This is a genomic window from Sulfitobacter indolifex (genome assembly GCF_022788655.1).
In the GTDB taxonomy this organism is placed as follows: domain Bacteria; phylum Pseudomonadota; class Alphaproteobacteria; order Rhodobacterales; family Rhodobacteraceae; genus Sulfitobacter; species Sulfitobacter indolifex.
The window spans coordinates 843,847-1,068,854 of record NZ_CP084951.1 but is presented as its reverse complement, the minus strand read 5'-3'; the positions used below and the strand labels follow the sequence as shown (position 1 = coordinate 1,068,854).

Below are 225,008 nucleotides of genomic sequence, written 5' to 3'. Positions count from 1 at the left end.
TCGGCAGGTTGCTCCAGAATGAACTGGCAATGCGCCTCCGCCTCGTTGAACTGATCCAGCAGCACTTCGGTATTGGCGGTGTCAAAGTTCCAGCGCGCGAATTCTTCTTCGGTCTGTTTGAAGATATCGCCATAGGTCAGCGGGATCGGCGCGTCAGGGCTGTTGAAGGGCATGTCCATCACGTGATCGACGCCCAGCACATACATCGCCAAACGCTCCAACCCATAGGTCAGCTCGCCCGAGACAGGGTGACAGTCGTGACCGCCGACCTGTTGGAAATAGGTAAACTGGCTGACTTCCATACCGTCGCACCAGACCTCCCAACCCAGACCCCACGCGCCCAGCGTTGGGCTTTCCCAGTCATCTTCGACAAAGCGGATGTCATGCAGCGCCATGTCTATGCCAATGGCCTCAAGCGAGCCAAGGTACAACTCTTGCAGGTTGGGCGGGCTCGGTTTGATCAGCACTTGAAACTGATAGTAATGCTGCAGCCGGTTGGGGTTCTCACCATAGCGCCCATCTGTGGGGCGGCGCGAGGGCTGCACATAGGCCGCGGCCCAAGGTTGGCTGCCGAGGCTGCGCAGCGTGGTGGCCGGGTGAAAGGTGCCCGCGCCCACTTCCATGTCGTAGGGCTGCAAGATCGCACAGCCATGGCGCGCCCAGTAGCTTTGCAAGGCAAGGATGATCTCTTGAAAAGAGCGTGGTTTCTGCGCCGCGTCAGACATGGTGATTGCCCCTTAATGATGCGCGCCTTTCCTACGTCTGCAATCCATGGGGGTCAATCGCAGCTTTGTGAGAAATTCAGCCCCTTTCCCATGGCATTTAAGCTGCTTTCCAGCGTAATCTGGCTCGGATTTGGTTTTGCGAGAGTTGAGTGACGATGAAGCGATTTCTTTTTGCCCCCGTGGCGATGTTTTTGGCCCTGAGCCTGTCTTGGGCCGGGCTTGCACGGGCGCAATCGGCAGAGGATGTCGTTTGGGTACAGATCGAGGCGCAACCGTCTTTGGCAGAGGCCACAGATCGCGCGCGCGCCTATGAAACCCTTCTGGATGATGTGAACGGCTTTTCTTTGGGCGGCGGGTGGTACGGTATCGCCGTGGGGCCCTATAGCCGCGCGGATGCCGAACTGGTGCTGCGCAGCTATGTGCGTGATGGTCTGGTACCACGTGATAGCTTCATTCAGCAATCAAGCCGCTTTCGCCAGCAGTTCTGGCCGGTTGGTGCCAATGTACTCGAAACTGGCCAGACCGACGCGCCTGCAGGCGTGACCCCCGAAGGTGAAGCGGAAACCAGCACAGGGACCACCACACCTGAAGTCACGACAACCCCGCTTGATCCGACTGCCCCAGCTGACGCGCAGGCCGAAGGCGAAACGCCTGTCGCTGAGACCGAAACTGAGACTGAGGCCGAGATCGAAACCGTCGCCGCTCCTGAACCTCCAAAACCGGATGAGACCCCGGCAGAGGCGCGCCGCTCCGAGCAATCCCTCTCGAGTGAAGAGCGCAAAGACCTTCAGGTCGCTCTGCAATGGGCTGGCTTTTACGATGCGGCAATTGATGGTGCTTTTGGCCGGGGCACCCGCGCGTCTATGGGGGCGTGGCAGGCCGCGAATGGTTATGACCAAACCGGCGTGCTGACCACCCGACAGCGGGCAGCGCTGATCGCGCAGTATAATGCCGTACTGGACGGTTTGGGCCTGCAAATGGTGCGCGACGACAAAGCCGGGATCGAGATCATGATGCCCACAGCCGAGGTCGAATTCGCCCGCTATGAGCCGCCTTTTGCACATTATGACGCCAGCGGCAATGTTGGCGCGCGGGTGCTGTTAATCAGCCAACCCGGAAACCGGGATACGCTCTATGGTCTTTACGACATCATGCAAACGCTTGAGATCGTGCCGCTTGAGGGACCCCGCGAGCGCGCGCGCGACTCATTCGAGTTGATCGGCGAGAACGGCAGCATCATCAGCCAGACGCAGGTGTCGCTGGAAGACGGTCAGATCAAAGGCTTCACCCTGATTTGGCCCGCCGGGGACGAAGACCGCCGCCGCCGCGTTTTGGCTGAAATGTCCAAAAGCTTGACCCGCCTGCCCGGCGTGCTCGACGCCACCGCAGGCAACAACGACGCACAGGCGATTGATCTGGTTGCAGGGCTGCAAATCCGCCAGCCTAAAATCGCCCGCAGCGGCTTTTTCATCGACGACAACGGGTCGGTCGTGACGACGAGCGAAGTGGTGGCCTCCTGCTCTCGCGTGACGCTGGACGCCGATACCGATGCCACGGTCGTTGCCACGGACGACGCGCGCGGTCTTGCCCTGTTGAAACCCGCAAGCCGTCTGGCCCCACTGGCCGTGGCCGAGTTCAGCAACCGCGCGCCGCGCCTGCAATCAGAAGTTTCGGTCGCGGGGTATTCCTATGAGGGTGTGCTGAGTGCTGCGACACTGACCTTCGGCGCCCTTTCAGACCTGAAAGGGCTGAACGGTGATGAGAACCTTAAGCGGCTGGCGGTCAAAACACAGCCCGGCGATGCAGGTGGGCCTGTCTTTGACGAGAACGGCCATGTCGTTGGCATGTTGCTGCCCCGCGCGGAAGGGGACCGCAAACTGCCCGAAGACGTGAGCTTTGCTCTCGACGGAAGTGTCATCCTTAAGGCCGCGCAGGAGGCAGGGCTGGGCAGCAGTATGGCTCAGGGCACCACCGGCCCCATCGCACCCCGCGACCTGACGCTTCGGGCGCAGGGCATGACTGTATTGGTCAGCTGCTGGGAATAACGAAGCGCGGGGCGGTCTTTGTCCCGTTTGATCGATTACGCAAAGGGCGGTGCCAAAGGTGCCGCCCTTTCGCGTTTTAAGCGCGCCAGAATTTCGAGGTAAACATTACATAGACCGCCATCAGTTCCAGCCGCCCGATTAACATCGCGATGATCAGGATCCATTTCGCCGTGTCGTTCAGGCTGCCAAAGTTCCCCGCCGGTCCGATGATCGGCCCCAAACCCGGCCCGATATTGGCCAGTGCCGCCGCAGCACCCGAAATGGATGTGACGAAATCCAGCCCGGTGAGGCTAAGCGCGACAGAGATCAGCCCCAGTGACACCACGAAGAACATGAAGAACGACATCACCGAGCTCAGCACGTCGCCCCCCACCGGGCGGCCATCATAGCGCGGGGTAAAGATGCCATGCGGCGACCGGATCCGCCGCAGCTGTGCGCGGATGGAGGCAAAGAGCAATTGGTAGCGGAAGATCTTGATCGAACAGGTGGTCGAGCCCGCACAGCCGCCGATCAGCCCGATGAAGAAAAACAGTGCCACTGCGAAGGCACCCCATTGCATGTAGTCCGCCGAAGCATAGCCGGTGCCCGAAATGATTGAGGTGATGTTGAACAGTGCCTCGCGCAGCATCCGCTCGCTTTCATAGGTAAAACCGCTGCGCAGAACGAGGAAGACGACCCCCACCAGAAACGCCACGGTCAACAGAAAGCCCCGCACCTGCGGATCACGGTGCAGCGCTACCGGGTTTCCGTTGATCAACTGCACGTAGCGCACGAACGGCAGCGCCGCGAGGATCATGAAAACCACGGCAACATATTCGGCCGGGCCAGAGAAGGCGCTGAACGACGCATCGTAGTTCGAAAAGCCGCCTGTTGAGACGGTGGTCAGCGCATGAACCGTCGCGTCAAAGGTGGTCATGCCAAGGGCAAGATAGCTCAGCATACAGGCCAGCGTTAGCCATAGGTAGATCACTGAAATCTGGGTGGCGATCTGCCCCGCACGCGGCAGGATCTTTCCGAAGGTGTCAAAGGATTCGGATTTGAAAATCTGCATCCCGCCAACCCGCAATTCAGGCAGGAACACCATTGCGACAACGATGATACCGATGCCGCCCAACCACTGCAGGATCCCTCGCCAAATAAGCAAGCCCTTGGGCAGTTCCTCAAGGCCAGACAATACGGTGGAACCGGTGGTGGTCAGACCCGACATGGCTTCAAATACGGCGTCGGTGACGCTCGCCTCTGTCGCGCCCAGAATGAACGGCAACGCGCCAAACAGCGGCAGCATCAGCCAAACGCCGGTGGTGAGCATAAATGTCTGTTGGATGGTGAGCCCTTCGCGGACCCCATTGGCGCTGGCGAGGGCGATCATACCGCCACCCAACGTCGTGATCAGTGCGCTTTCGACGAAAACCCACCATTGGCCCCGGCCCTCGGCCAGATCGACCAAGATCGGGATGATCATGGCAAGGCCAAGCACGGCCACCAAAAGGCCCACGACATATCCGACAGGTCGTATATCCAACATGGGCGCAGCGTTGGCTTGGCCGCTCGTCGCTGTCAAGCCGAGACGGGACCGGGGCGCGATTTGGCCCCGATCCGTGTCGTCTTAGATGTAGTAAAGGTCTTTGAAAACGTGGTGAACGATGTCGTCACGCTTGATGCCGAGGGCGGCCAGGTCTTCGTCGCTTTTGGCTTGCAGGAATTGGACCTGTTCAAACCGGCGGTGGGCAGTGGAGCCCATCATGATGCCATGGCCGATCCCAGCGAAAAAGCGGCGCAGACCAGCGCCAGCGCGCCGTAGCCCTTCGAGGGGTGAGACGGAGTGGGCGGAATGAGCGGTGCTCTGGTAGGTCATCTGATTGCCTTTGCAATTTCCAATATTTCGATGACCATTAGATAGGCAATGCTGCGTTGCAGCAGAACCGACGTTTATGCATAGCGGCTGGGCGTTGCTTGCAGGGCTAAAATACGGGGAATTTACATTAAAGAAACTACGGCGGGCATTTCACAACGGATACGCATGTTGCTGCGGGTGCAAACAGCCGGCAGGTGAATGGACCGTAAGGCGAATTTCAACCGACGTGGAAGAGCGTATTAAAGAGCTTGGGATCAATGCTCTGCGCTGCAAAAGTACCGCCTTGGGTCAGCACACTGATCGCATCATGGCTGTGCAGGCTTTCTTGATGGCTGGCGACGATGCGAAAATCGCCCACCCGCCCGTCGGCCAAAAGCTGTTCACAAAACAGCCGCGCGGCATCTTCGACAAAGATCGGATTGGCAGCGTTAAGTTCGGCGAAGGCCTGTTCATCTTCGCGCTTGACCATCACCTGTGTCTCGGTCGGCACGGCGCGACGGCAAATTTCGATGAGGTCTTCGAACCACAGGCAATCGCCTTCGTCCTGCGTCTCAACCGAGATGCGCGCGACGGAACGTTGCGAATGCGGCGTAGCCAGCTGACCGCGTGTCTCGCGCGCATGTTCGCTCAGTTCCAGCGAACAGGGGCAGGTGCTGGAATAGACGTAATCGAGATGGACGATCTTTTTACGTTCGCCGTCCTGCTCGACCAGCTCCAGCGCGATGTCGTAATACTGATAGCCCGTCAGCCCGGAACGGAGGCTGGCGATCTTCATCGGAAAGGAGAACCGCATCTGGATCCGCGCATCAAGGCTTTCCAGATCGGTCTTATAGTCGTCCAGCGCCGCTTCGATCACCTCAAAGCTAAAGGTCGCCTCTGCATGGCGGTAAAAGCTGCGCATGATGCGGGACATGTTAATGCCCTTCTTCTCGGCATCGAGCGAGACTGATCCAGTGACCGAGGTCTCAAGCCGCAAATCCCCGCCCTCACGGCTGCGGTAGCGGATCGGCAGGCGGAAGTTCGAGATGCCAACATGCTGGATCAACTGCTGCGCGCCCCGGATCAGGCTTGATGGGCCGTTTTGCAAATCAGGCAGGCTGGCGCGGTAATTGTCGCCGGCGGTGAAATCTTCGGGGTAGGCCCGGCTGAGCGCCGGATACTCGGCAGAGGACAACATCTGCGACATCGCTGGATCGAGCGCAGCAATCTCTGCAGGGGTTGCCGTATCGGCCCAAGCGCGCAACGTGGCGAGCGCGGCCTCTGCCGCATCCCGATCCGGTGTTTCGGACATCTCAGTCACGATATTCATTGCGCGGCCCTCCGGTCTTTCGTCCCTAATGTATGGTGCGCGGGGCAAAAATGCCACCGCGCCTGCGACACATCAGGTTAGGCTTGCGTCGCCGCATCCAAGGCTTGCAACAGATCAGCCTTAAGATCGCCGGTATACTCCAGCCCCACGCTGACCCGAACGAGGCCCGGCGTAATGCCCAAAAGGTCTTTGGTTTCCTGCGGCAGGCGCTGGTGCGTCGTCGTCGCCGGGTGGGTCACGATTGTCTTCGCATCGCCAAGGTTGTTGGAAATCACCCCCACCTGCAGCGCATTCAGGAACGCGAAAGCAGCCGCCTTGCCGCCCTTTAGGTCGATCGACAGCACAGTGCCGCCTGCCCCCATCTGCCGCATCACCAGCGCGTTCTGCGGATGCGATGCAAGGCCTGGGTAAAGCACCCGTGCCAGCGCCGCATGCCCGTCGAGCGCCTCGGCCAACTCCTGTGCGCTGGCCGCCTGCGCCCGCACCCGCAGGTCGATGGTCTCAAGCCCCTTCAGCATGATCCACGCGGTAAAGGGGCTCATCGAGCCGCCGGTGTGCTTCATGTAGGGCTCAAGCGTGCCACGGATGAAATCGCGGCTGCCCAGCACCACACCGCCAAGCGCGCGGCCCTGCCCGTCGATATGTTTGGTGGCCGAATAGATCACCACATCCGCCCCCTGCGAGATCGCGCGCGAAAAGACCGGCGTGGCGAAGACGTTGTCGACCACCACCAGCGCGCCTTTGGCATGAGCCAGTTTGGCGACAGCTTCGATGTCGATCACTTCAAGCGTGGGGTTGGCGACGGATTCAAAGAACACGGCGCGGGTGTCCTCGCGGATCGCCGCCTCCCATGCGTCCAGATCGCTGCCGTCAACAAAGGTCACCTCAACCCCGTAGCGGCCAAGGATTTCTTCGAGCACATAGATACAGGAACCAAACAGCGCACGCGCGGATACCACATGATCGCCCGCCTTCAGCATCGAGATCAGCGCGCCCGACACTGCCGCCATGCCGCTGGCCGTGGCAAAGGCGTCTTCGGCCCCTTCCAACGTGGCGATGCGGTCTTCGAACATCGCGACCGTGGGGTTGCCGTAGCGGGCATAGATGAACTCATCCGGGCCGATCTCTTCGAACCGGGCCTCCGCCTGTTCGGCGCTGTCATAGACGAAACCTTGGGTCAGGTAGATCGCCTCGCTCACCTCGCCGTATTGGCTGCGGCGGGTGCCTGCGTGGATCGCTTGAGTGCGTGGGTGACGGTCGTTGCTCATGTATCTCATCCTTCCGACCCGACCTTGCGGGCATAAAAAAACCCCAGACGCGGCCAAGCGAAAGGGGGTCTTTCATCCTGACCTTTTAGCGGCATGTTTAACGTGGCCCACAATCCGGTAACAAATCGCCACGCGGCTCGAAGTACGCCGCGTGACGCTACAGGTCAATAACTTCGCGAAGGGGTGGGTTGAATTTGGCCGCTCAGCTATGGTCTTTCTTCTCACCATAGGCCTCGAACAACTTGCCCTGCGCCATGAAGAAAACGAAAATCGCGGCCGTTAAGCCGAAGGTTTTGAAGTAGACCCAAGTGTCGGTCGAGAAGAACCGCCAGATCAGCTCATTCGCCAGCGCCAGCCCGAAGAAGAAAAACATCAGCCGTTTGGTCAACAGCATCCAGCCCTCATCGCGCAGCGGCATCATCTCTTCCATGACGTATTTCAGGTAGGATTGCCCCCGCAGCAGGCCGATGGCCAGCAGACCGCCGAAAAGCACATAGATCAGCGTCGGCTTCATCTTGAAGAAGCGGTCGTCATTCAGCCAGACCGACAGCCCGCCGAAGATCACCACCAGCACCACGGTGGCGACCTGCATTCGGCTAAGCTTTCCCGTCAGCGCCCAAAGCGCCCCGGTCGACAGCACCAAAAGCGGCACGAACATCGCCGTAACGACGATGAAGCCGTCGTATTCGGTTCCGCCAAAGGTGTAGGTGTTATCCTTCAGCCACAGATAGGCGACGAGGAAGGCCAACACAGGCCCGTATTCCAGCGCCGCGCGCAGCATTGGGTTGATCTCTTTTGGTTCTGACATGCCTATTCCTTTAGCCGCCCATTTCAACAATCACCGCCCCGGCCGCGATCAGCGCCATCAGCGCAATGCGGCGCGGGCCGACGGTTTCTTTCAGCACCAGCACCCCGATCAGCGCAGCAAAGACGGTCGATGTCTCGCGCAGCACCGCCGCTTCGCCCACCTTATCGAGCCGCGTGGCCAGCATGACCGACCCAAAGCTCGCAAATGCGATGAACCCGCCAAAAACGCCGCGCAACATTAACGGGGCAACCTCGGGTGGGTTCTCCATTCTGTGCCAGCGTCGCCATGCGATCACCGGCATCACAAGCCCGTCGATCATGAAAAACCACGCGAGAAAGGTGAACGGATCAGCCGTGGCGCGAATGCCATATGCGTCATATGTGGTGTAAAGCGCCACGAACAAGCCCGTGAGCACCGCCAGCCCCAATGCCGCGTGCAGCGTATCGCGCGCTGCAACCAGATTGCGCAGATTATAAACCGCCAGCCCGAAGATACCGCTGAGCAGCACAGCCACGCCCAGCCACTGCACCGCGTTGAAGCGCTCGTCAAAGATCAAATAGGCCCCCACCACGGCAAACAGCGGCCCTGTCCCGCGTACAACAGGGTAGACCACCGTATAAGCGCCCTTGGTATAGGCCCAAGCCTGCAACAGCTTGTAGATCATATGGATGACAAAAGCGCCGAGAAAGATCAGCCACATATGCGGCTCGGGCCACGGCACGACGAAGAGCGCAAAGGGCGCGGCCATCACGCAGTAGGACACATCTATTGCCCCGCGTGTCAGCCACGGATCATGCCGCCCCTTTTGCAGCGCGCCAAAGACCGCATGGAGAAAGGCCGCCGACAGCGCCAGCCAGAGCGCCGCAGTATGGCCCGCGGGCGTGCCTTCGATCGACAAGAGCCATTCGGTCATTGCGGAACCACCGGCGCAGCGAGCAGTTTAGCCTTGAAAGCCCTCTCAACAATCGGAAATTCTATGTTCGAAAGCCTGATCGCCGACCTGACCAACAGCTTTTCCAAAGTGCCCGTCACCGTCGCTGCGGCGCGGTTGTTGATGGCGGCGTTTTTGGCGGGTGTCGTCGGGTATGAGCGCGAGCGGCGCGACAAGCCTGCGGGGCTGCGCACCCATATCTTGGTGGCCATCGCAGCCTGTCTGTTCATCATCATCGGGCAGGAACTGGGCAGTCTGGAATTCGGCAAAGGCGACCAGATGCGCTTTGACCCGCTGCGCTTGATCGAGGCGGTCACGGCCGGCGTGGCCTTCCTCGCGGCGGGGATCATCTTCACCTCGAACGGCGAAGTGCGCAACATCACCACCGGGGCGTCCATGTGGCTGGCCGGGGCCATTGGTCTTGCCTGCGGTGCGGGGCAGATTTTGCTCGCGTGCCTCACGGCGGGGATCGTGGTGCTCGTGCTCGTGGTCCTGCGCCAGATCGAGAAAATGCTCGGCACCCACGAGTAAGCAGGGCCAATCAGCACGACGGCCGAGGTATTGTCAGGCATCAATTCCGACCAGTGCAGCGGCAAATTCGTCCGGGTCGAAAGGCGACAGGTCGTCGATCTGCTCTCCCACGCCCACCGCATGGATCGGCAAGCCAAAACGGTCAGCCAGCGCCACCAAAACGCCGCCCTTGGCAGTCCCATCCAGCTTGGTCATAACCAAACCGCTGACATCCGAAATCTCTTGGAACACCTTCACCTGATTAAGCGCGTTCTGCCCGGTCGTCGCGTCCAGCACCAAAAGCGTGTTGTGCGGCGCGGTCTCGTCCTTCTTACGGATCACCCGGACGATTTTGGCTAGCTCTTCCATCAGGTCGCCCCGGTTTTGCAACCGGCCTGCGGTGTCGATCAGCAGCAAGTCGGCCCCTTCTTCCTGCGCACGGCCCATCGCATCAAACGCAAGGCTCGCCGGATCGCTGCCATGTGCTGCGGTCAGCACCGGCACGCCCGCCCGTTCACCCCAGACCTGCAATTGCTCAACAGCAGCGGCGCGGAATGTGTCCCCTGCGGCGATCACGACCTTCTTACCCGCTGCGCGGAATTGCGAGGCCAGCTTGCCGATGGTGGTGGTCTTGCCCGAGCCGTTCACACCGACCACCAGCACCACCTGCGGGGTCTTGGAATAGATCGGCAAAGGCCGCGCCACAGGCTCCATGATGCGGCTGACTTCTGTGGCGAGCAGCTGTTTAATCTCGCCCACCGACAGTTTCTTGCCAAAGCGCCCCTCGGCCATGTTCGCGGTGACGCGCAACGCGGTATCAACGCCCATATCAGCGCTGATCAACAACTCTTCGAGTTGCTCGAGCATGTCATCGTCCAGCGTGCGGCGCACCACTGGCTGCGCGGCGTTGCGGCCCATGAGGCGGCCCAGAAGGCCCGGCTTGGCGGGGGCCGCATCGGCAGGAGCTTCGTCCAGCGCAGGCGCTACCGGGGTCATGGCTTGACGCAGATCGATGGGGGGAACTTCGCTTGGCGCCGGAGTTGGCTCAGGGTCGACAGCGGGCGGCACCTGCTCGGGTTCGGGCGTGGGCTCCGGGTCCGACACGGGCTGCCGCTGAGGTTCCACGGGGGGCGCGGGCTGCGGTTCGGGGTCGGGGATGGTCACCGGGTCCGGCGTCGGCCCGGGCGTGGGGACTAGGTCAGGCTCCGGTGCGGGCTCAGGCTCTTCAGCGCCGTCCCGCTCGGCGGCCAGCATCGGGCCGCTGTCATCCTGCCCGTCGGGCATCACATCTGACGCCGCGCCGGGCTGGTCCATCACCGCGTCTACGGGGGCCGCCTCGGCCTCCGTGTCGCCGCCATCGCTGACAATCGCCTCCAGCCCCTCGTCGATCTTGGACGAGGATTTAAACAAGCGGTCCTTGAGCTTCGTGAAGAAGGCCATTGGCGTCTCCCATGCAGTTTTGTCATGATCTATAGGCTTGCCCGCGCAGATGGAAGGGCGCCCGGGTCAGATCACTGCAGCCAGCAGGGGTCGAGGTCAGATTTCGTCTGGGAAATGCTTCATCACCAACCGGATCGGGTTCGGCGCCGCCTGCCCCAGCCCGCAGATCGAGGCATCAACCATCGCGGTCGAAAGCTCTTCCAGCAGCCCTTGGTCCCAGCGATCTTCCTGCATCAGCTTGACCGCCTTTTCGCAGCCCACCCGGCAGGGCGTGCATTGCCCACAGCTTTCATCCTCGAAAAACCGCAACATGTTGAGGGCGGCCGCACGGGCGCTGTCGTGCTCCGAGAGCACCACCACCGCCGCCGAGCCGATGAACGAGCCATGCGGCTGCAGCGTGTCGAAATCAAGCGGCAGATCATTCATCGACGCTGGCAGCAGGCCAGAGGACGGCCCACCCGGTTGGTACGCCTTGAAAACATGCCCCTCGGCCATGCCCCCCGCCGCCGCGGTGATATCGGTGATGGTGGAGCCTGCGGGCAGCACATACATCCCCGGCTCCGCCACACGGCCTGAGACCGAGTAGCTGCGCAGCCCCTTGCGGCCATTCTTTTCGGTCGCGTTCAACACCTGCGGCCCTTCGCGGCAGATGCGGGCGATCCAGTGCAGGGTCTCTATGTTGTGCACCAATGTCGGACGGCCAAAGACCCCCACCTGCGCCACATAAGGCGGGCGGTGACGTGGCAGGCCGCGTTTGCCTTCGATGCTCTCAATCATGGCGCTTTCTTCGCCGCAGATATAAGCGCCCGCGCCGCGACGTAGATCGACATAACCGGGGGCGATTACGCCCGCATTCTCCAGCGCCGCAATCTCGCGCCGCAGAATTTCCAGCACCGCCGGGTATTCGTCACGCATGTAGAGGAAGACTTTTTCCGCTTCGACGGCCCATGCGGCGATCAACATACCTTCAAGGAAAAGATGTGGTGTGCGCTCAAGATACCAGCGGTCTTTAAAGGTGCCCGGCTCGCCCTCATCGCCATTCACGGCGAGGTATCGTGGCCCCGGATTGGCCCGCACGAAGCCCCATTTCTTGCCCGAAGGGAAACCCGCCCCGCCAAACCCGCGCAGTCCGGCCTCGAGCAGTTGTTCTTGCACAGCTCCCCAATCACCGCCGGCGCGCAGGCTCAACAGCGCCTCGTAACCACCTGTATTCATGTAGCTTTGATAAGGCTCATAGTCCGGCAGTTGGGCATGCGTGTCTTGTGCCACAATCGCCGCCTGAACCTTTTCGGGCGTCGCATGGTCGATATGGTTGTGCCCCAGTTCCAGAACCGGCGCGGTGTCGCAGCGCCCCATACAAGGCGCGCGCAGCACGCGGACCTGCGTAGGATCCAACCCCTCTTCCAGCGCCGATTTCAACGCCTGCGCCCCGGCCAATTCACAGGACAATGAATCGCAGACACGGATGGTCAGCGCGGGCGGCGGGGTCTCTCCCTCTTTCACGACGTCAAAATGGGCGTAGAAGCTGGCAACCTCATAGACCTCGGCCATCGACAGACGCATTTCTTCGGCCAAAGCGCGCAGATGCGCGGCTGAGAGATGGCCAAAGCGGTCTTGAATGAGATGCAGATATTCGATCAGCAGATCACGGCGCCGCGGGCGCTCGCCCAAAAGCGCGCGAACCTCTTCCCAGGCCGCGTCCTGCAACTGCCGCCCCTTAGGGTGATGCCGCCCCTTCCCCTTGCCGGATTTCCAGACACCTTTTTGCGGTTCCTGCCCCGCAGCCTTGTCGTGATCATCCAGCGCCATGTCGCTCCCCCACCTTGCTTTCCGCCTTGGTAACAAATCCATAGGCAGCCCGGCGATCAAAAAGCGACAATCCCGCAGGCGTTTGCGTTGTGCGCAGGCCGCGCGGCGGGCAGAATGGCGCGGATACGCCGCAAGGCGCACCACGATTAAGGGAACGCGCATGCTTTGGTATGTGATCGCGAGTTTGACACCGGCGATGCTGATCGCCGCTGCCGCCCTTTGGGGCGGGGTCTGGCCTGCGCTGGCGCTTTTGTCGATCACGGTGCATGTCGCGTTTATGGACCGTTTGGGCCGCGCGCTGGCCGTGTCCGATAGCTCTGGACGGACACTGACACTGATTTTGGCTGTCGCGCATTTCCTGCTCTTGCCGCTTGGGGTCTGGGCGATTGGGGGTGCGGCGCATCTTGACGTCTGGGACCGCGCGCTGATCTTTGCCGCCCTCGGCCTGTTTCTGGGTCAAATCAGCAACTCCAACGCACATGAACTGATCCACGCTCCGCGCCGATTGCCCCGACGGATTGGCACGGCGATCTATATCTCTTTGTTGCATGGGCATCATGTCTCGGCCCATCTACGGGTGCATCACCCAGCGGCGGCTACGCCCGCCGATCCAAATTCTGCCCCCAAGGGCATGGGGTTTTGGCACTTTCTACTCAGCGCAAGCTGGGGCGAGTTTCGCGCCGGGTGGCGGGCCGACAATGCGCAGCGAGCGCGCAAGGTCGGGGCACGCGGGCTGCATCCTTATGTGGTCTACTTCGGCGGTGCAGCGCTGGCTCTGCTCGCAGCGCTGCTTCTGGGCGGCGTCCCCGGGCTGCTCAGCTATCTGGGCCTTGCCGCTTATGCACAGATGCAGCTGATACTTTCAGATTATGTGCAGCACTACGGGCTGCGCCGACAGCAGCGCGCCGATGGCCGGTTTGAGCCGATTGGCCCGCAGCACAGCTGGAACGCGCCGAAATGGTATTCTGCGGCGATGATGCTGAACGCGCCGCGCCATTCGGACCACCACATGCGCCCCGCCCGCGCCTTTCCCGCGTTGGAAGTGACCCATGAGATGCCCAAACTGCCCTATTCCCTGCCCATCATGGCGGTGATCGCCCTTGTCCCACCGCTTTGGCGGCGGGTGATGGACGCCCGTGTCGCCCGTTGGCGCCACCGCTGATCTCACTGGCGCGACGCTCGGGCTTCTGGCAGGCTGGCATCATGAAACATGCCCTCGCCCTGATCTGCGCCCTTCTGCCCCTGTCCGCTCTGGCCGAGATGTCGGCGACAGAATTCAATACCTATACCAAGGGTAAAACACTTTATTACGGCAAATCCGGCGCGCCCTACGGGGCCGAGATCTATCACGAGAACCGGCGCGTGCAGTGGTCGTTTCTAGATGGGCGCTGCAAGGACGGGCACTGGTATGAGGCAGATGGGCTGATCTGTTTTGTGTACGAAGACGACCTCACCCCCCAATGCTGGAGCTTTAGCAAAGGCCCGCGCGGATTGGTGGCACGGTTCGAGAACGACCCCGCCCAGACCGAGCTTTATGAGGCAGAAGAGCAGGACGACCCATTGCTTTGCCTTGGGCCCGAAGTGGGGGTGTAGCGCGCCTTAGCTGGGGGCATCCTCTTTGTGCAGAACCTCTAGCCGATCATCCGCGAATTCGATCTCAAGACGCGTGGCGGATTTAGCGGCCTCGGCGCTGGTCACCACATTGCCATCGCCGCGTACCACAGCAAAGCCGCGCGCGAGGGTTTCGCGGTAGCCTAGCGTGCCCAAGGTCCGGCCAAGCGCGTCGATCTGCCGTCGGCGGCGGTCCTGCGCGGCCTGCCCCGCGCGCGCCAGCCGGGCCAACACTTCCGTCAACCGCTGATCCTGCCGGGCAAGATCACGCGACAACACCTCTGGTCGGAAATTCTGCGTACGATCAGCAAGCCGCTCTCGGCGGCGCAGGATTTGGCGCTGCAGCACTTCAGGGTGGAACCGATCAAGGCGGGTTTTTAGAAAGTCGTTTCGCCCTTTCAGATTGCGCTGCCATGCTGGATCGAGCCGCGCCGAAAGGTTTGCCAGTCGCTGCCGGTCGGCATCCAGATGGCGGCGCAGGGTGCCGGGGCGTAGTGCGCCGGACATATGGGCCAGTTTCACGCGGCGGCCTTGGACGCCGGCAATGAGGGCGGGGGCGAGTTTTTCCCCGCCCCGATCAAGCCGTTGGCGCGGCCCTTCCAACAAGGTATCGGCCCGCGGCAACGCACGCGCCACATCGCGCATCCGCTGGCCGCGCCGGGTGAGCCCTTGGCTCAACGCCTGTCGCATCCTTGCGCCCTGCCCCTCCAGCCACGCCGCCAGCTCATGTCGCACCGGCACGGCAAGCTCCGCCGCCGCCGTCGGGGTCGGCGCGCGTTTGTCAGAAACGAAGTCGATGAGCGTTGTATCGGTCTCATGCCCCACGGCAGAGATCAGCGGAATGTCCGAGGCAGCCGCCGCACGGACCACGCTTTCTTCGTTAAACCCCCAAAGGTCTTCGACCGACCCCCCGCCCCGCGCCACGATCAGCAGATCGGGCCGTGGCAATGCGCCACCGGGGGTCAGGCGGTTGAACCCTTCGATTGCGCGCACAACTTCGGGCGCGCATTTCGCCCCTTGCACGGCGACGGGCCAGATCAGCACCTTGCGCGGAAAACGGTCGCGCAGCCGGTGCAGGATGTCGCGGATCACGGCCCCTGAAGGCGAGGTCACCACGCCGATGATCTCAGGCAGATACGGCAGCGGGCGCTTGCGTTCGGGCGCGAACAGCCCCTCCGCCGCCAGTGCGGCTTTGCGTTTCTCCAACAGCGCCATCAGCGCGCCCATGCCCGCCGGTTTGATGTCTTCGATAACGATCTGATACTTCGACTGTCCGCCGAAGGTGGTGATGCGCCCGGTGGCGATCACTTCCATCCCCTCTTCGGGCTGGGTCTCAAGCCGCGCGGTGACGCCTTTCCAGATCACGCCGGAGATCACCGAGCGATCGTCCTTGAGGTCAAGATAGACATGCCCCGAACGCGGGCGGCTCACGCGGCCCACCTCACCGCGAATCCGGACATGGGCAAACTCACCCTCAATCACCCGTTTGATCGCGCCAGAAAGCTCGGTAACGGTAAATTCGGGGCTGTTTGCACCGGGGGCGGGGTCGTCGAACAGATCCATCTGGGCACCTTGTGTCTGTGGGCACCCCAGCTTAGAACGCGGGGCAAAGAAGTCCAAGGGAGTGCGCGGCATGAATATCCTGATCCTCGGCAGCGGTGGCCGCGAACATTCACTTGCCTGGGCGGTCATGCAGAACCCCAAATGCGACAAGCTGATCGTGGCACCGGGCAATGCGGGCATCGCGGCCATCGCGCAATGCGCCAAGCTGGATATCATGGATGGTGCTGCGGTGGTGGCCTTCTGCGAGGGCAACAACATCGACTTCGTCATCATCGGCCCCGAAGCGCCCTTGGCGGCGGGTGTGGGCGATGACCTGCGCGCGGCGGGCTTCGATGTGTTTGGCCCCTCCAAAGCGGCGGCTGCACTGGAAGCCTCCAAAGCCTTTACCAAGGAAATCTGCGACGCCTGCAATGCGCCCACGGCGGCTTACGGCCATTTCACCGATGCCGCCAGCGCCCGCGCCTATGTCGAAAAGCAAGGCGCGCCGATCGTCATCAAGGCCGACGGTCTGGCGGCGGGCAAAGGTGTTATCATCGCGCTGACCGACGCCGAGGCACTCGCTGCCGTGGATGAGATGTTTGACGGTGCCTTTGGCGACGCGGGCGCGGAAGTGGTGATCGAAGAGTTCATGGAAGGCGAAGAGGCGTCCTTCTTCGTGCTTTGTGACGGAGAGACAGTGCTGCCCATCGGCACGGCCCAAGACCACAAGCGCGTCGGCGACGGCGACACCGGCCCCAACACCGGCGGCATGGGCGCTTATTCCCCTGCCCCGGTGCTGAGCGACGAGATCGCCGAACGCGCGCTTGACGAGATCATCCGCCCCTGCATGGCCGAGATGGCCAAACGCGGGATGCCCTATCAGGGCGTGCTTTACGCCGGGTTGATGATCAAAGATGGCCAGCCGCGTCTGGTGGAATACAACGTGCGTTTCGGCGACCCGGAATGCCAAGTGCTAATGATGCGCCTCGGAGCGCAGGCCTTTGACCTGATGCAGGCCACTGCCAAGGGCACGCTGGCCGATATTCAGGTAAACTGGGCCGAAGACCACGCGCTGACCGTGGTGATGGCGGCAAATGGCTATCCCGGTGCCTATGAAAAGGGGAGCGAGATAAAAGGGTTGAAAAACCTGCCCGAAGACAGCGCCAATATGGTGTTCCACGCGGGCACCGTAGCGAAAGACGGGGCGATCTTGGCCAACGGCGGGCGCGTGCTGAACGTTACCGCGCGGGGGGCCACGCTGGCCGAGGCGCAAGAGCGGGCCTATGCGATGGTTGATGGTATCGATTGGCCCGAAGGTTTCTGCCGCCGCGACATCGGCTGGCGCGCGCTGAGCTGATAGGCGGCGGCTTTACGATACTCTAGAGCCGCACCCGCGCCTCATTCACAGGTAAGAGCCGCCGCAAAGCTCTCGGCCCCCGCGAAGGGGCCGATGTCGCGCTGTGCAAGCTGCCCGCCCTTCAGGGTAACGGCCACCACGCGCTGCCAATCGGCATCCGCCAGCACCACTTCGGGCACACCCCCACAATCACGGATACCGCCTGAGATATATTGCTCACCGATTCGATGATTGGTGAGCCCCTCCATCTGGGCGACTTCGCTGAGATTGCCATTGGCAAAACGCCAGACCCGCAGCACCCGCGCCAGATGGGGGCGGTCGACATAGGCGATCTCAATCGCACCGTCGTCATCCAGATCCGCCGCGCCAAGGGGGGCAAGCCAACGGTTGCTCTGGCCGATATGGGGTGTCTCGGTGATCTTACCCTCAGGGCCATAGATCGCTAGCGCCGCGCCGCGGTTCACATCGGTCTCGATAACCAACACTTCGGGCGCGCCATCGCCGGTCACATCGACAAGCCGGGGGGCGATATCTTCGAAAACATGGTTGCGGGGCAGATCGAAGCGCCGTGCGCTTCCGTCGGCCAAGGACAACTGCAACCCGCCCCATTCCAGCGCATCGCCGAGAATGCCATGGGCGTAGCGCCCGGTCGGAGAGATGTAGCGCGCGGCGGTAATTGTCTCCGCCGCGGCGCTGGTCGCAATCAGCGCAAACAGGGCTGCGCCGACCGCCCGCATCAGATTTGCTTTTCTGGCATCTGCACGCGCAGACCGTCCAGCGCATCGGTGACCTTGATCTGGCAGGTCAGGCGCGAGCGCGCTGGATCAGGCTCAAACGCGAAGTCGAGCATGTCTTCTTCCATGTCGTCCATCGCTGGCAGCTTTTCCGCCCAAGCCGGATCAATATAGACATGGCAGGTGGAGCAAGCGCAGGCGCCGCCACAATCGGCTTCGATACCGGGAATGTTATTGTCCCGCGCGCCTTCCATGACCGTGAGACCATTGGCCACCTCGACCACATGTTCAGTGCCGGAATGTTCGACATAGGTGATTTTGGCCATTGTGATGCCCTTTCGTCCAAGAAGTTCGGCCTTGTTTAGCGGGCTATGGCGGGCGGTTCTAGCCCCCTTTTCGTGAGGTCACGCGGCGCGCGACATTGCTGTGGGCAAGCCCTGCCCAAGCCGCTAATCTGCGGCTCAAACAACAGGCAAGCCCGAAAGAAACGGCATGAAACAGCCCAACCCATCCCGATCCGCCGCCCTGCGCGCGGCGCTGCTGCTGGCTATTGCCGGGATAGCGGGGTGTGACACCACTGCTTCTTCCGCGCAGCACCCCGAACCGGGCGTGCTGGAGGCCACGCGCAACGGCCCGACCGGCGCACCTGCGGGCAGTTGCTGGGGCCGCACGGTAAGCCCGGCGGTGATTGAGACGGTGACCGAACAGGTCGAAATCACCCCTGCCAAAATGAACGCCGATGGCAGCATCACCAAGCCGCCCGTCTACAAGACCGAAACACGGCAGGAAATCGTCCGCGCGCGGGTCGACAATTGGTTCGAGACCCCCTGCCCCGATGTGCTGACGGACGAGTTCAACAGCACGCTGCAAAGGGCGCTACAGGCGCGCGGCTACTACGCGGGGCCGATCACGGGCGCGATGGACACTGCCACTCGGCAGGCGGTGCGCCGCTATCAGGCGCGACAGGGACCGAACAGTGAAGTTCTTTCCCTCACCACCGCCCGCGCGCTTGGGCTTGTCGCGGTGCCCAGACAAGGCGGCTGACTGCAATACGAAAAAGGGCGCCCGAAGGCGCCCTTTCATACATATCCTCGGTGAGATCACTCAGCCAGCGACAGCGCCACAAAGCGCGGGTCACCGCCACGACGCACCAACAACAAGAGCGACTTGCGACCTGCATCCTTCGCCGCAGCGATCCGTGCTTCCAGATCAGAAATGCTGGCCACCTTCTCTTGACCCGCTTCGGTGATGATGTCGCCCATGCGCAGACCCTTTTCGTAAGCCTCCGAAGTCTGATCGACGTCTGCTACCGCGAGGCCGGTCGTGCCGTCGTCGGCCCCAAGTTCGGCACGCAGCGCATCGCTTAACGGTGTCAGCGTCAGACCCATCAACATTGTCGACTGCGGCTCGGCCTCAGTACCCTCATCAGCGTTTTCGTCCATTGCCGCAGGGACTGCACCATCGGCATCTTCGCGGCGACCCAGTACGACTTTGATGGTTTGTGTCTTACCGTCACGCAGGACGGTGACACGCACAGTCGCACCCACAGGGCTATTGCCCACCTGACGGACCAAGCCGCGGGTATCGGCCACTTCAACGCCGTCAAAGGATTTAATCACGTCACCGGTCTTGAGCCCCGCTTCACGCGCCGGGCCTTCTGGTACATCGGTGATCAACGCGCCCACGGCTTTCTTCAGACCCATGGCATCGGCCACGTCATCGGTCACATCTTGAATGCGAACGCCAAGCCAGCCGCGGCGGGTCTCGCCGAACTCTTTCAACTGGTCGATCACCCGTGTAACCACATTGGAGGCCATGGAAAAGCCGATCCCGATGGAGCCGCCATTGGGCGACAGGATCGCTGTGTTCACGCCGATCACTTCGCCATCCATGTTGAACAACGGCCCGCCTGAGTTGCCCCGGTTAATGGCCGCATCGGTCTGGATATAGTCGTCATAGGTGCCCGACAGCGCCCGGTTGCGCGCCGAGACGATGCCTGCAGAGACAGAGAAGCCCTGCCCCAGCGGGTTGCCCATCGCGATCACCCAATCGCCCACACGCGCGGCGTTGCTGTCGCCAAAGGAAACGAACGGCAGCGGTTGGCTGGCTTCGACTTTCAGCAGCGCAATGTCGGTTTTGGGGTCGGTGCCGATGACTTTGGCCACCAGCTCCTCGCCCGAGAAAAACTCAATCGTGATCTCATCAGCGCTTTCGATGACGTGGTTGTTCGTCACCACATAGCCATCTTCGGAAATTACAAAACCTGATCCAAGCGCCGAAGACCGACGCGGACGGTCACCCTCGTCGTTGTTGCGGTCCTGAAATTCGCGAAAGAAATCCTCAAAAGGAGAGCCTTCGGGAACGATGCCCTGCGGTCCGGTGCGGCCCTCAACCGTGGTCGACGTGGTGATATTCACCACCGACGGGCTGATCTTTTCCGCAAGCGGGGCAAGGCTTTCGGGTTTGGCCAGCGCCATGCTGGCTTGCAGGATCAAGAGGGTCAGCGCCATCACCCCCATTGCCATCGCTCGCATCCATTGGGTGTTTTGTGCTGTTTTGGACAGGGAAACCGCCTTGGCCTGCATTCATCGTCTCCTGATTATTCCTGTTGTTGCCAACGTGGGCAGAGTGCAGTCCGAAGGGACGCGCTGCAACAAGAAAGATGGGGTCGATCACGGGCTTTTCAACTGCCGAGGGCATGACGATTTCGTGGACCTGTCCATTGACACAGTCGCGATTTGACCGAAACGTGACCGCATGCGCGGCGCAGGTGAGCCGTATCTAAACGCCCAATTGGAACGCCAACCAGACCAGTATCAATCCTACCACCACCACCAGCGCGCCAAGTTGGCGCAGAGCGGCCTCGGGGATGCGGCGCAGCATCTCAAGCATCTGCTCCAAAAACGAAGGGGCCAGTGCGTACACCAGCCCCTCGAAAATCAGAACCGACCCTAAAGCCAGTAAAACAAGGCTCACTCGCGTTCGCCCTCGACAGAGCGGCTGCCCTGATCAGAACGCAGGTAGTTGAAGAACTCGCTATCTGGTGACATCACCATGGTCGAGTTATCGCCTTGCAATGCCTGCTCATAGGCTGTCAACGACCGGTAGAACTCAAAGAACTCCTGATCCTTGCCATAGGCCTGAGCGAAAATGTTGTTTCGCTGGGCGTCGGCTTCACCTTCGATGATCCGCGCATCACGGCGCGCCTCTGAGAGGATCTCTTCGTAGGTACGATCTGCAAGAGCGGTCACACGCTGCGCGGCTTCGCGGCCACGGGCGCGTTCATCGGTGGCTTCACGCTCACGCTCGGCGATCATCCGCTGCAGGGTCGCGTCAAAGTTCTGCTCTGGCAAGTTAGTCTGACGCAGACGCACATCGACGACCTTGAGGCCAAGCGCCTGTGCGCGGGCATCAGCACGCACACGGATTTGCTCCATCAGGTCAGACCGCTCGGGCGAGAGGATCGTGTTGGAGGTCACACCTTGCGAACCAAGCACGGCACGGATTTGGCTTTCCATGATGCCGCCCATTTCGCTCTCGGCCTGACGTTCACCGCCCGCACCCAAAGCTTGCCGGTACTGGACCATATCGTCGATCCGGTAGAGCACGAAGGCGTCGATTTCCAAACGGCGGTCATCGGCAGGGGTGACTTCGATCACCGGAGTTTCCAGCGACAGAATGCGGTCTTCGTAGCGCACGACCTCATCCAAGAAAGGCACTTTGAAACCGATGCCCGGCTCGTTGCGGACCTGTTTGATCTGACCAAATCGCAGAACCAGCGCTTTTTCACGCTCGTCTACGACGAATACAGCCGAGAGGATGCCAACAATGGCGATCACCACGATGGGAATAATAAGGCTAGTTTTCCGCATCAGTTCGACCCTCCGCTGCGTCGCAGCTCGTTCAGTGGCAGATAGGGGACAACGCCCTGACCATTTTGGCCACTGCCGTTTTCGAGGATGATTTTATCCACGTCGCCCAGCACCTTCTCCATCGTCTCAAGATACAGCCGCTTGCGCGTCACTTCGGGCGCGTTGCGGTATTCTTCCAGCACAGCTTCAAAGCGGCTGGCTTCACCCACCGCATCGTTCACCACGCGGGCGCGGTAGCCTTCGGAAGCTTCCAAAAGCTGCGCCGATTCACCACGAGCTTCGGCGGTACGGCGGTTTGCATAGGCATCCGCCTGACGCTCCACCCGGTCGCGCTCCTGCTCGGCGGCTTGCACGTCGCGGAAGGCATCAACAACCGACTGCGTGGTCGTATTGCCGTTGGCGTCGGTGACTTGAACGGTCTGGCTGGGTGGGTCGACTTTGTTCACGTTGACACGCAAAATGTTGATGCCGGTGTTGCGGTTATCGAGCGTGGTTTGGATCAACTCCTTCACCCGATCAGCCACGGCACCCCGGTCCCGGTTCAGGATCGGTGCAAGCTCGGACTGAGCGATGACTTCGCGCATGGCGGATTCGGAGATCGCACGCACAGACGCCTCAGGATCGCGCAGCGAGAATTTGAAGTCCCGTGCGTTCTTGATGTTCCAGACCACCTGAAAATCGATATCGACGATGTTTTCGTCAGTGGTCAGCATCAAACCTTCGTTGCCGCCTGTGCCACGCCGCACGCCGAGTTCCTCGGTGCGGTTGGTGGTGACGTCAAAAACCTCTGCGGTGACCAGCGGCCATGGGGCAAAGTTCAGACCCTCAGTGCCGATGCCGGAAAACTCGCCCAAGAACAGCTCAATCGACTGCTGTTCGGGACGCACGGTATAAAAGCTCGCGAACCCCCAAAGCGCCACACCGGCCAAGAGTGCGATGCCAACGGTCGAGCGGGTCACGCCCGGGCCACCGGGACCACGTCCGCCGCCGCCAGTGCCATTGCCGCGGTCGCCACCACGGCCGCCCATCAGGACGCGCAGCTGCTCTTGACCCTTGCGGACCAGATCGTCGATCTCAGGCATCTGCGGACGGTCGCCGCCCTGCCCGCGCGGGCCTTGCGGCCCGTCCTTGCGTCCTCCGTCGTTACGGTCTCCACCGGTGTCACGGTCTCCGCCGTTGCCCCGGTTGCCGCCTCCGCCGCCCCCCCAAGGGCCTTGCGAATTTCCTGCCATTGTTATGTTCCCCTCTTGGCCGCCCATGCGGCCTATCGTTCTAAAAATTGTACGCTATCGCGTGGAATTCAAGCAGTTCGCACCGGATTGCGCATGGTGACCAGCTCTTCGGACATGGTCGGGTGCACGGCGCAGGTGGCGTCAAACTGTTCTTTCGTAGCGCCCATCTTGACTGCGATGCCAACCATCTGGATCAATTCGCCCGCGTTGGGTGCGACGATATGACAGCCTAAAACAACGCGCGTATCGGCACAAACGATCAGTTTCATCAGCACCCGGTCGGCCTTGCCAGCGAATGCGCCCTGCATCGGTTTAAACGATGTCGCATAGACCTCGACAGGGCCTTTGTCGCGGGCGTCTTCCTCACTTAGACCCACTGTGCCCATCTCTGGCTGTGTGAAGATCGCTGAGGGCACAAGGTCATGGTCAACCGGGGTCGGCTTGCCGCCAAATACCGTTTCGACAAAGGCCATGCCTTCGCGGATCGCCACAGGCGTCAGGTTGAGACGATTGGTCACGTCCCCGATGGCATAGATCGACGGCACGGCCGTCTGGCTGTATTCATCAACCTCAATCTCGCCCCCGCGGCCCAACTTGATGCCTGCGTCTTCGAGGCCCATGTCATCGCTGTTGGGGCGACGGCCTGTGGCGAAAAGCACCTGATCAAACATCCGCTCGGTGCCGTTGGTGGGTTTGACCTTCATCGGGCCGCTGCCGTCTTCGTGGCTGGGTGTCATTTCCAGAATGTTGGTGCCGACATGCAGATCAATGCCCTTTTCCTGCATCATCTCGGCCACCATACCGCGGGCTTCGTCGTCAAAGCCGCGCAGGATCTGCGCACCGCGGTAGTATTGCGTGACTTCGACACCCAAGCCATTAAGGATACAGGCAAATTCGCAGGCGATATAACCACCGCCGATGATCAGGATCGACTTCGGCAGCTTCTCAAGATGGAACAGATCGTCCGACACCAGACCCAATTCCGCGTTCTCAAGGTCCGGGCGCACGGGGCGACCACCGCTGGCGATCAGAATGTGTTTCGCGGTCTTTTCGGTGCCATCGGAGAGCGCCACGGTATGCGCATCTTTGATACGCGCGCGCGCATCAAACGTCTCTACGCCCGAGTTCTTCAGCAGCTTGCGATAAACACCTTCAAGGCGGTCCAACTCTCCGTTCAAACGGGTGCTGAAAGCGTGCCAGTCAAAGGGCCCGGCCTTCAAATCCCAGCCGAAACACTGGGCCTCCTCCACCACATCGGCATAGCCCGAGGCAAAAACCATCAGCTTTTTCGGCACGCAGCCCCTGATCACGCAGGTCCCGCCATAGCGGTCTTCCTCGGCCAGACCCACTTTGGCGTCATGCTCGCCCGCCGCGACCCGCGCCGCGCGCACACCGCCCGAGCCGCCACCGATGACAAACAGGTCGTAGTCGAATTCATTCTTGGCCATTGGGGCGCCTCTCTTAGTCGTTTGTTGGTCTTGCGCGGGATCGCGCGTGTTCGCTTGGGGCGTCAGTCGCTCAGGTCGGAAAACAGGTTGTCAGTCTCGACAAATTCCAACCGATCGGTCGCCACAGTGCCTTCATTTATGTCTCGCACCTCGACCCTGCCATCCCCGTAGCCGATCACAACCGCGTCACAAATGTCGATGAACAGGCCGTTCTCCACCACACCAGGCATTTGGTTGAGCACCAGCGCCAGTTGCCGCGCGTTGCCGATACGGTTCAGCCGCAGATCAAGGATGTAGTTCCCCTCGTCGGTGATGAAGGGCACTTCGCCGTTCATCCGCAGGGTCGAGTTGCGGCCCAACACATCCATCGAGATCAGCGTTTCTTCGACCAGCGCCTGCGTGGTTTGCCAGCCAAAGGGAATCACTTCAATCGGCAAGGGAAAGGCACCAAGATGCTGCACCTCTTTGCCGATATCGGCGATCACCACCATCTGGTCGCTCGCGGTCGCAACGATCTTTTCTTGCAGCAACGCACCGCCGCCGCCTTTGATCAGGTTCAGATCGCCGTCAAATTCATCCGCGCCGTCAATCGTCAGGTCGAGCCATTTCGCCTCATCAAGCGAGATCACCTCAATCCCCACATCCCGCGCCAATTGCGCGGTCCGCGAAGACGTCGGCACGCCCTTGATCCGCAGCCCATCGTCGCGCACCATCTCGCCCAGACAGCGCACCAGCCACGCGGCGGTGGAGCCTGTTCCAAGCCCGACACGCATCCCGTCTTCCACAAAGTCACACGCCCGCTTCGCGGCCACGAATTTGGCCTTGTCGATGGGTGATAGTTCTCCGGACATGGGGCAGCTCCCTAGAGGCGTTTGCCGCGTTATAGGGCGAATTGGCATAGTGTGCGAGGGGCAAGTCACTGGTTTTTAGGGCTTGGCTGATCCTGATAGGCCGCACAGGCACATCAGGGGTCGCTTTTGACGCGGCGCGCGGTCGTCGATCGGTTATCACTGCGCCATGACCTATGTGCTGCACTACGCCCCTGACAATGCTTCGCTAATCGTCCGATTGGCGCTAGAGCACCGCGGACTGCCCTACCGCGCCGCACTTGTGGACCGCCGTGCCAAGGCGCAGGAAAGCGCGGATTTTCGGGCGTTGAACCCCAATGGGCTGATCCCGGTTCTAGAAACGCCAGAGGGGCCGCTTTTCGAGACCGGAGCGATCCTGCTTTATCTCGCGGATCGGCATGGCGGCCTTGGCCCCGGCCCGGATGATCCCGCGCGTGGGGATTTCCTTAAATGGCTGTTTTTCCTGTCTAATACGATCCACCCTGCCCTCAGGCGGCTGTTCTACTCAGAAAAATATATCGCGCCCGCCCATGTCGACGCACTGCGCGCGGGCACGCGAAACGACCTCGCACAGCACTATGCAACGCTAGAGATACAGGCGGTAGGTGGCTGGCTGCTGGGCGGTACGGCCCCAACGGTGCTGGATTTCTACACTGCCGCCCTGTTGCGCTGGCCGGTGCTCTATCCTGCCGACCAGCCGCGAGACTGGTTCACCCTTGCGGCCTCTCCGGCTCTCGCCCGACTTTCCGCCGCCGTTGAAGCCCTGCCCGCGACACACGCCTTGCAATGCGCCGAAGGTCTGGGCGATACCCCTTTCACCGCACCCCGATACCCCCAACCCCCAGAAGGGTCCGCCACCTGATGTTTCTATCCGTTTTCGACATGTTCAAAGTGGGCATCGGCCCGTCGTCATCGCATACCATGGGGCCGATGGTGGCCGCGGGCCGTTTCCTCGATCAGATGCGCGCTTCGCCGTTTAAATTCGCAGGGCTGCGCGCCTCGCTGCACGGCAGCCTCGCGTTTACAGGTGTGGGCCATGCCACCGACCGCGCGACAATCCTTGGTCTCGCGGGCTTCACGCCTCAGGACTATGACGCCGAGGCCGCCGAGAAGGTGTTAGAAGAGATCAAGCAAACCCACCGCATTAGCGTCGATGGTCTGCCCGAACTGCGCTTCGATCCCGTGCAGGACATGATTTTCGACTACGACACCAAGCTTTCAGGCCATGCTAATGGTATGATGCTGATGGCGACCGACGCCCAAGGCGACGTGACCCTGCGCGAGACCTATTACTCAATCGGTGGCGGCTTTGTCATGACCGAGAAGGAATTGGCCGCGGGCAAGGACACGGATGAGGGCGCGCCGGTGCCGTTTCCCTTTAAGTCCGCCGCAGAAATGCTTGAAATGGCGGCGAAATCCGGCAAGACTATCGCAGCCATGAAACGCGCCAACGAAGAGGCACGCGGCGGCGCTGACAACCTGCGCGAGGGCAGCAAACGGCTCTGGCAGGTGATGCGCGATTGTATCGACCGGGGGCTGACCACCGATGGTATCCTGCCCGGTGGCTTGCAGGTCAAACGCCGCGCCAAGGGCATCTATGACGCGCTGATGGCCGAGCGGGGGCAGAACCAATCTGCGCCGCATACGATCAACGATTGGATGAGCGTCTATGCGATGGCGGTGAACGAGGAAAACGCCGCTGGCGGTCAGGTTGTCACAGCGCCGACCAACGGCGCCGCAGGCGTGATGCCCGCGACCCTGCGCTATTACCTTGATCATGTGCCCGGCGCGTCCGAGGCGCATATCGAAGACTTTCTGCTCACCGCCGCCGCGATTGGCGGGCTGGTGAAATACAACGCTTCGATCTCGGGGGCCGAGGCCGGGTGTCAGGCCGAAGTCGGCAGCGCCGCCGCCATGTCAGCCGCCGGGCTCTGCGCCGTTTTGGGCGGCACGCCCGAGCAGATCGAAAACGCAGCCGAGATCGCACTGGAGCATCACCTCGGCATGACCTGCGACCCGGTGAAGGGACTGGTTCAGGTGCCCTGCATTGAGCGCAACGGGCTGGGCGCGATCAAGGCGGTTTCGGCGGCCTCATTGGCGCTGCGCGGAGACGGCACGCATCTGGTGCCGCTGGACGCCTGTATCGAGACCATGCGCCAGACCGGGGTGGATATGAGCGAGAAGTACAAGGAAACGTCGCTGGGCGGGTTGGCCGTGAACGTGCCGAACTGCTGAGGGCGCGCGATCTGGGACAGGCTGCGTGCGTTCTGCGCGCAAATGCACAGAAGACGTTCATTCGGGCCAATTGCTAGGCGCCCAGGCACAGCTTATTTCAGGGTCAAGCAACAAAGGAGATGACCATGTCGCTCAGACCCACATTGGAAACCCGCCGCGCCACGCCCACGATGGAGGGCGCAGGCGTCAAACTTCACCGCGCTTTCGGCTTTCAGGACCCGTCAGAGTTGGACCCGTTCCTGCTGTTTGACGATTTCCGCAACGACCGCCCCGAAGACTTTGAAAAAGGCTTCCCGTGGCACCCCCACCGCGGGATCGAAACGATCACCTATGTGCTCGAAGGCACCGTGGAACACGCAGATTCGCTGGGCAACACCGGCGATTTGAACGCGGGCGATGTGCAATGGATGACCGCAGGCTCAGGCATCCTGCACCAAGAAATGCCGCGCGGGAATGCCGCCGGGCAAATGCATGGTTTCCAGCTTTGGGGTAACTTGCCCTCGGCCCAAAAGATGACTGCGCCGCGCTATCAGGATATGAAATCCAGCGACATTCCTGTGGTGACCGATGACGATGGCACGCGGGTGAAGATCATTACGGGCGAGTTCTGGGGCAAACGTGGCCCCGTCGACGGCATCGCCGCTGATCCGCAGTATCTGGATGTTTTCGTGCCCGCAGGGGTCAAGAAGACTTTTCAGATAGACACCTACCGTCGGGCCTTTGCCTATGTCTTCCAAGGCGCGGGCGCTTTCGCCGATGCCTCTGCCCCTTCCGGCGTCTTGCTGGAGAAGGAGGTCGCCGGTGAGGAGGTCAACATCCGCGACATGTCGGGTGACCGGACGCTGATCCGCTTCGGCACCGGCGACGAAGTTACGGTTCAGGCGGGGACGGAGGGCGTGCGATTCCTGCTGATCTCAGGCGCGCCGATTGAGGAGCCGGTGGCGTGGCATGGGCCGATCGTGATGAACACCCGTGCTGAATTGCAGCAGGCGATGCGCGATCTGAACAACGGGACTTTCATCCGCCCTGCACATTGAACGAAGGGCCGTGGCCGCTCAGGCGGTCACGGCCTTGCGCACCATATCCCAATATTGCGCCACCACCTCATCCAGCGACAGCCGCCCGCCCGCGCGGTACCACGTGTTCACCCCGGTCAGCATTGCGATGATCGCCAGCGTGACGATTTTGGTATCGGCAACGGCGAAATCACCGCTGGCGACGCCGGTGCGGAGGATCGCTTCCAACCGGTCCTCATAGTCACGGCGCAATCGTTCGATTACGGCGAAATTCTCCTCAGTCAGATTGCGCAACTCCATATAGGCGATGAAAACTTCATCGGGCCGATCCGCATGGAAACGGATGTGGAAAGCCACGAAATCCTGCAACTGCTGCACGGCAGTCCGGTCTGCATTGCTGGGCGTTTCCGCTAGCAGGTCGGTCATATGCGCCTGCATCAGGTCGAACAGAAGGCTTTGTTTATCGGGCGTGTAGTTATAAAGTGCCCCGGCCTGCACGCCGACTTCGGCTGCGATGGCGCGCATGGATACGGCAGCATAGCCCCCCCGTGCAAAAAGCCGCAGTGCAGCCGCGCGCACGCGCGGGCCGGTGATATCTGAGTGTGAGCCTGTGGTTCTTGCCATGGCGACAATTTAATGAACAAGCGTTCAAAAGCAAACCCCGCTTGCGCGAAGATCGCCACTGGGGCAGAACGAGGCATGATCCACATGCCCGCGCCCCGCCCCCTTTCGATTGCCGCCCTACTTCTAGGCGTGACGCTTTTCGCGGGCTGTGCGCAATTCCCCGAACTTGATCGCACGATCACCCCCGAACTCGAAGCCGCGCCCTACCCCAACATTCTGCCGATCGACCCGCTTTTGGCCCAAGCCACGGCCGGGCGAATTGACCCAGTGCAGACCGAAGCAGAACTTAGCGGGCGGGCTGCGCAACTAGAGGCACGCGCCGGACGGGTATCCAGCAATCGCATTGATACCACCACCGCCGCACGGGTGGCACGGCTGCGCGCACGGGCCGAACGTTTGCGCCAACAGCGGCTTACGTCTGACGAACGGGAACGTCTGGCGCAGACACCTGCACTCTGAAGCGCGTTTGGCGCGTTGCACGCAGGCGCTGAACCCGCTACATCGCGGCAATGCTTGGCCAAGCCTGCCGGGCCTATCAGATCAGACCAAAAGGACCACCGCCATGTCTAAGCCGCTTCGCCTCGGGATTGCTGGATTGGGAACTGTGGGCGTGGGTGTGCTGCGCATTTTGCGCCAGCAAGCCGCCCTGTTGGAGGCTCGTACCGGTTGCGCGATGACGGTCTCTGCAGTCTCTGCCCGCACCCGGAACAAGGACCGCGGGCTGTCATTGGCATCTTTTGACTGGGAAGATGATCCCGTCAAACTGGCAACGCGCGATGATGTGGATGTCTTTGTCGAGCTGATGGGCGGCGCAGACGGCCCGGCGAAAGCCGCAACCGAAGCCGCATTGGCGGCGGGCAAACATGTGGTCACCGCAAACAAAGCCATGCTGGCCATGCACGGTCAGGCGCTGGCCGAACAGGCTGAAGCCGCGGGCGTGGCGCTGCGCTATGAAGCGGCCGTGGCGGGTGGCATCCCGGTCATTAAGACATTGATGGAAGGGCTGGCGGGCAACGGCATTACCCGGATCATGGGGGTGATGAACGGCTCGTGCAATTACATCCTCACCCGGATGGAAGACTCTGGCAAAACCTATCAAGAGATTTTCGCCGAGGCTGATGGGCTGGGCTATCTCGAAGCCGATCCACAGCTGGACGTAGGCGGCATCGACGCGGCCCATAAGCTGGCAATCCTGTCGTCGATCGCCTTTGGTACGAGAATCGACTTTGACGGCATCCAGCTTGAGGGGATCGAGCGGGTCGCCATCGAAGACATCCGGGCCGCCGCCGACATGGGTTATAAGATCAAACTGCTGGGCGTAACCCAAAAGACCGGGCGCGGGCTGGAGCAGCGGATGATGCCCTGCCTTGTGCCACAGACCTCACCTTTGGGTCAGCTTGATGGTGGCACCAATATGGTGGTGATCGAAGGTGACGCGGTGGGGCAGATCGTGCTGCGCGGCGCAGGTGCGGGCGAAGGTCCGACGGCCAGTGCCGTGATGGCCGATGTCTGCGACATCGCGCGCGGGCTCTGCGGGCCGGTCTTTGGACAACCCGCCGACACGCTTGAGCAAACCACCCCCTCCAGCAGCCAGACCCCTGCCCCTTATTATCTGCGCATGGCGCTGGTCGACAAACCGGGCGCGCTGGCAAAAATCGCGACTGTGCTGGGCGAAGCGGGCGTCAGCATTTACCGGATGCGGCAGTATGAACATGCTGACACCTCCGCCCCGGTGTTGATCGTCACCCACAAGACCAGCCGCAATGCGCTGGTTGAGGCGCTGGCGAATATGGACAAGACGGGTGTGTTGGCCGGCGAGCCGGTGGCGCTGCGGATCGAAGAGGTCTGAGGGCTATCGCCTGCCCGCGGGTCGGCGATCATACGATCATTCATGCCACTTTATGACTCAGGTTTGATGTGCGCTCTCTAAGCTGAGCCCAGCCGCACCAAATCGCCTACCCGAGGGGCGGACAGGCGATGGCCAGGTGCCTGCGGCTTGATTCCGGGCCGGTGCTTCATGCTCCCCCCAACCCAAAACTTGCCCCGACGCGCGCTGAGCGTTACAGGACAGAAAACCCATTGCACCCGAGGACACTCCATGACCGCTTCCGCCGAATTTCAAGACCGCATGCTCTCGCTCGGCCTCGCCCGCGTTTCCGAAGCCGCCGCGCTGGCCTCGGCCAAGCTGATCGGCAAGGGTGACGAGAAAGCCGCCGACCAAGCCGCCGTGAACGCGATGCGCGAACAGCTTAACATGCTCGACATCGCGGGCGTCGTGGTGATCGGCGAAGGCGAGCGTGACGAAGCCCCGATGCTCTACATTGGAGAAGAAGTCGGCACCGGCAATGGCCCCGGCGTGGACATCGCGCTGGACCCGCTCGAAGGCACCACGCTGACCGCCAAGGACATGCCCAATGCGCTGACCGTGATCGCCATGGGCCCGCGCGGCTCCATGCTGCACGCGCCCGACACCTATATGGACAAGCTGGCGATTGGCCCGGGCTATGACACCGATGTTGTCACGCTCGACATGACCCCCGGTGAGCGCGTCGAAGCGCTGGCCCGCGCCAAGGGCTGCGCGCCATCCGACATCACCGTCTGTATCCTTGAGCGTCCGCGCCACGCCGATATGATCGCCGAAGTCCGCGCCACCGGTGCTGCCATCCGCCTGATCACCGACGGCGACGTCGCAGGTGTAATGCACTGCGCAGACCCCGAAACCGGCATCGACATGTATATGGGCGCGGGTGGTGCCCCCGAAGGCGTACTGGCCGCCGCTGCGCTGAAATGCATGGGTGGGCAGATGTATGGCCGCCTCCTGTTCCGCAACGATGATGAAAAAGGCCGTGCCGCCAAAGCCGGGATCACCGACCTTGACCGCATCTACTCCCGCGACGAAATGGTCACACAAGACGTGATCTTTGCCGCGACTGGCGTCACCGGCGGCAACATCCTTCCGGGCGTGAAGCGCGAGCCGGGCTGGCTGACCACCGAGACGCTGATCATGCGTTCGCGTACTGGGTCGGTCCGCCGCATCAACTACCGCACCCCGGCAGAGTGAGGGCCAGATCGGCCCTTACCCCCCCCCTTCCATAATGGCCAAATGAGGTCCACATGAGCTTTCTCGGTGTCGAAACATCTTTGACCGGGCGGCGCTGGATCGGCCCTGACGTGGAACTGACCCGCGCGACCGAATTACTGGTGCAACGCGCGGGTCTGCCCGACCCGGTGTGCCAAGTGCTGGCCCGGCGCGGCGTGGTCGATACCGAGGCGGCGGGCTTTTTGGCCCCCGCCCTGCGCGATCTGTTGCCCGACCCGCGCTCCTTGCGCGATATGGAGGCCGCGGCGACGCGGTTTCTCGAAGCGCTTCATAAACGCGAGCGTATCGCGATTTTCGCTGACTATGACGTGGATGGCGGCTCATCCGCCGCGCTGCTACTGGTCTGGCTGCGCGACATGGGCCATCGTGCCACGCTCTATATCCCCGACCGTATCGACGAAGGCTATGGCCCCAATGACGAGGCTATGTCGGCGCTGGCGGCGGAGCATGACCTGATCGTTTGCGTTGACTGCGGCACGCTCTCGCACGGGCCGATTGCTGCCGCCAAGGGTGCCGATGTCATCGTGCTCGACCACCACTTGGGCGGCGAGACGCTCCCCGATGCGCTGGCCGTGGTGAACCCCAACAGACAGGACGAAGACGGCACGCTGGCGCATCTCTGCGCGGCTGCGGTGGTCTTTTTGATGCTCGTCGAAGCGGGGCGACAGCTGCGTGAAACTAGCCGCAAAGGGCCGGATTTGATGTCGATGCTCGACCTCGTGGGGCTGGCAACCGTGGCCGATGTGGCCCCGCTTATCGGCGTAAACCGCGCTTTCGTGCGACAGGGGCTGAAAGTGATGGCCCGCCGCGCGCGGCCTGGCCTCGCGGCGCTGGCCGATGTTGCACGGATGGACACGGCCCCTACGGCTTACCACCTCGGTTTCCTGCTCGGCCCCCGCATCAATGCAGGTGGGCGCATCGGACAAGCCGACCTCGGCGCGCGGCTTTTGGCCACCGCCGACCCAAACGAGGCCGCCGCTTTGGCCGAACGCCTTGATCAGCTCAACACCGACCGCCGCGAGGTCGAGGCCGCCGTGCGCGCCAGCGCCATGGCACAGGCTGAGGATCGCGGCTTTGACGGACCACTGGCATGGGCCGCTGGCCCCGGCTGGCACCCCGGCGTTGTGGGAATCGTCGCCTCGCGGCTCAAGGAAGCGTCCAACCGCCCCTCCATCGTCATTGGCGTCGAAGATGGCATCGGCAAAGGCTCCGGCCGCTCAATCAGCGGCATCGACCTTGGCGCGCCGATCCAACGCCTTGCAGCTGAAGGGCTGCTGATGAAAGGCGGCGGTCACAAGATGGCGGCGGGCCTCACGGTGGCGGAAGACAAAATCGAAGCGGCCATGAAACGCTTAGGCGAATTGCTCAGCAAGCAGGGCGCGCATCTGGCCGGGCCTGCCGACCTCAACCTCTGCGGTATGATGATGCCGGGTGCGGCCACGGTGGAACTGGCCGAGATGGTTGACCAAGCCGGTCCCTTCGGCGCCGGCGCCCCTGCCCCGCGCTATGCCTTCGCCGACATGCAAATCCGCTTTGCCAAACGCGTGGGCGAGAACCACCTCAAAGTCAGCTTTGGAGACGGTTTGGGCGCGAACCTGGAAGCGATTGCGTTCGGTGCCTACGACGGCCCCCTCGGCCCCGCGCTAGAGAACCACGGCGGCGCGCGTTTCCACCTCGCGGGGCGTCTCGACATCAACAATTTCCGCGGCCGGCGCAGCGTTCAACTGCGTTTGGAAGACGCCGCGCGGGCCTGAAAACTTTTTCTAGAAAAAGTTCATTTTTCTGCTTGCAGCCCTCCGCAGGATTACTTAAACGTCCGCTCACAGACAGAGCAGCAACACTTCAAACGCTGCACTGACCTGACAAAAGAGTGGCCCGTTCGTCTATCGGTTAGGACGCCAGGTTTTCAACCTGGAAAGAGGGGTTCGATTCCCCTACGGGCTGCCACTTTTCTTCCCCTGGATAAACGAAACAGACCCAACCAAACCCAAGAGAATCTCTCTGAGGCGAACTCGCCTTTTGTGCGGATTCAATCTCGCGCGGCCGAGTTTTGCGACCCGCTGCCGCCCATTTGTTGCCTTAACATTATTGTGAGAACGGCTTCAGCCGGTCCGGTGCACGCTACGGCTTGCCGCCTCCAATCATCCCCAACTGACCGACACACAAGCGTTGGATGATTGCCTACCCATGGCGCCTTTGGCAGCCCATTCCCCTCACACGAAATTTTATCTTTACGTTATTAATCAAACTCTTAGAAAACCCTCCGCCAGTCTATGCAAGGCCCTTCCGGGCCGCTGAACGCGTGTGCTCGCCCCGCCTACTGCCCCACGTGGATCCGCTCTAAACCCCCTAGGACATTGGTCAATTTCCGCCGGTCCGTTCCAAATCGAAACAGTCTGTTTCTTAAAAAATGGATCGAATAAGGCGAAAAGGTGGTAACAAATGATACATATCCTACCTGAACGTATAGGCCGGATACGCCTTCGAGACGAACCGGTGAGGGCAAGCCGAGAGCCGCTGTGGCCCGGATGAACGCGATAGAACCCTGGGGGGTTTGAATGAAGTACTTTAGTGCCGACAGACATGCTTATGGTCTGATGGAATTTTCCGCAGGGGTCCCAATGATGGGCCGCGCGCTGAACGCTGCGCAGCCTGCTGCTGCAGGCGCTGCTGTGTTGCAAGCGCCGCGCGGTCTGGCCTCCTTTTGCCTGCGCCCGACTGGTCTCTATGGCCGCTATGCTAAGCCGGTTCTCGACAGGCTCTTGATCCTTGCCACCCTGCCCGTTGTGCTGCCGATTATCGCGCTTTGTGCCTTAGTGCTGTGGATCGAAGGCGGCCAGCCCTTTTATACGCAGCAGCGGTTGGGCCGAGGCGGCAAACGCTTCTCTATTTTAAAGTTGCGTACCATGGTGCGCGACGCTGATGCGATACTGGAAAGCTACCTTGCGCAGAACCCCGCGATGCGCGCGGAATGGGATGAGATGCAAAAGCTGAAGAATGATCCGCGCATCACGCGGGTCGGTGCCTTTCTGCGCGCCACGTCTTTGGACGAACTGCCCCAGCTTTGGAACGTGTTAACTGGCGAGATGAGCCTGATTGGCCCGCGTCCGATGATGCCCGACCAACTGGAGATGTATGGCGATCCACAAGCCTACTTTGCCCTGCGTCCCGGTATCACTGGGCTGTGGCAGGTCTCTGCCCGCAACAACAGCCGCTTTACCTACCGCAATGAGGTAGACGGCGCCTATCGCCGCAACATCTCGCTGCCCATGGACCTGACCATTCTTTTCAAAACCGTCGGTGTTGTCTTGCGCCGAACCGGGTGCTGAGCGATGCTTGCCGCGTCTGTTAATAACCGGAAATTTTTCGCCTCATGTTTAGAAAATCGAAAGGGAGGGAGATGAAGGATCTTTACGCATCTGACGCCCTCGGGGCGGATAACAGCGATGTTCTGGCGGCTTTTGGCGCGCCCGGAATGCGGCACAGCATTCGCCCGCGCCGCACTGTGATGGACCAAGAGGACGAATTCGACGGCGATCTGTCGTTTGAAGAAACTATGCCTGTCACCACCCAGACGGTCGCACATTATGTCGGTGATGACCGCGTCCCGCGTTGGCAAGACTTGCCCATCGCGACGCCCGGCCCCAATGGGGACATGCCGCTGGTTGATGATCACCGCAACAGCGCCGCAGCGCGGGCTTTTGACTTGCTACGCACACGCTTGCGTCAGACGACGCTGGAGCATGGCTGGGTTAATATCGCAATCACCTCGCCTACATCAGGGTGCGGAAACAGTTTTTCGGCCACCAATCTCGCGCTGAGCCTGTCACGGGTTCCGGGTTCGCGGACCGTCTTGATGGATATGAATTTGCGCAACCCCGGTTTGGCCCGCGCATTTGACATGGAGGCCCCCGGCGCAATGAGCGACCTGCTTGGCGGGCGGAGCAGTTTGGGCCAACAGATGGTTCGGGTAAGCGATACTCTGGCGCTTGGCCTGAATAACCAAGTCGAAGTGAACGCTGCGGAAATTCTTCAAGACAGCACCACTGCGGAAACCCTGCTGCGCATGCGCGCAAGCTTGCAGCCTGAAATTGTCCTGTATGACATGCCGCCGATGTTGGAACATGATGATCTCTCTGCATTTTTACCGCAACTCGACGGGGTTCTGCTGATCTCTGACGGCAGCCAAACTATGGCGCGCCATCTGCGTGAGTGCGAACGTATGCTTGAGGGACAGGCTCCGCTTTTGGGTATCATTCTCAACCGGGCGCGGGCGTCGAGCCTGCCGAATTATGCCTGACGCCCCCTGTCTTTGCGCCCCTTAGCGCCCTATTGTCGCCCAAGTCTTCTGGTCTAGGCAGGGAAACCCCGCCGGGCAACGGTTGGGGGACTTTGGACAGGTTGGAAAGAGGCACATGGGACCGATCTATACATTCGATGACATCATCGACATGCTGCGCCGTCGCGCGGGCGTGATCATTTTGATTACACTCGTGGGCTGCATCGCTTCGGTATTTTGGGCGCTGTCGATCGCCCATGTTTACCAATCCTCCGAGGTTATACAGATCGAGCAGCCCAAGATTGCCAACGATCTTGCCCCGTCCACTGTCGAAGGGTCTTCGGCCCGGCGTCTGCAGTTGATTGAGCAGCAGTTGATGGCGCGGGGAACGCTCATCGATATCATTCAACGCTTTGATCTCTACGATAATATGACTGAACTGCGGACTTCTGAAAAAGTTGATCTGCTGCGCCGATCTGTCACCATCACCGGGGTCGCAGCTCCGCGTGAAGGCTATGCTGATGACGGCACCATCTCTGTCATGACCTTCACCGCCGAGATGGACAACCCAGCCGACGCGCAGGCCGTTGCGCGTGAGTTTGCCGACCGAACCCGCCAGATGTCCGCAGCGCAGCGCCAAAGCCAGACCCTTGAGACGTTGGAGTTTTTCCAGCGCCAGGAACAAAATCTAATCCGCGACATCTCAGCACTAGAGGCTGAATTGGCCGATTACCGCGCCGAGAATGACCTTTCCCTCGCCGGCAGTCTCGAATTTCGCCGCGGAGAGATCAGCAGTCTGAATGACGCCATCCTTGAACTTGACCGCGAAATCATTGCCACACGACTGGCCCGCGACCGGGTGAACCCCGATGCCCGCGCGGCCACCATCGCGCGCGAGCAAGAAGAGTTGAACGCGACACTCGAAAGCCTCTCGACACAGCGTGATCTGCTACAAGAACAACGCGAAATACTGACGACGAGCCTGCAAACCTCACCCGAGGTCGAGCAGGAGCTGGCCCGGTTTGAACGCCGCATGAGCCAGTTGCAGGACCAGCTTGAGGTGATCACCGCTCGGCGCAACGAGGCGGAGGTGGGGTTCTCACTTGAATCCGATCAACGCGGTGAGAAACTGATAACGCTTGAGCAGGCCGAACTGCCAGATTATCCGGTATCGCTCAGCCGGAAAAAGCGTGCAGCCGTTGGCGGCATGGGCAGTTTCATGCTGGCACTGATCGTCGCCTTTTTGCTGGAACTGCGCCGCCCGATCATTCGCTCTGCGCGGCAGATGACCCGCGAAACCGGGCTGGTGCCCGTTGTGTCGATCCCAGACCTTAGCCCGCAAGAAAAGCGCCGGACGCTCGGCAAGGTTTGGCAACAGCGTTTGAACGCTGGCAAACAGGGTCGCGCGGCACGTATGGCGCGCAAGCAAAGGGGCTGAGTGGCCTCTCAGAACGTGGCGCTTAGACCCAGCACCCGATCCCAGTGCAGCCAAAGCGCCAGCGCACCAAACGCCAGCGCCAGCACAGCGAGAGTCATATCATGGCGCGCGTCCCAAACCCCATGTGCCCGTGCCAGCCAGATCAGCGCCAGATGCGACAGCAGCATCCCTACCCCCATCCCGATCAGCGCCCCGGGCAGCCCTGCATAAATCACGCCACCCAACAGCATTCCGATCTGCAGACTGGCCCGTAATGCTGAAGAGATGAAGAAACGCCGCGAATCCCCTGCTGCCAATGCTGCCTGATCATAGGTCATCCCAATGACCTGCGGCATCAATGCCAGCGCCAGCATCACTAAAATCGCCCCGCTTTGCAGATAGCGTGAGTCGTAAAGCACCGATACCAGCCATGGTCCCGCCAGCGCCATCACCACCAACAGCGCCAGCAATCCACCACTCAGCCCATAGCGCATGCGCCGCAGTTTGGGGTAATCGCCACTGTTCGCTTCGCGGTAGATGGGGATCATCACCCGCCCGGTGACATTCTGCCCCAACAGCAGTGGAAAACTGGCGAGGAAATAGCCGATGTTGTAGATCCCCAATCCTTCGAGCGAGAGGAACTTGCCCAAGATGGCCCTGTCGCCTTGGCTGGCGAAGAACCAAAACATCGTCGACAAAAAGATCCATTTGCCAAAACTCACCAGCTCCTGCACTGCAGGTCGCTCCAACCGAAAACGGTTGCCCGGGCCTGGCAGGAACGCATGGGTCAGGGCCAGCTTTGCCAGCGCCCCCACCACAGCGCCGACCACCAGGGTCGCCACAGACTGGTAGAGCAATGCGCCGATAATCATCACCACAATGCCAATCACCTGCGATGTCAGGTCCAGCAGCGTCAGAGGCCCCATCTGCAAATGCCGATGCGCGGTTTCGATCCGGGTGGGGTTGAAGCCAGAGATCACAAGCGTCAGCGCCGCAATGGGCAGGTAGGTGAGCAGCAAAGGCTCGTTGTAAAACCCCGCTATCGGCCCTGCCAGCGCACAAGCTGCCAGCCACAAGCCGAGCCCCCGGATCGTTTGGATCGTCCATGCGGTATCTAGAAAGTCGCGGTCGTCGCCACGTTTGCTTTGGGCGATCGAGGGTGCGATCCCTACGTCAGAAAACAGCGTTAATCCGACAATCACCACCTGTATCAGCGCCATTAGGCCAAATGCCTCGGGAAACAGCAACCGCGTCAGGATCAAGTTCGAGGCCAGCCGGACGGCCTGAGCACCACCATAGCCCAGCACGATCCATGAGGTTGAGCGCAGCGCACGTGCCATCAGGCGGTTGTCCGTTACCGCTTGGGAAACCTTTGAAAACACTAGATACTGCGCCTCTGACTATTCCTCGCGAGAGACTAAAGCCTTGCCTGCTCTTGTGCCAGTGGCAAGCGGGCGGGTAACAAGGTTTATCGCCCCCAATCCAAGGCCTGCCCCCCGTGAAGATTGCCTATATTCTCAACACCTATCCGCAGCCTTCGCATTCTTTCATCCGGCGCGAAATCACGGCATTGGAGGCGGCGGGTCACGAGGTCTTTCGCTTTGCCATGCGCGCGCCAGACGTTGCGCTGGTCGATGCTCAGGACAAGGCCGAAGAGGCGCGGACCCACTATGTCTTGGCCGCCGGAGGGGGTGCACTCAGCGCTGCCATCCTGCGCGTTCTGCTGCGATCGCCTATGCGTTTCGGCAAAGCGCTTGGGCACGTCTGGAACGCCGCGCGCCGGGCGGAAACGGGCCTTTTCCGGCATCTGATTTATCTGGCCGAGGCTTGTTACCTGCGCGCGCAGTTAGATAACAGCGGCGTCCAACACCTGCATGCGCATTTTGGGACAAATGCCACCATGGTCGCCATGCTCTGCCATATTCTGGGCGGCCCGCGGTATAGTTTCACCACCCACGGGCCTGAGGAATTCGACAGTCCTCGCGCGCTCTCTCTCGATGCAAAAGTCCGTTATTCCGGTTTCGCCGTGGCAATCAGTCAATTCGGTCGCAGCCAGCTTTGCCGATGGGCCGATCCTGCGGATTGGAAGCGCATCAAGGTCGTCCATTGTGGTATTGAGCCCGCCAAATTCCCCGCCCCCACGCCCTTGCCCGATGGCCCACGGCGCTTGGTCTCTATCGGTCGTTTCGTAGAGCAGAAGGGTCAGCTCGCGGTGATTAACGCCATGGCGCTGTTGCGTGACAGCCACCCTGATCTACGACTTACGCTCATCGGTGACGGGGAACTGCGCGGCGAGATAGAGGCTGAGATTGCCCGGCACGGCCTTCAAGACCGTATCACCCTGACCGGTTGGCTTGACGAGGCCCAAGTCACCTCCGAACTCGCCGCCGCCCATGGGCTTGTGATGCCTAGTTTTGCCGAAGGCTTGCCCATGGTGGTGATGGAGGCCATGGCCGCCGCCCGCCCGGTGATCGCCACCTATATCGCTGGCACACCTGAGTTGGTGCAGCCCGGCCAAACCGGATGGCTGGTGCCAGCAGGCGATGTGTCAGCCTTGGCCGAAGCGATGGCCGCGTTGCATGATGCCCCCTTAGCAGCACTAGAAGAGATGGGGACGAAAGCCCGGACACGGGTATTCGCGCGCCATGATGTTAGCCTTGAGGCTGCAAAATTGGCTGAATTGATGGCAAATCCCGCCCGCTAACGCCCCCGCACCCAGCGGTTTGAACTGCGAAAGACCGGAGCGTGGATCGCCAAACGCACAGCAAGAAAGACCAGCGCGCCCAGTGGATCCGCCACTGCCCGCCGCCAGAAGGGGCGCATCTGATCGTGGCTATCGTCGTTTCGCATCAGATCGGGGAAAAGTTGCGTAACCTCGGCCACTCCAACGTCCTGCCGCCGGCGGACCCGCACCAGCGGGACATATCCTTCGATCATCGGCCAGTCGTAGGTGGCCGGCACGGCGATACGCTCATCCGGGGTAAAGTTTAACCGCGCGAAAGTGTCATCCGAGATGATATCCGGCCAATCGCCCCAACGCGCCCGTCCCGCACGGTTCATGGCAAAGATGCCGAACCCCGGCACACCGTGGGTCATAAACGCCGTGGTCTGCCAAAACCGCGTGTAATGGCGCGTCACCCAATTGCCTGATGTCGTCACCTTTGGCAGCCCGCTGGCATAGCGCGGCGCGTCCTTGCCCAATGCCTCGGCCAATTGGCGCAGCAAGGGTGGTGAGACCCGCACATCTGCATCGAGATAGACCAAGACTTCGCCCCCTGCCGCCCCCTCGCCCGCGTTCCACGCGCCAAGCTTGCTGCCTTGGGTCAATTCAATCACGTTCAACACCCAGCCCCGCGCTTCGAAATCGAGCGTCGATTTGGCTGCGATCTCGGCGGTATTGTCGGAACATCCATTGGCTATGACGATCACTTCAACCGGCCCCGCGACCGGCTCAGACGCGCAGAGCGCGCTCAGGCAAGCGGGCAGCCAATCGGCCTCGTTATGGGCAGGGATCAATACGCTAACCCCTTTGATGGCGCCCGAAGTTACTGCCATGCGGTCAAAGCTTCCCATCGCGGGTTGTCGTCCGCCAAATAGCGCAGGGCGCCCCACGAGCCCCACTTTGTCGGCGCATAGACATCCGAGTAATGTGTGAACAATTGACCGCCCACAGCCTCCCAGCCCGCCAACAGGTCATCGTAAAGTGCGCCCATCTCGGGTGAGTAATTGAAATGGTGAAAGAAGCCGGTGAGCGCCTCATCATTCACCTGTGCCCCAAGGCCGACCACATGGCTGCCCCCCTCATACATCACCAAATCAAGATCATGCGCGCGCGCCACCGCAGCGTGATAGGGCCAAGCACTGCCGATAAGATCGGCCAACGTGTCATTCTCAAGCCCACTGGCGCCGCCGTTGCGCAAGTCTTGCTCCGCGAGGGCCGAGGCCGCGTCGTAGCGGTGCGTCTGGATGTAGTCCTGCAGATCAGCGCCGGTTAAACCCTGCGCCTCTCCCTCCGCGCGGGCGGTGGCGAGACTGTCGGAAAGCCAGCCACTCACCATATCGGCATTATCTTCCAACCCAAGCACTCCTCCGAAATACCCGGTGATTGCATAGGCATCAAAAGCGGTGGCGGGCGCGCTGTTTCCGCCCTGTTCGGCGACATAAAGTGGTGCTTCTAAGGCTTCCCGCTCTAACCCCAGCCACCCGGTTTGGCTGGCGATCACGTTGCACAACCGGGTGGCTGCGTTACCACCGAATACACCGGTCCAGATGCGGGCGACCTCGGCCGCGCGCAGGCCGTAGAACTGCATGCCTTTGTCAGCCTCGCCCCAGCGGGCCTGCGCCATCTCGTCAGCCCAGCGGGTCTGTGCGAACTGCCAGTTCCAGACTTCATTGGAAAATTCCACATAAGCCTTACGCTCCGCATCCAGCGCCTCTTCAACATAAGTGGCAAAGTTGGTAACATAGGCATCTTCCGCCAGATGCGGCATGTTAAACCACGGGTCGATCTCTAGTTCATTGGCCAGCGCCACCATGACCTCTACCGGGACGCCGCGGAGGGCATAGGTCACATCTTCGACGCGCGGGCGGTCCTCCCAACTGGCAATAGGGCTGTCATTGGTGCCCATCCAATCCATGAAGCGCAGCACCGTCATCCCCGCCAGATGTTGCGCCCAATCTGGGTTGAACCGCGCGCCCGCATCAAAGTCGGCAGCCCGATCTTCGCGCACAACGGTGATAGCGTGGGGCGGGTCGCTGCGGTGCATCCGTTGGATGCGAATGTCGACACTGCCCGGCCCCGGTGCGTAATCAAACCGCACCTCATTCGTACCGTAGCGCACATTGGTGGCCCGGCCTGTAACCTCGATCACGCCCTGCCCTTGATAGCGCAGCAGATAGCGCCCTTTTAACGAGGTGGCCTGTTGCGGCATGTCGGTCAGGATCAGCGTGCCGATGCTTCCCAACGCGCGCGGCATTTTCACGGGCCAGCCTGCGGCATCAAGATAGCCGCCCTCGACCAGTTGCGCGTATTCCATACCGCCGAAACGTCCAGCGACATGGCCAATCCAAGGGCGCGACGTTTTCATCAGATCGAGGAATGGCGCCTGCGTGCTCCAATCGGAAATAGCGGCAAGGCCGATGCCCATATCGCGCGTGCCTTCGACCGCGCCCTCGGGCGCGAAGATTTCAAAGGGGGCAACCGAAACGGGTGTAATTGCCACCTGCGGCTCATTGCTCACCGCCGCGCGCTCAGCCGTGGCAGGCGGACCGGTGGAGGTGATCGGCGCGGTTTGGGCGTTATCTGCGGCAGCAGGGCGCGTCGCGGGAGGGACCGGCACCACGGCGCTGCCCTGATAGGCGCGCACCGCATCCCAAGCCACGCGCTGAAGCTCGCGCGCCAGATCAGGGGACGGCGTGTCAAAGGCGTTTCCCCAACGATCATTGAAATCGGTCGGCATTCCAACTGGGTCTTTGCCCGTCAGCGTGGCGTATTGCACCATGGCCACAAAGTAGTGGCCCAGATCGTTCAGGTGAATATCGTCAGCAAAAAGCGCGTTGATCTCTGTGAGTTCGGGCACGCGCTCTGCGGCGATCTCATCATAGAGCCGCCCCATCGCTTGCCCCGCGGGTATCACCTCAATCGTGGCACTGTCCGAGCTGCGTCCGTCGCTAACCGCCGCAGCGATCCCTTCCCATGCGGGCAGGTCGCTGTCCAACCGTTCACGCCAAGGGATATGGGCATTGTCATCATTGGCCACTGCTGCGCTGGTACCGCTTTTCAGCGAATGCCACGTCTCTTGCAGATAGACCTTCACCGTCGGATTGGCGGCGGCGGCGAGGCCAAAGAACGCCTGCGCATAGACTTCGGTATCTGACCATCGGGTGTGGTTGGCCAGCGGTATCGCCTCGGTCAGGATTAGATGGGTGGTTTTACCCTCGGGCAGCATATCGCGGGCGTCGACGCCCTCCGCACTGTCCGATTCCTGCCAATTGTAGCGCAGCGGTGCCCCGTTAATGATCTGCGCGCGCACCTCTCCTTGCCCCAGCCCGGCGCGCAGCGCCTCTTGCAACATGTCCGGCCCATCAGCGGCAAAAAGACTGTGACCCACCATCAGAACCGAAAACAGCCCGCCCAAACCGCTCATGCTGCGACCCCGCTTTCGGGGTGGGCGCGGACCACGTCCCAGACCACGCGCTGCATCAGTCGGGCAGCCTCTGCGCTTGGGGTCTCAGCCGGACTGCCGTCGGCGCGGTTCAATTGATGTGGCAGGCCCGCAGGATCGCGGTGATAAAGCGTCGCATAATGGGTCAGCGCCACGAGATAGGCCCCCTGATCGTTGAAGTGGATCGTATCGGGACGGCCAGTGTCATCGCGGGTGAACAGATCATGCAGACTGATGATGCCGCCCACTCCCCCAATCTCTTCGACTGCGCGGACAAAGGCCGCCATGGCCTGACCGGCGGGGATTAGATGTATCGGCGCCTCAGACTGCTGCAACGCGGGGTAAAGCACCTGCCGTCGCCAGTATTTATCGATGTCGCGGTCGATGCGGTTCAGCCAACCGTTGGCATCATCCGTGTGGTGCCATGTTTCATAGAGGTAGACACGGGTGTCGGGCCGTGTCTCTCGCGCCAGAGTGGCCCAGCGGGCAAGGTAGTCGGCGCTGTTGTGGTATCGAATGGCATCGGCAATTTCTACCATCTCGGTCAGCACCACGGCGTCATACGCGTCTGAGCTGATGGCCGGACGTGCCGGACGGTGCCGTGCGTGATCGTTAGCGCGTTCGAACCCATTCACCGGCACCTCCGGCTCCCAATGGTCGCGCAAGGAAGTGCCCCAGCCGGTCTGGCTGTGGTAAACGTGACCCGCCCCGACCATCTGCGCCAGCATTGCGGGCATATCATGCCCCACCAGCGAGTGCCCCAAGTGGTAGACCTGCATCGGCCCCGGCGGCGGGGTCAGCGGCGTGGCATAGAGTTCATCTGCGCGGTTTTGCAACTGCGCCCGGCGAAAGACCCAAGTCCCACCGCCGAGGCTGGCAAGGGCGGCTCCGCCTAGAAGGAGGCGGCGTGAGAGTGCGACCATGGGATCAAGCTCCTTTGCGATCAATCTGCCCAATCGCCACCGCGCTGACAAGGTGGCCCGCCACGGAAACGATCCGCCCCGGCAGCTTATCGCCGCGCCTAAAGCATTCGGTGTCTTGGGTAAATTGCGCGTCAAAGGCAGAGCTATCTGCGCGGAGCGTGACATCAAGCCGATCAAAACCGAACAGCGTTCGCGTGAGCGGGTATTGCGCCTTATAGGCGGCTTCCTTGGCACAAAAGATGCGCATGGCGGCGGAGAGGTGACCCGCTTTTTGCAGCCGGGCGATCTCACTCTGGCTACAGATTTCGTCTAGTAAATCGCCGGGCAGCGGCCTGTCTTCTTCTATATCAACCCCAAGGGAGCGCGCGTTACTGTCCCGCACGAGCACGGCAATACACCAGTCCGCGCAATGGCTGATAGAGCCGGTCAGACCCAGCGGCCAGATCGGCGCGCGGTCGGACGTGGCGAGCACCGGTTTGGGCGCATGGCCGAGTTGGCGCATCGCCTCGCGCGCAGCACTGCGCCCCGCGGTGAACTCAGCGATCCGTACGGGCCGCGCGCGAGCGATCAGGGCGGCCTCGTCGGCAAACAAAGGGGGATGGACCGCGTCAGGCCGGGTCACTGCGACGGCGACAGGCAGGTCGAACACCCCCCGTACCGCCGCCGCAATCTCGGCCCCTTGCGTCATTCTAGCTTTGCCCGCGTCCACGGCCCGCGCGCATCATCCGACGTTTCGACATGGTTTCAGACCGTGCAGGTGTATCGACGATCGGGGGGGCTACGACTGGCGCGGAGGTCTTGCCACCTGCCCCGTCGATATGCGCCGCCAATCCCGCAAGGGTCGGGAAACGGAAGATATCAGTGATCGCCAAAGTATTGAGGTTCAGCGCCTCTTTAATGTCGCGATGCGCCTGCACCGCCAGCAGCGAATGACCGCCCAGCGCAAAGAAGTTATCCGTCCCGCGAATGTCCCCGATGCCTAGAAGCGCGCCCCAAACCTGTGCAATCGCAGCTTGGCTGCCATCAGAAGGGGGAGCCTCCTGTGCATTTGCTGCACGTTCCGCGCGACGATTGGTAGGCGCAGGCAAGGCTTTTCGATCTATTTTCTTGTTGGGTGTCAACGGCATGGCGGGCAATGACACGATCACATGCGGCACCATGATATCGGGCAAATGTGCAGCCAGTTGCCGCCTTGCGCCGTCACTATCGACAGGGGTGTCTGCCACGACATAGCCAACCAAACGCGCCCCGCTGTGTCCAGCATCGTCGCGCAACACGGCCACGGCCTGTCGAACGCCCGGCAGGTCGCTTAACCGCGCCTCAACCTCACCCAACTCAATCCGGTGGCCTCTGATTTTGACCTGTGCATCGGCGCGGCCCTCAAAATGCAGCAGCCCGTCCGCGTCCATCTGCACCAGATCACCTGTGCCATAAAGGCGGCCCGTACCGATGAAAGGATCATCGATGAACCGCTCCGCCGTCAATTCCGCGCGCTTCCAATAGCCTCGGGTCACACCGTCCCCGCCGATCCAAAGCTCTCCCGCTGCGCCGATTGGCAATCGCTGGTGGGCAGCATCAAGGACATGGACCTGCGTATTGGCAATCGGCGTGCCAATGGGGGCGGTGGTGGCCTCTGCGTTTTGCAGCACATGGGTCGTCGACCAGATTGTCGTTTCGGTCGGGCCGTACATGTTTTGGATTTGCGCCTGCGTCGCCTCGCGCAGTTCGCGTGACAGGCGACCGGGCAGCGCTTCGCCCCCGATCATCAGTGATTTAACCCGCGCCAGCGCACCTCGGGCCTCGTCATTCGTCACCATCATCTGCGCCATCGATGGTGTGCATTGCAGATGGGTCACGCCATGGCGGATAATCTGCGCGGCGATGGAGTGGTCGTTCTCTGCCGGTGCCCCGCCCGCATTGGCGCGGCGCAGCACGTCGGCCAAAGGCTTTAACCCCGCCATCACCTTGTCGGTGGCAATGCCGTAGTCGATCAGGCAAGCGATCTCATCCACGCCGATCCGTTTGAGCTGCTCGGCCCGGACAAGGCCATCATCCACGGTGCCGAACATGCCGCTGTCGTTAAAATAGCGCTGGAAAGCGAACTCAAGGATCGCGTCCATTTCCTCAGCCGAGAGCCCCTCAAGGTCGATCTCAAATGGGTTGGTCGTGCCTGCCGGCTTCTTGAAGGCCGGAAAGGCCCAAGCGTATTGCTTGATCAGCCCCGCCGCCGAACGCAGGTAGTCTTTCATCGGTTCGCGGGCGACCTCTTCGGCCTCTGCACGGGTCGCGGCCAGATAGCTGTGCAGCATTACCGTGACCTTGTGATCCGCCGGATCATGGCCCGCACCTTGCAAGGCGTCGTGGTAGATTTTGATCTTGTCCGCGACCTCTTCAACCGATTGGCCCAGTAGGTGCGTCAGTACATTAGCCCCAATCTCCCCCGCTTCTTTCCACGTCTGCGGATTGCCGGCTGTGGTGACCCAAATGGGCAGGACCTTGGACACGGGGCGCGGCTGTGTGACCACCGCATGGGGCGTGCCATCGGCACGAGGGAACTCCACCGCCTCCCCGGCCCAGAGCTTGCGCAGCTGGTCGATCGCGTCATACATCGCGGGCTTGTTCTGCGGCGGCGTATTTTCGGGGCGCAGGACGAAATCATCAGGCTGCCAGCCGCTTGCGATGGCCAAGCCGATCCGCCCATTGGTCAGATTGTCGATCACCGCCCATTCTTCCGCGATCCGCGCGGGATGGTGCAGCGGGGCCACGCAAGACCCTGCCCGCACATCAAGGTTATGCGTCACCGCAGCCACAGCCGCACCGGTGACGGATGGGTTGGGATAGGGGCCGCCAAAGGCATGGAAGTGCCGCTCCGGCGTCCAAACGGCGTTGAACCCATTTGCATCGGCGAATTTCGCCCCTTCAAGCAGCAGTTCGTATTTCTTGGGGCCGACGCCATCGTCGTTACCCCAATAGAACAGGTTGAAGTCAATTTTGCGGTCGCTCGTCGCAATCGGCCCATTCGACATCAGCGCCCGGCTGTCATCGCCCGCGAGCACCAGTTTGAAACCACGCGAAAGGGTCCAAAAAAGCTCTAACACCGAAATGTCAAAGCTCAGGCTCGTCACGGCCAGCCAGACTGCACCGGCTTCATGGTCAATTCGGTCGTCCATTCCGGCAAAGAAGTTCGCCACATTGCCGTGGCTGACCATCACACCTTTGGGCGTCCCGGTAGAGCCGGAGGTGTAGATCAAATAAGCAAGATCGTCCGGCCCTACCACAGCGGTAGGGTTTGTGTCGGATGCACTGGCAAGGCGCGGGTCGCGGTCAATCTCGATCACCTGCGCGCTGTGCTGCGGAAGACCGGCCGCGAGGTCCGATTGCGTCACCACGACCGACGCGCCACTGTCCGAAAGATAATGCGCCAAACGATCCGCCGGATAGGCCGGGTCAAGCGGAACATAACCCGCACCGGCTTTCAAAATCCCAAGCGCGCCAACCAAAAGGTCCACCCCGCGCGCTGTGCAAAGCGCCACGGGCGTCCCCGGTCCGGCACCCATCTCACGTAGCACATGCGCCAATTGGTTCGCGCGTGCATTGAGTGTGGCATAGCTCAGCGTTTCACCTTCAAACACCAGCGCAGGCGCCTCCGGGGTCCGGCTTACCTGAGCCTCGAAAGCGGCGGGAATCGTAAGGGGATCATAGCTGCGCGCGGTTGCGTTCACGCGGTCCAGCAGGTCTGCTTCAACCTTTGGCAGCGCCCAAACGGTGGCACAATCAGAGGCATCTGCGACCTCGGCAAAGGCGGCCTCCAAACGCGCCGCCAGCAGATTGATCGCGTCATCGGTAAGCCGTGTCCTGTCAGCAAGCAGCGTGGCGCCCTCAGGGCTGAGGCACAGTGTAAGCGCCGCACCGGAAAGGGGCTCACCGTCAAAGGACAGGGCGAAATCAGGGGTGTTCAAGACGCCGATGGCCGGATCGCGCAACGGCAAGTCGACGGCAAATCCTGTGGCATTCCGCGCACGGGCAAGCTGAGGTTCCAACTGCGCGCATAGATCGGCAATCGAAGTGCCCGCCTCTGCCGCAATGCTCATGGGCAGCCAATCGGCCAGCAGTGCTGCGGTTTTTGTACCGTGACGCAGCGCAATGCCGCCTTCGCTCAGTCCAGCGCTGCGGAGAGCCACCAATGCCGCTGCGGCGGTTTGCAGCGGTAGGCCGAGGCCTTGTGACAGGGCGATCTCATGCCGGGCCAATGTGGCGACTGTTTCCGGTGCGGTGGCCAGCGGGACCGGCAGCGCTTGAAACCCCGTCAACGCGCGTTGCCAGTGCGGCTCTTCGCCCGGCGCGGGGGGCGTGTTTGCCGCATGGACCAAGCGATCACCTGGGGCAAAAATGTCGGAAAGATCAACATTTTGCCCCGCAAGATTGCGCACGCTGTGGAGGGCCAGATGCATGTCCCCCGTGGCCACGACCATGCGTGCGGAGCTGACCTCTGCCACTTCGCCGGGGGTGCCGCCTGTTGTCTCCAAGACCTCCGCACGGGAAACGACAAATAGCTGCCCCGCAGCGCTGATGATCTTCGCCGTGGTCAGCGGGTTCCAATACTCCCCAAAGTCCAGCCCGCGAACCAATGCGCTAATTTCCTCGGCGCGCTTGGTAAAGTCGATGACCCCACCATTCTCAGGCCGCTTGTCCTTTGCATAATAGCTACGCCTGCTCTGGTCTTGGATGCTGCTTTTCAAAGTGCCGCTTTCCAACTGGGCAAGCACCTCGCCAAAACTTTCCATCCCGGCGGCGTAGCATTTGGAGTTGAGACTAAATGCCGTCTCGTCCTTTGCAATATCAACCATGCGCTGCACCAGCAGGTTGCCTGTATCAACGCCCGTCTCAATCAGGTGCCAACTCACCCCGTGGCGCACTTCCTCATTGATAATCGCCCATGCAGGGGTATTCAGCCCCGCATAGCGCGGCAGCGGCCCGTCATGAAAGTTGATTGCGCCCTGTGATGGTAGCGCCAGAACCGCCTCCGGGATCAGCCGAAGGTTGGCGATGCTCAAAAACCAATCAGCAGCCACGCGCGTTTGCAATAAGTCTTCTGCATCACGAAACAGCACCAGCCCCAGCCTTTGGGCCCAGTCGCGCACCGTGTCGTCCCGGCTGATGACGGCGGCAATCTGATGCCCGCCCGCCAGCAGCATGTCACCGCAGGCGATGGTCAGGGATTCGTCGCCCATCAGCAGGGCTGAAAACGGATTGGCGCTGAAGCTGGCGGTCATGATCGGTCCTCCGCAACGGGGCGACTGTTGAGGTCTTTGGCTGTGAGAGCCGAACGTCTGGCAGTGAGCGCGTGCTCAGCAAGGTCACGGTAAAAGCGCCCCTCATCTTCGGGACTGCGCCCTGTCACCAGACATCGCAGATGGTGCAGCCCGCCCCCAGCGAGCCGCGCCAACAGGGCAAGCGTCGCATAGGTTTTGCCGTGGTTCTTGGTAAAATAGCGACGCCGGCTATCAAACCAATAGCGCGGTGTGCGCTGTGCTTCTTTCAGACCCGTTGAGACTGAGCCGATGTGAATGCAGCGCGCCTGGGGCACAAACCAACACTCCCAACCTGCCCGCACGGCGCGCAGGCAAAGGTCGGTTTCCTCATAGTATAGGAAATACTCTTCATCAAAGAGACCGATCTCTGCCAACATCTCCCAACGCATCATGACGCTGGCCCCAGCAACCCAGTCGACAGGCGCGGCCACTTTCGGCAACGGGGGGGCCACCACGGAGGATGACAGCAACCGCGTTATGGGGCCAAACCGAACGGCCCCCTCGAATTCTCCAGCAACAGAAGGAAAACGGAAAGCGGTGGAATGAGGCAGATCATCCTCACCGCGCACATGGCTTCCGGCCAATCCCGCGCGAGGATGTTTTTGCAGGTGATCCATCAAACCCGCGATACAGCCCGGATCAAGGAATGCGTCAGAGTTCACCACATGCACGAAATCAGGCGTTGACCCATCCGACATGCCAGCGCGCATGGCTATGTTGTTGCCCGCACCGAAACCGCCGTTACTTGGGGCCGAGATCAACCGCACCCGGTTGCCCGCATCCCATCCGCGCGCTGCAATCGCCTGCGCCAGCAGCGCATCCGAGCCGTCGCCGCTGGCATTGTCGACGATCACCAATTCGGCGTTTTCTTTCGGCATATCCGCCAAAGCAGTCTCGGCCGCGCGCAGGGTCATATCTGCGGTGCGGTAGTTGAGGATGACAACCAACAGTCGGGAAGGCTGCTGCATTATTCTGCCGCCGTTGCTTGGCGCTGATTGCTGTCGACTTCAGCGGGCAAGGCCGCCGCGATCACTTCGGACAGCTCCTGCGCTAATACCGTCACATTGGGCGTCAACACCATGCTGACATGGTCACCTGGCACTTCGATCACTTGCAGACGGGGGGCGTATTGACGCCATTGATTGTCTTCAAAAACATATTCCTTTTCGGCGCTTACGTGATTGCCGTTTGACACCGCCCAATGGTGGTCCAGCGGTGGGCGGAACAGCGTCAGCGGTCCATCCCAATTTGGCGTTTGATAGTGCCCTACGGCGCGCAGGAACGCCGCCTGAATGCGCAGGCTATTGAAGGAAGTACCCCCATCCCCACCCCCATCGACATCGGCACCCGCATCCGAGGCCGGGCGGCGGCGCTCGCGTTCCCACGCCCAGCGGTTGCGCGCCCATTCCAGCAGATATGCAGGCCCATTATCGCGAAGCTCTGCCAATTTGATATGCGCTTTGTCAATTTTCGTCAGCGCCGGGCGCACCGGCAACGGCGTGTCGATCAGTGCCAAAACGGCCACCTCCTGCCCTGCGGATTTCAACTGTTGGGCCATTTCATAGGCCGTGATGCCGCCCCCGGAATAGCCCGCTAACAGGTAGGGCCCTTCGGGCTGAAGAACACGAATTTCAGCGATGTAGTCCGCAGCAGCGGTTTGCACGTCCTCATGCGGAGGGTCCTCGCCGATCAATCCACGGGCCTGCACTCCAAAGACCGGGCGTTCGTTGCTGAAGGGTAAGGCAAGATGGCGCAGGTTCAACACGTTGCCGAACATGCCTGCAATGATAAACAGCGGCGTCGTCTCGGCGCGTGATTGGTTCAACGGCACAAGGTAGTTAAAGCGCTGTTGCGGGGCAGAGGGTGCGACGTCTTCAGCGTCCGTCTGTAAGAGATCGCCACGCTCTGCCGCGATGAGTGCTGCGCATTTTGCAATCGTGGGCGCCTCAAACAAAACAGAGATCGGGAACTCGACCTTGAATGCGCGTTTCACGGCGGCAAAGAGCCGCACAGCGATCAGCGAATGCCCCCCAAGGTCAAAGAAACTATCCTCCATCCCCACCGGGCTGATGCCCAAAAGGTTGGACCAGATGTCAGCCAACTTTTCTTCGATCATGTTACGGGGTGCCACGAATGTGCCATCAAGATCGGGCCGCTCAAAGCTCTGCCCCTGCGGGGCGGCCTCGGTCACTGGAGCGTCAGCTTGGGCGATTAATGTCTGCAACGGGAGCGAGGAAATCATCACCTGCGGCACGTCCAGCGCCAGCGCGCGGCGCAGGGCCTCCGGCCCTTCTTCTGCGCGGATACCTTGGCGTACTATACGGGCCAACCGTTCTTCCGCCGGGCTGAGCGACGGTGCGCTATCGCCCCCTTCAAAGATCACCTCACGCGCGTCAGGTGGAGGGACTTCGGCAAGGGCACCTTCGAGCCGTTTCATTGCGAAATCGCGCACGTCCACAAGGATCGCCCCCTGAGCGTCAGTGATCGTCACATGGAACCGGGCAAAGCCATCTGCCGCGGCCCCTTCGGCCAGCCGCACATGAGAGCGGATGTCGGCGGGCAGCGGTGCGTGGAGCGTGATGTCGCCGTAGGACAGGGGCACCCAAAGGTGGCGGGCGGTATAGCCGGGGATCAGCGCCATTGCCCAGCCAGTGGCAATGTCCATCAGGCCGGGATGCAGCAAATACCCGTCGGCCAGATCACTTAGCGCCGCATCGGGCAAATGCAGTTCGGCCAGCCCTTCGCCCTGCCCCAATGCGGTACGTTGCAACACATGCCAACGCGGACCGAAGTTCAGATGCGGCTCCTGAATAGCAGTCAGTCGGTCGCCGGGTTCTGCCCGTGCGACGGTGGGGCAGCGGGCCGCGATGGCATCTAAGTCAAGGGTTTCGGCCTCACGCTCAGTCGGGATTAAACGCACTTGGGCGTGCAATTGCCACGCGGGCTTTCCGTTCACCACGCAGGCGCTGCGCAACTCGGCGGCAAAGCCTGTACCCTCGGGGTTTAAGGTAATCTTGATCTTGCGCGTCGCATCGTCTGCCAGTGGCATCGGGCGCAGGAAATACAGGTCTTGCAGCGAAAATCCCTGCAACCCCTGTGCCTGCGCCGCTTCGGCGAAAAGTTCGATATAGCCTGTCCCCGGCATAACCGCGCGCCCATCATGGGTGCGGTGCTGGTCAAGCAGCCAATGTGATGCCGCGATTTCGGTTGTGAACTCTGGCTCGCCGCTGTCGCCTGACCCGGCGGTGTCCAGCAATGCGGAGTTGATCCGGCGCGCAGGCAGCGCGACCGCCGCTCCGCCGCCCACCGTTTCAGCGGCCATACCAACATCGGCCCAAACGCCCCAGTTGACCGCGACCACGCGGGTCTTCGCGCCCCGTCGGGATTGGGCAAAGGCATTCAGCCACGCGTTCGCCGCCACATAATCCAATTGCCCTGCCGCGCGGGTGGCTGTGGAGGTGGAAGAGAACAGCACCAACAGCTCGACCGCGCCGTCAGGCAGCAGCTGATCCAGAACGCGCAGGCCCTGCACCTTGGGCGCCAGCACCGCCTCGATCCCCGCATCGGATTTTGCCAGCAGCGGCGCGTCATCGAGCACCCCTGCGGCATGGATCACGCCGGTCACACCGCCTTGGCGGGTGGTTAGGTCATCAATCACCCGGCGCATCTGCGCGAGGTTTGCAACATCTGCGCGGGCGACCTCAACCGCGCCGCCAGACTGCGCGGCTTGCGCCTCAAGACGCATCACCGCACGCAGACGCCGGGCCGTGGCATCGGCGGGGCCGTGGCTGGCCAGATAGTCGTCCCATTCATGGCGCAGCGGCAGGGTGCTTCGGCTGAGCAGGAAGACACGGGTGCCTTTGGTTTGTAGAATATCCGCCGCGAGGGTCAAACCAATGCCGCCGAAACCGCCTGTGATGAGGTAGCTCCCCTGGGGCTTCCAGCCCGGCAAATCCTGCGGTGGCAAAGCGGCGGCGCGATAGCCCAGCTCATACCGGCGGCCGGTACGGTGGGCGACTTGCAGATTGGCCGGGCTCGCCAAAAGCTCTTCCAACAGGTCATCGGAATCCATCACCGGCGTCGGAGCCATAGGCTTTGTGAACCAGCCAGACGGGGGCGGATCCGCTGCAACAGCAAGATCAATCTGCGTTGCCGTCAGCCCCGGCAATTCCCGCGCCATGACGCCCACGGGACCTGAGATCAGTGCCTTTTCGGGGTAAACCAGCGCCTCTTCCGCAACCTGCATCGCGCCGGTGATAAAGACATTCAGGTGCAACGGCGCGTCGCGCTCAATTTCGGCCAAGGATTGCGCAAGCCAAGTGAGGCTCCAAAACCCTTGTTCGATATTGCGGTCAAACCTGCTGGATCCGGGGCGCGGCTGAGCAGTATCATCAGTGAGCCAGAAATGTGCGATCCTGTCGGGCATCTGTTCGTCCGCCTGCAGGGCCGCGAACAGTTGGTCGTAGCCCGGGCGTCCTTGCTCGGCAGCCAGCGTGAAATTATCAGCATCGATCCGTGTAAAGGCATCCCCTGCGGCGACGAGCACAACACGGTGCCCTTCTGCTCGAAGCTGCGCGACAGCCTCTGCCCCCAACCCTGCCGTATCCGCGAAGACGAGCCAGTTCAGCGGGCCGAAAAGGTCCATATCACGCTCAGCATAACGCGGCTGCCAATGCGGTACTGCGCCCCATTTGGCGATGTCGTCCTCGCGCTGGATATGGGGCGCGGGGGTCGTTTGGGCGGCTGTTCCCGGCTCTACAAAGTACCGCGCGCGTTGGAATTGATAGGTCGGCAGCACCACCCGGTTGCGCCGCGCCTCCCCCCAAATTTGCGGCCAATCTGCCTCGACCCCGCAGGCCCAAAGCCGTCCCACCACGCTCAAGAAATAGGCATCATCGGCGATGTCTTGTTCGGTGTGGCGCAGCGAGGACATCACCTGCCCCGGTCTCACGTCTGCGTTCATCTGCGCCAAAGCCGACAGAGCCTTGCCCGGCCCGACCTCAAGGAACACTTTCGGCGCGGCAGCCGCCAGATGTGTAATACAGTCAGCAAAATTAACCGTGTTGCGAAGCTGCTGGACCCAATAGTCCGGATCGGTCGCCATCTCAGCGGTGATCAACTCTCCCGTACGGTTCGACAGAAAAGGCATCTGGGGCGCACGCAAGTCGAGTTTGGTAAGGAAGGCGCGGTAGCGATCAAGGGTTGGGTCCAGCATCCGCGAGTGGGCAGCAATGTCGATGGCGATGCGCTGGTGTTCAAGGCCCGCAGTGTCGAGACGCGTTTGCAAAGCGGCAAGCGCGTCATCCGGGCCGGAAACCGCAATCAGTTTTGGGCCGTTGACGCTAGCAATATCAAGCGCATCGCCCAAAAGCGGCTCGATCTGCTCAAGCGATGCCGAGATGCTGATCATCCCGCCTGCTGGCACCTCATCAAACAACCGCCCGCGCAGCAGCACAAGGTCGATGCAGTCCTCGAAACGCATCACCCCGGCCAAAGTGGCGGCGACGTTCTCGCCCATGGAGTGGCCCACCAAGGCGGCAGGTTTTACGCCCCAAGACAGCCAAAGCTGCGCCAGCGCGTATTCGACAATCATGATCAGCGGCAATTGGACCGACGGCTTTTTCAGCGTGATCTCCGCTTGGGCACGGTCTTCGGGTGGCAGCCAAATTGCACGGATATCATAGTCAAGTTGGGGCTCTAAGTGCTTAAGGCCACGGTCCATCCACTCGGCGAATACCGGTTCGGTCTCATAAAGATCGCGCGCCATACCTGCGTATTGCGCCCCGCCGCCGGGGAACATGAAGACGACCTCAGGGTCGGGGCCAAGGTGGTCATGGGTAAAGACGCGGCGGCTGTCGCCACTTTCCAACAAGGCCGCAGCCTCTTCGTGGGTCTCGGCCACCAAAACACGGCGCTTGTCAAACGCGCGGCGGCCCTGTTTGAGGGTGAAGGACACATCAGCCAAGGGCTGCTCGGGATGGGCGCGCAGATGGGCGGCAAGGGCAGCGCTATTGGCCTCAAGCGCGGCTTTGGAGCGGCCCGAGAGGCAGATCACATGGAAGGGAAAATCGCTTTCCTCGGATGCTGCGCGCGCGGGTGCTTCTTCAAGGATCATATGCGCGTTGGTGCCGCCGACGCCAAGCGCGTTCACCGCCGCACGGCGTGGCGTGGCGCTGGCGGGCCAGTCAAAAAGCTGGTCATTCACGCGGAAGGGCGAGCCCTCAAATGGGATCGCCGGATTTGGTGCCTCATATCCCAGTGACGGCGGGATTTGGTGATGATGCAGCGACAGCGCGGCCTTGGCCAGCCCCGCCACCCCGGCGGCGGTATCAAGATGGCCGATGTTCGTCTTGACCGAGCCGATGCGGCAAAAGTCCTGCGCCTGCGTCTCTGCCCGATAGGCCTGCGTCAGTGCTGCAACTTCGATCGGGTCGCCCAGATAGGTGCCGGTGCCGTGGCATTCGACCATGCCAATGCTCTGCGCCGCCACGCCTGCGGCATCGAGCGCGCGCGCGATGGCGGCGGTCTGACCGTCAACCGAAGGGGCCAGATAGCCCGCCTTGGCCGCCCCATCGTTGTTGACCGCCGAGCCTTTAATCACCGCCCAGATGTGATCACCATCGGCGATGGCATCCTCCAACCGCCGAAGTGCCACAGCGCCCGCGCCAGAGCCAAAGACGGTGCCCTGCGCGCGGTGGTCGAAGGCGTGGCATTCGCCATCGGGCGAGAGGATTTCGTTTTCCTTGAACTCATACCCCCTGCCCTGCGGCAATTCGATCGTCACCCCGCCCGCCAGCGCCATATCAATCTCACCCGACCGTAGCGCCTGCGCGGCATAATGGATCGCCACCAGCGAGGTTGAACACGCAGTTTGCAAGTTGATCGACGGCCCCTTGAGGTCAAATACGTGGCTGACGCGGGTCGATAGAAAATCTTTGTCATTGCCCGTATGCCGCAGCAAAAACATGCCCACGTCATCGACCAGCTCAGGGTTCGAGCAAATGTTGAAATAGAAGTAGCTGCCCATACCACAGCCCGCATAGACGCCGACCGGGCCGGAGAGGCTTTCAGGCATGTGCCCTGCCTGCTCCATCGCCTCCCACGCAACCTCAAGAAACTTGCGGTGCTGTGGATCAAGGATCGCCGCGTCCTTAGGGGAGAAGCCGAAGAACTCCGCATCGAACATGTCATAGCCAGGCATTTCGGCGGTCACGGGCACATAGTTTGGCCGGGCCATCCGCTCAGCGCTCTCACCGGCGGCGCGCAACTGGGCCTCGTCCAACCGCTTGAGCGCGCTCACCCCGTCACGTAGGTTCGCCCAATAGGCATCAATACCTTCGGCCCCCGGCACATTCACAGACATGCCGACGATTGCGATGTCATCGCGCGAGAGAGAGTGGTCCGTGCTGTTCATTGCTACACTTGTCCCATCGCCCGCTTGATCACAGTGATGGGCCTTCTGAGGTTCAATTTAGGCTTCGGCTGCATCATACAACAGCCAAATTTGTCAAAAATGAGCCGAGACCGTGCCGTTGCGGAAGTTTCCGTAAAGTTCGCCCAACACCGCAGAGAATAACGCGCGGTCTAGAACACCGTCCGCTTAGCAGGGATCATAGGGTTTGTGCTTTCACGCGATGCGCTTTGGCCCGCTCGCGCGGCAAGAAGCGTCTCTGCATGGCCAAGGATCGCCCCCGCCGTGAGCCATGTTAGTGGTGTCAGGGTCGCGTTGAGCAACATGTCCATCATGGTAATGCCAAGAATTAAAAGCAGCGGCGCAATCCAAGGGGAAAGCTCCGCATCTCCATTCCGGTAGAGATGCAAACCCATCATGAAGATCGGCAAAGCCAACAGCCCCATTTCGCACAGGTAACCGACCCATCCAAAGGATCCAAATACGATGATCCAGCGGCCATCGGGGATGGAAAGTATGTCGCCGGTGGTCGGATCTACGAAGAGGTTCCGACCCCACTCACCCCACCCAAACCACGGCTTTTCGGCAGCCCGCGACAGCAACTGCTCTTCGTTCATGAAACGATAGCTAAGCGATTGCGCCCGGTCGGCGCTGATCGCCTCGGCTTGGGCCAAAATAGCGTCCAGCGGCACCAAACCCGCGTTGCGCAACATAGGATAGATCACCGCGACAGCCGCAAAGACAACGGCCAATCGAATTTGCCAACGTGCCGGGATCAGCAGCACCACCGGCACCAACAGCAACGCATAAGCCATAGAGGCAAGGCTTTTACACAGCAGCAGAACCACCGCCAGATAGGCCGCCAACAACAGCATCTTCCAGCGGTCAAGTACCGGGGCTTGCCGCGCCAGCGCGACCGCCGACAGCAACGCAATACACATGAACAACGCCAGCCACAGGGCGTGGGGCAAAAAGACGATGGGACGGAAACCACCATTGCGCATCATTTGCTCAAATGAGTGTTGGAAAAACCCATAAATCCACGTGTTCAATTGCGGTGAGAAACGGATTTCAAACAGGGACGGCACCGAATAGATGACCCCGCCAACCGCAAAGGCCAACAGCAGCTCACGCAGCCCCTGTTCATCTGCAAGAAGTTGACGCGCCAGCAAAAACGGCACCAACATCAGTATCTGCCCAATCAAGACCGAGCCGATGTCACGGATCGACAGGCCCGGCAGGGCGTTAACGGGGAAGGTCATCGGTTCAAGCCCGCGGATCGTCTGGAACAGGATCGGATCGCCATTCGTCAGCACCGTCGGCACGACCGAAAAGACAAGTCCGATCACCAACAGCCGCGCCACGAGGGAAGCTGGCCAGAGTTGCAGTTTCTCCTGCGTGCCCAACCAGATAATTACCAGTACGCTAAGGTTTGGGATCGACACTTTATCGAGCCCCGGCACCAGCGGTAGGTTGAACTCTGCCACCGGTGGCAGAAATAAATAGCCGCCAAGGATCGACCAGATAAGCGCCCGCTGCAGCGGCAGGTTGCGAAACAGACCCAGACAGACGAAGGGCCAGATCAGCAGCATCAGATAAGCGATGGGATTTGGCATGGTGTCCTTGCGTTGCGGGGCGAGACGTGCGGAATGAAATTTACGCCCAAGGGGCGCGCTAAAAATACCATCTGGTCTGCACCCTGTCATCCCGCTAGTTTTGCGGCGAATTCACTCAGACGCGGGCGTAATCGTGAGATGGCACATGATATCAATCACATAGACGGCACGCCTCATTCCGTTTACCCTGCCCGATATGGCCCGCATTTGAGACAAACCCCATGAAGTATGGCACAGGCGACGCTGCGGTGGTGGTTAATGTGGCGACACAGGCCGCATTGTTTCAAGCTCTGCGTGAGCGGTTTCTGAAACGCGAAGGGTTCGCACTTGCAACGCTTAACCTTGACCATTTGACCAAACTGCCGCGCGACCCGGACTTTGCCGCGGCCTACGGTGCGCAGGATTTGATCGTGGCCGATGGCCGTCCCGTCGTCTGGCTTTCTCATCTGGCGAAACGGCCGGTTGAGCTTATGCCCGGCTCCGATCTGATCTTACCTATTTGCGAATTAGCCGCGGAGCTATCGCTTCCCCTCGCCTTTTTCGGCAGCGATGAACCCTCTCTCAGGGGGGCGGCCCAAGCCCTTCAGACCCGCGTGCCGGGGCTGGAAATCTGTCATATTGCTGCCCCGCCGATGGGGTTTGACCCCCAAAGTGACGCCGCTGACGCCGCGCTGCGCGACATCGCGCAAAGCGGTGCGCGGCTGTGTTTTCTAGCCCTTGGCGCGCCTAAGCAAGAGATTCTTGCCGCACGCGGGCGCAGTATCGCGTCGGAGATAGGCTTTGCCTCAATTGGGGCGGGTTTGGACTTCCTGGCGGGGCGGCAGCGCCGCGCACCTAGATGGATGCGGGTGCTGGCCTTGGAATGGCTTTGGCGCGCGATGCAAAGCCCCGCGCGCATGGTGCCGCGCTATGCGCGATGCTTTGCAATCCTGCCGGGGCTTGCGCTTGAGGCCTGGCGCACACGCTAGAGATCAACGGTATTCGATGATCCGCCCGTCGCGCCGCATGTAGTATTTCAACACGCCCAACGCCTCGGGGAATTTGCCAAGTAGGGTGAAAAACCCCCAAAGCCCCCCGCCACGGCGCATCAACCGCAACAATTGCATCGGATAGAGCAGCGCCAGAACCAACGCGGCCCAAGGCATCAACAACGCCAGCAGCAAAATCATAGCAGGCAAGAGCGCCCCCCAAAGAAGCGCGCGGCGGGTCTCAGCCACCCAATGGCGGTCTGGGCCGCTGCCATGCAACGCGGCCCCTTCGGCAAAGGCATGGCCGGCGCGCAGGCTGCGTCGCCACCACTGACCAAAACGCGCCATCTGCGCATCATGCGATGTCATCTCGGCATCCAGACGCCATATCTGCCAGCCCGCGCGGCGCAGGCGTTGGCAAAGCTCCGGCTCTTCACCGGCGATCATATCGGCCCTGTAGCCGCCCACGGCGCGCAAGGCATCCAGCCGCATCAGAGCGTCACCGCCACAGGCACGGCTCTCGCCCACTGGGGTATCCCATTCGCGGTCGATCAGCGAGTTATAGATAGACGCTTGAGGGCGCTCTTCTCGCCGTCTGCCGCAGACCACTGCGACCTCTGGATGTTCGTTCAGATGCGCCTCTGCTACGGCCACCCAGCCGTCTTGCAGAATGCAATCGCCATCCAGAAATTGTACCAGCGCGATCCCCGGGTCCAGCGCCTCTACCCCCGCATTGCGCGCGCGTGCGGCGGTGAAGGGCTGCTGCATGTCCAACTCGACAACCCTAACCCCCAATCCCTGCGCCATAGCGACGGACCCGTCGGTTGAGCCGCTGTCGACATAGATCACCTGCGCCACCTGCCCTATCAAGGCCGGCAACGACCGCTCCAACCGCGTGCTTTCGTTTCGACCGATGACCACGGCGCCGATCTTCATGCGGCACTTTCATCGCGCCAATCGGCGACATGGGCGCTATAGGCATCGGAGGGGACCAGAAACCCAGCGCGGTACAAAAGTTCGACCCGGTTCCAGCGTCGCGCATCCAGCGAAAACAGAGAGATATCCGGGTTCTGCCCAATGACTGCCATACGCCGTGCGTCTCCTCCATGCGCGAGATTGCCTGCGCCCAGCGTCTCAGCGTCCCACGCGGCGGCATCATTGGCGAATTTATAGTGTTTGATCACGGCTGTCATGTCGGCCACGCGCACCCCAGTCGAAAGATGCGGATGCGGGGTCGGCGTGACCTCGGGCCCATTAAAAATCAGTGGGTGTTTCGTCAGACAGCAGTCTTCGCCAAAAAATTTACCACGCACGCCGCCGAAGGCCAATTTGACGCCTTCGTTAGACAGTTCGTTATCGGTCAGCAGGTCGGAAAAAGAGTTCTCCGCGCTGTGATAGTCAAGTTTTCGAATGGCGCTGATATCGTAGTAAAGAAAGGACTGTAGCGCCTGTTTATAAGGAAATCCCGCCGCCGCGGCGAGGCTTGTTTTCGGAAACATCTCAAGCATCTGAGCGGCCAAAGCGGTATAGCTATGCTGCTCAAGATAGGCGGTAAGCCCTCTGATACCGATCTGGGTGCGCCCCTCAAAATCAAAGATTTCGTCCACATCGACATAGAGACACCAGCGGTTTTTCCCGTAAGTCTGTGCGGGATGCTGACGGATTAGGTCTTCGTATTCCGCTAGCGGCAGGGTGCACCGGTCGATCACCGTGCCTTTTTGCGCTTTGATGCGGCTGATGGTGTCATCGCGTGAGCCATTGTCGATGAACACGAAATGCCGCACGCCCATTGCACGGTAATGTCGAAAGAAGGCATCAAGATAATAGCTGCTGTCGCGCACTAGGGCGATCAGCACCACGTCACCCGGCGCCACGTCAAGTTTGCTGGGCCCGTGGAGATGCTGCACAGATGCGGTAAAGCGCGCGCGCCGGCGGGCGTCGTGCAGACGTTGGCGCAGGCGGCGGAATATCTGCAGGGGCGATTTCATGCAGGGGTGATACGACAGGCAAACTGTGCGGTCTACTGCTCCGATGTCAAATCAACCCGGCGCGGTGCGCCCTCAGGCAATTAGCTGCCGCAGGCGCCCTGCTCTCCGGACGTTGGAGGATCGAGGTTCGCGGGCCGACGCAAGGCCGGGCTATAAAACGTATGCCGCGCGCGGCCTGCATGTTTCGACGCGTAAAGCGCAGCATCCGCATTTGCCAAAACCACCTCGCGTGATTGTCTATCGCCGCGCTGGATCCACACCGTGCCAATGCTGGCAGAGACCTTGCAGGCCTTTCCGTTAAATTGAATTGGCTCTTCCAATTGGTCAATGATGCGCTGCCCGATCCGCTTTAACATGCTCTCGTTGCGCACATCAGGCAGGACCACCGTGAACTCATCCCCTCCCAAGCGGACCACCATGTCAGAGCTTCGGGTTTCCTGCACCATAATGCGGGCGACCGTTTGCAACACATGATCGCCCGCCGCGTGGCCAAGGCTGTCATTCACCGCCTTGAAGTAATCAAGGTCGATGTGCATCACGGCAAAGCTCTCTCCGGCCGTGATTAATCTTTCCAATACTGCATTCAGCGCACGACGGTTTTTGAGACCGGTCAAGATGTCGGTAAAGGCCTGCTCCTCCGCCGCGATACGCGCTTCTTGCAGGCGCAGGTTCAAGCGGCGAGAGGCCTCCATAGCGGCTGATTTTGCCTCCATAAGATAAAGCATTTCAATCGCCATGTCGGTCGCGGCAAAATCGGCATTGGTCAGCGCATAGTCTTGTACCCCATCGAAAATAGAGATCCCGAAAGAAAGGTTTACGACCGTGCGGCCATCGCCCAGCGGCACCAGCAATCCCTTCAATTCTGTCCGGGGGGCATCGCGAAGGGCGAGATGCAATTTCACGCCCGTCGCACGCCTCAGGTCTTCCATTCCATGGATCCCGCGAGGTCGTTTGACGGCGACGGTATCGAAAAACCGCCGCCCAACAAGCGGGGACTGAGGCCGCAGTTTTTGGATTGTCGGCCCTGCGTGGCCAATGACCCCCGTGGCGGACAAGAGCAGATGCATGGGGCAGAGCTTGTCCAAAACTGCTGTATCTTGGATCACCTCACTCATGCCCGCGCCCCAAGCTCGAAACTGCGGCCTTCTGAGAAATCGACCTCAACCAGAATGATCTTTAGCGTTTCGACCCCGGCGGCCCGCCCACAGTGCTCTAACAAAACTAGCGCACCATAGTCGTCGGCCATGGCCCGCAAGACCCCCATCATGAGATATCCATAGCCAACAAGCGGTGCCGCGCAGATCAACGAATACTGACCGTCAGGATCTTCGCGCAGTTCAATCCATGGCAGTCTCAGCTCGGACAGGGCGAGGCGCGTCCGGTCTGGCAAATCGTCCAGCGACTGTAAAAAATCACCAAAACTTACCCCGCCAAATCGCAGCAAACGCCGCACCGCCCCATAGCCCGGCTGCGCCACGAGGAAAGTGCCGACATCTTCCATCACCTCCGCGCGTGACCGGTCAAGCACGGCGCAAACCGCATCCAGAACCGCCGGAGTGATATGGTCCGGATAGGTGAGCATCACCTCGAACTCTGTAAAATCCAACCCGGCGCGAGAGGCCACATCGGCCCAAAGCTCCCTACCATAGTTGGCGCAAAAGTAGTTTTGAATGCTGCGGTTTATAAGCCCGTGCATGACTGCCTCATTCCCATTTTTCCCGCTGCTAGAATGCACGAGTAGTGGTTAAGATTGGCCTGATGATTCCAGTTGTTCGGAAATTGACCTTGGTGGTCACATCCATTCACGCGGAACTGGCACCCCTAGCTGTGCGTTTGAGTGCAGAGGATGGCACGGTGCCTTTCCTCGACGCGTAGCTAGCGAGGAGTATTCCCATGAGCGATGATCCAAAACACCCTAAGGACAACAACAAGACCCCACCCAAAAAGCCCCAAGAGAACCTGCACCGCCCCGAAGCCACATTGGATGAGGCCCCCGCAGGGAGCCCCAATGCCGAGGAACGCTCGCGTCTTTCGGACTAATATCATCCGGTCTGGCCGCCCGTGTCAGGCCGCATACTTTAATTGGCGGCGAAGGTGGGTTTGACGAAATGAGTAATAAGGTCACAGTTCCCCGACAGCACAGCGCACCGGAATTCATGATTTGTTTGGGCTGGAGCGCGATCATTGGCTGTGTGGTATTCGCTGTCTCAATCTTGATCGCAGATTTTGTGGTTCCAGATCACGACTGGATTGCAGATACGATCAGTGACCTTGGTGCGGGACGGTATGAGTTTATCGTTGATATTGGCATCTATGCGTTTTCAGCGTCGCTCGTCGCTTGCGCCCTTTTATGCGCGCATGTTCACTTCGGCGGCGGGCGTTGGAGCACCGGCACTATCGGGCTTGCTGTATTGGGGCTTATCGTTTTTCTGGTGGGGGCAAGGAACGAATACGGGGATCGCGACTCCGACGGCGTGGTGATCCATGTTTATCTGGTCTACGCGCTTGGCGTGATCATGCTGACCGTACCGTGGCTGCTTTCCAAAGGTTTCGCTGAGGCTTCTCCCTCTCTCGCAAAAGCGCTCAAGATCATTTCGATACTTTGGCTGATATCTGCGCCGCCATTTTTCTTTCTCCCGACCGGGATCGACGGGATTTATGAGCGCTATCTGGGGCTGATTGCGATGGCTATGGTGGTGCTTATCGGGCGCTTCTTTATCCGGCGCGGCAGAGCGCTGAAAGAGGGCCAAGGCTGATGTTTTTCGACAGTGTTCCGCTTGATATTATTGCGCGTGCGCTTTTGCTTTCCGGCCTCGCGCTGGTTTGGGTGGTTTTTGTGGTCCGCGTCATCGGTCTGCGCACTTTTTCAAAGATGACTGCCTTTGATTTCGTGGCCACAGTTGCCACCGGCTCGCTTCTTGCCGGGGCCTGTCAGGCGACCACATGGCCGGAATTTGCACAGCCTACCTTGGCAATCTTTGCGCTCCTTGGTGCGCAATTTGTTATCGCCCGATTGCGGCAAGTCTCTGATCAGTTTGAAGACGTGGTGCAGAATGAGCCTGTAATTCTGATGCGTGACGGGCAGATTTTTGATGAGGCGCTGCGCCAGACCCGCGTCGCCCGCACTGATTTGCTCGCCAAGCTGCGTGAGGCCAACGTGATGAAATTCTCCGAAGTGCGCGCCGTGGTGCTTGAAACAACGGGAGATATTTCGGTCTTACATGGGGAAGACTTGGATGAACGAATACTTGAGGGCGCATCTGCAGCCTCAGGTTGAGTAGGCCCAGCTATTTCAGGACAGATAATTTAGCAGATGGCCGATATCTGGCAGCACCATATCGGCATGGGCTGCAAGGTCCTGTTGTTCTGCGGGCCCGGTCAACACAGCAATACGTAGCATGCCAGCCGCGCGACCGGCTTCTAGGTCGTGAACGCTGTCACCGATCATAGCAATTGATGCCGTGGGCAGGTGCACATGGGACGCAAATGCGAGCAATTGCCCCGGCGAAGGCTTGCCCCCATGCCCGGTATCGAACCCAGCAATAAAGTCGAACATATCAACCACCCCTGCCGCAGAAAGATGCGCCCGCGCGGGATGTTCGGCGTCATTTGTCGCGACGCCAAGCTTGAAGCCTTTGTCGCGAAGCTGCTGCAAAAATGGTTTTAGAGGCACGGCTTCGCACTGCGGGGCTAGGCTTGCTTCGGTGTTGATCATCTCAAGCAAAGCGGCGGGCGTTTGATCCGGAAAATGCGGCGCCAAGGCTTCGACCACTTGCTGAGGTGTGCCAGCGATCGCGATGCTATGCGGCGCAAAACGGCGCGCGGCGAAATCAAACCCAATATCTGCGCCGACCCGCGCGGCAAACCTGCGATCGCCGCCGCAGGCACGCAGCAAAAAGGCTTCGGCCCAAGGCACCCATGTCGCGGCGAAATCGAACAGAGTGCCGTCTTTGTCGAACAGCAAGCCCTTAATGTTTTTTAAGTCCAATGCACCTGCTCCCCGCCGGGCAATGCAGCGCGGGCTTGCATGATCCGCTCATAGGGGATGGCTAAATAGTCGCAAAAGCCGATGACCCACGCATCATCCATCATCAAAAAATCCAGCACAGCGCCAAGAAATACAGGGTCGCTGGCCTGTTTTTTCAGGTCTGCTTCCGATGCGCCGGTGCTGCCTAGAAAGACGGGCAACAGATCGTCATTCGCCGCCAACCAAGCAAGCGCTTGTAGCGCCAAGGTCTCGGCGGAATCTTGAGTATAGGACATAGGAACCGTCTTCTGCAGCAGGTTGGAAACCCTTTGTTAACCATTAGGGCGCAAACACTAGAGCATCAAACTGATTTGTACGGTGAAGGAGCTGTCGTGCAAGGGACCATCCTTATTGCAGATGCGATTGCGACCAATCGTATCGCCCTCAAGGTCAAGCTTTGTGCGGCGTTTTATCAGGTCGTTCAGGCCGTAGATATGGAAGAGGCCTTGGCTACTGCGCGGGAAAACCCGCCTGATCTTGTGATATGCGCGCTTACCTTGCCCGGAGGCGGGGCTGCCGATCTGTGCGAGGCGCTGAAAGCGTCTGCCGATACTGCGCAGCTTCCGGTGCTGGCCATCGGAAACGGGGATCAAACAACAGGTCGACTTGCCGCATTAGAGGCGGGTGCCAGCGATGTATTGTTAAGGCCGCTTGATACGACATTGCTACTTGGCCGCGCGCGCAGCCTTATCCGCGCCCGCAACGCGGCGGGCGAATGGGAAATGCGGGATGATACCACCCGGGCGCTTGGTTTGGCTGAACCATCCACCGAGTTTACAGCCCAAAGCCATTGCGTTCTGATCCATTCAGACAGCGCGACGAGCGTCAATTGGGCCAAGCAACTGCGCCCCCTATTGCGTGCGGGGCTTACCCTTGCCAATCCGGAGGAGGCCATTCGATCTGCTTCTAAAAACGGGCCGCCCGATGCCTATGTGCTTGTCCTGTCGGAGATACCTAATACTGCCAACGCGGCGCTGCGGCTGATTTCGGTGCTGCGCGCCAATGCGCAGACCCGCCACGCTGGGCTGTTGGTCGTGCAATTGACCCCCGACGCAGCACAGGCGGCGACAGCACTTGATCTGGGCGCCGACGATCTGATGACCGACGGCTTTAACACTGCCGAAATGGTTCTGCGCCTACATGCTATCCTACGCCGCAAACGCAAGACCGACCAACTGCGCAACACAGTGCGTACAGGGCTGAAAGCCGCGGTATTCGATCCGCTGACGGGGCTGCACAACCGCCGCTATGCCCTGCCCCATCTAGACCAGATCGCAGAACACGCCCTTGAAACGGCCCGCCCCTTTGCGGTGATGGTCGCCGATTTAGATCACTTCAAAGGAATAAACGATCGCTACGGCCATGCAGCTGGGGATTCGGTATTGGTGCAAACTGCAGAGCGGCTGCGCAATAATCTGCGCGGTATGGACCTGGTCGCAAGGATTGGTGGTGAGGAGTTTCTCATCGTGATGCCCGGCACCAACCTCTCTAACGCCGAATCCACTGCCGCCGATATTTGTTCTGACATCGGCAATCGGGGGTTCGTCGTCCCCGGCACACCTGCGCCTGTGCATGTCACCATCAGCATCGGCCTCTCCATCGGGCCGATGGTGCAAGACGGCAGTCCGCTTTCAGCAGAAGCCCTGATGGCGCAGGCAGATCGGGCGCTTTATTCGGCAAAATCGCACGGCAGGAACCAAGTAAATTTAAGCCGCCCTGCCGCTTAGCCCTCCACAGAATAACGCCAGTTTCGCAGGTCCACGCCTCAGCCGTCAGCCCTATGCCGTCAGCCGTCAGCCGTCAGCCGTCAGCCGTCAGCCGTCAGCCGTCAGCCGTCAGCCGTCAGCCGTCAGCCGTCAGCGAGAGCGCGATTTCCCCCCACCACTTTCAACCAATGATTGCGCTGTTCAATAATCTTCCTTAACGTTACCCAATGCAGCAGGATCGGCCTCTTATCGGAATAACCCTGATGATGGGTTTTTGCATCATAGCCCCTGTCGGTGATGCAGTGGCCAAGCTGCTTGGCGCATCGGTCCCGCTTGGGCAGGTCGTGCTCATCCGCTTTGCCGTTCAGGCGTTGATCCTTATCCCAATCGTTTGGGCATCGGGCCGGGCGTGGCGCATGAGTGGGCGGGTGTTCTGGCTGACACTTTTGCGGACCATTCTGCATATGGCGGGAATCGCCGCGATGTTCACAGCTTTGAAGTACTTGCCCTTGGCCGATGCCGTTGCGATCGCGTTCGTCATGCCGTTTTTCATGCTGCTGCTTGGCAAATTCATCCTGAATGAAGAGGTCGGTCCAAGGCGGCTCGGGGCGAGCATTGTTGGATTTCTCGGCACGCTTTTCATTGTTCAGCCCAGTTTCGCAAATGTCGGTTGGCCCGCGCTGCTGCCGATCGTGGTGGCGGTGGTCTTTTCATTCTTCATGTTGGTCACGCGTCAAATCGCGAAACAAACTGATCCGATCAACCTTCAAGCCGTCAGCGGCGTTATGGCGGTGGTGATGATCTTACCTTTGCTTGCTTTCGGCTCTGTAATGCCGATCGCCCCGCTTCAGATCATCCAGCCCAATGTGTTGGACTGGTTCCTCCTGCTCGGTATCGGGCTTCTTGGCACCATCGCCCACTTGCTGATGACATGGTCGCTTCGCTTTGCCCCATCGACGACCCTCGCCCCGATGCAATATCTTGAGATCCCTTTCGCCACACTGCTTGGGTTAATCATTTTCTCCGACCTGCCAAACCTATTGGCGGGCTTGGGTATTTTGATCACCGTCAGCGCGGGGCTCTACATTATTATGCGCGAGCGGGCCACGGCGTATGCTCTGGCCGCAGCAGTTGCGCCACCAGCGGCGCCACAAGGGAGCGCGGCAAAATCAACAGCATTTCCGGTCCGGCCATCTCCAGCGCGACAGGCCCCGTAGCTCGGTTCGAGGTTCCAATCCGCCCGCCGGGGGCGAAGTTTAACCCGTCAATCGGCCATTCCAAACCGACGCTGCGCCCCTGCACCGGGCCGAGAGGCATGAGGGAGACCACATCCCCCGCCGCTGTGGGCAGCGTGATCCGAGGCGGCGCGAGCAGAACAATCTCCTGCGCGCCCAGCAGGATGCAGGACCGATGCGGATGAGCCGCGAGCGTGTTGAACGCCGCAAGCTGGTGATCCAAGCGCGCCCCGGTAAAGCCGACCCCTAAGATCAAAGGCGTGTCGATCCGGGTCAGCGCCTTTTCGAAATCTGTGCTCTCTTGCTCGTCGATCCGGTGGCGTCGCCCTGCTGGTATCTGCGCCAGCACCTCTGCTGGTGTGGAATCAAAATCCCCAATGACAGCCGCCAGCGGCACACCCGCTGCCACGGCCAGCGCGGCACCGCTGTCAGCCGCGACACATGTTGGCGCCAGTGCCAGCGCCGCCTTAAGGTCACCCTCAAAGGCCTCCCCACCGCCAAGCAGCGTGACTGGACCCTTGTCGCGAACTATGTAGTCTGAAGTGGTCAATTAACGCCCCTTTTGGCAATCTGCCTTAATCTTGCCTTGAAATCATACGCTGAATGGCACAGATTCGAGCCGCTTTGGTCTTGGACATCGTGGTAAACGATACCTGCAACACCGCAGAGGACGAGCATCCGATGATGAACAGCAACAAAATCTTAACGGTCTCCTATGGCACTTTTTCGTGCACCCTGGAAGGCTTCGACGATTCATTTGGCACCATGAAAGCCATTGCCGAATATTTCCGCGACCTAGCCTCGGATGACCGCTACTTCGGTGCCGAACCTCCACAGCCGGATGCGGAAATGCTCACCCGGATCGCACAGCGTGAAGTATCCCGTCGGGTTCAGGCGCGTGAGCAAGAAGGCAAGATCGTGCTGAGCGCGCTGGAAGATCATAGCCCGGATGCCCCGGCCCAGGCTCCCGTGGCTCAGGCTCCCGTGGCTCAGGCTCCCGTGGCTCAGGCCGCACCAGCCGAGACTCCGGCGGCAGCACCCCGCACGGCAGCGCAAGCCCCCGTTGCGGAAGAGGCACCAGCCCCGCTCAAGGCTGAGATTGCCGATACCGCCGCCGTTGCAACGCCAGAAACACCAGACGCACCCGAAGCGGCGATCGCAGACACTGCCGTGATGGCCGAGCCTGCGCCTGCGGCGGCTCCGATGGCCCATGCACCGAGCGTGGGCATTAAGGAAGACGACACAAGCGACGCAGAAGCATTCTTTGCCGCCAGCCCGCAGCCGCAGTCTCACTACGAAGACGAAGCACAGACAGCTGCCGCCGAAGAGGTTCCTGCTGCGAACACCGCGCCTGCCGACAGCATCGCCGCCAAACTTCAGCGCATCCGCGCCGTTGTCGCCCAGCAGGACGAGGACGATGCAGCGGGCTATGATGAGGAAGAGGCGCCTGCTGCACCGAAGACAGCACCTGTCGCTGCTGAGCCGCGCACAGAAGCCCAGGAGAGCGAAGCCGCCATCGCCGCCGCCCGCCGTGACATCGAAGACGCGCTGCAGGCTGATGAGGCCACGCATAAGGCCGACGCGGATGCAGAAGACGAAGAAGATGATCTTTCCGACATCCTTAACCGTCTTGACGCCACTGAAGATGATGAAGGCGAGACTGCGGAAACTGCAGAGAGCCTGTTTGACGAAAACGCAGAGGCTGCATCAGAAGTCGAAGCCGCCGATCTTCCCCGCAAGGGTCGGGTGATCAAAGTCAAACGCTCCGATCTCGAAGCCGCTGTGGCACGGGGCGATTTGGAAGAAGTCTCTGACGAGACCCCGAAAAAAGCACCCGCAGCAAAAGCAGAAGCGAAGCCCAGCTCGACCCTTTCGGTTGAGGATGAAGATGAGTTGGCCCGTGAACTGGCTGCTTTGGAAGCCGAGCTTGGCGGTGCGGCCCCCGTGCAAGAGGAAAAAACGCCTAAGCCCGCAGTCGAAATGACCGAGGAAGAGGCAGCACCTGCTGAGGCTGAAGGCGAGGATTTCGCGCCCGCCGCAGAGGCTGAAACGACCGAAGACGCAGCTGAGCTGGCCGAGGAAGAAGTCGCACCTGCTCAAGCCGCGCGCCACAGCCTGCCCACCCTCGATGATGAGACCGGCCCAGACATGTCGCGGCTGATGGCAGAAACCGACAGCAAGATGGATGAGCCGGAAAGCACGACGCGCCGCGATGCCTTTGCCCATCTGCGCGCTGCTGTCGCCGCCAAGAAGGCTGATGAAGCCATGGGTGGCCGTGCCACGACAGCGACGTCGGACGACGCTTACCGCGAAGATCTAGCCGATGTGGTCCGCCCGCGCCGCCCAATCAGCCGCCCCACGCGGACCGAGCGCCCGAACAACGACGCCCGCCCTGCCCCGCTAAAGCTGGTGGCCGAGCAGCGCATCGACGTTGACAAACTGCGCAATGCTGGCCCCGTACGTCCGCGCCGCGTGGCCGCGGTGGTTGAGCCCGTCAAGACCAACCCCGATGCCGAAAGCTTTGCCGATTTCGCGGCGGACATGGGGGCCACCAAACTGCCCGAACTGCTCGAAGCGGCGGCGTCTTACATGTCTTTTGTGGAGGGTCGTGATCAATTCTCCCGCCCGCAGTTGATGGGCAAGGTACGCTCGGTCGGCCTGCCGGACTTCACCCGCGAAGATGGGCTGCGCTCTTTCGGCCAGTTGCTGCGCGCGGGCAAGATCGAAAAGATCAAAGGCGGGCGGTTCACCGTGTCAGATGAGATTGGCTACCGCCCCGACCACCGCGCCGTGGGGTAAACCCCGGCCACAGTGGAGATACGAAAAAGCGCCCCGTGGGGCGCTTTTTTATTAGGTGTTACTGATCGTCGCCCGCATCCGGGTCCGCCTGTCCAATGCCCTTAAAGACAAATTTGAACGGCAGCGCCCAAACGATGCCAAGGGCGACATAGATGCCAAGCTCAAGCAGCACCGGCGGGCGGTCGAATTGGGCCACCGTCCAGACCGCCACGGCAATATAGCTTGGCAGCCCGATCAGCAGGATCACCAGCGCCCAACGGCGGCGTGCTTTGTAGCTCAGCGCCATCAGATCAGTCCGCGAAAGGGTCGGTCACCAGAATGGTGTCCTCCCGCTCCGGCGAGGTTGAGACCAGCGCGACGGGGCATTGGATCAACTCTTCAATCCGGCGCACGTATTTGATCGCATTGGCGGGCAATTCCGCCCAGCTGCGCGCGCCTTCGGTCGATTCGGACCAGCCCGGCAGTTCTTCATAGATTGGCACGCAGCGCGCCTGCTGTTCGGCGGCGGTCGGCAGATAGTCGAGCCGTTCGCCATCCAAGTCATAGCCCACGCAAACTTTCAGCGTCTCGAACCCGTCGAGCACGTCAAGCTTGGTCAGGCAGATGCCGGTGATTCCGGAGGTCGCGCAGGTTTGGCGCAGCAGGGCCGCGTCGAACCAACCGCAACGGCGCTTGCGCCCGGTGGTGGTGCCGAACTCATGGCCCCGCTCACCCAAACGTTGGCCGTCTGCGTCTTCCAATTCGGTCGGGAACGGGCCTTCGCCGACGCGGGTGGTATAGGCTTTGACGATGCCCAGCACATAATCGATGGCCGTGGGGCCAAGGCCCACGCCGGTCGCCGCCTGCCCTGCAATCACGTTGGAGGAGGTAACGAAAGGATAAGTGCCAAAGTCGATGTCCAACAGCGCGCCCTGGGCCCCTTCGAAGAGGATGCGTTTGCCAGCTTTGCGCTTTTCGGCCAGCACCTTCCACACAGGTGCGGCGAAAGGCATGATTTTCGGAGCGATTTCTTGCAGTTGCGCAATCAGCGCATCGCGGTCAATGGCCTCAACACCCAGACCTTTGCGCAGCGGATCGTGGTGCTGCAGCGCGCGGTCAACGCGGGCTTCTAGCGTCGCAGGGTCCGCCAGATCGGCAACGCGGATGGCGCGGCGGCCAACCTTGTCTTCGTAGCAGGGGCCAATGCCGCGGCCGGTGGTTCCGATCTTGGTGCCCTTGCTCGCCGCTTCTTCGCGGGCGCGGTCCAATTCGCCGTGGAACGGCAGGATCAGCGGCGTGTTTTCCGCGATCATCAGGTTCTCGGGGTTGATCTCAACACCCTGCCCTTCGATCGTCTCAATCTCTTTCAGCAGGTGCCACGGGTCCAGCACCACGCCATTGCCGATGACCGAAAGCTTACCGCCGCGCACCACGCCCGAAGGCAGCGCGTGCAGCTTATAAACCTTGCCGTCGATGACCAAAGTGTGGCCCGCGTTATGCCCGCCTTGAAAGCGTGCGATCACATCTGCGCGTTCGCTGAGCCAGTCAACGATCTTGCCTTTTCCCTCGTCACCCCATTGGGCGCCGACAACGACGACATTGGCCATGATATATTCCTTTGCGATGTCCCGCGCCCGTATAGCGACAGAGGCTGGTGTGTGAAACTCGAAAAACGCGCTTAGCGCCAGCGAGTAGATTTAGCCGCTTTGCGGTTCGTTCAAATGCACCGGCGCGCCGTGTGGCGTGCTGAGATAGGCGGCCTCCCACCCGTCGCGCAGAGCACGCAGATCACCGGGGCGGGCGTAGCCCGCGTCAATTAACAGGGTTTCGAGAGTTTCCAGCCATGCGTTAAAGTAATCTTCACCACCGTTCAACTCTCGCGCCAGCCCGTGTCGGGCGAGTGTCGCGCCAAAGCGGTCGGCCCAAAAGGGCCAGTCGAAAAGGCCGCTCTCGTTCAGATGCACCGTCAACGCAAAAAGTTGCGCGTGCCAAGGCGCTTCAAAGGCCGGTTCCGGGGCGCTCATGGGATTTCCAGATAGCTTTGCCACAGATCGAGCACGACCTCATCACGGGGATGTTCGGGATGCGCCCAGAGTTCGCTGGCCGGGAAGGCCACGGCATAAAGCGGCTCGGGCGCCTCACCCAGATCGTGGGCGTTGCTGTCAGGCAAGACATGTGTGCCATGCAGCCGCAGCACCCGCCCCCGCGCGCCAGCGGCATAGGCGGGCAACCGGGTGTGGCCGCCGGGGACGATGGTATTTTCTGGCTGTTTGCGGGTAACCACAGCGTCACCGGGCGCGAAGATCGCAGCGATATTAGAGGTGCGATCGGCCGGGCCACCTCGGGCCAGCACCCCTGCAACTTGAGGTGCTTTCAACGTCTTTTCCGCCAGCGGGCTTGGCGTGGGGTCTGCCGTTCCTGCAAGCTCCTCACGACTGACCACCCCACGGGCGACCAGCATATCAGCCACTCCGGCAATCCACTTCTCGTAATAGCTGAACCGCGCGTAGTCGGTGGGGGCCAGACATTCGCGGGTATGGCGCGAGACGTCGATGTTCCATTTGCCTAAAGCACCCGTGGCCAAGGTTAGCGCCAAGGCGCGCGGGTGCCAATCGGCGTGAAAGACCACGTCTTCCGCCTCCGGGGTCACTGCGCCATCGCCGAAACGTCCGCCCATATCATGCACGCGGGTCATGGGGCTTTGGCCAATCCGGTGCCGATCATACTGTCGCGGGTGACGAGATCGGCCAGTGCCGCGACGTCTAACCCCTCACTGCCTGCCGGGCGCTGCGGGACGACCAGATAGCGTACTTCAGCGGTCGAATCCCAGACGCGCACGGCGGTCTCAGCGGAAAGTTCGACACCGAACTCCGCCAGTACTTTGCGCGGCTCACGCACCACGCGGGCGCGGTAGGCATCGGATTTGTACCAACCCGGCGGGATGCCCAACAGCGGCCACGGATAGCAACTGCACAAGGTGCAAACGACGATGTTGTGCACCTCGTCGGTGTTTTCGACCGCGACCATATGTTCACCTTGCCGCCCAAAGAAGCTCATCTCGGCCACCACGGCGGTTGCGTCTTTCAATAAAGCCGCGCGAAAATCAGGATCGCTCCAGGCGCGTGCGACGACCTCTGCACCGTTCCGCGGGCCGATGCGGTTCTCATAGGTGTCGATGATTTCATCCAGCGCTGCGGGGTCAATCAGCCCCTTGCGCGTCAGCAGTGTTTCCAGCGCCTTGACCCTAAGCGCAGGCTCAGGCGGCAGCAGGGCATGGGGATGGTCGTGGTCTGAATGATCATGAGGCATGGTCGCAGAGTGCCCGAGGCGCGGTCGGCTGTCCATCGCCGAAACCGCGCAATCCGTTCATTTTCCTGAAAACAATACAGGCGAATTTGGCGCTGTTTTATGTTATGCTATCTGTACGAGGCGAGTCTGCACCACCTTAATTCCAGGATAGCCCTCTTACATATTGTGGTTGAGTACCGCTTCAAAAGACCGTCGCCCCAATGCGGCGGTCTTTGTCTGTGGGTCTCCCCGTTGCCTCCTGTCCAATCCGATCGCCGCCACGCGGCAATCCACCCTTGCCCCCATGGTCAAAGACGAATAGATACCCGCCAACCAAAACCGAAAGCAGTCTCGCCCATGGAAAATGTCGTTCTGATCATTCACCTGATTCTGGCCCTTGGCCTTATCGCCGTGGTGCTGCTGCAACGGTCTGAGGGCGGCGGCCTTGGCATGGGTGGCGGCGGCGGCGCTGTTTCTGGCCGCTCGGCTGCTACCGCTTTGGGCAAGATCACTTGGATCCTCGCCGCTGGTTTCATCGTCACTTCGATCACCTTGACCATTATCGCGGCGGAAAAATCTGCAGGCTCGTCGGTCATTGACCGGCTGAGCGCGACACCGCCCGCCCAGAACGGCAGCCCGGCGCTGCCTGCAGGCGATGATCTGCTGCCGCCGTCTGCGGATGGCAACACACCGCTGGTCCCTGCGGCCGATTAAACTAACGAACACAAAACCTTGAGGCACGGCCCGAGTTTGCAACATCATGTTGCGGCGGGCCTTGCTTTGAACGTCCGAATCCTATAAGGCTTAAATCCCGTGGGCTGCGGTTTTCCGCAGCGCGTTTGGTTGGTTTTTGCCAGCTACAAACTTTGAATTCACGGGGGTCTCTGATCACATGGCACGCTATATTTTCATCACCGGCGGTGTGGTCTCGTCTCTGGGCAAGGGGCTGGCCTCGGCGGCCTTGGGCGCTTTGCTTCAGGCACGTGGCTTTTCGGTACGTCTGCGCAAGTTGGACCCTTATCTGAACGTCGATCCCGGCACGATGTCGCCCTTTGAGCATGGCGAAGTTTTCGTCACCGACGATGGCGCGGAAACCGATCTTGATCTGGGCCACTACGAACGCTTCACCGGCGTTGCCGCGCGCAAGACTGACAGCATCAGCTCGGGTCGCGTCTACTCCACCGTTTTGGAGAAAGAGCGGCGGGGCGATTATCTGGGCAAGACCATTCAGGTCATCCCGCATGTGACGAATGAGATCAAAGACTTCCTCGACATTGGCGGCGATGAAGTTGACTTCATGCTTTGCGAAATCGGCGGCACTGTGGGCGACATTGAAGGCCTGCCCTTCTTCGAAGCGATCCGCCAGTTCAGCCAAGATAAGCCGCGCGGACAGTGTATCTTCATGCATCTGACGTTGCTGCCTTTCGTTAAGGCCAGCGGTGAGTTGAAGACCAAGCCGACGCAGCACTCGGTCAAAGAATTGCGCTCCATCGGCATCGCGCCTGACATTCTGGTGTGCCGCTCCGAGGGGCCGATCCCTGCGAAAGAGCGCGAGAAGTTGGCGTTGTTCTGCAACGTGCGCCCTGACTCGGTGATTGCCGCGCAGGATTTGAAGTCGATCTACGAAGCCCCACTCGCCTATCACCGCGAAGGGTTGGATCAAGCGGTGCTGGACGCCTTTGAGATCACCCCCGCGCCCAAGCCGAACCTGAAGCGGTGGGAAGATGTGGCGGATCGCATCTATAACCCCGAAGGCGAGGTCAAAGTTGCCATCGTGGGCAAATACACCCAGCTTGAGGATGCCTATAAATCCATCGCCGAAGCGCTGACCCATGGCGGCATGGCGAACCGGGTCAAGGTCAAGGTCGAGTGGGTCGATGCCGAGATTTTCGACAGCGAAGACGCTGGGCCGCACCTTGAAGGCTTCCACGCGATCCTCGTCCCCGGGGGCTTTGGTGAGCGCGGCACCGAGGGCAAGATCAAAGCTGCGCAATATGCGCGCGAGCATAAGGTGCCCTATCTTGGGATTTGCCTTGGCATGCAGATGGCCGTGATTGAGGCGGCGCGGAATGTGGCTGGGCTGAAGACCGCAGGGTCGGAAGAGTTCGACCATGAGGCGGGCAAGAAGCGGTTCGAGCCGGTTGTGTACCACCTCAAGGAATGGGTTCAGGGCAACCACAAGGTCGCGCGTAAGGTTGACGACGATAAGGGCGGCACCATGCGTTTGGGCGCTTATGATGCAACGCTGGTCGAGGGCTCGCGCGTGGCTGAGGCCTATGGCACCACCACGATTGATGAGCGTCATCGGCACCGCTATGAGGTTGACATCGCTTATAAGGAACAGCTTGAGAAGGCTGGGCTTAAGTTCTCGGGCATGTCGCCGGATGGCAAGCTGCCGGAGATCGTGGAATGGTCGGATCATCCGTGGTTTATTGGGGTGCAGTTCCACCCTGAGCTGAAGTCGAAGCCCTTTGAGCCGCATCCCTTGTTTAAGGATTTTGTGCGGGCGGCTAAGGAAGTGTCGCGGTTGGTATAAGCTTTTAAGGCCCGAGCGTTAAACGCCGGGCCTTTTTCCTACCTAGCACCCACCATTTGGCCCGGAATCAAGCCACAGGCGCCGGGCCATCGCCTGCCCGCCGGTCACGCCAAAGGCGTGCCTGTATTGATTGCGCACCTCCGGTGCGACGGGCAGGCGCTGGCCCTCCCTGCTCCCTCTCTTTCGCATTGCACCCGCCAACCCATCCGCTACACCTGAGCCATGCTCAGCTATCAACATATCTACCACGCCGGAAACCTTGCAGACGTGCATAAACACGCGCTGCTGGCGTGGACGCTGTCTTATTTGACCCGTAAGGACAAACCGCTAACCTATCTGGAAACCCACGCGGGTCGCGCGCTCTATGACCTTTCTGACGCGGCGGCGGAAAAGACTGGCGAGGCGCGCCAAGGCATCGAGAAGGTGGCGAAATGGTTCGCCCCCGATCATCCTTATGCGCAAGTGCTGCAAGCCCTGCGCCAGACCCACGGCCCCCGCGCCTACCCCGGCTCGCCCCTACTGGCCGCGAAGCTGCTGCGCCCCGATGACCGCATTCACCTTGCCGAGCTGCACCCACAAGAACACAGTGCGCTCGATCTGGCGATGTCGCCTTACCCGGTGAAATGTCACCTGAGCGACGGGTTCGAAATGGCATTTGCCCTCACCCCGCCGACTCCGCGCCGCGGCATGCTGCTGATTGATCCCAGCTATGAGATCAAGACCGACTACGACACGATCCCCCGCCAGATCGCCAAACTGCACCGCGCGTGGAACGTCGGCATCATCGCCCTGTGGTATCCGATCCTGACCAACCGCGCGCATCTGCCGATGCTTGACGCGCTTACTGCCAACCACCCCGAGGCGCTGCGCCACGAAGTGCGCTTTCCGCCCGCGCGGCCCGGTCACGGCATGGTCGGTTCGGGCATGTTCGTGATCAATCCTCCCTATAGGCTGGAAATTGAGGCAAAGAACCTCACCGCCCATTTTGCCACCTTGACCCAACAGGAGAAATAACAAATGCCAAAAGGCTATTGGATCGCCACAATGGATATCCACGATGTTGAAATCTATGACAAATACCGCGCGGCGAACGCCAAACCTTTCGCCGACTTTGGCGCAAGGTTTCTGGTCCGCGGCGGCACCCAGCAAGTTCGCGAAGGGCAGATGCGCGCCCGCACAGTGGTCTTGGAATTCGACAGCTACGCCGATGCGGTCGCCTGCTACGAAAGCCCCGGCTACCAACGTGCGAAAGACATCCGCCTGAATGTCGCGGATGGGTCTTTGGTGATCGTTGAGGGCTATGACAGCTAGCCCTTGGCAGGAACAACCGCGCGTCTCGCGCAGTTCCCCCCTTGGCAATCCTGTTTCTTGCAAAAAGTGAGCCCCATGCTGAACCGACTGTTCCCCCGCCGCAAGGCACAGCCGAAACCACTGCCGCAACCCAATGCTCAATTGGCATTGGGCGCGCTTTTAGTGCGCGTGGCCTTTGCGGATCGTAATTACCGCGCGTCTGAGATTGGCCAGATTGACCGTATCCTCGCGCAGACCTTCGGCCTGAAACCTATTGAGGCCGCCAAGCTGCGTGCCACCTGTGAAGCGTTGGAGCGTGACGCGCCCGGCACGCCCGAGTTTACGCGCATCCTGCGTGAAGAGGTCGACTATGCCGACCGCAAAGCATTGGGCGAAGCGATGTGGCAAGTGGCCCTATCTGACGGCGCGCGCAATGATGACGAGGAAATTCAGCTTGTCGCCATTGAAACCGCGCTTGGCCTGTCGGACGATGACATGGCTGCCGCCCGCGCCAATGCGCTGAATACGCTCTGATCCCCCCTTCTTATCCCGCGCGAAGGCCGATTGGCCTTTGCCAGCAGCAGGACTATATCGCAAAATATGTTTGGTGATTTCCTCAAGCGGCTGACCCAGCCCGAGCCCGATCCGATGGCCGACAACGATGCCCGCCTTGCGCTGACCGCGCTTTTGGTGCGCATTGCCCGGTCTGACAATGACTATGCGATGAGCGAGCGGCGCTTGATCGACCGCATCGCGGCAGAGCGTTATGGCCTGAATGAGGCCGATGCCACGGCCCTGCGTACCGAGGCTGAGGAGCTTGAGGCCCAAGCGCCCGACACCGTACGTTTCACCCGCGCCATCAAAGACGCTGTTCCCTATGAGCGCCGGCTAGATGTGATTGAAGCGCTTTGGCAGGTGGTTTTGGCCGATGGCAGCCGCTCGGACGAAGAGGATGCGCTGCTGCGGTTGGTGTCGAACCTGCTGGGTGTGACCGACACCGACAGCGCCATGGCGCGCCAGCGCGTCGCCAAAGAAAGCTGACCTAGCGTAAGCAGCAGCATTGCGGCGCAACGCAAGGCAAACTCTGCGTTGCAATCTGTGTCGATTCGTCGCTTTATAGCGCACTGAAATGACAGATTGGCGACAGCTTCCGTGACGACAGATACCCCGGTTATACAGATCAAGAACCTTCACAAGGCCTATGGCGCGCTGGAGGTTCTTAAAGGGGTCGACCTGACCGCTCCCCGTGGCCATGTGATCTCTCTGATCGGGTCTTCGGGCTCTGGCAAATCGACCTTGCTGCGATGCTGTAACCTGTTGGAAGACAGCCAGCAGGGCGAGGTCATCTTTAAGGGTGAGCCGGTGCGCTGGAAAGGCGATGGTCACCACCGCTGCCCGGCCGACGCCAAGCAAGTGCTGCGCATCCGCACCAACCTGTCGATGGTGTTCCAGCAATTTAACCTCTGGGCGCATATGTCGATTTTGCAAAACGTGATGGAAGCGCCGCTGACCGTACTGGGCCGCGACCGGAAGGAAGTGGAACGCGCCGCGCGCGGCTACCTCGAAAAGGTGGGGATTGGCGACAAATGCGATGTGTACCCCGCGCAGCTTTCCGGTGGCCAGCAACAGCGCGCCGCCATTGCCCGCGCCCTCTGCATGGAGCCAGAGGCGCTGCTGTTCGACGAACCAACCAGTGCGCTTGACCCTGAGTTGGAGCAAGAAGTCGTTAAGGTTATCAAGGACCTCGCTGCAGAGGGGCGCACGATGGTAATCGTGACCCATGACATGAAACTGGCGGCTGACGTTAGTGACCATGTTGTGTTCCTGCACAAAGGTCTGATCGAAGAACAAGGGACGCCGGAAGAGCTTTTCGGCGCACCCAAATCGGAACGTCTGCGTGGGTTCCTATCGGCAACCCAGCCTGCGTAAATAAAAAACCAAAGGGAGCAACCTAATGAAAAAAATCCTACTTGCGACAGCCGCGCTGAGCCTCACAGCAGGCATGGCTATGGCCGAAGCCCATGGCAAAACCATCCGCATGGGCACCGAAGGCGCCTACCCTCCCTACAACTTCATCAACGACGCTGGCGAAGTTGACGGGTTTGAGCGTGAGCTGGGCGACGAGCTGTGCAAACGCGCCGAGTTGACCTGCGAATGGGTCAAAAACGACTGGGACAGCATTATCCCCAACCTCGTCTCTGGCAACTATGACAACATCATGGCTGGGATGAGCATCACCGACGAGCGTCGTGAAGTCGTTGCTTTCACACAGAACTACTACCCGCCCACCGCGTCGGCCTATGTCGCGGCTTCTGAGGGTGCGGACATCGAAGGCGGTGTTGTTTCGGGTCAAACGGCGACCATTCAGGCCGCTCACGTGGCCGAAAGCGGTGCTACGCTGATCGAATTCGCCACGCCTGAAGAAACCGTCGCTGCTGTGCGTAACGGCGAAGCGGATGCGGTTTTCGCTGACAAAGATTACCTCGTGCCAATCGTTGAGGAATCCGGCGGTGAGCTGATGTTCGTGGGCGACGACGTGCCACTTGGCGACGGCATCGGCATGGCGCTTCGCCAGTCCGACGGTGAGTTGCGTGACACGTTCGACGCTGTCATCACCGAGATGAAAGAAGACGGTTCGCTCAACGAGATGCTCAAAAAGTGGTTCGGCGAAGACACCACCACCTACGAGTAATCCAACCTCAGGCGCGCCCATCCCGGCGCGCCTGACCTTCCCTGCCCGGCCTGCCCGCGCAGATCAGCCCATGGGGGCCCATGTTTTCTTTCTGCACTGACCCATCGATCTTGGACGACTGGTTCTGGTTCTCTTGTTACCTGACAACCGGCGTCCATATGTCGTTCTACATGTCCTTTCTTAAGGTCTTACTACTGCTCGCCGTGACCGCCCCTGTGGCGCTGGCTTTCGGTTTTGGTGGGGCCATGATGGCACGCGCGCGATTCGCGCCGCTCAGCTGGGTCGGTAAGGGCTATATCGCGCTGGTGCGCGGTGTCCCGGATATCGCATTCTTTCTGTTTTTCGTCATCGCATTGGACCAGGGCATCGAGTATCTGCGCCACAAGGCGCTGTGTTCCGACTGGGACATGCCAATCCGTCAGGGCAGTGATTTTGTCGTTTGTCAGGCCGCTAAAATGCCCTTGGGCAACGCCGCGCAATGGGTGCATGAGACCTACGGTTTTGGCCTTGCGGTGTTTACTTTCGCCATCGTTTTCGGGGCCTTTGCGGCCAATGTGCTGTTTGGCGCCATGCGCGCCGTGCCGCGCCCGCAGCTAGAGACCGCCGAGGCCTATGGCATGTCCCACCGCCAGACCTTCTGGCGCGTGTTGGTGCCGCAGATGTGGGTCTATGCCCTGCCCGGCCTCAGCAACCTTTGGATGGTCTTGATCAAGGCCACGCCGCTGCTGTTTTTGCTGGGCGTCGAAGACATCGTCTATTGGGCGCGTGAGTTGGGCGGCACCAAGACCCCGCGCTTCACCGATTATCCGCACCCCGACTGGCGCATGTGGTATTTCCTCGCGCTGCTGGTGTTTTACCTGCTCTTCACCCGCGTCTCTGAGATCGCGCTCGACCGGCTGATGAAACGACTGACCCGCGGACAAGCCACCACCGGCGGCGAAGCACAGCGGAGGGCCGGCGCATGAGCTGTCTTCAGACCATCCAAGACTACGGCCTACGCTCGCTCGGCATCGGCGAACGGCTGCTGCCGCGTGACAACTTCACCCTGTGCGAGCAGTTTACGTTGATCGGCTCTGGCATGCTGTGGAACATCTACTTCGGCGTGATCGCCCTGCTGACTGGCTTTTTCTTTGCCACCGCGCTTGGTGTCGGCAAGGCCAGCCCGAACCCGTGGTTTCGCAAACCGGCAGAGTGGTTCATCTTCATCTTCCGGGGCTCGCCGCTGTTTATTCAGTTCTTCTTTGGCTACTTCTTGTTCCTGACGTTGAAATCCGAATACGCCTTCTTTGCCCCGTTCACAGCGGCATGGCTGGGGGCGCTGATCGTGCTTTTCCTCAACACTGCTGCATATTCGGGCGAAATTTTTTACGGCGCTCTGCAATCGATCCCGAAAGGCGATGTTGAGGCGGCCGATGCCTATGGTCTGTCGGGCTGGTCGCGTTTTCGCCGGGTGATCTGGCCGACCTCGCTGCGCCTTGCTTGGCCCGCCTATACGAACGAAGCGATTTTCCTGTTTCACGCCACGACGCTGGTGTTTTTCAGCGGTTTCCCAGCGTGGCAGCAACGGGGCGACGCGCTCTATTACGCCAGCTATTTTGCCGACAAAACCTTCAACCCCTTCGTGCCCTATCCAATTCTTGCCGGTTATTTCATCTTGTTGACGCTTTGTATCATCAGCGTCTTCGGTTTGATCAATTCTCTCCTTAACCGGCACTTGCCACAGGCCCAACGCCGTAAAATTCGCTTGCGTCCCAATTTGATCCGGTAGTACCATTATTTGATCAAATTACACGGCGCGTGGGCGTCGACTGCTTTTGCCTTCGGGTAAACCGCTCTGTGACATGCCCACCGCCCTTGCAGGTGACGTATGAACGACTGGTCTTTCAAAGCTCTCCAACCCCGCGCTGCCGAGGGACGGAAGTGTGCTGCGAAACAGAAACAGATATGCTCTGCAAAACATGACAGGTCGACTGTACCCTCGCGCCGTACCGTTCGGGCCTTCTTCTTCGAAAAGTTCTGTGGACTTGTGCTGAGGAAAAGTCAGAAAGTGCGTGGTGTGCGAAAGCTGTCCGCCTCTCCAGAACAAATCCAATTCTATCCCAATACTGCGCAACAGGTGACCATATGAAAATCGGCATTCTGCAAACCGGCCACTCCCCCGATGACTTTCGGAAAGAGCTTGGCGATTACGGCGAGATGTTCACCAAGCTATTGGATGGTCATGGCCTCGAGTTTCAAATCTGGTCAGTCGTCGACGGTATCCTGCCCGAAGGAGTGAGCGAAGCCGATGGCTGGCTTATCACCGGCTCCAAACACGGTGCCTATGAGGATCACGACTGGATCCCGCCGCTCGAGGATTTCATCCGCAACACCTATGCCGATGGCCGCCCGATGGTCGGCGTTTGCTTTGGCCACCAGATCATCGCCCAAGCCCTTGGCGGCAGGGTCGAGAAGTTCACCGGCGGTTGGTCGATTGGCCGCACGGAATACGACATGGACGGCGAAAAACTGGCGCTCAACGCATGGCATCAGGATCAGATTGTAGAACTGCCCGAGGGTGCCAAAGTTGTCGCCTCTTCTGACTTCTGCCCCTACGCAGCGCTGGCCTATGATAACCGCATCTGGACGGTACAGCCGCATCCTGAGTTCGGACATGATTTCATCGACGGCCTGATCAAGACCCGTGGCAAAGGTGTGGTGCCGGATCATCAACTTGAACAGGCCACCGCCGCGCTTGGCGGCCCCATTGATAACCAAAAAATCGCGGACCAAATGGCCGCATTCTTTAAAGAAAACAGGAAAGAGAGGGCCTGATGGCCGACGATTGGACAGAGGCATTACCAGAAGCGGCGCGCGCCTATCTTGAGGGCCGCCGGTTGGACGAAGTGGAATGTATCATCCCCGACCTGCCCGGCATCGCCCGCGGTAAGGCTGTCCCGGCGTCAAAATTCGCGCGTCAGGATTACTTCCACCTGCCCGACAGTATCTTTTATCAGACCATCACCGGTGAATGGGGCGACGCGGCGGGCGAAGATGGATTCATCGAAAAAGACATGATCCTGCGCCCGGATATGGAGACGGCTACCGCCGCACCTTGGACGGGGGACTGGACGCTTCAGGTGATCCACGACGCTTTTGATCGCAACAACGAGCCGGTGCCCTATTCACCGCGAAACGTGCTTAAGCGCGTGGTGCAACTCTACCGAGACAAGGGCTGGGAGCCGGTGGTGGCACCGGAAATGGAATTCTTCCTCGTGGCGCGCAATATCGACCCGGCCAAGGAAATTCAGCCGATGATGGGCCGTTCGGGCCGCCCGGCGGCAGCGCGGCAGGCTTATTCGATGACCGCCGTGGATGAGTTTGGCCCCGTCATCGACGACATCTATGATTTCGCCGAAGCGCAGGGCTTTGAGATCGACGGCATCACCCAAGAGGGCGGCGCAGGTCAGCTTGAGATCAACCTACAGCACGGCGATCCGGTGCGGCTGGCAGATGAGGTGTTCTACTTCAAACGGCTGATCCGCGAAGCGGCGATGCGGCACGAATGCTATGCGACCTTCATGGCCAAACCGATTGCGGACGAGCCGGGCAGCGCCATGCATATCCACCACTCGGTGCTGGACGTGAACACCGGCGAGAACATCTTTGCCAATGCCGACGGGGAAGAGACTGAACACTTCAAACATTTCATCGCCGGTCTGCAAAACCACATGCCGAAGGCGCTTGCAGTGATCGCGCCTTACGTGAACTCCTACCGCCGATACGTGAAAGACCACGCAGCGCCGATCAACCTCGAATGGGGCCGTGACAACCGGACCACGGGCATTCGCGTGCCGCTCTCGGGGCCGAAATCGCGCCGAGTTGAAAACCGGCTCGCCGGGATGGACTGCAACCCCTACTTGGGCATCGCCGCCAGCCTCGCCTGCGGTTATCTGGGCCTGACCCAGCAGAAAGACCCGCTGCCCGAGTTCAAAGGCGACGCCTATGTCGGCGAAGGAGACATTCCTCAGGTTCTGGGCGAAGCGCTTGATTTGTTTGAGCAAGCCACGGATTTGCACGAGGTCCTGGGCCCCGATTTCGCCCGGGTCTATTCCATTGTGAAACGGGCCGAATACGAAGAGTTCCTTCAGGTGATCTCGCCTTGGGAACGTGAACATCTGCTGATGAACGTCTAACGCCCGGAGGCCCGATGAACCTGCTTTACGCCAACGACACGCCCGGCCAGTACCCCACCAGCTGGTACGCCGCCACCGCCACGAAGCACACGGCCTACCCACCGCTTCAGGGCGATACCAAAGCCGATGTCTGTGTGGTTGGCGGGGGCTATACCGGCCTTTCGGCGGCGCTGCATCTGGCCGAGGCGGGCTATGATGTGGTGCTGTTGGACGCGCAGCGCGTGGGCTTTGGTGCGTCGGGCCGCAACGGCGGGCAATTGGGGTCCGGTCAGCGGGTTGAGCAGGACGGTCTGGAGAAGATGCTGGGCCAAGAGCACGCCAGCAAGCTCTGGGAGATGGGGCAAGAGGCCAAGGCGCTGGTCAAATCGCTGATCGAAAAGCATGAGATTGACTGCCATCTAAAACCCGGCGTGGCATGGACCGGATCAACTGCCTCCGACGTACGGCATCTGCACGATTATGCAGAGCATCTGCAAAAGCACTATGGCTATGATGAGATTGAGGTGTTGGATCACGCCGCGCTGCAATCGGTCTGCCCCTCGCCTGACTACAAGGGCGGTGTGCTCGACATGGGTGCCGCGCATCTGCACCCGCTGAACTATGCGCTCGGCCTTGCCCGCGCCGCGGCCGCCGCAGGGGTGCGCATCCATGAGACAAGCCCCGCCGAGAATATCGTCGAAGGCAGCAAGGCGATTGTGCAGACCGCCACCGGCAGCGTCACCGCCGATCATGTGGTGCTGGCCTGCAACGGCTATCTGGGCAAGCTGAACGGCGATGTGGCCGCTCGGGTCATGCCGATCAACAACTTCATCGCCGCGACCGAACCTCTAGGCGACCGGGTAAAAGGCGTGCTGCCGCGCGATGTGGCCGTGGCCGACAGCCGTTTCGTGGTGAACTACTTCCGCTTGTCGCACGACGGACGGCTGCTTTTTGGCGGCGGCGAAAGCTATGGCTACCGCTTTCCGGAGGACATCGCCGCCAAGGTGCGCAGGCCGATGTCGCAGGTATTCCCGCAGTTGAAGGACGTGAAGATCGACTATGCTTGGGGCGGCACCTTGGGCATCACGATGAAACGCCTGCCCTATGTCGCGCGGCTTGCCCCGAATATCCTCTCAGCGTCGGGCTATTCCGGCCACGGGGTCGGCACGGCGACCCATGCGGGCTATCTGATGGCCAAGGCGATCGAGGGCGATGCTGATGGGTTCGACACGATGGCCACGATCCCGACGCAGGCTTTTCCCGGTGGTGCTTCGATGCGCAGCCCGCTTCTGGTGCTGGCCATGCTTTGGTACGCGACGCGGGACCGGTTGGGTCTCTGACGTCGGCAGGGACGATGGGGTCCGCATCGGGAAAGAAGGGGCGCTGCCCCCGCAGCCTATGGCTGCTCCCCCGCGGGTATTTAAGAAAGGATGAAGGGGGAAGAGGCGGGGCGTGAAACTTGCCGGGGGGGCAGAGGTGCGCGGCTGTTTTTCCGTTCTTAGTCGGGCTTCGTCATAGCGGGGTGCGGGCCGGCCAGAAACTTGTTCGCCCCTTGGCGCGCGCGCTGCATTGTTTTACAATTTTGGAAATCACTATTTAGGATTTCGAAATATGGCACTGCCCGACCTGCACCGCGCCGAACCGATCCCCGCTGAGGCCGAAGCCGCCATCGCAGAGCTTCTGCAGAGCGGCGATCTCTTTCGCTATACTGCCGCAAAGGATGCGCCGGTTTCGTTGCTGGAAGTTGAATTTGCGCAGATGATGGGCAGCGAATATGCGCTGGCGGTGTCCTCATGCTCTGCCGCGCTGTTTTTGTCGCTACTGGCTTTAGACCTACGCAGAGATGCGAAGGTTTTGATCCCCGGCTTTACCTTCGCCGCTGTTCCCTCTGCCGTGATCCACGCAGGCTGCAAACCGGTCCTTTGCGAAGTGGGCGAGAATTACCGCATCGCGCTAGAGGATTTCGCCAGCAAGCTGCCGGGTGTCGAGGCCGTCATCATCAGCCACATGCGCGGTCATACGTCGGATATGGACGCGATTATGGCGCTCTGCGATGCGGCGGGTGTACCGGTGATTGAAGATGCCGCGCATTCGCTCGGCACGCTTTGGCAGGGGCGGAAGATCGGCACGATCGGCAAGATTGGCTGTTTCTCATTTCAGTCTTACAAGATGATCAACGCGGGCGAAGGAGGAATTCTCATCACCGATGACGCTGATCTGGTGGCGCGCGCCATCATCATGTCGGGCGCTTATGAGCATAACTGGAAGAAACACGCTGCCTTGCAAGACAGCTTTGCCAAGTGGCAGAACCGCCTGCCGCTCTATAATCTGCGCATGTCGAACCTTTCGGCTGCGATCATCCGGCCGCAATTGCCGCACCTGCCGCGCCGGGTGGCGGATGGTTTGCGTAATCACGACCACATGGCCGCGCGCCTTGCGGCATCGCCCCTGATCGACGTGCCCAGCCCCCTGCCCGGAGAAACCCGTGCGCCGGATTCGATCCAATTCAATCTGGTCGGGTTGTCCGATGCCATGATCCGCGCCTTTTCTGCTGCGGCACAAGATGCCGGGGTGAAAGTGCAAATCTTTGGACAAAGCACCGACAACGCGCGCGCTTTTTGGAATTGGCAGTTTATCGAAGACCTGCCCGAGCTGCCGCACACCCGTGCAATGTTGATGCGCGCCTGTGATGTGCGCCTGCCGGTGCAACTGTCGCTGTCAGAGATCGACGCGGTGGCAGACGTAATCTTGGGCGCTTTGGCCGAAGTCGTCGACGCGCGGGCGGCGTAAGCCAGAAACGAAAAGAGGGAGCGCACGGCTCCCTCTTATAATTAATCGTGGCGGCGAGATCAGTTCATTTTGGAAAGCTTGTCCTGCAATTCCGCCAACTGCTTTTTGATTGCATCCAGATCGTCGCCCTGCTCGGATTGCTTGCCAGAAGGCTCGGGCCCCGTGGATTTGGCCCAGCCGCCGGTCATCGCTTTCATAAACACTTCTTGCTGCGCCTGCATCGCTTCGAGCCCTGGCATCTTGGCCATCGGGTTCATCGCGCTCATGTTCTCGACCACTTTGCTCTGCCCATCGCGAAGCATGTCGAATGAGGTTTGCAGAAACTGCGGCACGACCGAAACATTGCCCGACATATAGCTGCGCACAAGATCGGTGAGCACGTCGACCGGCAAAACGGCTTCACCGCGGCTTTCGTGTTCGGCAATGATTTGCAACAGATATTGGCGAGTCAGGTCATCGCCAGATTTTAGATCGACGATCTGCACCTCGCGGCCATCGCGGATGAAACCTGCGATATCTTCCAGCGTAACGTAATCGCTGGTCTCGGTGTTGTATAATCTACGGCTGGCATAGCGTTTTATCAGCAAGGGCTTTGGTTTTTCCGCCATGATATTCCTCCCGGCCAGTGGTGCTGCGTTGCAGCTTAGGACAGGGATCAGCAAATAGAAAGAGCGCATAACGAAAGGGCAGGCCCGAATGGACCTGCCCTTTTTCTAAGCATCATACCGTCGAAGCCAAACCGGCGGGCGGTTTACTTCGAAGTCGCTTTTTTCGCAGCAGCCTGTGCGTTTTCGGCTGTTTTAGTGGCCACGGCTGTTGCTTCGTTCTGCATGTCTTTGCCTGCAGCCATCATCAGCTCAACTGTTTCCATCTGGACCTTCTTCGCGACTTCAGCGAAGGCGGCCATATGCTCGGCAGCGGCTTCGGCGGAAGCGGAAGCGAATTCGGTCATCGCTTTGGCATAGTCTGCAGGCTCGGCTTTGACCTTCGTCATTTCGGTCATGCGGGCCAGAGTTTCTTTGGTCCAAGTCGAAGAGATGTCAGCAGATTTCTCAGCGGCATCGAAGGCCACTCCGGACAGCTTCTCGTTCAGGGATGCTGTGTTTTTGAAGGCGTCTTGCATGGCGGCGTTATCTACTGGGAAAGCGCCCATAACGTCTTTGAACATCGCGGTCATGTCAGGTGTCTTAGTCATGTCTCTATCCTTTTAATATTACTGTGATCAGTGAGCCGAAAGGCCCCGTCCGTTTCGCGTCTGATCACAATATAGATGCCGCACCGCAGCATTTCAAGGTTTTTTTCTGCATTGCAGCATAAACTGAGAGCCACGGCATTACCTAAGCTAATCAGTTACTTGCTCTTCGAGCTACATAGGTGCCGGGCGCATCGGTCAAAGTCTCTCGACCATTATCGCCGGGAAAACGAGCCGGAATCATCTTGGCCGAACGCTTGCCCAGCCACTTGCCCCAGCGTGGCCACCAAGAGCCCTCGTGAAACTTTGCCGCCTCTCGCCATGCCGCAAAATCCTTTTCAAGATCGCCGTTTACATAGTGACCGTATTTATTGCGGCTGGGCGGGTTCACGATGCCCGCGATATGGCCCGATTGCGCCATGATGAATGTCTTGTCGCTTGACCCCATCTGCTGCACGCCACGGTAGCAGTCTTTCCACGGCGCGATATGGTCCGTCTCACAAGCAATGGCACAGAGCGACACATCAATGTCATCCAGTGTCAGCTGCTCGCCGAGCAGTTTATACCCCCCCTCGGCCAGTTCATTACGCTGACATAGCCCGCGCAGATATTGCATCGCCATGTGCCCCGGCAGGTTAGCCCCGTCCCCGTTCCAGTACAGCAGGTCGAAGGCCGGAGGGGTCTCTCCCATCATATAGCTGCGCACGGCGGGGCCGTAGACCAGATCGTTTGAACGCAGGAAGGAGAAGGTGCGCGCCATGACCACCGACGGCAAAATACCCTTATCCGCCGTCTCGGCTTCGATCCCGTCGATAAAGTCATCGGTGAGGAAGGGTTGGAATTCGCCCTGATCTGAGAAGTCCGTGAGCGCGGTAAAGAAGGTGGCCGATTTGATAGAATTGTCGCCACGTTTTTTAAGCAGCGAAAGGGTCAGCGCCAGCGTGGTGCCCGCGATGCAGTAGCCCACCACATTGATGCGCTTTTCCTCCGTAATCGCCTTCACCTCTTCAATCGCGGCGAGGTAGCCCTCCTCGACGTAATCCTCCATGCCGATCTGAGCATAGCTGGCATCGGGGTTCACCCACGACACGACGAACAGCGTATGCCCCTGATCGACCAGCCATTTCACCAGACTGTTCTGTGCTTTGAGATCAAGAATGTAGAATTTGTTGATCCATGGCGGGAAAATCAGCAGCGGGGTCTTGTGCACCTCATCGGTGCTGGGCGTGTATTGGATCAGCTCGAACATGCGGTTGCGAAATACCACCTTGCCCGGTGTGGTGGCGATGTTACGGCCCAACTCAAACGCGCTGTCATCCGCCAGTTTGACGACCAATTCGCCGTTGTTCGCCTCCAGATCAGCGATGAGGTTCTCCAGCCCCTTCACAAGGCTTTCGCCCTCTGTCTCGACCGCGCGTTCCAGCACGTCGGGGTTGGTGGCGAGGAAGTTTGTCGGCGACATCATCGCGATGATCTGCTGGCTGAAATAAACCAGCCGTTTTTTCTCCGCCGGGTCCATGTCCTGCGCGTCTTCGACGGCTTGGCGCAACGCCTCTGCGTTGATCAGATACTGCTGCTTGATGAAGTTAAAATAGGGGTGCGTCTGCCACAGCGGGTTGGCAAAGCGCTTGTCGCTCGTGGTCTCATCCTCCACCGGAGCCGTGCCGCCAGCGGCGAGCGCCTGTTGCGCTTCGACAAAGTGCGTGACCGATTTGGTCCAATACCCCATCTGATGCTCCATCAGACGCGCCGGATTGGTCATCGCTTCGGCCCAATAAGACTGCGCGGCCTTAGCAAAAAGCTGTTGGTTCGGCGCATCCAGCGCGGGCTGATGCCCTTCGCGGGTCGTCATGACACGGGTCAGACGTTCGGTTAACGCCTCAACTTTCTTAAGGTTTTGTGCCATTCGCGACAGTGCCGCGGGTGCCGTTGGGTCCGAATTTGTGGATTCTGATTGCATCTTAACCCTTACCTCCTATCTTCGCAGGTGCAGCATAAAGGAGCCCCCACATGCGCTACATGGCCACCTACGATATGATGGAGTCCATTCGGAACACCAATCAATGGCTCGGCGCCTCCGCCCTTGCCATGGCATCCTACCCCGCTTTCTCTCTGTTTCCAAACCCCGCGATGGAATGGTTGGCGGCTTGGGGCGAGGTGACGGAACGTAGTTTTGCCCGCATGGTGGTGAAACCCGATTGGGACATCCCCCCAGTTGTCGGCTCCAAGGGCCAAGACTGTCTGGTCAGCATCGAGCCGGTGATGGAACGCCCATTCGGTGATCTGTTGAAATTCACCGTGCAGGGCCGCGAAGAGACGGGCCGCAAGGTTCTGCTGGTCGCGCCGATGTCCGGTCATTATGCCACGCTCCTAAGGTCCACTGTGATCTCCCTGCTGCCTGATTGCGACGTCTATGTGACAGACTGGCACAATGCGCGTGATATTCCAGTTAGTGCAGGCAAATTCGACATCGAGGATTATACGCTCTACCTCGTTGATTTCATGCACCACCTTGGCCCAGACACCCATGTGATCGCGGTCTGTCAGCCGGCACCACTGACGCTTGCCGCGACCGCCTATCTGGCCGAAGAAGCGCCCGAAGCGCAGCCGCGCTCGCTGACGTTGATTGGCGGCCCGATTGACCCGGATGCCGCGCCTACCGATGTAACCGACTTTGGCCACAGCGTGACGATGGGCCAGCTTGAGCAGTTGATGATCCAGCAAGTCGGCTTCAAATACGCGGGCGTGGGCCGCAAGGTGTACCCCGGTCTGCTGCAACTGGCGTCTTTCATCTCAATGAACAACGACACGCACCGGGACGCGTTCACCAACCAGATCACCCGCGTGGCCCAAAAAGCGGCGCATGAGCATGACAAGCACAACAAGTTCTACGACGAATACCTCGCCGTGATGGACATGCCGGCAGAGTTCTATCTGTCGACCGTGCAGCGCGTGTTTAAAGAGCGCGAGATCGCCCGCAATGTCTTTACCGTGGCGGGCCGTCAGGTCGATATTGGCAAAATCACCACGGTGGCAGTCAAGACGGTCGAAGGCAGCAAGGACGACATTTCGGCCCCCGGCCAATGCATCGCGGCCCTTGACCTGCTGACCGGTCTGCCGGATTCCAAAAAGGCGAGCCATCTTGAAGAGGGCGCAGGTCACTACGGGATCTTTGCAGGTAAAAGCTGGCGCAATAACATCCGGCCCTTGGTGCTGGACTTTATCGACGCCAACAACGGCAAGTCCGAGCCAGCGGCGAAAAAGGTGGCGTCAAACTCGCCATCTAAGCCAGCAGCGGCGTAACCCGCGGCCCTATTGCAGCACCAGAGGTTGATGCATCCAGTCGCGCAGTGCGGCGGTTGTGGCCTCTGGTTGCTCAAGGCTGGGCAAATGGCCAGCGTCTTCCAGCACCGCTAGTTTTGCGTAGGGAATCATCTCTGCCATAAACGCGTGGCGTTTCACCGAACAAAGCGTGTCGTGTTCTCCACAAAGCACCAGCGCGGGCACCTTACATTTGCGCAGGATCGCCTGCTGATCGCGACGCCGTTGCAGCGCGCGCGATTGGCGCACAAACACATCGCCGCCCAGCGTATCGGCCATTTCCATCGCGCGGGTCAGCACTTCGGCACGCCCCACGCCGGGCGCTAAGAAGCCAGTCGCCATTCGTGCCTGCATCGCCTCTCGTAGTTTGCCCGATTGCGCCATGACTATCTGCGGCTCACGGTCAGCAGCAATGGATGGAAGCTCCGCCAACACCTGGGTGGCAAGCAAGGCAATCCGGCTGATGCGGTCGGGGGCGCGGCGCAAAATCTCCAACGCCACCACACCACCCATGCCTTGCCCTACCAGCGCAAAACGCGGCGGCAATTGATCCAAAAGACCCGAGGCGATTTCCTCAATCCGCTCGCCTTGGGTGATTGGCGCCAGCACGACCGTGGACCGGGGTGAAATCGCCTCGATCTGTGGTGCAAAGACGCGGGCATCGCACATCATGCCGGGCAGGAGAACGAGCGGCTCAGCCATGCGCAATTTCCAGGCAAGATATACAATTGAAATGACGTGGTTTCATGCCGTCCCCCTTGGGTTTGTCTGCCTCTTAGCATGGGTGTTTTGGGGTGACATCGGGACGCGGTGCCTATCGGCGGTTCCATGCCCGCCAATACGCCCCACGTTCCGACGTTATTGGGCCGAGACTTCTTCAATCGCCCCGACAATCAGCGCCAAACAGCGCGCGTCCGAAAAGCGGTGGTCGGCGTCTTTAACCAACGTCAGTCGCATATCGGGGCTTTGCGCGTGCTCCAACAGCCGAACCGCCGTGGCCGTGCTGACGGCGGTATCAGCGGTGCCTTGCAGCAGCTGCACGGGAAACGGCAACGTCAGCGGCGCGCGCAGAACCAGCCGCTTGCGCCCATCCTCGATCATGCGGCGGGTAATGACATAGGGCTCCATATAGTCCGACGGCAATTCAACCTGCCCAACCTCCTCCAGCGCCTTTTTCTGCGCGTCGGTGAAGTTCGCCCAATAGCCATCCTCGGTGAAGTCAGGTGCCGCTGCGATGCCGACCAGCCCCGCGATCCGCTCCGGCAGATGCCGCGCCAAAAGCAGCGCTTGCCAGCCGCCCATGGAGGAGCCCACCACGATCAGGGGCCCCTCGGTCAGCGCGCCTACTGCGGCCAACGTGTCTTCGTGCCAGTCGCCAATGCAGCCTTCGGTGAAGCTGCCCGAAGATTCCCCATGACCCGAATAGTCAAACCGCAGAAACGCCCGCCCCTCGGCCCGCGCCCAATCTTCAAGATAGACCGCTTTGGTCCCCATCATATCGGACTTCAGCCCGCCCAAGAACACCACGCAAGGCCCCGCCCCGTCGGTCTTGTGATACGCGATGCGCCGCCCCTCTGGGGTGTCGATGAATTTGCTGTCTGACATGCTGCCTCCGTCTTTGGCCCAATCATGGGCATCGGCGCGGTTGAGGGCAAGTCACCCGTCGGCCAAATGCTCGACCTCCGGCAGCCAATGGGCCAGAACGGCGGCGGCGACAGCCATGACTGCGAACAGCATCAGCGTCGCCTCCGGCCCGATCAACGCGGCCCCTCCGCCCAGCACGCCTGCCAGCAGCAAGAGTAGCCCGATCACCGTATTGCTCACCGCTGCATAGGCGGCGCGGTGGTCTTTAGGCGCCATATCAACCAGATAGGTTGAACGCCCCTGCCGAACACCGTGATAGGCGATCATCAGGATAAAGAGCACCGACGGCATCGCCCAGACCGCCTCTGCCAGCCCCAGAAACCACAGCACCACCGCCAGCGCCATCGCCACCGCGCCGACGACACCCGTCAACATCAGTACCCGCCGGCTCGACGTATCCGACAGCCGCCCCCAGACGTAGGAGCTCAGCAACGAGGCCAGCGCCGAGGCGAGCACGAGCGCGCCCAGTTGCCCCAGCTGGCCTGCCTCGGACGACCCGGCCAGCACCACCAAATAGGGCGGCGCGAGGGCGGTGGAGACCAAAAGCCCGCGCACCAGAATGAACAACCACAGGTCGCGGTTGCCGCGCAGCAGTTTGAAATCGACGCCATTGCTATTTTCGGTCTCGCTCGGCGTTTCTTCGATCGTTGAGAACAAAAGCGCCGCCACAATCCAAAGCCCTGCCGCCAGCGCAATCGCCGCCACAACGACGCCCCTGCTCTGAAACAGCCCCGACATCAGCAATCCGGCAAAGATCACCACCCCGACCGAGGATACCGACCCCGCCAGCCCCGTCACGGACCCGCGCCGGGTTTTGCCCACTGTCTTGCCCAAAATTTCTTTGAACGACACCGAACAGGCAGCGCGGCAAACGGCGAGCAGCGCAAGTGCGGCGCAGATGGCATAGCCCGCCGTGGCCCCCTCAAGGCTCAGCGCGGCCAAGGCGATCAGCGCCGCAGCTACCCCCTGCCCGACCGATCCCCAGACCCACGCCCATTTGCGCCGTGCCGTACGTTGCACCACGCCCGCCAGCGCGATCTGCGGCAAGAGCGACCCGGCCTCCCGGATCGGCACCAAGGCACCCGCAAAAACCGCAGGCGCACCAAGCGCGCTCAACAGCCATGCCAACACCAGTTTGGGGTCAATCAATCCATCGGCCACCTTGGTCATCGACAGCGACACTATATGGCGCAGCCCATTGCGCGCCTCGGCCCGCTGCGCATTCTCGTCCAACCCCGGCGCAGGGTCATCCGCCCCCGAAATCGTCTCGAAAGCGCGCTGCGCGGTGTCGTCTTGCATCTGGCCGTTCCTCGTTGTGTCCCGCCTGACATAGCGCACCGCCTGCATGGCGCAACTTCCCCACACAAGCTCTACTTGCATTGACAAGGCGCCCCCGCCCCGCCACATAGGCGCAACACATAACCCGCAACCGGGCGTCTCGTAGGCGCCAAACCGACGAGGAGCGCCCAAGATGGCCCAAATCTCCCTCACCCTTCCCGATGGCAATAGCCGCCAATATGACGCCGGTATCACCGCTGGCGAAGTGGCTGCCGACATCTCAAAATCGCTGGGCAAAAAGGCCATCAGCGCCACCGTCAACGGCGCGCATTTCGATCTGGCTTGGCCGATTGAAGCAGATGCCGACATCGCGATCCACACCATGGCTGACGAAGTGCAGGCCAATGAGCTAGTGCGCCACGACCTCGCGCACATCATGGCCCGCGCCGTGCAGGAAATCTGGCCCGACACCAAGGTCACCATCGGCCCGGTGATCAAAGACGGCTGGTATTACGACTTTGACCGCAAAGAGCCCTTCACCCCCGAAGACCTCGGCGCGATCGAAAAGAAGATGAAAGAGATCATCAACAAACGCGATGCCGTCCGCACCGAGGTCTGGGACCGCGCGCGCGCGATCAAGCATTACGAAGACTTGAACGAGCCCTATAAGGTCGAGCTAATCAACGCGATCCCCGGCGACGAGCCGCTGCGCATGTATTGGCACGGCGATTGGCAAGATCTGTGCCGTGGCCCGCACCTGCAACACACCGGCCAGGTGCCGGGCGATGCGTTCAAACTGATGTCCATCGCGGGTGCCTATTGGCGCGGCGACAGCGACCGTGCCATGCTGCAACGGATCTACGGCGTGGCCTTCACCGGCAAGGAAAAGCTGCGCGCGCATCTCAACATGCTCGAAGAAGCCGCCAAGCGCGACCACCGCAAACTGGGCCGCGAGATGGACCTTTTCCACATGCAAGAAGAGGCCCCCGGCCAAATCTTCTGGCACCCCAACGGCTGGTCGATCTACACCCAATTGCAGGACTATATGCGCCGACAGCAGCGCAAGGGCGGCTATGTTGAGGTGAACACCCCGCAGGTCGTCGACCGCAAACTCTGGGAAGCTTCCGGCCACTGGGAAAAGTATCAAGACCATATGTTCATCGTTGAGGTCGACGAAGAGCATGCCCGTGAAAAAGCGGTTAACGCGCTCAAACCGATGAACTGCCCCTGCCATGTTCAGATTTTTAATCAAGGTCTGAAGTCCTACCGCGACCTGCCCTTACGCATGGCTGAGTTTGGCTCCTGTAACCGCTATGAGCCTTCGGGTGCGCTGCATGGCATCATGCGGGTGCGTGGTTTCACCCAAGATGACGGCCATATCTTCTGCGCTGAAGACCAGATTGAAGCCGAAACCGCCAAGTTCATCGCGTTCCTGAGCGAGATTTACCGCGACCTCGGCTTTGAGAACTTCAAAGTGAAATTCTCCGACCGCCCTGAAAAGCGGTCCGGGTCGGATGAGGTATGGGACAAGGCCGAAGCTGCGCTGCTGTCAGCCACCCGCGCCGCAGGGATCGAGCCTGAGTTGAACCCCGGCGAAGGTGCATTCTATGGCCCGAAGCTCGAATTCGTCCTAACCGACGCCATTGGCCGCGACTGGCAGTGCGGCACCCATCAGGTGGACTTCGTGCTGCCCGAACGGCTGGACGCGACCTATATTGGCGCAGATGGCGGCAAACACCGCCCCGTGATGCTGCATCGTGCGACCCTCGGTTCTTTCGAGCGTTTCATCGGCATCCTGATCGAGGAACACGCGGGCAAGCTGCCCTTCTGGCTCGCCCCGCGTCAGGTTGTCGTGGCCTCCATCACCTCCGAGGCGGATGACTATGTGGCCGAGGTCGTCGAGACCCTCAAAGCCGCCGGCGTGCGTGCTGAGGCCGACATGCGCAATGAAAAGATCAACTATAAGGTGCGCGAGCATTCGGTCGGCAAGGTGCCTGTGATCCTCGCCGTCGGTGCGCGTGAGGTCGAAGAGCGGACCGTCTCTGTCCGCCGTCTGGGTCAGAAGCAGACTTCGGTGCAGCCGCTCGACACGCTCACCGCTGAATTGGCGCAGGACGCAACCCCACCCGACCTGCGCTGACGGGTTGTAACAAAACTGCGCTTCGGCGGCGTTGGGCATCACCTGCCCCACGCTCGCCGGAGCGTTTTTGTAACAATTGGCCCCCTCCTGCGCAGGAAGGTTGCAATATTCGCTGTTTTTCCGCGTTATTTCTGACGGGACTGTGACACACTCGCTCGTGAGTAGCTTGTGATGCGATAGGCTGCTTTAGTAAGCCCATCTAAACCATCAGGAAGGGAAGAAATATAATGTCCAACACACTTAAAACCGCAGCCATCGCAGGGGCCGTCGCCGCCGCACTCAGCAGCCACGCCACCACCGTTCAGGCTGCTTCGCAAGAGAAATGCTTTGGCGTTTCGCTGGCCGGTGAGAACGATTGCGCCGCTGGCCCTGGTACAACCTGCGCAGGCACCTCTGTGACCGATTATCAGGGCAACGCATGGTCTCTCGTTGACGAAGGCACCTGCGCTGAAATGGAACTGCCCGCCATGGCAGACGGGACAGAGCGTAACGGCTCGCTGGAAGCGCTTGAACGCGACATGCCCGCTTAATCTATAGCGTTCCGGGCGGCACCCCTGCCCGGAACCCCGCCCCGCAACACGTCGGAGGCCGATATGCGTGATGATACCCCCCCACTCTCAACACTGCCCAATGCCCCCGGCGTTGGATTTAAATCTAGTCATTTCGACGGCTTAATGACCGATCCTGGCCCTGTCCGATGGATCGAAGTCCATGCCGAGAATTACATGGGTGAGGGCGGCCGCCCCCACGCGCAGCTCCGCGCGCTGCAAGAGAAATTCGCCCTGTCGGTTCATGGTGTTGGGTTATCGATCGGCGGTGAGGGTCCCTTAGATACGGACCACCTCGCGCGTGTCAAAACCCTCTGCGATCGTACGCAACCGGCCTCATTCTCCGAACATCTGGCTTGGTCGACGCACGGGATGGAGTATTTAAACGATCTCCTGCCACTACCCTATACTGAGGGTACGCTTGCGCGCGTCACGGCCCACATTAACCAAGTCCAAGATGTTCTTGGACGGCAAATGCTGCTGGAAAACCCCTCCAGTTATCTCGCCTTTGCGGAATCCGACTTGTCTGAAACTGACTTTTTGACCGAGCTTACCCGGCGAACCTCCTGTGGGCTCTTGCTGGATGTCAACAATGTCTTCATATCAGCGACCAATCTTGGCCTATCACCGCAGGACTACATAGATGCCTTCCCTACCGACCATATTGGTGAGATCCATGTCGGCGGGCACGACAAGGATACCGACGATCACGGTGCACCTCTGCTGATCGACAGCCACGGCAAAGCGGTTGTTGGTCCAGTCTGGGAATTGCTTGCTTACACACTGGCCCAGACCGGACCAAAGCCGGTACTGGTCGAGTGGGACAATGATGTGCCTCAATGGCCTGTTCTGCGGGCCGAGGCTGAGCATGCCGCTCAGGTGTTGGCGTGACCGACCAAACAAGCTTTCGCGCGGCACTGCTTGATCCGTCACGCCCCGTGCCCCAAGACCTAAGCGATGGCGAAGGGCGGCCCGCAGGTGCGCGTTATGGCGTCTATCGCAACAACGTTACCCATTCCCTGATCGCAGCGTTGGAAGTGGCCTTTCCGCTTGTCCGCAAGTTGATCGGCGCCCGCAACTTTGCCGAACTGGCCCCGCTTTACGTCCGGGCTCATCCGCCCAGATCACCGATGATGATGCACTACGGTGCTGAATTCCCTGCATTTCTGGCAGGTTTCGCGCCCCTGGCCAAAATCGGCTACCTCGCCGATGCCGCAAGGCTCGATCTTGCACTGCGGTCAAGCTACCACGCTGCCGACGCGCCCCCGCTTGATCCGCAGGACCTGCAGCACCTCACCCCAGAAGCACTTATGGCAGCGCAGTTCAACATCGCGCCCGCGACCCGCATTCTGCGGTCGGATTGGCCCCTTTTCGACATTTGGCGCTACAATTTTACCGATGGCGCACCAAAGCCGCGTAGCGCTGCGCAAGACGTGGTCATCACCCGCCCTGCGTATGACCCCGCGCCCTATCTGCTCCCGTCCGGAGGGGCCATATGGCTGTCTCATCTCGCCGAAGGTATGTCGTTTGGCCCCGCACATGATGCCGCGCTTGCCGCACGGAGTGATTTTGACTTAGGCGCCGCTCTGGCCCTCGCTCTGAGCCATGGCATATTCTCTGCAATCTCACCGGAGGGCAGCGAATGACCCCGCACTTAAGCCTTTACCGCACTGCCACCGCCCGTCTGGAAGCTGCTGATTGGCTGCTCCCCAGCCTTGCCCGCCTCCTATTTGCCGCGGTGCTGTTGGTCTATTTCCTGAATGCTGGTTTGACAAAGCTCGGGGATGGCCCGTTGGGCATTTTCAGCCCTCCCACCGGCGCCTATGCGCAGATTTTCCCCCGCGCCTTTGAAGCAGTGGGCTATAACAGCGATGCGTTTGGGCTGTTTCACTGGGCGGTCGTTGTGGCAGGGACATTGGCGGAGTTCATACTACCTCTGTTGATTGTTCTTGGTCTGCTCACCCGGCTGGCCGCGTTTGGGATGATCGGTTTTATCGCCGTTCAATCATTGACGGACCTCTATGGTCATGGCCAATGGGACGCGCTCGGCGCTTGGTTCGACAGGTTTTCCGACGGCCAAATTCTAGATCAACGGGCACTTTGGGTCTTCTTGCTCTCGGTTCTCATTCTAAAGGGCGCGGGCCCGCTGTCTCTGGATCGGCTCTTAGCGCCACGAAGTTAAAGCATTGCCTTAACTTCACCCTCTATATCATTGTTCCAACCTAAAAAAAGCGCATCTCCGCCTGCGATCAGTGGCCGTTTCATCAGCGCGGGGTAGGCTTTGATCAATGCAAGGGGTTCTTCTGCACGCGCCTCATCGTCCAGCCCGCGCCAAGTTGTCGAGCGCGTATTCAGCAGGGCCGTACCGAAACGCTCGTAGGCCTGTGTCAAGACGGCCTCCGGCACACCCTCTTCGCGCACGTCAATCAGCTGCGCTTGTGGCAGCGCTTTATTGGCTTTGCGGCAGGTGTCACAGTTTTTCAGGCCATAAATTAACACATCCAACTCCTTCAGTTCCGCAATTTCTGGGCCATCCGCAGGTATCGCCCCGGACTGCTTGATTTCCCCCAAGTTCGCGCGATCTTTCTCTTATGGCGGGTCGCAATTCAATCGCTTTCGCCATCCTGCCTTGCGCAGATACGTCAAAGACAAAGGAGGCGCGGAGATTATGCCAACTGGCACCGTGAAATGATTTAACACGACCAAAAGTTACGGGGTTCATCGCCCCCGAAAGTGGCGGTAACGATGTATTCGTTCACATCTCAACGGTAGAACGCTCAGGCTTGACCGGCTTGGCGGACGACCAAAAAGTCAGCTATGAGCTGACCGACGGGCGCGAGGGTCGCCAAATGGCCACCGAGCTTGCCCTGCTCTAACCAAAACATCGCAAAATAACACCCGGCGTCCCGCGCCGGGCGTTGCTTGCAAAGTCAGTCGTACGAACACCCCTTCGCCCCGACTGGGCAGGGCACCCGAGCCGAGCGGCGCGGTGTTGAATGACGCGCCTTAACGACGTGCTGTCGGCGGACGGCGTGCTGTCGGCGCACGACGGGATGGGCTTGGACCTCGGCGTAGGTCATGGTTTGGTTTGGGGTGCCGCAGCAAATGACGCCAGATATGGTAATGGGCTGCAACCCGGCGGGGCAGAAATTGGCGCTGCTGGGATAGGCGTAAACCTTGGGTTCGGCAGAAACCTCACCGGCTAAAGTCGCAGAAAAGAGCCCTACGGCTGCTGCAAGTGCTGTAGTTAGACGCATGATAATCCTCGCAAATTACTGTACTTATGTTCAATACAGCAATGATTGCCGAGGCAGTTTCACCAAGTCCAGTCTTTTATCGGGTACTTTGCTCAGCGCAAACGAGCGGGAAGTGCGGCATACCCATGAAAACGTATCCGTCCCCCGCCCTTGCGCCCGTCGCCAATTTCATAGGTCGGGTATCGGTTCAGGAAGCGTTCCAAGGCAATCTTGCCTTCCATCCGCGCCAAGGTAAGGCCTACGCAAACATGTGGACCACCGGCAAAAGCAAGATGCCTGTTGGGTTTGCGCGCGATGTCAAATTCAGTCGGATGATCAAAGACTTCTGGATCACGGTTCGCGGCACCGATGCAAAGATGCAGGTTGCTGCCTGCGGCTATCTCCACGCCCCCCAAACTCACCGGGGACGTGGTTTCACGGTTGCCAAACTGGTTCGGTGAACGAAAGCGCAGCACTTCTTCGATGCAGGGACCGATCAGCGCAGGTTCGGCCAGCAGCCGTGCCTTTTGGTCCGGGTGGTCATGAAGTAATGCCAACGCGCTGCCGATAAGGTTGGTCGTCGTCTCATGGCCTGCGTTGAGGATGAATATGCAGTTCTGGATTAACTCGATCTCAGTCAGTTGCCCACCCTCATCGCCAGCAATCAGCCGGGTCAACACATCGGTCTCGGGGTCCCCCGGTGAGGCCCGGCGTCGCGCCACGAGGTCTTGAAGGTAGGCTTTGAACTCGCGGACCGCTGTGTGACCAGCATCGAGTTCCGCAGAACTTAGCGTTGGCTCTAACGCCCCGAGGATCGCAAGCGACCAGTCGCGCAGGGGGCCGCGTTCCTCCATCGGCACGTCGAGCAGATTGCCGATGATCTGCACTGGGATGCAGCTGGCATAGTCGTCGATCAGGTCCGGCGTGGGGCCAAGCTCTTCCAGCAGGTGATCCACGGTAGCGATCAGTCCCGGCTCCATCCGCGCCAATGCTTTGGGCGTCAAGGCCGAGGTCATGATCCGCCGCACGCGGGTGTGCAGTGGCGGGTCGTTAAAGACAAGGCTAGTGGTGTGATGCTCAAACAGCGCGCTGCCGGGGCCAAACCTGGGGGCGAAGGCCAGCTTTTTGTCGGATATATAAAGCGTTGTGTCGCGGTAGATCGCATTCAGATCCGCATGGCGGCAGATCAGCACAGACCCATCGGGCTGCGGCAGCACTGGGGCCTCACGCAGCAAACGGTCATAGTGCGGAAAGGGATTTTCGACAAAACCCTCGGGGGGCGCAGAGAGATCAAACATGATCCGCAGTCATGCCCGCCGCACGGCGTATGTCAATGGTGTGTCAGCTGCGGCGCAGCCATTCGCGCGCGATGGCGCGTGGGCCTTCAGGGCGTAGGCATAGGTTCCCCAGTTCAATCCATTCATTGGGATCGAAATCCGGAAAGAACGCGTCAGCGCCGTCGATTTCCACATCAACTTCAGTGACCAAAAGCCGATCTGCCAAAGGCAAAAGCGCGCGATAGATCCCCTCCCCCCCGATGCCATAGACACGGCGATACCCCTCTGCCGCGCAATAACCCAAGGCCGCTTGCGGGTCGCGCGCTACATGGACCCCATCAATATCAGCGCTGGAAACCACGCAATTCAGTCTATTTTTCAGCGGCTTGAACGGCAGGCTTTCCCATGTGCGGCGGCCCATGATGATCGCCCCGCCGGTGGTTTCACGCTGAAAAAACTTTAGGTCTTCGGGCAAGGACCATGGGATATCGCCATCTTTACCAATGGCACCGTTGCGGGCGCGGGCGACGATCAGGCTGAGCATCAGACAGCCACCGGCGCTTTGATCGCAGGGTTTGGGTCATAGCCGTCGAAAGTGAAATCCTCATAGCGGAAATCAAAGATTGAGCTGACCTTGCGGTTAATCCGCAGCTTCGGCAGCGCTTTGGGTGTTCGTGCAAGCTGGGTCTGCACCTGCTCTACGTGGTTAGAATAGATATGCGCGTCGCCCATAGAATGCACGAAATCACCGGGCGCGTAGCCGGTAACGTGGGCCAGCATTTCCAACAACAGCGCGTAAGAGGCGATGTTGAACGGCACACCCAGAAACATATCAGCCGAGCGTTGGTAAAGCTGCAGATGCAGCTTGCCGCCTGCGATGCGTACTTGCCACAGGGTGTGGCAAGGCGGCAACGCCATCTGATCAACCTCCCCAGGGTTCCAAGCTGAAACGATCAGGCGGCGGCTGTCGGGGGTGGCACGGATCGCGTCTACCAATTTGGCGATTTGATCAACTTGGCCCGCGCGGTGCAGCACCGTGCCGTCAGGCTGGGGCATGGGTTCGCCCACCATGGGGAAGCGCCGCCATTGGTGACCATAGACCGGGCCAAGATCGCCATCCTCATCCGCCCATTCGTTCCAAATGGAGACACCGTTTTGCCTGAGATAGGCGATATTGGTATCACCTGCGAGGAACCACAAAAGCTCATGCACGATGGATTTCAGATGCAGCTTTTTAGTCGTAACCAATGGGAAGCCATCGGCCATCCGGTAGCGCTGCTGCATCCCGAAATGAGAGATCGTGCCCGTCCCGGTACGGTCGGTCGAGGTCACCCCCTGGTCCAGCACTTCGCGCAGGGCATCATGGTATTGTTTCACGCGGCGACCCTCGTCATTTTGGCATTTTCTTCTGCATAGCCGCACGGGGCGTGTTCCTCAAGCGGCGCGCTATTGCTTTTCAGCTTCACTCCGGCCCCAAGTTGCCCGACACGGCGCAAGCACGTTGACAGAATAGGTGCCGCTTTGGGACAGTTTGGCAAAACAAGCAGACGCAGAAATTGAGGCAGCGCAATATGACACGGATTTGGATGGGCCTTGCGCTCGGCTTGGGGCTTTCGGCTTGTGGTGGAACGCCTCCTTTCGGCGGCGAAGGCGGTGGCGACACCGAAGCGGGCAGCGACAGTGTTTATTTTGCTGAGAGCAACGACACTATGACGCTGAACAACATCACCTACGATCCCACGACCGATACATTAACGCTCAACAACATCCCCTTTGATGACCCCGATAACGCTTATGAGCGGATTGCTCAGGAAAATTTCTCGAATAATTTTGACGCCTATGAGAGCGCTCCAAAGGCGGGCACCAATGAAGTCCAGTACTTTGCGGTCTTCCGCCGTTCTGACTCTGGTGCATCGCAGGTCGCCGCTGCCGGGACCAACGGCTATATCGAATTTGGCTACGGCGGTGCGGGTGCACAACGCCTTGGCAATCGGCCAAACCTGCCTTCGTCGGGCATCTATTCCTACAATGGTGAATATGCCGCCGTCCGCACGACACGTGATGGGACGAACGATGGCGTGACCTTCGTTACGGGAGATGCGAACCTGCGGGTCGATTTTAATGATTTCGATGTCGTTGGCGCTGCGGGTGGTTCGATCGGCAACCGTGAGGTCTATAACGTTAACGGTCAGCGCATCGGGGCGCTGGACGGGTTCATTTCGCTGACCGATACGACCATTGATTTTGACAACAGCAACATTGGGTCGGCAACCGCTACCGAGATTGACGGCACCGGAACGACAACAGGCGCAAGCGGCAATTGGCAGGGCGTCTTCGCCGGACCGAACGGGAGCGAGATCGCAGGTATCGTCTTTGTTGAAGGGTCTGAAACACGGGAAGTTGGCGGTTTCATCGCCACACAATGATGCAAAAGCTGGCCCTCGCCGCTGCGCTGAGCCTGACAGTCGGGGGCCATGGCGCAGCGCAATCCACGCTTGAACCAGAGGCCGCGCGGCTGACTGCCGCGCGGCTGCTTTCGCGTGGTCATGCGCAGGCTGCAGCACAGATCACCGATGTGCTGGTGCTGCGCGACCCCAAAGACAGCACCAGCCTAATCCTAAATGCCTACGCCCGGCGCACGATGGGCGACAACACCCGTGCCCGCCAAGCCGCACGTCAGGGCTGGCAGACCGCCGACCGACCGGTTGAGCGCTATGGCGCGGCGATGGCCATGGCGCAGGCACTGTCTTCAGATGGGGCGAAAACACGGGCGCAATTCTGGTTGCGCCGCGCGGCGCATGTGGCCCCTGACGCGCGTACCCGCGCCCGCGCCATCCGCGACTATCGCTATGTCAGCACGACAAACCCATGGTCGGTGAACCTGTCCTTCAGCTTTGATCCCAGCGACAACGTCAATGGTGCGCCCAGCGACAACACTTTTGTCTTGGGCGGGCTGATCTTTACCAACCCCACCGCGGTGCCGATCTCGGGCGTTGTATTGCGCCAAAATACCGCGCTGCGCTACAATTTTGGCATCAGCTCAACCGAGCGTAATTTCGTGGCGCTAAATTGGACCGAAAGCCACACCGTTTTCACCGACAGCGATGTGCCCTCAGGTGTTAGCGCCCCGGACTTTGCCTTTCGTCGGGTGCAGGCGCAGTTTGGCCGCGACTTTACGACAGGGCCAGAGGCCCCGCGCCAGACTCTGTCGCTGAGCTTTGGCCGCCTGTGGTCTGCAAATGACCCGCTGGCCGATGAGGTTAAGGTCGATTGGCGGCAAACATACGCCCGGCCCGAGCAACACCTGTTTTCGTGGAACGCCGGGCTTGGCTATTCGCACCGCAAAGACAGCGATCTACGCTCGGGTGTGACGGCGACGCTGGGCAGCTATTGGGCGCGTCCGACGGCCAGCGGCGGCCGGTTATCATGGAACGCCGAGGTCGGGCGGACCGATACCGACAGCCGCGCGTTGACGCACACGACCCTGTCAGCGGGGGTGCAGTACACTTTCGCCAAACCGGTGCTAGGGGCCACGGCACAGATCGCACTGAACGCGCAGGCCAAACAGTATGACGATCCGCTTTACGGCCCAGACCCGCGCGCCGATCTTGGGGCGGTGGTTTCAACCTCGCTGGTGTTTACCGACTTTGACACCTACGGTTTCGCCCCTAAACTTACCTTTGAAGCGCGGAAGACAAATTCCAACATCACCCGCTTTGAGACAGAGAATTTCGGTCTGAATATGGGGTTTCAATCCATGTTCTGACGGACCGCAACAGACCAAAGGAAAACCGATGCCCATCAAATACCTGCACACAATGGTGCGCGTGAAAGACCTCGACGCCTCTATCGCATTTTACAAACTTCTGGGCCTTATTGAGCGGCGGCGCATCGACAATGAGGGTGGCCGCTTCACGCTGGTCTTTCTCTGCCCACCGGATCAGGCCGATGGCCATGCGGATGTTGAACTGACCTACAACTGGGACGGCGACGATGCGTTGCCAAGCGACAGCCGCCACTTCGGCCATCTCGCCTATACGGTCGAGAATATCTATGAGACCTGCCAGATGTTGCAGGATAATGGGGTGACCATCAACCGGCCACCGCGTGACGGGCGTATGGCCTTTGTCCGCTCGCCCGACAATATCTCGGTCGAGCTGCTGCAAGAGGGCGACGCCCTTCCCGCACAGGAGCCTTGGGCCAGTATGGAGAACATCGGCCATTGGTAAGGATTTGCATCAGTGCCGCGCTGGCGCTGATGCTTGCGCCCATGGCTGCGCAGGCGGCGCCCTGCCGTCTTGCGCTACTGCTGGCGCTGGATGTGTCCTCATCGGTTGACCCCGAGGAGGACCGTTTGCAACGTGGTGGGCTGGCCGCTGCGCTACGGGCGCCATCGGTTGCGCGGGCTTTTTTTGCCAGTGACGCGCCGGTGACGATTGCCGCCTATGAATGGTCGGGCGAGGCGCATCAGCAGATTGTGCTGGATTGGACGGTGATCGACCACCCCGCTGCACTCGCCCGCGCCGCTGACGTTATTGGGTCGAGCCAACGTAGCGAAAGCAGCCAACCCACCGCGATGGGTCACGCCCTGCGCTTTGGAGCGACGCTTTTTGACGGCGCGCCGGCCTGCGATGCCAGGGTGATCGACATGGCCGGCGATGGGCAAAACAACGAAGGTTTTGGGCCACAAACGGCCTATCGTGCGGCCCAATTCTCAGAGATTACCGTAAACGGGTTAATCGTGAACGCCGCCGATTTCGAAGGCGAACTGGGCCTCATCGCCTTCTATAAATCTCAAGTGCTGCACGGACCGGGCGCTTTTATGGTCATCGCCTCGGGCTTTGCCGATTTTGAGCGCGCCATGCGGGTCAAACTGATCCGGGAGGTCTCGCCGCCTGCGCTCGGCGCTAAAACACAGCCTGAAAGACCGAAGGGATGATCCGCTGCGCCCTTGCCTTTGTCCTGACCCTCAGCACCACCCAATGGGCCGAAGCCGCCTGTCGGCAGGCGCTCGCCTTGGGGCTAGATGTGTCCGGCTCTGTCGATGCGCGGGAGTATCGGTTACAAATCGGCGGCTTGGCCGATGCGCTGAACGATCCCCGGGTGCGGCAGGCACTGCTCATGCTGCCGGGGCATCACGTTGATCTGCTGGTTTTCGAATGGAGCGGGTCTGGCGATCAGTCTGTGATTCTGCCTTGGACAACGCTGAACGACACCGCAGCGCTCGACGCGGCCATCGCCCGCCTGCGCGCCACTCAACGGCGAGACGCATCGCCCGGTACAGCCCTTGGCGCGGCCATGGAACTTGGCGCGCGACTGCTTGCAGAGCGACCCGGGTGCCAGAAACACACTCTCGACATCTCTGGCGACGGCATCTCCAACTTCGGTCCCCGCCCCCGGGATGTGCGTGACGGTTTAGCAGCGCTCTCCTTTGGCCCGCTTGGGCTGACCATCAATGGTCTGGTGATCGGCGCAGATAATTCCGCCTCTGGCGATAGCCGACAGGCCGAGATCGGCGCGCTTGCGTCTTACTACCGGGCCGAGGTGATGCTTGGCCCCGAGGCATTTGTTCAAACTTCGCTAGGGTTTGAGGACTACGCCCGCACCATGGCTGAGAAACTACTGCGCGAGCTGGACGGGATGGTATTTTCCCAACTCACGCCCCCTGCCCGCGTGGATCAGTAGATATAGCGGATCTGGTCGGTCCAATAACGCTCCATCCGTTTGAGAGAGCGGGTAATATCCTCAATCCCCGCGTCCCCCAGCACACCTTTGCTTTCCATCCCATCGGCATGGCGGGAGAAAAGCTCAGCCACTACATCACGGATATAGCGCCCCCGTTCGGTGAGCCGCACGCGGACCGAACGGCGGTCAATCTCGCAGCGTTGGTGGTGCATAAACCCCATCTCGACCAGCTTCTTGAGATTATAGCTGACGTTGCTGCCTTGATAGTAACCACGGCTTTTCAATTCGCCCGCCGTGACCTCATTGTCACCGATGTTGAACAGCAAAAGCGCCTGTACGGCGTTGATCTCCAACACGCCGACGCGCTCAAACTCGTCTTTGATCACGTCCAGCAGCAGGCGGTGCAACCGCTCTACCAAAGACAGGGATTCAAGGTAGCTGACCATGAAACCTTTTAATGCCATCGGCTGCGTGGCGGGGTCTTGAATGCTCATGCGAAATCTCCGGTTCAAGCTGTTTGCACCGGAAACTCGCTGAAAAATCGGAATATTTCGTTAAACCCGAAGCAATTGCTTGGGCTATCCGTGCGCCTCGGCCAATTGCCCGCGAATATCTGTGACCAATACGCTGTATTTTTCGGGCGCCTCGGTCTGACCGCTGACCCAAAGATAAAGATCGTGGTCATTCTCATTCAGCATCTGATCATAAAGTGTCAGACCCGCGTCATCCATCTGCGGCAGCCGCGCTTCGGCATAGGCCGATAGGATCAGATCCATTTCCTTGATGCCCCGGCGCATGGAGCGCATTTGCAGGCGTTTCAACCGGTGTTCATGAACTTCAGGCATCTGCGGGCTCCGTCATAAGGCGCCGAATGCGCTTTTCCAATTTGCCGACAGTCTCGGCTTTTTTCAGCAGGTCGGTGCGCAAGGCGCGCATATCGGCCAGCACCTCTTCGAGATCAACGCGGCGCGCGGTTTCACCTGCGTCGGGGGCATCGACGCCCTCGCCTTCGCCGTTGATCAACCACATCATTGAGACATTCAAAAGCCCCGCCAGCATCGAGAGCCGGTTCGCGCGTGGCTCAGACAGGTCTTCTTCCCAGCCCCGCAAAGTGGCCAGACGCACGCCCAGCCGTTTGGCCAGCATAGCCTGCGTCATGCCAGTCTGTTCGCGGGCCGCCGCGACCCGGTCGCCAAAGGTGGCGGCCTCAGGGCCGTACCAGTCAATCTCGTCGGTCATGCTTCATCTCCTGCCAGACACCCTTGCCGGGTGCGGGGACGCCCCCTATGAACGTGGGGATATTCATAAGCAACCCGAGGCTAAAATGGAACTGCTGTCCGCGACCCTTGATCGGGTCAAACCGTCGCCCACTGTCGCCGTCACCACCCAGGCCGCTGAACTCAAGGCCGCGGGGCGCGACATTATCGCACTTGGCGCGGGCGAGCCGGATTTTGACACGCCACAGAACATCAAGGACGCCGCCGTGGCCGCAATCAGTGCGGGCAAGACGAAATACACAGCCGTCGACGGTATTCTCGAGTTGAAACAGGCGATCTGCGCGAAATTCAAGCGCGATAACGGGCTGGACTATACGCCTTCGCAGATCAGCGTCGGCACGGGCGGCAAACAGATTCTTTACAACGCGCTGATGGCGACGATGAATCCCGGTGAAGAAGTCGTGATCCCCGCGCCCTATTGGGTCAGCTACCCCGATATGGTGCTGCTTGCAGGCGGCACCCCGGTGATCGCGCCTGCGACCTTGGAAAACAACTTCAAGCTCACCCCCGAGGCGCTGGAAGAGGCGATCACGCCGAAAACCAAATGGTTTATCTTTAACTCACCCTCGAACCCCACTGGCGCGGGCTACAGCCGGGACGAGTTGAAAGCACTGACGGACGTGCTTATGCGCCATCCGCATGTCTGGGTGATGACCGACGACATGTATGAACACCTCGCCTATGACGGGTTTGAGTTCTGCACCCCCGCACAGGTGGAACCCGCGCTCTATGACCGCACGCTGACGGTCAACGGCGTCTCCAAAGCCTATGCTATGACCGGTTGGCGCATCGGCTATGCCGCAGGCCCGGAAAAGCTGATCGGCGCGATGCGCAAGATCCAGTCGCAGAGCACCTCCAACCCCTGCACCATCAGCCAATGGGCCGCCGTTGAGGCGCTGAACGGCACGCAGGATTACATTGCCGAGAACAACGCGATGTTCGTGCGCCGCCGCAATCTGGTGGTCGAGATGCTCAGCGCCATTCCCGGCGTGACCTGCCCCACGCCCGAGGGCGCGTTCTACGTCTACCCCTCCATCTCGGGGCTGATCGGCAAGACGTCGGCGGCGGGCACCAAGATCACAGATGATGAGACTTTCGCCACCGCCCTGCTGGACGAAACCGGCGTTGCGGTCGTCTTTGGCGCGGCCTTCGGTCTTTCGCCGAATTTCCGGGTCAGCTACGCTACGTCTGACGCGGCGTTGAAAGAGGCATGCACCCGCATCCAAACCTTCTGTGCCGGGCTGACGTAAGGGCGAACCATGGCAGGCGATCTTCCCGACTATTACTTCAGGGTTCGCGAGAACGGCGCGGCGGTGTTTCGGCTCGATTCCGAGAACCGCCAACGCCGGATCGAGATGGAGCAGATCGCCGTGGTCAACCTGCGCAGTGGCGAGGTAAAGCCGCACGGGCTGCACCGTCTGACCGAAGCCGATGAGGCCGAGATCGCCCGCTGGGCAGAGGCGCGCCGCGACACCCTCGCCGCGCGGGAGATTGACGACATCCGCCGCGCGGTGGATCACCTGAACCTCACCACGCAATGGGCGCAATCGCGCGCCACGGACGCCGAGCTTGATGCGGTTACGGATGATCTGCTGCTGGCCATGCACGACCTGCGCAGCACCTTGGTGCGCAAAAAAGCGGACCGGATGGACCGGGGTTAAACGAAAGACGGTGGCGGATCAGGCTGCGAGCTTCTTGATTGTAACGCCCCAGAAACGCGCGTTGAGCAAGAGCCCAGCCACCCCCAGCCCGGCCACCAGACCGGCCCAGATACCCATGCCCCCAAACCCCAGCGTGAAGCCGAGCAGATAGGAACAGGGCATACCGACCAGCCAATAGCTGATCGCGGCCATGACCATCGGAACTTTGGTATCCTGCACCCCGCGCAAAAGTCCAAGTGCGACCACCTGCGCACCGTCGACCAACTGGAACAGCGCCGCCATCACCAACAGCCCAGTGCCGATGGTGAGGATCTCCAACCGAGCGGGCTCATCCTCTTGCATGAAGACCGAGATAAGCGGCTCTGGCCAGCCGACAAAGCCGACCATCGTCACCAACGCAAAGACCAGCGACAGCCCCGTTGCGATCACTGCACCGCGCGCCATATGCTGCACGTCCCGACGGCCATAGGCATTTCCGGCGCGAATGGTCGCGACATTGCTCAGCCCCAGATGCACCATGAAGGTCAGCGAGGCGAGCTGGATCGCAATCCCATGTGCGGCCAACGGAATCGTCCCGAGCCAGCCCATCATCAACGACGAGGCCGCAAACAGGCCGACTTCGCTCAGCGTCGTCAAACCAATCGGCAGGCCCAGCGTGAAAACCCGCACCAGCATCTGCGTATCCACCCGCCACAGCCGCACGAAAAGGCGGTGCTGCGGCAAGGCAATCAGCACATAGATCACCACCCCAATCAGCGAGACGAACTGCGTCGTGACCGAGGCCACCGCCGCCCCCATCACGCCAAGCTCGGGCGCGCCCCAGTTGCCAAAGATCAGCGCATAATTTGCTATCGCGTTGATTGTGGCGGCCAGCAGGGTGATCCACAGCACCACCTGCGTGCGTTCCAAAGCGGCAAGGTAGGATTTCAGCACCATCACCAAGAGCGCAGGCACGATCCCCCAGCCCGCGACTTTGAGGTAATCGCCCGCCGTGTCAGCAAGGTTAGGCCCCTGCCCCAGCAGGTCCAACACCGCAGGCGACCAGATCATCGCCGGCAGCGCGATCATCGCGAAACCCACCGAAAGCCACAGCCCCATGCGCGTTGCCCGGCGCAGGCCGATCTCATCACCCTCAGCGTCATAGGCGGCCACCAGCGGCATCACCGCCATGGCAAAGCCCGAGCCAAAGATGAAAAGCACGAAGAAATAGGTACTGCCCAGAACAACCGCCGCCAGCGCCTCGACCGAATACCAGCCCAGCATGACCGTATCGGTCACCCCGATGGCCATCTGTGCCAGATGTCCGCCGATCAGCGGCAGGCCAAGCGTCAGGATCGCTCGGACGTGATTGCGGTTGGTCATTACTTTGGTCATGGGAAAAGCCTTACGCCGGGGCTGGGCAAAGGGAAAGTATGGTTTTTCTGCTCTGTCATAGGCTTGCAGGGCGTTACTGCCCTGATTTTGACATGAATTCCTTGCGTCCGCGGCCCTTAACGGCAAAGCTAGATGCAGGAGGGCTGGCGATGGAACCGACACGGACCGAAACCCGCCAAGTGAACGGCCAAGAGATTTTCATTCGCCATTGGGGCGATGAGAGCCTGCCGCCGCTCCTGATGTTACATGGCTTTCCTGAATATGGCGGCGCGTGGGCTGATCTGGCCGCGCTGCTTTCCCTGCATTTCCACTGTATCGCTCCCGACCAACGCGGCTATGGCCAAAGCAGTACGCCCGAAGGGATTGAGCCCTATGCCATGGCGCACCTCATGGCCGATATGGCCGCGTTGATCGAAGATAAGCCGGTCACCGTTCTGGCCCATGATTGGGGCGCCTCAGTCGGCTATGCTTTAGCGATGTTCAGGCCCGAGGTGGTGGCTCGATTGATCATCCTCAACGGCGTGCATCCCGTGCCCTTTCAGCGCGCCATGGCGGCAGGCGGCGCGCAATCCAAGGCCTCACAATATATCAACACACTGCGCAGCGAAGGCAGCGCGATCAGATTGGCCAAGGACGATTTCGCAGAACTGCTTAAGTTGTTTTCGGCCCATATGGACCTCAGTTGGCTGACAGCCGACCGGCTTGAGGCTTACCGCGCGGAATGGGGGCGGCCGGGGCGGCTGAGGGCGATGATAAACTGGTACCGCGCCTCCCCCCTGCAAGTCGCAGCGCCCGGCAAGCCGATCCGCGATCTACCTGATTTCCCGGTAGAACGCCTGCGCGTTAAATGCCCGCATTTGTTGGTCTGGGGCCGCGAGGATACCGCATTGCTGCCCGAAGCAACCGAAGGGCTAGAGGTCTTCGTGCAAGACCTCACCCGTGTCGAGATTGAAGGCGCGGACCATTGGCTTCACCACCAGAAGCCACAGGCTGTGGCCGAGGCAGTGTTGGACTGGTGCGCGCGGCGGCCCTTGTAAAATGTGCTGTGTAGTGTATATTTAAATATACATTCAGGAGCCCCGACATGTCTCGTATTCACACCAATCACATCGCGACCATGACCGAAATGCGTGAACCGCATAAGGTGCTTGAACGCTCGGGCGGTAAGCCCGTGGCGGTGATGAAGAACTCGCGCTGCGTAGGCTATTTCGTACCGGCAGAGGCGACACTTCAAGAAGAGCCGCGGGTCGCGACAATGGACGAGGTGATGGAAAGTATTGCGGCCACCCGTGCGCAAACCCAGCCTGTGCTCGACTATCTTAAAGACAAATGAGCTACGTCCTTTTGAACGCCGACATTGTAGAGGCGATTCACGATGCCGTGCTGAACCCCGGCGAACTTGCAGGTCGCGCGCTCGACAAGTCACTGGATGGCGCTTTGGCGCGGGTCGACAACCGACTGGTCTATGGCCTGATCGAGGATATCTTCGATCTTGCAGCCGCCTATTGTGTGGCGGTGGCGACGGGCCATGTGTTCAATGATGCCAACAAACGCACATCTTATAAAACCATGATCGTCTGTCTGCATCTGAACGGCGTCCGTATTGCCCACGAAACAGTCGAAGCCGGTGACCTAATCCGCGAAGTGGCCCAACGGCGCATCGCCGAAGAGACCCTTGCCGATCGGCTGCGCGCCAAAGCCACCTGACCGCCCCAAATCCGGCCCATCTGACAAACCCGCGATTGCCCCCGGCGCGCGGCCCTGTCAAAATGGCCCCCACCCATAACAAAGAGCAGGCCCGCATGACCGACCTTCTTTCCGGCCAGGAACCCACAGATTACGACGCCTCCTCCATCGAAGTGCTGGAGGGGCTGGAGCCCGTCCGCAAGCGCCCCGGCATGTATATCGGCGGCACCGATGAGCGCGCGCTGCACCACCTTGTGGCCGAAGTACTCGACAACTCGATGGATGAAGCGGTGGCAGGCCATGCAAACCGGATCGAGGTGGAGTTGAACGCGGATTACTCCGTCACCATCCGCGACAATGGCCGTGGCATCCCGATCGACCCGCACCCGAAGTTTCCTGATAAATCCGCGCTTGAAGTGATCCTCTGCACGCTGCACGCGGGCGGGAAATTCTCGGGCAAAGCCTACCAGACCTCGGGCGGTTTGCACGGGGTTGGCGCCTCGGTCGTCAACGCGCTGAGCGATTCCATGGTGGTGCAGGTCGCGCGCAACCGCGAATTGTTCGAACAAAGCTTTTCGCGCGGCATCCCGCAAGGTCCGGTGGAGAAGATCGGCGCAGCGCCCAATCGGCGCGGGACCACGGTCACCTTCCACGCTGATGAGCAAATCTTTGGCGCGCACCGTTTCAAACCGTCTCGCCTGCTCAAGATGGTCCGTTCCAAAGCCTACCTTTTCTCCGGCGTCGAAATCCGATGGAAGTCCGAGATCGAAGACGGCGACACCCCGATGGAGGCGACCTTCCACTTCCCCGGAGGCCTCGCCGACTATCTGCGCGAGACGCTGGGCAAGGCCACGACCTATGCCGAAAACCCCTTTGCCGGAACGGTCGAGTTTCAAGAGCGCTTTGGCGTGCCGGGCAAGGTGGAATGGGCGATCAACTGGACCCCTGCCCGCGACGGTTTCATCCAGTCCTACTGTAACACCGTCCCCACGCCCGAGGGCGGCACCCACGAAGGCGGCTTTTGGGCCGCGATTCTTAAGGGCATCCGTGCCTATGGCGAGCTTGCCAACAACCGCAAAGCCAAAGACATCACCCGCGACGACCTGATCACCGGGGGCTGCGCGCTGGTGTCTTGTTTCATCCGCGAACCGGAATTCGTCGGCCAAACCAAGGACCGTCTCGCCACGACCGAGGCCGCCCGTCTGGTAGAAAACGCGGTGCGCGACCACTTTGACAACTGGCTGGCGGCGGATACCAAATCCGCTGGCGCGATCCTCGATTTCCTTGTCCTGCGCGCCGAAGAACGCATGCGCCGCCGTCAGGAGAAAGAAACCGCCCGTAAATCCGCCACCAAGAAACTGCGCCTGCCCGGCAAGCTGACCGATTGCACCAGCAAGACCCGCGAAGGCACCGAGCTGTTCATCGTCGAGGGCGACTCGGCGGGCGGCTCGGGCAAGGGCGCGCGCAACCGGAACACGCAGGCGCTGTTGCCGCTGAAGGGTAAAATCCTGAACGTGCTCGGCGCGGCCTCGAGCAAGATCACCACCAACGCCGAGATCAGCGACCTTTGCGAAGCACTTGGCGTTGGCATGGGCACGAAATTCAACCTCGACGATCTACGCTATGACAAGATCATCATCATGACCGACGCGGACGTGGATGGCGCCCATATCGCGGCGCTGCTAATGACGTTTTTCTTCACCCAGATGCGCCCGCTAATTGATTCAGGGCATTTGTATCTGGCCTGCCCGCCGCTGTTCCGCCTGACCCAAGGGGCCAAGCGGGTCTATTGCTTGGATGAAGCAGAGAAAAACATGTGGCTGGAGAAGGGCTTGGGCGGCAAAGGCAAGATCGACGTGAGCCGGTTTAAAGGTCTGGGCGAGATGGACGCGAAGGACCTGAAAGAGACCACCATGGACCCCGCCACCCGCAAGCTGATCCGCGTGACCGTGGATGAGGACGTGCCGGGCGAGACTGGGGACTTGGTGGAGCGGCTGATGGGGAAAAAACCGGAGATGCGGTTTGAGTATATTCAGCAGAATGCGCAGTTTGTGGAGGAGTTGGATGTTTGAGGGGCTTAGAAACAATCATTGGGTCTCGAGCATTCACTGCGGTGAAGTGCAACGATCTCCTTGTTCCAGCCAATTCGTTAGGAAACTATCTGCGCTCGTTTACTGAACCAGCACTTTTCCATACCGAAGGAATGGGCGAGTTTCACCTAACAAAATCGGGGTCATTGTTTAAGTTCAAGTATAAAGAGCGATATTTCGTTCTAACGACTAAGCATCAAGTTACAGGCAAAAATTGCGCATACTCGTACGAGCAAGTCTGTCTCATGGATTATAGTGCAAATTCATTAGTTAGCTCTAGCATGGTTGTGTTCCCAGAGGAGTCTAGCACTGAGGGCCAAGCATACGATTGCCTACTCTTCGAATACACCACGTCAGTCACCGAAGGCAAACTTACTCCGCACGGCTGGTACAAGTTGAGTGAGATTGAAAGGCAGTATCCAACACCTGCGCCCATTCTAGCTTGCGCCATTGGTTACCCCTCATACCGAAACGAAATCAATTACGATACGAAACACTTTGGTGTCTCGCCGAATATCGTTTGGGGACAAGAAACTAATTCCGGAATGGAAGGTAGGCTCGCCTTCAAACCGCTAAACGAGGTATTGTTTGACCCAAGCGGGATGAGTGGCGGTCCAGTTTTTGGATGCAAGCTAGTCGAAGAAAAACTCGTAATGTTCTTCGCAGGGGTGTTAACGAATGCTACGAAAAAGAAGTTCAACTTCATGCCAGTAAATAGATTGAGCGGCCTGTTAAATCATTCCTAAGATCAGTGAAAATGCGAACCTACATGGCCGCTCTCGCCCGGGACCCTGTCCCGGGCCGCGCGCTCCCTCCCCCACGGGGAGGGCGCATATGCGTGCCCCCGCAGCATGCGCCGCCCACCGGGCTGAAAAGGTCCACGGGACCTTTTCTAAGTAGCCCTCCGGCCCGAGGTCGGGCGCGGCCCTACCGTTTCGCACTCAGCCCATCTTTCCCCTTGATCCGCCGCCCACACCGGTCCTAACTCCCCCCATGATCCGCGCCCTCCTCCTTCTCCTACTCCTCACCGCCTGCGGTCGTCCGCTGACGGAGAACGAGCGCGCCTATCTCTCCACCATCCACGGCACCTCCGTCGACTACGACCGCGTGCGCCTGCACGACGGGGCCCCGACCCGCGCCGTGACATTCACCCGCAAACCGCGTCCGCGCACCACCTGCCGTGAGTTGATCCTACCGCCGCAAGAGGGCGACACCGTCACCTCCAAACCCGCCGCCGTGGCCCTGTGGAACAACCTGCTTTTCGACAAGGATTGGTATCTCGAAGACTACCTGCCCGATCACCCTGACCGCATCGGCCTGATCGCCGCGATGCTGCTCGCGCACGAGGTCACCCACGTCTGGCAATGGCAGAACCGCCGCGTGACGGGCTATTCCCCGCTGCGTGCGGCGTCGGAACACAGCAACAACCCCGACCCCTATCTCTTTGATATCGATACGAAACCGCGCTTCCTCGATTTCGGCTATGAACAGCAGGGTTCTATCGTTGAGGAATTTGTCTGCTGTCGCGCGCTCGACCCGCAGGCGCCGCGCACCAAGCGGTTGCACGACATGCTGTCCGAGGTCATGCCCGTCGCCCCCCTGCCCCAAAGCCGCGCCCATGATGTGCGCCTGCCGTGGGACGGGGTCGAGTTGGACAATATCTGCGGCTAGGTCAGGCCCGGCTCAGACCGGCACCAATTGCCCAGCCTCAAGGCGGATCTGTCGGTCCATCCGCGCGGCCAGTTCGAGGTTATGCGTGGCAATCACCGCCGAAAGCCCGGTGCCGCGTACCAGCGCCATCAGTGCTGCAAACACCTGATCCGAGGTCGAGGGGTCGAGGTTACCCGTAGGCTCATCCGCCAGCAACAGACGAGGCTCATTGGCCAGCGCCCGGCAGAAGGCCACCCGCTGCTGCTCCCCGCCCGACATCGCAGCGGGGCGGTGGTCGGCGCGTTCCGAAATGCCCACTTCGGCCAGCAACTTGCGCCCGCGCGCCTCGGCTGCAGAACGCGCTACGCCGTTGGCAAGCTGCGGCAGCACAATGTTTTCCAGTGCCGTGAACTCCGGCAGCAGGTGGTGGAACTGATAGATAAAGCCCACATCCGCGCGGCGCACCCCGGTGCGCTTGCGATCGCTCTGGCCGGTCAGGTCATCGCCCGCGATTTCGACCGTGCCACTGTCCGCCGTATCCAGCAGACCTGCGATATGCAGCAGCGTCGACTTGCCCGCACCGGAGGGCGCGACCAGTGCCACCACCTCACCCGGAGCGACCTCCAGATTGATGTCGCGCAGGACATGCACCTCATTGGGCTTGCCGGGGTTGTAGGCCTTAGAAATGCCGCTCAGGCGCAAGACGGGATCATTCATAGCGCAAAGCCTCCACAGGGTTCATCCGCGCCGCGCGGCGGGCGGGAAAGATCGTCACGATGAAGCTAAGGCCAAGCGACAGGGCCACGGCGGAGAGCACATCGGCCAGTTGCAGTTTGGCAGGCAAGAAGTAGATGCCCCGGATCGAGGCGTCCCAGGCATTGCCGCCGCTGAGGTAGTTCACGAAGGCGAAAATTTGATCGACATAGATCGCAAAGAGCACGCCCAGCACTACACCTGCGGCGGTGCCGATGATGCCGGTAAACGCGCCACAGATGAAGAACACCCGCAGCACCGAGCCTTCGGACAGGCCCATGGTGCGCAAGATGCCGATGTCGCGGCCCTTGTTCTTGACCAGCATAATCAGGCCCGAAACGATGTTCATCGCGGCAATCAGCACCAGCACCGAGAGGATCACGAACATCACCCGGTCTTCGATATCCAGCGCCGACAGGAACGAACCGGACGCATCGCGCCATGTCCAGACCTGCGTCCGGTCGCCCGCCGCTTGCATCAACGCGCGCGCCATGGTGTCAACGCTCTCGGGGTCTTCGACCATGACTTCCAACTCATCCGCGACACCTTCGCGGTTGAAGAAACTTTGCGCCTCGGCGATCGGCAGGTAAACCCGCGTCTTATCAATGTCATAGCGCCCAGCAGAGAAGATATAGACCACCTCATAGCCATTGACGCGCGGGCTGGTGCCAAAGGCGGTTTTCACCCCATTGGGCGAGATTAGCTTGATCGTATCGCCCACCTGCACGCCCAAAGACTGCGCCACGCCGCTGCCGATGGCGATGCCCTCTTCAAACCGGCCGATGTCACCGAAAGAGCGCTCGGAAGGCTGGATGCCGGGGATGGTCATCAGATCATCAGACGCGATGCCAAAGACCTCAACGCCTGCGTTGGATTGCCGCCGGTTCGCCATGACCTGCTGGCGCACCAAGGGGGCCACACGGGTCACGCCGGGCACTTTTGCGACCTCGGCGGCCATTTCGGTATAGTTGGCGATGGTGCGGTCGATCTGGCCGGTCTCTTGAACCTCGCCCATCGTGTAGACTGTGACATGCGCATTGGCGCCAAGGATCGTGTCGACGAATTCTGCCCGAAAACCCGAGCGGACCGACAGCGTGGCAATCAGCGCGAAGACCGCGAGCGTGATGCCGATAAGGCTGATCCATGTCATTACACTCACCCCGCCCTCGGCGCGGCGGGCGCGGAGGTAGCGCCAAGCGATCATCCATTCAAAGGCCGCGAATGGGGCGGTTCGGGTGGGCTTACTGGCCATCGGGGAGGGCTCCGGTCTGAGGTGCGCGCAACCTGAGGCTTTGCCTCAGAAGGGTCAAGAACGCAATGCCCGGCGGCGGCGGTAGCGCCCGGGCCATGTGGGCAGCCAGAGGAGCAGTCGCGCTAAGGCTGTTCCGACGATGAAACCTATGCTGGCAAAGATCAATTCGGCACGGCTGCGCGGCGCGGTGGGCGAAAACATCTGCGCGGTTGCGCGCAACGCCCCTGTATCAGGCGCGCGCAGCAGGTAATAGCTGCGCAGGAACGGACCCGCCGTTTGCAGGCGCGGCAATTGCACCCCAAGCTCCGCGTGACGTTCGATGTTTTCGATCAGATCAATACGGCGACGTTCCAGCAGAGCCGACCCACGCAGCCGCACCAGTGCGGCCTCTCGGTCAATCCTGGCAGCGCGGGCGGCAGCGTCGAAATGCGCCACAACTCCCGAGAGCGTCCGTTCTGCGGCCTCTAGTTCAAACACATAGGCCCGGGAAAACCCCGGGCCTTGCGCCGCAATCCCTGCCCCTATGATCCCACCGGCCAATGTCAGCGCCCGCAGGATCATCGGCGATCTCAGACGATACCGGCGTAGATTTTCGCCAGCTTTTCGACCGCCTGCTCTGGCGGCAGTTCTTCGCTTTCACCCGTGCGGCGGCTGGTCAGCTCAACCACACCATTCTTCAGCCCGCGCGGCCCGACGGTGATGCGCCACGGCAGACCGATCAGATCCATCGTCGCAAATTTCATCCCCGCCCCACCCTTGCGGTCGTCATAAAGTGGATCAAGGCCTAGCGCCTTCAAACTCTTATAAAGCGCTTCACAGGCCGCATCGGCTTCGTCGTCGCCTTGCTTGAGGTTGACGATACCCGCGTGGAAAGGCGTTACGCCCTCGGGCCAGATGATACCCTTATCGTCATGGCTGGCCTCAATGATCGCGCCCAGCAGGCGGCTGACGCCAATCCCGTGGCTGCCCATATGCACCGGCACCTGCTTGCCGTCCGGGCCTTGGACCTTGGCGTTCATCGCGTCGGAATATTTGGTGCCGAAGTAGAAAATCTGCCCCACTTCGATGCCGCGCGCGGTGCGCTGGCGTTCTTCGGGCACCTTGGCGAAAAGCTCCGGGTCATGGGTTTCGTCTGTGCGGGCGTAGCGCGAGGTGAACTCGTCCAGCACAGCGCGGCAAGCGTCATGATCGCTGGGATCAATCTCGCGGTTGCCGAATGTCAGATCGGTGATCTCGCTGTCATAGAAGACCTCTGATTCACCCGTTTCGGCCAGCACGAGGAATTCATGGGTGTCATCGCCGCCAATCGGGCCAGAGTCCGCCCGCATCGGGATCGCCTGAAGCCCCATACGCTCATAGGTGCGCAGGTAGCTGACCAGATGGCGGTTGTAAGCGTGCAGCGCGTCCTCTTTCGTGAGGTCGAAGTTGTAACCGTCCTTCATCAGGAACTCGCGCCCCCGCATCACGCCGAAACGCGGACGGATCTCGTCGCGGAATTTCCACTGGATGTGGTAAAGGGTCAGCGGCAGGTCTTTGTAAGACCCAACATGGCTGCGGAAGATATCAGTGATCATCTCTTCGTTAGTGGGACCGTAAAGCATGTCGCGGTCCTGACGATCGCGGATGCGCAGCATTTCGGGGCCGTAAGCGTCATAGCGGCCCGATTCCTTCCACAGGTCTGCCGATTGCAGCGTCGGCATCAGCATCGGGATATGGCCCACGCGCTGCTGCTCTTGATGCACGATCTCTTCGACTTTGCGCAGCACTTTGTAACCCAGTGGCAGCCAAGAGTAGATCCCCGCGCTGGATTGCTTGATCATCCCCGCCCGCAGCATCAGCCGGTGGCTGACAATCTGCGCCTCGGCAGGGTTTTCCTTCAGCACGGGCAGAAAATATTGGGACAGACGCATGGTGTTTCCTCATTGACGAATTGCCCCCTGACTAGTGCATGTCAAAGGGCGAGACAATCACATCGCAGCAAGGCCTCAGGCTTTTGCGGCCCGTTGCGCCAGTTCCACCGCCACCTTGGTCGCCATGGCCATGTCTTGCACCGAAATCCATTCCAGTGGCCCGTGAATTTCCTGCATTCCGGTAAAGACATTCGGACAAGGCACGCCCATCTCGGTCAAGCGCGAGCCATCGGTGCCGCCGCGAATGGGGACCGAGCGCGGCTCCAACCCCACCGCTTCGACCGCCCCACGCACCAAATCGACCGGGGTCATGTCCTTCTCCAGCCAATAGCGCATGTTGCGATACTGCGGCTGGATATCCACCTCAATCTTCGCGCGCGGCTCACCTGCGGCGACGGCAGCACAGACCTGACGCAGCAGATCGCCTTTGGCCTGCAAGCCTTCACGCTCAAAGTCGCGCAGGATCAATTTGATTTCGGCCTCAGACGATCCGCCGTTCACTTCCGATATATGAATGAAACCTTCCAACCCCTCGGTCGTTTCAGGCGTCATCGTAGCCTGCGGCAGCGTCATCACGATCTTCGCCGCCAGATGCAGCGCGTTGACCATCTTATCCTTCGCAAAACCGGGATGCGCCGATACCCCGGTTATCGTCACCGTGGCCCCATCCGCGCTGAAGGTCTCATATTCGATCTCACCTGCCTTGCCGCCATCAAAGGTATAGGCAAAGTCACAACCCAAATCCTCAGGCAGTCGCGCATCCACGCCACGCCCGATCTCTTCGTCAGGGGTAAAGGCAAGGCGAATTTTGCCGTGTGGGATATCCGGGTTCTCGATCAGATGCCGCGCTGCCGTCATGGCAATCGCCACCCCCGCCTTGTCATCCCCGCCCAGCAAGGTCGTGCCGCTAGCGGTAATGATATCCTCGCCCTGTTTTTCGGCCAAATAGGGCGAGTTGTCAGGCGACAGCCGCAACTCCGGCGCATCGGCAAAGGTAATATCCCCGCCATTATAACCGCGATGCACCACCGGCTTTACCCCCGTGGCGTTGTACTGCGGCGCCGTGTCCACATGCGCGACCCAGCCCATCACCGGGCCGCCCTCAACCGTTGCGGGCACCGTCGCCAGCACCACGCCATAGTCGGTGAGCGTGACATCCTGCGCGCCCATCTCGTGCAGTTCCTCAACCAGCAGTCGCGACATATCAAGCTGGATTTCTGTGCTGGGCGCGGTCGGGCTGTCCGCATCGCTTTGGCTGTCGATCTCCGCATAGCGGACCAACCGCTGTTCCAGCTCGTCGTCAAATTCACTGCGCATCATTTGCTCCCTCAATTTACCGCCATCGTCGCCTGATCTACCGCACTGTCAAGCCGCCCTGCCCGCAGGCGAGACTTGAAACGAAACGCCACATGAGCGATGTGATGATATTCCTTGCCGGAGAGCATCATGGCCCTGCCAATCCGAGACCAACTGAAATACTGGGGCATCGCTGCGGCGGTGTTCATGGTGGCGCTGTGGTTTATGGGCGATGTGCTGCTGCCCTTCCTGCTGGGCGGGGCGATTGCCTATTTTCTCGATCCCGTGGCCGATCGGCTTGAACGTTTGGGGCTCAGCCGCGTTATGGCCACCGCGCTCATCACCGTGGCGGCAATTTTGATCTTTGTGCTTATGGCACTGCTGGTCGTGCCGACGCTGGTCAATCAAACGGTCAACCTGATCGAGACTGCCCCGCAGGTGACCCGCAATTTCACCGATTTTATCACCGACCGTTTCCCCTCACTGCTGGATGACGATTCGACGCTGCGCACCTCGCTGACCACGCTGGGCACCACGATCCAAGAACGCGGCGGAGAGCTGTTCCAGACAGCGCTTGCGTCCTTTGCGTCGCTGATCAACATCCTGCTGCTCTTTGTCATCGTCCCGGTGGTCGCCGTTTATCTCTTGCTCGACTGGGACCGTATGGTTGCTGGCATTGACCGCCTTTTGCCGCGCGACCATGCGCCGACCATCCGCCAACTGGCGCGCGAGATTGACGCGACGCTGGCCTCTTTCGTGCGCGGCATGGGCACGGTCTGTCTGATCCTTGGCACCTATTACGCTGTCGCGCTGATGCTCGTGGGGCTGCAATTTGGCCTCGTTGTCGGTTTTATCGCCGGGCTGGTTACCTTCATCCCCTACCTTGGCGCGCTGATTGGTGGGGCGCTGGCCATCGGGCTGGCCCTGTTCCAATTCTGGGGGGACTGGCTCTCGATTGGTCTCGTGGCGGGCATATTTGTGCTGGGCCAGATCGTTGAGGGCAATCTGCTGACGCCAAAACTGGTCGGCAATTCCGTGGGCCTGCACCCGGTTTGGCTGCTGCTGGCGCTGTCGGTTTTTGGCACGCTCTTTGGCTTTGTTGGCCTATTGGTCGCGGTCCCTGTCGCCGCCGCCATCGGCGTGATCGCCCGCTTCGCCACGGCACGCTACCGCGAAAGCGTGCTCTACAAGGGCCGCGAACCGGAACCGACACTTGACGAGGACATCCGCTAACATGGCCCATCAACTCGGGTTGAACCTGCCCAGCCGGACGGCTCTGGGCCGCGACGCTTTCTTTGTTGCCCCCTCCAACGCGATGGCGATGGCGATGATCGACGGCTGGCGCGGCTGGGCCGGCGGCAAACTGGCGCTGACCGGGCCACAGGGCTCGGGCAAAACGCATCTGACACATGTTTGGGCGGATCTTTCGGGCGCGCAAATCATCAGCGCCTCTGCGCTGCAGACCGCCGACATTCCCGCGCTCGCCCGTGGCCCAGTGGCGGTCGAAGACGTTCATCAGATCGCCCAAGATGACGCGGCGCAAACCGAGTTATTCCATCTGCACAATCTCGTGCTGGCCGAAGGCCAGGCGCTGCTCCTGACCGGCACCGGGGTCGTTGCCCATTGGGGGCTCACGCTGCCCGATCTCGTCAGCCGGATGCGTGGCGCCACTGCCGTAGAGATGGACGCGCCCGACGACGCACTGCTCTCGGCGCTGCTGGTCAAACTGCTGGCCGACCGGCAGCTGACGCCCAAGCCGGAGCTGATTAACTATTTGATGACCCGGATGGACCGTTCCTTTGCCGCCGCCATTGCGCTGGTTGACCGGCTGGATGCCGCCAGCCTTGCGCAGAAGCGCCCCCTAACCCGCGCACTGGCCGCGCAGGTGCTGGACATCGCCCCGCCCCGCGCGTGATACTGGAATAATTAACGTTCGCATTCGCAAACCCGTTACATTCCAATGTCATGAGGCCCGCATGACCCAAGCTGATTTCCTGCAAGCGCCCTTCCCGCCCGCCACCGAACTGCCCGACCTCGACACCGCCGGGCCGGGCCGGTTCTTTAACCGTGAGCTGAGCTGGCTGGATTTCAACTGGCGGGTGCTGGAAGAGGCCGAGAACCCCCGCGTGCCGCTGCTGGAGCGGCTGCGCTTCTTGTCGATCTCGGCCACCAATTTGGATGAATTCTACACCGTGCGCGTGGCGGGCCTGCGCGAATTGGCGCAGGCGGGCAATACCACCGCCGCCGCCGATGGGCTGACCCCAGCCGAGCAACTGGTGCTAATCAACGAAGACGCGCGCAACCTGATGATGTCCCAGCAACGCGTGCTGGTTGATCTCATGGCCGAAATGGACGCCCAGAACATCATGCTGGAGCGCACGGCTGATCTGACCGAGGCGGACCTCAAACATCTCGAAGGTGTTTTTCTCAACCAAGTCTTCGCGGTCCTCTCGCCGCTGGCCATCGACCCCGCGCATCCCTTCCCCTTCATTCCCAACACCGGTTACGCGCTGGCCCTGCAACTGGAACGCACCCGCGACAAGCGCCCGCTTCAAGCCCTGCTGCCAATCCCCGGCCAGATCGACCGCTTCGTATCTCTGCCCGCGCCTGAGGGCTGTCTGCGGTATCTACCGCTCGAAGACTTACTAATCATTAATATTCCCAACCTTTTTCCCGGCTACAAGTTAAAGGCCCATTTCGAATTCCGGGTGCTGCGTGACAGCGACCTCGAAGTTGAGGACGAAGCCGAAGACCTCGTGCGCGAGTTCGAAGTGGCCCTAAAGCGCCGCCGTCGTGGTGAGGTCGTGCGCCTAACCCATTCCGCAGGTGCCCCGGACAAACTAAAATCCGTCGTCATGCGCGAGCTTTGCGTGCGGCCTCAGGATGTCATTGAGCTTGAAGGGATGCTCGGTATCGCAGACCTGTCCAAACTGGTGACAGACGCCCGCCCAGATCTGCTTTGGCCGTCTTTCACCCCGCGCGTCCCTGAGCGCGTGAGCGACCACGACGGCGATATGTTCGCGGCGATCCGTCAAAAAGACATGCTGCTGCACCACCCTTACGAGACTTTCGATATGGTCGTGCGTTTCCTCGCCCAAGCCGCGCGTGACCCTGATGTGGTGGCGATCAAACAGACCCTCTACCGCACCTCGCGCGACAGTCCGATTGTCGAGGCACTTTGCGAAGCTGCCGAGGATGGCAAGTCGGTCACCGCGCTGGTTGAACTCAAGGCCCGCTTTGACGAGGCCGCCAACATCCGCCAATCCCGCCGGTTGGAGCGCGCCGGCGCACATGTGGTCTACGGGTTTCTTGACCTCAAAACGCACGCTAAAATCTCGACCGTTGTGCGGCGCGAGGGCGATCAGCTGGTGACCTACACCCACTATGGCACCGGCAATTACCACCCGATCACGGCGCGCATTTATACCGATCTGTCGCTCTTTACCTGCGACCAGAACCTTGGCCGCGATGCCACCAAGGTATTTAACTTCCTCTCGGGTTACGCCCCGCCGGAGCGGCTTGAAAACCTTGCGATCTCTCCCACCACGCTCAAGCCGCGCTTGCTAGAGATGATCGCCGCCGAGGCCGACCATGCCCGCAGCGGCAAGCCTGCAGCGATCTGGGCCAAGATGAACGCGCTCATCGATGCCGAGGTGATTGATGCGCTTTACGCCGCGAGCCAAGCCGGCGTGGAAATCAGCCTCGTGATCCGGGGCATCTGCGGGCTGCGACCTGGCGTCAAAGGACTGTCGGACAACATCCGCGTTAAATCCATCATTGGGCGTTTCCTAGAGCACAGCCGCATCGTCTGTTTCGGCAATGGCCACGGGCTGCCGCATAAAAAGGCGCGGGTATTTATGTCTTCCGCCGATTGGATGGGGCGCAATCTGAACCGACGGGTCGAAACACTGGTGGAGATTGAAAACCCCACCGTCAAAGCCCAGATCACCAGTCAGGTCATGGCGGCCAATCTGGCCGATGTGGCCCAAAGTTGGGTCATGGGACCGGAGGGCAAATTCACCCGCCCCGCCATTCCCGAAGGCACTTTTGCGTTCAACTGTCACCGTTTCTTCATGGAAAACCCCTCTCTCTCAGGCCGCGGCAGCGCGGGGGCGTCGGATGTGCCCAAGCTGACCCATACCGAGGATTGACCGATGGGTAGCGCCGTTAGCAATTGACCTTACCGCCCCCCTGCGCCAATTATCCCCCCCAAACGGATGGCCCGCAGGAGCATTGATGGCAGACCAGACCGACCCCTCCCGAGCTGCCCCAGTCCCTGAGACTGGCGTGGCGGAACTGGGCCTTTTCGCCAAACCCTTGTTTCAGGATCCCGGCGCGCGCGCGCTCGCGCGGGTCGGCGTGGTCGATGTGGGCTCGAACTCCGTCCGCCTTGTGGTGTTTGATGGCGCGGCCCGCTCTCCTGCCTATTTCTATAACGAAAAGATCATGTGTGCGCTTGGCGCTGGCATGTCCGAAACCGGCCATTTGTCGCCGCAGGGCCGCGCCCGCGCGCTCTCGGCGATGCGCCGTTTCAGCAAGCTTGCCGATGGCATGGGCCTGTCGGAACTCACCGTCGTCGCCACGGCAGCGGTGCGCGATGCCAGTGACGGGCGGGAATTCTGCGCCGATGTGCTGCGCGAAACCGGCCTGCGGATCTGGGTGATTGACGGCGAGGAAGAGGCGCGGCTCTCGGCCCAAGGCGTGCTGTTAGGCTGGCCCGGCGCTTACGGTCTTGTCTGCGACATTGGCGGCTCTTCGATGGAGCTTGCGGAAATCTCCGGTGGGCGCGTCGGGCGGCGGGTGACCTCACAACTCGGGCCCCTGAAACTGCGCGATCTTAAGGGCGGCGCTAAGGGGCGTCACGCCCATATCAAAGAGGTCATCACCGGGCTTCAGGAGAAGATGGGCAACCAGCGGGACCGGCTGTTCCTCGTCGGTGGCTCTTGGCGCGCCATTGCCCGGATCGACATGTACCGCCGCGGCTATCCGCTGCACGTGCTGCACGAATACCGCATGACCGTCACCTCGGTCCGCGAGACGGTGAAGTTCATTCAAGCCTCTGATTTAGATGAGCTTCGCAATGCCTGCGGTGTATCTTCTAGCCGCATGTCGCTGGTGCCTTATGCCGCCGAGGTGCTCAGCCGTCTGGTCAAGACCTTCCGGCCCAAAGACATTGCCATCTCAAGCTATGGCATCCGCGAAGGCATGCTCTATGAACAGATGCCGCAACGCCTGCGCGACCGTGATCCGCTGATCGAAGCCTGCTATTTCGCCGAAGCCAAAGATGCGCGGATGCCCGGCTTTGGCAAGGTGCTCTATAACTTCATCCTGCCGCTTTACCGCTCTGCACCACATGCGCGCAAACGCCTCGTCAAAGCGGCTTGCCTGCTGCACGACGTCAGCTGGCGCGCACATCCCGATTACCGAGCAGAGACTTGCTTTGACAACGCCACCCGCGCCAATCTGGGCGGGTTGAAGCATTTGGAACGCATCTATCTGGGCCTCGCCCTGCTGCACCGCTACTCCAACAAGCGCGAGAATACGCGGTTTGAAGACCTCTATGAAATGGTCGACGAGCAGACCCGGCTTGAGGCTGAGATACTGGGCAAGGCCATGCGCTTTGGCGCGATGCTGTGGATGGACAAGAACGAACATCGCGGCGAATTGCGCTGGTTCCCCAAGAAAAAGCAGCTGGAACTGTGGCTTACCCCTGACATGGTGCCCCTCTTCGGAGAGGTCGCAGAGGCGCGGCTGAATTCGCTAGCCAAGTCGCTCGACGCCGAAGTGCATGTACGCACCGGCAAACGGCCCCCGAAATAGTCCGCGCTACAAATCGATCTGAGGCGCAGGCTCTGTCGGTGTCTCTGGCGGAACCATCGGGTGATCCGGCTTGCGGCGGATGATAATATCGCCGTTGGGCTGCATCTCGGGCGCTTGATAGGCGCTCCAATCCTCAACCTGATCCAGCAGTTCCGTCAGCTTCGGCCCCATTTCGCGCGCGAAATCGCGCAACGCGGGGCGCATGGTTTCGGTGAAGCCTTCGAAACCCTCCATGACCGGGCCCATCTCATCCATGATGCCGTCCATGAACATCTGCGCGCCGCGCTCCATCAGACCGAGGCCGCGTTCTTTGGTGTCTTCCTGCGCATGGGCCGCAAGCGGCAGCATCGTGCAAAGGGCGATAAGGGGCATAAAGCGTGTCATACAATTGATGTAGGCGACGCATTTGGGATTTCTAGTCCTGCGGCGATACTCTGGCACAAGCCCGCCTAGAGGTCGACATCCAGCGTGACGGGGAAGTGATCGGACGCCGCCAGCAGCGCATCGCGCAGCGCCTCATTTCGCCAGCAGGCAGGATCATCCATCGGATGCCAAATGCGCCAACGGGCATCGCGGGCGCGGATTTGCGGGCTGACCATGATGTAATCCAACAGCGCCTGAAGGAAGCGTTCTTCTGGCGCGATCCAGAAGCGCGCGCTGGTGGGCGCGGCCCCTAACCGTCGGCTGAGCGCCTGTTTGGCATGCGGGTCAAAAAGGGCGGCCTCCCCCTCCCCTAGAATGATCTCAACCGAGGACCGTCCGAACAGGCTTTCGAATTCATCCAGCCCCGGCCCGTCGTTCAGATCACCCATTACCATCACGGGACGATCCGCCGCCAGATGCATGTCGATCCGCCGCCTGAGCCAGATCGCCTGCGCCAATTGCTTGCGCCGGTTGGCGATGGCGATGCGCAGCACATCGGCCTCGGACTTGGCCCCATAGGGTGCCTTGGATTTCAGATGCGCGCCGATCACCTGAAAGGCAAACCCGGCCTTTGTGGTCACTTCCAGCTCCAACGGTGGTTTGGAGAAGACCACAGCGTCTTTGGTCGCATCGACATCCAGATCAATCCGCAATGTCTGATCAAAGCGCGGGGCACCGGTTGCCGCCTGCGGCGCATGGCGGGCCGTGAGCTTGTCGGGGTCATAAAGCAGCGCGATCTCTTGTTCTGTATCGTTTGAAAACCCCATGACGGCCGCCCGCGCCCTGAGGGAAAACCGCGCGGCGAAATACTTAAGTGCTGCCACGGTGGACTGCCGCCGCCCGTGGTTTGGCGCCTCAATCACCATGATCGCATCCGCATCCAGCGCGGTGAAAACCAACCCCAGGGCCGCCGTTTGCTGCGCGCGTGTCACGTTATAGCGTGAGGACCAGCCGCCATCGTCGTAGAGCCGGTTATCGTCGTCAAAAAGGCTCGCGAACCACTCTACATTGTAGGTGGCGACGCGCATCAAGCGTGTTTGCCCGAGATCGTTTCCCACGCGCGGTTAATGTCGATCATGCGTTTCTCGGCCATCTTGATGGCCTCTTGCGGCAGACCGCGCGCCACCAACGCATCGGGGTGGTTCTCCCGCACCAGCCGCCGCCACGCCTTGCGTGCTTCTTCGCGCGTGGCATTCGGACCGATGCCCAGAACCGTGCGCGGCAGGGGCGAGCTATCGGGGACAAAACGCGCCTTGAGCGAGGCAAATGCCTCCTCTCCCATGCCAAAGATCGCGGCGACATCCTCAAGAAACGCGTTCTCATTTGGGTGATAGACGCCATCGGCCATGGCGATGTGAAACAGCCCCTCCATCAGATCATGCAGCATCTCGGGCTGGTCGTTAAACATGCTGGCGATGCGTTTGGCGTATTCCTCAAACCCCGTCACATCCTGACGGGCAAGGTTGAAGACACGCGCAGCGCCGTCTTGATCCCCTTCGGCGATCTGAAACACTTCGCGAAAGGCGGTCACCTCGTCGCGGGTCACCTGCCCATCGGCCTTGGCCATCTTCGCACCCAGGGCGATCACCGCGATGGTAAAGGCGACCGACCGTTCTGGCGGGCTGCGCAGACGGTCAAAGACGGCCGACAGCCCCTCGCCCGCGGTGAGGGCTGACAAAGCTTCGGTAATGCGTGTCCAGATCGACATGGGCTAACCCCTTGGTATTCGGAACTCAGCTTAACTGCTGGCATCGGGGAAGTCAGGATGCAGTCAGCGTTTTTTGCATCAAGATCAGGTCAAGCCATTGGCCGTGTTTGCGCCCCACCTCGGGCATCCGGCCCACCTGTGCAAAGCCCAATTTTTCATGGAAGATCACGGCACCGGGGTTGGCGCTGCTGATCGCGGCGACCATCACATGACGGCCCTGCGCCGCAGCCGCCTCCTCCGCCCGCGTCATCAAGCCGCGCCCCAGCCCACGCCCCTGCGCGGCGGCTGACAGAACGATGCTATGTTCCACCGTCGCGGCATAGCCCGGCCCGCCTCGAAAGCTGCCGTAGGTGACAAAGCCAAGCACCTCGCCTGCGGCTTCGGCCAGCCAGAAGGCATCAGCGCGTGTGGCGATCAGCGCGGTGATCTCCGCCTGCGTTTTTTCATCGGTGGTGAAAGTCGACAGGCTGTCGCGGATCATGCCGTTCCATAGGTCAGCCAAGGCAGCGGCATCGCGCGGCTCTGCCGGGCGGATCGCCCCGCCCATGGGGGCGGAGCCATCAGCAGCCTGCGTCACTTCCGCGTCTCACGGATCAGTTTTAGGATATCCTTTGCCGCCGTCGGGATATTCGTCCCCGGCCCAAAGATCGCTTTGACCCCAGCGTCTTGCAGGAACTTGTAATCCTGCTGCGGAATAACCCCGCCGCAGATCACCAGAATATCCTCTGCCCCTGCATCCTTCAGCGCCTGAATAAGCTGCGGCGCGAGCGTCTTGTGCCCCGCCGCTTGGCTGGAGATGCCGATCACATGCACATCATTGTCCACCGCATCCTGCGCGGCTTCGGCAGGGGTCTGGAACAACGGTCCCACGTCCACGTCAAAGCCGATATCAGCGAAAGCCGTGGCGATCACCTTAGCGCCTCGGTCGTGCCCGTCTTGGCCCATTTTGACCACCAGCATACGCGGGCGGCGGCCTTCGGCCTCAGCAAACTCATCAACCGATTTCTGAATGTCGGCAAAGCCCGCGTCGCCCTCATAGGCCGCGCCATAGACGCCGGAGAGGGTCTTGACCTCGGCCCGGTGCCGCCCGAATTCTTTCTCCATCGCCATGCTAATCTCTCCCACTGTGGCGCGCGCGCGGGCGGCTTCGACCGCCGCGTCGAGCAGATTGCCGCCCTCGGCGGACCGCCGTGTCAGTTCTGCCAGTGCGGCTTCGCAAGCTGCGTCGTCCCGCTCAGCCCGGATACGTTCCAGCCGCGCGACCTGACCGGCGCGGACCTTGACGTTGTCCACGTCCAAGATATCGATCGGCTCTTCCTTGTCGCGGCGATACTTATTCACCCCGACGATCACCTCGGTGCCCCGGTCAATGCCCGCCTGACGCTGTGCTGCGGCTTCTTCGATGCGCAGTTTGGGCATGCCAGAGGCCACGGCCTTGGTCATGCCGCCCATCTCTTCGACTTCTTCGATCAGCTTCCATGCCGCCTCGGCCAGATCAGCGGTCAGCTTTTCGACGTAGTAGCTGCCGGCAAGCGGATCGACGACGTTAGTGACGCCGGTCTCTTCTTGCAGGATCAGCTGGGTGTTGCGGGCAATGCGGGCAGAATGCTCAGTCGGCAGGCCAATCGCTTCGTCCAGCGAGTTCGTGTGCAGCGACTGCGTGCCGCCCAGCACGGCAGAAAGCGCCTCATAGGCCGTGCGCACCACGTTATTATAGGGATCCTGCTCAGCAAGGCTGACGCCAGAGGTCTGGCAGTGGGTCCGCAACATCGATGATTTGGGGTTCTTTGGCTCAAATTCCGCCATGACCCGCGACCAAAGCAGGCGCGCGGCGCGCAGCTTGGCGGCCTCCATGAAGAAGTTCATGCCGATGGCAAAGAAGAAGCTCAGGCGCGGCGCGAAGCGGTCCACATCCATGCCGGCGGCAATTGCCGTGCGCACATATTCGCGCCCATCGGCGATGGTAAAGGCCAGCTCCTGCACGAGGTTCGCGCCCGCCTCTTGCATGTGGTAGCCCGAGATAGAGATCGAGTTGAATTTCGGCATGTGATCCGAGGTATATTCGATGATATCCCCGATGATCTTCATCGACGGTTCCGGTGGATAGACATAGGTGTTGCGCACCATGAATTCCTTGAGGATGTCATTCTGGATCGTGCCCGACAGCTTGGCGCGGTCATGCCCCTGCTCTTCGCCCGCGACGATGAAACTCGCCAAAATCGGGATCACTGCGCCGTTCATCGTCATGGAGACTGAGACCTGATCCAGCGGAATGCCGTCAAACAGGATCTTCATGTCCTCAACACTGTCGATGGCCACACCCGCCTTGCCAACATCGCCCTCGACGCGTGGGTGATCACTGTCATAGCCCCGGTGCGTCGCCAAATCGAAAGCGACCGACACACCCTGCTGCCCGGCGGCAAGCGCGCGGCGATAAAAGGCGTTGGATTCCTCAGCCGTCGAGAAGCCCGCATATTGCCGGATCGTCCAAGGGCGGCCCGCGTACATCGTGGCTTTCACCCCGCGTGTAAACGGCGCTTCGCCGGGGATGCTTCCGAGATGCTCCAGATCGCTGACATCGTCGGCGGTATAGAGCGGTTGAACGTCGATCCCCTCCAGCGTCTTCCAGGTCAAATCATCAAGGCTACGCCCCCGCAGCTCGCCTGTCGCCAAGTCCTGCCAGCGCGTCTTGGCGTCCTTTTGGTCGGATGTCATATGCTTGTCCTTCTCTCGTTGCACCGGGCGGCAGGCATAGGCCTGCGCATCACCGGCGGCTGATTTGTCACTGGAAGCTGCCGTGTCGGGATAAATACCCCCTGCGGCGCTTTGCCCTTCGCAAACTGGCGCAAGACCCCTATATCTGAGGGGACAGGAGCCTTGATGAAACGTTTGATCTCACTTGTTTTTGCAGGATTACTCGCCACGACAGCGCCCGCGCAGGAGGCCGGCGTCTTGGCCGACGATCCGCTGTTTATGGCCGCCGATATGGACGACCTCAGCCAATTCCAATGGAAAAAGCGGCCCGTGCTGGTCTTTGCCAATTCAGCAAACGACCCTGCGTATGTTGAGCAAATGGAATATCTGCAAGATCGCGAAGAAGAGCTGCGTCTACGCGATGTTGTGGTGTTGACAGATACCGACCCCGCTGCGCGCAACCCGCTGCGGCTTAAAATGCGGCCGCGCAATTTTATGTTGGTGTTGGTCGACAAAGAAGGCGGCATCGAGCTGCGCAAACCCTTCCCTTGGGACGTGCGCGAGATCACCCGCAGCATCGACAAGATGCCGCTACGCCAGCGGGAAATCAGAGAGGCAAAGGAGCCGCGGGTCATCCGTTGATGACCTGCCCCCTGCCCGCTCTGCCCGCCAGCGCAGTGCATCTCATTCGAACTCCATGATCACATCGTCAACCGCCAGACTGTCGCCAGCGCCCGCGTTGACCTTGCTCACGACACCCTTCTTCTCGGCGCGCAGGATATTTTCCATCTTCATCGCCTCAATGGTGCAAAGCGCTTGGCCTTCTTGGACCTCATCGCCCACTTCCACGTCGAGCTTCACCACCAGACCCGGCATCGGGCAGAGCAGCATCTTGGAAGTATCAGGCGGCAGTTTCTCGGGCATCAGCGCCGCCAATTCCGCCTGACGCGGCGTGCGCACATGGACTTTGATGTCCGCGCCGCGGGTACGGATGCGGAAGCCCCCTGAGATTTTGCCGACCTTCAGCACCAGCGGCGCATCGTCCACGGTCATCACGGCCAATTGGTCGCCCGGCGTCCAAGCGCCGCTCACGCGCACCTCGGCCCCATCGGCAAATTCCACAGTCGCGCCCTTGGGGTCGGCCTTGGTCACAACGTCAAAGTCTTGGCCCTGCAGGCGCACATTCCAGTCGCTGCCGACCTTGCGCTCGTGGTTGTCCATCCGGCCCGACACACGGGCGCGGCGGATTTCGGCCACACGGTGCATCGCGGCACAGGCGGCGGCGATGCGGCGCAGCTCCGCGTCTGGCAGGGTCACGCCCTCGAAACCATCTGGGTATTCTTCGGCAATAAACGCTGTGGTCATCTCGCCCGAGACAAACTTCGGGTGGTCCATCACGGCGCTCAGGAACGGCAGGTTATGCCCGATGCCCTCAACCTCAAAACTGTCGAGCGCCACGCGCATCTTCTCAATCGCCTCGGCCCGGGTCGGTGCCCAGGTGCACAGCTTGGCGATCATTGGGTCGTAATACATCGAAATCTCGCCGCCTTCAAAGACGCCGGTGTCATTGCGCACGGCCATATCGCCTGCGGGGGCATCGCCCTGCCATGTGCCCTTCTCCAGCAGCGGCCCGGCAGCCACTTCCTGCGGAGGGCGGTAGCGGGTCAAACGGCCAATGGAAGGCAGGAAGCCACGGTACGGGTCTTCGGCATAAAGCCGGTTCTCGATGGCCCAGCCGGTGAGCGTCACATCATCTTGGGTGATCGACAATTTCTCGCCATTGGCCACGCGGATCATCTGCTCGACCAGATCAACGCCAGTGATCAGCTCGGTCACCGGGTGTTCCACCTGAAGGCGGGTGTTCATCTCAAGGAAATAGAAGTCTTTGTTGCCATCGACGATAAATTCCACCGTTCCCGCGCTGGTATAGCCCACGGCCTGCGCCAGAGCGACGGCTTGCTCGCCCATCGCCTTTCGGGTGGCCTCATCAAGGAAGGGGCTCGGCGCTTCTTCGACAACCTTCTGGTTGCGACGCTGGATCGAACATTCACGCTCGCCCAGATAGATACCATTGCCATGCGCGTCGCAGAGCACCTGAATTTCGATGTGGCGCGGCTGGGTGACGAATTTCTCGATAAAGATACGGTCATCGCCAAAAGAGTTGGCCGCTTCGTTCTTGGAAGACTGGAAACCCTCGCGCGCTTCTTCGTCGTTCCACGCGATCCGCATGCCCTTGCCGCCGCCGCCGGCCGAGGCTTTAAGCATCACCGGATAGCCAATCTCATTAGAGATTTTCACCGCTTCGTCTGCGTCTTCGATCAGACCCATGTAGCCGGGCACGGTCGATACACCTGCTTCCTGTGCGATCTTCTTGGATGTAATCTTGTCGCCCATCTTCTCAATGGCGCCTACCGGGGGGCCGACGAAGGCCACGCCAATGGCATCAAGCGCCTCGGCGAACTTGCTGTTTTCGCTTAGAAAGCCGTAACCGGGATGCACCGCTTGCGCGCCGGATTTCTTGACAGCCTCCATCACCTTGTCGATGACGATGTAGGATTGGTTCGCAGGGGGCGGGCCGATATGAATCGCCTCATCCGCCATTTCTACATGCAAAGCCTGGGCGTCAGCGTCTGAATAGATGGCGACAGTGGTCAGCCCCATTTTCTTGGCCGTTTTGATGACGCGGCAGGCGATTTCGCCCCGGTTGGCAATGAGGATCTTGTCAAACATCAGCAGTTCCTTTGACGGTGACAGGCAACGCGAAAAGCCGCGTCAGCCGGGGCTGCGCGGTGCCTGAAAAGATAGAAGGGAAAGCCGTTCCACCAACGCGAATGCGTGGCGGAACGGCCAAAACTAGTCGTTTAGCACTTGCCGGGGTTAAGCTGGCAGTAACCGACGTTGGCTGCGGCGCCAATCGCTGCACCCTGTGCCAGCGAACCGCCAGTAATCGCAGCAGTGCCTGCGCCGACGGCAGCGCCGCCAATACCTTGCTCGGCAATGGTGTTGCCACAAGCGGCCAGCCCAACTGTTGCGCCAAGCGCGAGAATAATATTGCGAATCGACATGTGCCTGTTCCTCTACTGCTAAATTCCAACTGACCAACGCTTTGATTAGCATAGGGTTCCCGGTTGGATTTTCTGTTTGATGCCTTGCGCCTAAAAGGCCGCATACCCAAAATGCCGAGCACCAACCCAGGTAGACTGGATCGCTGCCCGGCAGGCCTAAGGATATCGCCTTCATACGCGGCGAAACCTGAAACGGTCACAGCTCCACCAGCAGGCTGCAACATGCCCCAAAACCCGCCCGGCGCCACGCCTATGTCAAACGCCGACCAAAAACCGGCAGCGCGATGCTGATTTAGGGAAAAGGTCGGCGACAACATGCCGATCAGCCCTCGAACGCTTCGGGGAAGGACGCGCGGGCGGCAGAGACATCAAGCACCAAAAGCGCTTCGTAATCAGCGGGATCAAAAGGATCGGTCGCGGGCAGCACCTCACGACCAAAAAGCCAAGACAGACGGCCTGCATCAAGATTGCCGCGCTCGAAAGGATGCTCACCAAAGGCTTCCCAGAGGGCTTTGACAAAAGCGGTGTCGGCACGACGATCCGGCGCGCGGCGGTCAGGACGGCGCTCGCGCCGCGTGATCGGCGTGACCCCTTTGGGGTTTGGACGGCGAACTGTAAATTGGAAATCGGTGCCGGGCAGTCGCCCGGGGAACCCGCGGTGTTTCAGCATGTAGGCGGGCATTACACACCCCTCCCGATTGCAGGGGTGGCAGAGATCAGGGCAGGCGCGGACGCCTGCCCTGCAACGACATTACTTGTACTTGCCGGTGTATACTGGCTCGACCGAGATGGGCGCGGGCTCAACAACAACGAATTCTTCTTCTTGCTGTGCGCAAGCCGAAACAGCTGCGACGAAACCGAAAGCTGCAAGCAATTTGATGCTCTTGGACATGTAAATCTCCTATTAATGTTAGTGGAACCTGATGCGACATCATGCCGACCAAGCCCGGGTTCTGAGGCAAGGGATACGTGGGTATTCCTTGACCGCATCATATGCGATTCACATGGCAATGGATATGCTTGCAAGCGCAATCGGTCGTGCTGTGACTCCAATGCATCATTCCAAATGGGGGATCGGCGGATTCTTGCAAGATATTGCGTCCGCATCACAAACCCTCCCAGATACAGGTGTCATTCTGAGCGCGAAAAGCTTCGAAATATTGGGTCGCATCGGGATCTGCGGCGCCAAACTCCACCGGGCGGTCGGCCAGCGAGACAACAATCACCTGACCAGCCAGTGCATGTTCGGTCATATAGGGCAGCGCCACTGCGGCGCAGAGGTGTTCCATATCCGGGGCGGCCAGATCATAAGCGATGGTATCCGGCCCCGTCGCAATCTGTGGCGCGATAAAGCGAAAGCGGAGCCAAGTCTCCCCGCCCAATTCCTCGACAAGGACTTCTTGTAAATCAATCGCTTGGCCCGATGGCACGTCAATCGCAAGCGCGGGTTTTACGACCCCAAGAAACAGCGCACTCAAGACAAATGCGCGGGTAAAACGCGCCGCTAATGGTTGCGGAGCGCGTCGATAAGCGCGCCCTTGTCCATATCCGAGCGCCCCTCTATCCCAAGCTCCTGCGCGCGATCGTAGAGGTGGTCCTTGGTCCAGTCCTCGTAGGGCGGCTGTTTGCCCCCCTTCTGGCTGGGATGCTGGCTGTCGCTTGCCTGTGCATTGGCAATCCGGGCGGCTTTCTCCTTGCTCGCCCCGTCCTCGCGCAGGGACTTGTAGGTCTCTTCGTCTTTGATGGATGCGTTCGGCATGGATGGGCCCTCCTTTACGAAGGAAACCACCCAGCCTGCTGAGGGTTCCGCGCGCGGCCCCTGTGGGATCGGTATTTAAGAAAGGATGAAACTGCATGGATGAGCTCAGAGCGGGATGTTGTCGTGTTTCTTCCACGGGGTCTGCACTTTTTTATTGCGCAGTGAGGCGAATGCGCGGGCGACCCGTTTGCGGGTAGAGCGCGGCTGGATCACCTCATCGATAAAGCCCCGCTCGGCGGCGACGAAAGGATTGGCGAATCGGCCTTCGTAGTCTTTCGCATGCTGCGCGATTTTCTCGGGGTCATTGAGGTCTTTGCGGTGAATGATCTCAGTCGCACCCTTGGCCCCCATCACGGCGACTTCCGCGGTGGGCCATGCGTAGTTGAAATCAGAGCGCAGATGTTTAGAGGCCATCACGTCATAGGCACCCCCATAGGCTTTGCGGGTGATGACTGTAACCATCGGCACTGTCGCCTCGCCGTAAGCAAAGAGCAATTTAGCGCCGTGCTTGATGACGCCGCCGAATTCCTGGCCTGTACCAGGCAGGAAGCCGGGCACATCGACCAATGTCAGGATTGGGATTTCAAAAGCGTCGCAGAAGCGCACAAAACGTGCCGCCTTGCGGGAGCTGTCGATGTCCAGGCAGCCTGCTAAAACCATCGGTTGGTTGGCGACGACGCCGACGGTACGACCCTCGATGCGGATAAAGCCAGTGATAATGTTCTTAGCGAATTCTTCCTGGATTTCGTAAAAATCGCCTTCATCGGCAAGCTTTAGAATCAGTTCCTTCATATCGTAGGGGGTGTTGGCATTGGCCGGCACCAGCGTGTCGAGCGAAGGTTCGATTCGATTGGGATCATCGAAGAAGGGGCGGACTGGGGGTTTCTCGCGGTTGTTGGCGGGCAGCAGATCGACGAGGCGGCGCACCTCGGCCAGCGCCTCGACATCATTCTCAAAAGCGCCATCAGCGACCGACGATTTTCGCGTGTGCGTGGTGGCGCCGCCCAACTCCTCGGCGGTGACGACTTCGTTTGTGACCGTCTTCACCACGTCAGGGCCGGTCACGAACATGTAGGAGCTGTCTTTGACCATGAAAATGAAATCGGTCATCGCGGGCGAATAGACCGCCCCCCCTGCACAGGGGCCCATGATGACGCTGATTTGCGGGATCACGCCAGAGGCTTCGATGTTGCGCTGGAAGACTTCGGCGTAGCCTGCAAGGCTTGCCACGCCTTCTTGGATGCGCGCGCCGCCGGAATCGTTAATGCCGATCACGGGCGCGCCGTTTTGCACGGCCATGTCCATGATCTTGCAAATCTTTTGCGCGTGGGTTTCCGACAAGGAACCGCCAAAGACGGTGAAATCTTGGCTGAAGACATAGACGAGGCGGCCGTTGATCGTGCCCCAACCTGTGACCACACCGTCACCTGCAGGTTTTTGATCCTGCATGCCAAAATCGGTGCAACGGTGGGTGACGAACATGTCGAATTCTTCGAACGAACCTTCGTCGAGCAGCAGATCGACCCGCTCCCGCGCGGTCAGCTTGCCGCGGCCATGCTGCGCATCTATCCGCGCCTGACCGCCGCCCAAGCGCGCATCTTCGCGGCGCCGCTCCAGTTGTTCGAGAATGTCTTTCATGACGCACCCCTGTTGTGATTTTCACCATTCTATCGGAGGAGCGCAGGCGACCAAAGCGCATTTTTGCAAATTTGCAAAACTAATACAGTCGCGGAACAGCAAAATGAAAAGTTGCAAATCAATCTAGTTAACATGGACATTTCTCATACCCCAGACTACTTGCATTTGCATGAGCGATATCCCCCGTGTCCGGTATCTAGATCGGAAGACCCCACCCCACATTTCCACGCTGATCCTGCTGGCCGGGCTTTCGGCGATGGTGATGAACATCTTTTTGCCCAGCCTACCAACGATGGCAGAGCATTTTGGCACGGACTATGCGGTCATCCAACTCTCGGTTCCGCTGTATCTTTTCTTTAGCGGCATATTACAGATTTTTATCGGACCGATTTCAGACAACCTTGGACGGCGGCGCGTCATGCTTTGGGGTTTGGGCGCGTTTCTTGTGGCGACCGCTGGCTGCCTTCTCGCGCCAAACATCGCTGTCTTTCTTGTCTTTCGCATGGCGCAGGCTGTGATCGCTACCGGCATGGTATTAAGCCGCGCTGTGATCCGCGACCTCTATACCCAAGAAGAATCGGCCTCCATGATCGGCTATGTCACCATGGGGATGGCGCTGGTGCCGATGATCAGCCCTGCCGTAGGCGGCCTGTTGGAACAGGGGTTCGGCTGGCAGGCGTCCTTCTGGGCGATGCTTATCCTTGGCGGTGTCGTGTTCTGGGTGGCTTGGGCAGACTTGGGCGAAACAGCGCGCGCCAGCGGCAAAACCCTTGCGCAACAGTTTGGCGAGTATCCTGAGTTGCTCCGGTCTCCGCGATTTTGGGGCTATGCGATGGCGACAGGATTCTGCTCCGGCGCATTCTTTGCCTATCTTGGCGGTGCGCCCTTCGTCGGTACGGTTGTTTTCGGTATGGAGCCTGCGGTGCTAGGCCTCTATTTCGGTGCGCCCGCGATTGGCTATTTTGTCGGCAACTTTATCACCGCGCGCACGGCAACGCGCTTTGGCGTGAACACGCTCGTGTTGTGGGGCTGCGTTTCTAACGCGGTGGGCGGCACGCTCTCGCTTTTAATTTTCCTCGCGGGTTACGGCTCCCCTCTTAGCTTTTTCGGACTGATGACACTGGTGGGGCTGGGCAATGGCCTATGCATCCCCAATGCCACCGCTGGCATGCTTTCTGTGCGGCCACATTTGGCAGGGACGGCCTCTGGTCTTGGCGGGGCGATCATGATCGTTGGTGGCGCGGCGTTAAGCGCTCTGGCGGGTGCGCTGCTCACACCAGAGACCGGTGCCTACCCGCTCTTGTGGCTGATGTTGCTCACAGCCATCGCCTCGGTTGGTTCCATCTGGCTGGTGATCCACCGCGAGAAAGTCTTGGGTCTGTAACCTGCGCCAATCCTGCCACCGTACTTGCGGCGGGAAGTTTGCAAAGCTACGCTGCGGCCAATTGCAAAGTTGCAAAGGCGCGGGAATGGCGATTCAAAAACTTTATGCTGGCGTGAAGTTGCGAGAGACCCGCACCCGTGCGGGACTGACGCAAAAAGACTTCGCCGCCCGGCTTGGCGTATCCTTGCCCTATCTCAACCAGATGGAAAATAATAACCGGCCCGTCAGCACCAATGTCGTGCTCGCGCTGGCGTCGGAATTCAGGCTGGATGTTACCGAGCTTTCCAGCGGCGACGGGGAGCGATTGGTAAGTGATCTGCGCGAAGCGTTGGCCGATCCGATTTTTGCAGGCAAGGCGCCCCCCATGGCTGATCTGCGTCTTACCGCTTCGAATGCACCGGGATTAGCACATGCGTTTCTTGCCCTGCATCAAAGCTACCGACAGGTGCAAGAACGGCTTGCCTCACTAGACGAAGCACTTGGCCGTGAAGACGCCCGCGCCACCCCGTCCCCTTGGGAGGAAGTCCGCGATTTCTTTCACTATTGCGACAATTACATTGATGCCGTCGACCGTGCTGCAGAGCATTTCGCAACCCGCGAGGGCACGACAGGCGATGCCCGCGCCACAGCTATGGCGACCCTTGATGCCGCCGGGGTAGCGGTGGTCTTTGCTGATAACGATCGCCTGCGTGCCTATGATCCGGCACGTAAAACACTGCAGCTATCCTCCCGCGCGGCACCTGAAACACAGACCTTTCAGCTTTTGTTGCAAGTGGCACTGACGCGACAGAACGCGCTGCTGGAAGCGACACTCGATTTGGCGCGCTTTCACAGCCGGGCGGCGCGGGACATTGCCAAAATCGGGCTTGCAAACTATTTCGCCGGTGCGGCGTTGTTGCCCTATGGTCGGTTTTTGGAAAAAGCGCAGGCCTGCCGCCATGATCTTGAGGTCTTGGCCGGGCATTTCGGGGCATCGATTGAACAAGTGGCGCATCGGCTGTCGACCTTGCAAAGGCCCGGTGCGAAGGGCGTGCCATTTTTCTTTGTGCGCGTGGATCAGGCGGGGACGATCACCAAACGTCACTCGGCAACGCGCTTGCAATTTGCCCGCTTCGGCGGCGCATGTCCGCTGTGGAACGTACACCGTGCTTTCGAGACGCCGGGTCGCTTCCTGCGGCAATTGGCCGAAACCCCAGACGGGGTACGTTATATCAGCTTGGCGCGCGACATCTCAAAACCGGCGGGGCGGTTTGGGGCGCCCGTACGGCGCTACGCGATCTCTCTCGGGTGCGAAGTGCGCCATGCACCAGCGCTGGTCTATGCCGATGGGATGGACATCAATCGCGCCGAAGCCTTTGAGCCGATTGGTATTTCCTGCCGTATCTGTGAACGCCGTGATTGCCACCAACGCTCCGTTCCACCGCTGGAGCGGCAGCTGGTCGTCGATCCTCATCTGCGCGACGTGTTGCCCTACCAAGTAGAGTGATCAGCGCCGCGCGCGCCGCCAACCCGCGCCGCGGGCTTCGGCTTCTGAACAGAACCAACGTTCGCCTTTTTGGGTACTGATCCGGGTACGGCTGTAAAAATCTTGCCCGGGCATATGATAAATCTTGGTCCCCTTGGCACTGATATTGCCTTTGATCTGACAACTCCCTTCAGCCCGGACAGGCTCTGCCCCGCTGCGACGGGTCACGCGGTAGCGTGCAGGGGACACCGTTTTGAACCCATGGATCCCACGCGCTTCGACAAAGGCGGCCTTTTCATCCAAATCATAATCCATCGAATACTTTCGATAAGCAAAGGCCAGCCCGTCTTGCACCAGCGCCTGCCCCACATCGACACCATCGATACGGCAGCGCGCGACGATGCGCTCATAGCGGTCCCGATCCAGTTCTTCGCACTGGGCCTCTGCCCCTTGATAGCGGTCGCGCACCTCCCTCGTTGTCCAATCGCCGCAGGCCCACGGCTGACCGCCTTCTGTTTCACAGGTCTGGCGCGCCTCAAGCGCGTCGATCCCATGCAAACGAATGCGCGTGCCGCCAAGATCAAAGGTATCCCCATCAATCACACGCACCATGCCAGAGACGGTCAGCGCCCCAGCCGAGAAAGCCCCGAGACTCAGCGTTAGACTGAGGGCGAAAAGTGAACAAATCCTTAACATGAGGCAGGTATGACGCCCTGCCCCACCAGCTTCAAGGGACGAGATTAAGAGAGGTTAATGATCAGCGCTGTGCCACTTGCCAATTGGGGTGCAGCCAAGGCTCTTCATTGGCGCGCGGCAGCGGATCACGGCCCAAGAGCAGGTCCGAGACTTTCTCGCCCACCATGATCGACGGCGCGTTCAGGTTGCCATTGGTGATGCGCGGGAAGATCGAACTATCGGCCACGCGCAGCCCCTCAACCCCGATAACCCGCGCCTGTGGGTCGACCACGGCGTTCCGGTCATCGGCCGCGCCCATCCGGCAGGTGCCGCAGGGGTGATAGGCGCTTTCGGCATGCTCGGCGATGAAACTGTCAAGTTCCGCGTCCGATTGCAGCGCCGCACCGGGCTGGATTTCGTGCTTTACGAAAGGCTTGAACGCCTCCTGCCCGAAAATTTCCCGCGTGAGACGGATACAGGTGCGAAACTCTTCCCAATCATCGGGATGCGACATGTAGTTAAAGCGGATTTTTGGCGCATCCGCCGGGTCCGCCGAGCGTAGGGTAATGTCGCCCCGCGACTTCGAACGCATCGGCCCGGTATGGGCTTGAAACCCGTGCCCCTCAGCCGCTGCCTGCCCGTCATAGCGCACGGCAATGGGCAGGAAATGGTATTGGATATCAGGGTATTCGACGCCGGGCTTCGAGCGGATGAAGGCCGCGGATTCGAACTGGTTCGACGCCCCCATGCCGGTCTTGGTGAAGAGCCACTGCGCGCCGATGACGGCCTTCGACAGCAGGTTCCAGTGCTTATAAAGCGTGATCGGCTGGCTTGAAGCCATCTGGATATAGAGCTCAAGATGGTCCTGCAGGTTCTGCCCCACGCCGGGGCGGTCGGCGACCACGTCGATGCCATGTTCGGCCAGATGCGCTGCTGGGCCGATGCCGGACAGCATCAGCAGCTTAGGAGAGTTGATCGACGACGCGGCCAGTACCACTTCGCGCTGCGCGCGGATGATCTCGATCGCGTTGCCGCGCTTAACCTCGACGCCTACGGCACGCCCCTCTTCGATCACCACACGCTGTGCGAGCGCGCGGATTAACGTCACATTCCCGGTCTTCTGCGCCGGGCGCAGATAAGCATTCGCCGCCGACCAGCGCCGCCCGTTCCAGACAGTCTGCTCCATCGGACCAAAGCCCTCTTGCTTCTCGCCGTTGTAATCCTCGGTCATTTGGTACCCGGCCTGCGACCCCGCCTGCACAAAAGCATCGAACAGAGGGTTCGCGCGCGGCCCACGGCTTACATGCAAAGGCCCATCCTTGCCGCGCCAGGCCGCATCGCCGCCGTGACCGTTCTCGTGCCATGTCTCCATGCGCTTGTAATAGGGCAGCACGTCGGCATAACCCCAACCCTGCGCCCCGCTTTCTTCCCAATGGTCGAAATCCTTGGCGTGACCGCGCACATAAACCATGCCGTTGATCGACGACGAACCGCCGATGACTTTGCCGCGCGGGCAGACCAGCTGACGCCCGTTCAGATGCGGCTCTGGCTCGGATTTATAGCCCCAGTCATAGCGCGGCATGTTCATCGGATAGCTAAGTGCTGCGGGCATCTGAATGAAGGGCCCCGCATCGCTGCCGCCATGCTCGATGACGATCACCTTGCGGCCCGCCTCGGCCAGACGGTAGGCCATGGCGCAGCCCGCAGACCCCGCGCCGACGATCACAAATTCAGCTTCCATTTCATTCACCTTCCGCAAATCTGCACGAGTGCAGGGCAGCGCCCGACGTTGTCGGCTTTATGCGCTTCGGCCTAATTTTCCGTTGCTTAGAACGGCGCTTCGACATCGCCCATGCGAACGTAGACGGACTTCAACTGGCTATAATGATTGATCGCCGCCTTGGAGTTTTCGCGCCCGACACCGGAGTTTTTCATGCCCCCAAAGGGCGCTTCGACCGGCGCGTCGTTATAGGTGTTGATGTAGCAGGTGCCCGCCTCGAACCCGGCTGCGACACGGTGTGCGCGGCTGAGATCATTGGTAAAGACACCCGCAGCGAGGCCGAATTCGGTGGCATTGGCGCGGGCCATGACTTCGGCCTCATCCTCGAAGTCCAGTACCGCCATAACGGGGCCAAAGATCTCTTCGCGGGCGATGACCATATCGTCTTTGACGTCAGCAAAGACCGTGGGCTGCATGTAAAAGCCGTCGCGCTCAATCCGCTGGCCGCCATAGACCAGCCGCGCGCCCTCGGCCTCGCCCTTCGCTACATAGTCCAACGCAATCTGCATTTGCCGTTCGCTGACCATCGGGCCAAAGCTGGTCTCGGGGTCCATCGGATCGCCAATCACAGCGTTTTCTAGGCGTTCCGCAAGCCGCGCGAGGAAGGCTTCCTTAATGTCGCGATGCACGAAAACGCGGGTGCCGTTCGAGCAGATCTGCCCGGAGCTATAGAAGTTACCCAAAATCGCACCGCTGACCGCATTGTCGATGTCGGCATCCTCAAAGACGATCATGGGCGATTTGCCACCCAGTTCCATCGTCACGTGCTTGATGCCCTCGGCAGCAGCGGCATAGACTTTGCGGCCCGTCGGTACCGACCCGGTGAGCGACACTTTATCGACCCGCGGGTCGGTGACCAACGACTTGCCCACCTCGCCCATGCCCTGCACCACATTGAACAGCCCGGCAGGCAGCCCGGCCTCAATCAAAATCTCTGCCACCTTCAACGCACAAAGCGGCGTGGTTTCCGACGGTTTAAAGATCATCGCATTGCCGCAAGCCAGCGCGGGCGCGGCTTTCCAGCAGGCGATCTGGGTGGGGTAGTTCCACGCGCCGATGCCGACACAGAGGCCAAGCGCCTCGCGGCGGGTATAGACCCAGTCTTCGCCCAGTTGGATATGTTCACCCGTCAGACTGCCCGCCAGCCCGCCGAAATACTCCAGCGCGTCCGCCCCGCTGGTGGCATCGGCAACAGAGGTTTCTTGGTAAGGTTTGCCGGTGTCATAGGTCTCTAGCACCGACAGGTCGTGGTTGCGCTCGCGGATCAAATCCGAGGCACGGCGCAGCACGCGGCCCCGTTCGGTGCCCGTCATCGCGGCCCATGCGGCCTGTGCACGGCGCGCCGAGGTGATGGCCTGCTCAATAATCGTAGGCGTGGCGGCATAGACCGTCGCGATCTTTTCGCCCGTGGCGGGATAGATCACCGGGATGGGCGTGCCGTCGGTGTCTTCGACATAGGCGCCGTCGATGAAGTGGCTGGCTTTGGGTTGGGGATCATAGGACATCAAAGTTACTTTCTTGCCTGAGGCGAGGAGTGTTCGAAAAGGCGGAGCGCGGCATTGCCGCCATTCTCCGCGGTGTTCAGCGGCCCGCTTTGAGCAGCAGGTCGAGGGTATAAAGCGCGCGGGTCATGGCCTCAGCCGCGCTGACGCCCTCCGACAGCGCGGCGCGCAGGTAGAGCCCGTCGATCAGCGCTGCCAAGGTCTCGGCGTCGCCCTCGGGCTGGGGGCTGATCGGGCGCAGCGCATGGGTGAGGTTGGAGCGCAGGCGGCTTTGATAAGCCGTCAGCAGCCGCCGTGTCTCAGGATTGGTGCGGGCATGGGCGTAAAGCGTCATCCACGCGCTGATCGTGCCGGGGTGAAAGCCGGTGTCGTCAAAACTGGCCACAATGATCGCCGCCGCCCGGTCATGTGGTGTGCGGGCCGTGGCCAGCCGTTCGCGCACCCCTGCCGCATATTCCGACAGGATATGGCGCATCGCGGCGAGGAAAATCTGGTTCTTGCCGCCGAAATAGTGATGCGCCAAGGCGCTGGACATGCCCGCCCGCTTGGCGATCTGGCTCACCGTCACATCAAGCGACTGAGCTTCGCCGATCTCTGCGATGGTGGCTTTGACCAGCGCAGAGCGGCGAATGGGTTCCATTCCGACTTTGGGCATTAGATTCGGGTCCTTGGGGCAGTGACGACCGCCTCAGGATAGGGGATTTTTTATTGACGCGTCAATCAAGTTCCCGGAGGCCGCCGCCTCGGTCAGAATTTCGCGGCGTGAGAGGGCGGCGTGACTTGCCGTTTCAGCATCGCCTCACGCCATGTAATGAAGGTGACCGAGCCCAAAATCACCGCGCCGCCAAGCACGACCCAGATGTCCACCGGTTCAGCAAAGACCACCACGCCGAGGATCGTGGCCCAGACCAATTGCAGGAATGTCACCGGCTGCGTCACTGTCACCGGAGCGGCGGCGAATGCCAGTGTCATGGTGAAATGCCCCGCGGTGGCGAAGAAGGCGACGCCGGCGAGGATCAGCAACTCCTGCGCGGTGGGAGTGATCCAAACGGTGAAGGCAAAAGGCGCAAGCCCGATGGTCACGAAGATCGACAGCATGGTCACGATCATCACCGGGCGCGCTTCGTCTGCCAGCACTTTGGCCAAGAGGTAGGAGCCCGCAAACACCACCGCCGCCAGCAGCATCGCCAGATGCCCGGTTGAAACTTCGCGAAAGCCGGGCCGCAGGATAATCGCCGCCCCTGCCAGCCCCAGACAAACGGCCACAATACGCCGCGCCGCGAGCTTTTCGCCCAGAAAAATCGCAGCGCCGACGGTGACATAGATCGGCGCGAGGTAGTTCATCGCCGTCACTTCGGCAATCGGCAGGCGCGTCATGGCGTAGAACCACAAGATTACCCCGCCCGCGTGGAAAAAACCACGCAACCCGAACAGCCCCCACTGCCGTTTGCTGACCGGTGTCGCCAACAATGACCGCAGCATCGGCAGGATGAAAACCAATCCCATCGCATAGCGCAAAAAGGCGGCTTCTGCCGAAGGCAGGCGCGGCCCCATATATTTCACCAGCGCGGTCACGCCGATGAAACAAGCCCCCGTCACCAGCATCCAAAAGACCCCGACAAGCGGGCGATTGGCGGGAACGGGGATGTCGGGGGTGGTGGCCGGGTTTTGTGTCATGCCGCGACCCTTTCCCAAAGCGCAGGTAAGGGCAAGATGGCCGCGGCACTTTTATTCACATCGCAAGCAGTTTGATGGCAATCGCCCACATAGTCACGGCAATTAGCGCATCCAAAACCTGCCAACTGCGCGGTTTGGCAAAGAGCGGCGCAAGCAGCCGCGCGCCATAACCAAGGGCAACGAAAAACACGAAGCTGGCCAAAGCTGCCCCGATGCCAAAGCTCAAGCGATCAGGATATTGCGCCGAGATTGACCCGAGCAGCACCAACGTATCGAGATAGACATGCGGGTTCAGCCACGTCAGCGCCAACAGCGTCAGGATGGCCTTGCCCAAGCTGCGGGTCGCTTGGCCTTCCGCCTCAAGCCCCTCTCCGCCGTGCCAAGCCGACACCGCGTTGCGCCAGCCGTACCACAGCAAAAAAGCCGCGCCGCCATAGCGCATCAGCGGGCCAAACCACGGTGCCGCCTCGGCCAATGCGCCAAAACCGGCAACCCCCGCCCCAATCAGAAGCGCATCAGAACCGGCGCAGAGCAGGACCACAGGCAACACATGTTCGCGCCGCAGTCCTTGGCGCAGCACAAAGGCATTCTGTGCACCAATGGCCATGATGAGGGTAAGGCTCAGGGCAAAGCCGGGAAGGAATGAGGTCAGCATTGGAATGTCCAGTCTTTTGATGCCCTTGCCTAGCGCGGTGGATCAGATTACTCAAATTCAATAGTCTTCGCCGGGATTAGAAAAACTTATGCAGCTCGACAGTGCCCAATTGACCGCCCTCGCCTATATCCTGCGTCTCGGCAGTTTCGATGCCGCGTCGGCGGCGCTTGGTGTGACGCCTTCGGCGATCTCGCAACGGTTGAAGGCCTTAGAGGACCGGGTGGGCGCGACGTTGGTGCTGCGCGGCCAGCCCTGCACGCCAACCCCTTTGGGCCAGCGGCTCGCCAAACATGCCGAGGATGTCGCCCTGCTGGAAGCGCAGGCTTTAGGGACCAGCGACAGTGTCACCGCCCCCCGGCTTCGGCTCGCCGTGCCTGCGGATGTGCTGGCGACATGGCTCATCCCCGCGTTGGCACAGATACCTGAGATGCTCTTTGATTTGGTGATCGACGATCAGGACACATCTGCCGACTGGCTGCGCCGAGGAGAGGTCAGCGCGGCAGTCACCGCACAGGCCCGCGCGGCGCCGGGATGCAATGTGCTGACCTTAGGCGCGCTTCGCTATCATGCAACTGCCAGCCCGGCTTATGTGAGAGACTGGTTCGCCGATGGCGTCACACCTGCCGCGCTTGCCCGCGCACCGATCCTCACCTTTGACCGCAAGGACCAGTTGCAAGGGCGCTGGCTGATGCAGAAAACCGGGCAACGGCTCACCCCGCCAAGCCACCATCTGCCCTCAAGCCACGGATTTGTGGCGGCAGCGCGCGAAGGTTTGGGCTGGGGCATGAACCCTGCCCCGCTGGTGGCTGACGATATGAAGAAGGGCAGCCTCGTCTCGCTCGACGCCGCTCTGCCGCTGGATGTGCCGCTCTATTGGCAAGTGGCGCGGATCATGGCGCCCGCGCTGGCCCCGCTCACCGCTGCCATTCGGGCCGCGGCGCGCGAGGCGCTGGTGCAAGAGGCGCGTTAAAGCTGCGCCATAACCTCGTCAGAGGCCTCAAAGTTGGTGGTGACGCGCTGCACGTCGTCGTCTTCCTCAAGCGCATCGACAAGCTTCATCAGCTTTTCCATGGCCTCAAGGTCCATCTCTGTCGTCGTGGTCGGACGCCAAATCAGTTTGGTCGATTCTGACTCGCCCAATTCCGCCTCAAGCGCGGTGGACACATCGTTAAGATCGGTATCCGTGCAATAGATCACATGCCCGTCCTCGGAGCTTTCCACATCCTCGGCCCCGGCCTCAATCGCCGCCATCATCACGGTGTCCGCGTCGCCGACAGAAGCGGGGTAAATCACCTCGCCCTTGCGCTCAAACATAAAGCCGACCGAACCGGTTTCGCCCAGATTGCCGCCGTTCTTGGTAAAGGTCGAGCGCACGGTCGAGGCGGTGCGGTTGCGGTTGTCGGTCATCGCTTCAACGATCACCGCCACACCATTCGGGCCATAGCCCTCATAGCGGATTTCCTCGTAGTCCTCGCCCTCGCCGCCGATTGCCTTCTTGATCGCGCGTTCGATGTTGTCCTTGGGCATGGACTGGCCCTTGGCCTCTTTCACAGCCATGCGCAGACGCGGGTTCTTTTCCGGGTCAGGGTCGCCCATCTTGGCCGCGATGGTGATTTCCTTGGAAAGTTTGGAAAACACCTTGGCGCGCAGCTTGTCCTGACGGCCTTTGCGATGCTGAATGTTTGCCCATTTGGAGTGACCGGCCATGAATACCTCGTTCTGGCAATGCGTTTGCGCCACTCTATAGGCCAGCCGCTGCGCTGGAACAAGCCGTGCCGCCTTTGTGGCGGCTTGTCGGTCTGTTGTTTCTCCATTTCTGTATAAGATTCCGGGCGTTCTTTGGGCAAAGGCAGTGGTGGCAAATCTCTCGGAAAGATGACGCCCAATGCAAAAAGGCGCGCCACATGGGCGCGCCTTTCTTTAGTTCAATGACGGGCTATCAGGCCATGTCGAAGGCGTCATCCTCACAAGCGTCGGCCTGTTCGTCTTCGTCTGAAGGTGTGGAGGTAAGGCTGAGCGCATCCATGAGGGCGGTCGCGCTTTCCGAGGTGTCAGCGTCGTCGGGGTCCGCATCAAGGGGATCGATCCCCCCAGTGACGCCCAACACATCACCCTCTCCATTTTCGTCGACATCAACGACGACACGCATACCGGCCAAGTCGATGTCTTCAAAAGACAATGGCCCATCGTGTGAAGAAAGTGTGAAGTCAGTCGCTTTAACCCCATTGGCGGCGTTTTCAGCCGTCGGGTCAAACTTCAACCCTACGTCAAAGGTGCCCCCGGCACCGTTCACCCCATCATCAGCAGCCTGAATGTCACTCACATCGCGACTGCCTGCGGTTGGGAAGAAATAAAGGGTCTCTACCCCGCTGCCATCTGTCAGGTTGAAGTAGACTTCATCAATCTCGGCTTCGTTACCGTCGAATTGAACCTGCGATAGCTTGAAGAACAGCGTTCCGGTGTCCGTTTCAGTAACCGATACATTGATCTCCGCAGGGTCGCCCACTGTGAAGTTCAGCGTCGTCTTGTCGTCACCGCCTGTATCCGTGCCCTTCGTGCCGCCAGAACCGGAACCCTTCGTACCGCCAGAGCCGGAACCCTTCGTGCCGCCAGAGCCGGAACCCTTCGTGCCGCCAGAACCGGAGCCCTTCGTACCGCCAGAACCGGAACCCTTCGTGCCGCCAGAGCCGGAACCCTTCGTGCCGCCAGAGCCAGAACCCTTCGTGCCGCCAGAACCAGAACCCTTCGTGCCGCCAGAACCGGAACCTTTCGTGCCGCCAGAGCCGGAGCCCTCCGTACCGCCAGAGCCGGAACCCTTCGTACCGCCAGAGCCGGAACCCTTCGTACCGCCAGAGCCGGAACCCTTCGTACCGCCAGAGCCGGAACCCTTCGTACCGCCAGAGCCGGAACCCTTCGTACCGCCAGAGCCGGAACCCTTCGTACCGCCAGAGCCGGAACCCTTCGTACCGCCAGAGCCGGAACCTTTCGTGCCGCCAGAACCGGAGCCCTTGGTCCCGCCAGAGCCGGAATCCTTCGTGCCGCCCGAGCCGGAGCCCTTCGTGCCGCCAGAGCCAGAACCCTTCGTGCCGCCAGAGCCAGAGCCTTTGCCGTCATCGTTACCGTCGAACTTCCCGGCTAGGTTTTCGTCGTACCATTTGGCGAAGGAAGACCCTTCTACCCCGCCGTTATGATAGGACTTTGTTCCGCTGGCATCACAACCGCTGCCCGCCGCATCGTCGGTGGACCAGCTATTGTCTTTGCTGTCCCAACCCTTCGAGAATCTGTAACCCATGACGCCAATCCCTCATATACATATTGCAGTCGCGATTGCATTGCAGCACCGCGTCCCCCACAGACCTGCGAAACTAACAGGCTCTGCTTGTTTGCGGCAAATTCTTTCCATCTTTTCGGTGAATTGGGCAAATTACCTACCCAAACTCGAAACAGTGCGCACCCCATGTGTGCATTGTCCTTTAGTATAGCTCAAACACCCCTAAGGGCGACGAATCACTCTGTCCGTATAGGGTGAAATTGCCTTTGTTTTGCCCAAAACCCGCCGTACCGTCGTCAGTCAACCGACCTACACAAGCGAAAACACCAGCGGAGGCCTCATGGCACGACCTAAGGAAAAAAGCGCTCAGGCGCAGATTGTCGCAGCGGCGCGCAAACACTTCGGCCAAGACATCGCGCGGGTATCGGCACCGGGCGGCGAAAACCGGTCGAGCTTTCGTCTGCACCTGACCGACCGCACCGTCATCGCCACCCTGCGCCCAAACTTTCGCCGCACCCATCTAGAAGCGCATGTGCTGACCGAACTTAGCCGCCATTGCAGCGACCTGCCCGAATGTCTGGGCGTGGTGGGCGAGATCATGTTCCAGTCCGATGTGGGCAAACGCCGGCTTAACGTTGAGGTCGCGCAGGTCGCGCCAGCGGTGCAGCTTGATCTGGCGGCTGAGGCCGTATCGGCCATTTTCCGCATCCATGGTGCTGCGCGACAGACCGAGCTGAATGCCATTATGCCGCATCTGGGAAACAACCGCGATTGGGTGTTGAACTTCGTGGATGCGGTGGACTTTTTGAAAGACCTCGGCGGCGGTATCTCGGACCAGTTTGACCGCACCGCAGCCTATGAGCGCATCAATGCCCCGGCGCGGCAATTTGTGAAATGGGATTGCCGGTCCGGCAATGCCGCGATCGGCCACGATGACAAGCTGCGTTGGTTCGACTTTGAATACGCCGGGCTGCGTCACGGTGCCGAAGACATCGCTTGGCTGATCGGGGACGAGGCGTGGCCGGTTGCACCACAAGACATGGTCGATGTAGTGATCGACGCCTTCGATCCCACCTGCGGCATCCCCCTGCCCGACTACCTCGACTATCTTTCGGTCTACCTGACCTTTCACGCGGTGCAGCGGCTTAAGCTGATCAGCAAAGAGGCCAAGAAACGCGGCTGGCTGAGCAAAGACCGCATTCGGCGCTATGACGATGCGGGCGTGCACCCCGAGTTCGCGGCGCATATCTGCCGGGTTGGGGCCTATTTCTCAGACCAATCCGAACTCACTGCGCCGCTCACACGCAACTTCCTTGAGGCTCAGGCGGGCTTTGAAGAGATCACCGCCCAGTCTGAGGCGCAGCGCAGCGCCTGACCTACCAAAACAGCGGGATCACCGCGCTGACCAGCAGCGACATGCTTAGGTTCAGCGGGATCCCGATGCGCATGAAATCGGTAAATTTATACCCCCCCGGCCCGTAAACCAGCGTGTTGGTCTGATAGCCAATGGGCGTGGCAAAGGCGCAAGAGGCCGCGATCATCACCGCCACCACCAAGGGGCGCGGGTCCATGCCAAGCGCGGTGCTAAGACTGATGGCGATGGGCGTCATGATCACCGCCACGGCATTGTTGCTGACGATCTCGGTCAGGGTCGTGGTCAGCAGGAACACGGACAGAATGATGAAGTAAGGCGGGAGTTCCGCCAGCCCCGGCGCGATATTATCGACGATCAGGGTGATCGCGCCTGAGTTTTGCAGCGCAGCCCCCACGGCCAACATGGCAAAGATCAGCGCCAGCAAACGCCCTTCCACGAAAGAGAAAGCCTCCTCCGCGTCGATACAGCCCGTCACCAGGACCACGGCCACGGCGATCACGGCCAAAGCCAAAATCGGCGCTACGTTGAAGGCCGCCAATGTGACGATCCCTACCAGTGCGGCAATGGCGATCGGCGCATGGCCGCGACGAAAAGCGCGGGCCGAGGGTTGGGTCACGTCGACAAGGTTCATGTCGCTGGCCAACCGCTGAATGTCCTCTGCCGCGCCTTCCAGCAGCAGCGTGTCGCCCACTTTGATGATCAATTGATCAAGCTGCTGGCCGATATTCTGGTTCCGCCGATGCACCGCCAGCGCATAAACCCCGTAGCGCCGCCGTAGCCGCATTGAGCCAAGAGAGCGACCCACCATCCGGCAGCCCGGCGTGATCAGCACCTCAACGGTCGTGGTCTCCACCGCCGAAAGCTGATCAACCCGGCGCAGTTCCTTGTTGTTTTGCAGGCTCAGAAGCTCGGTCATCTGGGTCCGCAGCACGACGCGATCTCCGACCTGAAGCTCAACGCCCTTAAGGTTGCGTCGCAATGAATCGTCGCCGCGCACCACGTCGATCAGCCGCACGCCTTCGCGTTTGAACAGCTGCACATCCAACACTTCACGGCCAATCAAGTTGCTCTCGGGGGGGATCACCGCCTCGGTAAAGAACTTCATCTTGGAGCGGTCAGAGAGCATATTCGCCATGCTGTCGCGCGCGGGCAGCAGCTTGTCTGCGAAGAACAGCATATAGATCAGGCCCCACGCGCAGACCACAAGGCCCACGGGGAGGATCTCGAAAATGCCGAAAGGCTCCATCCCCTGAGACCGCGCCACACCATCAACCAGAAGGTTGGTCGAGGTGCCGATCAGCGTGAGAGAGCCGCCCATGATCGCGGCATAGCTGAGCGGAATCAGCAACTTAGAGGCTTTGGTGTTAAGCGTGCGGGTCAGCTGCACCACCACCGGGATCATCACCACGACGACGGGCGTGTTGTTCATAATCGCGCTGGCCGCCATGACCGACAGGATCACCCCCGCCACTGCGGATTTCGGGTGGGTCTTGGCCGTTCGCTCAGCAAGCCGGGTCAGCACATCCAGCGCGCCCGTCCGCACCAAGGCCCCCATGATGATGAACATGGCCGCGATGGTCCAAGGCGCGGGGTTTGACAGCACTGCTAGCGCATCGTCATAGGGCAAAACGCCGATGGCCAGCAGCAGCGCGGCACCGGCGATGGCGACCACTTCGGTAGGGAAAGCTTCGCGCAAGAAAAGCACGAACATCATGCCGACCACCACAAGGGTGAGTACGGCCGTCTCCATCGGAGAGAAGCTGAAAAATTCCATCAAGAACCTGTCATTCGGGCAAAAGGCCGTTGTCCAGTTACGCCGATTGCGGCCCTCGGTGCAAGCGCGACGCACGGGCCGCGCCTTGCTGATCTTAAGGTGCGCTGGCCTGTAGGGCACCGCCATCGCGCACCGGCACGATCCGTGTGGAACGGCCCGTGCGGTCATCGGTCTCAATATAGACACCCGACAGCGTCGCCTCGCCATTGGCAGGGGTGAAACGTTCGCGCGGCATGCCGGTGATGAAACGGCGCAGCGGCTCGGCCTTATCCATGCCAATCACCGAATGATAATCGCCGCACATGCCCGCATCGCTGAGGTAGGCCGTGCCGCCCGGCAGGATCATCGCATCGGCCGTGGGCACATGGGTATGGGTGCCGACAACAAGGCTCGCCCGCCCGTCGCACCAATGGCCCATGGCCATCTTCTCGCTCGTGGCTTCGCAATGCATATCGACGATGATTGCCTGCGCCATCCCGCCCAGAGGGTGCGTTTTCAGCACCGGCTCCAGCGCTGAAAAGGGATCATCAAAGGGCCGTTTCATAAAGACTTGGCCAAGCGCTTGGGTGACCAAAACCTTCTTGCCATTCTGCGCTGTGAACAGCTTGGCCCCCTTGCCCGGCGCATTCTTGGAAAAGTTCAGCGGTCGGATCACGCGGGGCTCTTGCTCGATAAAGCTGAGCATGTCTTTTTGATCGAAAGCGTGATCGCCAAGGGTCAGACAGTCAGCCCCGGCCTCCAGCAGCGTCTTGGCATGTGCGCCCGAAAGGCCCATGCCGCCGGTCGCATTCTCGCCGTTGACCACAATAAAATCGAGCTTCCAGTCGCGCCGCAGCCGCGCCAGATTTTCGGTGATCGCCCGCCGTCCGGCCCGGCCCATCACATCGCCAAGAAACAAAATCTTCATAACTTATGGACTAGGACGCGCGCGGCTTGGCGGCAACCCTTATTCCACGTGGGCGGGTTAGCGTTGCGGCACTTCGATCACGCCAGCCTCTGTCACGATCAGATCAAGCGGCTCATCGGTTTCCTCAAGTGGAATGTCATCGCATTCCTGCCCTGCAAAGGCGAAACCAATCGCCATCGTGGCCCTCCGCCCGCGCAGCATCGCCAGTGTCCGGTCATAAAACCCGCCGCCATAGCCCAGCCGCGCCCCTGCGCGGTTGAAGGCCAGCAGCGGCACGATCACGATCTCGGGCTCGAAAAAATCGTTATGTTCTGGGATCATCGCGCCGAAGCTGCCCGCGACCATTGGCGTCTCTGGCGTCCAGCGCGAGAAGGAGAGCGGGTGGTCGGGCCACATGATCACCGGCACGCCGACCGGGCCGTGGGCGCAGGCCTCGGCCATGGCCGGGCGGGGGTCAATCTCGGTCCGGATCGGCATGAATCCCGAAAGCGGCACGCCACGGTAGCCTGCCAGCACCTCCGAGAGATACCCCCCCTGCGCGGCATTCGCCTGATCAAACAAGGGTTTGCGGCGGGCAAAGGCGGCCTTGCGGGCCGCTGCCTTTCGCGCCGCAGCGTCGCTCACAGCAGCACCAGCGCCGCAAGCCCGAGGAAGGCGAAAAAGCCGACCACATCCGTTACCGTGGTCACAAAGGCCCCCGAAGCCAGCGCCGGATCAATCCCGAACCGTTCGAGCAGGATCGGAATGCCAGTACCCGCAAGCCCCGCCACGACAAGGTTAATCACCATCGCCGTGGCGATCACATAGCCCAGCGCTGGAGAGCCGAACCACACCACGCCAACGATCCCCATGATCACCGCGAAAATCACCCCGTTGACCAACCCGACGAGAACCTCCCGCCGGATCACCCGCCAGACGTTGGAGCCGGTAAGGTCTTTCGTCGCGATGGCGCGCACCGCGACGGTCAAGCTCTGTGTGCCCGCATTGCCGCCCATCGACGCCACGATCGGCATCAGCACAGCCAGTGCCACGATCTGCGCGATGGCGGCTTCGAATTGTGAGATCACCATCGATGCCGCAATCGCCGTCACAAGGTTCACCGCAAGCCACGGCAGGCGTTGTTTTGTCGTTTCCGTCACACGGTCAGAAAGCGAGCCTTCGCCCACACCCGCCAGACGCAAAATATCTTCTTCGTGTTCTTCATCCAGCACCGCCATGGCGTCGTCGATGGTAATGACACCGATCAGCCGCCCCTCTTCATCGACCACGGGGGCCGAGATCAAGTGGTACTGGTTGAACGCATAGGCCACATCGCCCTCGTCTCGCATTGCCGGGATAATCTGGAACGTTTCCTCAAGAATATCCGCCAGCCGTGTATCGCGGCGCGAGCGCATAAGCTTGCCCAACGTCACATTGCCCACCGGGTGCAGGCGCGGATCGACCATGACGATGTGGTAAAATTGATCTGGAAGGTCTTCTTCCTTGGTGGCGCGCAGATGGTCGATCGCTTGACCCACCGTCCAATGCTCGGGCGCCATCACAACCTCGCGCTGCATCAGACGACCGGCAGAATACTCCGGCCAGTTCAGCGCCTGTTCAACAGCGACCCGGTCAGTCTCCTCCAACGCGTCGAGGATGGTTTCCTGCTGCGCATCTTCCAGATCTTCGATCAGGTCGACCACATCATCGCTGTCAAGCTCGCGCACCGCTTGGGTCAACACCTGCGGCGTCAGGATCGAGATGACTTCTTCGCGAATCGACTCGTCGAGTTCCGACAGGATCTCGCCGTCGAATTCCTGCCCATAAAGCCGGATCAACGCGGCGCGGTCGTCCTCGCCTATCTGCTCCAAAAGGTCAGCGATGTCCGCCGCGTGCAGCGGCTCCATCAACTGGGTCAGATGCGCCTGATCCCCGGCCTCCACGGTTTCAAGGATCGCGGCGACGGCCTTGCGGTCCAGCATATAGGCCTCGGCACTCTCTTCAGAGGCTACCGCCGGATCCAGCTCTTCGATCTGCTCTGACATCCGCTGCTCTCCGTGCCTGTGCCCTTGTTGGAGGCGACAATAGGCGAGCGGCATCAGGGGCACAACGGCACCTACGACGCTTCGGTATTGTTCCCCGTCTCGCCCTCACCTAAACCACTGGCATGACAAATCAACGACTCCTTTTGGGCGCGACGCTCACCTATTCTGGCAACCCGATGCAAAGCGCGTGGGAGGATGCCGTAAAGATCGACACCGAAGGTGGGGTGCTGATCGAAGAGGGCCGCATCACTGCCGTTGGGAATGGCGAACGCTTGCGTGCCGCACATCCGCAGGCCGAGGTGACAGATTATCCCGATGCTCTGATCTGTCCCGGTTTTGTCGACGCCCACGTGCATTACCCACAGACCGCGATCATCGCGTCATGGGGCAAGCGGCTGATCGACTGGCTCAACACCTATACCTTCCCCGAAGAGATGCGCCTATCGGATCCGGCCTATGCGGGTGAGATCGCCGCGCGCTATCTTGACCTGACGCTGGCCCACGGCACCACCACGGTCGCGTCTTACTGCACGATCCACCCCCATAGCGCCGATGCGCTGTTTCAGGCTGCAGCAGAACGCGGGCAACGGATCGTCGCGGGCAAGACCTGCATGGACCGCAACGCCCCTGAGGGTCTGCGCGACACGGTGCAATCGGCCTATGATGACAGCAAAGCGCTGATCGAGCGCTGGCACGGCAAGGGCCGCGCGAGCTATGCAATCACGCCGCGTTTCTCTCCCACCTCGACGCCGGAGCAGCTCTCAGCACTCGGTGCGCTTTGGGCGGAGCATCCGACCTGTCTGATGCAAACCCACCTCAGCGAACAAACTGATGAGATCGAATGGGTCCGCGGACTGTTTCCGCAGGCCCGCGACTATCTTGATACCTATGAGGCCCACGGGCTACTCGGCGAACGCGGGCTCTACGGCCATGCGATTCACCTAGAGCCGCGTGAGATCGACCGGCTGGCCGAGACGGGCGGCGCGCTGGTGCATTGCCCCACCTCCAACACTTTCATCGGTTCTGGGCTGTTTGACATGACCGGTCTTGCCGCGCGGGGCATCCCGCTGGCACTGGCCACAGATACCGGGGGCGGCTCGTCGTTTTCGATGCTGCGCACCATGGCGGCGGCCTATGAGGTCGGCCAGTTGCGCGGCACGCCACTGCACGCGGCGCAGCTGATCTGGCTCGCCACCGCAGGCTCGGCCCGCAGCCTGCATCTGCAAGATGACGTGGGCAGTCTGGCCGCTGGGATGGAGGCGGATATCACCGTGCTTTCACTGGATTCCACCCCCGCGATCGCGCAGCGTCACGAAGCGGCCAAGGATATCTGGGAAAGCCTTTTCGCCACCATCATGATGGGCGATGATCGCGCGATTGCAGATGTTTGGGTTGCGGGTACGCGTCGGGGTGGCACGGCGTAACGCGCCACCCGTGATTGGGCCCTCTCAGCAGGGCGCGCCCAGCACCATGACCCAGACCTCACTATCGGCCCGCACCAGCCCCATCTCTTCGGCGCGGCTGTCGACCATATTGCGGTAATGCCCCGGCGAATTGGTCCAACCGGTCATGACCTCATCCAAGGACTGCTGCCCTTTGGCGATATTCTCAGCGACAAAACACCATTGATAACCCGCCATCGCGGCACGACGGCCTACATCTGTGCCATCGCGGCCTCTGTGGCTGAAATAGTCATGCTCTGCCATATCGGTGGCATGTGTTTGAGCCGCCTGCGCCAAGCGGCCATCATAGATCAACGGTTTTAGCCCCTGCACATCCCGCAACGCATTTACGCGCTCCAACCCCATCGGGTCGGCCCATGCTGGCATCCCTGCCAACATCAGTATCGATAGAAAAAATGGCCTCATTCAGCCAAGCCTTTCGCCAATGCGTTCTGCCGCGCCACCTGTGCGGCCAAGTCAATCGTGGTAATTTGACCATCCCGCACCACTTGACGACCTTCAACGAAAAGGTCACGCACCGTCGTCGGGCCGGCAAGAAGCAGCGCAGCCGGGTCCCAACTGCCCGCACTTTGCACGCCCGAAACATCCCAGATCGCGACATCGGCGCGCTTGCCGGGCATCAGTCGCCCACAATCGGGCCGCCCCAGCACATCTGCCCCACCCCGCGTCGCCAGTTCCAGCGCCGCACGCGGGCTCATCGCATCAGCGCCGCGTGACACACGCTGCAACAGCATCGCTTGCCGCGCCTCGGCTGCCAGATTGCCGCTGTCGTTGCTGGCCGATCCGTCAACACCTAGCCCCAGCGGCACGCCTGCGTCCAGCATCGCCCGCACCGGCGCGATGCCCGACCCAAGGCGGCAATTGGAACAGGGGCAATGCGCCACACCGGTGCGGGTCCGGGCAAAGAGATCAATCTCGGCCCCGTCCAACTGCACACAATGGGCATGCCAAACGTCATCGCCCAGCCAACCAAGGCTTTCGGCATATTCACCGGGGCGGCAGCCGAATTTCTCAAGCGAATAGGCCACATCTTCGGCATTCTCTGCCAGATGGGTGTGCAGCATCACACCTTTGTCGCGGGCCAGCAGCGCCGTGTCGCGCATCAATTCGCGGCTGACGGAGAAGGGAGAGCATGGCGCGAGCCCGACACGGCACATCGACCCTTCGGCAGGGTCATGGAAGGCATCGACCACGCGGATGCAATCCTCCAAAATTGCGGCCTCACGTTCGACCAGCGCATCCGGCGGCAGACCGCCGTCGCTCTCGCCGATGCTCATCGATCCGCGCGTGGGGTGAAACCGTAGGCCCAATTCGGCGGCGGCGTGGATCGTATCCTCCAAACGCACGCCGTTGGGGTAGAGGTAAAGGTGATCCGAACTCAGACTGCAGCCGGAGAGCGCCAGCTCTGCCAGACCAATCTGCGCCGAGACGAACATATGCTCAGGCCCCATACGCGCCCAAATCGGGTAAAGCCGTTGAAGCCAGCCAAAGAGCAGCGCATCCTGTGCGCCCGGCACGGCGCGGGTCATGCTTTGGTACAAATGGTGGTGGGTGTTCACGAGGCCCGGCGTGACGACGCAGCCTTTAGCCTCAACAATCTCACCACTGGTCAGCAAACCCTGCCCGACCTCAGCGATCACCCCGTCGCGCAGCAGCAGGTCCGCGCCCGCAAGCTCCTGTCGGGTATCGTCCATCGTGATAAGAAAATCCGCACCGCGGATGAGCGTCTCGGCCATAGGTCACACTTTTCATTATGCCCGTCTCATGAAAAGTGTGCTGGACCGATGGAAAACGGGCGAGAGAACCGGCCTTTTTCCATTTTATCGCATCGCTGCCGCGTCGGTCAATCCGCGGTGTCCCGACAATTTGATCAATAGGCCGAAAGTATCTCCAACGCCTGTGCGTGAATTTCGGGATTGGCCGCCGCCAGCGCCCTGCCACCTTCATGCACCGGATTGCCCCGCCAATCAGTTACGATACCGCCTGCCGCTTGGATCACCGCGATGGGGGCCTGAATGTCATAGGCGTTCAACCCCGCCTCAATCACCAGATCGACCTGCCCGGCGGCAACCAGCGCATAGGCGTAACAATCCATACCATAGCGGGTCAGCAGCGCCTGCGAGGCAACGGCGCGAAAGGCGCTGGCCTCTTCGGTGCTGCCCACTCCGGGAAATGTGGTGAAGACGATGGCTTGACGCAGATCACGCGGTGCGCGGGTCTTGAGCGTCCGCTGACCGTGCGGGCCGATCATCAGCGCACCGTTCGGCGCCCCTTCAAACCGCTCACCGATATAGGGCTGATCAATGATGCCATAAAACGGCCCCGAGGCATCGGACACCGCAATCAGCACCCCCCAAGTCGGCGTGCCGCTGAGAAATCCGCGTGTGCCGTCAATGGGATCAAGCACCCAAGTCAGCCCTGATGAGCCGGGGTGTGCGCCATATTCTTCGCCTAAAATGGCGTCTGCAGGCCGCTCTGTCGCCAATACGTCGCGCATCGCCCGTTCGGCAGCACGGTCGGCCTCTGTCACGGGGTCAAAGCCTGCGCCGAGCTTGTTGTCAGCCTGAAGATCAATGCTGCGGAAATAGGGCAGGATTACGTGCCGCGCGGCATCCGCCATCAGATGGGCAACGCGGCGAATGTCAGGATCGAAATCAGAGGTGTTCATCATAAGAAAGACCTGACAGCTTGCGCTAGTTTGCGCAAGCCTACCAGTATGTTGAAAGGACTGCCGACGCAGGTTTAGGCGACGTCGTCCAAGCCGCGTTTTTTGGCCATATTTTCAGGCCATGCTTTTAGGCCACGTCACTCAACACGCGGGCCAACTCAAACAACCTGCGTCGCTGATTTTCCGGGATCGCATAGTAAGAGCGCACCAGTTCCATCGCTTCTTTGTCGGCCATCAAATCGGCAGGCAGCCCATCTAATGGCGCGGTGCCCTCCGCTTGGTCGTCCTTTATCCCCTCAAAGAAAAACGACACCGGCACCCCGAGCGCATCCGCGATATCCCACAGCCGCGACGCACTCACGCGGTTCGCGCCCGTCTCGTACTTCTGGATTTGTTGAAACTTTATGCCAACCAGTTCTGCCAGCTTTTGCTGGGTCATTCCGGTCAGCCACCGTCGTTGCCGGATGCGTTTACCGACGTGCACGTCTACTACATGTACCATCTTGCCTATTCCTTATAGGGGCACATGCCACCGTGCCTATCTCGTTTCCAAACAAGAACGAATTGCGCCGTCACCCCGCGCAATACCGCATTGGTTGCGCCAAATGTCTCCCCCCTATCATAGCGGTTGCGTGAAGTTCGGCAAAGAAGTTTTACGTGATGGTAAAAATCTGCCCGGTCTAATCGCAACCTCAGGTGGTGCTTCGCTCCCTTTTCCTATTGCCGGGCATGTAAGAAACCGCCAATTTTTCTTGGCTGTATCGGTTTCCCGCTCGGCAACCACTGGGTGAACGCGAAAAATATCAATCAGTTCCGAGCAGATCCTATAAATGCCACATTTTTGCTTCAAATGGGTTCTGATCACCTGCCGTCCCTGTCGTTCGTCGCGCAGCAAACACAGGTGATTTTCCGCTGATGACGGCATTCTGGGCGGCAGTAAGTAGCACATAGACGCAATATCACCCCCGTTTTCCCCCTCCCCAAGGCTTCCAAGAAACCTACAATTTTCGCCATGGAATCAGGCCGCAAGGCACTTGAAATTTGCGCCGTCAGACCCGATATTTAACCCCAAGAACGTGTCGGCTCGCTTCCGGCACGCAATTTTGCCAATGGGAGTCTCTAAATGGCTGACGTCAATACAATTCGCACTTCTGCCGGGTCGCGCGCTTCTGCGATCGATGCGGGGCTGCGTGCGCATATGAACAAGGTGTATGGCACCATGTCGATTGGCATGCTCATCACCTTCGCTGCGGCTTGGGCTATTTCGGGTCTGTCGGTCACCACCGATCCCTCCGCCGCTGTCGCTCAGCTGAGCCAAGACAAATACCTGACCCAATTGGGTTATGCTCTTTACGCGTCGCCGCTGAAATGGGTGGTGATGTTCGCTCCGCTGGCCTTTGTCTTTGGCTTTAGCGCGATGATCAACAAAATGTCGGCAGCTACGGCACAGGTCGTGTTCTACGCCTTCGCCGCCGTTATGGGCATTTCGATCAGCTCGATCTTCTTAGTCTTCACCGGCTACTCAATCGCGCAGATCTTCCTGATCACGTCGATCGCCTTCGCAGGCCTGTCGCTTTGGGGCTACACCACCAAGAAAGACATCTCCGGTTGGGGCAGCTTCCTCATCATGGGTGTGATTGGCCTGGTCGTGGCGTCCATCGTGAACATTTTCCTCGCGTCTTCGGCGCTGATGTTCGCCATTTCCGCAATCGGTGTGCTGATCTTCGCGGGTCTGACCGCCTATGACACACAGCGCATCAAGACCGAATATCTGGCCCATGCGCAGCACGGCGACACAGAATGGCTGGGCAAAGCCGCCATCATGGGCGCGCTGAACCTCTATCTGAACTTCATCAACATGTTCATGATGTTGCTGTCGCTTTTCGGTAACCGCGAATAAGCGTTTTAAATTTGATGAGAATGGGCCGGTTCCGAAAGGGGCCGGCCCTTTTCTTTGGTGTGGTTACGTATTCAAGACTGACGTGTTAACCAATTGCACCAAAGAGATGGCCAACCCCGGCTGTGACCGCCATAGCCAAACCGCCCCAGAAAACAACGCGCCGGATCGCTGGCCATTTGGGCGCGCCGCCCAGGTGGGCCCCTCCCGCCCCCAACATCACAAGCGCCAGCATCGCCACCAGCGCGACAGACAGTCCGCGCACGCCCGAAGGCCCCAAAAGCGCCGCGAGCAATGGCAGCCCGCCGCCAAGCGCAAAGGCCACCGCCGATGCGCCCGCCGCTTGCAACGGATCGGCCTGCCCGGCAAGGCCGAACATCCCCAACTCCTCGCGCGCATGGGCGCCAAGCGCGTCATGGTCGGTCATCTGCGCCGCCACTTCCAGCGCGAGGTCACTCTCAACGCCGCGGTTCTCTAACCCTTCGGCCAATTCGCTAAGCTCGTAATCTGGGTCTTCGATCAGAGCCACGCGCTCGCGCTCCAGATCAGCCAGTTCAACATCGGCCTGTGCGGAGACGGAAACATATTCCCCCGCCGCCATCGACAGCGCCCCGGCGGTGAGCCCCGCAAGCCCCGTTAGCAGCACATTCCCATGCGCCATCCCCGCGGCACTCACCCCCACCAGCAAACTGGCGGAAGAGACAATACCATCGTTGGCCCCCAAAACGGCGGCGCGCAGCCAATTGCTGCGGTTGATGTAGTGACCTTCTCTGGGCATCTAGGCCGCCTTACGTCTATTGCGGCTGGTACACCAGAACATGTGCCGGGAAGATGACGGGGCGGTCACCGCCGACGCCAGTGAAGCCGACGCTGCCGGTGGGCTCTGCCCGGTTCAGCGGGGCGCAGGCCCCCAGCGTCAGCAACAAGATCGCGACAGTCAATTTGGCAGGCATGGCGGTTCCCCGGCAGTTGGTGTTCAGGTATCCCCCGTTCCGTCTTGCAGCGCAAGGCGAAGGGGAGCGCGTCAGAATTTGATCGGCTGCATCACCTGCGGCTCCACCACATCGACGCCGGGCAGGCCATCGACCAACACCTGCGCCGATTGCTCTAGCGCATCGAACGTGCGGTAGTGGCAGGGAATAACCGTCTTGAAGTTAAAATAGCGTTTCGCGGCATAGGCTGCCTGCGCCATATCCATGGTGAAATGCCCGCCTGCAGACAGAATGCCGATGTCGGGTTTGTGGTAATCGCCCATCCAATCCATATCCGCCATAATCGCCGTGTCACCGGAGTGGTAGATCGTATGGCCCTCGCCCGCGATCATGAACCCCGTCTCCATGCCCGTGTAGATCAGCCCGTTGTCGCCTTCGACTGAGGAAGAATGCGACGCAGGCACCATGGTTATCGCCACATTGCCCGCGCGGATCGTGCCGCCTTTGTTAAAGCCGGTGGTGTTCTCAACCCCCTGCCCGTCGAGCCAGCCCATAAGCTCGACCATTCCGGCCACCGGGGCATTGGTGCGTTTGGCGACATCGGCGATATCTTGGGTGTGGTCGAAATGGCCGTGGGTGACAAGGATCTGCGTGGCGCCCTCGATGGCCTTTTCGTGATGCGCCGCGTCGAGCATCGGGTTGCCGGTGAGCCAAGGGTCGATCAGCACAACTTGATCTTCGATTTCAATGCGGAATGAGCCGTGGCCAAGCCAGATGATGTTCATGGAAGTCTCCTGAGTGATGTGGGCTTTAGGTCAGATTTGACGCGAAGAGGCGCGGAATCAAGTAAACGTCTCCGCACTGAACCCGTCCGGAATCAAGCGCGCATGCCCGCAGGGCAGCGCCAGAGCGGCCCAACGGGCTGGCGCTTTTGCAACCCGCGCGCCGTCCTGCCACTGCGCACTAACACAGCAACCATAAACTGCCCCATTGCCCAGCGATCAAGCGCCATCTCCCGGTCAGGCACTGACCGGCTCCGTTCCGAACCTCTCAAACCCTTGCGAGGCCCGCCCCCAAACGGTAGAGGAGCCTCAAAGAGATGGAGATGTTCATGTCGATCGACGAAAACACCGCTGCACGGGTGGCAAAACTGGCCCGGATCAAGGTTGAACCCGACGCGCTTCCGGCGCTGGCGGAGGAATTCAACAACATCCTCGGCTTTATCGAACAGCTGTCCGAAGTGGACGTTGAGGGCGTAGAACCGATGACCTCCGTGACCCCGCAGCGCCTGAAGCGGCGCGAGGACGTGGTCAGCGATGGCGACCAGCAGGACGCGGTCCTCAAGAATGCGCCCGATGCCCGTGAAGGGTTCTTTGCCGTGCCGAAGGTGGTGGAATGATGAGCGACGATCTGAACAAACTGAGCCTTGCCGACGCCCGTGATGCCCTGCGCAAGGGTGAAACGACATCCGCCGCGCTGACCGAAGCCTGCCTTAAGGCTATCGACGGCGCAGGCGCGCTCAACGCCTTCGTCCACCGCACACCCGAGATCGCGATGGAACAGGCCGCTGCTGCCGACGCCCGCATCAAACAAGGCGACGCGCCCGCCATGTGCGGCCTGCCCATCGGCATCAAGGATCTGTTCTGCACCAAAGGCGTGCCAAGCCAAGCGGGCAGCCGCATCCTTGAAGGGTTCCTGCCCGAATATGAGAGCACCGTCAGCCAAAAGCTGAAAGACAGCGGCGCTGTGATGCTGGGCAAGCTCAACATGGACGAGTTTGCCATGGGGTCCTCCAATGAGACTTCCGTCTACGGCAATGCAGTGAACCCGTGGCGCCGCGAGGGCGACACAGCCGAACTGACACCGGGCGGCTCTTCGGGCGGCTCTGCCGCTGCCGTGGCGGCTGATTTGTGCCTTGCCGCGACCGGCACCGACACTGGCGGCTCGATCCGCCAGCCTGCGGCCTTCACCGGCACTGTGGGGATCAAGCCGACCTATGGCCGTTGCTCACGCTGGGGCATCGTCGCCTTCGCCTCCTCACTCGACCAAGCCGGGCCAATGACTAAGACCGTGCGCGACGCGGCGATCATGTTGGAGGCCATGTGTGGTCATGACGCCAAGGACAGCACCAGTGCCGACTTGGCCGTGCCAGACTTTGAGGCGGCCCTCACTGGCGATATCCGTGGCAAGAAAATCGGCATCCCGCGCGAATACCGCATGGATGGCATGCCCGAGGAGATCGACAAGCTCTGGCAGAACGGCATTGCCATGATGAAGGACGCAGGGGCCGAGATCGTCGACATCTCGTTGCCGCACACGAAATACGCCCTGCCCGCCTATTACGTCATCGCCCCTGCCGAGGCGTCCTCGAACCTCGCGCGCTATGATGGTGTGCGCTTTGGCCACCGCGCCAAACTCGACCACGGCGACGGCATCACCGAGATGTACGAAAAAACCCGCGCCGAAGGTTTCGGTCATGAAGTGCAGCGCCGCGTGATGGTCGGCACCTATGTGCTCTCCGCTGGCTTCTATGACGCCTATTACAACCGCGCCCGCAAGGTGCGCACGCTGATCAAGAAAGACTTCGAAGAGGTCTTCGCCCAAGGCATCGACAGCATCCTGACCCCGGCCACGCCCTCGGCGGCCTTTGGTCTGGGTGAGATGAAGGATGCCGATCCGGTGGCGATGTACCTCAACGACATTTTCACCGTCACGGTGAACCTTGCCGGTTTGCCGGGTGTCGCCCTGCCAACAGGGCAAAGCGCCACAGGCTTGCCGCTGGGGCTGCAGCTGATCGGGCGTCCGTGGGAAGAGGCCGAACTGCTGTCCTCCGCCTATGCACTGGAGCGGGCGGCTGGCTTTGTAGCCAAACCTGAAAAATGGTGGTAAGCCCACGGGCGTTATTTAACAGGCAAGAGCGGGTCAGATGATCACACGGACACTTCTAGCACTGACGGCGGGCGGTCTTTTGGCAGCCTGCCAACCTGCGATCCCCGATTCCGGGAGCATCAACAGCGGGCGCGGCGTCGGCTTTGGCGATGGCACCTTTGAGGCCGAACAGCGCGCACGTGACGCCGCACTGGCCAATGACAGCATCGACAGCGCCATTGCGGCTACAACGCCTGCCCCGGCGGATGGCTCGGCGGAGGCCACAGCAGCTGAAACCGCCCGCGTTCTGGCCGCCACCCGTCCGGGCGGCGCTAGCACCGCTGGCGCTGCCACGATCAACGCCAGCCCATCGAACCCGCCCCCTACGGCGGTCAACGCCGTCGGCATCTCGAACGAGAACAACTTTGACGCGGTTTCCGGCCAGCGCAGCATTCAAGATGACGCCGCGCGCGTTGCCTCTAACCGTGCGCAATATGAAGTGATCCAGCCCGAAGCTCTACCTGAACGTACAGCCAGCGGTCCGAACATTGTGGCCTATGCCCTGCAGAGCAATCAGCCTGTGGGCCAGCAGATCTATAGCCGGATCGGCTTCAACAAAGCCCGCAAGTTCGAACGGGCCTGTTCGCAGTACAGCCATGCCGACCAAGCCCAGATCGCTTTCCTTGCTGCGGGCGGCCCTGAGAAGGACCGTGAAGGCATGGACCCAGACGGCGATGGCTTTGCCTGTGACTGGGATCCGACCCCCTTCCGCCGGGCTGCACAGGGCTGATAGATGTCCGCCGCGCTTGACGTGACGGTGCACCCTTCGCCCAACTGCGGCCCGCGACGCGGCGGGCTGCGCCCCCGGCTTATCATTCTGCATTACACAGCCATGACCAGCGCCCAAGCGGCGCTGGAGCGGCTTTGCGATCCTTCCGCCGAGGTTTCCGCTCACTACCTGATTTCAGGTCGCGGAGAGATCATTCAGATGGTCGAAGAAGACCAACGCGCGTGGCATGCAGGCCAAGGTGAATGGGCAGGGTTGGACGATATCAACTCGCGTTCCATCGGCATTGAGTTGGACAACCGTGGCGATCATCCATTTTCTGAGCCGCAGATGCAGGCGCTCGAAGCCCTGCTTCCCGAAATCATGGCCCGCCACGACATCGCGCCCGAGGGCGTGATCGGCCATTCCTGCCTGGCTCCGGGCCGCAAGGTTGACCCCGGACCCCGATTCGATTGGGCACGGCTGGCCCGGCGTGGCCGCGCGCAGCCTGCGGGTACTGGCCCGCTGCCCGTAAGCGTTACTGCCGAAACCTTTCGCGCTGCCGCGCAAGTGGTCGGTTTCACCGCGCCTTGCGACGATGACACGCTCCTGAGCGCCGTGCGGATGCGGTTCAGGCCGTGGGGCTGTGGCCCTCTCACCCCCGCAGACCTTGCCGCCCTTCCCGCGCCCATTGACGCGCCGCGCGGCGGGGTCTAGGGCGGTCAGGCGCGGAAGGCTGGATGGCCGCTTCGGTGCTTGCAAAAGCACCGGGGAGGAAAGTCCGGACTCCAAGAAGGAACGGTGCCGGGTAACGCCCGGGCGGGGCAACCCGACGGAAAGCGCCACAGAAAAGAAACCGCCCCTTGGTCCGGCTTGCCGGAACAGCCAAGGGGTAAGGGTGAAACGGTGGGGTAAGAGCCCACCGCGGGGCTGGCAACAGCTCTGGCACGGCAAGCCCCACCGGGAGCAATGCCAAATAGGGACCGCGCGCCGATGATCTTCGGGTCAAAGGCGGGGCTCTTCTGCCCCAGCAGGTCCGGGTTGGCAGCTGTAGCTGCATCGGCAACGGTGCAGTCAGAGGAATGGTCATCGCCTGTCTTCGGACAGGTACAAAATCCGGCTTATAGGCCTTCCGCGCATATTCCTGCTCTTTCAGGTCCGAAAGACAGGTTTTTCGACGAAACCGGCGTCTTTCAGCGTTGGAGCGGGCAAATAGCGGTTGACTCGGGCGCGGGTCTGACTAGAACCCGAAATTCAGGATTCACGCACGCCCGCGGGGGCGGTGCAGCAGGAGAAGACACATGGCGAAGCCAACCACGATCAAGATCCGTCTGAACTCGTCCGCGGGCACAGGCCATTTCTACGTTACAAAGAAAAACGCACGCACCATGACCGAGAAAATGGTCATCAAGAAATACGACCCCGTTGCGCGCAAGCACGTGGAATACAAAGAAGGCAAGATCAAGTAAGATCGCCTGACTTGAACGGTTTGAAAGGCCACGCGGTTTGCGCGTGGCCTTTTGCATTGGGGAAGGCATTTCGCGGCTTCCCAACCCGGTAAGTCGTTACTGGGTCGCCCATTGGCCAGACCGCGCCACAAGCGCATAGCGCAGGCATCCGCGCGGTCCGTCAAAATGCAATCGCCCCTCTCGATGCCTGCCGGCCTCGTCACTTTCCCGCGCCACTTCAAAAGTAGCGCAGACCTCAATAGCATCCGCCGTCCGCGTTACCTCATAGGCAGCATCGGTCAGCGGGTCGCGTAACGCGTGCTCAGCGTCACGACACGCGCGAGAAAAGGCCGCCTGCTCTCCAGCCTCACAGATGGTCGCATCAGCGATTCGCCGCAGATCTGCGCGGCGCGTTTGGTCGCGCGCTTCGGCACGGGCATGACCCGGCCCGCCGACCACGGCGAACCCAGCGATCAATGCCGCTAGAACCACGCCAAGCACGCTCCAGAAAAAGAGGCGGCTCATCCGGCCTGCCCCCGCCGCCCATCGTAGCGGTAATAGCCAAAGATGCCCCCGGCGATTCCCGCGACCACCAGTGCTTTCAGCGCAAACTGCAGTGTGAAATCACCGCTTAGGAACGCATAGATCACCGCCACCAAATCGCCGAGCAGCACCGCCGCGGCAAACAGCAGGGTCACATAGGTCATCCAATTGCGAATGGCCGAGCGCGATAGCGCCGGATCGGCGGCCAGCCGCCTGCGCTCGCGGGTGGCAAGCCAAAGGTACAGCGGCGGGGTCACGATCAGCACCGCCATAGCCCAGCGAATGCGGTAGGTCGCGCTGCCGGTCGCAGGCTCTATAAAATGGTCGATGAGCGCATGAAGCAGCCCAACCAGATACCCCGCGCCAAAGAGCAGCGCACCGAACATCAGCGCATAGATAAAGAAATCCCGTGCCGTCACGATCGGCTGCGGGCGCGGCACCGGCGGGGCAAAAGGCACTTCCGCCCAACCTGCCAAAGCGTCACTGACTTCTTGCGCCGACCAGCCCGCCTGCCCCAGCACCGCGGCGATCTCGACCCGGCTTTTGCCCGCACTTAGTGCGTCGCGCACGAACTGCGCCAACTCTTTATTGCCCGCCATGGGTTATCCCCTTCTTTTGGCTTGGAAAAACTTTATCAGCAGATCTTCGGCCTCGCGTCCGGCTATGCCATCAAAGACCTGCGGCACATGATGGCACTGGGGATGCGAGAACACCCGCGCGCCTTGTGCCACGCCACCTGATTTGGGGTCTGCCGCGCCATAGAACAAGCGCTCAACCCGCGCGGCAGCAATGGCACCGGCGCACATCGCGCAGGGCTCTAGCGTGACGTACAACGCATGTCCGATCAGCCGTTCCGAGCCGACCGCGGCGCAGGCCGCCCGCAGGGCCAGCATCTCTGCATGGGCGGTGGGATCGTTTCGGGCACGGGTCTCATTGCCCGCTGCGGCAACGATCTGACCAGCGGGCGACACGACAACTGCCCCCACCGGCACTTCGCCGCGTGTGGCGGCCGCGCGGGCCTCAGCCAGCGCCTGACCCATATACGAGCGAAACTCCATTCTGCCACTTGGCCGCAAACGCCACCCTTTCGCAAGCCCGTGAAACAGGGTAAGCGCAGTGTATGAACGCAAAAACGCCCCCCTCCGGCCCCGGCCCGCAAAATACCGATACCGACGCCAGCACGTCTAAGGGCGACCGCATCGCCAAGGTGCTATCGCGCGCCGGTGTCGCGTCGCGCCGCGAAGCTGAGCGGATGATCGAAGCGGGCCGCGTGCGCGTGAATGGAGAGCAGATCGACTCACCTGCGCTCAACGTCACGCCCGAGGACAAGATCACCGTCGACAACACCCCCGTCGGCGCGCCCGAGCCGCCGCGCATGTGGCTTTATCACAAGCCCGCCGGGCTGGTGACCACCGCACGTGATGAGAAGGGGCGCGAGACGATATTTGACGACCTCCCCGAAGACATGCCGCGCGTGATGACCATCGGCAGGCTCGACCTCAACTCAGAAGGGCTGCTGCTGCTGACAAACGACGGCGGCGTGAAACGTAAGCTTGAACTGCCTAGCACCGGCTGGCTGCGCCGCTACCGCGCGCGGGTGAATGGCCGCCCCACAGACGAAATGCTTGAGCCACTGCGCCGCGGCATCACCGTGGAGGGCGAGAATTTCCTGCCGATGGACGTGACGCTGGATCGCCAGCAAGGCGCGAATGCGTGGCTGACCATCGGTCTACGCGAAGGTCGCAACCGCGAGATTCGCCGCGCGATGGAGGCCGTGGGCCTGACCGTCAACCGGCTGATCCGCACGTCCTATGGCCCGTTCCAGTTGGGCGAACTGAAAACGGGCGAAGTCGAAGAGCTGCGCCGCAAGATCGTGCGCGATCAGCTGGGGTTGGAGTTGGAAGACCCAACCGGCACCGCCGTCAAAAAACCCACCGCCGTCCGCCGTCCACCGCGGCGCAAGCCCGGTGGTTTTGGCGGCGCGGGCCAGCCTGGCATGCCGGTCCAACGGGGCGAAGACGATGAACCGCCCCCCCGCCGCGGGGGGGGCAAAGCCAAAAACGCGCCACGTGGCAAGGCGGCAGCGGGTAGAACCGCAGATAAACCGGGCGCACGCCCCGGCAGCCGTACGGGTGGCAAACCAGCCGGAAAGCCCGGCAGCCGAGGCCCAAAGCCCCGCCGCTGAGCAGGCCCGCCCCAAGCTGCGTCGCCCGCTTTTGGAACGCTGCTGAGCCGCGCGCGTTGAATAAAGAACGGCAGGCAAGATCAGCGCGAAACCGCTGTCAGAAAAGGGCAATATGGCGCGAATATTGATGTTTTTGGTGGCCTTGGCTGCGCTGTTGGTTATCATCCTCGGCGTGGCCTCACTGATGGGGCGCGCTGCAGACACCGCCGGCACGGCATTGCGTCCCATCTGGGGCAGCAAAAGGGGAAATTTGATGGCGCCGACACCCTTTCAAAAGATCGCCTATGGGGCATTGCTGGTTGTGCTGCTCGGCGTGACCAGCGGATTTCTTGGGGGGCTCTGATCAATGGCGCAGCGCTTTGGCGGACGTTATAGCCCCGATTCTGATGTAAAGCCCGGCGGCACTCCGCGTAAAACGCAGCGGCTGCGGGTTGATCCAGCGGGCGGGCGTGTGAACCTAATGTTCGTACCACCGGCGGTTCTGGCGGCAACATCCCTGGTTGGCGGCGCTGGCACTTTGGTTCTGGGCCTTGCGGGCGCGTTTGTTCTGGCGTCAGGCGTTTGGCTGCTGCGCGAAGGGCTATTGGCCGAGGCCGAATACCATGAACGCAAAGTGGCCCGCCGCCCCGCATGGCCACGCAAGATATTCGCGGCCCTGCTGACCGGAGTGGGCACCGCGATCGCCGCTTACACATCTGAGCCGGGCATCGTGGCGCCCGTGCTGTTCGGCGCGGCAACCACAGCACTACATGTGGCTGCATTCGGCATTGATCCCATGAAAAACAAAGGCATGGAAGGCATCGACACCTTCCAACAAGACCGCGTGGCCCGCGTGGTGGATGAGGCGGAGAAACTGCTGACGGGCATGAGCCAGGCCATACTGCGCGCCGGGGACCGCCGGGCAGAAGCGCGCTTGGCTGACTTTCAAGACACCGCCCGCCATTTGATCCGCACCGTCGAAGAAGACCCACGAGATCTGACCGCCGCCCGCAAATACCTTGTCGTCTACTTACGCGGCGCGCATGATGCGACGGTGAAGTTCGCCGATCTCTATGCCCGCAACCATGATGACCAAGCCCGCAATGATTACCTAGCACTCCTCGACGATCTGGACGAAAATTTCGCTGCCCGCACGGCGAAATCCCTGCTTGACGACCGCAGCGATCTGAACGTCGAAATTGACGTGCTGCGCGCGCGTCTCTCCCGCGAGGGGGTCAGGCTGGATCAGCCGACGCCCGCAAATACTAAGGAAGATCAGTGATGACCGATGCCGTCCGTGAAAAAGCCGCCCAGTCGCAAGGGTTGGTCGAAGAAGTGAACGCAACAATCCTGCCCGAACCCGCAGACGCCAATGCCATCGTGCCCTTGGCCAAAGCCAATGCGACCCAGAGCGCGGAAATTCAAAAGCGCATGGCCGAGATCGACGTAACCGATACGCAATCCATCGTCAGCTTTGGCTCTGCCGCGCAGGCGGAACTGCAAGTGATCAGCCAATCCATGCTTGCGGATGTGCGCAATAAGGATGTCGGCCCCGCAGGGGACAGCCTACGTACGATGGTTAGCGCCATTCGCGGCTTTTCGGTCTCGGAGCTCGACGTGCGCCGCAAGCAAAGCTGGTGGGAAAAGCTGCTTGGGCGTGCGACGCCCTTCGCCAAGTTTACGGCCCGGTTTGAAGAGGTACAGGGCCAGATTGATCGGATCACCGACAATCTGTTGGCCCATGAGCATACGCTGTTGAAAGACATCAAATCGCTCGACCTGCTCTATGAAAAGACGCTGCAATTTTACGATGAGCTGGCGCTCTATATTTCTGCTGGCGAAGCCAAGATCGTGGAACTGGATCACAAGACCATTCCTGCAAAGCAGACTGCACTGGATAAGGCGGGCGAGGACAATCAAGTCATGCGCGCCCAAGAGCTGCGCGATCTGCGTGCCGCGCGGGACGATCTGGAGCGCCGGGTGCACGACCTCAAACTGACGCGACAGGTCACGATGCAATCTCTGCCCTCGATCCGGTTGGTGCAAGAAAACGACAAGAGCCTCGTGACCAAGATCAACTCGACCTTGGTGAACACCGTGCCGCTGTGGGAAACCCAACTGGCGCAGGCCGTGACCATCCAGCGCAGCAGTGAAGCGGCGGGCGCGGTACGTGAGGCGAACGACCTCACGAACGAACTTCTCACCTCCAACGCCAAAAACTTGCGCGACAGCAACAAGGTGATCCGCCAAGAAATGGAACGCGGTGTGTTTGACATCGAAGCGGTGAAGCAGGCCAATGAAGACCTGATCGGCACCATCGAGGAATCGCTTCAGATCGCGGATGAGGGCAAAGCGAAACGCGCCAGCGCCGAGAAGGAATTGCAAGAAATGGAAGGCCGTCTGCGCGATACACTGGCCGCCGCCAAAGCCCGTGAAACGGGTTTGGGTGACACAACCAGCAACTCGGTTCCGAGCTGAAACCGGCGTGAGGAAACAGGCAATGCAAGGTCGTCTGCGAAGACATCTGCGCGCCGCAGCGGCGCTGACGCTGAGCGCGCTTTTGCTTGCCTGCGCTGAGCCTGAGCCTGTCTTGCAAAAGGTCGCCAAACCGCAGGCCCGCCCTGCGGTGGCGCCCCCACCCGCGCCGGTGGTTGCACAGCCGACTTCGCAAAAAAGCGCCATGCTGCGCAGCTATTTGCATCAGGTTGAAAAGGCGCAGCTTAGCCAGGAACTGCTGCGTCAAGATGGCGGCGGGGAAGACACGCCCTTCACCAGCGAAATGTTAGCGCGTAATTTCGAACAGATCGCGTTGTACAACGAATATGACGGTGATTTTTCGGGCCACGGCGGGGCCAGCCCCCTGCGCCGCTGGGAAGGGCCTGTACACATGCAGATCATCTTTGGTGATAGCATTCCACCCTCGCAACGCCGCTCGGACACAACCAATATCAAGGCTTTCGCCCGACGGCTCGCGCGGATTACGGGGCATCCGATCTCAACGACTGGCACGCCTAATTTCATGGTGGTTGTGGCCTCTGAAGACGACCGCGTTGATGCTTTGACCCATGCGGCGGAAAAGGTCGCAGGGGTTAGCCCCTCTTCGCTACGCGCCATGCGCAACATGCGACGCGACACCTACTGTGCCGTGGCGGCCTATGCGGTGGGCGACAATCCCAACGTCTACACCGCCGCTGTGGCGGTGATCCGCTCGGAAAACCCCGAATTGCTGCGGTTGTCGTGCATCCACGAAGAGCTGGCTCAAGGGTTGGGCCTGGCCAATGACAGCCCCGCCGCGCGGCCTTCGATCTTTAACGACGACGACGAATTCGCGCTACTGACACGGCATGACGAACTCTTGCTCAAGATGCTTTATGATGCGCGTCTGCGCCCCGGCATGACAGCAGAACAGGTTAACCCGATCACCCGGATCATCGCGCGCGAGTTGACGGATGGGCCGGTGTAACGCACCCTTACGACCAAAGAATAAGGACCATTCCCATGGGCATTTTCGATTTCCTCTCCGGCCAGTTCATCGACGTCATTCACTGGACTGACGACACCCGCGACACGATGGTCTGGCGGTTCGAGCGTGAGGGCCATGAGATCAAATACGGAGCCAAGCTCACCGTGCGTGAGGGGCAAGCGGCGGTCTTTGTGCATGAGGGGCAGTTGGCGGATGTCTTCACCCCCGGTCTCTATATGCTTGAGACCAACAACATGCCGATTATGACCTCCCTTCAACATTGGGATCACGGGTTCAAAAGCCCGTTCAAATCCGAGATTTACTTCGTCAACACAACCCGGTTCAACGATCTGAAATGGGGGACGAAAAACCCGATCATCGCCCGCGATCCTGAGTTTGGCCCGGTGCGGCTGCGGGCCTATGGCACCTATTCGGTGCGCGTGAGTGATGCAGCCCGGTTCCTAACCGAGATTGTGGGCACCGATGGTGAATTCACCATGGACGAAATCTCTTACCAAATCCGTAACATCATCGTGCAAGCCTTTTCGCGGACCTTGGCAAGTTCGGGCATTCCGGTGCTCGACATGGCAGCAAACACGCACGAGCTGGGGCAATTGGTCGGCAAGGACATCGCTGCACAGATCGCGGAATACGGCCTCGCGATGCCAGAGCTTTATATCGAAAACATCTCGCTCCCGCCCGCGGTTGAGGCGGTCATGGACAAGCGCACTTCGATGGGCGTGATCGGAAACCTCAATGAATACATGCAGTTCCAAGCCGCCGAAGCGCTTGGCCGCGATGGGGCTGGGGGTGCCGCGATGCAAACCGGCCTTGGTGCGGGTCTCGGCATGAGCATGGCCCAAGCCGCTACCGCGCAGGCTGGCCCTTGGGGCGCGCGCCCTGCACCTGCCGCTGCCGCCCCCGTGCCGCCGCCCCCACCGCCGGTCGAGAAAGTCTGGCACATTGCCGAAAATGGCGCGACCTCTGGCCCCTTCTCCAAGGCCGCGATGGGGCGCAAGGTGAGTGACGGTAGCCTTGGGCGTGACAGTCTGGTCTGGACGCCGGGCCAAGATGGCTGGCAGCAGGCCGAGGATGTGGCCGAACTGGCGCAACTCTTTACCGTGATGCCGCCGCCCCCGCCGCCGCCCGCGTGATCCGGCGCTGCCGCGGGTGAAACTTTTAGGCCTTTTGCCCGTGGCTCTGCCATGACACCGCGCATTCACTTTCCAAACCGCCGCAGCGCCCTGAAGGTGCTGCATTGGTCGATGGTGCCACTGCTGATCTGGTTCATCCTTGTGACCCCCGCAGATGTGCTGCCCTTAGGCCGCACGGCTTTTCGCATTCATTCGCTGCTGGGTCTGGTCTTTGTCACCGCCTGTCTGCTCTGGACCGCCGATTACCTGCGCCGGGGCCTTGCCAGCCGACCGGGGCCAAAGCTGCCGCCTTGGGCGCGGCGCGTGCATCAATGGATGCATAAGGCGTTGATTTGGGGGCTGTTTGGCGTGGCGCTCACGGGATTTGGCCCTGGTCTTACTGCACCACGATTGTTCATGGCGGGCGATCTGGTGCCGGTGGCCCCGCCGCTGAACCTGCCGCGTGCGCATGATCTGATCGGCAAAATCCACATCTATGAATTCTACCTGCTGGCCGCCATCGCGGGTGCCCATGCGCTGTTCCACCTTTGGCGGCATCTGCGCTTGCGCGACAACGCGCTGCGGATCATGGCGCCGAAATGCCTGCACCGCTTTTTGTGAGGTTCAAGGTCTGGCCCATGCCCCACAAGGCCGCTAGGCTCCGCCGCGATTGACCTTGCAGAGCATGTCTTATGTCCGCCACCGATCTACCCCCCGCCGCCCCGCTGGAAGAGCACCGTTTTCCTTGTGATACCTGCGGCTCTGACATGCGCTTTGACCCGGCACAGTCGCTGCTAATCTGCGATCATTGCGGTAATGTTGAGCCGATTGACGGCACGGGCCGCCACGCCCACGCTATTGCCGAGCAAGACTTCCGCGCCGGATTGCAGGCCGCGCTGCCCGCCGCCGAGATGGAAGAGACCCGCGTCACCACCTGCCCCAACTGCGCGGCACAGGTCGAGTTCGAGCCCGGCAAACACGCCACCGAATGCCCCTTTTGCGCCACGCCAATTGTGATCGACACCGGCACCAACCGCCACATCAAACCCCGCGCCGTGCTGCCCTTTGCCCTGCCCGAAGAAAGCGCCCGCAATGCGATGAAAGATTGGCTCGGCAGCCTGTGGTTCGCGCCCAATGGCTTGCAGCAATATGCGCGCAAGGGGCGGAAAATGCAGGGGATTTACGTGCCCTACTGGACCTATGACGCGCAGACGGCCTCAAGCTATCGCGGGGAGCGGGGCACGGTCTATTACGTCACCCAAACCGTCATGCGCAACGGCAAGCGCGTGCAGCAACAGGTGCCGAAAGTGCGCTGGCGCAGCGCTTCGGGCCGGGTGGCGCGGTTCTTTGATGATGTGCTGGTGCTGGCCTCGCGCTCGCTGCCCAAGAAACACACCGACGCGCTGCACCCATGGGATCTTTCGGCGCTGGAGCCCTATGCGCCCGAATACCTTGCCGGTTTCCGAGCCGAGGCTTACGGCGTCACGCTGGAGGAAGGCTTCACCCAAGCCCGCGCCCATATGGACCGGGTGATTGAGCGTGACGTGAAATTCGACATCGGCGGCGACCGCCAGCGCGTGCATAACATCGATACGCAGATCAGCGATGTGACCTTCAAACATATCCTGCTGCCGGTCTGGCTGGCCGCTTATAAGTACCGTGGCAAGACCTATCGTTTTGTGGTGAACGGCCACTCGGGCAAGGTGCAGGGCGAGCGGCCCTACTCTGCTATTAAAATCACATTCGCCGTGGTGCTGGGGCTGATCGCCGCCGCCATCGTCGGCTATTTTATGGCACAGCAATGACCCACACCTACGACCAATTCGCCGCGCTTTTGCAGGCCCGCTACTCTTGCCGCGCTTTCCGGCCCGATCCGCTGCCGGATGAGACCATTACCCAAATCGTTAATGCCGCGCGCGATGTGCCATCGTGGTGCAACGCGCAGCCGTGGCAGGTGACCGTGACCCGTGGCGCGGGCACCGATGCCTTCCGCGCCGCACTGCTTGAAGCCGCGCACGCGGACGCTCCGGCTCAACCTGACTTGCCTTGGCCCACTGGCTATTCCGGCGCTTATGCCGAGCGTCGCCGCACATGCGGTTTTCAGCTTTACAACGCGGTGGGTATCGCGAAATCCGACCGCGTCGCCCGCAAGGCGCAGATGCTGCGCAACTACGCGTTGTTTGACGCGCCGCATGTTGCCATCGTCACGTCACCCACCGAGCTTGGGCCTAACGGCGCGATGGATTGCGGCGGATTCGTCACAGCTTTTACGCTCGCCGCGACAGCGCTTGGCGTGGCCAGCGTCGCGCAAGCCTCGATCGCCGCATACGCGCCGGTGGTGCGCAGTCACCTCGGCCTGCCCGAAGATCGGCTGGTACTCTGCGCCATCTCATTCGGCTATGCAGACCCTGACCACCCGGCCAATACCTTCCGCACCGAACGGGCCGCCGCCTCAGAGATCATCGATTGGAAAGACTGATATGCGCGTATTGTTGCAAAGGGTGACCGAGGCTTCGGTTACGGTCGAAGGTGAGGTCGTCGGAGGGATCGGCCCCGGTCTCTTAATCCTCGTCTGCGCCATGCCTGAAGACACGGAAGAGACGGCAGAGAAGCTTGCGCTGAAGATCTCTAAGCTACGGCTGTTCAAGGACACGGACGGTAAGATGAACCTCAGCCTTGCCCAGACCGACGGTGCTGCGCTGGTTGTCAGCCAATTCACCCTTGCCGCTGATACTTCGCGCGGCAACCGCCCCGGTTTTTCGGGTGCGGCGAAACCTGACATGGCCGAGGCGCTCTATGAGCATTTTGCGCGCAGCCTTAGCGCCTTGGATATCACCGTGCAAAAGGGCCGGTTCGGCGCGGATATGTCCGTGGCGCTGGTCAATGATGGGCCGGTGACGCTTTGGCTCGACAGCGCGGCGCCGTAGTCGGAAGCGGGAAAAGCATGGGCCGGCAAGCTTGGGAGGAGGTAAGCTTGCCGGCCGGTATAACGGGTCCGGGAGGAGGACCGTTAAGATGCGGTGTCGGATCAACCCGGGGAGGAACGGGGTCCGACGCCTGACAATGCAGCGCTCAGGGCGCGGCATTGATTGCTGAAGGTCGAAAGCCCTAAGGCTTACAGACCGTCGTATTCTTCGGTAACCAGCGCTTCGGCGTGCTGCGGGATCTGGTTCCGCTTGATGCCCGCGCGCTCTAGCTGATCGTCGCTCATGCTGTTGAGGACAGACTGCATGCGCGAAATCTGCATCTGGGTCACGCCGCGTGCCAGCAAGCTGCCGACTTTGCCAGCGGCGGTGCCAAAGGCACCAACAACAGGCGCGGTCGCGTCGCGGAAAGAAAAACCGTGGGGGGCGGAGAGGGCGTTGTTATACTTCATAGGTCTGTTCCTTTGAAAGTTCTTCCGACGCAAGACGCCGGATGTCGCACCGCGCGATGCCGATATCCGACAGTTCGCGATCACTCAGTGCGGTAAGTTCTGTGAAAGTTCGGTTGTAAGCTGCGCGCCGGGCTTTGATCTGGGCCACACGACGACGCATGCCGTCAAAGGTGTGCTGAAGCCCAGCGAGCGCGGAGCTCAGGGTGGTGCCACGTGAGATTGCCATCGTCATAAGCGCAACTCCTTTCAGAATGCTGCAAGTGCATTATCAATGCTGCAATGCAGAAGTAGTACGCTCAACCCCTATTTTAAACCCGCAGAATTTGCATAGGCGCTATGCCTGACAGGAAAGGCCGCCCTTTAAACATGCACGAAACAGCCTAAAATTCTTGCGCCGACACACAGAAAATGTGCATCGGCGCAACGCAGCTGGGCTGCAATCAAGAATTTGAAGAGACTAAGGGCAGGACTGACGCCCCCTGCCCCTTGGTCGGTTAGCTCGCGGGTTCCCAAGGGCGCGTATAGACGCTGAGCACCTTGGACACGTCATCATGTGACGCGTTGTGCATCGTGACCTTAGCCACAAGCCCGCGCTTTTTGTCATCGATCACTTCGGTTACCCGTGCGGCGCAACCGGCTTTCTCTAGGCTGCCATTATAGACCCGCGTGATCGCGTCTTTGCGCAGGTCGGGCTTGAAGATTTTGCCGACGGCCGTCTTAGGCAGCTCATCCATGATCTTGAGGTGTTTGGGCTGCGCCGCGCGTTCGGCAACCTTTTCCTGCGCGAAGGCCAGCAGTTCTGCTTCGGTCACCGTGGCGCCGGCCACCAGTTCGACAAAGGCGCAGGGCACCTCGCCCGCGTGGGCATCGGGTTGGCCGATGGCCCCGGCAAAGGCAACGGCTTCATGACCCAAGAGCGCCTCTTCAATCTCGGCCGGGTCGATGTTGTGCCCGCCGCGAATGATCAAGTCTTTGGCGCGGCCAGTGATCCAAATGTAGCTATCGCTGTCGATACGACCCAGATCGCCGGTGCGCAGGTATTTACCGTGGTAGAAAAGGTCTTTGTTTTTGTCTTCCTCGACATAGGTATGGCCCGCAAAGACACCGGGGTTCGACACACAGATCTCGCCGATCTCATCGACACCCGCGTCGATCGGCCCATCGGCCGTGCCTTTGATGATCCGCACATCCGAATAAGGAAAGGCGATGCCGATGGAGCCTACTTTCTTGACGCCGTCGGGCGGGTTGCAGGACACAAGGCAGGTCGCCTCAGTCAGACCATAGCCCTCAATCAACGTGATGCCCGTGGCTTTCTCAAAGCGGCGGAAGAGTTCCAGCGGCAGCGGGGCTGACCCGGAGAAGGCCGTTTTCACAGTACTGACATCCGCATCAATCGGCCGCTGCATCTTGGCCGAGATCGCAGTCGGCACGGTGATGATAAAGGTGATTTTCCACCGCTCAATCAGCTTCCAGAAGTTATCAAACACCCCATCCCCGCGATAGCCCTGCGGCGTGGGGAAGACCACATGCGCGCCAGAGGCCACGGCGGCCATCAAGATCACATGGCAGGCAAAAACGTGGAACAGCGGCAGCGGACACATGATATTGTCCTCTTCGCTGAACAGCAGGCGATGGCCCAGCCAGCCGTTGTAGATCAAGCCGGAATATTTGTGCTGCGCCACCTTCGGCATGCCGGTGGTGCCCCCGGTGTGGAAATAGCAAGCGACACGGTCTTCTTGCACGTCCTTGAAATTGAGCGAGGTGTTCTGTTTGGCGATCTCGGCGTTGAAGTTGAGGTACTTCGCCTGATTTTCTGCCAGCCCCTTGGGCCGGACCAGTGGCACGATCCAGCTTTTAGGCGGTGTCAGATAGCGGACAAGATCCACCTCAAGCACCGTATGCACCTTGGGCGCAAGCCGCACCGCTTCGGCGGTCTTCTGGGCCACGTCCGTCTTGGGGAAAGGCCGCAGGGTGACCACGACGGATGCACCAACCTCGCGCAGGATGGCACCGATCTGTTCGGCATCCAGCAGCGGATTGATCGGGCTGACGATCCCGGCAACGGCACCGCCCAGCAGGGTGATTGTCGTCTCGTTACAGTTTGGCAGCACGTAGGCCACCACGTCTTTCTCACCAATGCCGAGGCTGCGGAAAAGGTTGGCGGCCTGCGTCACGCGGCCATGCAGCTCGCTCCAGGTCAGCGTTTCGGCCTTGTCTTTGGGCCCTGAGAAAATCTGATAGCTGACGGCGTTATGCTTGGGGAATTTTGCGGTCGTGTTGCTCAGCATTCCGTAAAGCGTCTTGGCCACGTCGCGGTCTTCCCACGGCATTTCCGCCGCGATTGCATTGCGGTCCTCGATCCCGGCGAATGTCATGTTGTCTCCTCCCCTATGCCGGTGTTCCGGCTTATTCTCCTTGGGCCAGATTGCGGTGAAACGCGCCGTTTCGCAAGCAATCGGCGCCGACAGACGCAACGTCATGCAAAGGTGACGTAACGCCGCGTGGGTACCGTTCAGGTCTTGGTCAGGCCGCTGCGGCCCCGTCGGTGAACTGCAAGCGTGCCAAACGCGCATAAAGTCCGTCGCTGGCCACCAATTCATCATGGGTGCCGATGGCCGCGATACGGCCCGCCTCCATCACCACAATACGGTCGGCTTTCTTTACGGTGGCCAAACGGTGCGCAACGATCAACGTGGTGCGATCCGCACTGAGACGATCCACGGCGGCTTGCACCAGCCCTTCACTCTCGGAATCCAATGCGCTGGTTGCCTCATCCAGCAGCAGCACCGGCGCATCACGCAGGATGGCGCGGGCGATCGCGATACGTTGTTTCTGCCCGCCAGAAAGCATCACCCCACGCTCCCCAAGATAGCTGTCATAGCCCTCTGGCAACGCCGTGATGAACTCATGCGCTGCGGCCGCGCGCGCAGCCTCTTCGACTTCTGCATCGGTGGCGTCGGGCCTGCCAAAGCGGATGTTTTCGGCGGCGGTCGCGGCAAAGATCACCGGGTCTTGTGGGACCAGCGCCACAGCGCGACGGAAGTGGTCACGCGCCACATCGCGCAGGTCCACGCCGTCCAAAGTGATGCGGCCCGCCTGCGGGTCATAGAACCGCAAGATCATCTGGATAATCGTGGTTTTCCCCGCACCCGATGGACCGACAAACGCCACGGTCTCACCGGGGCTAATCTCAAGATCAATCCCATCCAAAGCCGCCACATCGGGCCGTGCTGGGTAGGTGAATTCTACGTTTTCAAATGCGATCTTGCCTGCAACGGGTTGCGGCAGGCTGACTTGCGCGTCGGGGGATGGATCGTTCACCGTGTCTTCTGTCTGAAGCAGATCAACCAACCGCTCTGTGGCGCCCGCCGCGCGCTGCAACTCGCCCCAGATCTCTGACAAAGCGGCAACCGCGCCCGCAACCATCACCGCGTAGATTACGAATTGCACCAACGCGCCCGCGCTCATGACATCGGCGCGCACATCCCGCGCCCCGATCCAAAGCACGCCAACCACGCCCGAGAACACCAGAAAAATCACGATCATCGTCATCGCGGCACGGGTTTTGATGCGGCGCTGCGCGGCATCGAAAGACGCTTCGGTCATCTGCGCAAATTGGCCCCGGCTTGCCGTCTCATGCGTGAAGGCCTGAACGGTTTGAACCGCCCCCAACGTCTCAGAGGCATTGCCCGAACTGGCTGCGATCCAATCTTGGTTTTCACGGCTCAGCACCCGCAACCGACGACCCAGCGTTAGGATGGGAAACACCACGGCAGGCACAATGAGCAGAACCAAACCCGTGAGTTTGGCAGACGTCAGCAGCATCAGCCCAAGGCCACCTATGAAAATCAATAAGTTACGCAGTGCTATAGAAACAGACGAGCCGATCACCGACAGGATCAGCGTCGTGTCGGTGGTGATCCGGCTGAGCACTTCGCCTGTCATGATGCGCTCATAAAACGAGGGGCTCATGCCCACCACCCGGTCAAACACCGCACGTCGGATGTCTGCCACGACCCGTTCGCCCAGCCGCGTGACCAGCGCATAGCGCAGCCCGGTTCCCACGGCGAGCAACCCTGCAATCAACAACGCGGCGACGAAATACTGATCCAGCAACTCAGTCTCGCTGGTGCCGAAATTGTCGATCACCCGGCGCACGGCCAAGGGCAAGGTAAGCGAAATCATCGCCGTCAAAACCAAAGCGCCCCCCGCGGCGGCCATCAACCAACGATAAGGGCTAAGAAAGGGCGTCAGCGCCGCCAGGGCTCCGATCCGCCGCGATTTCTCGCGTTCATCTTTAGCAGTCAGAGCGGGTGGGGGCGTGCGGGCCATGGGCATTCCTTTGTCTTGCGACATGGTCATGGCGCGGGGACTGAGCGGGGTCAAGCGCGACAGGCCCATCGGGACAATCTGCCGCTCTTACCCTGCGGCGCAAAATCATGCGCCGCAGGGTGTTAGTGGGCCAGTTTACTCGGCTGGAAGCGCCGGCACACCGTCTTTCCATTCGTCCCAGTTGGCGACGATCCGATCGACCAGCGGCGCACCAACGAGGGTGATATTCGCCACCGTTTCAGCAAAGCCGCCGGCGGTCTCGCCCGGTGCTGGATCAAGGTGTGCCAGCGTCGATTCATCAGGGTGGCCTTGGTCAAAGTTCACCGCGCCGCGCAGACTGGTGATCCGGTCCGTGCCGTGCAGACGTTTGATCACCAACGCGATTGCGGCGGCCTCCATCTCAGTGATCATATAGTCGTCTGCGCCGTAAAGTTCGGCCATATACTGCGCCTCGTCCGACAGGCCCGGCCCGTGAAAGAAGGTATCGCCAGTCATATGGGTGCCGACCTTGACGCTTGGCGCGGCTTGAGCGGCCTCATCAGGGTAGCGCTGGCGGTATTTACGCGCGGAATCTGAATCCTGCATCTCGACATCTTTGGCAAGCGCAACGCCCCATGAAACCAGCTGTTCGTTCAGCTCAAAGCGGCGGTAATCCTCATATCCAGAGCGCGGCATGAAGACCGGCTCGCCCGGTTCTCCTTCCTCAGGTGCCCAGCGATGACCGAGGTCATAATCCACCAGCCAGCTGCCCCAAACCACATCGGCGATCGTGCCACGTGACGGGGGCGTCCCTGCAACGCCGGACAGCATGAAATAAGTCTGCGAGAAATCATATGCCGGGTTCAACAGTATCGCCTGCATAGAGGCCGAAGAGTTCACTTTGCCCATCCCTAGCACCGCGCCGCAGACGCCGTCATCGTTGCAATACATCGAAGAGAATGCGCCCGGCACGTCCTGCGCCTCAGTTTCGGACCAGTATTTCTCGTACCAGTGCTGTAATTCGCCCGCGCGGTCGCCAGTGTTTTCGCCAATCTCAAACATCGCGCCGATGAACACTTTGACGGGCGTCGGCTCTTGCGCTGCCAGTGGCGCGGCGAGTGTGGAAAGAGCCAGAGCGGCAAGGCCCGGTGTGGAATGCTTCAGCATGATGTGTCCTTTAAAAATGTCGCCCGCGCTGAGCGCGCGGATGGCGCAGCTATAGACCTTGGCGCAAGGGAAACCAAGCATCAGGCATGCCTGTCGCAGGACCAGCACAAAGGATCAGATATATCATGAAGAGTGGAGCGGGCGGCGGGAATCGAACCCGCATCATCAGCTTGGAAGGCTGAGGTCTTACCATTACACAACGCCCGCGCTACGGTTTCCCTCCTATTTTATCGCTTGAGGTGCGTCAAGTAGAGCAATGCCTCAAGTGCACGATCAATCGAATAAGCCTGCTGTTGCCAGACGTGCTTTATCCAGGTGGTCGCCATGCCCAAGGGGCACTAGCTTATGCGTCATAGATAAAAATGAGGCATGGGAATGGACCCCAGACCGGCTCAGGACCAAAAGCGCGAAGTTGTGTTGACCCACGGCGTTCTCAGCAAGAACCCGGAGGATTTGTTTCACGGCACCGGCTGGCGCGTTGGGCGCGCGGTTCTGCACGAAGCGGTCCTGCGTCTGTGGAGCGACGATGCCTTTGGCATGGCCGGAAACGTGGCCTTTCGTGCGCTTTTGGCGATTTTCCCGTTTCTAATCTTCACCAGTTCGCTGACCGCCTATTTTGGCGACCGATCAATGGCCGACGACCTGATCCATTTCCTTATTGCCATTGTCCCCCCTGCCCTGATTGAACCTCTTGTGACAGAAGTCGAAAAGGTCATGACCGTGCCACGCGGTGATCTGTTGAGCGTTGGTATTCTACTGACCGTCTGGTTTGCGGTTGGTGGGGTCGACGGTGTTCGAATAGGTTTGAACCGTGCCTATGGTTTGCGCGAAACGCGTTCGGTGTTTACGATCTATGCGGTGCAGGTGGTCATGGTGTTGCTGGCCAGCCTCATCCTTGTGATTGTGGGCTATCTGCTGGTACTGGCGCCGCGTGCGGGGTCTTGGCTGCATATGTTGATGCCGGGGTTTGATCCGGGCTCCGTGACTGTCGGCCTGATCCGCTTCCCTGTGTCGGCGACGATCCTATTGGTCGCGTTGTTTGCAGCGCACGTGATCCTACCCGCGCGTCGTACCAAGTTTAACAATATCTGGCCCGGTGTCGTGGCCACAGCCATTGCATGGACCCTGCTTGCGATGCTCTTTTCAACCTATCTGCGCAGCTTTGCTACTTATTCCAGCTATTACGCAGGCATGGCGGGGATCATCGCGGCATTGTATTTCATGTATCTTGCCGCACTCGTGCTGATCTTTGGCGGCGAGTTGAACCGCGCGCTGCGCATCCGCAGATTGGCCCGCGTGATGAGCGATTGACCCTTAATCCCCGTCGCAGGGGGTGCCCGCAGCTCCCCAGACCGTCACATCATGCACCAGTGCATCCAACGAGCCTTCCGGTACCGAGCGTCCTGCACCGGGGGCAAAGCCCCAGTTCACAAAGGCAGAGCTCTGCAAATGGTCGACCAATGACGCAATATCGTGGCCATCGTTGGTCTTAGGGTTCCGCAGCTGCACGCAAACCTCTGCCGATGCCTTGCCAAACCATGCCAATTCCACCGGGGGCAGACGCCAAGCATCATCGATATGCGGCGGCGCGTGGGGCACGGTATTGGCAGCTCCAGAGGTGACGTGGCAGGCGTCGCAGGGAATGCTCTCGGCACCAATCCGGCTCTCGCCCGCTTGAACATTCATGCCGTGTACCGCGTCCGGCCCATAGCCAAAGGCCTGCCACATCGGCTGGCCCTCTACGCCCACATGGCAATTGGTGCAGCGGGGATGCGAGGTAACGGTAAAGATACGCTCCCAAGCCGCCAGCCCCTCCACGCGATTGGGATCATCCTGCGCTATTGCGGGGGCGGCCAGCATCAGCGCGGCACAGATGGGCAGGTATCTCATGCAAAATCCACGGATTTGGAGAGCGGCAATTCACGGATGCGTTGGCCAGTGGCGGCAAAGATCGCATTGGCAAGCGCTGGTGCTGCGGGCGGCACGCCCGGCTCGCCGATGCCCCGCAACTTGCCGCCGTTCTCCAATCCGCGCACTTCGATTTTGGGAGTTTGGTACAGCCGCAACCCTTCGTAAAGATGGTAGTTGTCTTGTTGCGGCACCCCGTCGCGATAGGTCAACTCGCAGTTCATCGCATGGCCCAAGCCCCAGATGACAGCACCCGAAAGCTGCGCCTCAAAGTTCACCGGGTCCAGCACCCGGCCCACTTCGGCGGCGACGAAAACGCGGTCGATCTTGAGGCCCGCATCGGTCTGGCGCACCTCAACCACTTCGGCAACCGGCACGCCGAAGGACAGGCAAAAGGCCAGCCCCCGACCCCGACCCGGCCCAAGCGTAGCGCCCCAATCTGACATCTCGCCCACGGCCTCCAGCACCTTGCGCGACGGGTCGTGTGTACAAAGCCGCAGGCGCTCCTCCAGCGGATCGACACCTGCGGCATGGCACATCTCATCCATGAAGCTTTCGTGCAGAAACCCATTGCCCGACGCCCCGACCGAGCGCCAAGAGCTGACCGGCACCATTGCGGGCACCCGGTGTCCGGTGACGCGATAATCGGGGATCGCAAAGGGCTGATCCCACGCTCCTGCAACGATGGCGATGTCGGGTCCAAAGATCGGCTGGTTGAGCCGCGCCATCTGCGATTCCGCCGTTGAGGGCGCAGCGATGGCCAGATCATAGGCCGCGATCTGGCCGTTCGAAACCTTGCCCCGCGCACGGGCCATGGCCAGCGGGCGGGGGAAGTCATGGGTGAAATCCTCCTCGCGCGACCAGACCATCTTGATCGGCGTGCCGGGCATCTGCATCGCCACTTCGACGGCGCGCAGGGTGTAGTCATCCTCAAGCCGCCGCCCGAAACTGCCGCCGGACATCAGCACATGGATATGCACGTTCTCGGCGTCGATCCCCGTGAGCGCGGCCACATTGGCCTGCATGAAACGCGGGATCTGCGTGCCGGTCCAGATATCAACGCGGCCCTTCTCAAGCTTCACCACCACGCTCATCGGCTCAAGCGGGGCGTGGGCGAGATAGGGAATGCGGTATTCGGCCTCAAGCACCTCACCCTCGGCAAGCGCCTGCATTACATCGCCATCGTCACGAAACCGGCTGTCCTGCCGATCATCGGTGAAGGACTCCGCGACTGCTTTGAACTGATCCGCCGTATCGCCGGTATAGGGCGATGGCCCCCAATCACACTCCACCGCCTGCACGGCCTGAAACGCGCGCCATGTATTGTCGGCCACCACAGCGACGCCGCCGATGATCGGCAATACGGCCTGCACGCCGCGCATCTTTTCGGCACGGCCCGCGTCAAAGCCCATGATATCGCCGCCCTGTGCCGGATTGGTGCGGGTGGTGGCATAAACCATCCCCTCCATCGCCATATCGATGCCATAGGTCTGGGTGCCGGTGGATTTGGGCACGATATCCGTCCGCATCTGCGCCTTGCCCAGATGCCGCCACTCACTTGGGTCGCGTAGGGTGACATTGGTCACCGGTTCAATCTCTGCCGCTGCAGCGGCGAGGTCTTGATAGGCCAGACGCATACCATCGGGCAGGACCACAGCGCCCGCTTCGGTCTTGAGCTGATCACGATCCAATCCGGTTTGCGCCACAGCGGCGGCCAGTAACGTTTCACGCGCCACGGCGCCCGCCATGCGCAGGCGGTCGTACATATCCGGCACGGTAGAGCTGCCGCCGGTCAGTTGCAGACCCAAAAGCTTACCGGCCACATCCGACGCGCCGCGCCCGGTGCGCGCCAGCATGGTTTCCGAAGTCGCGGCGATCGGCATCGCCTCAACCCCTACGACACCATTGTAATAAACCGGCGAAGGTGGCCCGGGCGTGATCTGCACCGCGTCAAGATCGACATCCAATTCTTCAGCGATCATATGCGCTTGGATGGAGTAAGCCCCCTGCCCCACATCGGCGCGCGGGGTGATCAAGGTGACACCGCCCGCATCGATCTTAACATATGGCGTGATTGCCGCCGCGCCGGGGGCCAGCCCCTCAAGCAATGGGTTCTTCAAGTCGCGTTTATAGAGATAGGTGCCAAAGGCCACGCCCCCCACAATCGCCGCAGAGCCGACGATGAAACTACGGCGGGTGATGGTGCCCAGTCGTGTCATGGTCAGGCCCCCTTCAAACGGGCAGCGGCGCTGTGAACAGCGGCGCGGATCCGCGGATAGGTGCCACAACGGCAGAGATTGCCGCTCATCGCGGCGTCGATTTGATCGTCGGTCGGCTCGGGGTTAAGCTCAAGAAACGATGCCGCCTGCATGATTTGCCCGGACTGACAGTAGCCGCATTGCGCCACTTGATGTTCGACCCACGCGGCTTGCACCACATGCAACGCCTCGGGTGTCCCCAACCCTTCGATGGTGGTGACGTTCCCGTTCACGTCTGCTGCCCGCAATTGGCACGAGCGCATGGCCAGACCGTCAACATGCACGGTGCAAGCGCCACATTGCGCAATGCCGCAACCGTATTTTGGGCCCGTAATGCCCAATTCATCCCGCAGGACCCACAGAAGCGGCATGTCGTCTTCTACGTCCACATCGTGGACCGTGCCGTTAACCGTCAATTCCATCGGTGATCCTTCCGCCCCTGTCGTGTTCAATGTAACCAGCAGCGCATATGTCGCAAGGCCGCGCACGGCGGGTCGCGCAGCGTCATCTTGCTAAATAGGGCGCGCAGGGGCGATCAGGTGGCTTATTCGAGGTCTTGAGCGGTAAGCGCACGGTGGATTTCGCGGCGCACCAATTTGCGGACATTGCGGGTGATCCGCTCGCCCAAGGCACCCTGCAACTCAGCGCGCACGATCTCTGTTACCAAATCGCGCAATGCCTCTTCGTCGAGGAACTGATCATCGCCCCCGACACCTTGGTCTTGCGCAGGGGCGGTATAGCCAAATTCCGGTGCGGTCGCTGCGGGGTCGGCCACGCGGGGGCCGCTGTCGGCAAAGCGGCGGACCTGCTCGTCGACCTGCGGTGTGACAGGCTGATGCTGCGCGGGCTTTTCGGCCTCTACCGCCGCGGTATCATCAACTGGTGCCTCTGAGACATCCAGATCGACATCGTCTTTCCACTCCATCGCCGGTGGTTCCGTCCCGGAATAGTCATTGTCGCCGGGACTGTCGGGATCCCAATCGTCCGTGATTTTGCCAATCGCCGTCTCCAACGCCGCAAGCTTATCGCTGCGCGTGCCGCTGGTCGCCTTGGCCGCCGCTGCGGCCACGGCTTCAACCGGGGCTTTTGTCTTTGCCGCCACATCCGGTGACTGGTCACTGTAGTCTTCGGTATGCAGATCACTGGGATCATCATGCAGCATATCATAATCCAACGGCGAAACCTTGGCGGGCGCAATGGCCGCAGGCTGCGGGCGGTCCTTGCCATCCGAAGTTGCGACCCGCAACGCCGGGGTCAGCATCAAACGATCGCTGGTTGCACTTGGCACCTGAGGCACGGGCGGTACAGTTGAGCGGCGCGCCGAGACAAAAGGACGCTCGGCGGCGTCGGTGCTGTCAGCATCGTCAGCCTGCATGGCTTCGGTCAAGTTCAGCGGACGCGACGCGGCGTTCGGGAAAGTACTGGCGGATTCGCCATCCGGGGCCGGGTGCGGCGCGCCGGTGGGTGCCGAACGAAGCGGTGAATGCGGTGCAAAATCTTCCGACGAAGTCGCGCGTGCGCTTTTGAAACCACCCTCTTCGCCCGATTGCGCCGCTGACTGTGACGCTAACTGGGGCGCTGCAGCTTCAGATGCAGGCTCTTTTAAAGTGCCAGACGCTTGAAGGGGGCGCTTATCTTCGGACACCAATCGGCGGATTGACGACAGAACGTCTTCCACCTCCGCATTTGTGACGGGTTCGGACATATTTCTCTACCACTCTTTCCTCGCGGACAGCTTAACCGTGCGGAGGGATTCTCACAATGGGGCGGCGCAAAATGTCCAAGCCCTGTGCCAAGGGTTAGTCTTTTTGCAGTGCGCGCAGCACGCGATCCAACGCTTTGCCCTCTTTGGAGTATTTAGCAGGGCCATCCTTAACAAGGTTGTAATAAGCACCCGCATCATAGATCTGCACAGGCAGCTTTAGATCCCGCGCTGTCAACTGGCCAGTCGCCGCCAGCACTGAATAGGCCGCCACATAGAGATTTGCACGGGCGGAAACCCGGGTTGATTCTGCATCCAGCAGCGACTGTTCGGCGTCCAGCACATCCAAGGTTGTCCGTGCGCCAAGGGTGGCTTCCTCGCGGACACCACGAAAGGCGATACGTGCCGCACGAATTTGCCGGTCCGAAGCTTCCAATTGCGCACGCGCCGATGCCAGCGCGGCATAAGCGTTGCCCACGTCCTGCTCAACATCACGGCGCACCACATGTAGGTTCGCGCGCTGCGCATCACGCTGCGCCATTGAGCTGCGCACAGCCGAAGAAAGCGCCCCGCCTTGATAAATGGTCTGCCCGACATTCACGCCAACGCTACCGCTGCGGGTATAGGCGCGACTGTCGAAAGTTTCGTTCAGTCCATATTGGCCATTCAACGTGATACTCGGTGCCATCGCAGCCTCATTCGCCTCGACGGAAAGATCAGCTGCCGCAACCTGATGCTGTGCCGAAATGATTGACGGGTGCTGGCGCACAGCCAGCCCTTTGGCCGCCGCGAGATTACCACCAACATTGGGCAAGCTTGGCGGCTGGCTGAGGTTGCCGGGCGTGCGCCCCACGACGTTGCGATACTCCTCAACCGCGCGCAGCAGATCACCTTCGGCGCCGGCCAAACCACTGCGCGCATTGGCCAGTTGCGCTTCGGCCAAGGCCACATCGGTACGGGTCACTTCGCCTACGTCAAAGCGGTCTCGTGCGGCGCGCAATTCTTGGGTCAGCAGGCGCAGGTTATTGTTGCGCAATTCGACCGTTTCTGAGGCTTCGATCACGCCCATATAGGCCGCAACTGCGCGCAAAAGCACCTGCTGCTCAAGGCTCACTAGGGTTTGCCGTGTGGCGAGCACAGTCTCCTTTGCAGCTTCAATCCGATAGGCACTTGCCCCGAAATCATAGATCAGCAATTCGCCAATTAGATTGATTGATGCCTGCAAGCGGTCTGTGGACTGCGCGGCCAGAAATGAAGAACTCCGCGAGGTACCAAAGCTCTGCGTCAGACCCGCGGCCCACCGCAACACTGGCTTCAGCGCCGATTTGGCGGTCGCCACATCTTCGTCGGCAGCGCGCAAGAGCGCACGGTTCTGCTCAAGCAGCCCGGAATACTCGTACGCGCCGACCAGCGCATCAGCCAATGTCTCGGCCAAAGCCGTGCGCGGTAGGGTCATCGCCCCCACCAAAGCAAGGCTCACCGGCACCGCAAAAACAAACCGTTTAAGTGAATTCGAGAAACTGATCGCGCTCATGGCATGCTGCCCCTGAATAGCTATTATGAATCCTTTCGGACCGGCCTACAGGCCGACCGGGACAGTTGCCCCTACCTTGACCGCGATGCTGTAGGCCTGTTTGTACATACCGGCGCCATCAATCCGCTTACAGCTGAAACTCTGCATGCCGCTCAAAGCCACGCAGCACCGGCGCACCAGCGTTAAACTCTGACCGCCAAGAGACATGGCCGCCGCGTTTGTAGCCTACGCGCACTTCGCCCAGACCCCGTTCCATAAAGAGAGTGGCAATACGCCCACCCTCTTTCACTTGCTCCAACAGCGCTTTGGGCACTTCGCCGACGGCACCTTGGATAATCACCACATCGTAAGGCCCATGCTGCGGCGCCCCTTCGGTGAGCGGGGCCACATGAACGATCACGTTATCCGCCCCAGCCTGCGCCAACGCCTCTTGCGCCTCAGCGGCCATGGCTTCGTCTTCCTCAACCGCGACAACAGCTTCGGCCATATGCGCGATTACTGCGCTGGAATAGCCCATCGCGCACCCGATATCGAGCACGAGCTCGTCATTGGTGATGTCGAGGTGATCGAGCATCTTTGCCAACGTCCGCGGGTCCAACAGTACCCGGTCCTGCCCCAAATCGAGGTTTTCCCCCAGATAGGCGGCCTCACGCTGTGCCGCGGGCACGAAGTCTTCGCGCTGTACGGTTAACATCGCGTCAATGATTGGGAACTTGGTCACATCCGAAGGACGAACCTGCGTATCTACCATAGTTACGCGGCGGGCGGCGAAATCACTCATCAGCTAAACTCATTCGTTCAGGGTGTCTGATAAGTGATGTGACACATTGCCGGGCCAGCGGCAACGCCCTGACCGCGTTTTCGCTCGCATATGGGTCTTGCAGCGCCCCCCACGATCCGGTAGCAGTGCGCCAACCACCGGTCGGCGAGTTGGCGGAGTGGTTACGCAGCGGATTGCAAATCCGTGTACAGGAGTTCGATTCTCCTACTCGCCTCCAAACAGCATCACCTCCCTTTATGCTATGATTCCTTACCCTTTCGGGGTAAGAGGACACTACATTTGACATTACAGCTGACATTACGAAGGGGAGTGTATGAAGCTTGACTGGCATGCCGCGACGGTTAGCAGACGTGGCGATAAATACTACATCGTGATGACTGTTCCAAAAAGCATGCGAGCGGAGCTTGGCGGCGCAACCCAACGAAGGCTCTCCGCAGGCACTACTGACTTTGAGACCGCTAAACGCAAGCGACATGATCTCGAGGCAGAACTGCGTCACACGATCCTCGCAGATTTGGAAAAGGCGCGTCTGGTGGATCCTCAGGGCGACTACCAGCGTGCAGTAGCCAGCCTCGGACTTGCTGATACGGTCTATTCTATCGAGTACGATGCCACGCGCGATGACATACTCGAGACCACTATGGTCGAGCCCCCTACTAACGAAAAGCTGCTTGCTGACGCTGAAAAAACGCTGAAAAGACAACTTGCGCGCATACAATCTTATCATTCGGGAGACTTGGAAAGGACTGCTGGCGGAACTGCGGAAATGCTGAAGACGCTGAAGGACTTCCAGCTCAACGTACCTGCACCAGACGTCGTTGAAGCAGCTGTAATTAGCGCCGTGGCAGCTGCTCGTCGCGCGAACGGCGTTGCTCCTGCCCGACATACTCTTAGCTCAATAGTGCCTTTGGTAGAGGAGGACGGCAGGCAACTGGCTCAAAAGGGTTCCTTGAAGCGGAAGACCGCGAAGCAGCGGATTAGGCACTTGAAGCAATTTGTTGAGATGATCGGTGACCATGCACTAGAGGATTTGGAACCAATACATGCATACGCTTACGCCGAAGCGCTTGCCGAAGAACTGGCAAATAAGACAATCAATGCGCGGATCAGCGATGTAAGGGTTGCCCTGCACCTTGCTGTCAAAAAGGGGCTACTTAAAGTCAACCCCTTCCTGAACTTGAGCCTTAAACACTACGGTACGGGAACTAAAAATTACGACCCGTTGAGTGATGAACAAATAGAAGCACTTGTCGGACAACCGAAGCTTCCTGATCGCATCAGAACAATCTGGCTCATCCTTGCCTGCACCGGCATGCGTGTCGATGAGGTGGCGACACTCCGCTGTGACCAAGTAAAACATCTAGACGGAATCTGGTATTTCGATCTGAGACACGCTCAAGTAAAGAACAAGAGTTCTATGCGGCGCGTCCCAATTTGTGACGCCCTTTTTCCGCTAGTTCACCAGCTTCTGAAAGATCGCAAGGGGCAGGAACGTCTATTCGACTACGAACTGAACGCAGACGGAAAAACTCGGGCCTCCACCCAGATGAACTACTGGTTCAAAAAGGCTGGAGTAGAAAATCTCTCAGAAATCTCGAATGGCCATTTCGTAACACACTCACTTCGCGGGACTTTTAAAGACAAATTGCGCGACGCAGATGTCCTAACCGAGATCAACAAGAGCATCCACGGACATGGCCTAGGTGGCATGGAAGACATCTACGGCCACGGCTTCAGCCTCCGCAAGCTGAAGGATGCGGTCGATAAAGTGCCGCACCCATACCTTAACCATAAGAGCAAAAGCTAAACGGCGCGACCAACCTGCCGGTTAAGTAAGGCGTCACCGAACCCGGCCAATAGCACAATCTCCGCTAGGTGACAGAAGACCGATACTGGTGGGTTGGCGACTTTATGCACCCTTCCCTGTAACCTTAACCTGTACATCTGTACCTGGGCAGTATTCAGCAAACACCTGCAACATCACGTCTTTGGTAGTCTCAACATGACAACGCTTAACGATGAAGCTGTCATGTACAGGAATAGCAGTGATACCGTCATCAAGCAGACGCGCTAAGATGCGGAGAGCTATAGCGCTGTCCAACCTCTGAAGCTCAATCCACGCCCCATCACTCTCGCTCTGTTGATGCGGGTTTGCCAGGCTGTGGTAGGACCAGAACTCATCGTAGAGCTGTTCTGCACGCCCTTTTCTAGGTCGCCACTCATCGTGCAATCGGCCTCGGATGGCCCCCAACGTCTCTTGCTCAGTAGCGTTACCAACGGACAGTGTCAGCACCATCTTCATGTCGCTACGAGATGAAGTCATCCCAGGCTGGGAATAAAGGTCTCCTTCAGGGACGGGAGCATCAGCCAAGTGGTAGAGAAGCGCTAGCTGCATGCTCCCAAAGTCCAGTTCGGACACTACAGAACCATCGATCCTCAGGCGTTGACGAAGTTCAGACGGCATGGTTTGAACCCAATGGCCGTATAGGCGACCTCCGCGACCATCTTCCTCAGAAAACACACGGCAAAGACGTTTGTTGCCCCCCAATGCAGTTCTGGGTCGTCCCTCCCTGTAGTTATAGTACTTTTTGTACTCAGCATAGCTTGTGAACTGACAGGAAATGCGCTGCTTGTTGAGAACTTCATTGATCGCCAGAAGGACCATCTCCTCGCCCTCAAGAGGGCGGTCCAGTTGGCTGTACTGCGTCTCCTCGCCCCACTCCTGGGCTTTGCAGGACACCCATAAACAAGATTTCTTCGCCCTCTTCCCAGCTTTCGACTTGGACCCATCCGGACCACTGGGGTGATAGGGAAAGATTAGCCCCTTACTGAACATCCACTCTTCGAGGGGTGTATCGGCCCGTATGCAAGTCCTCTTACCTTCCCCGGTCTCTGGATTATTGAAAGGAGGACGGTAATCCAACCAAGGCTTCCCCTGCTTTTCCGGGTCAAAGATGGCAAGAGCGTAGACCACACTGCGGAAAGCATCACGATTGATGCCCTTATACGGCGGCTTGGAGAATGCATTATTAGCTAACGGGATAGCGACGAATTCCCTCCGCTTGCTGCCTTTGCTGTCTTTGGTCAACGGGGCAGAGAGAGCAAAAGCTATACTATGCAGTAACAGTTCAAGAGCAGAACAGTGGTAGCGGGCACTAGTCCTAGGGAGGCTCTTGATCCTACCGCGTTCACGACCCTTCAAGTAAACCCGCTTACCCACGTAATTTTGGACCGTCTTGTTCTGCCTAAGTATCTCGTAGAGGTCTCTAGCAGCCTGAGCCAACTTCTTACGGTAAGGTTTTGACCCCTCGATTTTATGGAACAAACGGAAGTTATCCCGCACGTCCCCAGAGGGCATCGCCGAAGGGACTGCACCCACGGTGATCGCGAGAGCATCCAGCTGGTCTTGAGGTATTTGATCGAGAAGGTCTGACAAGAGAGTTGCCGCGTAAAGGAAGGGAGATTGCTATCTATATAATGCGGACACGCAATTGAGTCAAACCTATGTTTTATAAAGACTTTTAGGGTTTCAATGGAACCCTTATTAGGGTTCCTAAACGACCTTAGGTATAGCACCCAAAATACACGCGTGAACTGGCGGCATTATCGCTTACCCACGCCTTCAAATTGGAGCACTTGAGCGATGCCCGCCAGATCACCTCAGAAGCCGCATGGTGGCCCCTGGAAGCTTCCTGGCACCCCAACGCGGCCAAAACCCCAACTGGCGTTTACAGGACCTCTCCGTGGCTCTCCACTACGTTTTGGAATACCTGCCCTGGACCAATTTCAGATCAGTATCGCTCAAGTGTCGAAATTGGGTAGATTTCGGTAGAGTGCAGGATCGTATCACAAGAGAACTCGGGTGATAGCATGTCAGTTCAACCTATTAGAATTTTTGCCACGAAAGCCTTTGGTTCTTAATGCTAAACCTGTCGCAAACAGGCCTTCGTCGGAATGAGGCAGTTGAGTGTCGGCTCAGCGGACAAAACGCCATTTCACTGCGGTCGCACCAACGTCGGCTTTGGCGAAGCAGTAAGAGATAAAAACGGTCGGTTTTGATATGGACTAAAAGGTACGCGTTTTGGACAGATAGCCGGGATCGACGACGAGCGCGGCATCGACACCGGGCCAACGCATGGGATGTGAAATATTATGGTGGACGCTGACTATTGCTCAATTGAGATCGGCTATGTCTGTTGGTTGTTTAGCCCTGACGATTAGTTGCTTAGTCCCGGCATTGTAGTCAATCTCAAAAAAATTACCCCCGTCGTTGCCAGAGGCTACGTATGTCGTGCCGTCGAAGCTTGCAATTTCGATCCTGACCGCTTCGGTACTGAGCGGAAACTGCCAGTCTGTTGATTTGCCCCACGCTATTTCTTGTGACACCGGAGCTTCGTTGGAGCGTTGCTTTTCCAACTTAAATTCTTTCCAAAAGACATTGATACGACGCTCACCGGCCTTTGTTGAAAAATTTTTAACGTAACCTTTTGCACGTATTTTCACAGAGAAGCCAGTCGGCAAAGGTGATTGGATCGATGCGTCGCCATTACGGCCAAATTGTGCTGGCTCGTTGTACTTCCCGTTTGGGCACTGAGATACAGCTAGAAAACTTGAAACGGGACACGGCACAATTCGAGACCTACTTATCACGCTATCAGTATCAATGAACCAGCCAGGTGCGTGAGGGCCTTGGGTGAAGGTTCGGGAATTCCATTTCGTCTGGTCACCTGATGAAAATCCGAACTGTCTATATCGTTCGCGATTCTCATAAACGCGTTCCTCTGCTACAGTCGTTGCCATTACTGTGACCTTGGCGACAATCTTTGGAAGTGTCATAAGCACGTATTCGAACGCAATTTCGTTGCTCTTGCATCTAAACTTTAGGAACGCACAAGATTGGGTAGTTAGAACAAGCGTTCCACGCAACAGGCCGACGGTTGTCTGGTCGAAAGATAAAAGCTCCGTCGGCAACAGAAATGTTGCCTCATTCTGCTCTAACTGGACACGCTCTAAGTCTCTTTCTCCTACTGTCAGGCGGGGGTTCGCGGTGTCGAGCGATAGGCCTCGAAAGACAATAAAGACATTTTCAGAGTTCGTTGGAGCTTGAATGGCAGGCGAGCTTCGTAACACAGTTGGACCCGCAAACTGCCAGTCATTGGATATCTGATGCATTTGGTCGATACCTGCACGTATCTCAGATACCTGCATTGCCACACCTTCTTGCAATCCTTCAAGCGTAACACGCAGGTTCTGAAATACCTGCTGTTGGCTGTCATCAAGTTCAGTGAACGTCCGATTGAGTAGATCATTTCCGGCCAACCTCATCCCTTCAATGAGAAGCTTCAATTCGCTGGCGATGCGAAACGTAATATAATCCCCCTCGTTCCCCGCTTTCTCGATAGCATCGTCAACAATGGGGCCTGCAGATACTAACAAAGCACCCATGGTTCCAGTATCAAATTGCGCATGTGCGGGGGGTGCTGCGAATGCCAGTAACGCACATAGGAAAAGTACGCGACTTTGGGCTACACATCGCAATAGAACATGCAAGAAACCTGCCACTACTCTAAGGAAGAATTGTAAGGCCATGGTCAGGTTCCTCTTTCGCGTTGATTTAGCTTACCCATCATTCTATTGCACACGCTGGGCATTTTGGGATTGGTCTTTCAAGCGACTTACTTTGCTCCGAAATAACCCCTGTTGCTGAGTCACACTCTGTCCAGTTTCCCGTATATACAGTATTCCATGCCCTTGGCTCGAAGCCTGCGCAGATATCGACTTTGCCCTTCTCAGTTGCAGCAGCGTACTTAGCAAGGAGGTTACCTTTCTCCTTCTCATAGAATGGCTTCGGCCACTTACACTTGGTTTCTTGTTCGCCGTACTTACATTTTACAGTGAGGCCGAAAGTCCCGCTCTGTTTGTTAAGGATTTTTGCTTCTGCATAAACATTTAGCACCTCACCAGATATCAGCATTTCGTCTGATTTCCACTTAACCTGGGTTCCCCCAGCTCCGCTAGGAGGAACCCTTTCGTTGATAATCATATGCCAAACTTCACCCGCAGCAGTCTCAACAAAGATTCCTAGTGCATACTTTCTATCAATCGTTTGCAATCCATTCGAAAAACGACCGATCCCACGGATGGTTCCATTCGGCAAATGGTATACATTTACTTCGACATCTGAGTGTTCCCAAACCCAAAGGTGTGTATGCCAATGACGCGAAAAATTGTGCGAGTCGGCTAACCCAACCGACGTAGAGCAAATCCAGAAAGCTAAGAAGCTGAAAAAAAATCGGGTCCGCATGGAGATTTCCTTAGCTAATAGTTCATACAAGCTAATTTTGATCATAGCATAACCCTACCTCGAACGCACGTTCTTCACCGGCCTACTAATGTATGGCACTTCAAAAGCTTGAAAGACTAGGCAAAAACGGTCGTTTTCGCCTGTGACAGAAACGTCTGAGTTTTGGGCCAACTAGCCGCGGTGCCTCTTTCTTGGAGTATATTGAAAGCCGAGCGAAGCAGTATGATGATAGCTTGTTAGTCCACCATGCGTTGCATCCAGGTAAACAACAGGAGAATGATAAGCAGAACGATGTCTCCGGAACTCCAGGCGTGAACTTGTAAATGTTGAACGACGCATACACTTTGCTGGTCAGTATTTTGGGTTGGTCCTTCATTGTGGCCGCGATCTTTTACACTGTCGTGGCCTTCGGAACATCACATCTCTCGCCAACGAAAAAGGCAGTGCTAACCCAGTTTCTCAGCGGGCAGAAGACTGAGGCAACATGGACTATCCACTTCTGCAACCTGTTCGACTACTGGTTTGGTGAAAAACACTTCTCGTGGCACTGTTTCGTAAGGTCTGCTGTGGCTTCGGTCCTAGCCGTTGGCGCGATTTGGATGCTGTTTGAACCAGTGCTCGGCGTACTGACGGATAGAGTGGCTACTTCGCTTCCGCTTTGGCAGGTACTGGCGTTGGGTGCGGCAGTTAATGTAATCCCAGATTTTGTATCTCTATTTCAAACACGAAAAGTGTTGGAAGTGTTCAAACGCGAGCACTCAATTTTGGTCCAATTATGTGTTCTGGTGCTGGATGCTGTTTTGACCGCCCTGATCATTTTCTTGGGCATCCGTGGATTCACCTTGCTGTTTGGTGATCCAGTCAGCGGAGCGGACAGGATTGCGGCTGTGGAAATGGTGGCCGTCGTTTCACCGTACGCGATCTTCTTTTTTTCAACCTTTCTTACTTCGGCTTGGGCTTGGGCATATTGCTTAGGTACTTGGCTAATACGGTTGTTCGCTCAGACGGGGCTGAAAACCTGGTTAAATGTGGAAGAAGCACCAGGTCAGCAGATTGCCTTAGTCGGAGCTGTCATAATTTTTGCTGGCAGCTTTATCCTCGACAGCACATTTTCGTTCGAACCTGATGGACGCGCAAAGCTCAATGATACCCTCTGCGAGTTCTTCCCAGCTGATATCTGCGACGACTTTGCCCGACTAACAGATGATGAGGAACGGCAGATCTCCTATCTGGCGCGAGCCTGCGAGGCGGGAGTAACGGCGGAATGCCTGGGCGTGGCAAATCGCCTTCACGGCATTGATGACGCGACTGCCGTGCGGCTATGGCAGAGAAGTTGCGAAGCCGGTCAGGCTCCGGGGTGCACAAATCTGGGCATGTCATTGATGAACGGAATTGGTGTGGAGAGGAACCCACGTGAGGCAGCGTGGCGTTTTGAGATTGGCTGTCACCGGGGTGATCCAACCGCCTGCAACAACCTCGGCACGATGCTTTTGGTCGGTCAAGGTTATCCCAAGGACGTTGAAGAGGCGAAGCGTCTGTTTTCTTCAGCTTGCGGAGCCGGTTTCGCTATAGGCTGCACAAACTTCGGCACGGCGCTCGACATGCCGGGTGCAACACGAGAGGAGATCGAGAAGTCTTCTGCGATGTTCCAGCGTGGATGCGATAATGGAGACCCGGCTGGCTGCACGAGCCTCGGGCTTTCTTACTTTACCGGCCGAGGAGTTGCGCGCGATTTTGTTCGCGCCGCTGACTTATCGGAGAAGGGGTGTACCGGAGGTGATCCGCGAGGCTGCACGAATCTCGGAACGAGCTACCGTGACGGTACAGGAGTGGTGACCGATGCTAACAAGGCTGTCGCACTTTATACAAAAGGCTGCGAAGGTGGGCATGCAGGTGGCTGCACTATGCTCGGTTACATGATATCCAATGGCTTTGGCGTAGACGGCGATAGCATGCGCGGTCTTTCGCTGTATAAGCAAGGGTGTCGGACCGGAGACTTGCAGGGGTGCTTGCTTGCGGCAGATGCAATGATTGAGCAGACTGGAAGTGTCGATGACGAGGTTTTTGGCCTCTTACTGAGGTCTTGCTATGGCGGTGAGGACGTAGCATGTAACCGGCTCCGCCAGTTACCGACTACCGGCCCTTAGTCGGCGCAGCCGGGAAAAGGCTGCCCGCTTATTCTTACCGCAAAAAAAAGAATCCTATCCTGCAACGTCATGAAAGCTGCCGGTCGATGATCGGCAGCAGCGGCACCGCATTCCGGACACAAACCCCCTGACAGAACCTACACGCCAAAAACGGTCTTTTTTGTCTCCGCGCTATGATCAACCGAAATCGTTGAAAAATCTTGTGCCACAAGCCCCTAGCAAAATTGCCGTCAGTTTTGTCACGTTTCTGGCCGCACCATCAAAAGCTGCCGTTCATACATCGCGCGGCATCGGTCAAAGAGGGCTCACTGCCGACCTTCGCTGCCAAACAGCAAAATGCAGAACTCGTGCTACGACCCCACCCCTACCGGAACCTACCCTGAAAACAGAGCGACATCGCTCAAGTATCGAAACCACCCGGGCCGAACGCGCAACCTAAGTTGACAAGCTTTCCACCATATCTGTGATCGGAGCTGTATACGGGAACGGGGGACCCCGGGGTGGCACTCGCCCTCCCCTACCATCCACCGGATTAAACCAAGAGATGATACCCTCATGCCTATGTGCTTGCCTCACCATCGGGGTGCAGTAACCTGACCTCCTCCAGGCATCGTAAACACTGATGCATCGCCCACAGACCGGACAGGTGATAGAAATGTGCATTGCAGACAAACACATCAAATTATGTACATGCGGGGACGAAATCCCAGAAGATAACTATTGGGAACTCTTCCGCCCATCGGACCGCCCCAGTCTACATGTAGTTGGCTCGTTTGAGCCGCCGCCAGAACATTCAACAGAGGCTGCAAGTGACTTACTCAAAGCTAAGGTCGCTTCCGACTTGAATACACACGATTGCTTTGACTTTGCCTTCAGCCCGCAGCTGGGGGATGTACTAGAAATCACGGTAGACGGGCAGACCTTCACTTATCAGTTCAACACCTCACTCATGGCCGATGCTACAAAAGATAGCGAATGGGGATCAGCCAGTTGGGGCCTCATGCTGGACCAGCCTATGCGCAAAGGGAGAGTCGAAACCCAGTCCGCCTCACGCCCCTAATTGAGAAGGTCGAACCGATGGGAAGCAAACCACCGCTTCGGCAAGTTATGGCCACACCGACCGCCAATTATTGCCTTAATTCCGTTCAACAATGGCTCCACAGCATCAGCATTGGAGCCAAGAATGAAACGCCACTGGAAAGCAGACCTCACCCTTATGATCGGATACAGCTCCGTAGCCGTACTGCTCATATCCCTTGCTTTCTATGCCTGATGCTGAAGCTTGAATTACCCCCTCTCCTCCTCGATCAGATAAATCTCGCAATAATTTGGTCAGCTATTCGCGAAACCTCAAGTTGACCGATAAGGTATACCCTGATGGACAGATCAAGAACTTCGGGAAACCAAATATCAAGGAACCGCAGGATAGTCTTTCAGACGCGGGACGGTCTTTATTAATTTTTCGCGCAGTGCTTGGCGGTCTTTTCCTGAGTGAAGATTACGATGACAGTTGGGACAACACGCTGCAGCATTGTCGATGGTATCGGGGCCTCCCTCGTTAAGAGGCCTCACATGATGAACCTCCAAAAACGGTTCACCATTTGGACGCTTGAACGGCGCAGGGCCTTTGCACGCTTCACAGTGCCCAATCGCTTTTTCGAGAACCCAAGCAATCACTTGCGGGTCGCGCAGGTATCGTTGTGAAGTAGCGCTGCTTTTGGGGACAGTGCTTTGCCCCGGTGGCGGTGGTGAGTTTCCGAGGCGCTCTTCTACACGCACTCTTGCCAACGCCCTCCGAACACGCCGCTGCAATTCTGAAGGGTCACTCGTCGGTGCTTGGGCTGGTGGTGTGGATAGCGCCCTTGCGAGTTGACCAACCGACCAGTGAGAGGGTGCATCTATTTGAAACCTGAAAGCGATCTTTTTGTGAGGGTATCCCCCGTTGCCAGAAGCGTTTTCGAAGGCGGCAGAACCCCTTCCGATTGCCCTTCGGAGTTCTTCTACATCAGTTCCGCGAGAAAGCCTCAGCGGAAGGCGAAAGTTATCAATTTCGAGACGGCGTTCGTTGTCTGGCCGACCAATCTGCGGGCCACTGGCAATCAGCACGTCGGTGAGCAAAAAACCCTCACCTCCCATGCGCTGCAACATGATGCGTATTCCCTCAGCGTACCCGGTGTTCCGTCGAGGCCTACCTCCCGTTGAGCCACCGCCAGACTCAAAAATGATCTCAAAGCCACCTGGAATAGCCGCGAGGCCGAACTCAGCGTCGATCTCGTTCCCGTCGTCATCGATTGGTTTCAAATCTGCCCACCTTCAAAAAGACCAAGTCTGCTACCCAACACCTATGAAGTGAAATTCACAAGCCCGACAGAGACGCTTGCAACGGGGATGTGAACGAACCTTTTTCCAACGGGACGCAGGCCTTTATGCGGGGCGACGAAAGTAACGTGGTGCCTTGCAGACGATGACTGCGCTGGGAATAAATCTGAGGTATCAGGCCGCGAAGTATCCAGGGTTACCAATTGGGTGGCTCCCGGTGGTCTTGAGGTGATCACGGGGACGCTCAGCGGGCCAGGGGGGGGGGAATCGAGCGGATGGTACACGTGATACCCCGAAGACATTTTTTAACCAAAAACTTCGGTGGGCAGGAGCAAGTGAGAAGACAGACAGTTTACGCTGGGAGCCGAAAAGATCACCTCATATTCAACCGATCTCTTGGGCGAACTCAGCAAGCGTCATTGCCGTAAATCCGTTCAATTTACACTTCTTGCCAATCGCTCTGTAGTCTTTCAGTGGCTTTCCGGCGCTGACCATCTTCAGGCCCTGCGAAAGACAGATTGCGATATTCTCGAAGCGGTCCTCAGGTGGAAATCCACCCAGGAGGCTGCCCCCATGATCTACGATGAGGTCCGCTTGGATGCTCTGTTCTGCTACCTTCGGCGTTATATAGCGTTTCGTCCCGATCTGCTGATACTCCGAGTAGAGATCATCGTCGCAATCCTTGAGTTCCTTGCTTGTCCGCTTGACGATCCTCAGGCGACCGTCTGCCAATGCGTCTACGAACGTGTCACGAATGAAATTGCTTTGCGTGGATAGGGCTTCTTCTACACCGTTGAGATCAATCAGGTACTCAGCATCCAACACCTTGTTCTGGGGCAAGTCACTACACCCCCAAGACTTCGGCTTGATATTTCGGCTTCAACCCAATGAGCCGATAAACGTCAAATTTGTCGAGCAGACCTTCACGTTTTGCAGTCGAGACAGCTCTTATCAGCGACATGCCGTATTGCGTTCGTTTCGTTTGAATTGAGTTGTCTTTGCCGCCAGAACCGCCCGGTGGGTCTTCAGTATCCTCCTTGGGCGTTACACCAGCGTACTGCCCCATCCAAGCGCCATAGTCTGACCCCGACCAAACGCCTATATCGACGAGCCGCAGAGCGATGCACTGCAAGCTCACGCCGATATTACCGGCCAACAAACGGATATGGTTCCAGTTCGTTTTTGGGGTGTATCGAAATTTCAAGATCGTTTGTTTCAAACCGATCGTGGGAACCAGCAAATAGGCTGCGAAATGATTACAAAAGGTCTCGATTTTGTTCTTTAGCACAGAGGCATTCGAGACACCTGTTTTCCCCAGCAAGACATGGCAAAACTCATGCGCCAGCGTGAACAGCTTCCTCGCTTTACTCGACCCGCCTGTATTGATCAGGATCGTGTGCGGCCCATCGCCTACCTTGAGATATGCTCCAGAATATAGGTCAGTATCAAACCTACGATGGATTACGAATACGCCAAGCCCTTCGATGAAGTCGCGCAGATGGGCATAGACTTTGTGGGCACTCTTCATCTCAAGTTGATCTGAGAATTCCAAGCCCCACTCAGATCGCCATTCCTTTGCGAGTTTGGCGGCGTTCTTCCTGGTGAGATCGCCAGTGTATTTGGTAAGCCGCTGATTAGTAGAAAGATCAACATCAAGCGCAACAAGAGATTGCGATAGCCGTTCCACATATGAAATGGCGCCGATCACTCCGTCTGGCATCAATGACGGGGCAGGGTTTGCCTTGCGAAAGTCGGGGACAAGCGAAAGCTGCGGTGCGATTTCAGCAAACAAGGCGTGAGGCGGAACATGGAGAGTTTGAGCGAGAGCAAGTAGCTCGTCGTTGTCAGGCGCTCGGTCACGGTTCAGAATTGCCGAGATTTCGGACTTACTCAGACCGCTTCTCTCAGATAGGCTGCTGAGGCTCATCTGGCGACTGTCGAGGACTGATTGAAGTGAATGTACTGAACTCATTTGCGGATACCCTATGGTTGTTTTTTTACTCTTGCAACGGGGAAGCCCATACGCTGGGAGGTATGTTGAGCGTTCTCAGCGTTGGTGCTGGACTGTACTTGGGACTTGCGGTGGTTCAGGTGGTCGGAGCGGGCCGCATGGCCACGCTCAGGAGGCGAGTCGGTTCGATCAGAAATTTGGTCAGTAAAAATAACCTCACGAACTGCTCTCATGTTGCGGGCAATTTGGAAGCGAAACTACTCACTGCCGAGATCGGACTGGAAACTCTGAGTTCTTCACTCTTTGCAATATCCCTGATGCTGCTGAGCGCTTGCATTACAGCGGTATTCTACTCAACTATATTTCAGTCCCAAGAAATCACGTGCGCCATCGCCCTGGGAATTGGGACGTACTGCTTGTTTCTTCCGCTCGTGATATTTGCTTGTTCTTCGGCAACCATTCGCTTGAAAACCAGAGGTGTTGCAAAGGAAGTGAAAGTGGCAAGCACGACGGTAAAATCGGCGTTGGCGAACCGACATTCATAGATAATGGTGTTGGGATTATAGGCGCACCGAGTGGCGGCTTTACGGCCAACTCAAACGAGAACGTTGACCAAATTCAAGATTGCATTGCGCCACTGTTCCATCGAACTGCCCCGAAGTATCCACCGAATGTCATGGTCTTCTTCCGCTGACCAACGTTTTTTGGAGAATACGAGGCGCATATTTGGGAGCATACGCAGATTTCAACTATCTGTTTTTAAACAATTATTAAATAATTCCTCGATTCTCCTACTCGCCTCCATTTCATTCTAAATCGTAGGGACAGCGGCGCGACGGTCGTGTGGGACACAAAGTGGAACACACGCCCGATGCAACTGTCATCATGTCTCTATCGTTCCCGGCACGGTAGTTACTACTTACGCTGGCCGATCCCCTGCCATTTAAAGAAGAATCGAACTAACGTTCGCATTTCATTAAGCACTCGATGCCATGATCGTGTTGGTGATTTGGCGCGCAATCTTGCATCCTATGGGCGGTTGCTACGCGAGAACGAAGATTTGGCGACGCGATAAGAGACGGTAATGGAAGCGAATTTATCTCGCGCGAACTAGACCTCTGGGCTTGCGCAAACAACGTGACTTTAAACTTCTCGCGGCCGGGCAAGCCGACCGACAACGGGTGTATCAACAGCAAGTTCCGCGCAGAGTGCCTGAACGCTCACTTGTTCATGACGCTTGCAGATACGCGAGAAGAGCTGGAGGGAACTTGGGGCTCAGGTCACCAGCTTTATAATCCACCCAATTTCCTGACGCTCAAAACAAAAACAGAGAACGGGTTTCCCCATTCTCTGTTCAGAGTAGCCGTCGGTAGTACGAGGTAAAACCTACCTATGACCTCACTTGTGTTTAGAAGCCCATCACCAGGGACAGGCCGATGGTGTTGTCAGTCGACTTAAGGGCGGCAGTCGGGTCCGTGTTGTAGTCCGTCCGGTAGCTGATACGGGTCGAAAGGTTGTTCGACACCTTGAAATTGACGCCAGCATCGTTGGAGACGATGGTGTTTGTTTCAGAGCCGAGCACGTCGGTGTCGTTAGTAAACGAGACTGTGTCGGTCAGCGCATAGAAGTACCTGGACGACACGATGAAGCCGACTTCGGTGTCGGAATTGCCAGTCGCGTCTTTATAGTAGCGGGCACCAGGACCGGCTTGAACGCGCCATGTGTGGTCCGGCTTGTTCAGGACACGGTAGCCGGGACCAAAACCAAGGAAGGCGTCGGTTTCCGAGCCGGGCAGGATTGCACCGGAGTTGTCGGTCAGCAGCCCATCATATTGAAAGCGGCCAATCCCGAACATGTAGAATTCTGGCGTGAAGTAGCGGCTGGCTTCATAGGTGCCGAAAAACTTCTCTTCGTTCTTCGTGCCATTTGCCTCGCCATATTCTACCGCGAAACCAACGAGGTGGTTCCAGTCGCCAATGCCGTAGGTCAGGCGGCCTGCGCCGGCCACTTCACCGTTGTCGGTGTTACCCGAGGTGCCGGAGGCTGTCAGGGCGAAGGAGCCGCGCCAGCCTTGGGCCACGCCATTGGGTCCAAAGCGGTCAGCATCTTCGCCGCGACGCTGGTCGCGCTCGACTTGAGTGGTGATGTCGTCAATCTCGTCGTTCAGAGCGGTGACGCCGGTCAATGTGCTTTGGGCTGATACAGGTGCAGCTATGATCAGCGCCAGAGTGGAAACTGTGGCAAGTTTTGCGAGAGTGTTCATGGGTCAATCCTTCCCCAAAAGAAGTGATCCGAACCGGAATGGTCCGAAAGCATCTCTGCTAATTGGGTATTTACCTCCACCGCTGTGGTGAGGAAAATTCGAATGACTTATGGATAAAGCGATAATTACTCGTTTGTATTTTGCGTTGGTAGGACGGGTTCGTAATCTTCCATCGAAGCCAATTCGTCTACAAGAGTTTCTTGATCTTTTTCAGCTGCATGTACGACGGCCTTCAACGTCTTCCGGGCCAATTCGGCAAGATCGTCATCAATGTCCTCTCGCCATACCACCCACGAAGGGTAGGGAAAATGTGGCGCATCTGCCACAAGGTGGAGTTTTCCGTCATGTAAATAACGCTTGACCGATCTGGCGGGGAGGAATGCAGCGGCGCGCCGATTGACGACATATTCCATCGCCAGAGCACCTAAGGCTAAGGATCTGCCAGAGTCCGTAAGGTGAGGTAGGGCAACCGCAAGGGCATGGGTAAACTCTGGCCCCCAATCCACTGCGACATAATCCGTGAGGTTTTCCAGCGTCGCATCAGGATAGGATGCGACGAGTATCAACTCGTCGTCCAGTGCAGGTTCAACGATCAAACCGGGCCGGAGTTGCGGAGTGTATAAAAGCGCCGCTTGGATCACGCCTTCAACCAGAAAGCGGGTGATGCGGTCTGTCATACCCACTTCGCCATGGACGCTCAATTCCGGCATCGTTGTTTGCAGCGCGTCGAGCCAGCGAAAGCCCAAGCCCGGCCAAAGAGAGTACTGCGCGCCGATGCTAAGCGCCCGCGAATACCCGTGCGGAATGGAGATTTTCTGGCGGGCTTCTTCCCAGATTTTCAAAAGGCTGAGAGCATAGGGCTCAAACTGTTGGCCCTCAGCGGTCAGGACAGCGCCAGCCTTTGAACGGGTAAACAACTGATGCCCCAGACTGTCTTCAAGCCGCTGGATGCGCAGGCTTATAGCAGACTGCGTCACAAATAACCGATCCCGCGCCGCGACGAACGAACCGGTGTTGGCAACCTCAAGGAAGGTCTTGATCAGCGTAATGTCCATCGTTTTTCCATAAGCATATCGCGCTTCAAGCATCATTCTTATTCGTTATTAGAATTCAATAAAAGCACCTATTTAGGGATCAGCAAGGCGAAAGCCTGATTAAGAAAAAGGAACCCCGAGTATGTTGAATGCAAAAGTAGTACTTACCGCCGCGATGATCAGCGCGCTGACAGTTGTGTCTGCCTGCTCCACGGAACAGGTCGTGGACAACACTGTAGGGGCGACCAGTTTCGTCGCCAAAACCGCAGTCAAAGGCACTGTGGGCGCGGGCCGACTGGCGGTTAAAGGGGTCAAGAAGGTTTCGGGCGCAGAGTAAGCGGGAACCTCGACCGAAAGAAACACTCCTTAACCGGTGCGCCAAACTGTGCGCACCGGTTAAGTTATCTTTGAACCACGGTCAAAATACCCACCCCACCGAAAACAAACCAAAATTGGCCAACCGTCGTAGGCCACGAACCGCGTCGACAGGCACGGTGATGCCCCTCCTCGCCACAGGCATTACCGTGCCGCCACTCCCAATGCTGCGAAAAGATTAAGTGACTTATCGCCGCGGTGAGCCATGTCTTACGCAAAAGCAGCCGAAAAATCAGCGAGGGTTTCATGACGACTTTCACCGTAAACGGAGAAGAGCGCACAGTAGACGTGCCGGGCGATACCCCCCTGTTGTGGGTCCTGCGCGATGAACTGAAACTCACCGGGACAAAGTTTGGCTGTGGCGTCGCCCAGTGCGGCGCGTGCACTGTGATGCTGGATGGCATGACCCGTCGGTCTTGCGTGACACCTGTGTCGATGCTGGAGGGGGCCGACATCCAGACCATAGAAGGGCTTGATACACCGGAAGCCAAAGCTGTGCAGGCGGCATGGACCGCAATTGACGTGCCGCAATGCGGTTGGTGCCAATCGGGCCAAGTCGTCAGTGCCGCAGCGCTGCTGTATGAGATTCCCAACCCCACGGATGAAGAGATTGACCAGGCGATGGCCGGGAACATCTGCCGCTGCGCGACCTACGTCCGCATTCGCCAAGCGATCAAAGACGCCGCCAAGACGTTGGAGGGATAAACCATGACCATCACACAAAGCCGACGCAACTTCCTTGCCACTTCGCTGGGCCTTGTCATTGCTGTGGCGCTGCCCATGCGCGGCCGTGCGCAATCGGGGGCGGCACTTGCGTTCCAGCCGGATGGCACCGAACCCACATTCGCACCGAACGCCTTCATTCGGGTCGCCGAAGACGACACCGTCACCGTCATCATCAAACACATTGAATTCGGTCAGGGCCCTTTCACCGGCCTTTCCACGCTGGTTGCAGAGGAAATGGATGCGGACTGGAGCCAGATGCGCGCCGAATCCGCTCCGGCAGACGACGACAAGTACAAAAACCTGTTGTTCGGTCTGCAAGCCACCGGCGGATCGACCGCAATGGCCAACAGCTATACCCAAATGCGCAAGGCCGGGGCTGCGGCCCGCGCGATGCTGGTACAAGCCGCAGCAGAAGATTGGGGCGTGGATGCGTCTACGATCACCATCTCCGGTGGCGTGCTGACCTCTGGCGATAAATCTTCGACCTTTGGACCGCTGGCCGCAAAGGCCGCGATGCTGACCCCACCCGAAGATCCTCCCGTTAAAGACCCCAAGGATTTTGTCCTGATCGGCAAAGACCGCCCCAAGCTCGACAGTCAGGCCAAATCTACGGGGTCTGCCGTGTTTACGATGGATATGGACCTGCCCGGCATGGAATATGTCGTGATCCGTCACGCGCCCATGTTGGGCGGAGCTGTCGCCAGCTTTGACGACGCCGATGCGCTGAAAGTGCCCGGCGTCACAGCGGTGCGTCAAATTCCGCAAGGCATCGCCGTCTACGCGACATCAACCCATGCGGCGCTCTCTGGGCGCAACGCGCTGACGGTAGAGTGGGACGACAGTGCCGCAGAAACGCGGACTTCGACCCAGATGATGGAAGATTTTGCTGCATTGGCCAATAGCGGCGAGGCGCGGGCTGCGGAGGAAGTCGGCGATGTCGACGCGTCTCTTTCGGAAAGCCAGAACGTGGTCGAAATGGAGTTTCGGTTCCCCTACCTCGCCCACGCGCCGATGGAGCCGCTAGACGCTGTCATTCAGGTCAAAGAGGGCAGCGCCGAAACTTGGGGCGGCTACCAATTCCCCGGTTTTGACAGGCAGGCAGTTGCGGGCACCCTCGGCTTGCCGGTCGAGAATGTGAAGCTTAACGTCATGCTCGCGGGTGGATCCTTTGGCCGCCGCGCTCAGCCGTCTGCTCAGATCGGCAATGAAATCAGTGCGATTGCCAAGGCCGCCGGGCGTGACGGGGCCTGGAAACTGATCTGGACCCGTGAAGACGATTTGGCGGGCGGCTATTACCGCCCAATGACCGTCCACAAAATGCGCGGTGCGGTTGATACCGATGGCAACATCGTGGGCTGGCACGATGTCATTGTGAACCAGTCCATCATGGCCGGTGGCCCGATGGAACAGATGATGAAGGACGGCAAGGACCCGACGTCTTATGAGGGGGCGGTCAAGATGCCCTACGATCTGGCCAACCTGCGCGTGGATTGGGTGCGTGCGGAAAGTGCGGTGCCGGTTCTGTGGTGGCGCTCGGTTGGGCACTCGCATACCGGATACGCGACCGAAGTGTTCTTGGATCACCTGCTAGAAGCGGGCGGTAAAGACCCACTGCAGGGCCGGCTGGACCTGTTGAAGGGTGATATGGGCCGTGACCGCGCGGTGCTGGAAAAGGTCGCTGAGATGGCCGATTGGGACGGGACCAAGGTGAAAGGCGACAAAGGCTATGGTGTGGCTTTGCACGAATCCTTTGGCACCTATGTGGCTCAGATTGCCGAAGTCGAAGACCGCGATGGGTTCCCCCATGTGACGAAAGTCTGGTGCGCCGTGGATTGCGGCGTCGCGGTCAACCCCAACGTGATCCGCGCCCAAATCGAAGGCGGCATTGGCTATGGCTTGGGGACTGTTTTGTTCAATGCAGTGACCCTCGGAGAAGGGGGCATCGTGCAAGAGCAGAACTTTGACACCTACCGGATGCTCCGAATCAACGAGATGCCTGCGGTCGAGGTGGAGATCATCGAAAGCGCGCTGGACCCGACCGGCATTGGTGAGCCGGGTACGCCCCCCGTGGGCCCTGCTGTCGCCAACGCTTGGCGCGCTTTAACCGGTACAAACGTGACCACCCTGCCCTTCTTGTCCGCGAACGGAGCCTGAGCGATGAACACTTTCACTAAACTGGCCGTGGCCAGCATTCTTTGGGCTGGCGCGGTCGATGCCGAAACTGTCAATGGCCTGCGCACGGCTGACGAGTTCGACACCATCGACAATGAAGCCGATCGGTCCGTCGCGCTTTTCGAGGAGATGTTTCTCGTGATTGAGAGCCCGCGTTGCATGAACTGCCACCCGGTGAACAACACGCCCTTGCAGGGGGACGACATGCAGCCGCACCAGCCGCCCGTTGTTCGGGGCGATGCCGACTTCGGTGCGCCGGGCATGCGCTGTTCGACATGCCATGGGTCTGAAAACTTTACCTATACCACCGGCGAGGGGTCGATCCCCGGACACGAGCCATGGCAGCTTGCGCCGATTGAAATGGGGTGGGTCGGTCTGACGGCAGCAGAGGTTTGCTCGCAACTCAAAGACCCGGAACGCAACGGTGACCGGACGCTTGCCGAACTGCATGAGCACAACGCAGAAGACGGGCTGGTCGGTTGGGGTTGGGAGCCGGGCGTTGGCCGAACACCAGCCCCCGGTTCACAGGAGGTGTTTGGCGCGTTGACGCAGGCGTGGATCGACACAGGTGCGGCTTGCCCGACAGGGTGATCTGGTCAATCGGATTCCGATGGCTTCGGAAAACGCCTTAAATACTCGGTGACGGTGAAGCTTTTAGGATGGTGAAACACTATCTTCGGCCTGCGCTATCGTTGGCTGAAGATAGATTAAGTCTATCCGTGAATAACGCAACGTTTGCAATATGTTAGCAATAGTTCGCGTGCGACACCTTGAAACCGAAATGCGCCTGCGCCTTGTCAGTGTTCACATGCTGAAACCACGTAGCATCAGTGAATCTGTAGTGTTCGGCGCAAGTTTGGGGCAACACGTAAAGTCTTCGGCGCGTAAGGATCCACAGCTTCTGGCGGAATGAAAATGACCTACAGCGACGATCCCGCGCAACCGACCGGCCTGCCCCCTTTGGGGAAGCGTATAGGCGTTATATCGGACACGCACGGTCTCTTGCGCCCCGAAGCATTGGATGCCCTCAAGGGCGTCAGGCATATCCTCCACGCAGGCGATATCGGCGATCCCGAGCATCTTGAAACGCTGGCACGCATCGCCCCGGTGACGGCAATCCGCGGCAACATCGACCGCGGCGACTGGGCAGATGCGCTGCCAGAAACGGCCAGCATTACGCTTTGCGGGCTGCGCATTTACATGATTCATAACTGCAAAGACCTAAGGGCCAATCCAGAAGCGGAAGGGGTGGATGTCGTGATATCGGGCCATTCTCACAAGCCTCGGATCGAAGCCAGCGGCAGCCCCTTATGGCTCAACCCCGGCGCCGCTGGCCCCCGGCGGTTCCGCCTTCCGATTTCGCTGGCTTTCCTATGGAAGGATGTCGACCGCCCCCGCGCTATAATCCACACACTGCTTGCTTAGATAGAAGGGGTCCGGGTGCGGGGCTACGACGGGATGACCGACTATTATGATGTCGCCCTGAAACACTGCCGCCATGCGATGCTGCTTCAGCATGAGCATTTCGCCACCAAAGAGGCGCTGCTGGAAGACCGCGACACATTCGATGCGCTGGCCGATGCTTTTCAACCTGACATGATCGTGCATATGGCCGCGCATGCAGGGGTGCGCCACAGTATCGACCATCCCCGCGCCTTTCTGGATGCAAATATCACAGGCACATTCAATGCAAATGGGGGATGCGCCCGCCACTTGGGAAGACGCCACGCTGCTACATCGGCTCACCGGTTACCGGCCCCAGACCGACATCCACGAGGGCATCGCGCGTTTCGTCACTTGGTTTCGGGACTATCACGACAGATAGCCGCGGCAATCATTACGGGAGCTGCTGGCGCACGTAGTCCATCACAGCGCCTCGGACCGACATATCTCCCCGTTCGCGCGCCGCGTGGATGACTTCGCGCACGTCATCCAGATTGCAACGTCGCAGCAGGCTTTTGACTGGTCCGATTGACGCCGGGCGCATTGATAGGGTGTTGAGCCCGATGGCCGCGAAACACAACGCTTCGACGGGGCGGCCCGCATCCTCACCGCAGAACGACAGCGCCGTATCGGTTTCGGCACAACGCGCGACGATGCCCTCAAGGAAGGTTAGGAAAGAGACATTCAGCGTGTCATAGCGCCGCCGCACCCGCTCATTCTCACGGTCAGCGGCAAAGAAAAACTGTTTAAGATCGTTGCCCCCGATGGAGAGAAACTCCACCTCTTCAAAGAACTTTTTCGGCGCAAAGGCGAGGCTGGGTGTCTCAAGCATCGCGCCAATTTCCAGTTTCTCAGGCAGCACATGGCCCAAAATACGCTCACGTTCCATCGCCTTGTCGACCTCAGCACGGGCGGCGCGAAACTCCTCGAACTGGGCCACAAATGGGAACATTACCGTCAGCGGCCGCCCGGCGGCGGCGCGGATCAGCGCCTGCAACTGCATGCGCATGACCCCCGGCTTGTCCAATCCCACACGGATCGCGCGCCAGCCCAAGGCGGGGTTCGGCTCATCGTTGGGCTTCATATAAGGCAGCACCTTGTCCGACCCGATGTCGAGCGTGCGAAACACCACCCGGCGGCCATGTGCGGCATCAAGCACACGGGCATAAAGTGCGGCCAGTTCAGTCCGGCGCGGCATTTGGTTGCGCACAAGAAACTGCAGCTCGGTGCGAAAGAGCCCTACGCCTTCAGCCCCCGACCCCTCAAGCGAGGGCAGATCGGCCATCAGTCCCGCGTTCATCTGCAAGCTGATGATCTTCCCGCATTTCGTCTCAGCTGGTTTGTCGCGGATCGAGGCATAGCGTTCCTGTGCCTCTGCCTGCATCGCGATCTTGTCGCGGAAAGCCGTGGCGACGGTATCATCAGGTCGCAGATGCACCACGCCCTGCTCCCCATCGACCATAATGTGGTCGCCATTCAGCGCGTCATTGGTGATGCGGTTGGCATGAACGATCAATGGAATCGCCAGCGCCCGCGCCACAATCGCTGCATGAGAGCCGACCGAGCCGCCCTCCAACACAATGCCGCGCAGCGACCGCCCATAATCCAGCAGTTCCGCCGGTCCGATGTTGCGCGCCACGAGGATCGGATCGACGGGCATCTCTGCGCCCGTGTCACTGCCCTGCCCCGTCAGATGCCGCAGCAAACGGTTTGACAGGTCATCAAGATCCGACAGACGTTCACGCAGATAGGCGTCATTGACCTGCCCCAACCGGGCGCGGGCCATGGATTGTTCTTTCTCAACCGCAGCCTCGGCACTCAGCCCGCTTTGAATATCCTCCACCATCCGCCGCATCCAGCCTTTGGAATTGGCGAACATGCGGTAAGCTTCAAGCACCTGTTGCTGCTCTTTGTCGGCGGTAAGGCTTAACAATTGGTCAACACTGACGCGCAATTGCTCAACTGCTTCGGTCAGACGCTCGGTCTCGCGTTCCGGGTCATCGGCAATGGGGTTGGAAACGACCACGCGCGGCTCATGCAGCCAAACATGACCTTCGGCCACGCCCTCCTGCCCTACGGTGCCGCGCAGCAAGACCGGCTGACTGTGACGGGCCAACATCGCAGCGCCTTCGCCAACAAAGGCGCCAAGTTCGGCCATTTCGGCCAGCACCATGGCGACAACTTCCAGCGCATAGACCTCGTCGGCAGAGAACTCCCGAGCCTGTCTGGATTGTACGACCAACACGCCCAGTGTCTCGCCCAAGCGCTGGATCGGCACCCCAAGGAACGAGGAATAGATCTCCTCCCCCGTCTCCGGCATGAAGCGGAAACCGGCGGCTTGGGGAGCGTTGGGCGTGTTGATAACATCGCGGCGTTTGGCCACGCGGCCCACCAGACCTTCGCCCAATTTCATGCGGGTTTCATGCACCGCTGCTTCGTTCAGACCTTCAGTCGCACAAAGCTCAAGCGTATCTTCATCGCGGAACAGATAGATCGAGCAGACTTCGCAGCCCATGGAGTTGGCGATCAACTGGGTGATCTTATCCAGCCGCGCTTGGCCCGCCAAATCACTGGCCATCGCATCGCGCAGCCGCCCAAGCAGCTTTCGGCTCTCTGTCTCAACCCGTTCGCCCATATGGTTTGGTCCCTGTCCCTCTGGAGCAGGGTTTAGCGCACTCGCGCAGGGATAGAAATGCTATTTGCGCAAGACCCCACATCCAAGGCCAGCATATCGGCAGGATGCTGCAGTTTTACGCAGGCGAAGGGCCCGCGTAAAACCTTTTTGATTGCAGACCCTTAGGCCGCTTTATCCAGTTCGAAAGCATCATGAAGCGCCTGCACGGCCAGCTCCATATACTTGCGATCAATCAGCACGCTGATCTTGATCTCGGAGGTGGTGATAACCTTGATGTTGATCCCCTCATCCGAGAGGACCTTGAACATCTTGGCGGCCACACCGGTGTGGCTGCGCATGCCGATGCCCACCACGGACACCTTGGCCACGCCTTTGTCAGCGATCAACTCTTGGTAGTTGATGATGCCGTCTTCATGGGCTTTTTCCATCGCCTTTTCGGCGCGGATCACCTGATCGACGGGGCAGGACCACGTCATATCGGTGCGGCCTTCTTCGGCGATGTTCTGGACGATCATGTCGACGTTCACGCCACCCTCGCTGAGCGCGGTAAAGATCGTCGCCGCGATGCCGGGGCGGTCTGCCACGGACACCAAGGTCATCTTTGCCTCATCACGAGAAAACGCGACCCCGGCCACCACATTGCTTTCCATGATTTCCTCCTCATCGCAGACGAGCGTCCCGGCATCGTCAGATTGTTCTTCGAAACTGCTCAGCACCCGCAGCTTAACCTTGTAGCGCATCGCCAGTTCGACCGACCGGGTCTGCAAAACCTTTGCCCCGAGAGAGGCCAGTTCCAGCATCTCTTCAAAGGAAATCTTGTCAAGTTTGCGTGCTTTGGATTCCACCCGTGGGTCGGTCGTATAAACGCCATCCACGTCGGTATAGATATCACAACGTTCCGCATCAAATGCGGCGGCAAAGGCCACAGCCGTCGTGTCAGACCCGCCCCGGCCCAGCGTGGTGATCCGGCCCTGCGGGCTGATGCCCTGAAAACCTGCGACCACGGCAACCTTCATACCTTCGCCAAATTTCGCGGTGATGTTGTCAGTCGGGATTTCCTCGATCCGAGCGGCGGAATGGGCGTCGGTCGTGCGCACCGGCACCTGCCAGCCCTGCCACGAGCGCGCAGGCACGTCCATTTCCTGCAGGGTCAGTGCCATCAGACCAGCGGTGACATTCTCCCCACTCGACACGATCGCGTCATATTCGCGCGCATCATAAAGCGGCGAGGTCTCATTGACGAAGCCCACCAGCTTGTTCGTCTCGCCCGACATGGCCGACACGATGACGATCACGTCATAGCCTTTTGCAACCTCGACACCGACGCGCTTTGCCGCGCGGCGGATACGGTCCAAAGTGGCGACCGAAGTCCCACCAAATTTCATAACCAGAACAGGCATTTTGTCCCCCGCGCAACAGTCCAGCGCGGTCTAAGCCCACGGCACGGCAAGGGCAAGCCTATTTAACATGATGTTATGCTGCGCAGCTTAGAACGGATGCGCCCGGCCATCCCATGTTTCAAACGCGCCGGTCTGCACCAAATCAAGCGCCTCGATCCGCTGGGCAAGGCCTTGCGCAGCCTCCGTGACGCTGATCTCGCCCTGATCGCCGCCCATGTCCGTGCGGACCCAGCCGGGATGGTAGATGCCCACGGCGATGCCCTCAGGCTTGAGATCAACCGCCAAATTACGCCCCAGATTGATCGCCGCCGCTTTGGAGGCGCGGTAGATGTAACTGCCTCCCGGTGCCCGCGTTGAAGACCCCATTTGCGAGGCGATGATCGCGATTTTCGCACCCGACGCGGCCCGCAGGTTGGGCAGAAGCGACTGCACCGTCAAGAACACGCCGGTCACATTGACAGCGAAACTCTGCGTCCACAGATCAGCACCAAAGCCGGTTTCCATATCGTCACCCTTATCGAGATAGACGCCAGCGTTGCAGATCAGCAGGTCTAGTGGGCGATCTTTTAGCGTGGTGGCAAATGCCGCGTGGCTTGCTGGGTCGGTCACGTCCAACACGGCCTCCACCCCCGCGCCGCGCGCGGTGCCGATCACCTCTTCACCTGCGGCTTTATACTGGGCGGCCAGCGCCGCGCCGATGCCGCGGCTTGCACCGGTGATAACGATGGTCATGGGCGATCCTTACAAGAATGGGCCTTTACAAGATTGGGCCGTTACAAGAATGGGCCTTCAGGAAAGTTGGCGCTTGGGCTTGAATGGCAATGGCATCAAGGGGACGCCTTCCTCCACCAAGGCACGGGCCTGATCCAGCCGTGCTTCTCCATAGATGGCGCGCTCAGGGATGCGCCCGGCGTGCATGTCACGCGCTTCGCGAACGAAGTTTTTGCCCACGTAATCCGATGTGGATTCCACCTTTTTGCGCAATGCGGTCAGGGCTTTTTCGACATCCCCCGGAGGGTTGGACAAGACCGGCACGGTTTTCTCTGCCGCCTCGGGGGCCGCTGGCGCGCCCTCGCCCGAGGTCACACGCGGGGCCATCAGGGATTTACTCACCTCGCCCGATCCGCAGACCGCACAGCTCAGATGTCCGGCGCGGGCGAGGCTGTCAAAGGCCGCCGCCGATTGGAACCAACTGTCGAAACCATGTCCGGCCTCGCATTTTAACGCATAACGGATCATTCGCCCGGTCCTTAAAAATCTATTCTTTAAATGAGCTTCAGCGGGCAAGAGGTCAAGACGGCCGGGATTGGCCCGTGCGTCACAGTCTTGTGCGATTAGCCGGCCAAGCCGCCACTGCGCGGATCGAAGTCGCGGATCAGCCGCGCCAAATCAGGTGCATCCACCAGCTGCGCAGCCTTCCGGCGCGAGCACCACATCCGCTTGCGCTGTCCCTTTTCAGGGAACTGTTTGGCCAATGCTTTGACCTTCACGGGATAAAGCATCGCCAGACATGGCACTGCCCCGTCCTCACCCGTTTTGGCATAGCTATAGACGCCCAGGCATTGCCCGCGCACCTGCCCAACGACGCCGCCCTCTTCCCATGCTTCGACCAAGGCCGAGGCCGCGGGGGTTTTCCCGTCCATCGGCCAGCCTTTGGGGATGATCCAACGTTTTCTGCCGCGCGAAGTAATCAGCAAGACCTGCAATTTGCCACGTTTGCGACGCCAGCAAAGTGCCGCAAATTGAATGCGCAGATCGTTCTTCTGCCCACCGTTCAAGGATATCGGTACCTGTGTCGTCATCCGCCGCAGCCGCGCCCTCTGGCTGGTTGTTTTCGCTTTCACCCTAGCGCGGCAATCCTTGTCTGACCATATGCACTTGCCCCCCCTCAATGCATCAAAGATACTACCAAAATGATAAGATTTTGCGCCCTTCTGACCCTGTTATGCAGCCTTGCCTTCCCCCTTCGGGCCGAGGCACCGCTGACGGTCTTTGCCGCCGCCAGCCTGCGCGGCGCGCTGGAGGAGATCGCGGCGGCGTTTCCCGTGCCCTTGGTCTTGGCCTATGGCGGATCGGGCACGATGGCGCGGCAGGTTGCCGCCGGAGCGCCTGCGGATGTCGTTCTGCTCGCGAATACCGATTGGATGGATTGGTTGGCGGATCAAGGGATCATCGCCGCCGAGGAGGCGCAGATCATCGCCCACAACCACTTGGTTCTGATTGCCCCCCGTGGCACCACCAAATTATCCCACCCTGCGGACCTGCCCGCCCAGCTTGGCCCCACGGGTCGGCTGGCGATGGGCCAACGCGACGCGGTGCCCGCAGGCAGCTATGCCCGCGATTGGCTGACGCATGAGGGGTTGTGGGAGGGTTTGCAAAGCAAATTGGCCGAGACTGACAATGTCCGCGCCGCGTTGGCTTTGGTCGCGCGCGGCGATACGCCCTTTGGCGTGGTCTATGCCAGCGACGCCCATGCCGAGGCTGACGTGCAGGTCGTCTATAAAGTGCCCGCCGACACCCATGCCCCCATCACCTATCCCGCCGCAGCTCTGACGCCAGCGGGCACGGATTTGCTTGCGTTTTTGACCACGGAACAGGCGCAGGCGATCCTTGAAGACCATGGTTTCGTCCGGGCCGATCATGGATCTTGACGCCGCCGCTTGGGCCGCACTGATGCTGTCGCTGCGGGTGGCAAGCGTGGCGATGCTCTGCTCGCTGCCACTGGCGCTCTGGGTCGCGTGGATTCTTGCCCGTAAGGAGTTTCCTGGCAAGGGTCTTCTAAGTGCGCTGGTCCATCTGCCCCTAGTGCTGCCACCGGTGGTGACGGGCTATCTGCTGCTGTTAAGCTTTGGCCGCAACGCCCCCTTGGGGCGGCTGTTGGAGAGCCTCGGCATCGGCCTCGCGTTCCACTGGACCGGGGCGGTTCTGGCCGCGCTCATTATGGGCTTCCCGCTGATGGTTCGCGCCATGCGTCTCGCGATCGAAGCCGTCGATCCCCGGATCGAAGCCGCTGCCGCCACGCTCGGCGCGCCGCGCGTTAGCGTGTTCTGCCGCGTGACCCTGCCGCTGATCTTTCCCGGCATCCTCGCCGGGGCTGTGATGGGCTTTGCCAAGGCGATGGGCGAGTTCGGCGCCACGATCACCTTCGTCGCCAATATCCCCGGCCAGACCCAAACCCTGCCGAGCGCGATCTGGACCGCTTTGCAGGTGCCGGGCGGTGAAAATCGCGCCTTGGCCATGGCAGCCTTGGCCGGGCTGGTGGCGCTGGCCGCCGTGCTGCTTTCCGAAGCCTTGGCGCGGCGGGTCGCCAAACGGATTTCAGGGGCACGCTGATGCTTGAGGTCACGCTGCGCCACGGCTTTGACGGGTTCGATCTGGATCTGTCCTTCAGCACCGAAGGTGGCATCACCGCGCTTTTCGGCCGTTCGGGCGCGGGCAAGACGACGGTGATCAATGCAGTCGCCGGGTTGCTGCGTCCCGACATGGGGCGCGTGGTGCTGGACGGTGAGACTCTCTTGGACACAGAGCGCGGCATCTGGGTGCCTCCACATCGGCGCAGGCTGGGCTATGTCTTTCAAGATGCGCGGCTTTTTCCACATCTTGATGTTCGCCGAAACCTAACCTTCGGCGCGCGCTATGCCCCACGCGGCAGCCGGGGCGCCGGTTTCGATGATGTCGTCGAGCTGTTGGGACTTAAACCACTTTTGACGCGCGCCCCCGCGACACTGTCGGGCGGAGAGAAGCAGCGCGTCGCTCTTGGCCGGGCGCTTTTGTGTCGCCCGCGTTTGCTGCTGATGGACGAGCCACTGGCGAGCCTTGATGGCCCGCGCAAGCAAGAGATCCTCCCCTATCTTGAACGCCTACGCGATGGCGGTTTGGGCCTGCCGATCCTTTATGTCAGCCATGCGGTGGATGAGATCGCGCGGCTGGCCGACCGTCTGGTTCTGTTGCAAGATGGGCAGCTCAAAGCGCAAGGCGCGCTGTTCGATGTAATGGCTGATCCTGCCGCCGTGCCCCTGCTGGGCGTGCGCGAAGCTGGCGCGGTGCTGGAGGCTGACGTCATCGCGCATGCGGAGGATGGCCTCTCGACCCTCGCGG

The 225,008-nt window shown here is 60.0% G+C and carries 213 protein-coding genes, 3 tRNA genes, 1 other RNA gene, 4 pseudogenes and 1 riboswitch (2 of these 222 only partly in view); of the genes and pseudogenes, 103 read left to right on the top strand and 118 right to left on the bottom strand.

The features are described from left to right. On the bottom strand, positions 1-725 hold the 5' portion of the coding sequence (locus DSM14862_RS05245; RefSeq protein WP_007119384.1) for a glycine--tRNA ligase subunit alpha. The gene continues 223 nt to the left of window position 1, outside the view; 725 of the gene's 948 nt are visible here — the first part of the coding sequence; it begins with the start codon at positions 723-725; its stop codon lies beyond the left edge, outside the window. Positions 726-880: 155 nt separating this feature from the next. On the opposite strand from DSM14862_RS05245, the gene DSM14862_RS05240 reads away from it, so the two are divergent. After that, complete coding sequence (locus DSM14862_RS05240; protein ID WP_007119383.1) at positions 881-2,770, top strand: serine protease; 1,890 nt, start codon at positions 881-883, stop codon at positions 2,768-2,770. 76 nt (positions 2,771-2,846) lie between these two features. Here DSM14862_RS05240 and DSM14862_RS05235 read toward each other — a convergent pair whose 3' ends face one another. The 6 genes from DSM14862_RS05235 to DSM14862_RS05210 form a co-directional block, all read right to left on the bottom strand. Then, positions 2,847-4,295 (bottom strand): TrkH family potassium uptake protein, encoded by a 1,449-nt coding sequence (locus DSM14862_RS05235; protein ID WP_007119382.1) that lies wholly within the window; start codon positions 4,293-4,295, stop codon positions 2,847-2,849. An 81-nt stretch (positions 4,296-4,376) separates the two neighbouring features. Further along, on the bottom strand, positions 4,377-4,625 hold the full coding sequence (locus DSM14862_RS05230) for a hypothetical protein (RefSeq protein WP_040700983.1): 249 nt from the start codon (positions 4,623-4,625) through the stop codon (positions 4,377-4,379). A 217-nt stretch (positions 4,626-4,842) separates the two neighbouring features. After that, a complete protein-coding gene (folE2, locus tag DSM14862_RS05225; RefSeq protein ID WP_007119381.1) occupies positions 4,843-5,934 on the bottom strand; it encodes a GTP cyclohydrolase FolE2 in 1,092 nt (363 codons plus the stop codon). Positions 5,935-6,011: 77 nt separating this feature from the next. Next, positions 6,012-7,202: an O-succinylhomoserine sulfhydrylase gene (metZ, locus tag DSM14862_RS05220; protein ID WP_007119380.1), complete on the bottom strand. Its 1,191-nt coding sequence runs from the start codon at positions 7,200-7,202 to the stop codon at positions 6,012-6,014. A gap of 65 nt (positions 7,203-7,267) precedes the next feature. Next, a riboswitch (SAM riboswitch) is annotated at positions 7,268-7,344 on the bottom strand. Between the two features lie 60 nt (positions 7,345-7,404). Further along, positions 7,405-8,010, bottom strand: a complete 606-nt coding sequence (locus DSM14862_RS05215) for an inner membrane-spanning protein YciB (RefSeq protein WP_007119379.1) — start codon at positions 8,008-8,010, stop codon at positions 7,405-7,407. Between the two features lie 10 nt (positions 8,011-8,020). Next, positions 8,021-8,923: a DMT family transporter gene (locus DSM14862_RS05210; protein WP_007119378.1), complete on the bottom strand. Its 903-nt coding sequence runs from the start codon at positions 8,921-8,923 to the stop codon at positions 8,021-8,023. A 63-nt stretch (positions 8,924-8,986) separates the two neighbouring features. On the opposite strand from DSM14862_RS05210, the gene DSM14862_RS05205 reads away from it, so the two are divergent. Next, entirely contained in the window at positions 8,987-9,472 is a 486-nt protein-coding gene (locus tag DSM14862_RS05205) for an MgtC/SapB family protein (protein ID WP_007119377.1), read from the top strand. 33 nt (positions 9,473-9,505) lie between these two features. On the opposite strand, the gene ftsY is transcribed toward DSM14862_RS05205, so the two are convergent. Both ftsY and DSM14862_RS05195 read right to left on the bottom strand, forming a co-directional pair. Next, positions 9,506-10,891 (bottom strand): signal recognition particle-docking protein FtsY, encoded by a 1,386-nt coding sequence (gene ftsY, locus DSM14862_RS05200; protein WP_007119376.1) that lies wholly within the window; start codon positions 10,889-10,891, stop codon positions 9,506-9,508. A 96-nt stretch (positions 10,892-10,987) separates the two neighbouring features. Further along, positions 10,988-12,700 (bottom strand): NAD(P)H-dependent oxidoreductase subunit E, encoded by a 1,713-nt coding sequence (locus DSM14862_RS05195; RefSeq protein ID WP_007119375.1) that lies wholly within the window; start codon positions 12,698-12,700, stop codon positions 10,988-10,990. 160 nt (positions 12,701-12,860) lie between these two features. Between DSM14862_RS05195 and DSM14862_RS05190 the strand changes: the two genes are divergently transcribed. Together DSM14862_RS05190 and DSM14862_RS05185 are read left to right on the top strand one after the other, a co-directional pair. Further along, positions 12,861-13,862, top strand: a complete 1,002-nt coding sequence (locus DSM14862_RS05190) for an alkane 1-monooxygenase (RefSeq protein ID WP_007119374.1) — start codon at positions 12,861-12,863, stop codon at positions 13,860-13,862. 41 nt (positions 13,863-13,903) lie between these two features. Next, on the top strand, positions 13,904-14,293 hold the full coding sequence (locus DSM14862_RS05185; protein WP_040701086.1) for a hypothetical protein: 390 nt from the start codon (positions 13,904-13,906) through the stop codon (positions 14,291-14,293). A 6-nt stretch (positions 14,294-14,299) separates the two neighbouring features. Here DSM14862_RS05185 and xseA read toward each other — a convergent pair whose 3' ends face one another. Next, a complete protein-coding gene (gene xseA, locus DSM14862_RS05180; RefSeq protein ID WP_007119372.1) occupies positions 14,300-15,874 on the bottom strand; it encodes an exodeoxyribonuclease VII large subunit in 1,575 nt (524 codons plus the stop codon). Between the two features lie 70 nt (positions 15,875-15,944). On the opposite strand from xseA, the gene purD reads away from it, so the two are divergent. Continuing rightward, entirely contained in the window at positions 15,945-17,210 is a 1,266-nt protein-coding gene (purD, locus tag DSM14862_RS05175; RefSeq protein WP_007119371.1) for a phosphoribosylamine--glycine ligase, read from the top strand. A 41-nt stretch (positions 17,211-17,251) separates the two neighbouring features. Here purD and DSM14862_RS05170 read toward each other — a convergent pair whose 3' ends face one another. Together DSM14862_RS05170 and DSM14862_RS05165 are read right to left on the bottom strand one after the other, a co-directional pair. Beyond that, complete coding sequence (locus DSM14862_RS05170) at positions 17,252-17,947, bottom strand: FG-GAP-like repeat-containing protein (protein WP_007119370.1); 696 nt, start codon at positions 17,945-17,947, stop codon at positions 17,252-17,254. Beyond that, entirely contained in the window at positions 17,947-18,270 is a 324-nt protein-coding gene (locus DSM14862_RS05165; RefSeq protein WP_007119369.1) for a 2Fe-2S iron-sulfur cluster-binding protein, read from the bottom strand. Before DSM14862_RS05165 ends, DSM14862_RS05170 begins: the two co-directional genes overlap by 1 nt. 166 nt (positions 18,271-18,436) lie before the next feature. Here DSM14862_RS05165 and DSM14862_RS05160 point away from each other — a divergent pair, with 166 nt between their 5' ends. Next, on the top strand, positions 18,437-18,988 hold the full coding sequence (locus DSM14862_RS05160; RefSeq protein WP_007119368.1) for a peptidoglycan-binding domain-containing protein: 552 nt from the start codon (positions 18,437-18,439) through the stop codon (positions 18,986-18,988). 56 nt (positions 18,989-19,044) lie between these two features. Here the strand turns inward: DSM14862_RS05160 and DSM14862_RS05155 are convergent, their stop codons facing one another. From DSM14862_RS05155 to rpiA, 6 genes are all read right to left on the bottom strand, one after another. Beyond that, positions 19,045-20,478, bottom strand: coding sequence for a DegQ family serine endoprotease (locus DSM14862_RS05155; RefSeq protein WP_407705372.1), 1,434 nt, complete (start codon positions 20,476-20,478; stop codon positions 19,045-19,047). A 247-nt stretch (positions 20,479-20,725) separates the two neighbouring features. Continuing rightward, positions 20,726-20,920 (bottom strand): DUF2065 family protein, encoded by a 195-nt coding sequence (locus DSM14862_RS05150; RefSeq protein WP_007119366.1) that lies wholly within the window; start codon positions 20,918-20,920, stop codon positions 20,726-20,728. Further along, on the bottom strand, positions 20,917-21,816 hold the full coding sequence (gene hflC, locus DSM14862_RS05145) for a protease modulator HflC (protein ID WP_007119365.1): 900 nt from the start codon (positions 21,814-21,816) through the stop codon (positions 20,917-20,919). The genes DSM14862_RS05150 and hflC overlap by 4 nt, the downstream gene beginning before the upstream one ends. Beyond that, positions 21,816-23,048, bottom strand: coding sequence for an FtsH protease activity modulator HflK (hflK, locus tag DSM14862_RS05140; RefSeq protein ID WP_208855110.1), 1,233 nt, complete (start codon positions 23,046-23,048; stop codon positions 21,816-21,818). Before hflK ends, hflC begins: the two co-directional genes overlap by 1 nt. A 68-nt stretch (positions 23,049-23,116) precedes the next feature. Next, on the bottom strand, positions 23,117-24,496 hold the full coding sequence (gene gorA, locus DSM14862_RS05135; protein ID WP_007119363.1) for a glutathione-disulfide reductase: 1,380 nt from the start codon (positions 24,494-24,496) through the stop codon (positions 23,117-23,119). 62 nt (positions 24,497-24,558) lie between these two features. Then, complete coding sequence (gene rpiA, locus DSM14862_RS05130; RefSeq protein WP_007119362.1) at positions 24,559-25,347, bottom strand: ribose-5-phosphate isomerase RpiA; 789 nt, start codon at positions 25,345-25,347, stop codon at positions 24,559-24,561. A 166-nt stretch (positions 25,348-25,513) separates the two neighbouring features. Between rpiA and DSM14862_RS05125 the strand changes: the two genes are divergently transcribed. The 3 genes from DSM14862_RS05125 (at position 25,514) to DSM14862_RS05115 (ending at position 28,616) form a co-directional block, all read left to right on the top strand. Then, positions 25,514-26,206, top strand: coding sequence for a glutathione S-transferase family protein (locus DSM14862_RS05125; RefSeq protein WP_007119361.1), 693 nt, complete (start codon positions 25,514-25,516; stop codon positions 26,204-26,206). Further along, positions 26,206-27,579 (top strand): L-serine ammonia-lyase, encoded by a 1,374-nt coding sequence (locus DSM14862_RS05120; protein WP_007119360.1) that lies wholly within the window; start codon positions 26,206-26,208, stop codon positions 27,577-27,579. Before DSM14862_RS05125 ends, DSM14862_RS05120 begins: the two co-directional genes overlap by 1 nt. Before the next feature lie 125 nt (positions 27,580-27,704). Then, entirely contained in the window at positions 27,705-28,616 is a 912-nt protein-coding gene (locus tag DSM14862_RS05115) for a pirin family protein (protein WP_007119359.1), read from the top strand. An 18-nt stretch (positions 28,617-28,634) separates the two neighbouring features. Here DSM14862_RS05115 and DSM14862_RS05110 read toward each other — a convergent pair whose 3' ends face one another. Then, on the bottom strand, positions 28,635-29,219 hold the full coding sequence (locus tag DSM14862_RS05110) for a TetR/AcrR family transcriptional regulator (protein WP_007119358.1): 585 nt from the start codon (positions 29,217-29,219) through the stop codon (positions 28,635-28,637). Positions 29,220-29,231: 12 nt separating this feature from the next. Between DSM14862_RS05110 and DSM14862_RS05105 the strand changes: the two genes are divergently transcribed. From DSM14862_RS05105 to DSM14862_RS05070, 8 genes are all read left to right on the top strand, one after another. After that, complete coding sequence (locus DSM14862_RS05105; protein ID WP_243254326.1) at positions 29,232-29,678, top strand: hypothetical protein; 447 nt, start codon at positions 29,232-29,234, stop codon at positions 29,676-29,678. A 103-nt stretch (positions 29,679-29,781) separates the two neighbouring features. Then, positions 29,782-31,068, top strand: coding sequence for a homoserine dehydrogenase (locus DSM14862_RS05100; protein ID WP_007119356.1), 1,287 nt, complete (start codon positions 29,782-29,784; stop codon positions 31,066-31,068). A 249-nt stretch (positions 31,069-31,317) separates the two neighbouring features. Then, a complete protein-coding gene (glpX, locus tag DSM14862_RS05095; protein ID WP_007119355.1) occupies positions 31,318-32,280 on the top strand; it encodes a class II fructose-bisphosphatase in 963 nt (320 codons plus the stop codon). Positions 32,281-32,333: 53 nt separating this feature from the next. After that, on the top strand, positions 32,334-34,073 hold the full coding sequence (recJ, locus tag DSM14862_RS05090) for a single-stranded-DNA-specific exonuclease RecJ (protein WP_007119354.1): 1,740 nt from the start codon (positions 32,334-32,336) through the stop codon (positions 34,071-34,073). 118 nt (positions 34,074-34,191) lie between these two features. Next, positions 34,192-34,266: transfer RNA gene (locus DSM14862_RS05085), tRNA-Glu, on the top strand. Positions 34,267-34,916: 650 nt separating this feature from the next. Next, complete coding sequence (locus tag DSM14862_RS05080; protein WP_007119353.1) at positions 34,917-35,648, top strand: sugar transferase; 732 nt, start codon at positions 34,917-34,919, stop codon at positions 35,646-35,648. 71 nt (positions 35,649-35,719) lie between these two features. Beyond that, a complete protein-coding gene (locus DSM14862_RS05075; protein ID WP_007119352.1) occupies positions 35,720-36,619 on the top strand; it encodes a CpsD/CapB family tyrosine-protein kinase in 900 nt (299 codons plus the stop codon). Between the two features lie 115 nt (positions 36,620-36,734). Continuing rightward, positions 36,735-38,036, top strand: coding sequence for a GumC family protein (locus DSM14862_RS05070; protein WP_007119351.1), 1,302 nt, complete (start codon positions 36,735-36,737; stop codon positions 38,034-38,036). A gap of 8 nt (positions 38,037-38,044) precedes the next feature. On the opposite strand, the gene DSM14862_RS05065 is transcribed toward DSM14862_RS05070, so the two are convergent. Then, entirely contained in the window at positions 38,045-39,355 is a 1,311-nt protein-coding gene (locus DSM14862_RS05065; protein WP_007119350.1) for an oligosaccharide flippase family protein, read from the bottom strand. Between the two features lie 158 nt (positions 39,356-39,513). Here DSM14862_RS05065 and DSM14862_RS05060 point away from each other — a divergent pair, with 158 nt between their 5' ends. Then, positions 39,514-40,719, top strand: coding sequence for a glycosyltransferase (locus tag DSM14862_RS05060; RefSeq protein ID WP_007119349.1), 1,206 nt, complete (start codon positions 39,514-39,516; stop codon positions 40,717-40,719). Here the strand turns inward: DSM14862_RS05060 and DSM14862_RS05055 are convergent. From DSM14862_RS05055 to DSM14862_RS05020, 8 genes are all read right to left on the bottom strand, one after another. Then, entirely contained in the window at positions 40,716-41,570 is an 855-nt protein-coding gene (locus tag DSM14862_RS05055) for a glycosyltransferase family 2 protein (protein ID WP_040700979.1), read from the bottom strand. The two genes, DSM14862_RS05060 and DSM14862_RS05055, sit on opposite strands and share 4 nt — an antisense overlap. Then, complete coding sequence (locus tag DSM14862_RS05050) at positions 41,561-44,161, bottom strand: hypothetical protein (protein WP_007119347.1); 2,601 nt, start codon at positions 44,159-44,161, stop codon at positions 41,561-41,563. The genes DSM14862_RS05055 and DSM14862_RS05050 overlap by 10 nt, the downstream gene beginning before the upstream one ends. Then, positions 44,158-45,102 (bottom strand): hypothetical protein, encoded by a 945-nt coding sequence (locus tag DSM14862_RS05045; protein WP_007119346.1) that lies wholly within the window; start codon positions 45,100-45,102, stop codon positions 44,158-44,160. The genes DSM14862_RS05050 and DSM14862_RS05045 overlap by 4 nt, the downstream gene beginning before the upstream one ends. A 4-nt stretch (positions 45,103-45,106) precedes the next feature. Continuing rightward, positions 45,107-45,790 (bottom strand): 4'-phosphopantetheinyl transferase family protein, encoded by a 684-nt coding sequence (locus DSM14862_RS05040; RefSeq protein WP_007119345.1) that lies wholly within the window; start codon positions 45,788-45,790, stop codon positions 45,107-45,109. A 1-nt stretch (position 45,791) separates the two neighbouring features. Beyond that, positions 45,792-50,375, bottom strand: a complete 4,584-nt coding sequence (locus tag DSM14862_RS05035) for a MupA/Atu3671 family FMN-dependent luciferase-like monooxygenase (protein WP_007119344.1) — start codon at positions 50,373-50,375, stop codon at positions 45,792-45,794. Then, a complete protein-coding gene (locus DSM14862_RS05030) occupies positions 50,372-51,382 on the bottom strand; it encodes a glycosyltransferase family 2 protein (protein ID WP_007119343.1) in 1,011 nt (336 codons plus the stop codon). The genes DSM14862_RS05035 and DSM14862_RS05030 overlap by 4 nt, the downstream gene beginning before the upstream one ends. Next, positions 51,382-57,828, bottom strand: coding sequence for a type I polyketide synthase (locus DSM14862_RS05025; RefSeq protein WP_007119342.1), 6,447 nt, complete (start codon positions 57,826-57,828; stop codon positions 51,382-51,384). Before DSM14862_RS05025 ends, DSM14862_RS05030 begins: the two co-directional genes overlap by 1 nt. A gap of 170 nt (positions 57,829-57,998) precedes the next feature. Then, on the bottom strand, positions 57,999-59,441 hold the full coding sequence (locus DSM14862_RS05020; protein ID WP_007119341.1) for a hypothetical protein: 1,443 nt from the start codon (positions 59,439-59,441) through the stop codon (positions 57,999-58,001). Positions 59,442-59,662: 221 nt separating this feature from the next. Here DSM14862_RS05020 and DSM14862_RS05015 point away from each other — a divergent pair, with 221 nt between their 5' ends. Beyond that, positions 59,663-60,409, top strand: a complete 747-nt coding sequence (locus DSM14862_RS05015; RefSeq protein ID WP_007119340.1) for a WecB/TagA/CpsF family glycosyltransferase — start codon at positions 59,663-59,665, stop codon at positions 60,407-60,409. 3 nt (positions 60,410-60,412) lie between these two features. Here DSM14862_RS05015 and DSM14862_RS05010 read toward each other — a convergent pair whose 3' ends face one another. The 4 genes from DSM14862_RS05010 to DSM14862_RS04995 form a co-directional block, all read right to left on the bottom strand. Further along, positions 60,413-61,345 (bottom strand): glycosyltransferase family 2 protein, encoded by a 933-nt coding sequence (locus DSM14862_RS05010; protein ID WP_007119339.1) that lies wholly within the window; start codon positions 61,343-61,345, stop codon positions 60,413-60,415. After that, on the bottom strand, positions 61,342-62,397 hold the full coding sequence (locus DSM14862_RS05005; protein ID WP_007119338.1) for a glycosyltransferase family 2 protein: 1,056 nt from the start codon (positions 62,395-62,397) through the stop codon (positions 61,342-61,344). Before DSM14862_RS05005 ends, DSM14862_RS05010 begins: the two co-directional genes overlap by 4 nt. A gap of 80 nt (positions 62,398-62,477) precedes the next feature. Next, complete coding sequence (locus tag DSM14862_RS05000) at positions 62,478-63,512, bottom strand: GGDEF domain-containing protein (RefSeq protein WP_007119337.1); 1,035 nt, start codon at positions 63,510-63,512, stop codon at positions 62,478-62,480. Next, complete coding sequence (locus tag DSM14862_RS04995; RefSeq protein WP_007119336.1) at positions 63,509-64,093, bottom strand: heme NO-binding domain-containing protein; 585 nt, start codon at positions 64,091-64,093, stop codon at positions 63,509-63,511. The genes DSM14862_RS05000 and DSM14862_RS04995 overlap by 4 nt, the downstream gene beginning before the upstream one ends. Positions 64,094-64,290: 197 nt before the next feature. Here DSM14862_RS04995 and DSM14862_RS04990 point away from each other — a divergent pair, with 197 nt between their 5' ends. The 3 genes from DSM14862_RS04990 to DSM14862_RS04980 all read left to right on the top strand — a co-directional run bounded on the left by DSM14862_RS04990 (position 64,291) and on the right by DSM14862_RS04980 (position 65,674). Further along, a complete protein-coding gene (locus DSM14862_RS04990; RefSeq protein ID WP_007119335.1) occupies positions 64,291-64,437 on the top strand; it encodes a hypothetical protein in 147 nt (48 codons plus the stop codon). 68 nt (positions 64,438-64,505) lie between these two features. Further along, positions 64,506-65,153 carry a DUF998 domain-containing protein gene (locus DSM14862_RS04985; RefSeq protein ID WP_040700977.1) on the top strand — a complete coding sequence of 216 codons (648 nt, stop codon included), beginning with the start codon at positions 64,506-64,508 and terminating at the stop codon, positions 65,151-65,153. After that, positions 65,153-65,674: a DUF421 domain-containing protein gene (locus DSM14862_RS04980; protein ID WP_007119333.1), complete on the top strand. Its 522-nt coding sequence runs from the start codon at positions 65,153-65,155 to the stop codon at positions 65,672-65,674. Before DSM14862_RS04985 ends, DSM14862_RS04980 begins: the two co-directional genes overlap by 1 nt. A 15-nt stretch (positions 65,675-65,689) precedes the next feature. Here DSM14862_RS04980 and DSM14862_RS04975 read toward each other — a convergent pair whose 3' ends face one another. Together DSM14862_RS04975 and DSM14862_RS04970 are read right to left on the bottom strand one after the other, a co-directional pair. Further along, positions 65,690-66,385, bottom strand: coding sequence for an HAD family hydrolase (locus tag DSM14862_RS04975; protein WP_040700975.1), 696 nt, complete (start codon positions 66,383-66,385; stop codon positions 65,690-65,692). Further along, positions 66,376-66,660, bottom strand: a complete 285-nt coding sequence (locus DSM14862_RS04970) for a DUF3572 domain-containing protein (protein ID WP_007119331.1) — start codon at positions 66,658-66,660, stop codon at positions 66,376-66,378. Before DSM14862_RS04970 ends, DSM14862_RS04975 begins: the two co-directional genes overlap by 10 nt. A 96-nt stretch (positions 66,661-66,756) precedes the next feature. Here DSM14862_RS04970 and DSM14862_RS04965 point away from each other — a divergent pair, with 96 nt between their 5' ends. Both DSM14862_RS04965 and DSM14862_RS04960 read left to right on the top strand, forming a co-directional pair. Beyond that, a complete protein-coding gene (locus tag DSM14862_RS04965; RefSeq protein ID WP_007119330.1) occupies positions 66,757-68,151 on the top strand; it encodes a diguanylate cyclase in 1,395 nt (464 codons plus the stop codon). Positions 68,152-68,357: 206 nt separating this feature from the next. Then, entirely contained in the window at positions 68,358-69,347 is a 990-nt protein-coding gene (locus DSM14862_RS04960) for a DMT family transporter (protein WP_243254322.1), read from the top strand. A 37-nt stretch (positions 69,348-69,384) separates the two neighbouring features. Here the strand turns inward: DSM14862_RS04960 and DSM14862_RS04955 are convergent. Then, positions 69,385-69,915, bottom strand: a pseudogene (locus DSM14862_RS04955) (thiamine pyrophosphokinase); the annotation flags it as partial. 53 nt (positions 69,916-69,968) lie between these two features. Here DSM14862_RS04955 and DSM14862_RS04950 point away from each other — a divergent pair. Further along, positions 69,969-72,164: a hypothetical protein gene (locus tag DSM14862_RS04950; RefSeq protein ID WP_007119327.1), complete on the top strand. Its 2,196-nt coding sequence runs from the start codon at positions 69,969-69,971 to the stop codon at positions 72,162-72,164. A gap of 58 nt (positions 72,165-72,222) precedes the next feature. Here DSM14862_RS04950 and DSM14862_RS04945 read toward each other — a convergent pair whose 3' ends face one another. From DSM14862_RS04945 to nthA, 5 genes are all read right to left on the bottom strand, one after another. Next, the gene (locus DSM14862_RS04945; protein WP_007119326.1) at positions 72,223-72,450 is read right to left on the bottom strand and encodes a DUF2842 domain-containing protein; all 228 of its coding nucleotides are present in this window, start codon (positions 72,448-72,450) and stop codon (positions 72,223-72,225) included. Positions 72,451-72,454: 4 nt separating this feature from the next. Next, on the bottom strand, positions 72,455-73,750 hold the full coding sequence (locus DSM14862_RS04940) for an adenylosuccinate synthase (protein ID WP_007119325.1): 1,296 nt from the start codon (positions 73,748-73,750) through the stop codon (positions 72,455-72,457). Positions 73,751-73,840: 90 nt separating this feature from the next. Next, entirely contained in the window at positions 73,841-74,167 is a 327-nt protein-coding gene (locus tag DSM14862_RS04935) for a nitrile hydratase accessory protein (RefSeq protein ID WP_007119324.1), read from the bottom strand. Beyond that, positions 74,164-74,838: a nitrile hydratase subunit beta gene (gene nthB, locus DSM14862_RS04930; protein WP_007119323.1), complete on the bottom strand. Its 675-nt coding sequence runs from the start codon at positions 74,836-74,838 to the stop codon at positions 74,164-74,166. Before nthB ends, DSM14862_RS04935 begins: the two co-directional genes overlap by 4 nt. Next, complete coding sequence (gene nthA / locus DSM14862_RS04925) at positions 74,835-75,452, bottom strand: nitrile hydratase subunit alpha (protein ID WP_040701066.1); 618 nt, start codon at positions 75,450-75,452, stop codon at positions 74,835-74,837. Before nthA ends, nthB begins: the two co-directional genes overlap by 4 nt. Before the next feature lie 336 nt (positions 75,453-75,788). Here nthA and secG point away from each other — a divergent pair, with 336 nt between their 5' ends. The 14 genes from secG to DSM14862_RS04855 all read left to right on the top strand — a co-directional run bounded on the left by secG (position 75,789) and on the right by DSM14862_RS04855 (position 88,893). After that, on the top strand, positions 75,789-76,145 hold the full coding sequence (gene secG, locus DSM14862_RS04920) for a preprotein translocase subunit SecG (RefSeq protein ID WP_007119321.1): 357 nt from the start codon (positions 75,789-75,791) through the stop codon (positions 76,143-76,145). A gap of 178 nt (positions 76,146-76,323) precedes the next feature. Further along, positions 76,324-77,967 carry a CTP synthase gene (locus tag DSM14862_RS04915; RefSeq protein ID WP_007119320.1) on the top strand — a complete coding sequence of 548 codons (1,644 nt, stop codon included), beginning with the start codon at positions 76,324-76,326 and terminating at the stop codon, positions 77,965-77,967. A 222-nt stretch (positions 77,968-78,189) separates the two neighbouring features. Next, the gene (locus DSM14862_RS04910) at positions 78,190-78,981 is read left to right on the top strand and encodes a 23S rRNA (adenine(2030)-N(6))-methyltransferase RlmJ (RefSeq protein ID WP_007119319.1); all 792 of its coding nucleotides are present in this window, start codon (positions 78,190-78,192) and stop codon (positions 78,979-78,981) included. Between the two features lie 3 nt (positions 78,982-78,984). Next, complete coding sequence (locus DSM14862_RS04905; protein WP_007119318.1) at positions 78,985-79,278, top strand: DUF1330 domain-containing protein; 294 nt, start codon at positions 78,985-78,987, stop codon at positions 79,276-79,278. A gap of 75 nt (positions 79,279-79,353) precedes the next feature. Next, positions 79,354-79,791, top strand: a complete 438-nt coding sequence (locus DSM14862_RS04900) for a tellurite resistance TerB family protein (RefSeq protein WP_007119317.1) — start codon at positions 79,354-79,356, stop codon at positions 79,789-79,791. 66 nt (positions 79,792-79,857) lie between these two features. After that, on the top strand, positions 79,858-80,298 hold the full coding sequence (locus DSM14862_RS04895) for a tellurite resistance TerB family protein (protein ID WP_007119316.1): 441 nt from the start codon (positions 79,858-79,860) through the stop codon (positions 80,296-80,298). Between the two features lie 111 nt (positions 80,299-80,409). Then, complete coding sequence (locus tag DSM14862_RS04890; RefSeq protein WP_040701064.1) at positions 80,410-81,186, top strand: ABC transporter ATP-binding protein; 777 nt, start codon at positions 80,410-80,412, stop codon at positions 81,184-81,186. 25 nt (positions 81,187-81,211) lie between these two features. Then, entirely contained in the window at positions 81,212-81,949 is a 738-nt protein-coding gene (locus DSM14862_RS04885) for a transporter substrate-binding domain-containing protein (protein ID WP_007119314.1), read from the top strand. A gap of 80 nt (positions 81,950-82,029) precedes the next feature. After that, entirely contained in the window at positions 82,030-82,914 is an 885-nt protein-coding gene (locus tag DSM14862_RS04880; protein WP_007119313.1) for an ABC transporter permease, read from the top strand. Continuing rightward, positions 82,911-83,717: an ABC transporter permease gene (locus DSM14862_RS04875; protein WP_007119312.1), complete on the top strand. Its 807-nt coding sequence runs from the start codon at positions 82,911-82,913 to the stop codon at positions 83,715-83,717. The genes DSM14862_RS04880 and DSM14862_RS04875 overlap by 4 nt, the downstream gene beginning before the upstream one ends. A 356-nt stretch (positions 83,718-84,073) precedes the next feature. Beyond that, positions 84,074-84,763, top strand: coding sequence for a type 1 glutamine amidotransferase (locus DSM14862_RS04870; RefSeq protein ID WP_007119311.1), 690 nt, complete (start codon positions 84,074-84,076; stop codon positions 84,761-84,763). Continuing rightward, positions 84,763-86,124: a glutamine synthetase family protein gene (locus tag DSM14862_RS04865; RefSeq protein ID WP_007119310.1), complete on the top strand. Its 1,362-nt coding sequence runs from the start codon at positions 84,763-84,765 to the stop codon at positions 86,122-86,124. Before DSM14862_RS04870 ends, DSM14862_RS04865 begins: the two co-directional genes overlap by 1 nt. Positions 86,125-86,138: 14 nt before the next feature. After that, entirely contained in the window at positions 86,139-87,443 is a 1,305-nt protein-coding gene (locus DSM14862_RS04860; protein ID WP_007119309.1) for an NAD(P)/FAD-dependent oxidoreductase, read from the top strand. Between the two features lie 271 nt (positions 87,444-87,714). Further along, positions 87,715-88,893 carry a DegT/DnrJ/EryC1/StrS family aminotransferase gene (locus DSM14862_RS04855; RefSeq protein WP_007119308.1) on the top strand — a complete coding sequence of 393 codons (1,179 nt, stop codon included), beginning with the start codon at positions 87,715-87,717 and terminating at the stop codon, positions 88,891-88,893. A gap of 59 nt (positions 88,894-88,952) precedes the next feature. On the opposite strand, the gene phaR is transcribed toward DSM14862_RS04855, so the two are convergent. The 3 genes from phaR to DSM14862_RS04840 all read right to left on the bottom strand — a co-directional run bounded on the left by phaR (position 88,953) and on the right by DSM14862_RS04840 (position 92,045). Further along, positions 88,953-89,501, bottom strand: a complete 549-nt coding sequence (gene phaR, locus DSM14862_RS04850; protein WP_040701062.1) for a polyhydroxyalkanoate synthesis repressor PhaR — start codon at positions 89,499-89,501, stop codon at positions 88,953-88,955. A 143-nt stretch (positions 89,502-89,644) separates the two neighbouring features. Continuing rightward, a complete protein-coding gene (locus DSM14862_RS04845; RefSeq protein WP_007119306.1) occupies positions 89,645-90,088 on the bottom strand; it encodes a phasin family protein in 444 nt (147 codons plus the stop codon). A gap of 151 nt (positions 90,089-90,239) precedes the next feature. Beyond that, complete coding sequence (locus tag DSM14862_RS04840) at positions 90,240-92,045, bottom strand: PHA/PHB synthase family protein (RefSeq protein ID WP_040700970.1); 1,806 nt, start codon at positions 92,043-92,045, stop codon at positions 90,240-90,242. 50 nt (positions 92,046-92,095) lie between these two features. Here DSM14862_RS04840 and phaZ point away from each other — a divergent pair, with 50 nt between their 5' ends. Then, positions 92,096-93,388 (top strand): polyhydroxyalkanoate depolymerase, encoded by a 1,293-nt coding sequence (phaZ, locus tag DSM14862_RS04835; RefSeq protein WP_007119304.1) that lies wholly within the window; start codon positions 92,096-92,098, stop codon positions 93,386-93,388. A gap of 9 nt (positions 93,389-93,397) precedes the next feature. Here the strand turns inward: phaZ and DSM14862_RS04830 are convergent, their stop codons facing one another. From DSM14862_RS04830 to DSM14862_RS04820, 3 genes are all read right to left on the bottom strand, one after another. Continuing rightward, a complete protein-coding gene (locus DSM14862_RS04830) occupies positions 93,398-94,108 on the bottom strand; it encodes an alpha/beta fold hydrolase (protein WP_007119303.1) in 711 nt (236 codons plus the stop codon). Positions 94,109-94,264: 156 nt separating this feature from the next. Next, a complete protein-coding gene (locus DSM14862_RS04825; protein WP_007119302.1) occupies positions 94,265-95,011 on the bottom strand; it encodes an alpha/beta fold hydrolase in 747 nt (248 codons plus the stop codon). Between the two features lie 51 nt (positions 95,012-95,062). Beyond that, entirely contained in the window at positions 95,063-96,349 is a 1,287-nt protein-coding gene (locus DSM14862_RS04820) for an MFS transporter (RefSeq protein ID WP_007119301.1), read from the bottom strand. Positions 96,350-96,521: 172 nt separating this feature from the next. On the opposite strand from DSM14862_RS04820, the gene thrS reads away from it, so the two are divergent. The 5 genes from thrS to DSM14862_RS04795 all read left to right on the top strand — a co-directional run bounded on the left by thrS (position 96,522) and on the right by DSM14862_RS04795 (position 101,198). Then, on the top strand, positions 96,522-98,468 hold the full coding sequence (gene thrS / locus DSM14862_RS04815; RefSeq protein ID WP_007119300.1) for a threonine--tRNA ligase: 1,947 nt from the start codon (positions 96,522-96,524) through the stop codon (positions 98,466-98,468). A gap of 227 nt (positions 98,469-98,695) precedes the next feature. Beyond that, positions 98,696-98,998 (top strand): BufA1 family periplasmic bufferin-type metallophore, encoded by a 303-nt coding sequence (locus tag DSM14862_RS04810; RefSeq protein ID WP_007119299.1) that lies wholly within the window; start codon positions 98,696-98,698, stop codon positions 98,996-98,998. Positions 98,999-99,061: 63 nt separating this feature from the next. Continuing rightward, positions 99,062-99,907 carry an MNIO family bufferin maturase gene (gene bufB, locus DSM14862_RS04805; RefSeq protein ID WP_040700967.1) on the top strand — a complete coding sequence of 282 codons (846 nt, stop codon included), beginning with the start codon at positions 99,062-99,064 and terminating at the stop codon, positions 99,905-99,907. After that, a complete protein-coding gene (locus DSM14862_RS04800; protein ID WP_007119297.1) occupies positions 99,904-100,662 on the top strand; it encodes an HvfC/BufC family peptide modification chaperone in 759 nt (252 codons plus the stop codon). The genes bufB and DSM14862_RS04800 overlap by 4 nt, the downstream gene beginning before the upstream one ends. Then, positions 100,659-101,198 (top strand): DoxX family membrane protein, encoded by a 540-nt coding sequence (locus DSM14862_RS04795; protein ID WP_007119296.1) that lies wholly within the window; start codon positions 100,659-100,661, stop codon positions 101,196-101,198. Before DSM14862_RS04800 ends, DSM14862_RS04795 begins: the two co-directional genes overlap by 4 nt. On the opposite strand, the gene DSM14862_RS04790 is transcribed toward DSM14862_RS04795, so the two are convergent. Next, entirely contained in the window at positions 101,195-101,515 is a 321-nt protein-coding gene (locus DSM14862_RS04790) for an ArsC/Spx/MgsR family protein (RefSeq protein ID WP_040701060.1), read from the bottom strand. The two genes, DSM14862_RS04795 and DSM14862_RS04790, sit on opposite strands and share 4 nt — an antisense overlap. Before the next feature lie 169 nt (positions 101,516-101,684). On the opposite strand from DSM14862_RS04790, the pseudogene DSM14862_RS04785 reads away from it, so the two are divergent. Further along, positions 101,685-101,892, top strand: a pseudogene (locus DSM14862_RS04785) (cold-shock protein). Positions 101,893-102,012: 120 nt separating this feature from the next. Then, entirely contained in the window at positions 102,013-102,222 is a 210-nt protein-coding gene (locus DSM14862_RS04780; protein WP_007119293.1) for a hypothetical protein, read from the top strand. Positions 102,223-102,365: 143 nt separating this feature from the next. On the opposite strand, the gene DSM14862_RS04775 is transcribed toward DSM14862_RS04780, so the two are convergent. The 3 genes from DSM14862_RS04775 to DSM14862_RS04765 are packed head-to-tail and all read right to left on the bottom strand — an operon-like array spanning position 102,366 to position 104,906. Continuing rightward, positions 102,366-103,550: a cytochrome P450 gene (locus tag DSM14862_RS04775; protein WP_007119292.1), complete on the bottom strand. Its 1,185-nt coding sequence runs from the start codon at positions 103,548-103,550 to the stop codon at positions 102,366-102,368. 43 nt (positions 103,551-103,593) lie between these two features. Then, a complete protein-coding gene (locus DSM14862_RS04770; RefSeq protein ID WP_007119291.1) occupies positions 103,594-104,073 on the bottom strand; it encodes a dihydrofolate reductase in 480 nt (159 codons plus the stop codon). Then, positions 104,073-104,906, bottom strand: a complete 834-nt coding sequence (locus DSM14862_RS04765) for a thymidylate synthase (RefSeq protein ID WP_007119290.1) — start codon at positions 104,904-104,906, stop codon at positions 104,073-104,075. Before DSM14862_RS04765 ends, DSM14862_RS04770 begins: the two co-directional genes overlap by 1 nt. Before the next feature lie 194 nt (positions 104,907-105,100). Between DSM14862_RS04765 and DSM14862_RS04760 the strand changes: the two genes are divergently transcribed. The 5 genes from DSM14862_RS04760 to DSM14862_RS04740 are packed head-to-tail and all read left to right on the top strand — an operon-like array spanning position 105,101 to position 109,214. Further along, positions 105,101-105,955 carry a HupA family protein gene (locus DSM14862_RS04760; RefSeq protein WP_007119289.1) on the top strand — a complete coding sequence of 285 codons (855 nt, stop codon included), beginning with the start codon at positions 105,101-105,103 and terminating at the stop codon, positions 105,953-105,955. Then, positions 105,952-107,295: a surface lipoprotein assembly modifier gene (locus DSM14862_RS04755; protein WP_007119288.1), complete on the top strand. Its 1,344-nt coding sequence runs from the start codon at positions 105,952-105,954 to the stop codon at positions 107,293-107,295. Before DSM14862_RS04760 ends, DSM14862_RS04755 begins: the two co-directional genes overlap by 4 nt. Positions 107,296-107,323: 28 nt before the next feature. Continuing rightward, positions 107,324-107,758, top strand: a complete 435-nt coding sequence (locus tag DSM14862_RS04750) for a VOC family protein (protein ID WP_007119287.1) — start codon at positions 107,324-107,326, stop codon at positions 107,756-107,758. Continuing rightward, positions 107,752-108,468 carry a DUF1194 domain-containing protein gene (locus tag DSM14862_RS04745; RefSeq protein WP_007119286.1) on the top strand — a complete coding sequence of 239 codons (717 nt, stop codon included), beginning with the start codon at positions 107,752-107,754 and terminating at the stop codon, positions 108,466-108,468. Before DSM14862_RS04750 ends, DSM14862_RS04745 begins: the two co-directional genes overlap by 7 nt. Continuing rightward, positions 108,465-109,214 (top strand): DUF1194 domain-containing protein, encoded by a 750-nt coding sequence (locus tag DSM14862_RS04740; protein ID WP_007119285.1) that lies wholly within the window; start codon positions 108,465-108,467, stop codon positions 109,212-109,214. Before DSM14862_RS04745 ends, DSM14862_RS04740 begins: the two co-directional genes overlap by 4 nt. On the opposite strand, the gene DSM14862_RS04735 is transcribed toward DSM14862_RS04740, so the two are convergent. The 3 genes from DSM14862_RS04735 to DSM14862_RS04725 all read right to left on the bottom strand — a co-directional run bounded on the left by DSM14862_RS04735 (position 109,208) and on the right by DSM14862_RS04725 (position 110,453). Further along, positions 109,208-109,708 (bottom strand): MarR family winged helix-turn-helix transcriptional regulator, encoded by a 501-nt coding sequence (locus DSM14862_RS04735; protein WP_007119284.1) that lies wholly within the window; start codon positions 109,706-109,708, stop codon positions 109,208-109,210. The genes DSM14862_RS04740 and DSM14862_RS04735 overlap by 7 nt on opposite strands. Before the next feature lie 84 nt (positions 109,709-109,792). Then, positions 109,793-110,059 (bottom strand): succinate dehydrogenase assembly factor 2, encoded by a 267-nt coding sequence (locus DSM14862_RS04730; RefSeq protein ID WP_007119283.1) that lies wholly within the window; start codon positions 110,057-110,059, stop codon positions 109,793-109,795. After that, positions 110,052-110,453, bottom strand: coding sequence for a helix-turn-helix domain-containing protein (locus DSM14862_RS04725; RefSeq protein WP_007119282.1), 402 nt, complete (start codon positions 110,451-110,453; stop codon positions 110,052-110,054). The genes DSM14862_RS04730 and DSM14862_RS04725 overlap by 8 nt, the downstream gene beginning before the upstream one ends. Positions 110,454-110,538: 85 nt before the next feature. On the opposite strand from DSM14862_RS04725, the gene DSM14862_RS04720 reads away from it, so the two are divergent. Beyond that, positions 110,539-111,741, top strand: a complete 1,203-nt coding sequence (locus DSM14862_RS04720; protein WP_007119281.1) for a pyridoxal phosphate-dependent aminotransferase — start codon at positions 110,539-110,541, stop codon at positions 111,739-111,741. Between the two features lie 9 nt (positions 111,742-111,750). Beyond that, on the top strand, positions 111,751-112,152 hold the full coding sequence (locus tag DSM14862_RS04715) for a hypothetical protein (RefSeq protein WP_007119280.1): 402 nt from the start codon (positions 111,751-111,753) through the stop codon (positions 112,150-112,152). An 18-nt stretch (positions 112,153-112,170) separates the two neighbouring features. On the opposite strand, the gene DSM14862_RS04710 is transcribed toward DSM14862_RS04715, so the two are convergent. Continuing rightward, positions 112,171-113,526 (bottom strand): MATE family efflux transporter, encoded by a 1,356-nt coding sequence (locus DSM14862_RS04710; RefSeq protein WP_007119279.1) that lies wholly within the window; start codon positions 113,524-113,526, stop codon positions 112,171-112,173. Positions 113,527-113,675: 149 nt separating this feature from the next. Between DSM14862_RS04710 and DSM14862_RS04705 the strand changes: the two genes are divergently transcribed. The 6 genes from DSM14862_RS04705 (at position 113,676) to DSM14862_RS04680 (ending at position 118,973) form a co-directional block, all read left to right on the top strand. Then, positions 113,676-114,563: an alpha/beta fold hydrolase gene (locus DSM14862_RS04705; RefSeq protein ID WP_007119278.1), complete on the top strand. Its 888-nt coding sequence runs from the start codon at positions 113,676-113,678 to the stop codon at positions 114,561-114,563. 47 nt (positions 114,564-114,610) lie between these two features. After that, entirely contained in the window at positions 114,611-114,859 is a 249-nt protein-coding gene (locus DSM14862_RS04700; RefSeq protein ID WP_007119277.1) for a hypothetical protein, read from the top strand. Beyond that, entirely contained in the window at positions 114,856-115,233 is a 378-nt protein-coding gene (locus tag DSM14862_RS04695) for a type II toxin-antitoxin system death-on-curing family toxin (RefSeq protein ID WP_007119276.1), read from the top strand. Before DSM14862_RS04700 ends, DSM14862_RS04695 begins: the two co-directional genes overlap by 4 nt. Positions 115,234-115,328: 95 nt before the next feature. Beyond that, positions 115,329-117,284: a DNA topoisomerase IV subunit B gene (gene parE, locus DSM14862_RS04690; RefSeq protein ID WP_007119275.1), complete on the top strand. Its 1,956-nt coding sequence runs from the start codon at positions 115,329-115,331 to the stop codon at positions 117,282-117,284. A 263-nt stretch (positions 117,285-117,547) separates the two neighbouring features. Continuing rightward, positions 117,548-118,048, top strand: coding sequence for a hypothetical protein (locus tag DSM14862_RS04685; protein ID WP_131541672.1), 501 nt, complete (start codon positions 117,548-117,550; stop codon positions 118,046-118,048). Positions 118,049-118,295: 247 nt separating this feature from the next. Continuing rightward, the gene (locus tag DSM14862_RS04680; protein ID WP_007119273.1) at positions 118,296-118,973 is read left to right on the top strand and encodes a hypothetical protein; all 678 of its coding nucleotides are present in this window, start codon (positions 118,296-118,298) and stop codon (positions 118,971-118,973) included. A gap of 12 nt (positions 118,974-118,985) precedes the next feature. Here DSM14862_RS04680 and DSM14862_RS04675 read toward each other — a convergent pair whose 3' ends face one another. From DSM14862_RS04675 to pepT, 5 genes are all read right to left on the bottom strand, one after another. Beyond that, positions 118,986-119,669, bottom strand: coding sequence for an ABC transporter ATP-binding protein (locus tag DSM14862_RS04675; RefSeq protein ID WP_007119272.1), 684 nt, complete (start codon positions 119,667-119,669; stop codon positions 118,986-118,988). Beyond that, positions 119,662-120,957, bottom strand: coding sequence for a lipoprotein-releasing ABC transporter permease subunit (locus DSM14862_RS04670; RefSeq protein ID WP_007119271.1), 1,296 nt, complete (start codon positions 120,955-120,957; stop codon positions 119,662-119,664). Before DSM14862_RS04670 ends, DSM14862_RS04675 begins: the two co-directional genes overlap by 8 nt. A 54-nt stretch (positions 120,958-121,011) precedes the next feature. Next, entirely contained in the window at positions 121,012-121,518 is a 507-nt protein-coding gene (locus tag DSM14862_RS04665; protein WP_007119270.1) for a DUF2937 family protein, read from the bottom strand. An 8-nt stretch (positions 121,519-121,526) separates the two neighbouring features. Next, positions 121,527-122,867: a proline--tRNA ligase gene (proS, locus tag DSM14862_RS04660; RefSeq protein WP_007119269.1), complete on the bottom strand. Its 1,341-nt coding sequence runs from the start codon at positions 122,865-122,867 to the stop codon at positions 121,527-121,529. A gap of 75 nt (positions 122,868-122,942) precedes the next feature. Next, positions 122,943-124,184, bottom strand: a complete 1,242-nt coding sequence (gene pepT, locus DSM14862_RS04655; RefSeq protein ID WP_040701056.1) for a peptidase T — start codon at positions 124,182-124,184, stop codon at positions 122,943-122,945. 129 nt (positions 124,185-124,313) lie between these two features. On the opposite strand from pepT, the gene DSM14862_RS04650 reads away from it, so the two are divergent. The 4 genes from DSM14862_RS04650 to DSM14862_RS04635 all read left to right on the top strand — a co-directional run bounded on the left by DSM14862_RS04650 (position 124,314) and on the right by DSM14862_RS04635 (position 129,983). Beyond that, positions 124,314-125,396, top strand: coding sequence for an AI-2E family transporter (locus tag DSM14862_RS04650; RefSeq protein WP_007119267.1), 1,083 nt, complete (start codon positions 124,314-124,316; stop codon positions 125,394-125,396). A 1-nt stretch (position 125,397) separates the two neighbouring features. Further along, on the top strand, positions 125,398-126,078 hold the full coding sequence (locus DSM14862_RS04645; protein WP_007119266.1) for an HdaA/DnaA family protein: 681 nt from the start codon (positions 125,398-125,400) through the stop codon (positions 126,076-126,078). Between the two features lie 61 nt (positions 126,079-126,139). After that, entirely contained in the window at positions 126,140-128,314 is a 2,175-nt protein-coding gene (locus DSM14862_RS04640) for an RNA degradosome polyphosphate kinase (RefSeq protein WP_007119265.1), read from the top strand. Between the two features lie 85 nt (positions 128,315-128,399). After that, entirely contained in the window at positions 128,400-129,983 is a 1,584-nt protein-coding gene (locus DSM14862_RS04635) for a Ppx/GppA family phosphatase (protein WP_007119264.1), read from the top strand. Between the two features lie 6 nt (positions 129,984-129,989). Here the strand turns inward: DSM14862_RS04635 and DSM14862_RS04630 are convergent, their stop codons facing one another. The 5 genes from DSM14862_RS04630 to scpA all read right to left on the bottom strand — a co-directional run bounded on the left by DSM14862_RS04630 (position 129,990) and on the right by scpA (position 134,829). Next, the gene (locus DSM14862_RS04630) at positions 129,990-130,355 is read right to left on the bottom strand and encodes a hypothetical protein (protein WP_243254318.1); all 366 of its coding nucleotides are present in this window, start codon (positions 130,353-130,355) and stop codon (positions 129,990-129,992) included. Between the two features lie 77 nt (positions 130,356-130,432). After that, the gene (locus DSM14862_RS04625; protein WP_007119262.1) at positions 130,433-131,434 is read right to left on the bottom strand and encodes an endonuclease/exonuclease/phosphatase family protein; all 1,002 of its coding nucleotides are present in this window, start codon (positions 131,432-131,434) and stop codon (positions 130,433-130,435) included. Next, entirely contained in the window at positions 131,434-132,114 is a 681-nt protein-coding gene (locus DSM14862_RS04620; RefSeq protein WP_007119261.1) for a molecular chaperone DjiA, read from the bottom strand. Before DSM14862_RS04620 ends, DSM14862_RS04625 begins: the two co-directional genes overlap by 1 nt. Before the next feature lie 52 nt (positions 132,115-132,166). Continuing rightward, a complete protein-coding gene (locus DSM14862_RS04615) occupies positions 132,167-132,691 on the bottom strand; it encodes a GNAT family N-acetyltransferase (protein WP_007119260.1) in 525 nt (174 codons plus the stop codon). Then, positions 132,688-134,829 (bottom strand): methylmalonyl-CoA mutase, encoded by a 2,142-nt coding sequence (scpA, locus tag DSM14862_RS04610; protein ID WP_007119259.1) that lies wholly within the window; start codon positions 134,827-134,829, stop codon positions 132,688-132,690. Before scpA ends, DSM14862_RS04615 begins: the two co-directional genes overlap by 4 nt. 165 nt (positions 134,830-134,994) lie before the next feature. Between scpA and DSM14862_RS04605 the strand changes: the two genes are divergently transcribed. Continuing rightward, complete coding sequence (locus tag DSM14862_RS04605; RefSeq protein ID WP_007119258.1) at positions 134,995-135,450, top strand: DUF4174 domain-containing protein; 456 nt, start codon at positions 134,995-134,997, stop codon at positions 135,448-135,450. 42 nt (positions 135,451-135,492) lie between these two features. On the opposite strand, the gene DSM14862_RS04600 is transcribed toward DSM14862_RS04605, so the two are convergent. The 7 genes from DSM14862_RS04600 to DSM14862_RS04570 all read right to left on the bottom strand — a co-directional run bounded on the left by DSM14862_RS04600 (position 135,493) and on the right by DSM14862_RS04570 (position 141,270). Beyond that, entirely contained in the window at positions 135,493-137,538 is a 2,046-nt protein-coding gene (locus DSM14862_RS04600; RefSeq protein ID WP_007119257.1) for an acetyl-CoA carboxylase biotin carboxylase subunit, read from the bottom strand. A 131-nt stretch (positions 137,539-137,669) separates the two neighbouring features. Beyond that, positions 137,670-137,873 (bottom strand): hypothetical protein, encoded by a 204-nt coding sequence (locus DSM14862_RS04595; RefSeq protein ID WP_007119256.1) that lies wholly within the window; start codon positions 137,871-137,873, stop codon positions 137,670-137,672. A gap of 322 nt (positions 137,874-138,195) precedes the next feature. Then, on the bottom strand, positions 138,196-138,543 hold the full coding sequence (locus tag DSM14862_RS04590; RefSeq protein WP_040701050.1) for a hypothetical protein: 348 nt from the start codon (positions 138,541-138,543) through the stop codon (positions 138,196-138,198). An 81-nt stretch (positions 138,544-138,624) separates the two neighbouring features. After that, complete coding sequence (locus tag DSM14862_RS04585) at positions 138,625-138,765, bottom strand: hypothetical protein (protein ID WP_007119254.1); 141 nt, start codon at positions 138,763-138,765, stop codon at positions 138,625-138,627. Between the two features lie 214 nt (positions 138,766-138,979). Further along, a complete protein-coding gene (locus DSM14862_RS04580; RefSeq protein ID WP_007119253.1) occupies positions 138,980-139,351 on the bottom strand; it encodes a DUF6497 family protein in 372 nt (123 codons plus the stop codon). A gap of 26 nt (positions 139,352-139,377) precedes the next feature. Further along, entirely contained in the window at positions 139,378-139,632 is a 255-nt protein-coding gene (locus DSM14862_RS04575) for a DUF7218 family protein (RefSeq protein WP_007119252.1), read from the bottom strand. A 105-nt stretch (positions 139,633-139,737) separates the two neighbouring features. Then, positions 139,738-141,270, bottom strand: a complete 1,533-nt coding sequence (locus DSM14862_RS04570) for an acyl-CoA carboxylase subunit beta (RefSeq protein WP_007119251.1) — start codon at positions 141,268-141,270, stop codon at positions 139,738-139,740. A gap of 169 nt (positions 141,271-141,439) precedes the next feature. Between DSM14862_RS04570 and DSM14862_RS04565 the strand changes: the two genes are divergently transcribed. Further along, entirely contained in the window at positions 141,440-142,654 is a 1,215-nt protein-coding gene (locus DSM14862_RS04565; RefSeq protein ID WP_007119250.1) for a multidrug effflux MFS transporter, read from the top strand. Between the two features lie 85 nt (positions 142,655-142,739). Then, positions 142,740-144,140, top strand: coding sequence for a helix-turn-helix domain-containing protein (locus DSM14862_RS04560; RefSeq protein WP_007119249.1), 1,401 nt, complete (start codon positions 142,740-142,742; stop codon positions 144,138-144,140). Here the strand turns inward: DSM14862_RS04560 and DSM14862_RS04555 are convergent, their stop codons facing one another. From DSM14862_RS04555 to DSM14862_RS04530, 6 genes are all read right to left on the bottom strand, one after another. Continuing rightward, positions 144,141-144,815, bottom strand: a complete 675-nt coding sequence (locus tag DSM14862_RS04555; protein ID WP_040700964.1) for a thermonuclease family protein — start codon at positions 144,813-144,815, stop codon at positions 144,141-144,143. A 61-nt stretch (positions 144,816-144,876) separates the two neighbouring features. After that, a complete protein-coding gene (gene betA / locus DSM14862_RS04550; protein ID WP_007119247.1) occupies positions 144,877-146,535 on the bottom strand; it encodes a choline dehydrogenase in 1,659 nt (552 codons plus the stop codon). Between the two features lie 86 nt (positions 146,536-146,621). Then, on the bottom strand, positions 146,622-148,079 hold the full coding sequence (gene betB / locus DSM14862_RS04545; protein WP_007119246.1) for a betaine-aldehyde dehydrogenase: 1,458 nt from the start codon (positions 148,077-148,079) through the stop codon (positions 146,622-146,624). 76 nt (positions 148,080-148,155) lie between these two features. Then, positions 148,156-148,731, bottom strand: coding sequence for a choline-binding transcriptional repressor BetI (gene betI / locus DSM14862_RS04540; RefSeq protein ID WP_007119245.1), 576 nt, complete (start codon positions 148,729-148,731; stop codon positions 148,156-148,158). Positions 148,732-148,823: 92 nt separating this feature from the next. Beyond that, positions 148,824-149,753 (bottom strand): DMT family transporter, encoded by a 930-nt coding sequence (locus DSM14862_RS04535; protein WP_007119244.1) that lies wholly within the window; start codon positions 149,751-149,753, stop codon positions 148,824-148,826. Positions 149,754-149,808: 55 nt separating this feature from the next. Next, a complete protein-coding gene (locus DSM14862_RS04530) occupies positions 149,809-150,408 on the bottom strand; it encodes a LysE/ArgO family amino acid transporter (RefSeq protein ID WP_007119243.1) in 600 nt (199 codons plus the stop codon). 88 nt (positions 150,409-150,496) lie between these two features. Here DSM14862_RS04530 and DSM14862_RS04525 point away from each other — a divergent pair, with 88 nt between their 5' ends. After that, a complete protein-coding gene (locus DSM14862_RS04525; protein ID WP_007119242.1) occupies positions 150,497-151,378 on the top strand; it encodes a LysR family transcriptional regulator ArgP in 882 nt (293 codons plus the stop codon). On the opposite strand, the gene DSM14862_RS04520 is transcribed toward DSM14862_RS04525, so the two are convergent. Continuing rightward, positions 151,375-152,115 carry a YebC/PmpR family DNA-binding transcriptional regulator gene (locus tag DSM14862_RS04520; protein ID WP_007119241.1) on the bottom strand — a complete coding sequence of 247 codons (741 nt, stop codon included), beginning with the start codon at positions 152,113-152,115 and terminating at the stop codon, positions 151,375-151,377. The two genes, DSM14862_RS04525 and DSM14862_RS04520, sit on opposite strands and share 4 nt — an antisense overlap. A 232-nt stretch (positions 152,116-152,347) precedes the next feature. Further along, positions 152,348-153,700, bottom strand: coding sequence for a hypothetical protein (locus DSM14862_RS04515; protein WP_007119240.1), 1,353 nt, complete (start codon positions 153,698-153,700; stop codon positions 152,348-152,350). A 319-nt stretch (positions 153,701-154,019) separates the two neighbouring features. Between DSM14862_RS04515 and DSM14862_RS04510 the strand changes: the two genes are divergently transcribed. Further along, positions 154,020-155,054, top strand: coding sequence for a hypothetical protein (locus tag DSM14862_RS04510; RefSeq protein WP_007119239.1), 1,035 nt, complete (start codon positions 154,020-154,022; stop codon positions 155,052-155,054). A 1-nt stretch (position 155,055) separates the two neighbouring features. Here the strand turns inward: DSM14862_RS04510 and DSM14862_RS04505 are convergent, their stop codons facing one another. The 4 genes from DSM14862_RS04505 to mgtE all read right to left on the bottom strand — a co-directional run bounded on the left by DSM14862_RS04505 (position 155,056) and on the right by mgtE (position 159,759). Beyond that, positions 155,056-156,828, bottom strand: coding sequence for an SLC13 family permease (locus DSM14862_RS04505; RefSeq protein ID WP_007119238.1), 1,773 nt, complete (start codon positions 156,826-156,828; stop codon positions 155,056-155,058). Between the two features lie 94 nt (positions 156,829-156,922). Further along, positions 156,923-157,735 carry a TIGR00282 family metallophosphoesterase gene (locus DSM14862_RS04500; protein ID WP_007119237.1) on the bottom strand — a complete coding sequence of 271 codons (813 nt, stop codon included), beginning with the start codon at positions 157,733-157,735 and terminating at the stop codon, positions 156,923-156,925. A 57-nt stretch (positions 157,736-157,792) separates the two neighbouring features. Continuing rightward, complete coding sequence (locus DSM14862_RS04495; RefSeq protein WP_007119236.1) at positions 157,793-158,359, bottom strand: 5-formyltetrahydrofolate cyclo-ligase; 567 nt, start codon at positions 158,357-158,359, stop codon at positions 157,793-157,795. Beyond that, positions 158,356-159,759, bottom strand: coding sequence for a magnesium transporter (gene mgtE, locus DSM14862_RS04490; protein WP_007119235.1), 1,404 nt, complete (start codon positions 159,757-159,759; stop codon positions 158,356-158,358). The genes DSM14862_RS04495 and mgtE overlap by 4 nt, the downstream gene beginning before the upstream one ends. A gap of 122 nt (positions 159,760-159,881) precedes the next feature. Between mgtE and guaD the strand changes: the two genes are divergently transcribed. Then, positions 159,882-161,183, top strand: a complete 1,302-nt coding sequence (gene guaD, locus DSM14862_RS04485) for a guanine deaminase (RefSeq protein WP_040700960.1) — start codon at positions 159,882-159,884, stop codon at positions 161,181-161,183. A gap of 24 nt (positions 161,184-161,207) precedes the next feature. Here guaD and DSM14862_RS04480 read toward each other — a convergent pair whose 3' ends face one another. The 4 genes from DSM14862_RS04480 to DSM14862_RS04465 all read right to left on the bottom strand — a co-directional run bounded on the left by DSM14862_RS04480 (position 161,208) and on the right by DSM14862_RS04465 (position 164,392). After that, positions 161,208-161,627: a CAP domain-containing protein gene (locus DSM14862_RS04480; RefSeq protein WP_007119233.1), complete on the bottom strand. Its 420-nt coding sequence runs from the start codon at positions 161,625-161,627 to the stop codon at positions 161,208-161,210. After that, on the bottom strand, positions 161,624-162,958 hold the full coding sequence (locus DSM14862_RS04475) for an 8-oxoguanine deaminase (RefSeq protein ID WP_007119232.1): 1,335 nt from the start codon (positions 162,956-162,958) through the stop codon (positions 161,624-161,626). Before DSM14862_RS04475 ends, DSM14862_RS04480 begins: the two co-directional genes overlap by 4 nt. Positions 162,959-163,092: 134 nt before the next feature. Next, positions 163,093-163,893, bottom strand: coding sequence for a histidinol-phosphatase (gene hisN, locus DSM14862_RS04470; RefSeq protein WP_007119231.1), 801 nt, complete (start codon positions 163,891-163,893; stop codon positions 163,093-163,095). 124 nt (positions 163,894-164,017) lie between these two features. After that, positions 164,018-164,392, bottom strand: coding sequence for a helix-turn-helix domain-containing protein (locus DSM14862_RS04465; RefSeq protein ID WP_040700958.1), 375 nt, complete (start codon positions 164,390-164,392; stop codon positions 164,018-164,020). A gap of 621 nt (positions 164,393-165,013) precedes the next feature. Here DSM14862_RS04465 and DSM14862_RS04460 point away from each other — a divergent pair. Continuing rightward, positions 165,014-165,790 (top strand): Bax inhibitor-1/YccA family protein, encoded by a 777-nt coding sequence (locus tag DSM14862_RS04460; RefSeq protein WP_007119229.1) that lies wholly within the window; start codon positions 165,014-165,016, stop codon positions 165,788-165,790. An 85-nt stretch (positions 165,791-165,875) separates the two neighbouring features. On the opposite strand, the gene DSM14862_RS04455 is transcribed toward DSM14862_RS04460, so the two are convergent. The 3 genes from DSM14862_RS04455 to DSM14862_RS04445 all read right to left on the bottom strand — a co-directional run bounded on the left by DSM14862_RS04455 (position 165,876) and on the right by DSM14862_RS04445 (position 167,504). Then, positions 165,876-166,565 (bottom strand): VIT1/CCC1 transporter family protein, encoded by a 690-nt coding sequence (locus DSM14862_RS04455; RefSeq protein WP_007119228.1) that lies wholly within the window; start codon positions 166,563-166,565, stop codon positions 165,876-165,878. A 16-nt stretch (positions 166,566-166,581) separates the two neighbouring features. Beyond that, positions 166,582-166,740, bottom strand: a complete 159-nt coding sequence (locus DSM14862_RS04450; RefSeq protein WP_007119227.1) for a hypothetical protein — start codon at positions 166,738-166,740, stop codon at positions 166,582-166,584. A 71-nt stretch (positions 166,741-166,811) separates the two neighbouring features. Next, on the bottom strand, positions 166,812-167,504 hold the full coding sequence (locus DSM14862_RS04445) for a metal-dependent hydrolase (RefSeq protein ID WP_007119226.1): 693 nt from the start codon (positions 167,502-167,504) through the stop codon (positions 166,812-166,814). A gap of 326 nt (positions 167,505-167,830) precedes the next feature. Between DSM14862_RS04445 and gatC the strand changes: the two genes are divergently transcribed. The 6 genes from gatC (at position 167,831) to rpmG (ending at position 171,822) form a co-directional block, all read left to right on the top strand. Continuing rightward, positions 167,831-168,118: an Asp-tRNA(Asn)/Glu-tRNA(Gln) amidotransferase subunit GatC gene (gatC, locus tag DSM14862_RS04440; RefSeq protein ID WP_007119225.1), complete on the top strand. Its 288-nt coding sequence runs from the start codon at positions 167,831-167,833 to the stop codon at positions 168,116-168,118. Then, a complete protein-coding gene (gene gatA, locus DSM14862_RS04435) occupies positions 168,118-169,608 on the top strand; it encodes an Asp-tRNA(Asn)/Glu-tRNA(Gln) amidotransferase subunit GatA (RefSeq protein ID WP_007119224.1) in 1,491 nt (496 codons plus the stop codon). Before gatC ends, gatA begins: the two co-directional genes overlap by 1 nt. A gap of 37 nt (positions 169,609-169,645) precedes the next feature. Continuing rightward, a complete protein-coding gene (locus DSM14862_RS04430) occupies positions 169,646-170,377 on the top strand; it encodes a hypothetical protein (protein ID WP_007119223.1) in 732 nt (243 codons plus the stop codon). Between the two features lie 3 nt (positions 170,378-170,380). Further along, entirely contained in the window at positions 170,381-171,070 is a 690-nt protein-coding gene (locus tag DSM14862_RS04425) for an N-acetylmuramoyl-L-alanine amidase (protein WP_007119222.1), read from the top strand. An 11-nt stretch (positions 171,071-171,081) separates the two neighbouring features. Beyond that, positions 171,082-171,493: RNase P RNA component class A (gene rnpB / locus DSM14862_RS04420), an RNA gene on the top strand. A gap of 161 nt (positions 171,494-171,654) precedes the next feature. Continuing rightward, on the top strand, positions 171,655-171,822 hold the full coding sequence (rpmG, locus tag DSM14862_RS04415) for a 50S ribosomal protein L33 (protein WP_007119221.1): 168 nt from the start codon (positions 171,655-171,657) through the stop codon (positions 171,820-171,822). A 96-nt stretch (positions 171,823-171,918) separates the two neighbouring features. On the opposite strand, the gene DSM14862_RS04410 is transcribed toward rpmG, so the two are convergent. From DSM14862_RS04410 to DSM14862_RS04400, 3 genes are read right to left on the bottom strand one after another with little or no spacing between them, the layout of a single operon-like run. Then, positions 171,919-172,326 (bottom strand): hypothetical protein, encoded by a 408-nt coding sequence (locus tag DSM14862_RS04410; RefSeq protein WP_007119220.1) that lies wholly within the window; start codon positions 172,324-172,326, stop codon positions 171,919-171,921. Then, on the bottom strand, positions 172,323-172,943 hold the full coding sequence (locus tag DSM14862_RS04405; RefSeq protein ID WP_007119219.1) for a DUF5671 domain-containing protein: 621 nt from the start codon (positions 172,941-172,943) through the stop codon (positions 172,323-172,325). The genes DSM14862_RS04410 and DSM14862_RS04405 overlap by 4 nt, the downstream gene beginning before the upstream one ends. Before the next feature lie 3 nt (positions 172,944-172,946). Then, positions 172,947-173,402, bottom strand: coding sequence for a nucleoside deaminase (locus DSM14862_RS04400; protein ID WP_040700955.1), 456 nt, complete (start codon positions 173,400-173,402; stop codon positions 172,947-172,949). Between the two features lie 62 nt (positions 173,403-173,464). Here DSM14862_RS04400 and DSM14862_RS04395 point away from each other — a divergent pair, with 62 nt between their 5' ends. The 10 genes from DSM14862_RS04395 (at position 173,465) to dtd (ending at position 182,031) form a co-directional block, all read left to right on the top strand. Continuing rightward, entirely contained in the window at positions 173,465-174,529 is a 1,065-nt protein-coding gene (locus DSM14862_RS04395) for a pseudouridine synthase (RefSeq protein ID WP_007119217.1), read from the top strand. A gap of 112 nt (positions 174,530-174,641) precedes the next feature. Further along, a complete protein-coding gene (locus DSM14862_RS04390) occupies positions 174,642-174,872 on the top strand; it encodes a hypothetical protein (protein ID WP_040700953.1) in 231 nt (76 codons plus the stop codon). 3 nt (positions 174,873-174,875) lie between these two features. Then, a complete protein-coding gene (locus DSM14862_RS04385) occupies positions 174,876-175,790 on the top strand; it encodes a 5-bromo-4-chloroindolyl phosphate hydrolysis family protein (RefSeq protein ID WP_007119215.1) in 915 nt (304 codons plus the stop codon). Then, positions 175,790-176,986 (top strand): toxic anion resistance protein, encoded by a 1,197-nt coding sequence (locus DSM14862_RS04380; RefSeq protein ID WP_007119214.1) that lies wholly within the window; start codon positions 175,790-175,792, stop codon positions 176,984-176,986. The genes DSM14862_RS04385 and DSM14862_RS04380 overlap by 1 nt, the downstream gene beginning before the upstream one ends. A gap of 22 nt (positions 176,987-177,008) precedes the next feature. Continuing rightward, a complete protein-coding gene (locus DSM14862_RS04375) occupies positions 177,009-177,971 on the top strand; it encodes a DUF2927 domain-containing protein (RefSeq protein ID WP_007119213.1) in 963 nt (320 codons plus the stop codon). A 35-nt stretch (positions 177,972-178,006) separates the two neighbouring features. Beyond that, the gene (locus tag DSM14862_RS04370; protein WP_007119212.1) at positions 178,007-179,125 is read left to right on the top strand and encodes an SPFH domain-containing protein; all 1,119 of its coding nucleotides are present in this window, start codon (positions 178,007-178,009) and stop codon (positions 179,123-179,125) included. 51 nt (positions 179,126-179,176) lie between these two features. Then, positions 179,177-179,725 carry a hypothetical protein gene (locus DSM14862_RS04365; RefSeq protein WP_007119211.1) on the top strand — a complete coding sequence of 183 codons (549 nt, stop codon included), beginning with the start codon at positions 179,177-179,179 and terminating at the stop codon, positions 179,723-179,725. Between the two features lie 71 nt (positions 179,726-179,796). Next, on the top strand, positions 179,797-180,909 hold the full coding sequence (locus DSM14862_RS04360; RefSeq protein WP_007119210.1) for a TFIIB-type zinc finger domain-containing protein: 1,113 nt from the start codon (positions 179,797-179,799) through the stop codon (positions 180,907-180,909). Next, the gene (locus DSM14862_RS04355) at positions 180,906-181,583 is read left to right on the top strand and encodes a nitroreductase (RefSeq protein ID WP_007119209.1); all 678 of its coding nucleotides are present in this window, start codon (positions 180,906-180,908) and stop codon (positions 181,581-181,583) included. Before DSM14862_RS04360 ends, DSM14862_RS04355 begins: the two co-directional genes overlap by 4 nt. A 1-nt stretch (position 181,584) precedes the next feature. Continuing rightward, positions 181,585-182,031, top strand: a complete 447-nt coding sequence (gene dtd, locus DSM14862_RS04350; protein ID WP_007119208.1) for a D-aminoacyl-tRNA deacylase — start codon at positions 181,585-181,587, stop codon at positions 182,029-182,031. A gap of 188 nt (positions 182,032-182,219) precedes the next feature. Here dtd and DSM14862_RS04345 read toward each other — a convergent pair whose 3' ends face one another. The 6 genes from DSM14862_RS04345 to DSM14862_RS04320 all read right to left on the bottom strand — a co-directional run bounded on the left by DSM14862_RS04345 (position 182,220) and on the right by DSM14862_RS04320 (position 188,165). Next, positions 182,220-182,480, bottom strand: a complete 261-nt coding sequence (locus tag DSM14862_RS04345) for a hypothetical protein (RefSeq protein ID WP_007119207.1) — start codon at positions 182,478-182,480, stop codon at positions 182,220-182,222. Then, a complete protein-coding gene (locus DSM14862_RS04340; protein WP_007119206.1) occupies positions 182,470-182,712 on the bottom strand; it encodes a DUF1127 domain-containing protein in 243 nt (80 codons plus the stop codon). Before DSM14862_RS04340 ends, DSM14862_RS04345 begins: the two co-directional genes overlap by 11 nt. A 262-nt stretch (positions 182,713-182,974) precedes the next feature. Next, the gene (locus DSM14862_RS04335) at positions 182,975-184,855 is read right to left on the bottom strand and encodes an acyl-CoA synthetase (RefSeq protein WP_007119205.1); all 1,881 of its coding nucleotides are present in this window, start codon (positions 184,853-184,855) and stop codon (positions 182,975-182,977) included. 148 nt (positions 184,856-185,003) lie between these two features. Then, positions 185,004-186,812: an ABC transporter transmembrane domain-containing protein gene (locus tag DSM14862_RS04330; protein ID WP_040701043.1), complete on the bottom strand. Its 1,809-nt coding sequence runs from the start codon at positions 186,810-186,812 to the stop codon at positions 185,004-185,006. Between the two features lie 135 nt (positions 186,813-186,947). Continuing rightward, positions 186,948-188,039, bottom strand: coding sequence for a purine-nucleoside phosphorylase (locus DSM14862_RS04325; protein WP_007119203.1), 1,092 nt, complete (start codon positions 188,037-188,039; stop codon positions 186,948-186,950). A 52-nt stretch (positions 188,040-188,091) separates the two neighbouring features. After that, positions 188,092-188,165, bottom strand: a tRNA-Gly gene (locus tag DSM14862_RS04320). A 168-nt stretch (positions 188,166-188,333) separates the two neighbouring features. Here DSM14862_RS04320 and DSM14862_RS04315 point away from each other — a divergent pair. Next, positions 188,334-189,269, top strand: coding sequence for a YihY/virulence factor BrkB family protein (locus DSM14862_RS04315; RefSeq protein ID WP_007119202.1), 936 nt, complete (start codon positions 188,334-188,336; stop codon positions 189,267-189,269). A gap of 3 nt (positions 189,270-189,272) precedes the next feature. Here DSM14862_RS04315 and DSM14862_RS04310 read toward each other — a convergent pair whose 3' ends face one another. The 6 genes from DSM14862_RS04310 to DSM14862_RS04285 form a co-directional block, all read right to left on the bottom strand. Then, on the bottom strand, positions 189,273-189,848 hold the full coding sequence (locus tag DSM14862_RS04310; RefSeq protein WP_007119201.1) for a hypothetical protein: 576 nt from the start codon (positions 189,846-189,848) through the stop codon (positions 189,273-189,275). Then, on the bottom strand, positions 189,845-192,085 hold the full coding sequence (locus tag DSM14862_RS04305; RefSeq protein ID WP_007119200.1) for a xanthine dehydrogenase family protein molybdopterin-binding subunit: 2,241 nt from the start codon (positions 192,083-192,085) through the stop codon (positions 189,845-189,847). Before DSM14862_RS04305 ends, DSM14862_RS04310 begins: the two co-directional genes overlap by 4 nt. Positions 192,086-192,087: 2 nt before the next feature. After that, positions 192,088-192,546, bottom strand: a complete 459-nt coding sequence (locus tag DSM14862_RS04300) for a (2Fe-2S)-binding protein (protein WP_007119199.1) — start codon at positions 192,544-192,546, stop codon at positions 192,088-192,090. Between the two features lie 122 nt (positions 192,547-192,668). After that, on the bottom strand, positions 192,669-193,829 hold the full coding sequence (locus DSM14862_RS04295; RefSeq protein WP_007119198.1) for a hypothetical protein: 1,161 nt from the start codon (positions 193,827-193,829) through the stop codon (positions 192,669-192,671). A gap of 94 nt (positions 193,830-193,923) precedes the next feature. Next, positions 193,924-195,360, bottom strand: coding sequence for a TolC family outer membrane protein (locus tag DSM14862_RS04290; protein WP_007119197.1), 1,437 nt, complete (start codon positions 195,358-195,360; stop codon positions 193,924-193,926). 127 nt (positions 195,361-195,487) lie between these two features. Beyond that, positions 195,488-196,141 (bottom strand): protein-L-isoaspartate O-methyltransferase family protein, encoded by a 654-nt coding sequence (locus DSM14862_RS04285; RefSeq protein WP_007119196.1) that lies wholly within the window; start codon positions 196,139-196,141, stop codon positions 195,488-195,490. A 143-nt stretch (positions 196,142-196,284) separates the two neighbouring features. Between DSM14862_RS04285 and DSM14862_RS04280 the strand changes: the two genes are divergently transcribed. Together DSM14862_RS04280 and DSM14862_RS04275 are read left to right on the top strand one after the other, a co-directional pair. Beyond that, positions 196,285-196,358: transfer RNA gene (locus tag DSM14862_RS04280), tRNA-Cys, on the top strand. 96 nt (positions 196,359-196,454) lie between these two features. Next, complete coding sequence (locus DSM14862_RS04275; protein ID WP_007119195.1) at positions 196,455-197,948, top strand: tyrosine-type recombinase/integrase; 1,494 nt, start codon at positions 196,455-196,457, stop codon at positions 197,946-197,948. 102 nt (positions 197,949-198,050) lie between these two features. Here the strand turns inward: DSM14862_RS04275 and DSM14862_RS04270 are convergent, their stop codons facing one another. The 3 genes from DSM14862_RS04270 to DSM14862_RS04260 form a co-directional block, all read right to left on the bottom strand. Next, complete coding sequence (locus DSM14862_RS04270) at positions 198,051-199,577, bottom strand: hypothetical protein (RefSeq protein WP_007119194.1); 1,527 nt, start codon at positions 199,575-199,577, stop codon at positions 198,051-198,053. 737 nt (positions 199,578-200,314) lie between these two features. Further along, complete coding sequence (locus DSM14862_RS04265; protein WP_243254316.1) at positions 200,315-201,730, bottom strand: hypothetical protein; 1,416 nt, start codon at positions 201,728-201,730, stop codon at positions 200,315-200,317. Positions 201,731-201,767: 37 nt separating this feature from the next. Beyond that, a complete protein-coding gene (locus DSM14862_RS04260) occupies positions 201,768-202,184 on the bottom strand; it encodes a hypothetical protein (RefSeq protein ID WP_243254314.1) in 417 nt (138 codons plus the stop codon). A 584-nt stretch (positions 202,185-202,768) separates the two neighbouring features. Between DSM14862_RS04260 and DSM14862_RS04255 the strand changes: the two genes are divergently transcribed. After that, positions 202,769-204,592 (top strand): tetratricopeptide repeat protein, encoded by a 1,824-nt coding sequence (locus tag DSM14862_RS04255; protein ID WP_007119190.1) that lies wholly within the window; start codon positions 202,769-202,771, stop codon positions 204,590-204,592. Between the two features lie 655 nt (positions 204,593-205,247). Beyond that, complete coding sequence (locus DSM14862_RS04250; protein WP_007119189.1) at positions 205,248-205,652, top strand: hypothetical protein; 405 nt, start codon at positions 205,248-205,250, stop codon at positions 205,650-205,652. 350 nt (positions 205,653-206,002) lie between these two features. On the opposite strand, the gene DSM14862_RS04245 is transcribed toward DSM14862_RS04250, so the two are convergent. From DSM14862_RS04245 to DSM14862_RS04235, 3 genes are all read right to left on the bottom strand, one after another. Beyond that, on the bottom strand, positions 206,003-206,893 hold the full coding sequence (locus DSM14862_RS04245) for an HNH endonuclease (protein ID WP_208855109.1): 891 nt from the start codon (positions 206,891-206,893) through the stop codon (positions 206,003-206,005). Between the two features lie 402 nt (positions 206,894-207,295). Continuing rightward, positions 207,296-207,751, bottom strand: a complete 456-nt coding sequence (locus DSM14862_RS04240; protein WP_007119186.1) for a hypothetical protein — start codon at positions 207,749-207,751, stop codon at positions 207,296-207,298. A gap of 4 nt (positions 207,752-207,755) precedes the next feature. Beyond that, positions 207,756-208,883, bottom strand: a complete 1,128-nt coding sequence (locus DSM14862_RS04235; protein ID WP_083804554.1) for a helix-turn-helix domain-containing protein — start codon at positions 208,881-208,883, stop codon at positions 207,756-207,758. A gap of 1,050 nt (positions 208,884-209,933) precedes the next feature. Between DSM14862_RS04235 and DSM14862_RS04230 the strand changes: the two are divergent. Next, a pseudogene (locus DSM14862_RS04230) lies at positions 209,934-210,125 on the top strand (integrase core domain-containing protein); the annotation flags it as partial. Positions 210,126-210,270: 145 nt separating this feature from the next. Here the strand turns inward: DSM14862_RS04230 and DSM14862_RS04225 are convergent. Both DSM14862_RS04225 and DSM14862_RS04220 read right to left on the bottom strand, forming a co-directional pair. Beyond that, on the bottom strand, positions 210,271-211,125 hold the full coding sequence (locus DSM14862_RS04225; protein ID WP_007119183.1) for a DUF481 domain-containing protein: 855 nt from the start codon (positions 211,123-211,125) through the stop codon (positions 210,271-210,273). A 125-nt stretch (positions 211,126-211,250) separates the two neighbouring features. Next, positions 211,251-212,180: a LysR family transcriptional regulator gene (locus tag DSM14862_RS04220; RefSeq protein WP_040701037.1), complete on the bottom strand. Its 930-nt coding sequence runs from the start codon at positions 212,178-212,180 to the stop codon at positions 211,251-211,253. Between the two features lie 121 nt (positions 212,181-212,301). Between DSM14862_RS04220 and DSM14862_RS04215 the strand changes: the two genes are divergently transcribed. The 7 genes and pseudogenes from DSM14862_RS04215 to DSM14862_RS21925 all read left to right on the top strand — a co-directional run bounded on the left by DSM14862_RS04215 (position 212,302) and on the right by DSM14862_RS21925 (position 217,257). Further along, positions 212,302-212,496 (top strand): hypothetical protein, encoded by a 195-nt coding sequence (locus tag DSM14862_RS04215; protein ID WP_007119181.1) that lies wholly within the window; start codon positions 212,302-212,304, stop codon positions 212,494-212,496. Positions 212,497-212,780: 284 nt separating this feature from the next. Then, positions 212,781-213,239, top strand: a complete 459-nt coding sequence (locus DSM14862_RS04210) for a (2Fe-2S)-binding protein (RefSeq protein ID WP_040701034.1) — start codon at positions 212,781-212,783, stop codon at positions 213,237-213,239. Between the two features lie 3 nt (positions 213,240-213,242). Further along, a complete protein-coding gene (locus tag DSM14862_RS04205; RefSeq protein WP_007119179.1) occupies positions 213,243-215,414 on the top strand; it encodes a xanthine dehydrogenase family protein molybdopterin-binding subunit in 2,172 nt (723 codons plus the stop codon). Positions 215,415-215,417: 3 nt separating this feature from the next. Beyond that, the gene (locus DSM14862_RS04200; protein WP_007119178.1) at positions 215,418-216,023 is read left to right on the top strand and encodes a hypothetical protein; all 606 of its coding nucleotides are present in this window, start codon (positions 215,418-215,420) and stop codon (positions 216,021-216,023) included. Positions 216,024-216,347: 324 nt separating this feature from the next. Further along, on the top strand, positions 216,348-216,857 hold the full coding sequence (locus DSM14862_RS04195; protein ID WP_208855108.1) for a metallophosphoesterase family protein: 510 nt from the start codon (positions 216,348-216,350) through the stop codon (positions 216,855-216,857). A gap of 33 nt (positions 216,858-216,890) precedes the next feature. Continuing rightward, positions 216,891-217,085, top strand: a pseudogene (locus DSM14862_RS21930) (UDP-glucuronate 5-epimerase); the annotation flags it as partial. Between the two features lie 34 nt (positions 217,086-217,119). Next, entirely contained in the window at positions 217,120-217,257 is a 138-nt protein-coding gene (locus DSM14862_RS21925) for a hypothetical protein (RefSeq protein ID WP_007119176.1), read from the top strand. A 12-nt stretch (positions 217,258-217,269) separates the two neighbouring features. Here DSM14862_RS21925 and ptsP read toward each other — a convergent pair whose 3' ends face one another. The 5 genes from ptsP to DSM14862_RS04165 all read right to left on the bottom strand — a co-directional run bounded on the left by ptsP (position 217,270) and on the right by DSM14862_RS04165 (position 222,712). Beyond that, a complete protein-coding gene (gene ptsP / locus DSM14862_RS04185) occupies positions 217,270-219,510 on the bottom strand; it encodes a phosphoenolpyruvate--protein phosphotransferase (protein WP_007119175.1) in 2,241 nt (746 codons plus the stop codon). Between the two features lie 161 nt (positions 219,511-219,671). Further along, positions 219,672-220,910, bottom strand: coding sequence for an aspartate kinase (locus DSM14862_RS04180; protein WP_007119174.1), 1,239 nt, complete (start codon positions 220,908-220,910; stop codon positions 219,672-219,674). 87 nt (positions 220,911-220,997) lie between these two features. Further along, entirely contained in the window at positions 220,998-221,642 is a 645-nt protein-coding gene (locus tag DSM14862_RS04175) for an SDR family NAD(P)-dependent oxidoreductase (RefSeq protein ID WP_007119173.1), read from the bottom strand. 57 nt (positions 221,643-221,699) lie between these two features. Continuing rightward, a complete protein-coding gene (locus DSM14862_RS04170; protein WP_007119172.1) occupies positions 221,700-222,149 on the bottom strand; it encodes a DUF1178 family protein in 450 nt (149 codons plus the stop codon). A gap of 95 nt (positions 222,150-222,244) precedes the next feature. Beyond that, positions 222,245-222,712, bottom strand: coding sequence for an NUDIX hydrolase (locus DSM14862_RS04165; protein ID WP_007119171.1), 468 nt, complete (start codon positions 222,710-222,712; stop codon positions 222,245-222,247). A gap of 111 nt (positions 222,713-222,823) precedes the next feature. On the opposite strand from DSM14862_RS04165, the gene modA reads away from it, so the two are divergent. The 3 genes in view from modA to modC are tightly spaced (each overlapping or abutting the next) and all read left to right on the top strand, a layout consistent with a single transcriptional unit that may run on beyond the window. Beyond that, positions 222,824-223,561, top strand: a complete 738-nt coding sequence (gene modA / locus DSM14862_RS04160) for a molybdate ABC transporter substrate-binding protein (protein ID WP_007119170.1) — start codon at positions 222,824-222,826, stop codon at positions 223,559-223,561. After that, on the top strand, positions 223,551-224,243 hold the full coding sequence (modB, locus tag DSM14862_RS04155; RefSeq protein WP_007119169.1) for a molybdate ABC transporter permease subunit: 693 nt from the start codon (positions 223,551-223,553) through the stop codon (positions 224,241-224,243). Before modA ends, modB begins: the two co-directional genes overlap by 11 nt. After that, a protein-coding gene (modC, locus tag DSM14862_RS04150; RefSeq protein ID WP_007119168.1) for a molybdenum ABC transporter ATP-binding protein crosses the window boundary here: on the top strand, positions 224,243-225,008 show its 5' portion. It continues 320 nt past the right edge of the window; 766 of the gene's 1,086 nt are visible here — the first part of the coding sequence; it begins with the start codon at positions 224,243-224,245; the stop codon falls past the right edge of the window. The genes modB and modC overlap by 1 nt, the downstream gene beginning before the upstream one ends.

What these genes read in the sequence shown, in the direction of transcription:
- modB (WP_007119169.1), top strand. Translation starts at nt 223,551, where the DNA reads ATGGATCTTGACGCCGCCGCTTGGGCCGCACTGATGCTGTCGCTGCGG.
- DSM14862_RS04630 (WP_243254318.1), bottom strand. Translation starts at nt 130,355, where the DNA reads ATGCCCCTTATCGCCCTTTGCACGATGCTGCCGCTTGCGGCCCATGCG.
- pepT (WP_040701056.1), bottom strand. Translation starts at nt 124,184, where the DNA reads ATGCGCAGTGAATTTGACGACGAGCTGGAACAGCGGTTGGTCCGCTAT.
- DSM14862_RS04520 (WP_007119241.1), bottom strand. Translation starts at nt 152,115, where the DNA reads ATGGCCGGTCACTCCAAATGGGCAAACATTCAGCATCGCAAAGGCCGT.
- DSM14862_RS04560 (WP_007119249.1), top strand. Translation starts at nt 142,740, where the DNA reads ATGGCGATTCAAAAACTTTATGCTGGCGTGAAGTTGCGAGAGACCCGC.
- DSM14862_RS04670 (WP_007119271.1), bottom strand. Translation starts at nt 120,957, where the DNA reads ATGGCCAGTAAGCCCACCCGAACCGCCCCATTCGCGGCCTTTGAATGG.
- betB (WP_007119246.1), bottom strand. Translation starts at nt 148,079, where the DNA reads ATGTCCTATGATCCCCAACCCAAAGCCAGCCACTTCATCGACGGCGCC.
- DSM14862_RS05190 (WP_007119374.1), top strand. Translation starts at nt 12,861, where the DNA reads ATGCTTTGGTATGTGATCGCGAGTTTGACACCGGCGATGCTGATCGCC.
- DSM14862_RS04510 (WP_007119239.1), top strand. Translation starts at nt 154,020, where the DNA reads ATGGCACGACCTAAGGAAAAAAGCGCTCAGGCGCAGATTGTCGCAGCG.
- hflK (WP_208855110.1), bottom strand. Translation starts at nt 23,048, where the DNA reads ATGGCAGGAAATTCGCAAGGCCCTTGGGGGGGCGGCGGAGGCGGCAAC.
- DSM14862_RS05075 (WP_007119352.1), top strand. Translation starts at nt 35,720, where the DNA reads ATGAAGGATCTTTACGCATCTGACGCCCTCGGGGCGGATAACAGCGAT.
- DSM14862_RS04210 (WP_040701034.1), top strand. Translation starts at nt 212,781, where the DNA reads ATGACGACTTTCACCGTAAACGGAGAAGAGCGCACAGTAGACGTGCCG.
- DSM14862_RS04575 (WP_007119252.1), bottom strand. Translation starts at nt 139,632, where the DNA reads ATGCCGAACGCATCCATCAAAGACGAAGAGACCTACAAGTCCCTGCGC.
- DSM14862_RS05125 (WP_007119361.1), top strand. Translation starts at nt 25,514, where the DNA reads ATGACCTATGTGCTGCACTACGCCCCTGACAATGCTTCGCTAATCGTC.
- DSM14862_RS04530 (WP_007119243.1), bottom strand. Translation starts at nt 150,408, where the DNA reads ATGCTGACCTCATTCCTTCCCGGCTTTGCCCTGAGCCTTACCCTCATC.
- DSM14862_RS04295 (WP_007119198.1), bottom strand. Translation starts at nt 193,829, where the DNA reads ATGTCCGAACCCGTCACAAATGCGGAGGTGGAAGACGTTCTGTCGTCA.
- DSM14862_RS05215 (WP_007119379.1), bottom strand. Translation starts at nt 8,010, where the DNA reads ATGTCAGAACCAAAAGAGATCAACCCAATGCTGCGCGCGGCGCTGGAA.
- DSM14862_RS04700 (WP_007119277.1), top strand. Translation starts at nt 114,611, where the DNA reads ATGTCTCGTATTCACACCAATCACATCGCGACCATGACCGAAATGCGT.
- DSM14862_RS04780 (WP_007119293.1), top strand. Translation starts at nt 102,013, where the DNA reads ATGACGCGCCTTAACGACGTGCTGTCGGCGGACGGCGTGCTGTCGGCG.
- DSM14862_RS05230 (WP_040700983.1), bottom strand. Translation starts at nt 4,625, where the DNA reads ATGACCTACCAGAGCACCGCTCATTCCGCCCACTCCGTCTCACCCCTC.
- DSM14862_RS04735 (WP_007119284.1), bottom strand. Translation starts at nt 109,708, where the DNA reads ATGAGCATTCAAGACCCCGCCACGCAGCCGATGGCATTAAAAGGTTTC.
- DSM14862_RS05030 (WP_007119343.1), bottom strand. Translation starts at nt 51,382, where the DNA reads ATGCAGCAGCCTTCCCGACTGTTGGTTGTCATCCTCAACTACCGCACC.
- DSM14862_RS04225 (WP_007119183.1), bottom strand. Translation starts at nt 211,125, where the DNA reads ATGAACACTCTCGCAAAACTTGCCACAGTTTCCACTCTGGCGCTGATC.
- DSM14862_RS04695 (WP_007119276.1), top strand. Translation starts at nt 114,856, where the DNA reads ATGAGCTACGTCCTTTTGAACGCCGACATTGTAGAGGCGATTCACGAT.
- DSM14862_RS04865 (WP_007119310.1), top strand. Translation starts at nt 84,763, where the DNA reads ATGGCCGACGATTGGACAGAGGCATTACCAGAAGCGGCGCGCGCCTAT.
- DSM14862_RS04275 (WP_007119195.1), top strand. Translation starts at nt 196,455, where the DNA reads ATGAAGCTTGACTGGCATGCCGCGACGGTTAGCAGACGTGGCGATAAA.
- DSM14862_RS04675 (WP_007119272.1), bottom strand. Translation starts at nt 119,669, where the DNA reads ATGAATGATCCCGTCTTGCGCCTGAGCGGCATTTCTAAGGCCTACAAC.
- gorA (WP_007119363.1), bottom strand. Translation starts at nt 24,496, where the DNA reads ATGGCCAAGAATGAATTCGACTACGACCTGTTTGTCATCGGTGGCGGC.
- secG (WP_007119321.1), top strand. Translation starts at nt 75,789, where the DNA reads ATGGAAAATGTCGTTCTGATCATTCACCTGATTCTGGCCCTTGGCCTT.
- DSM14862_RS04900 (WP_007119317.1), top strand. Translation starts at nt 79,354, where the DNA reads ATGCTGAACCGACTGTTCCCCCGCCGCAAGGCACAGCCGAAACCACTG.
- DSM14862_RS04310 (WP_007119201.1), bottom strand. Translation starts at nt 189,848, where the DNA reads ATGAGATACCTGCCCATCTGTGCCGCGCTGATGCTGGCCGCCCCCGCA.
- DSM14862_RS04595 (WP_007119256.1), bottom strand. Translation starts at nt 137,873, where the DNA reads ATGTCGATTCGCAATATTATTCTCGCGCTTGGCGCAACAGTTGGGCTG.
- DSM14862_RS04990 (WP_007119335.1), top strand. Translation starts at nt 64,291, where the DNA reads ATGAGCGATGATCCAAAACACCCTAAGGACAACAACAAGACCCCACCC.
- DSM14862_RS04340 (WP_007119206.1), bottom strand. Translation starts at nt 182,712, where the DNA reads ATGACGATGGCAATCTCACGTGGCACCACCCTGAGCTCCGCGCTCGCT.
- DSM14862_RS04665 (WP_007119270.1), bottom strand. Translation starts at nt 121,518, where the DNA reads ATGATCCTGCGGGCGCTGACATTGGCCGGTGGGATCATAGGGGCAGGG.
- DSM14862_RS04500 (WP_007119237.1), bottom strand. Translation starts at nt 157,735, where the DNA reads ATGAAGATTTTGTTTCTTGGCGATGTGATGGGCCGGGCCGGACGGCGG.
- rpmG (WP_007119221.1), top strand. Translation starts at nt 171,655, where the DNA reads ATGGCGAAGCCAACCACGATCAAGATCCGTCTGAACTCGTCCGCGGGC.
- DSM14862_RS04910 (WP_007119319.1), top strand. Translation starts at nt 78,190, where the DNA reads ATGCTCAGCTATCAACATATCTACCACGCCGGAAACCTTGCAGACGTG.
- DSM14862_RS04820 (WP_007119301.1), bottom strand. Translation starts at nt 96,349, where the DNA reads ATGCAAGACGACACCGCGCAGCGCGCTTTCGAGACGATTTCGGGGGCG.
- DSM14862_RS04870 (WP_007119311.1), top strand. Translation starts at nt 84,074, where the DNA reads ATGAAAATCGGCATTCTGCAAACCGGCCACTCCCCCGATGACTTTCGG.
- DSM14862_RS04570 (WP_007119251.1), bottom strand. Translation starts at nt 141,270, where the DNA reads ATGAAAGACATTCTCGAACAACTGGAGCGGCGCCGCGAAGATGCGCGC.
- gatA (WP_007119224.1), top strand. Translation starts at nt 168,118, where the DNA reads ATGAGCGACGATCTGAACAAACTGAGCCTTGCCGACGCCCGTGATGCC.
- DSM14862_RS21925 (WP_007119176.1), top strand. Translation starts at nt 217,120, where the DNA reads ATGCAAATGGGGGATGCGCCCGCCACTTGGGAAGACGCCACGCTGCTA.
- thrS (WP_007119300.1), top strand. Translation starts at nt 96,522, where the DNA reads ATGGCCCAAATCTCCCTCACCCTTCCCGATGGCAATAGCCGCCAATAT.
- DSM14862_RS04705 (WP_007119278.1), top strand. Translation starts at nt 113,676, where the DNA reads ATGGAACCGACACGGACCGAAACCCGCCAAGTGAACGGCCAAGAGATT.
- DSM14862_RS05185 (WP_040701086.1), top strand. Translation starts at nt 13,904, where the DNA reads ATGAAACATGCCCTCGCCCTGATCTGCGCCCTTCTGCCCCTGTCCGCT.
- DSM14862_RS04195 (WP_208855108.1), top strand. Translation starts at nt 216,348, where the DNA reads ATGACCTACAGCGACGATCCCGCGCAACCGACCGGCCTGCCCCCTTTG.
- phaR (WP_040701062.1), bottom strand. Translation starts at nt 89,501, where the DNA reads ATGGCGGAAAAACCAAAGCCCTTGCTGATAAAACGCTATGCCAGCCGT.
- DSM14862_RS04235 (WP_083804554.1), bottom strand. Translation starts at nt 208,883, where the DNA reads ATGAGTTCAGTACATTCACTTCAATCAGTCCTCGACAGTCGCCAGATG.
- DSM14862_RS04375 (WP_007119213.1), top strand. Translation starts at nt 177,009, where the DNA reads ATGCAAGGTCGTCTGCGAAGACATCTGCGCGCCGCAGCGGCGCTGACG.
- DSM14862_RS04445 (WP_007119226.1), bottom strand. Translation starts at nt 167,504, where the DNA reads ATGAACATCATCTGGCTTGGCCACGGCTCATTCCGCATTGAAATCGAA.
- DSM14862_RS04535 (WP_007119244.1), bottom strand. Translation starts at nt 149,753, where the DNA reads ATGACACAAAACCCGGCCACCACCCCCGACATCCCCGTTCCCGCCAAT.
- guaD (WP_040700960.1), top strand. Translation starts at nt 159,882, where the DNA reads ATGACAAATCAACGACTCCTTTTGGGCGCGACGCTCACCTATTCTGGC.
- DSM14862_RS04895 (WP_007119316.1), top strand. Translation starts at nt 79,858, where the DNA reads ATGTTTGGTGATTTCCTCAAGCGGCTGACCCAGCCCGAGCCCGATCCG.
- DSM14862_RS04880 (WP_007119313.1), top strand. Translation starts at nt 82,030, where the DNA reads ATGTTTTCTTTCTGCACTGACCCATCGATCTTGGACGACTGGTTCTGG.
- DSM14862_RS04590 (WP_040701050.1), bottom strand. Translation starts at nt 138,543, where the DNA reads ATGCTGAAACACCGCGGGTTCCCCGGGCGACTGCCCGGCACCGATTTC.
- DSM14862_RS05025 (WP_007119342.1), bottom strand. Translation starts at nt 57,828, where the DNA reads ATGAACAGCACGGACCACTCTCTCTCGCGCGATGACATCGCAATCGTC.
- DSM14862_RS05070 (WP_007119351.1), top strand. Translation starts at nt 36,735, where the DNA reads ATGGGACCGATCTATACATTCGATGACATCATCGACATGCTGCGCCGT.
- DSM14862_RS04620 (WP_007119261.1), bottom strand. Translation starts at nt 132,114, where the DNA reads ATGTCGATCTGGACACGCATTACCGAAGCTTTGTCAGCCCTCACCGCG.
- phaZ (WP_007119304.1), top strand. Translation starts at nt 92,096, where the DNA reads ATGCGCTACATGGCCACCTACGATATGATGGAGTCCATTCGGAACACC.
- nthA (WP_040701066.1), bottom strand. Translation starts at nt 75,452, where the DNA reads ATGCCTCATGATCATTCAGACCACGACCATCCCCATGCCCTGCTGCCG.
- DSM14862_RS04840 (WP_040700970.1), bottom strand. Translation starts at nt 92,045, where the DNA reads ATGCAATCAGAATCCACAAATTCGGACCCAACGGCACCCGCGGCACTG.
- DSM14862_RS04860 (WP_007119309.1), top strand. Translation starts at nt 86,139, where the DNA reads ATGAACCTGCTTTACGCCAACGACACGCCCGGCCAGTACCCCACCAGC.
- mgtE (WP_007119235.1), bottom strand. Translation starts at nt 159,759, where the DNA reads ATGTCAGAGCAGATCGAAGAGCTGGATCCGGCGGTAGCCTCTGAAGAG.
- DSM14862_RS04845 (WP_007119306.1), bottom strand. Translation starts at nt 90,088, where the DNA reads ATGACTAAGACACCTGACATGACCGCGATGTTCAAAGACGTTATGGGC.
- DSM14862_RS04390 (WP_040700953.1), top strand. Translation starts at nt 174,642, where the DNA reads ATGGCGCGAATATTGATGTTTTTGGTGGCCTTGGCTGCGCTGTTGGTT.
- DSM14862_RS05165 (WP_007119369.1), bottom strand. Translation starts at nt 18,270, where the DNA reads ATGGCCAAAATCACCTATGTCGAACATTCCGGCACTGAACATGTGGTC.
- hflC (WP_007119365.1), bottom strand. Translation starts at nt 21,816, where the DNA reads ATGCGGAAAACTAGCCTTATTATTCCCATCGTGGTGATCGCCATTGTT.
- DSM14862_RS04750 (WP_007119287.1), top strand. Translation starts at nt 107,324, where the DNA reads ATGCCCATCAAATACCTGCACACAATGGTGCGCGTGAAAGACCTCGAC.
- DSM14862_RS04170 (WP_007119172.1), bottom strand. Translation starts at nt 222,149, where the DNA reads ATGATCCGTTATGCGTTAAAATGCGAGGCCGGACATGGTTTCGACAGT.
- DSM14862_RS04260 (WP_243254314.1), bottom strand. Translation starts at nt 202,184, where the DNA reads ATGATTATCAACGAAAGGGTTCCTCCTAGCGGAGCTGGGGGAACCCAG.
- DSM14862_RS04380 (WP_007119214.1), top strand. Translation starts at nt 175,790, where the DNA reads ATGACCGATGCCGTCCGTGAAAAAGCCGCCCAGTCGCAAGGGTTGGTC.
- DSM14862_RS04300 (WP_007119199.1), bottom strand. Translation starts at nt 192,546, where the DNA reads ATGGAATTGACGGTTAACGGCACGGTCCACGATGTGGACGTAGAAGAC.
- DSM14862_RS04250 (WP_007119189.1), top strand. Translation starts at nt 205,248, where the DNA reads ATGTGCATTGCAGACAAACACATCAAATTATGTACATGCGGGGACGAA.
- DSM14862_RS05055 (WP_040700979.1), bottom strand. Translation starts at nt 41,570, where the DNA reads ATGGCAGTAACTTCGGGCGCCATCAAAGGGGTTAGCGTATTGATCCCT.
- DSM14862_RS04505 (WP_007119238.1), bottom strand. Translation starts at nt 156,828, where the DNA reads ATGGAATTTTTCAGCTTCTCTCCGATGGAGACGGCCGTACTCACCCTT.
- DSM14862_RS04970 (WP_007119331.1), bottom strand. Translation starts at nt 66,660, where the DNA reads ATGTCCTATACTCAAGATTCCGCCGAGACCTTGGCGCTACAAGCGCTT.
- DSM14862_RS04175 (WP_007119173.1), bottom strand. Translation starts at nt 221,642, where the DNA reads ATGACCATCGTTATCACCGGTGCAAGCCGCGGCATCGGCGCGGCGCTG.
- DSM14862_RS04215 (WP_007119181.1), top strand. Translation starts at nt 212,302, where the DNA reads ATGTTGAATGCAAAAGTAGTACTTACCGCCGCGATGATCAGCGCGCTG.
- DSM14862_RS04370 (WP_007119212.1), top strand. Translation starts at nt 178,007, where the DNA reads ATGGGCATTTTCGATTTCCTCTCCGGCCAGTTCATCGACGTCATTCAC.
- DSM14862_RS05205 (WP_007119377.1), top strand. Translation starts at nt 8,987, where the DNA reads ATGTTCGAAAGCCTGATCGCCGACCTGACCAACAGCTTTTCCAAAGTG.
- DSM14862_RS04755 (WP_007119288.1), top strand. Translation starts at nt 105,952, where the DNA reads ATGATGCAAAAGCTGGCCCTCGCCGCTGCGCTGAGCCTGACAGTCGGG.
- DSM14862_RS04760 (WP_007119289.1), top strand. Translation starts at nt 105,101, where the DNA reads ATGACACGGATTTGGATGGGCCTTGCGCTCGGCTTGGGGCTTTCGGCT.
- DSM14862_RS04255 (WP_007119190.1), top strand. Translation starts at nt 202,769, where the DNA reads ATGTTGAACGACGCATACACTTTGCTGGTCAGTATTTTGGGTTGGTCC.
- DSM14862_RS04200 (WP_007119178.1), top strand. Translation starts at nt 215,418, where the DNA reads ATGAACACTTTCACTAAACTGGCCGTGGCCAGCATTCTTTGGGCTGGC.
- scpA (WP_007119259.1), bottom strand. Translation starts at nt 134,829, where the DNA reads ATGACATCCGACCAAAAGGACGCCAAGACGCGCTGGCAGGACTTGGCG.
- DSM14862_RS04330 (WP_040701043.1), bottom strand. Translation starts at nt 186,812, where the DNA reads ATGGCCCGCACGCCCCCACCCGCTCTGACTGCTAAAGATGAACGCGAG.
- modA (WP_007119170.1), top strand. Translation starts at nt 222,824, where the DNA reads ATGATAAGATTTTGCGCCCTTCTGACCCTGTTATGCAGCCTTGCCTTC.
- DSM14862_RS04605 (WP_007119258.1), top strand. Translation starts at nt 134,995, where the DNA reads ATGAAACGTTTGATCTCACTTGTTTTTGCAGGATTACTCGCCACGACA.
- proS (WP_007119269.1), bottom strand. Translation starts at nt 122,867, where the DNA reads ATGCGTCTGTCCCAATATTTTCTGCCCGTGCTGAAGGAAAACCCTGCC.
- gatC (WP_007119225.1), top strand. Translation starts at nt 167,831, where the DNA reads ATGTCGATCGACGAAAACACCGCTGCACGGGTGGCAAAACTGGCCCGG.
- betA (WP_007119247.1), bottom strand. Translation starts at nt 146,535, where the DNA reads ATGGAAGCTGAATTTGTGATCGTCGGCGCGGGGTCTGCGGGCTGCGCC.
- DSM14862_RS05050 (WP_007119347.1), bottom strand. Translation starts at nt 44,161, where the DNA reads ATGAGCGGTTTGGGCGGGCTGTTTTCGGTTCTGATGGTGGGTCACAGT.
- DSM14862_RS04640 (WP_007119265.1), top strand. Translation starts at nt 126,140, where the DNA reads ATGACCCAAGCTGATTTCCTGCAAGCGCCCTTCCCGCCCGCCACCGAA.
- DSM14862_RS04410 (WP_007119220.1), bottom strand. Translation starts at nt 172,326, where the DNA reads ATGAGCCGCCTCTTTTTCTGGAGCGTGCTTGGCGTGGTTCTAGCGGCA.
- DSM14862_RS05105 (WP_243254326.1), top strand. Translation starts at nt 29,232, where the DNA reads ATGAACAAGCGTTCAAAAGCAAACCCCGCTTGCGCGAAGATCGCCACT.
- DSM14862_RS04430 (WP_007119223.1), top strand. Translation starts at nt 169,646, where the DNA reads ATGATCACACGGACACTTCTAGCACTGACGGCGGGCGGTCTTTTGGCA.
- DSM14862_RS04205 (WP_007119179.1), top strand. Translation starts at nt 213,243, where the DNA reads ATGACCATCACACAAAGCCGACGCAACTTCCTTGCCACTTCGCTGGGC.
- DSM14862_RS04460 (WP_007119229.1), top strand. Translation starts at nt 165,014, where the DNA reads ATGGCTGACGTCAATACAATTCGCACTTCTGCCGGGTCGCGCGCTTCT.
- DSM14862_RS04455 (WP_007119228.1), bottom strand. Translation starts at nt 166,565, where the DNA reads ATGCCCAGAGAAGGTCACTACATCAACCGCAGCAATTGGCTGCGCGCC.
- bufB (WP_040700967.1), top strand. Translation starts at nt 99,062, where the DNA reads ATGCGTGATGATACCCCCCCACTCTCAACACTGCCCAATGCCCCCGGC.
- DSM14862_RS04285 (WP_007119196.1), bottom strand. Translation starts at nt 196,141, where the DNA reads ATGAGTGATTTCGCCGCCCGCCGCGTAACTATGGTAGATACGCAGGTT.
- DSM14862_RS04905 (WP_007119318.1), top strand. Translation starts at nt 78,985, where the DNA reads ATGCCAAAAGGCTATTGGATCGCCACAATGGATATCCACGATGTTGAA.
- DSM14862_RS04395 (WP_007119217.1), top strand. Translation starts at nt 173,465, where the DNA reads ATGAACGCAAAAACGCCCCCCTCCGGCCCCGGCCCGCAAAATACCGAT.
- DSM14862_RS04945 (WP_007119326.1), bottom strand. Translation starts at nt 72,450, where the DNA reads ATGGCGCTGAGCTACAAAGCACGCCGCCGTTGGGCGCTGGTGATCCTG.
- DSM14862_RS05005 (WP_007119338.1), bottom strand. Translation starts at nt 62,397, where the DNA reads ATGAAATCGCCCCTGCAGATATTCCGCCGCCTGCGCCAACGTCTGCAC.
- DSM14862_RS05065 (WP_007119350.1), bottom strand. Translation starts at nt 39,355, where the DNA reads ATGGCACGTGCGCTGCGCTCAACCTCATGGATCGTGCTGGGCTATGGT.
- DSM14862_RS04645 (WP_007119266.1), top strand. Translation starts at nt 125,398, where the DNA reads ATGGCCCATCAACTCGGGTTGAACCTGCCCAGCCGGACGGCTCTGGGC.
- DSM14862_RS05020 (WP_007119341.1), bottom strand. Translation starts at nt 59,441, where the DNA reads ATGCCAAATCCCATCGCTTATCTGATGCTGCTGATCTGGCCCTTCGTC.
- DSM14862_RS05035 (WP_007119344.1), bottom strand. Translation starts at nt 50,375, where the DNA reads ATGACCGCCAGCTTCAGCGCCAATCCGTTTTCAGCCCTGCTGATGGGC.
- DSM14862_RS04525 (WP_007119242.1), top strand. Translation starts at nt 150,497, where the DNA reads ATGCAGCTCGACAGTGCCCAATTGACCGCCCTCGCCTATATCCTGCGT.
- DSM14862_RS05155 (WP_407705372.1), bottom strand. Translation starts at nt 20,478, where the DNA reads ATGCGAGCGATGGCAATGGGGGTGATGGCGCTGACCCTCTTGATCCTG.
- DSM14862_RS04825 (WP_007119302.1), bottom strand. Translation starts at nt 95,011, where the DNA reads ATGTCAGACAGCAAATTCATCGACACCCCAGAGGGGCGGCGCATCGCG.
- dtd (WP_007119208.1), top strand. Translation starts at nt 181,585, where the DNA reads ATGCGCGTATTGTTGCAAAGGGTGACCGAGGCTTCGGTTACGGTCGAA.
- DSM14862_RS05235 (WP_007119382.1), bottom strand. Translation starts at nt 4,295, where the DNA reads ATGTTGGATATACGACCTGTCGGATATGTCGTGGGCCTTTTGGTGGCC.
- DSM14862_RS04685 (WP_131541672.1), top strand. Translation starts at nt 117,548, where the DNA reads ATGGATTATAGTGCAAATTCATTAGTTAGCTCTAGCATGGTTGTGTTC.
- DSM14862_RS05115 (WP_007119359.1), top strand. Translation starts at nt 27,705, where the DNA reads ATGTCGCTCAGACCCACATTGGAAACCCGCCGCGCCACGCCCACGATG.
- DSM14862_RS04565 (WP_007119250.1), top strand. Translation starts at nt 141,440, where the DNA reads ATGAGCGATATCCCCCGTGTCCGGTATCTAGATCGGAAGACCCCACCC.
- DSM14862_RS04650 (WP_007119267.1), top strand. Translation starts at nt 124,314, where the DNA reads ATGGCCCTGCCAATCCGAGACCAACTGAAATACTGGGGCATCGCTGCG.
- DSM14862_RS04730 (WP_007119283.1), bottom strand. Translation starts at nt 110,059, where the DNA reads ATGCCTGAAGTTCATGAACACCGGTTGAAACGCCTGCAAATGCGCTCC.
- ftsY (WP_007119376.1), bottom strand. Translation starts at nt 10,891, where the DNA reads ATGGCCTTCTTCACGAAGCTCAAGGACCGCTTGTTTAAATCCTCGTCC.
- DSM14862_RS05160 (WP_007119368.1), top strand. Translation starts at nt 18,437, where the DNA reads ATGAAACAGCCCAACCCATCCCGATCCGCCGCCCTGCGCGCGGCGCTG.
- DSM14862_RS04725 (WP_007119282.1), bottom strand. Translation starts at nt 110,453, where the DNA reads ATGACCGACGAGATTGACTGGTACGGCCCTGAGGCCGCCACCTTTGGC.
- ptsP (WP_007119175.1), bottom strand. Translation starts at nt 219,510, where the DNA reads ATGGGCGAACGGGTTGAGACAGAGAGCCGAAAGCTGCTTGGGCGGCTG.
- nthB (WP_007119323.1), bottom strand. Translation starts at nt 74,838, where the DNA reads ATGACCCGCGTGCATGATATGGGCGGACGTTTCGGCGATGGCGCAGTG.
- hisN (WP_007119231.1), bottom strand. Translation starts at nt 163,893, where the DNA reads ATGATGAACACCTCTGATTTCGATCCTGACATTCGCCGCGTTGCCCAT.
- DSM14862_RS04515 (WP_007119240.1), bottom strand. Translation starts at nt 153,700, where the DNA reads ATGGGTTACAGATTCTCGAAGGGTTGGGACAGCAAAGACAATAGCTGG.
- DSM14862_RS04465 (WP_040700958.1), bottom strand. Translation starts at nt 164,392, where the DNA reads ATGGTACATGTAGTAGACGTGCACGTCGGTAAACGCATCCGGCAACGA.
- DSM14862_RS05100 (WP_007119356.1), top strand. Translation starts at nt 29,782, where the DNA reads ATGTCTAAGCCGCTTCGCCTCGGGATTGCTGGATTGGGAACTGTGGGC.
- DSM14862_RS05015 (WP_007119340.1), top strand. Translation starts at nt 59,663, where the DNA reads ATGAAGTATGGCACAGGCGACGCTGCGGTGGTGGTTAATGTGGCGACA.
- DSM14862_RS04400 (WP_040700955.1), bottom strand. Translation starts at nt 173,402, where the DNA reads ATGGAGTTTCGCTCGTATATGGGTCAGGCGCTGGCTGAGGCCCGCGCG.
- DSM14862_RS04940 (WP_007119325.1), bottom strand. Translation starts at nt 73,750, where the DNA reads ATGGCCAATGTCGTCGTTGTCGGCGCCCAATGGGGTGACGAGGGAAAA.
- DSM14862_RS04180 (WP_007119174.1), bottom strand. Translation starts at nt 220,910, where the DNA reads ATGCCTGTTCTGGTTATGAAATTTGGTGGGACTTCGGTCGCCACTTTG.
- DSM14862_RS04710 (WP_007119279.1), bottom strand. Translation starts at nt 113,526, where the DNA reads ATGACCAAAGTAATGACCAACCGCAATCACGTCCGAGCGATCCTGACG.
- DSM14862_RS04775 (WP_007119292.1), bottom strand. Translation starts at nt 103,550, where the DNA reads ATGTTTGATCTCTCTGCGCCCCCCGAGGGTTTTGTCGAAAATCCCTTT.
- DSM14862_RS04885 (WP_007119314.1), top strand. Translation starts at nt 81,212, where the DNA reads ATGAAAAAAATCCTACTTGCGACAGCCGCGCTGAGCCTCACAGCAGGC.
- DSM14862_RS04625 (WP_007119262.1), bottom strand. Translation starts at nt 131,434, where the DNA reads ATGCGCGTCGCCACCTACAATGTAGAGTGGTTCGCGAGCCTTTTTGAC.
- DSM14862_RS04405 (WP_007119219.1), bottom strand. Translation starts at nt 172,943, where the DNA reads ATGGCGGGCAATAAAGAGTTGGCGCAGTTCGTGCGCGACGCACTAAGT.
- DSM14862_RS05240 (WP_007119383.1), top strand. Translation starts at nt 881, where the DNA reads ATGAAGCGATTTCTTTTTGCCCCCGTGGCGATGTTTTTGGCCCTGAGC.
- DSM14862_RS04475 (WP_007119232.1), bottom strand. Translation starts at nt 162,958, where the DNA reads ATGGCCGAGACGCTCATCCGCGGTGCGGATTTTCTTATCACGATGGAC.
- DSM14862_RS04385 (WP_007119215.1), top strand. Translation starts at nt 174,876, where the DNA reads ATGGCGCAGCGCTTTGGCGGACGTTATAGCCCCGATTCTGATGTAAAG.
- rpiA (WP_007119362.1), bottom strand. Translation starts at nt 25,347, where the DNA reads ATGTCCGGAGAACTATCACCCATCGACAAGGCCAAATTCGTGGCCGCG.
- DSM14862_RS04935 (WP_007119324.1), bottom strand. Translation starts at nt 74,167, where the DNA reads ATGAGCGCCCCGGAACCGGCCTTTGAAGCGCCTTGGCACGCGCAACTT.
- DSM14862_RS04985 (WP_040700977.1), top strand. Translation starts at nt 64,506, where the DNA reads ATGAGTAATAAGGTCACAGTTCCCCGACAGCACAGCGCACCGGAATTC.
- metZ (WP_007119380.1), bottom strand. Translation starts at nt 7,202, where the DNA reads ATGAGCAACGACCGTCACCCACGCACTCAAGCGATCCACGCAGGCACC.
- DSM14862_RS04355 (WP_007119209.1), top strand. Translation starts at nt 180,906, where the DNA reads ATGACCCACACCTACGACCAATTCGCCGCGCTTTTGCAGGCCCGCTAC.
- DSM14862_RS05170 (WP_007119370.1), bottom strand. Translation starts at nt 17,947, where the DNA reads ATGCGGGCGGTCGGCGCAGCCCTGTTTGCGCTGATTGCGACCAGCGCC.
- DSM14862_RS04960 (WP_243254322.1), top strand. Translation starts at nt 68,358, where the DNA reads ATGCAGCAGGATCGGCCTCTTATCGGAATAACCCTGATGATGGGTTTT.
- purD (WP_007119371.1), top strand. Translation starts at nt 15,945, where the DNA reads ATGAATATCCTGATCCTCGGCAGCGGTGGCCGCGAACATTCACTTGCC.
- DSM14862_RS04555 (WP_040700964.1), bottom strand. Translation starts at nt 144,815, where the DNA reads ATGTTAAGGATTTGTTCACTTTTCGCCCTCAGTCTAACGCTGAGTCTC.
- DSM14862_RS04480 (WP_007119233.1), bottom strand. Translation starts at nt 161,627, where the DNA reads ATGAGGCCATTTTTTCTATCGATACTGATGTTGGCAGGGATGCCAGCA.
- DSM14862_RS04810 (WP_007119299.1), top strand. Translation starts at nt 98,696, where the DNA reads ATGTCCAACACACTTAAAACCGCAGCCATCGCAGGGGCCGTCGCCGCC.
- glpX (WP_007119355.1), top strand. Translation starts at nt 31,318, where the DNA reads ATGACCGCTTCCGCCGAATTTCAAGACCGCATGCTCTCGCTCGGCCTC.
- DSM14862_RS04855 (WP_007119308.1), top strand. Translation starts at nt 87,715, where the DNA reads ATGGCACTGCCCGACCTGCACCGCGCCGAACCGATCCCCGCTGAGGCC.
- DSM14862_RS04360 (WP_007119210.1), top strand. Translation starts at nt 179,797, where the DNA reads ATGTCCGCCACCGATCTACCCCCCGCCGCCCCGCTGGAAGAGCACCGT.
- DSM14862_RS05120 (WP_007119360.1), top strand. Translation starts at nt 26,206, where the DNA reads ATGTTTCTATCCGTTTTCGACATGTTCAAAGTGGGCATCGGCCCGTCG.
- DSM14862_RS04290 (WP_007119197.1), bottom strand. Translation starts at nt 195,360, where the DNA reads ATGAGCGCGATCAGTTTCTCGAATTCACTTAAACGGTTTGTTTTTGCG.
- DSM14862_RS04915 (WP_007119320.1), top strand. Translation starts at nt 76,324, where the DNA reads ATGGCACGCTATATTTTCATCACCGGCGGTGTGGTCTCGTCTCTGGGC.
- DSM14862_RS05040 (WP_007119345.1), bottom strand. Translation starts at nt 45,790, where the DNA reads ATGACGCAAGGGGCCGAGATTGCGGCGGCGGTACGGGGGGTGTTCGAC.
- betI (WP_007119245.1), bottom strand. Translation starts at nt 148,731, where the DNA reads ATGCCCAAAGTCGGAATGGAACCCATTCGCCGCTCTGCGCTGGTCAAA.
- DSM14862_RS04345 (WP_007119207.1), bottom strand. Translation starts at nt 182,480, where the DNA reads ATGAAGTATAACAACGCCCTCTCCGCCCCCCACGGTTTTTCTTTCCGC.
- DSM14862_RS04335 (WP_007119205.1), bottom strand. Translation starts at nt 184,855, where the DNA reads ATGACATTCGCCGGGATCGAGGACCGCAATGCAATCGCGGCGGAAATG.
- parE (WP_007119275.1), top strand. Translation starts at nt 115,329, where the DNA reads ATGACCGACCTTCTTTCCGGCCAGGAACCCACAGATTACGACGCCTCC.
- DSM14862_RS04450 (WP_007119227.1), bottom strand. Translation starts at nt 166,740, where the DNA reads ATGCCTGCCAAATTGACTGTCGCGATCTTGTTGCTGACGCTGGGGGCC.
- DSM14862_RS05010 (WP_007119339.1), bottom strand. Translation starts at nt 61,345, where the DNA reads ATGAAGATCGGCGCCGTGGTCATCGGTCGAAACGAAAGCACGCGGTTG.
- DSM14862_RS04325 (WP_007119203.1), bottom strand. Translation starts at nt 188,039, where the DNA reads ATGCTTGGTTTCCCTTGCGCCAAGGTCTATAGCTGCGCCATCCGCGCG.
- DSM14862_RS04950 (WP_007119327.1), top strand. Translation starts at nt 69,969, where the DNA reads ATGGCACAGATTCGAGCCGCTTTGGTCTTGGACATCGTGGTAAACGAT.
- DSM14862_RS04600 (WP_007119257.1), bottom strand. Translation starts at nt 137,538, where the DNA reads ATGTTTGACAAGATCCTCATTGCCAACCGGGGCGAAATCGCCTGCCGC.
- DSM14862_RS04770 (WP_007119291.1), bottom strand. Translation starts at nt 104,073, where the DNA reads ATGCTCAGCCTGATCGTCGCCCGCGCCCGCAACGGTGCCATTGGTAAA.
- DSM14862_RS04740 (WP_007119285.1), top strand. Translation starts at nt 108,465, where the DNA reads ATGATCCGCTGCGCCCTTGCCTTTGTCCTGACCCTCAGCACCACCCAA.
- DSM14862_RS04425 (WP_007119222.1), top strand. Translation starts at nt 170,381, where the DNA reads ATGTCCGCCGCGCTTGACGTGACGGTGCACCCTTCGCCCAACTGCGGC.
- DSM14862_RS05000 (WP_007119337.1), bottom strand. Translation starts at nt 63,512, where the DNA reads ATGAGTGAGGTGATCCAAGATACAGCAGTTTTGGACAAGCTCTGCCCC.
- DSM14862_RS04265 (WP_243254316.1), bottom strand. Translation starts at nt 201,730, where the DNA reads ATGGCCTTACAATTCTTCCTTAGAGTAGTGGCAGGTTTCTTGCATGTT.
- DSM14862_RS05110 (WP_007119358.1), bottom strand. Translation starts at nt 29,219, where the DNA reads ATGGCAAGAACCACAGGCTCACACTCAGATATCACCGGCCCGCGCGTG.
- DSM14862_RS04795 (WP_007119296.1), top strand. Translation starts at nt 100,659, where the DNA reads ATGACCCCGCACTTAAGCCTTTACCGCACTGCCACCGCCCGTCTGGAA.
- DSM14862_RS05045 (WP_007119346.1), bottom strand. Translation starts at nt 45,102, where the DNA reads ATGGTCGCACTCTCACGCCGCCTCCTTCTAGGCGGAGCCGCCCTTGCC.
- DSM14862_RS05195 (WP_007119375.1), bottom strand. Translation starts at nt 12,700, where the DNA reads ATGGCGCTGGATGATCACGACAAGGCTGCGGGGCAGGAACCGCAAAAA.
- DSM14862_RS04875 (WP_007119312.1), top strand. Translation starts at nt 82,911, where the DNA reads ATGAGCTGTCTTCAGACCATCCAAGACTACGGCCTACGCTCGCTCGGC.
- DSM14862_RS04585 (WP_007119254.1), bottom strand. Translation starts at nt 138,765, where the DNA reads ATGTCCAAGAGCATCAAATTGCTTGCAGCTTTCGGTTTCGTCGCAGCT.
- DSM14862_RS04635 (WP_007119264.1), top strand. Translation starts at nt 128,400, where the DNA reads ATGGCAGACCAGACCGACCCCTCCCGAGCTGCCCCAGTCCCTGAGACT.
- DSM14862_RS04995 (WP_007119336.1), bottom strand. Translation starts at nt 64,093, where the DNA reads ATGCACGGGCTTATAAACCGCAGCATTCAAAACTACTTTTGCGCCAAC.
- DSM14862_RS04365 (WP_007119211.1), top strand. Translation starts at nt 179,177, where the DNA reads ATGACACCGCGCATTCACTTTCCAAACCGCCGCAGCGCCCTGAAGGTG.
- DSM14862_RS04165 (WP_007119171.1), bottom strand. Translation starts at nt 222,712, where the DNA reads ATGACGACACAGGTACCGATATCCTTGAACGGTGGGCAGAAGAACGAT.
- DSM14862_RS04680 (WP_007119273.1), top strand. Translation starts at nt 118,296, where the DNA reads ATGATCCGCGCCCTCCTCCTTCTCCTACTCCTCACCGCCTGCGGTCGT.
- DSM14862_RS04830 (WP_007119303.1), bottom strand. Translation starts at nt 94,108, where the DNA reads ATGGCTGAGCCGCTCGTTCTCCTGCCCGGCATGATGTGCGATGCCCGC.
- DSM14862_RS04220 (WP_040701037.1), bottom strand. Translation starts at nt 212,180, where the DNA reads ATGGACATTACGCTGATCAAGACCTTCCTTGAGGTTGCCAACACCGGT.
- DSM14862_RS04720 (WP_007119281.1), top strand. Translation starts at nt 110,539, where the DNA reads ATGGAACTGCTGTCCGCGACCCTTGATCGGGTCAAACCGTCGCCCACT.
- xseA (WP_007119372.1), bottom strand. Translation starts at nt 15,874, where the DNA reads ATGGATCTGTTCGACGACCCCGCCCCCGGTGCAAACAGCCCCGAATTT.
- DSM14862_RS04305 (WP_007119200.1), bottom strand. Translation starts at nt 192,085, where the DNA reads ATGACACGACTGGGCACCATCACCCGCCGTAGTTTCATCGTCGGCTCT.
- DSM14862_RS04715 (WP_007119280.1), top strand. Translation starts at nt 111,751, where the DNA reads ATGGCAGGCGATCTTCCCGACTATTACTTCAGGGTTCGCGAGAACGGC.
- DSM14862_RS05080 (WP_007119353.1), top strand. Translation starts at nt 34,917, where the DNA reads ATGGAATTTTCCGCAGGGGTCCCAATGATGGGCCGCGCGCTGAACGCT.
- DSM14862_RS04980 (WP_007119333.1), top strand. Translation starts at nt 65,153, where the DNA reads ATGTTTTTCGACAGTGTTCCGCTTGATATTATTGCGCGTGCGCTTTTG.
- DSM14862_RS05210 (WP_007119378.1), bottom strand. Translation starts at nt 8,923, where the DNA reads ATGACCGAATGGCTCTTGTCGATCGAAGGCACGCCCGCGGGCCATACT.
- recJ (WP_007119354.1), top strand. Translation starts at nt 32,334, where the DNA reads ATGAGCTTTCTCGGTGTCGAAACATCTTTGACCGGGCGGCGCTGGATC.
- DSM14862_RS04315 (WP_007119202.1), top strand. Translation starts at nt 188,334, where the DNA reads ATGGACCCCAGACCGGCTCAGGACCAAAAGCGCGAAGTTGTGTTGACC.
- folE2 (WP_007119381.1), bottom strand. Translation starts at nt 5,934, where the DNA reads ATGAATATCGTGACTGAGATGTCCGAAACACCGGATCGGGATGCGGCA.